209 protein-coding genes and 6 tRNA genes are annotated in these 202,028 nt (G+C 74.0%); 135 read left to right on the forward strand and 80 right to left on the reverse strand.

What is annotated here, in order from left to right:
* Nucleotides 1-46: 46 nt before the first annotated feature.
* The 6 genes from HH311_RS18335 to HH311_RS18360 form a co-directional block, all read right to left on the reverse strand.
* Nucleotides 47-526 carry a CoA-binding protein gene (locus HH311_RS18335; protein ID WP_169185139.1) on the reverse strand — a complete coding sequence of 160 codons (480 nt, stop codon included), beginning with the start codon at nucleotides 524-526 and terminating at the stop codon, nucleotides 47-49.
* Complete coding sequence (locus HH311_RS18340) at nucleotides 523-1,863, reverse strand: O-acetylhomoserine aminocarboxypropyltransferase/cysteine synthase family protein (RefSeq protein WP_169185140.1); 1,341 nt, start codon at nucleotides 1,861-1,863, stop codon at nucleotides 523-525. Before HH311_RS18340 ends, HH311_RS18335 begins: the two co-directional genes overlap by 4 nt.
* 185 nt (nucleotides 1,864-2,048) lie before the next feature.
* The gene (locus HH311_RS18345; protein WP_169185141.1) at nucleotides 2,049-3,191 is read right to left on the reverse strand and encodes an acyl-CoA dehydrogenase family protein; all 1,143 of its coding nucleotides are present in this window, start codon (nucleotides 3,189-3,191) and stop codon (nucleotides 2,049-2,051) included.
* Nucleotides 3,191-4,234, reverse strand: coding sequence for a TIGR03617 family F420-dependent LLM class oxidoreductase (locus HH311_RS18350; protein ID WP_169185142.1), 1,044 nt, complete (start codon nucleotides 4,232-4,234; stop codon nucleotides 3,191-3,193). Before HH311_RS18350 ends, HH311_RS18345 begins: the two co-directional genes overlap by 1 nt.
* A complete protein-coding gene (locus HH311_RS18355) occupies nucleotides 4,231-5,418 on the reverse strand; it encodes an acyl-CoA dehydrogenase family protein (protein ID WP_169185143.1) in 1,188 nt (395 codons plus the stop codon). The genes HH311_RS18350 and HH311_RS18355 overlap by 4 nt, the downstream gene beginning before the upstream one ends.
* Complete coding sequence (locus HH311_RS18360) at nucleotides 5,415-6,938, reverse strand: long-chain fatty acid--CoA ligase (protein ID WP_169185144.1); 1,524 nt, start codon at nucleotides 6,936-6,938, stop codon at nucleotides 5,415-5,417. Before HH311_RS18360 ends, HH311_RS18355 begins: the two co-directional genes overlap by 4 nt.
* A gap of 78 nt (nucleotides 6,939-7,016) precedes the next feature.
* On the opposite strand from HH311_RS18360, the gene HH311_RS18365 reads away from it, so the two are divergent.
* A complete protein-coding gene (locus HH311_RS18365; RefSeq protein WP_169185145.1) occupies nucleotides 7,017-7,727 on the forward strand; it encodes a TetR/AcrR family transcriptional regulator in 711 nt (236 codons plus the stop codon).
* Here the strand turns inward: HH311_RS18365 and HH311_RS18370 are convergent.
* The gene (locus tag HH311_RS18370; protein WP_169185146.1) at nucleotides 7,696-9,105 is read right to left on the reverse strand and encodes a cytosine permease; all 1,410 of its coding nucleotides are present in this window, start codon (nucleotides 9,103-9,105) and stop codon (nucleotides 7,696-7,698) included. The genes HH311_RS18365 and HH311_RS18370 overlap by 32 nt on opposite strands.
* Before the next feature lie 26 nt (nucleotides 9,106-9,131).
* On the reverse strand, nucleotides 9,132-9,575 hold the full coding sequence (locus tag HH311_RS18375; protein ID WP_169185320.1) for a nucleoside deaminase: 444 nt from the start codon (nucleotides 9,573-9,575) through the stop codon (nucleotides 9,132-9,134).
* A 178-nt stretch (nucleotides 9,576-9,753) separates the two neighbouring features.
* On the opposite strand from HH311_RS18375, the gene HH311_RS18380 reads away from it, so the two are divergent.
* The 3 genes from HH311_RS18380 to HH311_RS18390 all read left to right on the forward strand — a co-directional run bounded on the left by HH311_RS18380 (nucleotide 9,754) and on the right by HH311_RS18390 (nucleotide 13,905).
* Nucleotides 9,754-10,572 carry a DNA-formamidopyrimidine glycosylase family protein gene (locus HH311_RS18380; protein ID WP_169185147.1) on the forward strand — a complete coding sequence of 273 codons (819 nt, stop codon included), beginning with the start codon at nucleotides 9,754-9,756 and terminating at the stop codon, nucleotides 10,570-10,572.
* A gap of 95 nt (nucleotides 10,573-10,667) precedes the next feature.
* A complete protein-coding gene (locus tag HH311_RS18385; protein ID WP_169185321.1) occupies nucleotides 10,668-12,215 on the forward strand; it encodes an acyl--CoA ligase family protein in 1,548 nt (515 codons plus the stop codon).
* A gap of 226 nt (nucleotides 12,216-12,441) precedes the next feature.
* The gene (locus tag HH311_RS18390; protein WP_169185148.1) at nucleotides 12,442-13,905 is read left to right on the forward strand and encodes a hypothetical protein; all 1,464 of its coding nucleotides are present in this window, start codon (nucleotides 12,442-12,444) and stop codon (nucleotides 13,903-13,905) included.
* Nucleotides 13,906-13,912: 7 nt separating this feature from the next.
* Here HH311_RS18390 and HH311_RS18395 read toward each other — a convergent pair whose 3' ends face one another.
* Both HH311_RS18395 and HH311_RS18400 read right to left on the reverse strand, forming a co-directional pair.
* Nucleotides 13,913-14,251, reverse strand: a complete 339-nt coding sequence (locus HH311_RS18395; protein WP_169185149.1) for a hypothetical protein — start codon at nucleotides 14,249-14,251, stop codon at nucleotides 13,913-13,915.
* A 62-nt stretch (nucleotides 14,252-14,313) separates the two neighbouring features.
* Complete coding sequence (locus HH311_RS18400; protein WP_211190451.1) at nucleotides 14,314-15,426, reverse strand: epoxide hydrolase family protein; 1,113 nt, start codon at nucleotides 15,424-15,426, stop codon at nucleotides 14,314-14,316.
* 144 nt (nucleotides 15,427-15,570) lie between these two features.
* On the opposite strand from HH311_RS18400, the gene HH311_RS18405 reads away from it, so the two are divergent.
* Nucleotides 15,571-15,801 (forward strand): LapA family protein, encoded by a 231-nt coding sequence (locus HH311_RS18405; RefSeq protein WP_169185150.1) that lies wholly within the window; start codon nucleotides 15,571-15,573, stop codon nucleotides 15,799-15,801.
* A 93-nt stretch (nucleotides 15,802-15,894) separates the two neighbouring features.
* On the forward strand, nucleotides 15,895-16,140 hold the full coding sequence (locus HH311_RS18410) for a hypothetical protein (protein ID WP_169185151.1): 246 nt from the start codon (nucleotides 15,895-15,897) through the stop codon (nucleotides 16,138-16,140).
* A gap of 11 nt (nucleotides 16,141-16,151) precedes the next feature.
* On the opposite strand, the gene HH311_RS18415 is transcribed toward HH311_RS18410, so the two are convergent.
* Nucleotides 16,152-16,733 (reverse strand): TetR family transcriptional regulator, encoded by a 582-nt coding sequence (locus tag HH311_RS18415; protein WP_169185323.1) that lies wholly within the window; start codon nucleotides 16,731-16,733, stop codon nucleotides 16,152-16,154.
* A gap of 148 nt (nucleotides 16,734-16,881) precedes the next feature.
* On the opposite strand from HH311_RS18415, the gene HH311_RS18420 reads away from it, so the two are divergent.
* From HH311_RS18420 to HH311_RS18430, 3 genes are read left to right on the forward strand one after another with little or no spacing between them, the layout of a single operon-like run.
* Complete coding sequence (locus HH311_RS18420) at nucleotides 16,882-18,438, forward strand: carboxyl transferase domain-containing protein (protein WP_169185152.1); 1,557 nt, start codon at nucleotides 16,882-16,884, stop codon at nucleotides 18,436-18,438.
* Between the two features lie 5 nt (nucleotides 18,439-18,443).
* Nucleotides 18,444-20,438, forward strand: a complete 1,995-nt coding sequence (locus HH311_RS18425; protein WP_211190452.1) for a biotin carboxylase N-terminal domain-containing protein — start codon at nucleotides 18,444-18,446, stop codon at nucleotides 20,436-20,438.
* Nucleotides 20,435-21,580, forward strand: a complete 1,146-nt coding sequence (locus tag HH311_RS18430; RefSeq protein ID WP_169185154.1) for an acyl-CoA dehydrogenase family protein — start codon at nucleotides 20,435-20,437, stop codon at nucleotides 21,578-21,580. Before HH311_RS18425 ends, HH311_RS18430 begins: the two co-directional genes overlap by 4 nt.
* Before the next feature lie 116 nt (nucleotides 21,581-21,696).
* On the opposite strand, the gene HH311_RS18435 is transcribed toward HH311_RS18430, so the two are convergent.
* The gene (locus HH311_RS18435) at nucleotides 21,697-22,215 is read right to left on the reverse strand and encodes a DUF4188 domain-containing protein (protein ID WP_169185155.1); all 519 of its coding nucleotides are present in this window, start codon (nucleotides 22,213-22,215) and stop codon (nucleotides 21,697-21,699) included.
* A complete protein-coding gene (locus tag HH311_RS18440; RefSeq protein ID WP_169185156.1) occupies nucleotides 22,212-22,349 on the reverse strand; it encodes a hypothetical protein in 138 nt (45 codons plus the stop codon). Before HH311_RS18440 ends, HH311_RS18435 begins: the two co-directional genes overlap by 4 nt.
* 73 nt (nucleotides 22,350-22,422) lie before the next feature.
* Here HH311_RS18440 and HH311_RS18445 point away from each other — a divergent pair, with 73 nt between their 5' ends.
* On the forward strand, nucleotides 22,423-23,079 hold the full coding sequence (locus HH311_RS18445; RefSeq protein ID WP_169185157.1) for a MerR family transcriptional regulator: 657 nt from the start codon (nucleotides 22,423-22,425) through the stop codon (nucleotides 23,077-23,079).
* 11 nt (nucleotides 23,080-23,090) lie between these two features.
* A complete protein-coding gene (locus tag HH311_RS18450) occupies nucleotides 23,091-24,005 on the forward strand; it encodes a TIGR03620 family F420-dependent LLM class oxidoreductase (protein WP_169185158.1) in 915 nt (304 codons plus the stop codon).
* 13 nt (nucleotides 24,006-24,018) lie between these two features.
* Here the strand turns inward: HH311_RS18450 and HH311_RS18455 are convergent, their stop codons facing one another.
* Nucleotides 24,019-24,393, reverse strand: a complete 375-nt coding sequence (locus HH311_RS18455) for a VOC family protein (RefSeq protein WP_169185159.1) — start codon at nucleotides 24,391-24,393, stop codon at nucleotides 24,019-24,021.
* A gap of 85 nt (nucleotides 24,394-24,478) precedes the next feature.
* On the opposite strand from HH311_RS18455, the gene HH311_RS18460 reads away from it, so the two are divergent.
* Both HH311_RS18460 and HH311_RS18465 read left to right on the forward strand, forming a co-directional pair.
* Nucleotides 24,479-26,494: an MFS transporter gene (locus HH311_RS18460; protein WP_312030229.1), complete on the forward strand. Its 2,016-nt coding sequence runs from the start codon at nucleotides 24,479-24,481 to the stop codon at nucleotides 26,492-26,494.
* Nucleotides 26,495-26,554: 60 nt separating this feature from the next.
* Entirely contained in the window at nucleotides 26,555-26,725 is a 171-nt protein-coding gene (locus HH311_RS18465) for a CsbD family protein (protein WP_169185161.1), read from the forward strand.
* Nucleotides 26,726-26,802: 77 nt separating this feature from the next.
* Here the strand turns inward: HH311_RS18465 and HH311_RS18470 are convergent, their stop codons facing one another.
* A complete protein-coding gene (locus HH311_RS18470; RefSeq protein WP_169185162.1) occupies nucleotides 26,803-27,660 on the reverse strand; it encodes a hypothetical protein in 858 nt (285 codons plus the stop codon).
* A gap of 577 nt (nucleotides 27,661-28,237) precedes the next feature.
* Here HH311_RS18470 and HH311_RS18475 point away from each other — a divergent pair.
* From HH311_RS18475 to HH311_RS18505, 7 genes are all read left to right on the forward strand, one after another.
* The gene (locus HH311_RS18475; RefSeq protein WP_169185163.1) at nucleotides 28,238-29,377 is read left to right on the forward strand and encodes an FAD-dependent monooxygenase; all 1,140 of its coding nucleotides are present in this window, start codon (nucleotides 28,238-28,240) and stop codon (nucleotides 29,375-29,377) included.
* Nucleotides 29,378-29,442: 65 nt separating this feature from the next.
* On the forward strand, nucleotides 29,443-30,669 hold the full coding sequence (locus HH311_RS18480; RefSeq protein WP_169185164.1) for a serine hydrolase: 1,227 nt from the start codon (nucleotides 29,443-29,445) through the stop codon (nucleotides 30,667-30,669).
* 243 nt (nucleotides 30,670-30,912) lie between these two features.
* Complete coding sequence (locus HH311_RS18485; RefSeq protein ID WP_169185165.1) at nucleotides 30,913-31,137, forward strand: hypothetical protein; 225 nt, start codon at nucleotides 30,913-30,915, stop codon at nucleotides 31,135-31,137.
* 58 nt (nucleotides 31,138-31,195) lie between these two features.
* Nucleotides 31,196-31,942: a ScbR family autoregulator-binding transcription factor gene (locus HH311_RS18490; protein ID WP_248292776.1), complete on the forward strand. Its 747-nt coding sequence runs from the start codon at nucleotides 31,196-31,198 to the stop codon at nucleotides 31,940-31,942.
* 106 nt (nucleotides 31,943-32,048) lie between these two features.
* Nucleotides 32,049-32,121, forward strand: a tRNA-Glu gene (locus HH311_RS18495).
* 19 nt (nucleotides 32,122-32,140) lie between these two features.
* Nucleotides 32,141-32,214, forward strand: a tRNA-Asp gene (locus HH311_RS18500).
* Nucleotides 32,215-32,254: 40 nt separating this feature from the next.
* Nucleotides 32,255-32,328: transfer RNA gene (locus HH311_RS18505), tRNA-Phe, on the forward strand.
* A 50-nt stretch (nucleotides 32,329-32,378) separates the two neighbouring features.
* On the opposite strand, the gene HH311_RS18510 is transcribed toward HH311_RS18505, so the two are convergent.
* Nucleotides 32,379-32,768 (reverse strand): nuclear transport factor 2 family protein, encoded by a 390-nt coding sequence (locus HH311_RS18510; protein WP_169185167.1) that lies wholly within the window; start codon nucleotides 32,766-32,768, stop codon nucleotides 32,379-32,381.
* 159 nt (nucleotides 32,769-32,927) lie between these two features.
* Here HH311_RS18510 and HH311_RS18515 point away from each other — a divergent pair, with 159 nt between their 5' ends.
* The gene (locus HH311_RS18515; RefSeq protein ID WP_169185168.1) at nucleotides 32,928-33,224 is read left to right on the forward strand and encodes a DUF1330 domain-containing protein; all 297 of its coding nucleotides are present in this window, start codon (nucleotides 32,928-32,930) and stop codon (nucleotides 33,222-33,224) included.
* Nucleotides 33,225-33,389: 165 nt separating this feature from the next.
* Nucleotides 33,390-33,794, forward strand: coding sequence for a tautomerase family protein (locus tag HH311_RS18520; RefSeq protein ID WP_169185169.1), 405 nt, complete (start codon nucleotides 33,390-33,392; stop codon nucleotides 33,792-33,794).
* Nucleotides 33,795-34,291: 497 nt separating this feature from the next.
* On the opposite strand, the gene HH311_RS18525 is transcribed toward HH311_RS18520, so the two are convergent.
* On the reverse strand, nucleotides 34,292-35,641 hold the full coding sequence (locus HH311_RS18525) for a glycoside hydrolase family 88 protein (protein WP_211190454.1): 1,350 nt from the start codon (nucleotides 35,639-35,641) through the stop codon (nucleotides 34,292-34,294).
* Nucleotides 35,642-35,835: 194 nt separating this feature from the next.
* Between HH311_RS18525 and HH311_RS18530 the strand changes: the two genes are divergently transcribed.
* Nucleotides 35,836-36,879, forward strand: coding sequence for an NAD(P)-dependent alcohol dehydrogenase (locus tag HH311_RS18530; protein ID WP_169185170.1), 1,044 nt, complete (start codon nucleotides 35,836-35,838; stop codon nucleotides 36,877-36,879).
* Between the two features lie 70 nt (nucleotides 36,880-36,949).
* On the opposite strand, the gene HH311_RS18535 is transcribed toward HH311_RS18530, so the two are convergent.
* Complete coding sequence (locus HH311_RS18535) at nucleotides 36,950-37,852, reverse strand: serine protease (RefSeq protein WP_211190456.1); 903 nt, start codon at nucleotides 37,850-37,852, stop codon at nucleotides 36,950-36,952.
* Nucleotides 37,853-37,920: 68 nt separating this feature from the next.
* Nucleotides 37,921-38,694 carry a coniferyl-alcohol dehydrogenase gene (locus HH311_RS18540; RefSeq protein ID WP_169185171.1) on the reverse strand — a complete coding sequence of 258 codons (774 nt, stop codon included), beginning with the start codon at nucleotides 38,692-38,694 and terminating at the stop codon, nucleotides 37,921-37,923.
* 159 nt (nucleotides 38,695-38,853) lie between these two features.
* Between HH311_RS18540 and HH311_RS18545 the strand changes: the two genes are divergently transcribed.
* Nucleotides 38,854-39,681, forward strand: coding sequence for a PhzF family phenazine biosynthesis protein (locus HH311_RS18545; RefSeq protein ID WP_169185172.1), 828 nt, complete (start codon nucleotides 38,854-38,856; stop codon nucleotides 39,679-39,681).
* Nucleotides 39,682-39,697: 16 nt separating this feature from the next.
* Here HH311_RS18545 and HH311_RS18550 read toward each other — a convergent pair whose 3' ends face one another.
* The 3 genes from HH311_RS18550 to mycP all read right to left on the reverse strand — a co-directional run bounded on the left by HH311_RS18550 (nucleotide 39,698) and on the right by mycP (nucleotide 42,864).
* Nucleotides 39,698-40,570, reverse strand: coding sequence for an LLM class flavin-dependent oxidoreductase (locus tag HH311_RS18550; protein WP_169185173.1), 873 nt, complete (start codon nucleotides 40,568-40,570; stop codon nucleotides 39,698-39,700).
* Complete coding sequence (locus HH311_RS18555) at nucleotides 40,571-41,428, reverse strand: nitrilase-related carbon-nitrogen hydrolase (protein ID WP_169185174.1); 858 nt, start codon at nucleotides 41,426-41,428, stop codon at nucleotides 40,571-40,573.
* Between the two features lie 68 nt (nucleotides 41,429-41,496).
* A complete protein-coding gene (mycP, locus tag HH311_RS18560; protein WP_211190457.1) occupies nucleotides 41,497-42,864 on the reverse strand; it encodes a type VII secretion-associated serine protease mycosin in 1,368 nt (455 codons plus the stop codon).
* A 232-nt stretch (nucleotides 42,865-43,096) separates the two neighbouring features.
* On the opposite strand from mycP, the gene HH311_RS18565 reads away from it, so the two are divergent.
* From HH311_RS18565 to HH311_RS18580, 4 genes are all read left to right on the forward strand, one after another.
* Nucleotides 43,097-44,761, forward strand: coding sequence for an FAD-dependent oxidoreductase (locus HH311_RS18565; RefSeq protein WP_169185175.1), 1,665 nt, complete (start codon nucleotides 43,097-43,099; stop codon nucleotides 44,759-44,761).
* Complete coding sequence (locus HH311_RS18570; RefSeq protein ID WP_169185176.1) at nucleotides 44,758-46,173, forward strand: ATP-binding protein; 1,416 nt, start codon at nucleotides 44,758-44,760, stop codon at nucleotides 46,171-46,173. The genes HH311_RS18565 and HH311_RS18570 overlap by 4 nt, the downstream gene beginning before the upstream one ends.
* Nucleotides 46,174-46,266: 93 nt before the next feature.
* A complete protein-coding gene (gene asnB / locus HH311_RS18575; RefSeq protein WP_169185177.1) occupies nucleotides 46,267-48,144 on the forward strand; it encodes an asparagine synthase (glutamine-hydrolyzing) in 1,878 nt (625 codons plus the stop codon).
* Between the two features lie 363 nt (nucleotides 48,145-48,507).
* Complete coding sequence (locus HH311_RS18580) at nucleotides 48,508-49,824, forward strand: DUF445 family protein (protein ID WP_312030231.1); 1,317 nt, start codon at nucleotides 48,508-48,510, stop codon at nucleotides 49,822-49,824.
* A gap of 156 nt (nucleotides 49,825-49,980) precedes the next feature.
* On the opposite strand, the gene HH311_RS18585 is transcribed toward HH311_RS18580, so the two are convergent.
* Both HH311_RS18585 and crcB read right to left on the reverse strand, forming a co-directional pair.
* The gene (locus tag HH311_RS18585) at nucleotides 49,981-50,337 is read right to left on the reverse strand and encodes a CrcB family protein (protein WP_169185178.1); all 357 of its coding nucleotides are present in this window, start codon (nucleotides 50,335-50,337) and stop codon (nucleotides 49,981-49,983) included.
* Nucleotides 50,334-50,804, reverse strand: a complete 471-nt coding sequence (gene crcB / locus HH311_RS18590) for a fluoride efflux transporter CrcB (protein ID WP_312030232.1) — start codon at nucleotides 50,802-50,804, stop codon at nucleotides 50,334-50,336. Before crcB ends, HH311_RS18585 begins: the two co-directional genes overlap by 4 nt.
* A gap of 391 nt (nucleotides 50,805-51,195) precedes the next feature.
* Here crcB and HH311_RS18595 point away from each other — a divergent pair, with 391 nt between their 5' ends.
* From HH311_RS18595 to HH311_RS18610, 4 genes are all read left to right on the forward strand, one after another.
* Entirely contained in the window at nucleotides 51,196-51,915 is a 720-nt protein-coding gene (locus tag HH311_RS18595; protein WP_169185180.1) for a hypothetical protein, read from the forward strand.
* A 138-nt stretch (nucleotides 51,916-52,053) separates the two neighbouring features.
* Nucleotides 52,054-52,374, forward strand: a complete 321-nt coding sequence (locus HH311_RS18600; RefSeq protein WP_396027452.1) for a DUF2516 family protein — start codon at nucleotides 52,054-52,056, stop codon at nucleotides 52,372-52,374.
* Nucleotides 52,371-52,928, forward strand: a complete 558-nt coding sequence (locus HH311_RS18605; RefSeq protein WP_169185181.1) for a YbaK/EbsC family protein — start codon at nucleotides 52,371-52,373, stop codon at nucleotides 52,926-52,928. Before HH311_RS18600 ends, HH311_RS18605 begins: the two co-directional genes overlap by 4 nt.
* Before the next feature lie 36 nt (nucleotides 52,929-52,964).
* On the forward strand, nucleotides 52,965-53,963 hold the full coding sequence (locus HH311_RS18610) for a pirin family protein (RefSeq protein ID WP_169185182.1): 999 nt from the start codon (nucleotides 52,965-52,967) through the stop codon (nucleotides 53,961-53,963).
* A 62-nt stretch (nucleotides 53,964-54,025) separates the two neighbouring features.
* On the opposite strand, the gene HH311_RS18615 is transcribed toward HH311_RS18610, so the two are convergent.
* On the reverse strand, nucleotides 54,026-54,529 hold the full coding sequence (locus tag HH311_RS18615; RefSeq protein ID WP_169185183.1) for a DUF2505 domain-containing protein: 504 nt from the start codon (nucleotides 54,527-54,529) through the stop codon (nucleotides 54,026-54,028).
* Nucleotides 54,530-54,553: 24 nt separating this feature from the next.
* On the opposite strand from HH311_RS18615, the gene HH311_RS18620 reads away from it, so the two are divergent.
* Together HH311_RS18620 and HH311_RS18625 are read left to right on the forward strand one after the other, a co-directional pair.
* Nucleotides 54,554-55,630, forward strand: a complete 1,077-nt coding sequence (locus HH311_RS18620; RefSeq protein ID WP_169185184.1) for a UDP-N-acetylmuramate dehydrogenase — start codon at nucleotides 54,554-54,556, stop codon at nucleotides 55,628-55,630.
* 89 nt (nucleotides 55,631-55,719) lie between these two features.
* Nucleotides 55,720-56,886: an Ig-like domain-containing protein gene (locus HH311_RS18625; protein WP_169185185.1), complete on the forward strand. Its 1,167-nt coding sequence runs from the start codon at nucleotides 55,720-55,722 to the stop codon at nucleotides 56,884-56,886.
* A 70-nt stretch (nucleotides 56,887-56,956) separates the two neighbouring features.
* On the opposite strand, the gene HH311_RS18630 is transcribed toward HH311_RS18625, so the two are convergent.
* Nucleotides 56,957-57,718 carry an SDR family NAD(P)-dependent oxidoreductase gene (locus tag HH311_RS18630; protein ID WP_169185186.1) on the reverse strand — a complete coding sequence of 254 codons (762 nt, stop codon included), beginning with the start codon at nucleotides 57,716-57,718 and terminating at the stop codon, nucleotides 56,957-56,959.
* Between the two features lie 201 nt (nucleotides 57,719-57,919).
* Here HH311_RS18630 and mshA point away from each other — a divergent pair, with 201 nt between their 5' ends.
* From mshA to HH311_RS18645, 3 genes are all read left to right on the forward strand, one after another.
* Nucleotides 57,920-59,194, forward strand: a complete 1,275-nt coding sequence (mshA, locus tag HH311_RS18635; RefSeq protein WP_169185187.1) for a D-inositol-3-phosphate glycosyltransferase — start codon at nucleotides 57,920-57,922, stop codon at nucleotides 59,192-59,194.
* Nucleotides 59,191-59,715 carry a YbjN domain-containing protein gene (locus HH311_RS18640; RefSeq protein WP_169185188.1) on the forward strand — a complete coding sequence of 175 codons (525 nt, stop codon included), beginning with the start codon at nucleotides 59,191-59,193 and terminating at the stop codon, nucleotides 59,713-59,715. Before mshA ends, HH311_RS18640 begins: the two co-directional genes overlap by 4 nt.
* A 115-nt stretch (nucleotides 59,716-59,830) precedes the next feature.
* Entirely contained in the window at nucleotides 59,831-61,417 is a 1,587-nt protein-coding gene (locus HH311_RS18645) for an AMP-binding protein (protein WP_169185189.1), read from the forward strand.
* A 140-nt stretch (nucleotides 61,418-61,557) separates the two neighbouring features.
* On the opposite strand, the gene HH311_RS18650 is transcribed toward HH311_RS18645, so the two are convergent.
* Genes HH311_RS18650 through HH311_RS18680 form a run of 7 tightly spaced genes read right to left on the reverse strand, consistent with a single transcriptional unit; the run spans nucleotide 61,558 to nucleotide 65,913 of the window.
* On the reverse strand, nucleotides 61,558-62,955 hold the full coding sequence (locus HH311_RS18650) for a tyrosine-type recombinase/integrase (RefSeq protein ID WP_169185190.1): 1,398 nt from the start codon (nucleotides 62,953-62,955) through the stop codon (nucleotides 61,558-61,560).
* Complete coding sequence (locus tag HH311_RS18655; protein WP_169185191.1) at nucleotides 62,952-63,161, reverse strand: AlpA family transcriptional regulator; 210 nt, start codon at nucleotides 63,159-63,161, stop codon at nucleotides 62,952-62,954. The genes HH311_RS18650 and HH311_RS18655 overlap by 4 nt, the downstream gene beginning before the upstream one ends.
* Before the next feature lie 3 nt (nucleotides 63,162-63,164).
* Nucleotides 63,165-63,512 carry a hypothetical protein gene (locus HH311_RS18660; protein WP_169185192.1) on the reverse strand — a complete coding sequence of 116 codons (348 nt, stop codon included), beginning with the start codon at nucleotides 63,510-63,512 and terminating at the stop codon, nucleotides 63,165-63,167.
* Nucleotides 63,509-64,723, reverse strand: coding sequence for an FtsK/SpoIIIE domain-containing protein (locus HH311_RS18665; protein WP_169185193.1), 1,215 nt, complete (start codon nucleotides 64,721-64,723; stop codon nucleotides 63,509-63,511). The genes HH311_RS18660 and HH311_RS18665 overlap by 4 nt, the downstream gene beginning before the upstream one ends.
* Complete coding sequence (locus HH311_RS18670; RefSeq protein ID WP_169185194.1) at nucleotides 64,723-65,085, reverse strand: WhiB family transcriptional regulator; 363 nt, start codon at nucleotides 65,083-65,085, stop codon at nucleotides 64,723-64,725. Before HH311_RS18670 ends, HH311_RS18665 begins: the two co-directional genes overlap by 1 nt.
* Entirely contained in the window at nucleotides 65,082-65,486 is a 405-nt protein-coding gene (locus HH311_RS18675; protein ID WP_169185195.1) for a hypothetical protein, read from the reverse strand. Before HH311_RS18675 ends, HH311_RS18670 begins: the two co-directional genes overlap by 4 nt.
* Before the next feature lie 13 nt (nucleotides 65,487-65,499).
* Nucleotides 65,500-65,913, reverse strand: a complete 414-nt coding sequence (locus tag HH311_RS18680; protein ID WP_169185196.1) for a hypothetical protein — start codon at nucleotides 65,911-65,913, stop codon at nucleotides 65,500-65,502.
* Between the two features lie 162 nt (nucleotides 65,914-66,075).
* Here HH311_RS18680 and HH311_RS18685 point away from each other — a divergent pair, with 162 nt between their 5' ends.
* From HH311_RS18685 to HH311_RS18695, 3 genes are read left to right on the forward strand one after another with little or no spacing between them, the layout of a single operon-like run.
* On the forward strand, nucleotides 66,076-66,873 hold the full coding sequence (locus HH311_RS18685) for a GntR family transcriptional regulator (protein ID WP_169185197.1): 798 nt from the start codon (nucleotides 66,076-66,078) through the stop codon (nucleotides 66,871-66,873).
* Nucleotides 66,870-67,673 carry a hypothetical protein gene (locus tag HH311_RS18690; RefSeq protein ID WP_169185198.1) on the forward strand — a complete coding sequence of 268 codons (804 nt, stop codon included), beginning with the start codon at nucleotides 66,870-66,872 and terminating at the stop codon, nucleotides 67,671-67,673. The genes HH311_RS18685 and HH311_RS18690 overlap by 4 nt, the downstream gene beginning before the upstream one ends.
* Complete coding sequence (locus HH311_RS18695; protein ID WP_169185199.1) at nucleotides 67,670-68,110, forward strand: NUDIX hydrolase; 441 nt, start codon at nucleotides 67,670-67,672, stop codon at nucleotides 68,108-68,110. Before HH311_RS18690 ends, HH311_RS18695 begins: the two co-directional genes overlap by 4 nt.
* Before the next feature lie 58 nt (nucleotides 68,111-68,168).
* On the opposite strand, the gene HH311_RS18700 is transcribed toward HH311_RS18695, so the two are convergent.
* From HH311_RS18700 to HH311_RS18710, 3 genes are all read right to left on the reverse strand, one after another.
* Nucleotides 68,169-68,930 (reverse strand): DUF4393 domain-containing protein, encoded by a 762-nt coding sequence (locus HH311_RS18700; protein WP_169185200.1) that lies wholly within the window; start codon nucleotides 68,928-68,930, stop codon nucleotides 68,169-68,171.
* Nucleotides 68,931-69,143: 213 nt separating this feature from the next.
* Entirely contained in the window at nucleotides 69,144-70,889 is a 1,746-nt protein-coding gene (locus tag HH311_RS33400; RefSeq protein WP_169185201.1) for an AIPR family protein, read from the reverse strand.
* Nucleotides 70,886-72,250, reverse strand: a complete 1,365-nt coding sequence (locus tag HH311_RS18710; protein WP_169185202.1) for a hypothetical protein — start codon at nucleotides 72,248-72,250, stop codon at nucleotides 70,886-70,888. Before HH311_RS18710 ends, HH311_RS33400 begins: the two co-directional genes overlap by 4 nt.
* A gap of 736 nt (nucleotides 72,251-72,986) precedes the next feature.
* Between HH311_RS18710 and HH311_RS18715 the strand changes: the two genes are divergently transcribed.
* Nucleotides 72,987-73,847 carry a DUF4190 domain-containing protein gene (locus HH311_RS18715; protein WP_169185203.1) on the forward strand — a complete coding sequence of 287 codons (861 nt, stop codon included), beginning with the start codon at nucleotides 72,987-72,989 and terminating at the stop codon, nucleotides 73,845-73,847.
* 238 nt (nucleotides 73,848-74,085) lie between these two features.
* On the opposite strand, the gene HH311_RS18720 is transcribed toward HH311_RS18715, so the two are convergent.
* Together HH311_RS18720 and HH311_RS18725 are read right to left on the reverse strand one after the other, a co-directional pair.
* The gene (locus HH311_RS18720; protein ID WP_169185204.1) at nucleotides 74,086-75,306 is read right to left on the reverse strand and encodes an RNA polymerase sigma factor; all 1,221 of its coding nucleotides are present in this window, start codon (nucleotides 75,304-75,306) and stop codon (nucleotides 74,086-74,088) included.
* 34 nt (nucleotides 75,307-75,340) lie between these two features.
* Nucleotides 75,341-75,709: a YciI family protein gene (locus HH311_RS18725; RefSeq protein WP_169185205.1), complete on the reverse strand. Its 369-nt coding sequence runs from the start codon at nucleotides 75,707-75,709 to the stop codon at nucleotides 75,341-75,343.
* A 244-nt stretch (nucleotides 75,710-75,953) separates the two neighbouring features.
* On the opposite strand from HH311_RS18725, the gene HH311_RS18730 reads away from it, so the two are divergent.
* From HH311_RS18730 to HH311_RS18775, 10 genes are all read left to right on the forward strand, one after another.
* Nucleotides 75,954-76,496, forward strand: a complete 543-nt coding sequence (locus HH311_RS18730) for a hypothetical protein (RefSeq protein WP_248292771.1) — start codon at nucleotides 75,954-75,956, stop codon at nucleotides 76,494-76,496.
* Between the two features lie 63 nt (nucleotides 76,497-76,559).
* The gene (locus tag HH311_RS18735; RefSeq protein WP_169185206.1) at nucleotides 76,560-76,991 is read left to right on the forward strand and encodes a cupin domain-containing protein; all 432 of its coding nucleotides are present in this window, start codon (nucleotides 76,560-76,562) and stop codon (nucleotides 76,989-76,991) included.
* A 169-nt stretch (nucleotides 76,992-77,160) separates the two neighbouring features.
* Nucleotides 77,161-78,036 carry a DUF4190 domain-containing protein gene (locus HH311_RS18740; RefSeq protein ID WP_169185207.1) on the forward strand — a complete coding sequence of 292 codons (876 nt, stop codon included), beginning with the start codon at nucleotides 77,161-77,163 and terminating at the stop codon, nucleotides 78,034-78,036.
* A 263-nt stretch (nucleotides 78,037-78,299) separates the two neighbouring features.
* Nucleotides 78,300-78,818: a hypothetical protein gene (locus HH311_RS18745; protein ID WP_169185208.1), complete on the forward strand. Its 519-nt coding sequence runs from the start codon at nucleotides 78,300-78,302 to the stop codon at nucleotides 78,816-78,818.
* A 34-nt stretch (nucleotides 78,819-78,852) separates the two neighbouring features.
* Nucleotides 78,853-79,299, forward strand: a complete 447-nt coding sequence (locus HH311_RS18750; RefSeq protein ID WP_169185209.1) for a MerR family DNA-binding protein — start codon at nucleotides 78,853-78,855, stop codon at nucleotides 79,297-79,299.
* Nucleotides 79,300-79,693: 394 nt separating this feature from the next.
* Complete coding sequence (locus HH311_RS18755) at nucleotides 79,694-80,089, forward strand: hypothetical protein (protein ID WP_169185210.1); 396 nt, start codon at nucleotides 79,694-79,696, stop codon at nucleotides 80,087-80,089.
* Between the two features lie 84 nt (nucleotides 80,090-80,173).
* Nucleotides 80,174-80,464 carry a hypothetical protein gene (locus tag HH311_RS18760; RefSeq protein ID WP_169185211.1) on the forward strand — a complete coding sequence of 97 codons (291 nt, stop codon included), beginning with the start codon at nucleotides 80,174-80,176 and terminating at the stop codon, nucleotides 80,462-80,464.
* Between the two features lie 17 nt (nucleotides 80,465-80,481).
* Complete coding sequence (locus tag HH311_RS18765) at nucleotides 80,482-81,015, forward strand: 2'-5' RNA ligase family protein (protein ID WP_169185212.1); 534 nt, start codon at nucleotides 80,482-80,484, stop codon at nucleotides 81,013-81,015.
* Between the two features lie 11 nt (nucleotides 81,016-81,026).
* A complete protein-coding gene (locus HH311_RS18770; protein WP_169185213.1) occupies nucleotides 81,027-81,839 on the forward strand; it encodes a pentapeptide repeat-containing protein in 813 nt (270 codons plus the stop codon).
* Between the two features lie 92 nt (nucleotides 81,840-81,931).
* Entirely contained in the window at nucleotides 81,932-82,285 is a 354-nt protein-coding gene (locus HH311_RS18775; RefSeq protein WP_169185214.1) for a trypco2 family protein, read from the forward strand.
* Between the two features lie 50 nt (nucleotides 82,286-82,335).
* Here HH311_RS18775 and HH311_RS18780 read toward each other — a convergent pair whose 3' ends face one another.
* The 3 genes from HH311_RS18780 to HH311_RS18790 are packed head-to-tail and all read right to left on the reverse strand — an operon-like array spanning nucleotide 82,336 to nucleotide 84,865.
* Nucleotides 82,336-83,787 carry a hypothetical protein gene (locus HH311_RS18780; protein WP_169185215.1) on the reverse strand — a complete coding sequence of 484 codons (1,452 nt, stop codon included), beginning with the start codon at nucleotides 83,785-83,787 and terminating at the stop codon, nucleotides 82,336-82,338.
* A 32-nt stretch (nucleotides 83,788-83,819) separates the two neighbouring features.
* Nucleotides 83,820-83,996 (reverse strand): hypothetical protein, encoded by a 177-nt coding sequence (locus tag HH311_RS18785; protein WP_169185216.1) that lies wholly within the window; start codon nucleotides 83,994-83,996, stop codon nucleotides 83,820-83,822.
* 32 nt (nucleotides 83,997-84,028) lie between these two features.
* Nucleotides 84,029-84,865: a hypothetical protein gene (locus tag HH311_RS18790; protein WP_169185217.1), complete on the reverse strand. Its 837-nt coding sequence runs from the start codon at nucleotides 84,863-84,865 to the stop codon at nucleotides 84,029-84,031.
* A 150-nt stretch (nucleotides 84,866-85,015) separates the two neighbouring features.
* On the opposite strand from HH311_RS18790, the gene HH311_RS18795 reads away from it, so the two are divergent.
* Nucleotides 85,016-86,053 carry a MerR family transcriptional regulator gene (locus HH311_RS18795; protein ID WP_312030234.1) on the forward strand — a complete coding sequence of 346 codons (1,038 nt, stop codon included), beginning with the start codon at nucleotides 85,016-85,018 and terminating at the stop codon, nucleotides 86,051-86,053.
* A gap of 71 nt (nucleotides 86,054-86,124) precedes the next feature.
* Here the strand turns inward: HH311_RS18795 and HH311_RS18800 are convergent, their stop codons facing one another.
* Together HH311_RS18800 and HH311_RS18805 are read right to left on the reverse strand one after the other, a co-directional pair.
* Nucleotides 86,125-86,562, reverse strand: a complete 438-nt coding sequence (locus tag HH311_RS18800) for an OsmC family peroxiredoxin (protein ID WP_169185218.1) — start codon at nucleotides 86,560-86,562, stop codon at nucleotides 86,125-86,127.
* A gap of 102 nt (nucleotides 86,563-86,664) precedes the next feature.
* On the reverse strand, nucleotides 86,665-86,943 hold the full coding sequence (locus HH311_RS18805; protein ID WP_169185219.1) for a GlsB/YeaQ/YmgE family stress response membrane protein: 279 nt from the start codon (nucleotides 86,941-86,943) through the stop codon (nucleotides 86,665-86,667).
* 224 nt (nucleotides 86,944-87,167) lie between these two features.
* Here HH311_RS18805 and tatA point away from each other — a divergent pair, with 224 nt between their 5' ends.
* Together tatA and HH311_RS18815 are read left to right on the forward strand one after the other, a co-directional pair.
* Nucleotides 87,168-87,488, forward strand: coding sequence for a Sec-independent protein translocase subunit TatA (tatA, locus tag HH311_RS18810; protein WP_169185220.1), 321 nt, complete (start codon nucleotides 87,168-87,170; stop codon nucleotides 87,486-87,488).
* A 135-nt stretch (nucleotides 87,489-87,623) separates the two neighbouring features.
* Nucleotides 87,624-88,799 carry an acyltransferase gene (locus HH311_RS18815; protein ID WP_312030235.1) on the forward strand — a complete coding sequence of 392 codons (1,176 nt, stop codon included), beginning with the start codon at nucleotides 87,624-87,626 and terminating at the stop codon, nucleotides 88,797-88,799.
* Here HH311_RS18815 and HH311_RS33405 read toward each other — a convergent pair.
* From HH311_RS33405 to HH311_RS18830, 3 genes are all read right to left on the reverse strand, one after another.
* Nucleotides 88,727-89,707, reverse strand: coding sequence for a sucrase ferredoxin (locus HH311_RS33405; protein ID WP_169185221.1), 981 nt, complete (start codon nucleotides 89,705-89,707; stop codon nucleotides 88,727-88,729). The genes HH311_RS18815 and HH311_RS33405 overlap by 73 nt on opposite strands.
* Nucleotides 89,704-91,071, reverse strand: coding sequence for a cupin domain-containing protein (locus HH311_RS18825; protein WP_169185222.1), 1,368 nt, complete (start codon nucleotides 91,069-91,071; stop codon nucleotides 89,704-89,706). The genes HH311_RS33405 and HH311_RS18825 overlap by 4 nt, the downstream gene beginning before the upstream one ends.
* A 112-nt stretch (nucleotides 91,072-91,183) precedes the next feature.
* Nucleotides 91,184-91,660, reverse strand: coding sequence for a BatC protein (locus HH311_RS18830; RefSeq protein WP_169185223.1), 477 nt, complete (start codon nucleotides 91,658-91,660; stop codon nucleotides 91,184-91,186).
* A 177-nt stretch (nucleotides 91,661-91,837) separates the two neighbouring features.
* On the opposite strand from HH311_RS18830, the gene HH311_RS18835 reads away from it, so the two are divergent.
* The 11 genes from HH311_RS18835 to HH311_RS18885 all read left to right on the forward strand — a co-directional run bounded on the left by HH311_RS18835 (nucleotide 91,838) and on the right by HH311_RS18885 (nucleotide 102,050).
* Complete coding sequence (locus HH311_RS18835) at nucleotides 91,838-92,593, forward strand: phosphoglyceromutase (RefSeq protein ID WP_169185224.1); 756 nt, start codon at nucleotides 91,838-91,840, stop codon at nucleotides 92,591-92,593.
* Nucleotides 92,594-92,725: 132 nt separating this feature from the next.
* Entirely contained in the window at nucleotides 92,726-94,072 is a 1,347-nt protein-coding gene (locus HH311_RS18840) for an ATP-binding protein (protein ID WP_312030236.1), read from the forward strand.
* A gap of 2 nt (nucleotides 94,073-94,074) precedes the next feature.
* A complete protein-coding gene (locus tag HH311_RS18845) occupies nucleotides 94,075-94,797 on the forward strand; it encodes a response regulator transcription factor (RefSeq protein ID WP_169185225.1) in 723 nt (240 codons plus the stop codon).
* 35 nt (nucleotides 94,798-94,832) lie between these two features.
* Entirely contained in the window at nucleotides 94,833-95,852 is a 1,020-nt protein-coding gene (locus HH311_RS18850) for a Ppx/GppA phosphatase family protein (protein WP_169185226.1), read from the forward strand.
* Nucleotides 95,849-97,222, forward strand: a complete 1,374-nt coding sequence (locus HH311_RS18855; protein WP_169185227.1) for a hypothetical protein — start codon at nucleotides 95,849-95,851, stop codon at nucleotides 97,220-97,222. The genes HH311_RS18850 and HH311_RS18855 overlap by 4 nt, the downstream gene beginning before the upstream one ends.
* A 73-nt stretch (nucleotides 97,223-97,295) precedes the next feature.
* Nucleotides 97,296-98,048, forward strand: coding sequence for a sugar phosphate isomerase/epimerase (locus HH311_RS18860; protein WP_211190479.1), 753 nt, complete (start codon nucleotides 97,296-97,298; stop codon nucleotides 98,046-98,048).
* A 200-nt stretch (nucleotides 98,049-98,248) separates the two neighbouring features.
* Complete coding sequence (gene proC / locus HH311_RS18865; RefSeq protein ID WP_169185228.1) at nucleotides 98,249-99,070, forward strand: pyrroline-5-carboxylate reductase; 822 nt, start codon at nucleotides 98,249-98,251, stop codon at nucleotides 99,068-99,070.
* 198 nt (nucleotides 99,071-99,268) lie between these two features.
* Nucleotides 99,269-99,493 (forward strand): helix-turn-helix domain-containing protein, encoded by a 225-nt coding sequence (locus tag HH311_RS32745; protein WP_026204239.1) that lies wholly within the window; start codon nucleotides 99,269-99,271, stop codon nucleotides 99,491-99,493.
* 154 nt (nucleotides 99,494-99,647) lie between these two features.
* Nucleotides 99,648-99,749 (forward strand): 30S ribosomal protein bS22, encoded by a 102-nt coding sequence (locus HH311_RS18875; protein ID WP_010241351.1) that lies wholly within the window; start codon nucleotides 99,648-99,650, stop codon nucleotides 99,747-99,749.
* Between the two features lie 100 nt (nucleotides 99,750-99,849).
* Nucleotides 99,850-100,971 carry an NAD-dependent epimerase/dehydratase family protein gene (locus HH311_RS18880; protein WP_169185229.1) on the forward strand — a complete coding sequence of 374 codons (1,122 nt, stop codon included), beginning with the start codon at nucleotides 99,850-99,852 and terminating at the stop codon, nucleotides 100,969-100,971.
* A gap of 35 nt (nucleotides 100,972-101,006) precedes the next feature.
* Nucleotides 101,007-102,050, forward strand: a complete 1,044-nt coding sequence (locus HH311_RS18885) for a lysophospholipid acyltransferase family protein (protein ID WP_169185230.1) — start codon at nucleotides 101,007-101,009, stop codon at nucleotides 102,048-102,050.
* A gap of 49 nt (nucleotides 102,051-102,099) precedes the next feature.
* On the opposite strand, the gene HH311_RS18890 is transcribed toward HH311_RS18885, so the two are convergent.
* The 4 genes from HH311_RS18890 to HH311_RS18905 form a co-directional block, all read right to left on the reverse strand.
* Complete coding sequence (locus HH311_RS18890) at nucleotides 102,100-103,026, reverse strand: HAD-IB family hydrolase (protein WP_211190480.1); 927 nt, start codon at nucleotides 103,024-103,026, stop codon at nucleotides 102,100-102,102.
* A 164-nt stretch (nucleotides 103,027-103,190) separates the two neighbouring features.
* Nucleotides 103,191-104,549, reverse strand: coding sequence for a DUF5667 domain-containing protein (locus tag HH311_RS18895; protein ID WP_169185231.1), 1,359 nt, complete (start codon nucleotides 104,547-104,549; stop codon nucleotides 103,191-103,193).
* A 124-nt stretch (nucleotides 104,550-104,673) separates the two neighbouring features.
* The gene (locus HH311_RS31015) at nucleotides 104,674-105,246 is read right to left on the reverse strand and encodes a sigma-70 family RNA polymerase sigma factor (protein ID WP_211190481.1); all 573 of its coding nucleotides are present in this window, start codon (nucleotides 105,244-105,246) and stop codon (nucleotides 104,674-104,676) included.
* A 563-nt stretch (nucleotides 105,247-105,809) separates the two neighbouring features.
* Entirely contained in the window at nucleotides 105,810-105,968 is a 159-nt protein-coding gene (locus HH311_RS18905) for a hypothetical protein (protein ID WP_169185233.1), read from the reverse strand.
* Nucleotides 105,969-106,223: 255 nt separating this feature from the next.
* Between HH311_RS18905 and HH311_RS18910 the strand changes: the two genes are divergently transcribed.
* From HH311_RS18910 to HH311_RS18960, 11 genes are all read left to right on the forward strand, one after another.
* The gene (locus tag HH311_RS18910; protein ID WP_312030238.1) at nucleotides 106,224-106,493 is read left to right on the forward strand and encodes a glutaredoxin family protein; all 270 of its coding nucleotides are present in this window, start codon (nucleotides 106,224-106,226) and stop codon (nucleotides 106,491-106,493) included.
* The gene (locus HH311_RS18915; protein WP_169185234.1) at nucleotides 106,490-107,116 is read left to right on the forward strand and encodes a ferritin-like domain-containing protein; all 627 of its coding nucleotides are present in this window, start codon (nucleotides 106,490-106,492) and stop codon (nucleotides 107,114-107,116) included. Before HH311_RS18910 ends, HH311_RS18915 begins: the two co-directional genes overlap by 4 nt.
* Nucleotides 107,113-107,778: a ferritin-like domain-containing protein gene (locus HH311_RS18920; RefSeq protein ID WP_169185235.1), complete on the forward strand. Its 666-nt coding sequence runs from the start codon at nucleotides 107,113-107,115 to the stop codon at nucleotides 107,776-107,778. The genes HH311_RS18915 and HH311_RS18920 overlap by 4 nt, the downstream gene beginning before the upstream one ends.
* A 294-nt stretch (nucleotides 107,779-108,072) precedes the next feature.
* Complete coding sequence (locus HH311_RS18925; protein ID WP_312030239.1) at nucleotides 108,073-108,819, forward strand: redox-sensing transcriptional repressor Rex; 747 nt, start codon at nucleotides 108,073-108,075, stop codon at nucleotides 108,817-108,819.
* Entirely contained in the window at nucleotides 108,816-110,243 is a 1,428-nt protein-coding gene (locus HH311_RS18930) for a glutamyl-tRNA reductase (protein WP_169185236.1), read from the forward strand. Before HH311_RS18925 ends, HH311_RS18930 begins: the two co-directional genes overlap by 4 nt.
* Nucleotides 110,240-111,193: a hydroxymethylbilane synthase gene (gene hemC, locus HH311_RS18935; protein ID WP_169185237.1), complete on the forward strand. Its 954-nt coding sequence runs from the start codon at nucleotides 110,240-110,242 to the stop codon at nucleotides 111,191-111,193. Before HH311_RS18930 ends, hemC begins: the two co-directional genes overlap by 4 nt.
* Before the next feature lie 43 nt (nucleotides 111,194-111,236).
* Nucleotides 111,237-112,874, forward strand: coding sequence for a uroporphyrinogen-III synthase (locus HH311_RS18940; protein WP_169185238.1), 1,638 nt, complete (start codon nucleotides 111,237-111,239; stop codon nucleotides 112,872-112,874).
* 85 nt (nucleotides 112,875-112,959) lie between these two features.
* The gene (hemB, locus tag HH311_RS18945) at nucleotides 112,960-113,934 is read left to right on the forward strand and encodes a porphobilinogen synthase (protein WP_169185239.1); all 975 of its coding nucleotides are present in this window, start codon (nucleotides 112,960-112,962) and stop codon (nucleotides 113,932-113,934) included.
* Nucleotides 113,935-113,965: 31 nt separating this feature from the next.
* Nucleotides 113,966-114,382, forward strand: a complete 417-nt coding sequence (locus HH311_RS18950) for a hypothetical protein (RefSeq protein WP_169185240.1) — start codon at nucleotides 113,966-113,968, stop codon at nucleotides 114,380-114,382.
* Complete coding sequence (locus HH311_RS18955) at nucleotides 114,379-114,882, forward strand: hypothetical protein (RefSeq protein WP_169185241.1); 504 nt, start codon at nucleotides 114,379-114,381, stop codon at nucleotides 114,880-114,882. The genes HH311_RS18950 and HH311_RS18955 overlap by 4 nt, the downstream gene beginning before the upstream one ends.
* The gene (locus HH311_RS18960) at nucleotides 114,879-115,136 is read left to right on the forward strand and encodes a hypothetical protein (protein ID WP_169185242.1); all 258 of its coding nucleotides are present in this window, start codon (nucleotides 114,879-114,881) and stop codon (nucleotides 115,134-115,136) included. The genes HH311_RS18955 and HH311_RS18960 overlap by 4 nt, the downstream gene beginning before the upstream one ends.
* Before the next feature lie 80 nt (nucleotides 115,137-115,216).
* Here HH311_RS18960 and HH311_RS32750 read toward each other — a convergent pair whose 3' ends face one another.
* A complete protein-coding gene (locus HH311_RS32750) occupies nucleotides 115,217-115,693 on the reverse strand; it encodes a DUF3761 domain-containing protein (RefSeq protein WP_312030240.1) in 477 nt (158 codons plus the stop codon).
* A 291-nt stretch (nucleotides 115,694-115,984) separates the two neighbouring features.
* Between HH311_RS32750 and hemL the strand changes: the two genes are divergently transcribed.
* The 7 genes from hemL (at nucleotide 115,985) to HH311_RS19000 (ending at nucleotide 123,899) form a co-directional block, all read left to right on the forward strand.
* Complete coding sequence (hemL, locus tag HH311_RS18970) at nucleotides 115,985-117,319, forward strand: glutamate-1-semialdehyde 2,1-aminomutase (RefSeq protein WP_169185244.1); 1,335 nt, start codon at nucleotides 115,985-115,987, stop codon at nucleotides 117,317-117,319.
* A gap of 14 nt (nucleotides 117,320-117,333) precedes the next feature.
* The gene (locus tag HH311_RS18975) at nucleotides 117,334-117,960 is read left to right on the forward strand and encodes a histidine phosphatase family protein (protein ID WP_169185335.1); all 627 of its coding nucleotides are present in this window, start codon (nucleotides 117,334-117,336) and stop codon (nucleotides 117,958-117,960) included.
* Nucleotides 117,960-118,547, forward strand: coding sequence for a TlpA disulfide reductase family protein (locus HH311_RS18980; RefSeq protein WP_169185245.1), 588 nt, complete (start codon nucleotides 117,960-117,962; stop codon nucleotides 118,545-118,547). The genes HH311_RS18975 and HH311_RS18980 overlap by 1 nt, the downstream gene beginning before the upstream one ends.
* A 247-nt stretch (nucleotides 118,548-118,794) precedes the next feature.
* Nucleotides 118,795-119,658 (forward strand): cytochrome c biogenesis CcdA family protein, encoded by an 864-nt coding sequence (locus HH311_RS18985; RefSeq protein ID WP_169185246.1) that lies wholly within the window; start codon nucleotides 118,795-118,797, stop codon nucleotides 119,656-119,658.
* A 4-nt stretch (nucleotides 119,659-119,662) separates the two neighbouring features.
* A complete protein-coding gene (locus tag HH311_RS18990) occupies nucleotides 119,663-121,354 on the forward strand; it encodes a cytochrome c biogenesis protein ResB (RefSeq protein ID WP_169185247.1) in 1,692 nt (563 codons plus the stop codon).
* Nucleotides 121,351-122,370: a c-type cytochrome biogenesis protein CcsB gene (ccsB, locus tag HH311_RS18995; protein WP_169185248.1), complete on the forward strand. Its 1,020-nt coding sequence runs from the start codon at nucleotides 121,351-121,353 to the stop codon at nucleotides 122,368-122,370. The genes HH311_RS18990 and ccsB overlap by 4 nt, the downstream gene beginning before the upstream one ends.
* Nucleotides 122,371-122,543: 173 nt before the next feature.
* Complete coding sequence (locus HH311_RS19000; RefSeq protein ID WP_169185249.1) at nucleotides 122,544-123,899, forward strand: MinD/ParA family protein; 1,356 nt, start codon at nucleotides 122,544-122,546, stop codon at nucleotides 123,897-123,899.
* A 194-nt stretch (nucleotides 123,900-124,093) separates the two neighbouring features.
* Here HH311_RS19000 and HH311_RS19005 read toward each other — a convergent pair whose 3' ends face one another.
* Complete coding sequence (locus HH311_RS19005; RefSeq protein WP_312030241.1) at nucleotides 124,094-124,357, reverse strand: hypothetical protein; 264 nt, start codon at nucleotides 124,355-124,357, stop codon at nucleotides 124,094-124,096.
* 203 nt (nucleotides 124,358-124,560) lie between these two features.
* Nucleotides 124,561-124,764, reverse strand: a complete 204-nt coding sequence (locus HH311_RS19010) for a BldC family transcriptional regulator (RefSeq protein WP_169185250.1) — start codon at nucleotides 124,762-124,764, stop codon at nucleotides 124,561-124,563.
* 213 nt (nucleotides 124,765-124,977) lie between these two features.
* On the opposite strand from HH311_RS19010, the gene HH311_RS33410 reads away from it, so the two are divergent.
* Nucleotides 124,978-125,349: a DUF4229 domain-containing protein gene (locus tag HH311_RS33410; RefSeq protein ID WP_312030242.1), complete on the forward strand. Its 372-nt coding sequence runs from the start codon at nucleotides 124,978-124,980 to the stop codon at nucleotides 125,347-125,349.
* A 71-nt stretch (nucleotides 125,350-125,420) separates the two neighbouring features.
* Here the strand turns inward: HH311_RS33410 and HH311_RS19020 are convergent, their stop codons facing one another.
* Together HH311_RS19020 and HH311_RS19025 are read right to left on the reverse strand one after the other, a co-directional pair.
* Nucleotides 125,421-126,296, reverse strand: coding sequence for a 1,4-dihydroxy-2-naphthoate polyprenyltransferase (locus HH311_RS19020; RefSeq protein WP_169185251.1), 876 nt, complete (start codon nucleotides 126,294-126,296; stop codon nucleotides 125,421-125,423).
* Nucleotides 126,297-126,396: 100 nt separating this feature from the next.
* Entirely contained in the window at nucleotides 126,397-127,683 is a 1,287-nt protein-coding gene (locus tag HH311_RS19025) for a hypothetical protein (protein ID WP_169185252.1), read from the reverse strand.
* Between the two features lie 224 nt (nucleotides 127,684-127,907).
* Between HH311_RS19025 and menD the strand changes: the two genes are divergently transcribed.
* From menD to HH311_RS19150, 25 genes are all read left to right on the forward strand, one after another.
* On the forward strand, nucleotides 127,908-129,689 hold the full coding sequence (gene menD, locus HH311_RS19030) for a 2-succinyl-5-enolpyruvyl-6-hydroxy-3-cyclohexene-1-carboxylic-acid synthase (RefSeq protein WP_169185253.1): 1,782 nt from the start codon (nucleotides 127,908-127,910) through the stop codon (nucleotides 129,687-129,689).
* Entirely contained in the window at nucleotides 129,686-132,637 is a 2,952-nt protein-coding gene (locus tag HH311_RS19035; RefSeq protein WP_312030243.1) for a Na+/H+ antiporter subunit A, read from the forward strand. The genes menD and HH311_RS19035 overlap by 4 nt, the downstream gene beginning before the upstream one ends.
* A complete protein-coding gene (locus HH311_RS19040; protein ID WP_169185254.1) occupies nucleotides 132,634-133,101 on the forward strand; it encodes a Na(+)/H(+) antiporter subunit C in 468 nt (155 codons plus the stop codon). Before HH311_RS19035 ends, HH311_RS19040 begins: the two co-directional genes overlap by 4 nt.
* The gene (locus HH311_RS19045) at nucleotides 133,098-134,807 is read left to right on the forward strand and encodes a Na+/H+ antiporter subunit D (protein WP_169185255.1); all 1,710 of its coding nucleotides are present in this window, start codon (nucleotides 133,098-133,100) and stop codon (nucleotides 134,805-134,807) included. The genes HH311_RS19040 and HH311_RS19045 overlap by 4 nt, the downstream gene beginning before the upstream one ends.
* On the forward strand, nucleotides 134,804-135,406 hold the full coding sequence (locus HH311_RS19050; protein WP_169185256.1) for a Na+/H+ antiporter subunit E: 603 nt from the start codon (nucleotides 134,804-134,806) through the stop codon (nucleotides 135,404-135,406). Before HH311_RS19045 ends, HH311_RS19050 begins: the two co-directional genes overlap by 4 nt.
* Nucleotides 135,403-135,720, forward strand: coding sequence for a monovalent cation/H+ antiporter complex subunit F (locus HH311_RS19055; protein WP_169185257.1), 318 nt, complete (start codon nucleotides 135,403-135,405; stop codon nucleotides 135,718-135,720). The genes HH311_RS19050 and HH311_RS19055 overlap by 4 nt, the downstream gene beginning before the upstream one ends.
* Nucleotides 135,717-136,064, forward strand: a complete 348-nt coding sequence (mnhG, locus tag HH311_RS19060; RefSeq protein WP_169185258.1) for a monovalent cation/H(+) antiporter subunit G — start codon at nucleotides 135,717-135,719, stop codon at nucleotides 136,062-136,064. The genes HH311_RS19055 and mnhG overlap by 4 nt, the downstream gene beginning before the upstream one ends.
* A gap of 138 nt (nucleotides 136,065-136,202) precedes the next feature.
* Complete coding sequence (locus HH311_RS19065; RefSeq protein WP_169185259.1) at nucleotides 136,203-136,820, forward strand: DUF3592 domain-containing protein; 618 nt, start codon at nucleotides 136,203-136,205, stop codon at nucleotides 136,818-136,820.
* Nucleotides 136,817-137,533, forward strand: coding sequence for a demethylmenaquinone methyltransferase (locus tag HH311_RS19070; RefSeq protein WP_169185260.1), 717 nt, complete (start codon nucleotides 136,817-136,819; stop codon nucleotides 137,531-137,533). The genes HH311_RS19065 and HH311_RS19070 overlap by 4 nt, the downstream gene beginning before the upstream one ends.
* 308 nt (nucleotides 137,534-137,841) lie before the next feature.
* The gene (locus HH311_RS19075) at nucleotides 137,842-139,209 is read left to right on the forward strand and encodes a geranylgeranyl reductase family protein (RefSeq protein WP_312030247.1); all 1,368 of its coding nucleotides are present in this window, start codon (nucleotides 137,842-137,844) and stop codon (nucleotides 139,207-139,209) included.
* A gap of 198 nt (nucleotides 139,210-139,407) precedes the next feature.
* The gene (locus tag HH311_RS19080; RefSeq protein WP_169185262.1) at nucleotides 139,408-139,794 is read left to right on the forward strand and encodes an NADH-quinone oxidoreductase subunit A; all 387 of its coding nucleotides are present in this window, start codon (nucleotides 139,408-139,410) and stop codon (nucleotides 139,792-139,794) included.
* 12 nt (nucleotides 139,795-139,806) lie between these two features.
* Entirely contained in the window at nucleotides 139,807-140,367 is a 561-nt protein-coding gene (locus HH311_RS19085) for an NADH-quinone oxidoreductase subunit B family protein (RefSeq protein ID WP_169185263.1), read from the forward strand.
* Nucleotides 140,368-140,373: 6 nt separating this feature from the next.
* Nucleotides 140,374-141,171, forward strand: coding sequence for an NADH-quinone oxidoreductase subunit C (locus tag HH311_RS19090; RefSeq protein ID WP_169185264.1), 798 nt, complete (start codon nucleotides 140,374-140,376; stop codon nucleotides 141,169-141,171).
* A gap of 17 nt (nucleotides 141,172-141,188) precedes the next feature.
* The gene (locus HH311_RS19095) at nucleotides 141,189-142,529 is read left to right on the forward strand and encodes an NADH-quinone oxidoreductase subunit D (RefSeq protein WP_211190489.1); all 1,341 of its coding nucleotides are present in this window, start codon (nucleotides 141,189-141,191) and stop codon (nucleotides 142,527-142,529) included.
* Nucleotides 142,526-143,320, forward strand: a complete 795-nt coding sequence (nuoE, locus tag HH311_RS19100) for an NADH-quinone oxidoreductase subunit NuoE (protein ID WP_169185265.1) — start codon at nucleotides 142,526-142,528, stop codon at nucleotides 143,318-143,320. Before HH311_RS19095 ends, nuoE begins: the two co-directional genes overlap by 4 nt.
* A complete protein-coding gene (nuoF, locus tag HH311_RS19105) occupies nucleotides 143,317-144,681 on the forward strand; it encodes an NADH-quinone oxidoreductase subunit NuoF (protein WP_169185266.1) in 1,365 nt (454 codons plus the stop codon). Before nuoE ends, nuoF begins: the two co-directional genes overlap by 4 nt.
* Nucleotide 144,682: 1 nt before the next feature.
* Nucleotides 144,683-147,280 (forward strand): NADH-quinone oxidoreductase subunit G, encoded by a 2,598-nt coding sequence (locus HH311_RS19110; protein ID WP_169185267.1) that lies wholly within the window; start codon nucleotides 144,683-144,685, stop codon nucleotides 147,278-147,280.
* Nucleotides 147,277-148,602, forward strand: coding sequence for an NADH-quinone oxidoreductase subunit NuoH (gene nuoH / locus HH311_RS19115; RefSeq protein WP_169185268.1), 1,326 nt, complete (start codon nucleotides 147,277-147,279; stop codon nucleotides 148,600-148,602). The genes HH311_RS19110 and nuoH overlap by 4 nt, the downstream gene beginning before the upstream one ends.
* Nucleotides 148,602-149,261, forward strand: coding sequence for an NADH-quinone oxidoreductase subunit NuoI (gene nuoI, locus HH311_RS19120; RefSeq protein ID WP_169185269.1), 660 nt, complete (start codon nucleotides 148,602-148,604; stop codon nucleotides 149,259-149,261). The genes nuoH and nuoI overlap by 1 nt, the downstream gene beginning before the upstream one ends.
* Nucleotides 149,258-150,085, forward strand: a complete 828-nt coding sequence (locus HH311_RS19125; protein WP_169185270.1) for an NADH-quinone oxidoreductase subunit J — start codon at nucleotides 149,258-149,260, stop codon at nucleotides 150,083-150,085. Before nuoI ends, HH311_RS19125 begins: the two co-directional genes overlap by 4 nt.
* Nucleotides 150,082-150,381, forward strand: coding sequence for an NADH-quinone oxidoreductase subunit NuoK (gene nuoK / locus HH311_RS19130; RefSeq protein ID WP_169185271.1), 300 nt, complete (start codon nucleotides 150,082-150,084; stop codon nucleotides 150,379-150,381). The genes HH311_RS19125 and nuoK overlap by 4 nt, the downstream gene beginning before the upstream one ends.
* Before the next feature lie 11 nt (nucleotides 150,382-150,392).
* Entirely contained in the window at nucleotides 150,393-152,417 is a 2,025-nt protein-coding gene (gene nuoL / locus HH311_RS19135; protein ID WP_169185272.1) for an NADH-quinone oxidoreductase subunit L, read from the forward strand.
* The gene (locus tag HH311_RS19140; protein WP_169185273.1) at nucleotides 152,414-154,060 is read left to right on the forward strand and encodes a NuoM family protein; all 1,647 of its coding nucleotides are present in this window, start codon (nucleotides 152,414-152,416) and stop codon (nucleotides 154,058-154,060) included. The genes nuoL and HH311_RS19140 overlap by 4 nt, the downstream gene beginning before the upstream one ends.
* Nucleotides 154,057-155,727, forward strand: a complete 1,671-nt coding sequence (gene nuoN, locus HH311_RS19145; RefSeq protein WP_169185274.1) for an NADH-quinone oxidoreductase subunit NuoN — start codon at nucleotides 154,057-154,059, stop codon at nucleotides 155,725-155,727. Before HH311_RS19140 ends, nuoN begins: the two co-directional genes overlap by 4 nt.
* A gap of 50 nt (nucleotides 155,728-155,777) precedes the next feature.
* Entirely contained in the window at nucleotides 155,778-156,812 is a 1,035-nt protein-coding gene (locus HH311_RS19150) for a polyprenyl synthetase family protein (RefSeq protein WP_169185275.1), read from the forward strand.
* Here HH311_RS19150 and rarD read toward each other — a convergent pair.
* Nucleotides 156,788-157,723, reverse strand: coding sequence for an EamA family transporter RarD (gene rarD, locus HH311_RS19155; protein ID WP_169185276.1), 936 nt, complete (start codon nucleotides 157,721-157,723; stop codon nucleotides 156,788-156,790). The genes HH311_RS19150 and rarD overlap by 25 nt on opposite strands.
* 165 nt (nucleotides 157,724-157,888) lie before the next feature.
* Between rarD and HH311_RS19160 the strand changes: the two genes are divergently transcribed.
* Nucleotides 157,889-158,785 carry a patatin family protein gene (locus HH311_RS19160; protein WP_211190460.1) on the forward strand — a complete coding sequence of 299 codons (897 nt, stop codon included), beginning with the start codon at nucleotides 157,889-157,891 and terminating at the stop codon, nucleotides 158,783-158,785.
* Between the two features lie 54 nt (nucleotides 158,786-158,839).
* Here HH311_RS19160 and HH311_RS19165 read toward each other — a convergent pair whose 3' ends face one another.
* From HH311_RS19165 to HH311_RS19175, 3 genes are all read right to left on the reverse strand, one after another.
* Nucleotides 158,840-159,949 carry a 2-oxoacid:ferredoxin oxidoreductase subunit beta gene (locus HH311_RS19165; RefSeq protein WP_169185278.1) on the reverse strand — a complete coding sequence of 370 codons (1,110 nt, stop codon included), beginning with the start codon at nucleotides 159,947-159,949 and terminating at the stop codon, nucleotides 158,840-158,842.
* Nucleotides 159,946-161,868, reverse strand: a complete 1,923-nt coding sequence (locus HH311_RS19170) for a 2-oxoacid:acceptor oxidoreductase subunit alpha (protein WP_169185279.1) — start codon at nucleotides 161,866-161,868, stop codon at nucleotides 159,946-159,948. Before HH311_RS19170 ends, HH311_RS19165 begins: the two co-directional genes overlap by 4 nt.
* Before the next feature lie 189 nt (nucleotides 161,869-162,057).
* Nucleotides 162,058-162,930 (reverse strand): enoyl-CoA hydratase-related protein, encoded by an 873-nt coding sequence (locus HH311_RS19175; RefSeq protein ID WP_169185280.1) that lies wholly within the window; start codon nucleotides 162,928-162,930, stop codon nucleotides 162,058-162,060.
* 27 nt (nucleotides 162,931-162,957) lie between these two features.
* Between HH311_RS19175 and HH311_RS19180 the strand changes: the two genes are divergently transcribed.
* Nucleotides 162,958-163,557 carry a PaaI family thioesterase gene (locus HH311_RS19180; RefSeq protein ID WP_169185281.1) on the forward strand — a complete coding sequence of 200 codons (600 nt, stop codon included), beginning with the start codon at nucleotides 162,958-162,960 and terminating at the stop codon, nucleotides 163,555-163,557.
* A gap of 102 nt (nucleotides 163,558-163,659) precedes the next feature.
* A complete protein-coding gene (gene htpX / locus HH311_RS19185) occupies nucleotides 163,660-164,490 on the forward strand; it encodes a zinc metalloprotease HtpX (RefSeq protein ID WP_312030244.1) in 831 nt (276 codons plus the stop codon).
* On the opposite strand, the gene HH311_RS19190 is transcribed toward htpX, so the two are convergent.
* Nucleotides 164,481-165,098 carry a hypothetical protein gene (locus tag HH311_RS19190; protein ID WP_169185282.1) on the reverse strand — a complete coding sequence of 206 codons (618 nt, stop codon included), beginning with the start codon at nucleotides 165,096-165,098 and terminating at the stop codon, nucleotides 164,481-164,483. The genes htpX and HH311_RS19190 overlap by 10 nt on opposite strands.
* Nucleotides 165,095-165,781, reverse strand: a complete 687-nt coding sequence (locus HH311_RS19195) for a hypothetical protein (protein WP_169185283.1) — start codon at nucleotides 165,779-165,781, stop codon at nucleotides 165,095-165,097. The genes HH311_RS19190 and HH311_RS19195 overlap by 4 nt, the downstream gene beginning before the upstream one ends.
* A 120-nt stretch (nucleotides 165,782-165,901) precedes the next feature.
* Here HH311_RS19195 and HH311_RS19200 point away from each other — a divergent pair, with 120 nt between their 5' ends.
* On the forward strand, nucleotides 165,902-166,975 hold the full coding sequence (locus HH311_RS19200) for a glycoside hydrolase family 172 protein (protein WP_169185284.1): 1,074 nt from the start codon (nucleotides 165,902-165,904) through the stop codon (nucleotides 166,973-166,975).
* On the opposite strand, the gene HH311_RS19205 is transcribed toward HH311_RS19200, so the two are convergent.
* The gene (locus HH311_RS19205) at nucleotides 166,967-168,040 is read right to left on the reverse strand and encodes a plasmid pRiA4b ORF-3 family protein (protein WP_169185285.1); all 1,074 of its coding nucleotides are present in this window, start codon (nucleotides 168,038-168,040) and stop codon (nucleotides 166,967-166,969) included. The genes HH311_RS19200 and HH311_RS19205 overlap by 9 nt on opposite strands.
* Before the next feature lie 76 nt (nucleotides 168,041-168,116).
* On the opposite strand from HH311_RS19205, the gene HH311_RS19210 reads away from it, so the two are divergent.
* Genes HH311_RS19210 through HH311_RS19220 form a run of 3 tightly spaced genes read left to right on the forward strand, consistent with a single transcriptional unit; the run spans nucleotide 168,117 to nucleotide 169,644 of the window.
* Nucleotides 168,117-168,512, forward strand: coding sequence for an EVE domain-containing protein (locus HH311_RS19210; RefSeq protein WP_169185286.1), 396 nt, complete (start codon nucleotides 168,117-168,119; stop codon nucleotides 168,510-168,512).
* Nucleotides 168,509-169,051, forward strand: coding sequence for an RNA 2'-phosphotransferase (locus HH311_RS19215; protein ID WP_169185287.1), 543 nt, complete (start codon nucleotides 168,509-168,511; stop codon nucleotides 169,049-169,051). The genes HH311_RS19210 and HH311_RS19215 overlap by 4 nt, the downstream gene beginning before the upstream one ends.
* 44 nt (nucleotides 169,052-169,095) lie before the next feature.
* Nucleotides 169,096-169,644 (forward strand): Uma2 family endonuclease, encoded by a 549-nt coding sequence (locus HH311_RS19220; protein WP_169185288.1) that lies wholly within the window; start codon nucleotides 169,096-169,098, stop codon nucleotides 169,642-169,644.
* Between the two features lie 6 nt (nucleotides 169,645-169,650).
* On the opposite strand, the gene HH311_RS19225 is transcribed toward HH311_RS19220, so the two are convergent.
* From HH311_RS19225 to rfbA, 4 genes are read right to left on the reverse strand one after another with little or no spacing between them, the layout of a single operon-like run.
* Nucleotides 169,651-171,132 carry an FGGY family carbohydrate kinase gene (locus tag HH311_RS19225; protein ID WP_169185289.1) on the reverse strand — a complete coding sequence of 494 codons (1,482 nt, stop codon included), beginning with the start codon at nucleotides 171,130-171,132 and terminating at the stop codon, nucleotides 169,651-169,653.
* A 9-nt stretch (nucleotides 171,133-171,141) separates the two neighbouring features.
* The gene (locus tag HH311_RS19230; RefSeq protein WP_169185290.1) at nucleotides 171,142-171,837 is read right to left on the reverse strand and encodes an SDR family oxidoreductase; all 696 of its coding nucleotides are present in this window, start codon (nucleotides 171,835-171,837) and stop codon (nucleotides 171,142-171,144) included.
* Nucleotides 171,810-172,769, reverse strand: coding sequence for a polysaccharide deacetylase family protein (locus HH311_RS19235; protein WP_169185291.1), 960 nt, complete (start codon nucleotides 172,767-172,769; stop codon nucleotides 171,810-171,812). The genes HH311_RS19230 and HH311_RS19235 overlap by 28 nt, the downstream gene beginning before the upstream one ends.
* Nucleotides 172,766-173,680 carry a glucose-1-phosphate thymidylyltransferase RfbA gene (rfbA, locus tag HH311_RS19240; RefSeq protein WP_169185292.1) on the reverse strand — a complete coding sequence of 305 codons (915 nt, stop codon included), beginning with the start codon at nucleotides 173,678-173,680 and terminating at the stop codon, nucleotides 172,766-172,768. Before rfbA ends, HH311_RS19235 begins: the two co-directional genes overlap by 4 nt.
* 204 nt (nucleotides 173,681-173,884) lie before the next feature.
* Here rfbA and HH311_RS19245 point away from each other — a divergent pair, with 204 nt between their 5' ends.
* Nucleotides 173,885-174,193 carry a hypothetical protein gene (locus HH311_RS19245; RefSeq protein WP_169185293.1) on the forward strand — a complete coding sequence of 103 codons (309 nt, stop codon included), beginning with the start codon at nucleotides 173,885-173,887 and terminating at the stop codon, nucleotides 174,191-174,193.
* A 45-nt stretch (nucleotides 174,194-174,238) separates the two neighbouring features.
* Here HH311_RS19245 and HH311_RS19250 read toward each other — a convergent pair whose 3' ends face one another.
* Nucleotides 174,239-175,264, reverse strand: coding sequence for an oxygenase MpaB family protein (locus HH311_RS19250; protein WP_312030245.1), 1,026 nt, complete (start codon nucleotides 175,262-175,264; stop codon nucleotides 174,239-174,241).
* Nucleotides 175,265-175,428: 164 nt separating this feature from the next.
* Here HH311_RS19250 and HH311_RS19255 point away from each other — a divergent pair, with 164 nt between their 5' ends.
* Nucleotides 175,429-176,007 carry a Clp protease N-terminal domain-containing protein gene (locus tag HH311_RS19255; RefSeq protein ID WP_169185295.1) on the forward strand — a complete coding sequence of 193 codons (579 nt, stop codon included), beginning with the start codon at nucleotides 175,429-175,431 and terminating at the stop codon, nucleotides 176,005-176,007.
* Between the two features lie 259 nt (nucleotides 176,008-176,266).
* On the opposite strand, the gene HH311_RS19260 is transcribed toward HH311_RS19255, so the two are convergent.
* Nucleotides 176,267-176,758 carry a YajQ family cyclic di-GMP-binding protein gene (locus HH311_RS19260; RefSeq protein ID WP_169185296.1) on the reverse strand — a complete coding sequence of 164 codons (492 nt, stop codon included), beginning with the start codon at nucleotides 176,756-176,758 and terminating at the stop codon, nucleotides 176,267-176,269.
* A gap of 116 nt (nucleotides 176,759-176,874) precedes the next feature.
* Here HH311_RS19260 and HH311_RS19265 point away from each other — a divergent pair.
* Nucleotides 176,875-176,955, forward strand: a tRNA-Tyr gene (locus tag HH311_RS19265).
* 287 nt (nucleotides 176,956-177,242) lie between these two features.
* Here the strand turns inward: HH311_RS19265 and HH311_RS19270 are convergent.
* Nucleotides 177,243-177,566, reverse strand: a complete 324-nt coding sequence (locus HH311_RS19270) for a P-II family nitrogen regulator (RefSeq protein WP_169185297.1) — start codon at nucleotides 177,564-177,566, stop codon at nucleotides 177,243-177,245.
* A 105-nt stretch (nucleotides 177,567-177,671) separates the two neighbouring features.
* On the opposite strand from HH311_RS19270, the gene HH311_RS19275 reads away from it, so the two are divergent.
* Nucleotides 177,672-178,424, forward strand: coding sequence for an SDR family NAD(P)-dependent oxidoreductase (locus HH311_RS19275; RefSeq protein WP_169185298.1), 753 nt, complete (start codon nucleotides 177,672-177,674; stop codon nucleotides 178,422-178,424).
* Nucleotides 178,425-178,481: 57 nt separating this feature from the next.
* Here the strand turns inward: HH311_RS19275 and HH311_RS19280 are convergent, their stop codons facing one another.
* Nucleotides 178,482-179,477: an aldo/keto reductase family protein gene (locus HH311_RS19280; RefSeq protein WP_169185299.1), complete on the reverse strand. Its 996-nt coding sequence runs from the start codon at nucleotides 179,475-179,477 to the stop codon at nucleotides 178,482-178,484.
* A 181-nt stretch (nucleotides 179,478-179,658) separates the two neighbouring features.
* Between HH311_RS19280 and HH311_RS19285 the strand changes: the two genes are divergently transcribed.
* The gene (locus HH311_RS19285; RefSeq protein WP_169185300.1) at nucleotides 179,659-179,898 is read left to right on the forward strand and encodes a hypothetical protein; all 240 of its coding nucleotides are present in this window, start codon (nucleotides 179,659-179,661) and stop codon (nucleotides 179,896-179,898) included.
* 75 nt (nucleotides 179,899-179,973) lie between these two features.
* On the opposite strand, the gene HH311_RS19290 is transcribed toward HH311_RS19285, so the two are convergent.
* The 5 genes from HH311_RS19290 to HH311_RS19310 all read right to left on the reverse strand — a co-directional run bounded on the left by HH311_RS19290 (nucleotide 179,974) and on the right by HH311_RS19310 (nucleotide 186,519).
* Nucleotides 179,974-180,303 (reverse strand): hypothetical protein, encoded by a 330-nt coding sequence (locus HH311_RS19290; RefSeq protein WP_169185301.1) that lies wholly within the window; start codon nucleotides 180,301-180,303, stop codon nucleotides 179,974-179,976.
* A 47-nt stretch (nucleotides 180,304-180,350) separates the two neighbouring features.
* Nucleotides 180,351-181,694, reverse strand: a complete 1,344-nt coding sequence (locus HH311_RS19295) for an alpha/beta fold hydrolase (protein ID WP_169185302.1) — start codon at nucleotides 181,692-181,694, stop codon at nucleotides 180,351-180,353.
* Nucleotides 181,695-181,770: 76 nt separating this feature from the next.
* Nucleotides 181,771-182,925 (reverse strand): CaiB/BaiF CoA-transferase family protein, encoded by a 1,155-nt coding sequence (locus HH311_RS19300; protein ID WP_169185303.1) that lies wholly within the window; start codon nucleotides 182,923-182,925, stop codon nucleotides 181,771-181,773.
* 168 nt (nucleotides 182,926-183,093) lie between these two features.
* Entirely contained in the window at nucleotides 183,094-185,253 is a 2,160-nt protein-coding gene (locus HH311_RS19305) for a 3-hydroxyacyl-CoA dehydrogenase NAD-binding domain-containing protein (RefSeq protein ID WP_169185341.1), read from the reverse strand.
* A gap of 57 nt (nucleotides 185,254-185,310) precedes the next feature.
* Nucleotides 185,311-186,519 (reverse strand): acetyl-CoA C-acetyltransferase, encoded by a 1,209-nt coding sequence (locus HH311_RS19310; protein WP_169185304.1) that lies wholly within the window; start codon nucleotides 186,517-186,519, stop codon nucleotides 185,311-185,313.
* Nucleotides 186,520-186,818: 299 nt separating this feature from the next.
* On the opposite strand from HH311_RS19310, the gene HH311_RS19315 reads away from it, so the two are divergent.
* Nucleotides 186,819-187,502, forward strand: a complete 684-nt coding sequence (locus HH311_RS19315) for a TetR/AcrR family transcriptional regulator (protein ID WP_169185305.1) — start codon at nucleotides 186,819-186,821, stop codon at nucleotides 187,500-187,502.
* A gap of 4 nt (nucleotides 187,503-187,506) precedes the next feature.
* Here HH311_RS19315 and HH311_RS33415 read toward each other — a convergent pair whose 3' ends face one another.
* The gene (locus HH311_RS33415; RefSeq protein WP_169185306.1) at nucleotides 187,507-188,382 is read right to left on the reverse strand and encodes an AraC family transcriptional regulator; all 876 of its coding nucleotides are present in this window, start codon (nucleotides 188,380-188,382) and stop codon (nucleotides 187,507-187,509) included.
* A gap of 66 nt (nucleotides 188,383-188,448) precedes the next feature.
* Here HH311_RS33415 and HH311_RS19325 point away from each other — a divergent pair, with 66 nt between their 5' ends.
* Nucleotides 188,449-189,045 carry a TIGR03086 family metal-binding protein gene (locus tag HH311_RS19325; protein WP_169185307.1) on the forward strand — a complete coding sequence of 199 codons (597 nt, stop codon included), beginning with the start codon at nucleotides 188,449-188,451 and terminating at the stop codon, nucleotides 189,043-189,045.
* 102 nt (nucleotides 189,046-189,147) lie between these two features.
* Here the strand turns inward: HH311_RS19325 and HH311_RS19330 are convergent, their stop codons facing one another.
* Nucleotides 189,148-190,290, reverse strand: a complete 1,143-nt coding sequence (locus tag HH311_RS19330; RefSeq protein WP_169185308.1) for an acyl-CoA dehydrogenase family protein — start codon at nucleotides 190,288-190,290, stop codon at nucleotides 189,148-189,150.
* 181 nt (nucleotides 190,291-190,471) lie between these two features.
* On the opposite strand from HH311_RS19330, the gene HH311_RS19335 reads away from it, so the two are divergent.
* The 4 genes from HH311_RS19335 (at nucleotide 190,472) to HH311_RS19350 (ending at nucleotide 194,780) form a co-directional block, all read left to right on the forward strand.
* Nucleotides 190,472-192,007 carry a long-chain-fatty-acid--CoA ligase gene (locus HH311_RS19335; RefSeq protein ID WP_312030246.1) on the forward strand — a complete coding sequence of 512 codons (1,536 nt, stop codon included), beginning with the start codon at nucleotides 190,472-190,474 and terminating at the stop codon, nucleotides 192,005-192,007.
* A 238-nt stretch (nucleotides 192,008-192,245) separates the two neighbouring features.
* Nucleotides 192,246-193,145, forward strand: a complete 900-nt coding sequence (locus HH311_RS19340; protein WP_169185309.1) for an alpha/beta hydrolase — start codon at nucleotides 192,246-192,248, stop codon at nucleotides 193,143-193,145.
* 133 nt (nucleotides 193,146-193,278) lie between these two features.
* Nucleotides 193,279-193,470, forward strand: coding sequence for a ferredoxin (locus HH311_RS19345; RefSeq protein ID WP_169185310.1), 192 nt, complete (start codon nucleotides 193,279-193,281; stop codon nucleotides 193,468-193,470).
* Between the two features lie 29 nt (nucleotides 193,471-193,499).
* Complete coding sequence (locus HH311_RS19350) at nucleotides 193,500-194,780, forward strand: cytochrome P450 (RefSeq protein ID WP_169185311.1); 1,281 nt, start codon at nucleotides 193,500-193,502, stop codon at nucleotides 194,778-194,780.
* Nucleotides 194,781-194,784: 4 nt separating this feature from the next.
* On the opposite strand, the gene HH311_RS19355 is transcribed toward HH311_RS19350, so the two are convergent.
* On the reverse strand, nucleotides 194,785-195,351 hold the full coding sequence (locus tag HH311_RS19355; protein WP_169185312.1) for a TetR/AcrR family transcriptional regulator: 567 nt from the start codon (nucleotides 195,349-195,351) through the stop codon (nucleotides 194,785-194,787).
* Nucleotides 195,352-195,576: 225 nt separating this feature from the next.
* Between HH311_RS19355 and HH311_RS32755 the strand changes: the two genes are divergently transcribed.
* A complete protein-coding gene (locus HH311_RS32755) occupies nucleotides 195,577-195,705 on the forward strand; it encodes a hypothetical protein (RefSeq protein ID WP_282439659.1) in 129 nt (42 codons plus the stop codon).
* A gap of 10 nt (nucleotides 195,706-195,715) precedes the next feature.
* On the opposite strand, the gene HH311_RS19360 is transcribed toward HH311_RS32755, so the two are convergent.
* On the reverse strand, nucleotides 195,716-196,552 hold the full coding sequence (locus HH311_RS19360; RefSeq protein ID WP_169185313.1) for an alpha/beta fold hydrolase: 837 nt from the start codon (nucleotides 196,550-196,552) through the stop codon (nucleotides 195,716-195,718).
* Between the two features lie 176 nt (nucleotides 196,553-196,728).
* Between HH311_RS19360 and HH311_RS19365 the strand changes: the two genes are divergently transcribed.
* Nucleotides 196,729-196,896: a hypothetical protein gene (locus HH311_RS19365; RefSeq protein ID WP_169185314.1), complete on the forward strand. Its 168-nt coding sequence runs from the start codon at nucleotides 196,729-196,731 to the stop codon at nucleotides 196,894-196,896.
* Between the two features lie 6 nt (nucleotides 196,897-196,902).
* Here the strand turns inward: HH311_RS19365 and HH311_RS19370 are convergent, their stop codons facing one another.
* On the reverse strand, nucleotides 196,903-198,222 hold the full coding sequence (locus HH311_RS19370; protein ID WP_169185315.1) for a competence/damage-inducible protein A: 1,320 nt from the start codon (nucleotides 198,220-198,222) through the stop codon (nucleotides 196,903-196,905).
* 319 nt (nucleotides 198,223-198,541) lie between these two features.
* On the opposite strand from HH311_RS19370, the gene HH311_RS19375 reads away from it, so the two are divergent.
* The 6 genes from HH311_RS19375 to HH311_RS19400 all read left to right on the forward strand — a co-directional run bounded on the left by HH311_RS19375 (nucleotide 198,542) and on the right by HH311_RS19400 (nucleotide 201,978).
* On the forward strand, nucleotides 198,542-200,623 hold the full coding sequence (locus HH311_RS19375) for a bifunctional diguanylate cyclase/phosphodiesterase (protein ID WP_169185316.1): 2,082 nt from the start codon (nucleotides 198,542-198,544) through the stop codon (nucleotides 200,621-200,623).
* A gap of 15 nt (nucleotides 200,624-200,638) precedes the next feature.
* A tRNA-Thr gene (locus HH311_RS19380) sits at nucleotides 200,639-200,711 on the forward strand.
* A gap of 76 nt (nucleotides 200,712-200,787) precedes the next feature.
* Nucleotides 200,788-200,860, forward strand: a tRNA-Met gene (locus tag HH311_RS19385).
* Between the two features lie 36 nt (nucleotides 200,861-200,896).
* The gene (rpmG, locus tag HH311_RS19390; protein ID WP_169185317.1) at nucleotides 200,897-201,061 is read left to right on the forward strand and encodes a 50S ribosomal protein L33; all 165 of its coding nucleotides are present in this window, start codon (nucleotides 200,897-200,899) and stop codon (nucleotides 201,059-201,061) included.
* 27 nt (nucleotides 201,062-201,088) lie between these two features.
* Nucleotides 201,089-201,556, forward strand: a complete 468-nt coding sequence (locus HH311_RS19395) for a MaoC family dehydratase N-terminal domain-containing protein (protein ID WP_169185318.1) — start codon at nucleotides 201,089-201,091, stop codon at nucleotides 201,554-201,556.
* The gene (locus HH311_RS19400; protein WP_169185319.1) at nucleotides 201,553-201,978 is read left to right on the forward strand and encodes a MaoC/PaaZ C-terminal domain-containing protein; all 426 of its coding nucleotides are present in this window, start codon (nucleotides 201,553-201,555) and stop codon (nucleotides 201,976-201,978) included. Before HH311_RS19395 ends, HH311_RS19400 begins: the two co-directional genes overlap by 4 nt.
* Nucleotides 201,979-202,028: the final 50 nt, after the last annotated feature.

Below are 202,028 nucleotides of genomic sequence, written 5' to 3' on the forward strand. Positions count from 1 at the left end.
AAGTGTCGCTATACCGACATTTTGTGCTCACGAGGCCGGAGGCCACCTACCGGCGGCGGGAGCTGATGACGCCGGTGTTGAACCCGGCCAGGTGCAGCCCGCCGTGGAAGCGGGCGTGCTCGACCTTGAGGCAGCGGTCCATGACGACGGTCAGCCCGGCCGCCTCCCCGCGGCGCGCCAGGTCCTCGTCGTAGAGCCCGAACTGCGTCCAGAACGTCGACGCCCCGACGGCGATCGTCTCGTCGAGGACGCCGCCGAGGTCCTCGGGGCGGCGGAACACGTCGACGAGGTCGGGGACGACCGGGAGGGCCGCCAGCGAGGGCCACACCGGCTTGCCGAGGATCTCCTCGGCGTTCGGGTTGACGAAGTAGACGTCGAAGTCGGTGGAGGACAGCAGGTAGGTCGCGACGAAGTTCGACGCCCGCGCCGGGTTGGGCGAGGCGCCGACCATCGCGACCGACGTCGTGCGGCGCAGGATCTCCTGGCGCTCCAGCGCGGTCGGCCCGGTCCACGTCGTGGTCGTCACGAGGTCTCCTTCACGGCGGCGGTGAGCGCCTGGTCGAGATCCCAGAGGATGTCCTCGACGTCCTCGATGCCCACGCTGATGCGGACGAGGTCGGGGCGGACCCCGCCCTCGCGCAACTGGTCCTCGGAGAGCTGCTGGTGGGTGGTCGACGCCGGGTGCAGCACGAGGGTGCGGGCGTCGCCGATGTTCGCGAGGTGGCTGCACAGCTGCACCGACTCGATGAACCGCCGGCCGGCGTCGCGTCCGGAGCCTCCCCCGTCGCTCCGCTCGCCCTTGCCGCGCACCCCGAACGCGAACACCGATCCCGGGCCCTCGGGCAGGTACCGCCGGGCCCGCTCGTGGTGCGGGTGGCCGGGCAGCCCGGCGTAGCGCACCCAGTCGACGCGGTCGTCGGCGTCGAGCCACTCGGCGACCCGCTGGGCGTTCGCGACGTGGGCCCGCATCCGCTGCGGGAGCGTCTCCACCCCCTGCAGCAGCAGGAACGCCGAGTGTGGGGAGAGCGTGGCGCCGATGTCGCGCAGCTGCTCGGAGCGCAGCTTGGTGAGGAAGCCGTACTCCTGGAAGTTCCCCCACCACGTGAGGTTGCCGTACGAGGGGATCGGGTCGGTCATCTGCGGGAACCGGCCGTTGCCCCAGTCGAAGCGGCCCGACTCGCACACCACGCCGCCGAGGGTGGTGCCGTGGCCGCCGAGGAACTTGGTCGCGGAGTGGATGACGATGTCGGCGCCGTGCTCCATCGGCCGGCACAGGTACGGGGTGGCCGTGGTGGCGTCGACGATCAGCGGGATGCCCGCGTCGTGCGCGACGTCGGCGAGGGCGGCGACGTCGGTGACCTCGCCGGAGGGGTTGGTCACCATCTCGGCGAACACGAACCGGGTCTTCTCGGTGATCGCGGCCCGGAAGGCCTCGGCGTCGTCACCCGCGACGAAGGTGGTGTCCACGCCGAAGCGGCGCAGGGTCACGTCGAGCTGGGTGACGGTGCCGCCGTAGAGGCTGGCCGCGCTGACGACGTGGTCGCCCGCGCCGGCCAGGCAGGCGAACGTGAGGAACTCCGCGGCCTGGCCCGAAGCCGTGGCGACCGCCCCGAGCGCACCCTCGAGGCTCGCGACCCGCTCCTCGAAGGCCGCGACCGTCGGGTTGGCGATCCGGCTGTAGATGTTGCCGTACTTCTGCAGGGCGAACAGGTTCGCCGCGTCCGCCGTGTCCTCGAAGACGAAGCTTGTGGACTGGTAGATCGGCACGGCGCGGGCCCCGGTGGCACCGTCGGGGACGGCACCGGCGTGCACGGCACGCGTCGCGAAGCCCCAGGGGCGGTCCTGCTGGCGGCCGGTGTCCACGCCGCCGTTCTACCGCACGCGTGCCCCGGATGCCCGTGTCGCGGTCACTCCGAGGCCTCCCGGGTGGCCTTCTCGTCGGTCTCCTCGGGGTCGGACAGGATCTCCTCGCGGGCCTGCTCGATTATGCTGCGGACGGTGTCGTCCCTCGGCTCGGTCATGGGACCCGGCATACCCGTTCCGGTCCGTCACATGCCGTGCATCTTCGCGACGACCTGCAGCATCACCTCGTCGGCGCCCCCGCCGATCGAGGTGATCCGCATGTCGCGCAGGAAACGCGCGGTCCACGTCTCCTCCATGTAACCGATCCCACCGTGGTACTGCAGGCAGGTCCGGGCCACGTCCTCGCAGAGCCGGCCGATCGCGAGCTTGGCGATCGTCGCGAACCGCGAGGTGTCCTCGCCGCGCTCGTAGGCCTCGGCGCACGCGTAGTTGTAGTGCCGGCACATGTCGACGCGGGCGTAGAGCTCGGCGAGCTGGTAGGTCAGGTACTGGTTGGCGATGAGCGGGCCGCCGAAGGCGGTGCGCTGCGTCAGGTAGTCGCGGGTGCGGTCGAGCGCCCGCTCGCAGGCCCCGACGCGGCCGTAGCAGGCCACCATGCGCTCGTTCTGGAACTGCGCCATCTGCTGCTGGAAGCCGCGCCCGTGGGTGCCGATGGTGTTCGCCACCGGCACCCGGGCCCCGTCGAACGCGAGCTCCGCGGTGTCCGAGCAGCGGTTGCCGAGCTTGTCGAGCTTCCGCGACACGCTCACCCCGGGCGTCGAGGTCGGCACGACGATCTGGCTCATGCCGCGCGCGCCGCCCTCGTCGGAGGTGCGCGCGAGCAGGCACAGCCAGTCGGCCTGGACGCCGTTGGTGATGTAGAGCTTCGCGCCGTCGATCACCCAGTCGTCGCCGTCGCGCCGGGCGCGGGTGCGCAGTCCGGCGACGTCCGAGCCGGCGTCGGGCTCGGTGACCGCGATGGCGGCGACCATCTCGCCGCGGACGGCGGGCGCGAGGTAGCGCTCCTTGAGCTCGCGGCTGCCGAACCGCGCGAGGGACGGCGTGGCCATGTCGGTCTGGACGGCGATCGCCATGCCGACGCCGGCCGCGTCGCACCGGCCGATCTCCTCGGCCAGGACCACCGAGAAGAGGTGGTCCGCGCCGCCGCCGTCGTAGGCCGGGTCGTACTCCAGGCCCAGGTAGCCCAGGGCGCCCATCTTCGCGAACAGCTCGTGGGTGGGCATCGCGCCGTCGCGCTCCCAGGCGTCGACGTACGGGTCGATCTCGCGCTCGACGAACTCGCGCACCGACTTGCGGAACGCCTGGTGCTCCTCGGTGAACGCCACCATCACCGGTCTCCCGTCGTCAGGTCCTGGAGGTACCGGCGGGCCGGTTCCCAGCGGTCGAGGTCGGCGCCGGTCGGCGCGTAGAAGGGGATGCGCGCGGCGACGCCGGAGAAGCGCCGCGCGAGGGCGGGCCCGACCCCGTCGGGCTCGGCGACGACGGCGATCGCGTGGAGCACCTCGTCGTCGATCAGTTCGCCCATCGCGTCCCACTGAGAAGGATCCTTGGCCGCCAGCCTGCTCCGCCGGTTGAGCTCCGTCGCGAGCTCGCCCCACCCGTGCAGCTCGAGCACGGGGGCGTAGGCGGGGGTGGAGCCGTAGAACGCGATCTGGCGGCGGACGTCGCGGACCGAGGCGGCGAGCTCCTCCTCGGTCGAGCCGGTCGCGATGAGCGCGGTGCCCGAGAGCTCGAACCCGCTGCCGTCGCGCCCGGCCTTCTCGAAGCCCCGCCGCAGCGCGGGCAGCGTCACCTCGTGCAGGTAGCGCTCGGTGGAGAAGGCATGGGCGAGCAGCCCGTCGGCCACCTCGCCCGCGACCTCGGTCATCCGCGGCCCGACGGCGGCGAGGTGGATCGGCGGCGTGCCGTACGGGTTGGGCGCCGGCGAGAAGAACGGCGGCATCAGGGTGTGCGTGTAGAACTCGCCGGTGAAGCGCAGCGGTTCGCCGTCGTTCCAGGTCGCCCAGATCGCGCGGACCGCCTGCACGTACTCGCGCATCCGGTCGGCCGGGCGCGACCACGGCATCGAGAACCGCTTCTCGACGTGCGGCTTGATCTGGGTGCCCAGGCCGAGGACGTAGCGCCCGCCGGAGACCTCGTGCAGGTCGTTGGCGGTGGTGGCCGCGGTCAGCGGGGTGCGGGCGAACGCGACGGTGATCGCGGTGCCCAGCGTGATCCGCCCGGTGCGGGAGGCGGAGAGGGTGAGCCCGACCGTCGGGTCGTGCGCGGTCTCGGCGAGCCACACGGCGTCGTAGCCGTTGCGCTCGGCGGAGACGGCGGCCTCGACGAAGGTCTCCGTCGAGCCGGTGACCACGGTGGCGTCGATCTTCACGTGGGGTCCAGCCCCAGCCGTCCGGCCACGACCTCGTCCATGATCTCGTTCGTCCCTCCGCCGATCCCGAGGATGCGGGCGTCGCGGTAGTGGCGCTCCACCTCGACCCCGTGCAGGTAGCCCGCGCCGCCGTGCAGCTGGACGGCCTGGTCGACGACCCAGTCGCAGGCCTCGACCGCGGTGTTCTTCGCCATCGCCAGCTCGGTCACCAGGTCGCCCTCGCGGGACCCGGCCTCGTAGCGCGCGAGCACGTCGCGCACGTAGGTCCGCGCCACCGTCGCCCGGCGCGCCATCTGCGCGATGCGGTGCCGGACGACCTGCCGGGAGGCCAGCGGCGCGCCGAACGTCTCGCGCTGCCGCGCCCAGTCGATGGTCAGGTCGACGCAGCGCTGCGCGGTCGCGTATGCCTGCACCGCCAGCGAGAGCCGTTCGGTCGCGAACCGCTCCATGATCTGGCGGAACCCGCTGCCCTCCTCGCCGACGAGCTGCGTCGCCGGCACCCGGACCTCGTCGTAGGAGATCGTCGCGGTGTCCGAGCAGTGCCAGCCCATCTTGCGCAGCCGGGTGCGGGCGACCCCGGGCCGGTCGGTCTCGACGACGAGCAGCGAGATCCCGCGATGCCCCGGCCCGCCGGTGCGCACCGCCGTCGTCACGTAGTCCGCGCGGATCCCCGAGGTGATGAAGGTCTTCGCGCCGGTGACCACGTAGTCGTCCCCGTCGCGGACGGCGCGGGTGGTGACCGCCGCGACGTCGGAGCCGGTGCCGGGCTCGGTGATGCCGAGCGACCCGATCAGCTCCCCGCGCAGGGTGGGCCGCACGAACCGGTCGACCAGCTCGGCGGACCCGTGCAGCGCGATGTGGGGCGCCGCGATCCCGTGGGTGAACAGCCCCGCGCACACCCCGCTGGATCCGCCCGCGAGGATCAGCTCCTCGGCGACGAGCGCGGTGTCGAGGTGCTCGCCGTCGCCGCCGGCCGCCGCCGGGAACCCCAGCGCCAGCAGGCCCAGCTCCCCGGCCCGCCGGTGCAGCGCCCGCGGCAGCTGCCCGGCGTCCTCCCACTCCTCGAGCTGCGGCACGACCTCCCGCACGGTGAACCGGCGCACCAGCGCGCGCAGCTCCCGGCGCTCCGGGGTCGACCACGCGTCGTGGGCGCTCACCGGGGCCGCGGCGTCCACGGCGGTCACCGCGACACCGCCGCGGCCGACCCGGCGTAGCGCTCCCGCAGCACCCGCTTGAGCAGCTTGCCGGTGGCGTTGCGCGGCAGCTCGGCCACGATCTCCACCCGTCGCGGCGCCTTGAAGTGCGCGACGTGCTCGCGGGCGTAGGCGATGACGTCGGCGGCGGCGGGGGGTGCGTCGGGGTCGGCGGGGACGACGACGGCGAGCACCGACTCGCCCCACTGCGGGTCGCCGACCCCGACCACCGCGACGTCGGCGATCCCCGGGTGGCGGTGCAGCACCTGCTCGACCTCGACCGGGTAGACGTTCTCCCCGCCGGTGATGATCATGTCCTTCTTCCGGTCGACGAGGGTGACGAACCCCCGCTCGTCGCGGACCCCGAGGTCGCCGGAGTGGAACCAGCCCCCGCCCATCACCTCCGCGGTCTCCTCCGGGCGGTTCCAGTAGCCGGCGAAGACGGTGGGGCCGCGCAGCACCAGCTCGCCGACCTCCCCGACGCCGACCTCGGCGTCCGTCTCGTCGACCAGCCGCGCGTCGACGTGCAGGAACGGCCGCCCGACCGACCCCGCGTGGGTGACGACGTCGGCCGCGTCGAGGAAGAGCGCGCAGGGAGAGAGCTCGGTCATCCCGAACCCCTCGGTGAACGTCCAGCCGAGGGCCAGGAAGCGCTCGATGACGGTCACGGGGCAGGGCGCGCCGCCGGAGATCGCGAAGCGCAGCGCGGGGAACGTGCGGTCGTCGAGGTCGGGCACCCGCGTCAGCGCCGCCCACATCGCCGGGACGAGGAACTGCGTCGTGACGCGCTCGGCGGCCATCAGGTCGAGGAAGCCCGCCGGGTCGAACGACGGCACGACGACGACGGTCCCGCCCGCGTAGAGGATCGGCAGCGCCGAGAGGCCGAGCGCGCCGATGTGGAAGAGGGGCGCCGCGGCGATCGTGACGTCGGTCGAGGCGATGCCCGGGCCGGCGGACAGCATGTTGATCGCGTTCCAGAGCATGTTGTCGTGCGTGAGCACCGCGCCCTTGGGGCGGCCGGTGGTGCCCGAGGTGTACATGATCACGCAGGGCTCGCCGCCGCGGCCGGCGGCGGGCCCCGGCTCGCGGCGCCCCGGCCCGTCGGCCTCCTCGGCGAGCTCCACGAGGCGCGGAGGGGCGGCCGTGGCGGCGCACGCGGCCTGCGCGAGCGGGGCGAACGTCGTCGACGCCACGAGGACGCCCGCGCCCGAGTCCTCGAGCACGTAGGCCACCTCGGGGGCGGCGAGGCGCATGTTGACCGGGACCGTGATCGCGCCGAGGCGGGCGGCCGCGAAGAGCCACTCCAGGTAGGCGGGCGAGTTCTCGCCGAGCAGCGCGACGCGGTCGCCGTGGGACACCCCGAGCGCGGCGAGCCGGGCGGCCCGGGCGCCGACGCGGGCGTCGAGCTCGGCGTAGGAGGTGCGCGTCCCGGTCGGGCCGTCGACGAGGGCGACCGCGTCCGGCGAGCGCTCCGCGCGGCGGGCCGGCCAGGCCCCGATGCCCTCGTCCATGCGCTGCCTCCTCGCCCGCCGTCGTGACCTGGGCTACTCTGCCCGTACGTGCGGTCAGTCAGCAAGAGGGGGTCGCGCATGCCGGGGTACGCGCGGGGCGGCCGCCGTCCGGAGATCCTCGAGACCTTCACCCGGCACGTCGCCGAGCGCGGCTACGACCGCGCGAACTTCTCCGACGTGGCGGCCGAGCTCGGCGTCTCCAAGGGCACGATCGTCCACCACTTCGGCACCAAGGACCGGATGCTCGCCGAGGTCCAGGAGCGCTACATGCGCGCCCGGCTCGCCGAGGCGGGCGCGCTGTTCGACCGGCTCCCCGGGCCCGAGCAGCGGATCGCCGCCCTCGTCCACGCCGGGGTGCGCTACTCCGCCCGGGAGCCCGCCACCACCGTCGCGTTCCAGCGCGAGGTGGTGCGCCTGGTCGATCAGCCCGGCATGGGGTCGGCGCGGGCGCTGCGCGACGAGTACCGCGACCTCGTCGTCGGGGTCCTGCACGACGGCGAGGCGGACGGCACCTTCGTGCCGGGGGACGCCCGGCTGCGCAGCCTGCAGATGTTCGGGTCGCTGCACTGGATGTGGACGTGGTTCGACCCGGCCGGCCGCCTCGCCCCCGAGGCGGTCGCGGCCGAGTTCGCCCTGACCCTGCTGCGCGGGCTCGGCGTCGACGAGGCCGCGGCCCGGGCCGCGGCGGACCCGGCCGGCGCGGCGGCGGGCGCGGTCGACAGCGTGGTCGGGGTGGTCGGTGCCGCGCCCGCGACGGTCACCGTGTCGGCGTCGCCGACCTCCGCATGAGCCAGTAGATCGCCGCCGAGACCACGAACCCGACCTCGAAGCCGATGTCGCCGACCTGCGGCACGGCCTGGGCGACGAAGCCGGTGAACGCGGTCTGGTTCGAGAACAGCACGATCGAGACGACGATGCCGGCGAGCATCGCGACGGGCCCGGCGACGTTGCGGTGGGTCGTGTCGAACAGGAGGGCCTCGGTGGCCCGCTCGTCGGCACCGCGGCGCAGGTACCAGTCGACGAACACGACGGCCAGCCACGGCGCGATCCAGTACGCGATGATCAGCAGGAAGCCCTCGTAGGCCTCGCCGGCGTCCGCGAGGCCGAACAGCGCCACGATGAAGCCGAGCACGCCGAACACCCCGACGGCCAGGGCCCGGCGCAGCGTCAGCGGGAGCCGGATCCCGAGCGCCACGAACGACATCGCGCCCGAGTAGATGTTGATGGCGTTCGCGGCGACGGCCCCGACCGCGATGCAGAGCAGCGTCAGCGCGGCGAGCACGCCGGGGAGGTGCTCGGTGAACGCGGCGGTCGGCGAGGCGTTCGGGTCGGTCGCGAGGGTGGCCGAGGCCGCCCCGACGGTCTCGAGGACCACGCACGGCACGAACACGCCGAGCCCGGCGGCCCACCCGACGGCCTTCGGGCTCGCGTCCGGCGGCAGGTAGCGGGTGTAGTCGGTGGCGTAGGGGTTCCAGCCGACCGCGTACCCGAACGTCGCGCCGACGGTGAGCAGGAACCCGGCGACCGGGCCGGCCGGCTGGCCGTCGGTGGGCACGAACGACGGGTCGGTCTGCACCAGGATCACGACCGAGGTGATCGCGAAGACGATCGCGAGCACCGGGAGCACGACCTTCTCGAACCCGTGGATGAGGTTGTGCCCGAGCAGCGCCACCCCGATCTGCACGAGCGCGACGATCAGCAGGCCGAGCCAGGCCGGCATCCCGGTGAGCGTCGAGAGCGCCAGCGCCCCGGACACGCTGTTGACCGCGAACCAGCCGATGCCGCCGACGATCGCGTTGAGCCCGGCCGGCAGGGCGTTGCCGACGAACCCGAAGCCGAGCCGCGAGAGCACCATCATCGGCACGCCGGCCCGTGGGCCCCGCGACGACAGCAGGCCGTGGGTCAGCGACCCCAGCGCCGTCCCGACGACGACCCCGACGACCGCCGCCCAGAAGCCGAGGCTGAAGGCGCTGACCGCGAGCACCCCGACGAAGATCGTCGCGAACTCGAGGTTGGGGGAGCACCACGTCCAGAACAGCTGGCGCGGCCGGCCGTGCCGTTCGGCGAGCGGGATGAACTCCGCGCCCCCCGGCTCGACGGCGGCGACGCGGTCGCCGTAGACGCCGTCGCGCAGGACGACGTCGGAGGGCTCCTCGACGATGGACACGCGGGTTCTCCGTTCTGGGGGCTGTGTCAGGCGGGGCCGGGCTCGGGCCCGCCGATGTCCTCGAGCCAGGTCTCCGGGTGCTCCTTCGCGAAGCGGCCCATGAGCTCGGCGCACTCCGGGTCGTCGAGCACCGTGACCTCGACGCCGTGCTCGGCGAGCCACGCGTGCTGGCCGCCGAACGTGGTGGCCTCCCCGATGATCAGGCGCGGGATGCGGAACTGGCGGACCAGCCCGGCGCAGAAGAAGCAGGGCGAGAGCGTGGTGACCATCGTGGTGCCGGCGTAGTCGGGGCGGCGGCCCGCGGCCCGGAACGCGGCGGTCTCGCCGTGGGTGGCGGGGTCGCCGTCCTGGACGCGGCGGTTGTGGCCCGCGCCGAGCAGCGTCCCGTCCGCCGCGAAGAGCGCCGCCCCCACCGGCACACCCCCCGCGACGGCGCCCTCCCGCGCCTGCGCCAGCGCGACGGCGAGCATCTCGTGCGGACCGGGGATCACGGGCGACACTGTCACCCGTGCCGGGTTCCCGGAGGTGACGTCGCGGTTAAACAGCGCCCCGGCGGCGGTGAGCCGGATCGCGGTCGCGACGCCGCGTGGTCGCGCGCTCGCGGTGGGTGCTCGGAGTGAGGTCGCCCGACCCGGGGAACACGGTGGGGTGCCCGAGCTGCCCGAGGTCGAGAACGCGCGCCAGGTCCTCGAGAAGGCGCTCGACCGGACGATCACCGACGTCGACGACTCCGACGAGTACGTCTGCCGGCCCCACAGGCCCGGCGAGATCGCCAAGGCGCTCGTCGGCGGGAAGCTCACCGCCGCGCACCGCAAGGGCAAGACGATGTGGTGCGACACCGTCACCGCCGACGGCGCCGCAGGCCCCCACCTCGGCGTCCACCTCGGCATGGGCGGGCGGATCCGCGTCACCGGCCCGCGCGGCTCGCGGGAGGGCGACCTCGCCGGCGGCCTGCCGCGCAAGGAGAACGAGCGCGCCCAGAAGCCGGAGTGGGACCGCGTCACCGTCAGCTTCGACGACGGCGGGTCGCTGCGGCTCTTCGACAAGCGCCGCCTGGGCCGCGTACGCCTGGAGCCCGACCTCGACGCGCTCGGCCCCGACGCCGCCGAGATCGGCCGCGACGAGTTCCGCGCCCGGGTCGGGCGCGGCACCGCGCCCGTCAAGGCGCGCCTGCTCGACCAATCCGTGCTGTCCGGTGTCGGGAACCTGCTCGCCGACGAGACTCTCTGGCAGGCGAAGGTCGACCCGCACCGTCCGGCCGGGGAGTTCACCACCGATGAGCTCGACGAGCTGCGCCGCGTCCTGCGCCGGGCGACGCGACGGGCGATCGAGAAGGGCGGCGTGCACACCGGCGAGGTGATCACCCACCGGCAGCGCGACGACGTGTGCCCGCGCTGCGGTGCCCCCATGGAGCGCGGCACCGTCGGGAGCCGGACGACCTGGTGGTGCAGCGCCGAGCAGGCGTGATCGGGTCGGTCCGACCTAGGCTTCACGAGGTCTCCAGTGACGCCGCCCCGCGGGAGGACATCGTGACCACCGGCCCGTTCGTCTCGAACACCCCGATGCCCGCCCCGTTCACCTTCGCCGAGCTGACGCCGACCGCGTTCCTCGACCGCGCCGAGCACGCCTTCGCCGAGCGCACCGCGATCGTCGACGGCGAGGACCGCTTCACCTACCGGCAGTTCGCGGAGCGCTCCCGGCGCCTCGCCGGGGTGCTCGGCTCGCTGGGCGCGCGGCCCGGCGACCGGGTCGCCGTCCTCGCCACCAACAGCCACGTCATGCTCGAGGCCCACCACGGCGTGCCGTACGCGGGCGCGGTGCTGGTGCCGCTGAACACCCGGCTCTCCGCCGACGAGCTCGTCCACATCGTCGAGCACTCCGGCGCCCGGATCCTGCTGGCGACCACCGAGCTGGCCGAGCTCGCCGGCACCGTCGCGCAGCGGACCGGCGCGACGCTGCTCGTGGAGGGCCCGCAGTACGAGGACCGTCTCGGGTCGGCGGCCCCGAGCGTGGTGCCGGTGGTCGACGAGCGCGGCCTGCTCGCGATCAACTACACGAGCGGGACCACCGGGCGCCCCAAGGGCGTGATGTACCACCACCGCGGCGCGTACCTGCAGGCGCTCGCGATGGCCTTCCACGTGCGGCTGGACCCGGGCTCGCGCTACCTGTGGACCCTCCCGATGTTCCACTGCGACGGCTGGTGCTTCCCGTGGGCGGTGACGGCGGCGGGCGGCACCCACGTGTGCCTGCGCGCGATCGACGCCGAGGAGATCTGGCGGCTGCTGCGCACCGAGGGCGTCACCCACTTCTGCGCGGCGCCGACGGTGCTCACGATGATCGCCGGGTCGTCCGTCGCCGACGAGGGGCCGGAGCTCGACCACCGCGTCACCGTCGCCACCGGGGGCGCGCCGCCGTCGCCGACCCTGCTCTCGCGCATGCGGGCCCTCGGCATGGACGTCACCCACCTCTACGGGCTCACCGAGACCTACGGGCCGGCGGTCGTCAACGACTGGCACCCCGAGTGGGACGACCTCTCCGACGACGAGCGCGCGGCGCTGCAGGCGCGGCAGGGCGTCGGCAACGTCGTGGCCGCGCGGCTGCGGGTGATCGACGAGACGACCCGGCACGACGTCCCCGCCGACGGCGAGTCGATGGGCGAGCTGGTGCTGCGCGGCAACGACGTCATGCTCGGCTACTACCGGGACCCGGCGGCCACCGCCGAGGTCGACGCGGCCGGCTGGTTCCGCACCGGCGACCTCGGCGTGGTGCACCCCGACGGCTACGTCGAGATCCGCGACCGCAGCAAGGACGTGATCATCTCCGGGGGCGAGAACATCGCGTCGGTCGAGGTCGAGCGGGTCCTCGACAGCCACCCGGCGGTCATCGAGTCGGCCGTGGTGGGCGCCCCCGACGAGCGCTGGGGCGAGATCCCCGTCGCCTATGTGAGCGTGCGCGAGGAGGTGGAGGCCGACGTGCTGGTCGAGCACGTCCGCACCCACCTCGCGCGCTACAAGGCGCCGAAGCGCGTGGTGTTCGGGGAGCTCCCGAAGACGTCGACCGGGAAGATTCAGAAGAACGTGCTGCGGGAGCAGGAGCGCTCGGGCGGGTGACCCCGGTCCCGGTGTCAGGAAAGCCTCGTTCCTGACACTGGTCGTCAGGATACCGGCGTTGATCACGGGGCCGGCCGGGCGGCGCGGTCCGATCGGCTGAATCGGCACGGTCGCGTCCGGTCGGCGTAACCATCGCGTCCTCCCGCACGACGGGGAGCACGACGACCGGCAGCCGCGACCGAGTGCGGGTGGGGCGTCAGCGACCCGACTGGAGAGCCCGCCCCCGATGACGGTCACCCTCGTGCCGGTCCCGGCACCCGGTCCGCCCGCCGCGCCCACCCGCCGTCGTCGGGTCGCCGTCGTCGTCGCGCTCGTGACGGCGCTGCTCGTCGGCGGCGCGACCGTCGCCGCGTGGGCCCTGGTCGGCCCTCCCGGCGCCGTCGGGCACGACGTCTCCTACCCGCAGTGCGGACAGTCCCTCCCGACGACGGGCTCGTTCGGCGTCGTCGGCGTCAACGGCGGCAAGGTGTCGACGGCCAACCCGTGCCTGGCGAGCCAGTACGGCTGGGCATCCGGCCGCGCGAACGGCGCGTCGCTCTACGCCAACACCGGCAACCCGGGCGCGATCTCCACCTTCTACTGGCCGGCGAGCGGCAGCCGCGACCCGGCGCTGTGCACGGACCGCACCTCGGCCGCCGACGCCGGCTGCGCGTACGACTACGGCTACCACGGCGGCCAGGACTCGCTGCGCATCGCGCGGAACACCCTGGGCTCCGGCGCGACCGCGAGGACCTGGTGGCTCGACGTGGAGGTCGCCAACAGCTGGAACGGCAGCGCGTCCGCCAACGCCGCGTCCCTGCAGGGTGCCCTCGACGCGCTCGTCGCGGGCGGGGTCGGCACCGTCGGGCTCTACTCCACGAGCTACCAGTGGACCCAGATCACCGGCGGCTACTCGACCGCCAACGCCGCGGCCCACCGTTCCGCCTGGGCGTCGGCCTTCACCCCGAAGCGCCCGCTCGAGCAGGCCCCACTGTGGATCGCGGGGCTCTCGACCGTCGATGCGGCCTCGAAGAACTGCGGCACGAGCTTCACTGGCGGCACGACCGTCCTCGCGCAGTACACCGACGGCTCGTTCGACGGCGACCTCGTCTGCGGCGGCGGCACGCCCCCGACGACGACCCCGCCCGCCACGACGACGGGTGCGGCGAGTTCGACGACGACGGCACCGGTCACGACGACCGCACCCACGACGACGACCGCACCCACGACGACGACCGCACCCACGACGACGACTGGGCCCCCGACGACGGCTCCGACCACGTCCTCGGTCCGCCCGACCACGACGACCCCGACGACGTCGTCGGTCCGCCCGACGACGACCACCCCGACCACGACGTCGGCCCGCGCCACGACGACGACGCCGACCACGACGACCGCCGCCCCGCCGGCGACGGTGCCCGGCGTGTCCACCGGCGTCGTGGCCGCCACGGACCCGACGCGCGGGATCGCGCTGCGCTGGACCGCGCCGGTGCAGACCGGCGGCACGCCGGTGAGCCGGTACGTGATCCTGCGCGGGACCGCCCCCGGCAAGGAGGTGACCCTCGGGATCCTGACCTGCCGGACCCCGACGTGCGCCTGGCGCGACACGTCGGTGGCCCGGGGCGCGAGGGCCTACTACCAGGTCGTCGCGGTCAACGACGCGAACGCCGTCGGCCCCCGCAGCCCCGAGGTCTCGGCCGTCGCCCGGTGACGGCGGCTCAGCCGGTCTGCTCCCCCGGCGCCGGGAGCTCCGAGCGCCACGGCGGGGCGGCGTCGGCCGCGGCGCGCGGCGACGGGATCGCCGGCACGACGCCGGGCGGGGCCGACACCTGCCGCAGGCGGCGCTGCGCCCGCGCGATCCGGGCGGCGAGGGCCGTGGCCTCCGCCTGCTGACGCCGCAGGGTGCGGCGCTCGCGCCACCCCACGTGCAGGGGCGGTCCGATCGGCTCGATCACCGGGGCCGGCGGCGCGGCCGGTGTGGGTCCCGGGACCGTCATGACGAGCTGTGGCCGGGCCAGCGACTCCGTGGTGTCGTCGGGTCGGTGGTGGCGTCCCATGGCGAGATTCCCCCCTCGCTGCTGACGTGCAGGTGCCTGGAGGGTTACCGGTCACGGCGAGGTCACACCTCCTGCTCGGCGCAGGCCTCCTCCAGGTCCGCGACCAGCAGGTCCGGTGCCTGCAGCGACGCGAAGTGGCCGCCCCGGTCGTGGGTCGTCCAGCGCACGACGTGGTGCGAGCGCTCGGCGATCCCGCGGATGGTGTGGTCCCCGGGGAAGCACGCCACGGCGGTCGGCACCCCGGAGGAGGGCAGCGCTCCGCCGACGGCCGCCGCGCCCTCCTTGTAGAGGCGCGCCGACGACCCCGCCGTCCCGGTCAGCCACGTGATGGTGACGTCGGTGAGGATCGCCGTCGGGTCGATCGGCGTCTGCACCGTCGCGGCCGGGTCGTAGTCGACGAACCACTCCAGGTCCCAGGCCAGCAGCCCCACCGGTGAGTCGGCCAGCGCGTGGGCGAGCGTCTGCGGGCGGGTGCTCTGGATCACGGCGTAGCCCTGCCGCTCCCGCCACAGCGCCCCGAGGGCGAAGACCCGGGAGGCGTCGTCGGGTGACAGCCCCGCCGTCGGGTCGCTCGAGGTCCAGTCGACCGGGGTCACCAGCGCGTTGACGTGTACGAGCGCCACCCGCTCCGGCGCCCGCCGGGCGACGTGCGGCCCGATGACCGCGCCCCAGTCGCCGCCCTGGACGACGAAGCGGTCGTAGCCGGCGCGGGTCATCAGCTCGAGCAGGGTGTCGGCGTGCCGGTCGAGGTCCCAGCCGGTCTCGAGGGTCGGCCCGGAGAACCCGAACCCGGGCAGGGACGGCGCGACGACGTGGAAGCGCTCGGTCAGCGCGGGGAGCACCCCGAGGAAGTCGGCCACGGTCGAGGGCCAGCCGTGCAGGAGCAGCAGGGGCGTCGCGTCGCGGTGCGGCGAGCGGGCGTGGATCGCGTGCACCGGCTGGCCGCCGATCGTCGTCATCACCTGCGGCCAGGCGTTGAGCCGCTCCTGCGCCGCGCGCCAGTCGAAGTCCCCGCGCCAGCGCCGCACCAGGTCATCGAGGAACGCGCCGGTCACGCCGTACTCCCACCCGGCCCCCGACGGCTGGTCGGGCCGACGGACGGCGTCCAGGCGGCGCCACAGGTCGTCCAGCGCGGACCCGGGGACATCGACGGTGAAGGGCTGCAATTCGGCCATGCCGCCGAGCCTGGACGAGGACGCGGCCGGTTCCTGTCCGCCTCCTGATCAGCGGACCCTCGGCCCGCCCCGGGCGGGACCACCGGCCGTGGCGCCCGGGTGGTCCGCGGGTCGACGCTGGCGGCCCGACCCGGAGGGACCACCATGACCCAGCGCTCGCCCTCGCGATCGACCTCGACGACGTCGGCGGGCCGCACCCGACTCATCATCGGGGTCGTCCTGGCCGTGCTCGCGATCGTGTTCATCGTGGAGAACACCGCGCCCACCGCGATCCGGCTCCTCATCCCGGTCGTCACGATGCCGCTCTGGACCGCCCTCGCGCTGATGCTGGTCATCGGCTTCGTCGTCGGGGCCCTCGTCCGGCGCGGGCGGTAGCCGGGCCGCGCCCGACTCGTCCTTCGAGGGACTTTTCCCGAGCTGTGGCACACGGCACAGTAGGGATCTGTCTCCACGGAAGGACGGTGCGCCATGACGAAGCCGGACAGTGCGGCGCGCGAGCAGGCGGAGATGTCGCTGCGGCGGATATCGGGCCAGGTCACCGTGCTCGAGAACTTCGAGCGGCGGCTCAACCGCCAGATCCACGAGGCCCAGGAGGCGGGCCGGGACGACTACGTCCGCGAGCTGCTCCAACGGCGCATCTCGGTGCGCTCGCAGCTGCAGGACGTGCAGCGGCGGCAGCAGCACGCCCGCGAGGCCGTCGGCCGCCTCGGCTGACGCGCGCCGGCTCAGCCGCCCAGCGCGGCGAGGGCCATCGCGGTGAGCACCGGCGCCGCCGTCTCCGCGGAGGTGTGCGCGGTGCTGCGCGGTGTCGAGTTCATCAGCCCGAACGCCGCGTGTGCGGCGATCCGGACCTCGTCGGGCGTGCGGTCGGGTCCCGACCGGGCGATCGCGTCCTCCCAGACCTCCACGTAGGCGCGCTGCAGCGCGCGGACCCGGCGCCGGGCGTCGTCGGGCAGGTTCGCGAGGTCGCGGTCCTGCACGGAGATGAGCTCGGGACGGTGCAGCGCGAAGTCGACGTGGAACTCCACCAGCGCCCCCAGTCGCTCGGCGGGGGCGGGGTGGGTCGCCGCGAGGCGGCGCCCGCCGTCGAGCAGGTACTCGCTGATGCCCACGAGCATCTCGGTGAGCAGCGACTCCTTCGAGGTGAAGTGCCGGTAGATGGCCGGCCCGCTCACGCCGGCGGCCGCGCCGATCCCGTCGATGGACGTGCCGTGGAAGCCGTGGTGGGCGAACAGCCGCGACGCCTCCACGAGGATCTGCTCGCGGCGCCGGGTGGGCGCCGAGCCCGGCCCCGACCAGGTGTCGATCGTCGTCACGGTCCCCTGCTCCACGCCGGCCAGCCTACGGCCCCTTGCCGTCCCGTGTGAACGCCGACTAACGTGCTCTGTTAGTCATCGTTCACGTCGTCGGAGACGGAGCGCGGCGGAGCTCGACCATCGAGAAGGGGAGGTCGCGGTGACCCTGGCGGACGCGGAAGCGGCGGCACCGGCCGCTCCGGGCGGCAACGCGGCGGCGCACCGGGAGCTGGCGGACGACCTGCGCTCGACGCTGGCCAGGGTGCGCCTCGGCGGGCCGGAGCGCTCGCGGACGCGGCACGTCGAGCGCGGCAAGCTGCTCCCGCGCGACCGGGTGGACGCCCTGCTCGACCCGTCGTCGCCGTTCCTCGAGCTCTCGCCGCTGGCCGCCCACGGCATGTACGACGACGCCGCGCCGGGCGCCGGCATCATCACCGGCGTCGGGCGCATCGCCGGGCGGACCTGCGTCGTCGTCGCCAACGACGCCACCGTCAAGGGCGGCACCTACTACCCGATGACGGTGAAGAAGCACCTCCGCGCGCAGGAGGTGGCGCTGCACAACCGGCTGCCCTGCGTGTACCTGGTCGACTCGGGCGGGGCGTTCCTGCCGCAGCAGGACCAGGTGTTCCCCGACCGCGAGCACTTCGGCCGGATCTTCTACAACCAGGCGACGATGTCGGCGGCGGGCATCCCGCAGATCGCCGCGGTGCTCGGCTCGTGCACGGCGGGCGGCGCCTACGTGCCGGCCATGAGCGACGAGGCGGTCATCGTCCGGAACCAGGGCACGATCTTCCTCGGCGGCCCGCCGCTGGTGAAGGCGGCCACCGGCGAGGAGGTCACGGCCGAGGAGCTCGGCGGGGGCGACCTGCACGCCCGGACCTCCGGCGTCGTCGACCACCTCGCCGACGACGACGCGCACGCCCTGGCGATGGTGCGCGACATCGTCGACACCCTTCCGCCCGACCCGGCGCCGCCCTGGGAACGTCGCGACTCGGAGCCCCCGGCGCAGGACCCGGCCGGCCTCTACGACGTGGTCCCGGTCGACGGGCGCAGCGCCTACGACTTGCGCGAGGTGATCTCCCGGCTCGTCGACGCGTCGAGGTTCACCGAGTTCAAGCCCGAGTACGGAACGACGCTGGTCACCGGCTTCGCGCGGCTGCACGGCCACCCGGTGGGGATCGTCGCCAACAACGGCGTGCTCTTCCGCGAGTCCGCGCTCAAGGGCGCGCACTTCGTGGAGCTGTGCGACCAGCGCGGCATCCCGCTGGTGTTCCTGCAGAACATCACGGGCTTCATGGTCGGGCGCGAGTACGAGGCGGGCGGCATCGCCAAGGACGGCGCCAAGATGGTCACGGCGGTCGCCACCACGCGGGTGCCGAAGCTGACGGTCGTCATCGGCGGGTCCTACGGCGCCGGGAACTACGCCATGTCCGGCCGGGCGTACTCCCCGCGGTTCCTGTGGATGTGGCCGAACGCCCGGATCAGCGTCATGGGCGCCGAGCAGGCGGCGACGGTGCTGGGGACGGTCGGCTCCTCCGAGGCCGACACCGTCCGCGAGCAGTACGAGCACCAGGGCCATCCCTACTACTCCAGCGCGCGGCTGTGGGACGACGGCGTCATCGACCCGCTCGACACCCGCACCGTCCTGGGCCTGGCCCTCTCGGCCTGCGCGCACGCCCCGCTCGACGAGCCGCGCTTCGGCGTCTTCCGGATGTGAGAGGCATGTTCACCAGCGTCCTGATCGCCAACCGCGGCGAGATCGCGGTCCGCATCGCCGCGACCGTGCGGGCCCGCGGGCTGCGCAGCGTCGCCGTGTACACCGACCCCGACGCCGGGTCCCCGCACGTCGCCGCGGCCGACGTCGCCGTGCACGTCGACGACTACCTCGACGGCGCCGCGATCGTCGAGGCCGGCCTGCGGGCCGGGGCCCAGGCCGTGCACCCCGGCTACGGCTTCCTCGCCGAGAACGCCGCGTTCGCCCGCGCCGTCACCGACGCCGGCCTGACCTGGATCGGCCCGCCCGCGGCGGCGATCGAGACGATGGGCGACAAGATCTCCGCGAAGGCGGCGGTCGCCCCGGCCGGCGTCCCGCTCGTGCCCGGCTCCAGCGAGAAGGGCCTCACCGACGCCGAGCTCGCCGACGCCGCCCGCGAGGTCGGCTTCCCCGTGCTGCTCAAGCCGAGCGCCGGCGGGGGCGGCAAGGGCATGCACGTGGTCGAGCGCGAGGCCGACCTGGCGGACGCGATCACGGCCGCGCGCCGCGAGGCCCGCGGCTCGTTCGGCGACGACACGCTGCTGCTCGAGCGCTACGTCACCGACCCGCGCCACGTCGAGATCCAGGTCCTGGCCGACGCCCACGGCGCCGTCGTGCACCTCGGCGAGCGGGAGTGCTCGCTGCAGCGCCGCCACCAGAAGGTCGTCGAGGAGGCGCCGTCGGCGGTGCTCGACGAGAAGCAGCGCGACGCCATGGGACGCGCCGCCGTCGACGCCGCGCTGGCCTGCGGCTACGTCGGCGCCGGCACCGTCGAGTTCGTGACGGACGCCGACGCCAGCGAGTTCTACTTCCTCGAGATGAACACCCGGCTGCAGGTCGAGCACCCGGTGACCGAGGAGGTCGTGCGTGTCCGTGGCCAGCGGATCGACCTGGTGGGTGAGCAGCTGCGCATCGCCGCCGGCGAGCCGCTGGGCTACGACCAGGACGACGTGACCCTCTCCGGCCACGCGGTCGAGGTCCGGCTCTACGCCGAGGACCCGGCCCGCGGCTTCCTGCCGACAGGCGGGCGGATCCTGGCGCTGGAGTGGCCGGGGAACACGCGGGTCGACGCCGGCGTCGCCGCGGGCTCCGAGGTCGGCTCCTCCTACGACCCGATGCTCGCCAAGATCATCGCCTCCGGGCCCGACCGCCTCGTCGCCCTCGACCGCCTGGACGCCGCGCTCGCCGGCACCACGGTGCTCGGCGTCGGGACCAACCTGGCGTGGCTGCGCGGGCTGCTCGCCGACGCCGATGTCCGCGCCGGCCGCCTCGACACCGGGCTCATCGGCCGGCGTCCGACCCCCGACCAGACCGTCCCCGCCGACGTCGTGGTCGCCGCCGCGCTCGACGGCCTGCTGCGCCTGCCGGACGGCGGCGAGACCGGCGACCCGTTCGACCGGCTCGGCGGCTGGCGTCTCGGCGGGGAGCCCGCGCCGGCCCGGTGGACGCTCGTCCCGGTGGGGGTGGAGCGCCCCGAGCCGATCGACGTCGCCGTCCGGGGCCGGCCCGAGGACGCCACCGTCACCATCGCCGACGGCGAGCCCCGGCCCGCCTCCGCCCGGCGCGACGCCGCCGGCCTCGTCGTCACCGTGGACGGGCTCACCCGGCACTACCGGACCGCGACCAGAGCCGACGGCGTCACCTGGCTCGGTCGCGACGGCGCGGCGTGGGCGCTGCGCGAGCGGGAGCGCCTCGCCGCCGCCCGGACGGCGGGCGGAGCCGGCGACGGCGCCGTCACCAGTCCCATGCCGGGCACCGTCACCGTCGTCGAGGTCGAGCCGGGCCAGCACGTCGAGGCCGGGCAGCGCCTCGTCGTCGTCGAGGCCATGAAGATGGAGCACGTCCTCACCGCGCCGATCGCCGGCGTGGTCACCGAGCTGCCCGCGCAGGCCGGCGCCACCGTCGCGCTGGACGCGCCGCTCGTCACCGTCACGCCGCAGTCCGACACCGAAGCCGGGGAATGATCATGCAGTTGTCCGAGGAGCACGAGGCCCTGCGCGCCACCGTCGAGGACTTCGCCCAGAAGGAGGTCGCCCCGGTCATCGCGGACCACTACATCCGCGAGGAGTTCCCCTACGACCTCGTGGCGACCATGGGTGAGATGGGCCTGTTCGGGCTGCCGGTCCCCGAGGAGTACGGCGGGATGGGCGGTGACTACGTCGCCCTGTGCGTCGCCCTCGAGGAGCTGGGCCGGGTCGACCAGTCGGTCGCGATCACGCTCGAGGCCGGGGTGTCGCTGGGGATCATGCCGATCCAGCGGTTCGGGTCGGACGAGCAGAAACAGCAGTGGCTGCCGGACCTCGCGGCGGGCCGGGCGCTGGGCGGCTTCGGGCTCACCGAGGCCGGGGGCGGGTCGGACGCCGGCGCGACCCGCACCACCGCGCAGGTCGACGGCGGCGACTGGGTGATCAACGGGTCGAAGGCGTTCATCACCAACTCGGGGACGCGGATCACCTCGCACGTCACCGTCACCGCGGTCACCGGCCGCACCGGCGACAAGCGCGAGATCAGCGCGATCCTGGTGCCCTCGGGGACGCCCGGGTTCACCGTCGCCCCGAGCTACTCGAAGGTCGGCTGGAACGCCTCGGACACCCACGAGCTGGCCTTCGCCGACTGCCGCGTGCCCGAGGAGAACCTCGTCGGCGAGCGGGGCCGCGGCTACGCGCAGTTCCTGTCGATCCTCGACGAGGGCCGGGTGGCGATCGCGGCGCTCGCGACGGGCGCGGCCCAGGGCTGCGTGGACGAGTCCGTGCGCTACGCCCACGAGCGGCGGGCGTTCGGGGCGGCGATCGGGAGCTACCAGGCGATCCAGTTCAAGATCGCCGAGATGGAGTCGCGGACCGTCGCCGCCCGGCTTGCCTGGCAGCACGCCGCCGAGAAGATGGCCGCCGGGGTGCCGTTCACCAAGGAAGCGGCGATCGCGAAGCTGCTGTCGAGCAACGCCGCGATGGACAACGCCCGTGACGCCACGCAGATCTTCGGCGGCTACGGGTTCATGAACGAGTACCCGGTGGCCCGCCACTACCGCGACTCGAAGATCCTCGAGATCGGCGAGGGCACGAGCGAGGTCCAGAAGATGCTGATCGCCCGCCGGTTGGGGCTCTAGCCACCCGTCAGCCACTCGCCAGCCACCCGTCGAGGGGTACGAACGGCCGGTTCGTGACCTTCTACCGTCACGAACCGGCCGTTCGTGCGCCCCGGACGAGGCCCGGAGCCCGGCGCTCAGGGCACCGGCGCCTCGACCGGCGCGGTGTCCGCCTCCTCGGTGCGCGTCCCCATCCGCGACGCCGACGTGCTGCGCCGCCGCAGTTCCCGGGCGCCGCTCGCCCCGAGCAGCCCGATCTCGGGCATCGCGCCGTAGATCGTCTCCCACTGACCCTCCGAGACCCGGTACGCCTCGTGGTAGATCCCGACGGAGTCCGGGGAGCGGCGGGTGGCCCGGTTGAAGGCGCGCCAGGCCGGCAGGTGCTCGGCCTCGGCGCTGCGGGCGTAGGCGATGAGCTGGTCGTAGGAGCGCCAGTACTGGATGTAGGTGGGCCCGCCGAACATCCAGCCGCCGTAGGCCTTGAGCAGCCCGAGCTCGGGACGGGCCTCCAGCTCGCGGATCATCCGCGGCATCGCCCGGAACACCGGGAGCCAGGCGCGCACGTCGCGCCAGCGGTTGACGTGGGTGCCGATGAGGAGCACGACGAAGTCGCCCTCGATGTCGGCGCTGGTGCGGACGTAGGCGGGTGCGGTCATGACGGACCTCCGGTGGTGGGACGGCCCTGGCCGAGCAGGACACGCGGGTCGGGCAGCGGGCCGCCGAGGCGCACCGAGGCCGGGAGGATCATCGCGCCGGTGAGCGCGGGCAGGGATCGGTTCCGGGTCGGCACGGATGGATAGCTCTACTGTCCGATAAGTGGACAGTACTACTATCCGAGGCGGGGTGTCGAGAGGAGGAACCGCATGAGGGTCGGCGAGCTGAGCCGGCGCAGCGGCGTGAGCGTGGCGTCGATCAAGTACTACCTGCGGGAGGGCCTGCTCCCGCCGGGCGAGCGCACCAGCCCGAACCAGGCCTCGTACGACGAGGGCCACGTCCACCGGCTGCGGATGGTGCGGGCGCTCATCGACGTCGGCGGCCTCACGGTGGCCGCGACCCGGTCGGTGCTCGCCGCCGTGGACGACCCGGAGGTCCCGCTGCACGAGGCCCTGGGCCGCGCCTCGGCCACCACCCCGGCGCCGGGCGGCGGAGGGGGGGACGCCGACGACGAGGCCCACGCCGACGCGCAGCGCGCACTGGCCGACCTGGTGGCGCAACGGGGCTGGCGCGTCGGCCCGCGGAACCCCGCCTGGGACACCGCCGTCGAGGTCCTCGCCACCTACACCCGACTCGGCGACGACGACCTCGCCCGCCAGCTCGAGCTCTACGCCGAGGCGATGGAGGGCGTCGCGCGGCGGGAGGTCGCGGCGGTCGTCGACCGTGGCGACCGCGCGCGCACCGTCGAGGGCGCGGTCGTCGGGACGGTCCTCGGTGACACCCTGCTCGCCGCCCTGCGCCGCCTCGCGCAGGAGCACTGCTCGGCGCAGCTCCTCGAGCGCGCGGAGGGCCGGGCCCAGGGCTAGCGTCCGCGATCATGACGAGCACCGAGGCACGCCCCGCCATCGACTTCCCGTCCACCGTCGGGGTCTGGTGGACCAGTGACGCGTGGACGATCGGTGCGGCCTGCGAGGTCGCCCGGGACATCGAGCGGATGGGCTTCGGCTCGCTCTGGTACGGCGAGGCCTACGGCAAGGAGACGCTCACCCAGGCCGGGGCCTTCCTGAACGCGACCGAGGGGCTCGTCGTCGGGACCGGGATCGCCAACATCCACGCGCGTGACCCGATCGCCGCCGAGTCCGGCGCCCGCACCCTCACCGCGCTGCACCCCGGGCGCTTCGTGCTCGGGCTCGGGATCAGCCACGGCCCGCTCGTCGAGCGGGGTCGCGGCGGCACGTACACCAAGCCGCTCGCCACCACGCGGGACTACCTGCAGCGCATGGACGCCGTGCCCGAGCAGGTCGAGCCCGGCGTACGCCCGGTCCGCCTGCTGGCCGCGCTCGGCCCGAAGATGATCGAGCTGTCCGGGACCGGTGCCGACGGCGCCCACCCCTACCTCGTCCTGCCCGCCCAGACGCAGGTCACCCGCGACGCGCTCGGCCCCGGCAAGTGGGTCGTCTCCGAGCAGGCGGTGGCGGTGACCGGGGTCAACGGCGCGACGGAGGAGGACGCGCTGCGCCGGGCCCACGCCCACCTCGAGATCTACTCGGGCCTGCCGAACTACCGGAACTCGTGGCTGCGGCAGGGGTTCGACGAGTCCGACCTGGTGCGGGGCGGTTCCGAGCGGCTCGCGCGGGCCGTCGTCGGGATCGGTGACCCGAAGACCGCCGCGGACTCGCTGCGCGCCCACCTCGACGCCGGGGCCGACCACGTCCTCGTCCAGGCCCTCGGCGACTCCCCGTTCGACGACCCGCGCCCCGCGCTGGAGGCGCTGGCCGGCGAGCTGTTCTGACCAGGCCCGGGACCTAGCGGAGGTCCTTGCGGATCGGGTGGTCCGGGGGCACCTCGACCAGGACGATCGCGCGGCCGTCGGGGTCGGTGATCCAGCACTCCCGCAGCCCCCACGGCTCGGTGCGGGTCTCGCGGGTCACCGTCACCCCGGCGCCGCGCAGCTCCTGCTCGGCGGCGGCGACGTCGCGGACCTGCACCCACAGCGCGTCCGGCCCGATCGGGCCGTCGGACGAGCGACCGGACACCTCGAGGTAACCGGTGCCGAGGAAGTAGACGATCCCGCCCGGGAACTCGCGGGCGACCGCGAGCCCGAGGGTGCCGCCGTAGAACGCCCAGGCGGTCCCGGGGTCGCGGGGACGGATGAGGATCCTGCTGCTGAGCACCTCCACGCCGGGGTGCACCTCCTCGGTCTTCTCGGTGTGCGACCGCCGCCGAGCATGCTTGGGGACCGGCGGCGGGGGCATCCTGGCCTCCGTGACCGCCGCCGACCACACCGCGACCCCCGCGCGACCGCCCGACGCCCCCGACCCGAACCGCTGGCGCGCGCTCGTCGTCTGCCTCGTCGCCGGGTTCATGACGCTGCTCGACGTCAGCATCGTCAACGTCGCGCTGCCGTCGATGCAGAAGGGGCTCGGGGCGTCGTCGGCGGAGCTGTCCTGGGTGGTCTCGGGCTACGCGCTGACCTTCGGCCTGGTGCTGGTGTCCTCGGGCCGCCTCGGGGACGACCGCGGCCGCAAGAAGATGTTCCTCGTCGCGCTCGCGCTGTTCACGCTGACGAGCGCCGTCGCCGGGCTGTCGGTGGACCCGACGATGCTCGTCGTCGCCCGCCTCCTGCAGGGCGCCGCCGGCGGCATGATGAACCCGCAGATCATCGGCGTCATCCAGCAGCTGTTCGCCGGCCGCGAGCGCGGGCGCGCCTTCGGGCTCTTCGGCGCGGCCATCGGGATCTCGACGGCCGTCGGCCCGCTCACCGGGGGCCTGCTCCTGCAGTGGGGCGGGGACCTCGAGGGCTGGCGCTACGTCTTCTACGTCAACGTGCCGATCGGCGTGATCGCGTTCCTCCTCGGGGTGCGGCTGCTCCCGCGGGACAGCTCGGTGGCGAAGGGCGACCGCCGGCCCCTGGACCTCGTCGGCGCCGTCCTGCTCGGCGCCGCGGTCGTCGCGCTGATGCTGCCGCTGGTGCTCTCCGAGCAGGACCCGTCGGGGGCGCCGTGGTGGCTGATCGGCGTCGCGGTGCTGCTCCTGCTCCTGTTCGTGGCCTGGGAACGGCGGGCCCGACGCGCCCACGGTCACCCCCTGGTGAACTTCCGGCTCCTGCGCACCCGCAGCTACGCGCTGGGCACCACGCTCGGCCTCGTCTACTTCGCGGGCTTCACCTCGATCTTCTTCGTGCTGACGCTGTTCCTGCAGCAGGGCCGCGCGTTCACCCCGCTCGAGGCCGGCCTCGCCCTGACGCCGTTCGCCCTCGGCTCCGCGGTGTCCTCGGCGCTGGGCGGCCGGTGGGTGTCGCGGTTCGGCAAGCCGCAGGTGGTGCTCGGGCTGCTGGCGGTCGCCGTCGGGCTCGTGGCCACCGACGTGGTGCTGCGGCTGGATCCGGGCAGCGTCGGCTGGGCGATCGCCGGGCCGCTGCTCCTGGCGGGCATCGGCAGCGGCTTCGTCATCGCGCCCAACCAGACCCTCGCCCTCGAGGAGGTGCCCGCCCGGGAGGGCGGCACGGCGGCCGGGGTGCTGCAGACCGGGCAGCGCGTCGGGTCGGCGATCGGCATCTCGGCGGTCGGGGCCGTGTTCTTCGGGTCGCTGACGTCGAGCCGCGGCGACTGGTCGTCGTCGATCAGCTCCGGGCTCGTCGTCACCGTGGCGCTCGTCCTGCTCGCGCTGCTGGTCGGGGTCGCCGACCTCGTCGCCGACCGGATCGTCCGCCGCCGCCGGGCGCGCCCGGCCCCCGAGGTCACCGGGCCCGCCGAGGACTCGGCTGCCGACGACGGCGAGGCCCCCGGCGACGGCGAGGCTCCCGACGACGGCGAGGCTCCGGGTGACGGCCAGGCTCCCGACGACGGCGAGGCGGCGCGGGCGGGCCGCGGCGAGGCGGCGCGGGCGGGCCGCGCCGCGGCGGCCGTCTCGCCGGGCCCTTCCCCGCAGGACGCGGCCATCGGCGACGGGTCCCGCACGAACGGCCACCACGGGGACGGTGACCACCGGGCCGTCCCCGCGGTCACCGGCCGCGTGGTGCGGGCCGAGGACGGCGACGTCGTCCCCGGCGCCGTGCTCACCCTCGTCGACGAGTCCGGCCACCAGGCCGCGCGCACCGACGCCGCGGCCGACGGGACGTTCCGCCTGGCGGCCGGCGCGCCCGGCTCCTACCAGCTCGTGGCCCGGGCGCCCGGGCGTCGCCCGGAGGTCGGTCGGGTGACCCTGCGCGCACGACCGAGCGTGTGCGACGTCGTGCTGGAGGCCAACGCGACCGAGCACCTCCTGCCCGCTGTCGATTGAGTCACACGCGGACGGGGTACCTCGATCCGTGACCACGGGTAACATGATCAGGAGGCGCTCGTGTCCGCTGACGACAAGTTCGACAACAAGGCTCAGGAGCTCAAGGGCAAGGCCAAGGAAGCCCTGGGGCGTGCGACGGACAACCACGAGTGGAAGGCCGAGGGCAAGAAGGACCAGGCCGCCGGCAACCTCAAGAACGCGGGCGAGAAGATCAAGGACGCCTTCAAGTAGGTCCTGGTCACCGTCGCCCCGGCGACCGTCCGGGCCGTGCCTCCGTGGCGCGGCCCGGACGTGTGTCGGCCCCGGTCTCAGACGCGCTTGAGCGGCGGCCGGGCGACCCCGTCGTCGCCGGCCAGCGAGGCCTGGGCGGGCGAGCGCGCGAGCACCACCACGCCGCCCAGCGCGAGCACCAGGCCCGCCAGGAAGCCCCCGATCCACCCGACGCGGATGCCGTCGCCGAGGAAGGCGAGCCCGAGCAGCCCCGGCGCCAGCGTCTCGGTCACCGCGAGCACGGCGACCACCGGCCCGACGGTGCCGCGGGCCAGCGCGACGGTGTAGAGCCCCAGGCCGAGCGCGGCGTACCCGAGGAGCGCCCATGCCACCGGGTCGGTGAGCACGGTGCGGGCGATCTCGCCGACCGGCCCGTCGAGGTCGACCAGCCGGACCGCGACCGCCGTCCCGCCGAAGGCCAGCCCGGCGAGGAAGGCGATGGGCACCGCGCGCCGGCTCTTGAGCGCGGTGACGGTCCCGACGGCGGCGAGCACCACGAGCACCGCGATCAGGGCGATGGTCCCGCCGACGCCGGCCTGCGGGAGCTCGCCGGTCTCCGCGCTGCCCACCAGCAGGGCCAGCCCGACGACGTTGGCCGCGGCCGCGGCGAGGTCGATCCGCCGCAGCGGGGTGTCGAAGACCCAGTGCGAGGCGACCACGGTGATCGCGACCTGGCCCGAGACGATCGCCTGCACGGCCACGATGGGCATGTAGCGCAGCGCCAGCACCGTGAGGACCCAGCCGGCGATGTCCAGCAGCAGCCCCCCGAGGTAGAGGGGGCTCGTGACCACCCCGGCGGCGTGGGTCGCCCGGCGGGTGGCCATCGCCTCGAGCATCGCGGCGCCGGCGTTGGCCGCCGCGGCGACGAGGGCCGCGACGAGGCCGAGGACCAGCACGTGCCCCTCCTCCGGTCCGTGGCCGCCCGGGCCCGAGTGTGACCGGGGATCCGGTTCGGTGCCCGTCGTCGGGGGTCGACGACACGCCGACGGGATACCCGCGCGGGTCCCGGCCCAGGGTCCCGCGGCCGGTGGGAGCACGAGTGGGGGCGGCGCGGCGCGGTGTGGGATCGCTCACCCTCGGCGCTCCCGCGAGCGCCCCGGGACGGCCACCGTCACCGATCGTTGCAGGCCGGACGGTTTTCGTGGCCCCTGGGGCGGCGCCGGACGGCCCCTCGCGCCGCGCCCGGCGCACGGCCGTCCGGGTGGCAACGGTGCTGGTCGGAGCGGGTCCGGCGCCGGAGACCGGGCGTGACCCGGCGTCCCCCGGTCGACCGACACCCCGCCCGGATGGCCGTCCGGGCAGAGGTCCGCGTGACCGAGATCCATCCCTCGGACGGAGTACCTGGACCACCGCTACGCTGACGCAACGGCGAAGATCTCGCGTCCGAGCGGCCATGGCCTCACTCGAATGCGCTGTCTAGGGTTTTCCGTGCCGCGTCGTCAGCCGCCGCTCGAGGGAGAAACGGGGGTCCTCGTGGAGCACGTGCCGCTCCTGGTCCTCGGGTCCGGGATCGACGGTCTGGCGGCCGCGCTGTGCCTCGCCCACCAGGGCTTCCCCGTGCAGCTGCTCGAGCGGGGACCCGACCCGGAGTCCCTCGACGACGCCGGGCCCTCGGGCTCCATGGTGGTCCGGCCCTCGGCCGCGCGGGTCCTCCAGGGCCTCGGGCTGCTCGAGGAGCTGCGCCCGCGGGCGCTCGAGGTGCAGCGCTACTGCCACCTCGACGCGGCGAGCGGGCAGCCGCTGCGCAAGGTCGAGCTCGGCGACGTCGCCCGCGCCCGCTTCGGCTACCCCTGCCTCATCGTCACGCGCCGGGACGTGCGGCGGACGCTGGCCCGCGCCTGCGCCGCCGACGAGATGATCGGCGTGCACTACGAGCGCCGCCCCACCTCGGTCGAGGACATCGGCGACGCCGCCCTCGTGACCGTCGAGGACGGCGAGCAGTGGCGCGCCGAGGCCCTCGTCGGCGCCGACGGGGCCTCGAGCCGCGTCCGGGGCCTCCTGGAGGCCGGCGCCGGCGCGCTCTCGCCGACCTTCGTCGTGCGCCGCACCACCGTCGCCTCCAGCGCCGGGGAGCCGGCGAGCCCCGAGCTGCGGGTGTGGTCGGGGCCCCAGCTGCAGGCGATGCGGCTGCCGTCCCCCCACGGCGGCGCCGAGGTCGTCCTGGTGATGCGCGCGGACCTGCCGCCCGCCGAGCGCGAGTGGGTCGTCTCGCGGCTGGAGCCGGAGCTGCGCCGCAGCGTGAGCGCCGTCGTCGGGCGCGAGCCCGAGCAGGTCGTCGCCCACCAGCGCCCCCTGTCGCGCTGGACCCGCAACCGGCTCACCGTGCTCGGCGCGGCGGCGCAGCCGCTCCTGCCGCACGCCGGCGAGGAGGAGAACCAGTCCCTGCTCGACGCCCACGCCCTCGGCGCCGCGTTCGACCGGTCCGACGGCCGCATCCTCCCCGGGCTCGAGGGCTACGAGACGCTGCGCGCCCCGGCCCGGGCCGCCTGCGCCGCGCGGGTGGCCGAGTTCGCCGCGCTCTCGCACGCCGAGGGCCTCACCCGCCGTCTCCGGGACCGGCTGTGGGCCCGGGAAGCCGTCGACGAGGTCGCCGAGGTGCTCGGCGAGGTGTAGCCCGCCACACACTCCGAGCGCCCGTCGTTCCTCGCCGAGGGCTGACAGGGGTGAGGATGCGGACCATGACCTCTCCGCTCGCCGTCGAGAAGGACCCCGCCTCGCTGGGCTTCGACCCGTCCCGCCTGCGCCGCATCGACGACCACTTCCGGCGCTACGTCGACGACGGCCGGCTCGCGGGCTGGCAGGTCGTCGTCACCCGCCGCGGGCACGTGGTGCACTCGAGCGAGGCGGGGCAGCGCGACGAGGAGGCGGGCCTGCCGGTCGAGCCCGACACCCGCTGGCGCATCTTCTCGATGTCCAAGCCCATCACCTCGGTGGCGGCGCTCATGCTGTGGGAGCGCGGCGAGCTCGAGCTCACCGACCCGATCAGCCGGTGGCTGCCCGAGTTCGCCGAGCCCCGCGTGTACGTGCGCGGGTCGGCCACCGCGCCGCTGACCATGCCGAGCCCGGAGCCGATCCGGGTCTGGCACCTGCTCAGCCACACCGCGGGCCTCACCTACGGGTTCCACCACGCGCACCCGGTCGACGAGCTGTACCGCGCCGCGGGCTTCGAGTGGGGCGTCCCGGACGGCCTCGACCTGGCCGGCTGCGTCGAGGCATGGGCTCGGATGCCGCTCGTGCACACCCCCGGCTCGGAGTGGAACTACAGCCACGCCACCGACGTGCTCGGGCGCCTCGTGGAGGTCGTGTCCGGGCGGCGCCTCGACGTCTTCCTCGACGAGGAGATCCTCGGTCCGCTGGGCATGACGGCGACGGCGTTCGCGGCCGACGACCCGTCCCGCACCGCGGCGCTGTACGCCCGGGTCGCCGACGGGTCGCGGGTGCGGGCGCCCGCGGGCGAGGCGTTCCTCGAGCCCCCGACGTGGCTCTCGGGCGGCGGCGGGTTGGTCTCCACCGCCGCCGACTACCACCGCTTCACCCAGATGCTGCTGCGCGGCGGGGAGCTCGACGGGGTGCGGCTCCTCGGGTCGCGCACCGTCGCCTACATGGGCCGCAACCACCTGCCCGGAGGTGCCGACCTCACCGAGGTCGGGCGGCCGCTGTTCGCGGAGATGCCCTTCGACGGGGTCGGCTTCGGGCTCGGGGTGTCGGTGGTGCTCGACCCGACGCGCTACCGGACGCTGTGCAGCACGGGGGAGATGGCCTGGGGCGGCGCCGCCAGCACCGCGTTCTGGGTGGACCCCGCCGAGGAGCTCACCGCGCTGTTCTTCACCCAGTTGATGCCCTCGAGCGCCTACCCGATCCGCAGTGCACTGCGCGCGTTGGTCTACCAGGCACTGGTCGACTGAGCATCCGCCATGTGAGCGGGACCGGGGTCGCGACGTCCGGTTCCGCTCACATGGAGCAGCCTGAGGAGATCCCGGCTCACCCTGAGAGAGGGCTGCACAGGCCATCTCCGCTCTGTAGCGTCTGCGGCTGCCATCGGGCCGCCGATTTGGCAGGGGCGAGGGAGACGGATGAGCGCGACGCCGGGGCCACGACGACGACCTGCCGGACCACACCCGGAACGCGGCGCCACGGAGACCTCCGGGGTGCCCGAACCGCGGGTCGGCCAGGACGCGGGGGGAGCGGGTGTCGTCTCGGGCGTCCCCACCCAGCGCACCGCGGCCGACGTGTACCGGGTCAGCGAGGAGCAGGTGCACCGCGCCCGGATGGCGGTGGCCCGCAACGCGCTGGACTCCGAGGACTGCCGCGAGCTCCTCGACATGCTCGGGCTGATCGGGGAGCCGGGCGAACCGCCGCCCGTGCGTCGCTGACCGACCGCGGCGCGGGTGACACGGTCCTCACAGCTGCGCGCCGTAGCGTCACCTCGTGATGGTCCAGGTACCGGAGTCGCCCGCGTCGTCGCGCCCAGCCCTGCCCGGGCGGGGGTCACCCGTCGTCCGGACCCGGGCCGGGTCGCGGCAGGCGCGTGCCCTCGCGACGCGCGAGACCATCCTCGACGCGGCCGCCCACGAGTTCGCGGCCGAGGGCTACCACGCCGCCTCGCTGTCGGGGATCCTCGCGCGCAGCGGCGTGACCAAGGGCGCGATGTACTTCCACTTCGCGTCCAAGGAGGCGATGGCGCGCGCCGTCGCCGACGTCATGAAGGCCCGCCTGCCGGAGGTCGTCGGCGAGTGGAGCGCCGGTGACGACCCGTTGACGATCGCGGTCCACGTCGCCGTGGGCTACGCCGCGCTCCTGCGCGACGAGGTGGCGTGCCGGGCTGGGCTGCGCGTGGTCAACGACGGCGCCCTCGGGCCCGACCAGGCCCGCTGGCCCGCCGACTTCTGGGAGGCGGTCCACGTCGACCTGCTCGGCCGTGCCCGGGACGCGGGGTCGTTGCGCCCGGGCATCGACCCGGTCGAGCTCGCCCGGCTGGTCGTGGCCCTCGGCACGGGCGTCCGGGCGGTCTGCCTGGCCGCCGGCGAGCTCGCCGCCCTGCGTGAGCGGACGGCGGCCTCCTGGACGGTGCTGCTGCACGGGGTCGCCGAGCCGTCGTGGCTCGCGCGGTGGGACGCCGCCGGCGGGATGGCGACCGTGCCCGGAGATCCTGGACAGCGCCCCGGCGGGGGTACCTGACGACGGCATCGGACCCGTCCCGTAAGCTCGTCGGTGCACCCAACGGGGCCGGACGGTCTCCGGCGCTGGAGGGGGTAAGGTCTCCGCAAGATCAGAGGAGCTCCGAGCCCCCATCGTTCAGCGGCCTAGGACTCCGCCCTTTCAAGGCGGCAACGCGGGTTCGAATCCCGTTGGGGGTACGCAGTAACTGAAGAGCAAGGCCCAGTGGCGCAGTTGGTTAGCGCGTCGCCCTGTCACGGCGAAGGTCGCGGGTTCGAGTCCCGTCTGGGTCGCACGGTCGTGCACACGCCGCGGTGGCGTGGAGGCCGACAAGGCCAGGTAGCTCAGTCGGTACGAGCGATCGCCTGAAAAGCGATAGGTCGGCGGTTCGACCCCGCCCCTGGCCACCCCTTCTTCGTCGCTGGTGGTGCCGGCCTGGCGCTCCGCAGCGACGGGACTAGGCCCAGAACGCGTCGTACGCGGCTTGGTCCTCGTAGACGAAGCGGGCCTCACCGACGCGCCCCCGGTCGAACTCGAAGACGACGAGTTGCGGTGCCTCGAGGGTCTTCTCCCCGCGCGTGCCGACGACGTCCACCAGCGCGACCGCGCGGCTGTCGTTCGCCAGGACGTCACGGAGCGACAGGCGCAGACCGCCACCGGACTCCTCGGCCACGCGACGCCAGAAGTCGAAGATCGCGTCGGGGCCGACGTACGTCCCGGCCAGCTTCCCCCGACCGGCGACGACCCACCGAGTGTCCGGCCCGAGGGCCTTCGCGAGGGCGCGGCCGTCCCTGCGCGCCATCGCCGCGTAGAGGTCGCGGACGTGCTGCTCGTTCGGGTGCGCCACGTGGGCAGGGTCTTGCGTGACCGGGACGTCGTCAACGGGTCCCGGGCCCGCCCGTCAGTCGGCGAGGAGAACTGCGACGACAGGTGTGCTCGACGACGAGGCCGGCGGCGTGTTCAGCTACCGAGCGGTCGGCACGACCGCGTGGTGGAGGAGGTCCTGATGGCGCGCGCCTACTGGGTCAACACGTTCCGCGAGATTCGCGATGAGGCCAAGCTGGACGCGTACGTCGCCCTGGCGGGTCCGGCGATACATGCCGGCGGTGGCCGCTTCCTGGCGCGCGGTAACCCGGCTGCGGCGTTCGAGAGCGGCACCACGAACCGCGTCGCCCTGATCGAGTTCGACAGCGTCGAGCAGGCGGTCGCCACCTACGAGGGCCCGGAGTACCAGGCCGCCGTGGAGGCACTCGGCGACGGCGCCGTCCGGGACATCCGCATCATCGAGGCGATCCCAGACTGATGCGTCAATGAGCAGGGCGGTCGGGGGAATCGACGAGGTAGCCCTCGCCTGCACGCGATCGACTCGTCCGAAGCGGGCCCGCGCCGTCGAGGCACAGACCCCGAGCACGAGCCGTGTTGGCGGACTGTCGTTGACCGTCCGTCGGGTCCGGCGGACTCTCTTCTCGTGCCGCGCTACGAGCTCACGACCGACGACGAGCTGACTCGCTCGCAGAAGGACGAACTCGCGCGCGCGATCACAGACGTCCACGTCGCCGTCACGGGCGCGCCGCCGTCGATCGTCCACGTCATCTTCTGGACCACGGGCGCCGGCAACGACGCCTACGTCGGAGGGCGTCAGCGAGCGGGGACCTACCTCCAGGGCTCCGTCCGAGCCGGTCGCGACGCGGACACCGTCAGCAAGCTCCTGAACGACCTGGCCGCCGCCGTGGGACGAGTGACAGGAGCAGCCGCCGAGGACGTCACTGTGGCTCTGCGCGAGACATCGACGCACCTCGTCCTCGAGGGCGGAAGGACTGTCGGGGAGCCCGGCGCGGAGAACCCGGCGTTCACAGGATCGACCAGCCGCTGAGGGCGCCCATGCGTCCCTGGCGGACTTCATCAGTCCTTCAGCAACACATTCGCCCTGGTCAAAGCACGGGTTCAGACGAGCTGGAAGCCCCTCCGGGCACCTGAACAGCGATAGGTCGGCGGTTCGGCCCCGCCCCTGGCCACCCCCTCCCACGCTCCCGGTTGATCAGGAGCACAAGGGTCATGCGGACCGCTCCGGATACCTGCGTAGCGTGCCCCTCGCGCGGACCCACCACCCCTCGTTCTTGATCAGGGGCACATGGGGCAGACGGAGCCGTGGGCCAGGCTGCGCCCTGTGCCCCTCGTGCGAGCGGCCCCGCCCGGGACGGCGACCACGGGCGCGGCACCCCGGGCGAACCGGAGCCCCGCACCCGTCGTCGGGACCCTCAGCGGTAGGTCACCGCCGTGGTGTTCTTCGCCTGCCGGTCGGTCGAGCCCTTCACGGAGTCAGTCGCGCGTCCCGCCGGTCACCGCCGTCTTCGCCGCCCTCGTCGATCGCTAGAGCCCCGCCGTCGTGGTCGGCGGCGCGGTCGTCGTCGTGGACTTGGCGGTCGTGGTGGGGGGCGCCGTCGTGGTCGGCGTGGTGGGCGCCGTGCTCACCCCCGTGGCCGCCGCGTAGCGCTGCAGCGCCTCGATGAAGTAGTAGTCGCCGAACATGATCCCGGTGTCGTAGGACCCGGCCGGCTTGTTCTGCGTGCCGTGCAGCAGCACCGCCTGGTTGGTGGTGTTCTCGGCGAGATACGCGGGGCTCGACAGCGCGGCGAGGATGTCGCGAGCCCCGTCGAGGTAGCGGGCCTTGCGGGTGGCGTCGGTCGTGAACGACGAGAGCTCGACGAGCCCGGACGCGGCGATCGCGGCCGCCGACGTGTCGCGCGGCTGACCCGCCGTCGAGGGCAACGAGAAGTCCCAGTAGGGGACCTTGTCGGCGGGCAGATGGGAGAGGAAGTAGTCGGCGGAGTTCTGCGCGGTCGTCAGGAACGTGGCGTCGTGGGTGAACCGGTAGCTCATCGTGAAGCCGTGGACGGCCCAGGCCTCGCCACGCGACCAGGTGGAGCTGTTGCTGTACCCCTGCGCGGTGGTCTTCGACAGGACCTTGCCGGTCTTCTGGTCGTAGTTGACGACGTGCCAGCTGCCGCCGTCGGGACGGAAGAAGTCCCGCGCCGTCGTCTTCGCGTGCGTGGCGGCCATCGTCGCCCACGCCGGGTCGCCGCCGTTCTGCGAGGCCCAGAACAGCAGTTCCAGGTTCATCATGTTGTCGATGATCACCCGGTACTTCGTGGTGTCGGTGCGGGCGTCCCAGGAGCGGACGGCGCCGACCGTCGGGTTGTAGCGGGTCGAGAGCGTCCTGGCCGCGGTGAGGACGACGGCCTTCGCGTTGGCGCCGCCGGTGAGGACGGCGTCCTTGCCGAACGAGTCGAAGATCTGGAACCCGACGTCGTGGCTGGAGTCGTCGGTCTTGTTCACCTCGACGCCGGCCTGCCAGGCCTCCGCCCGCTGCTTCCAGAGCGGGTCCTTGGTGCGGGCGTACTCCTGCCACATCGCGCCGGGGAAGAAGCCGCTGGTCCAGTCCTTCGCCCCGACGGTGGTCCACACGCCGTTGGTGCCGGTGCGCACCGGGTAGGCGGTGGTGGCGAGGCGGCCGGCCGTCGCGGCGAGGCGGGAGTCGGCGAAGGCGAGGTCGTGCTGGATCGTCGTCGCGGGGAGACTGGCGGCGCGCGCCGACGGCGCGTTCACCACCTGGGTCAGCGACGACACCACCACGACGACGGCGAGGGCGGCGACAGAGGCCCACCACTTCCGCCGTCGGTCGTCCCGCTGCGACCCCCACGCGTGCGCCGTCCCGTTCATGCGTCCCCTCCCGGATGTCCCCTGTGACGGGGCAGTCGATCCGGGCGGCGCCCGGCGTTACGCCTCGCGGAGCAGGTTCGCCCGCTGTGACGCACCCGGCGGGGAGGGTTCAGTCAATTCGGTGGCGGACAACCCCATCGCGTACTCGGCGACCGCCGCATGGCTCGCCGTCTCCGACCCCGAGGGGAAGCCCCGTGCCGACCACCGTTCCCGCCCTCGTCACCGAGGCCGCCGGGAAGCCGCTCGAGCGCTCGACGATCGAGCGCCGGGACCCGAAGCCGCACGACGTCGTCATCGACATCGCGTACGCCGGCATCTGCCACTCCGACATCCACCAGGCCCGCGACGAGTGGGGCGGCAGCGAGTTCCCGATGGTCCCCGGCCACGAGATCGCGGGCACCGTGTCCGCGGTCGGCCCGGAGGTCACGAGGTACTCCGTCGGCGACCGCGTCGGCGTGGGCTGCTTCGTCGACTCCTGCCGCGAGTGCGCCAACTGCCGGGCCGGCGAGGAGCAGTTCTGCACCCGCGGGGAGGTCCAGACCTACAACGGCCGCGAGTACACCGGCGAGCAGACCTTCGGCGGCTACTCCACGCAGGTCGTCGTCGACGAGGGCTACGTCCTGCGCATCCCCGACGGCATCGAGCTCGACGTCGCCGCCCCGCTGCTCTGCGCCGGCATCACCCTCTACACGCCGCTGACCCACTGGGGCGCCGGCCCGGGCAAGAAGGTCGCCGTCATCGGGATGGGCGGTCTCGGGCACGTCGGCGTCAAGATCGCGCACGCGCTCGGGGCCGAGGTCACGGTGCTCTCGCAGACGCTGTCGAAGGAGTCCGACGGCAAGCGCCTGGGCGCCGACCACTACTACGCGACCTCTGACGACGAGACCTTCACGACGCTCGACAGCACGTTCGACCTCATCGTCAACACCGTCTCCGCCGACCTCGACGTGGAGCGCTACGTCGCGCTGCTGGCCCTGGACGGCTCGATGGTCAACGTCGGCATCCCGGCGAACTCCGCGTCGATCCACGCGTTCTCGCTGGCCAACGGTCGTCGCAGCCTGTCCGGATCGAAGATCGGGGGCATCCGCGACACCCAGGCGATGCTCGACTTCTGCGCCGAGCACCACATCGGTGCCGAGGTCGAGACGATCACCGTCGACGACGTCAACACGGCCTACGACCGCGTGGTCGACTCGGACGTGCGCTACCGCTTCGTCATCGACACGGCGTCCTTCTAGGTGGGCGAAGCCCTCGTGAGCAGAAAGTGTCGGTATACCGGCACTTTCTGCTCACGAGCGCGCAGCGCACCTAGATCAGGCCGAGGCTCTTGAACGGGCCGCCGTTGACCACGGCGAGGTCACCGGGGGCGCCGTGGCTCCGGGCGTAGGCGAGCATCTTCGCGAGGTCGCCGATGGAGTTCGTGCCGGGCGCCGGGGTGAAGTTCAGCGTGGAGAGCACGCCGAGCGCGCTGCCGTCGGCGGAGAGGAACGCGCTGCCCGAGTCGCCGGGGATGCCCGGGGTCACGGTGGCGACGGTGTGGCTCCACCCGTGCCCCTGGTCGCCGAGGCTGGTGCCGACCTTCGGGCTGAGGACGGGGACGCCGCCGCGCAGCTCGGAGTTGCCGTAGCTCACGACCCGCTCGCCGGGCGTCGTGCCGTTCGTGTCGACGCCGACCGGCCCGCCGAAGAACGGCACGGACGGGGTCACCTTCGCGACGTCGGCCGGGTCGACCTGGACGAGCGCGAGGTCGTTGTAGGCGCAGGCGTCGGGGTCCTTCTCGTGGGCGCCCTGCATGGCCAGCCACGAGTTGTAGACGAGCTTCCCGGGCTTCGAGGCCCCGGTGATCTCCACCGGCGTCCCGAGCGGGAGCGACTTCGACGTGCAGCCGTCGGTCTCGTCCGCCGAGCCGGTGCCCGAGCAGTGGGCGGCCTGGCCGAGGTAGGTCTTGCCGCCGCCGGTGTAGACGAAGTTCGCGGTGCACTGGGCTCCGGCGGTGCGCATCTGCACGCCCGGGTGCACGCCGCTGCCCATCGCCGCCCCCAGGTCCGGGCCCGCGACCGGCGCGGGAGCGGGGGCGGGCACCGCCACGTGGGGTGCCGGGGCCGGCGTCGGGGTCTGGTCGGCCCAGGCCGACCCGGTCAGGGCGGCGGTCAGGGCCGCGGCCCCGAAGAGCACCGTCGCCAGCCGTCGTCCCCGCCGATGCGCGCGCATGACCACCCCAACGGCCGTGATCGTCGCGGGTGACGCACGAACTGCGACGCCGCGCACACCGATGGTGATCAGCGGGTCTGCAGGGCCGCCCAGGTGGTCGCCGCGGCCACCCCGCCGTCGGCGGCGAGGGTCTGGCCGTTGATCCACCGGCTCTCGTTGGACATCAGGAACGCGACCACCGAGGCGATCTCGTCGGCCTCGGCGTCGCGCCCGGCGGCGGAGCGCTGGCGCGCGAGCCGGCGGGGGTCCGAGGAGCGCTCGACGTCGGGCAGCTGGGGGGTGCGGACCGGTCCCGGGGCGACGGCGTTCATCCGCACGCCGTCGGGCCAGGTCAGCGTCGAGGACGCCGTCGTGTACGCGAGGACGGCCTCCTTCGAGATGTCGTAGATCGACCGGTCCGGGCGGCGCTCCCGGCACCAGCGCAGCCCCTCCTCGAACGACGTCGTCGCGAGCAGCGGCCGCAGCTCGGCGAGGTGCGCCACCCAGTGCCTGCCCTCGGAGGACGACACGTTGACCACGGAGCCGCCGCGCTGGATGCGGGGCAGCAGCCGCTCGGTGAGGTGGCGCATGCCGAGGAAGTTCACGGCGAGCACCTGGTCGGCGGGGGACGTCCCGGGCAGGCCGGCGACGTTGGCGAGGGCGTCGATGCGCTCGTCCAGCCGCTCGACCGCGACGTCGATCGCGCGTGGATCGGCCAGGTCGCACCGCACGTGGGCGATCTCGCGGTCCGGCGGGTCCCGCCGGTCGAGCCCCACCACGGTCACCCCGTGGCGCGAGAGGAACTGTGCGAGCGCGCGCCCGACCCCCGACGAGGCTCCGGTGACGACGAAGACGGTGCTCATGGCACCGGTCAGAGTAGACGGCGCCGAGGCGGTCACGGCCAGGTGATGCTCGACGCGTTCCCTGCTCCCCGCGGGTGACCCTCCTCGTCACGGGTCGTCCGGACGGACCAGACATTCGGTGGGGTCGCCCGACCCCGTCGGACGCGGCGAGAGGGCACCATGGTCACCGTGAAGCTCTTCGTCGTCGATGCGTTCACGTCCGTGCCCTTCACCGGCAACCCGGCGGCGGTCTGCCTGCTCGACGCCGACCGGGAGCCCGACGCGGCGTGGATGCAGGACGTCGCGGCCGAGATGCACCACTCCGAGACCGCGTTCGTGGATCTCTCCACGCTCGAGCGCACCGGCGAGATCGGCCTGCGGTGGTTCACCCCCACCGTCGAGGTCGACATCTGCGGGCACGCCACGCTGGCCTCCGCGCACGTGCTGCTCGAGGAGGGCCTGACGACGGCGCCGCTCGCCTTCCGCACGGCCTCCGGGGTGCTGCGCGCCGACCGCGCCGGGCGCGACGCGATCTCGCTCGACTTTCCCATCGACGTCCCGGTCGCGGGTCTGCCGGGCGGGTACTTCGCCGACGAGTTCGCCGACGCCCTGGGCGCCTCGGTGATCGCGGTGGCGCGCTGCCGCTACGACGTGCTCGTCGAGGTCTCGGCCGCCGCGGAGGTCCGCGAGCTCGAGCCCGACCTCGCGGTGCTGCGCGCCGCCACCGGCCGCGGCGTCATCGTCACGGCGGCCGCCGACGACGGCGTGGACGACGCCGACTTCGTCTCCCGCTTCTTCGCGCCCGCCGTCGGGATCGACGAGGACCCGGTCACCGGCTCGGCCCACTGCTGCCTCGCGCCCTACTGGTCGGAGAAGCTCGGCAAGCCCTCGCTCGTCGGCGCCCAGCTCTCGCGCCGGGGCGGCACCGTGGGCGTCGAGATCGCCGGCGACCGCGTGCTGCTGCGCGGCAACGCCGTGACGATCAGCCGGGGCGAGCTCACCGTCTGAGCCGTCTGTCGCGACCTCAGGCCCGCAGCGTCGCGATCACCTGCTCGGCGAACCGCAGCACCGGCTCCGTCGAGGACGGGTTGCCGAAGTCCATGACGAAGTGGTCGGCGCCCGCGGCGACGCGCGCCGCCAGCTCCTCGACCAGGCGCGCCGAGTCCTCGTCGCTCTCGGGCAGGGCACGTTCCAGCGTCACCGACACCTCGATGCCGTCCGGGTCGCGGCCCGCGTCCTCGGCGGCGCGGCGGACGATGTCGAGCCGCCGACCCCAGCCCTCCTCGCCGGGCGGGGCGTTCCACGCGTCGGCGATCCGCCCGACCAGCGGCAGCCCGATCTTCTCGCCCGCCGCGCCGATGCAGACCCGCGGCGGCGGGTCGGGCAGCGGCGGCGCCGCGGCGCCGTCGATGCGCCAGTACCGGCCCGCGAACGACGGCGAGTCCTCGGTCCACATCCGCCGGCAGATCGTCACGGCCTCCTCGAGCTGCGCGAACCGGACCGACGGCCTGGGGAAGTCGTAGCCGTAGGCGGCGTACTCCTCGGCGCGCCAGCCGGCGCCGATGCCGAGGACGAAGCGCCCGCCGGAGAGGTGCTGCAGCGTCGCCGCCATCTTCGCGAGCAGCGGCGGGTGCCGGTAGCCGACGCCGAGGACGTGGTGGCACAGCTCGACGCGCTCGTGCCGCGCGGCCAGCCAGGTCAGCGTCGTCCAGGCCTCCATGAACGGGTCGGTCGGGGTGTCCATCCCGTAGAAGTGGTCGGCGAGCCACAGCGAGTCGAAGTGGGGCAGCGCCGTCGGGAGGATCGCGGTGTCCTGGTCGACCACGATCGGACGGCGGCCGCTCCAGCGGTTGCCGATCGCGGGGGAGAGCCAGCCGAACCGGGGCGTCCTCGTCATCTACAGATCTCCTCCCTCGTCGAGCAGCCGGTCGATCTCCCGGCGCAGCAGGCCCAGCCGCGCCTCGCGCACGAGCGGGATGTCCCGCCGGCGGCGCCGCACGTCGGCCAGGTCGATCTCGAAGGTCAGCGCCTGCTCGGCCTCCGGCCCTTCGCCGCACTCGCCGATGACCTCGCCCCACGGGTCGACGATGTGGGAGCCGCCCCAGAACGTCAGGCCGCCCTCCACCCCCACGCGGTTCACGAACACGACGAACAGCTGGTAGATGCGCCCGTAGAAGGTCGTGATGTTGCGCCAGTACTCGCGGGAGTCGTAGCGCTCGGGCGACATCGACTGCGCCGAGTTCGCCGGCACGAGCAGGATGTGGGCCCCGTCCTGGGTGGACAGGAACGCCACCTGCGGCTGCCAGGCGTCGTTGCAGATGAGCGTGGCCGCGCGGTGCCGGCCGCCGCGCACCCCGTAGGCCCGCGAGTGCTGCCCGGGCAGGAAGTGCTTGCGCTCCTCGAACGTCGCGTACGTCGGCAGGTAGAGCTTGCGGTGGGTGTGGACGAGGTTGCCGTCCTCGTAGTAGCCCGCGCTGTTGTAGGTGTGCAGGCCGTGGGAGCCCGCCTCCGGGTAGCCGACGAGGATCCCGGCGCCGCCCGCGCGCTGTGAGAGCCGCAGCAGGCGCCGGTCGTCCGGCGAGATCGAGAGGTCGTGCGTCACGTCGCCGACCTGGTAGCCCGAGAGCGCGAGCTCCGGGAAGACGACGAGGTCCGACTCGCTCTCGACGGCCTCGGCGATGACCCGCTCGGCCCGCTTGAGGTTGCCGTCGAGGTCGCCGAGGGTGGCGTCGGTCTGGGCCAGGGTGATCCGCACGATGGCTCCTCGGTCGCTTCGGACGGGGTCGTCGCGAGCGGAGCCGGGGGCAAGGCGCCTCCGGCCCCTCACCGCGGTCGGCGCGCCCGGCGCACGAGCACGACCGCACCGACGACGAGTCCACCGAGGACGGCGGCCCCGACGGTGCCGATCAGCGCGACCGCGCGCGCCCCGGAGTGTGCATCCCCGCCTCCGGCCAGGTCGACCCGGCCCGCTCCGGCGCCGTCGGCGGCGTCCACCGGGCCCGCCAGCGCGGCGACCGGGTCGACGATCCCGGCGCCGACGGCGTCGTCGCGGGGGCCGCCCGCGGCGTCGGCGGTGGCGACGATCCGGGCCGTCACCTGCCGGGCCGACCAGGTCGGGAAGCGCGCGCGGACGAGCGCGGCCACCCCGGCCACGTAGGGCGCCGCGAAGCTCGAGCCCTCGATCGGCGAGCCCGCCGGGTCGGCCGACGCGCCGGCGGGCTGCACGCGGTCGACGAGCCCCGGCCCGGTCGGCGAGAGCGACACGACGTCGGTGCCCGGCGCCGCGACCGACACCCAGGGCCCGCGGACGGTGCGCGGCGAGGGCCGGCCGTCCTGCCCGACGTAGCCGACGGACAGCACGTCGTCGCCGAACCACGCCGGCGCCACGACCTGGTCCTTCGTGGCCCGTCCGTCCTCCGTCCCCGACGGGTCGGCCTGCACGCACGCCCCCGACCCGGCGTTGCCGGCCGCGGCGACCACGACGACGTCGCGGTCCACCGCCTCCCGGACCGCCGCCCGCAGCGGCGCCAGCACCCCCGGGGCGACCGCGACCGGCAGGCAGGCGGCCTCGGAGATGTTGACGACGGTGGCCCCGAGGGCCACCGCGTGGCGCAGCGCCCGGGCGAGGCTGGTGACGTCGCCGGCGCCGGGCTGCGCCCGGCCGGGCACCGCCACGGTGGCGCTGCTCTGCCGGATCGCCAGGATCCGCGCCTCCGGGGCGACCCCGACGAAGCCCGCGGGTCCCGACGACGGGTCGGGGGCGGCACCGACGATCCCCGCGACCAGGGTGCCGTGGCCGTCGCAGTCGGCGGTGCCGCTGCGGCCCGGGCCCACGAAGTCGCCGCCGTCCAGCAGCCGCCCGGCGAGCCGGGGATGCGGGGCCACCCCGGTGTCGATCACCGCGACGGTCTGGCCGGCGCCCCGGCCGAAGCGCCAGGCGTCGGCGATCCGGAGCCGGTCCTGCGCCCACGGGTGCGTGGTGACCCCGGCCGCGTCGCCACCGTCGAGCGGAGCCACGCAGGCGACCCGCTGCACCGCGCCGGGCAGCGGCGACGGCGCCGGGTCGAGGCCGGCGAGCAGCGCCGGGTCGGGTGGGGGCGGCCCGGGCACGGCGGCCGCGGCGGGCACCGCGCCGAGCACGCCGAGGACGGCACCGAGCAGCACGGTCACCACCCGCCCGCCCCGGTGCACGCCAGCGAGGGTAGGGCGGCCGCTCCGCCCGCGGGGGCCGTTCCCGACAGCTCGCCCGTGATCGCACCGGGAGGACCGCCGCCGCCGGTGTCGACCTGTCGATCTCCGCGGCGACCCGGCCGCTCCACGCGACGTGATCACGCCGGGACGGCCCGTGACGGGCACCGGTCGCCGGGCGAGACGGCCGTCGCGGAGCGGACCGGGGGCTGGCGTGTCCGCCTAGGCTGGAGGCGTGCCCCGACCGGTCATCCTCACGGTGGACGACGACCCGGGGGTCTCCCGGGCCGTCGCGCGCGACCTCCGTCGCGAGTACGGCGAACACCACCGCATCGTCCGAGCCGACTCGGGCGAGGCCGCCCTGGAGGCCCTCCGCGAGATCGCCCTGCGCGGCGAGCAGGTGGCGGTGATCCTCGCCGACCAGCGCATGCCGCGGATGAGCGGCGTGGAGTTCCTCGAGCAGGCGATGGACATCTTCCCGCGGGCGCGCCGCGTGCTGCTCACCGCGTACGCCGACACCGAGGCCGCGATCACCGCGATTAACGTCGTCGACCTCGACCACTACCTGCTCAAACCGTGGGACCCGCCCGAGGAGAAGCTCTACCCCGTCGTCGACCAGCTGCTCGAGACGTGGCGGCGCACGCCCGACCGGCCGGCCACCGAGACCCGCATCATCGGCCACCGGTGGTCCGCGCGCTCCTACGAGCTCCGCGACCTGCTCGCCCGCAACCAGGTGCCCTTCCGCTTCCACCTCGCCGACGACCCCGAGGGCCACCGGCTGCTCGAGGCCGCCGGCCTCGACGGCGCGCGCCTGCCCGTCGTCGTCACCGGCGAGGGCACGGCGCTGGTGGACCCGACCGACGCGCAGGTGGCCGAGGAGGCCGGGCTCGCGACGCACGCCGTCGACGCCCTCTACGACCTCGCGGTGGTCGGCGGCGGCCCCGGCGGGCTCGGCGCGGCGGTCTACGGCGGGTCGGAGGGCCTGCGCACCGTGCTCGTCGAGTCGGTCGCCACCGGCGGGCAGGCCGGCACGTCGAGCCGCATCGAGAACTACCTGGGCTTCCCCGACGGCGTCTCCGGTGCGCAGCTGACCGACCGCGCCCGGCGGCAGGCGGTGAAGTTCGGGGTCGAGATCCTCACGACGCGGACCGTGACCGGCCTGGCGGGTCGCGGCGGGGTCCGCGTGCTCACCTTCGACGACGGCAGCGAGATCGCCGCGCACGCCGTCGTCCTCGCCACCGGCGTCTCCTACCGCACCCTCTCCGCGCCGGGGCTCACCGAGCTCGCCGGGCTCGGCGTCTACTACGGTGCGGCCACCACCGAGGCGCCGTCGTGCGCGGGCGAGACGGTCTACGTCGTCGGCGGGGCGAACTCCGCGGGCCAGGCGGCGATGAACTTCTCCCGCTACGCCCAGCGCGTCGTCATGCTCGTGCGCGGCCCGTCGCTGCAGGCCTCGATGTCGCAGTACCTCATCGAGCAGATCGAGGCGGTGGACCACATCGAGGTCCGCACCTGCACCGAGGTGGTCGCCGCGTCCGGCGAGGAGCACCTCGAGAAGCTCACCCTGCGCGATCGGGACACCGGCGACGAGCAGGTCGTCGACGCGCACTGGCTCTTCGTGTTCATCGGGGCCGAGCCGCGGACCGACTGGCTCGACGGCGTCGTCGTCCGCGACGACCACGGGTTCGTCCTCTCGGGGCCGGACCTGCCGCCCGCCCCGGATTCCCGGGTGCCGTCGGGATGGGAACCGGAGCGCGATCCGTTCCACCTGGAGACCTCCCTGCCCGGGGTGTTCGCCGTCGGCGACGTCCGGGGCGGGTCGGTGAAGCGCGTGGCCTCCGCCGTCGGCGAGGGCGCGATGGCGGTGAGCCTGGTGCACCGCTGGTTGGAGAACAGATGACCACCACCGAACGTCCGGAACTGAGCCCCGACGCCCTGCGGGAGCTCTTCCTCTTCGAGTCCCTCGACGACTCCCAGCTCGCCTGGATCGCCGAGCACGCCGACGTCGTCGACGCCCCGGCGGGCGAGGACGTGTGCCGCGAGGGGCAGCCGGCGCGCTGCTTCTGGGTCCTCTGCCGCGGCGAGATCGCGCTGATCCGGCTGTCCCGCGGGGACGAGGTCGAGATCAGCCGGTCCACCACGCCCGGCACCTACGGCGGGTCGACCGAGGCGTTCGTCCCCGGCGTCGAGCAGACCTACAAGCACACGCTGCGGGCCTGCTCCGACACCACGCTGCTCGCGCTGCCCGCCGCGATCTGGGCGGAGAAGCTGCGCGAGTGGTTCCCGATGCCGATGCACCTGGTGGCGGGGCTCTTCGTCGGGATGCAGCGCACGTCCACGGCGATCGGGGAGCGGGAGCGCCTGCTCGCGCTCGGCTCGCTGTCCGCCGGCCTGACCCACGAGCTGAACAACCCGGCCGCGGCGGCCATCCGCGCCACCGAGTCGCTGCGCGACCGGGTGGCCGGGATGCGGCACAAGCTGGCGATGCTCGCCTCGGGCAAGCTCGACGGCGCGGTGGTCTCCCAGCTGGTGGAGCTGCAGGAGGAGGCGGTGCTCGGCGTCGCGACGGCGCCCGAGCTCACCGCGATGCAGACCTCCGACGCCGAGGACGAGGTGGGCGACTGGCTCGAGGAGCGCGAGGTCGGCGGCGCGTGGGACCTCGCGGCGGTGCTCGTCGCCGGCGGTCTGGGCGCCGAGTGGCTCGGCAAGGTCGAGCGGACGGTGCCCGACGGCACGCTCGAGGCCGCGGTCCGCTGGATCGCCTACGCCGTCGAGACCGAGACGCTGATGGGCGAGATCACCGACGCGACCGCCCGGATCGGGACGCTGGTCAACGCCGCGCGGCAGTACTCGCAGCTCGACCGGGCGCCCTACCAGCCCTCCGACCTGCGGGTGCTGCTCAAGTCGACCCTGACGATGCTCTCGCGCAAGCTCGAGGGCATCGAGCTGGTCAAGGACTTCGACCCGGCGCTCCCCGAGGTGCCCTGCTACCCGGCCGAGCTCAACCAGGTCTGGACGAACATCATCGACAACGCCGTGTCCGCGATGGGGGGCTCCGGGACGCTGACGATCCGGACGCGCCGCGAGCAGGACACCGCCGTCGTCGAGATCGGCGACTCCGGCCCCGGGATCCCCGACGAGGTCCGCCCGCGGATCTTCGAGCCGTTCTTCACCACGAAGGACGTCGGCGAGGGGACCGGTCTGGGGCTGGACATCTCGTGGCGCATCGTCGTCACCAAGCACCACGGGGACATCCGCGTGCACAGCACGTCGGAGGGGACGACCTTCGAGATCCGGCTGCCGCTCGGGTGATCGCCCCGGTAACCCGCACGTCACATCTGGTTACGTGAGCTAAACAAACGGGGTAGTCAGGTCCTGTCGGACGACGACAGGAGGACTGCCGGAATGTGTGGCATCGCAGGAACGGTCGACTTCACCGGGAACTTCGACGACGACCCCGCCGCGCGCGAGGCCGCCCGGGCCATGACGGAGACCATGGCCTGCCGCGGGCCGGACGACGAGGGGCTCTGGACCACCCGCCACGCCGCCCTCGGGCACCGCAGGCTCGCGATCATCGACGTGCCCGGCGGGCACCAGCCGATGGTCCTCGACGACCCGGCGACGGGCGAGACGCGCCTCGCGATCGTCTACTCCGGCGAGGTCTACAACTTCACCGAGCTGCGCACCGAGCTCGAGGGCACGGGTCACCGGTTCCGCACCGACTCCGACACCGAGGTGATCCTCCACGGCTGGCTGGAGTGGGGCGAGGACGTCGTCACCCGGCTCAACGGCATGTTCGCGTTCGCGCTGTGGGACGTCCGGGCCGACGAGCTGTTCCTCGTCCGGGACCGGATGGGCATCAAGCCGCTGTACTGGTACCCGACCCCGGACGGGGTGCTGTTCGGCTCCGAGCCCAAGGCGATCCTCGCCCACCCGCGCGCCGAGGCCGTCGTCGACCTCGACGGGCTGCGCGAGCTCCTCTCCCACGTCAAGACGCCGGGCCACGGCGGCTACCGCGGGATGCACGAGGTCCGGCCCGGGTCGCTGGTCCGGATCCGCCGCGAGGGCCCCTCGATCCGCCGGTACTGGCAGCTCGAGGCGCTCGAGCACACCGACGACCGGGACACCACGGTCGCCCACGTCCGCGAGCTGCTCGACGACATCGTCTCCCGCCAGCTGATCTCCGACGTCCCGCTGTGCTCGCTGCTCTCGGGCGGCCTCGACTCGTCGGCCATCACCGCGCTCGCGGCGCAGCAGCTGCGCGACCAGCAGGCCGGCCCGGTCCGGTCGTTCTCGGTCGACTTCGTCGGCTACGAGGACGCGTTCACCGCCGACCCGATGCGCGACACCCCGGACGGGCCGTACGTGCGCGAGCTCGCCGAGTACGTCGCCGCCGACCACGAGGCGATCACCCTCTCCAACGACGACCTCATGGACCCGACGGCGCGGGCCGCCGTCCTGCGGGCCCGGGATCTGCCGCTCTCGCTCGGGGACATGGACACCTCGCTCTACCTGCTGTTCAAGGCGATCCGGGGCCGCTCGACGGTGGCGCTGTCCGGGGAGTCGGCCGACGAGGTGTTCGGCGGGTACCGCTGGTTCCACGACGAGGCCGCCGTGAACGCCGACACCTTCCCGTGGATGGCGGCCCACTCGCGCGGCAACGGACCCATGGACCTCTCGCGCAGCTTCTTCGACCCCGACCTGCTGGCCGCGCTCGACCTCCCCGGGTACGTCGAGGCGTCCTACCGCGACGCGCTCGCCGAGGTCCCGCACGTCGACGGCGTCTCGGCACGCGAGCGGCGGATGCGCGAGGTCTGCTACCTGCACCTGACCCGGTTCGTGCAGATCCTGCTCGACCGCAAGGACCGCATGTCGATGGCCAGCGGGCTCGAGGTCCGGGTGCCGTTCTGCGACCACCGGCTGGTGCAGTACGTCTTCAACACCCCGTGGGCGCTCAAGACCTTCGACGGGCGGGAGAAGTCGCTGCTGCGGGCCGCGACCCGCGACGTGCTGCCCGGGTCGATCGTCGAGCGCGTGAAGAGCCCGTACCCGTCGACGCAGGACCCGGCCTACGAGAAGGCGGTGCGCGGGGACCTCGCCGACCTGCTGGGCGACCAGGACGCCCCGGTGCGCCGGCTCATCGCGCCGGACAGGATCCGCGAGGCGGTGGACGCGCCCTCGGACGCGGGCACCAGCCTCGAGGTCGACCGCTCGCAGATGGAGAACGTCCTGCAGCTCAACGCCTGGATGGAGCGCTACTCGCCGACCATTCGGACGAGCTGACTGATCCGCTCGCCACCCACCGGTCCGGTACGAACGGCCGGTTCATCACCGAAGAAGGTGACGAACCGGCCGTTCGTGCGTTCCGGGGCGGAACACCCAGGGCGCCCCCCGGTCGCCGTGGGGCAGCACGGCGACCGGGAGGCGCGGGAACCCCGTGCGGCCGGGCGCGGTCGGTCGCACGGGGTGTCGTGGGGCGCGTCGTCGCGCACGGGAGGTCATCGGCCTCTCGGGGCGTCGTGTGTGTAACGCTCCGGGAGTCGACCACGATGCGGGCGATCCGGTCCCCGGTCGGTCGCTTCGCACGACACCCTCTCGCGGTTCGCCCGGTCGGGTCGCTGACACGATGGGGGCACAATTCGTGGGGTGAGTGCAGTGGCACCGGACCAGGAGACGACCGCGCCCCCGTCGGGCGGCGCCGGACTGATGGGGCTCGGCGACGACGAGGGCAAGCGCGCGCGGCTGCGGCGGATGAAGGTCGTGGCGACGGGGTTCCTGCTGGGCGCCGCCGTCGTGTGGATCGTCTTCCTCACCTGGGAGCGCCACGGGGGTCCCGCCGTCGCGGGGTACGTCCGCGCGGCCGCCGAGGCGGGCATGGTCGGTGCCTTCGCCGACTGGTTCGCCGTCACGGCGCTCTTCCGCCATCCCCTCGGGCTGAAGATTCCGCACACCGCGATCATCCCCCGGAAGAAGGACCAGCTCGGGGAGAGCCTGTCGGACTTCGTCGGCGAGAACTTCCTGTCGGTGCCGGTGGTGAGCGAGAAGCTGCGCTCGGCGCGCATCGCGAACCGGACCGGGGCCTGGCTCTCGCGCCGGGAGAACGCCGAGCGGGTCACCGCCGAGGCCGCCACGGTGGTGCGCGGCGCGGTCGCGGTGCTGCGCGACGACGAGGTGCAGGCCGTCATCGAGCAGACCGTCACCCGCCGCGTCGTCGCCCAGGAGTGGGGGCCGCCGATGGGCCGGTTGCTCGAGGGGATCCTCGAGGACGGGTCCCACCGCCGCGTCGTCGACCTGATCTGCGACCGGGCCTACGACTGGGTCCGCGTCAACTACGACACCGTCATGGCCCTGGTCAGCCGGCAGGCGCCGAGCTGGTCGCCCCGGTTCGTGGACGGCCTCATCGGCGACCGGCTCTACGCCGAGGCGCTGTCGTTCGCGTGGGCGGTGAAGTCCGACCCGGACCACCCGCTGCGCAAGGCCATCGACCGGTTCCTCACCAGCTTCGCCGGCGACCTGCAGCACGAGCCGGACACGATCGAGCGCGTCGAGTCGATCAAGATGCAGCTGCTCGAGCACCCCGACGTCCAGGGCCTGCTCAGCAAGGCGTGGGCGACGGGGAAGGCGATGATCCTCGACGCCGCCGAGGACCCCTCGAGCGAGCTCCGGCGCCGGGTGACCGACGGCGTGAGCCGCTTCGGGGAGCGGATGGTGCTCGACGAGGGCCTGCGCGACAAGGTCGACAGCTGGATCGTCGACGCCGCCTCCTACGTCGTGACCCGCTACGCGCCGGAGATCACCGGGCTGATCTCGGACACGGTGAAGCGCTGGGACGGGCCGGAGACCTCGCGCAAGATCGAGCTCCAGGTCGGCCGGGACCTGCAGTTCATCCGGATCAACGGCACCGTCGTCGGCGCCCTCGCCGGGCTGATCATCTACACGGTCGGCGAGCTGGTCGTCGGCTGACCGGGCCTGTCGTGGAGCAATGGCACGTTCCTGGCGTCAGGTGCGAGCATCGTGCCATTGCCGGCGAGTGCGGCGCGGGCCGGACATGGGTGAGCGGCGCCGTCCTGGCGCCGGACGCCAGGAACGTGCCATTGCTGGTCCCCGGCGAGCCCGACGCTAGAGCGCCATCCCGACGACGAGGCCCAGCGCGGCCGCGCCGAGCCCGGCGAAGGTCTGGATGACGACGTCGAGCACGGCGTGGGTGCGCTCCCCGGCCTCGGCCAGGCGCACGGTCTCGTAGCCGAGGGTGGACCAGGTCGAGAGGCCGCCGCAGAAGCCGGTCCCGACGACGGCCGTGACCACCGAGCCCGACGCGGCCCCGGCGACGACGCCGAGGACCAGCGACGCGACGAGGTTCACCGTGACGGTGCCCCAGGGGAACGAGGTGCCGTGCGCGGACTGGACCGCGCGGTCGGTGAGGTAGCGCAGCGGGGCGCCGACCGCGGCGCCGAGGACCACCCAGAGCGCGGTCACCGCCGGCCTCCCCGCGTGGTCGCCCGGGCCAGCGCGAGGCCGAGCGCCGCGGCGCCGACCGAGCCGAGCACGGTCGCGGCCAGGTAGCCGAACGCGGTGCCGAGGTGGTGGGACAGGAGCAGCTGCTGGCTGTCGACGGCGAACGTGGAGAACGTGGTGAACCCGCCGAGGACGCCGACGCCGAGGAACGGGCGGACCAGCGGGTGGGCCTCGCGGACCTCGGCGACGTGCACGACGAGCACGCCCATGAGCAGGCAGCCGACGACGTTGATGAGCAGGGTCGCCGTCGGGAACCCGCCGTGGGGGGTGGGCCACGCGAGCCCGATGCCCCAGCGGGCCAGGGCGCCGAGCGCGCCGCCGACGGCCACCGCGGCGACGGCGGCGCCCTGGCCGCGCAGGACGGCGGTCCCGGGTTCCCGCCCGGCGATGACGTCGTCGGTGATCTCGGGTTCCTCGGCGTGGCTCACGGCGGCTCCCTGGGCGCGGGTCAACGGCACCGGCATCGTGCTCGGTGCCGGTCGTCGGGCTCCAGGGACCGTTGGCTCCGACCCGGCGAGGGGGTCGGCGCGGTTGTCGGCGGGCCCCACCGCCATCGGACGAGACGGTAGCGCGCGCGTCGTCGCAGCGCACAGAGGTGATCTCCCCCGGTGTGCGACAGGCCACTTCATCAGCGCAAACAGACTGCTTGCATCAGCTAGCACTCGTGTTAGCGTGGGTGTCAGCCGGCATCGGGGGACGGTGATCCGGCAGAGACCGGACCACCTCCGGTGCGACCGGGCGGAGCGGCCGGGTCCCAGGACCGACCGGAGCCGTGCGCCCGACGAGACACGACATCGTCCGAATCAGGGGAGATCACCCATGGCTGTCACGTTCCCGACCAAGTTCGACGTCCGCGAGGCCCGCGACCAGGCCACCAAGGCCGTGTCGGACGCCGTCGACCCGCTGCGCGCGCCGTCGCTGGCGCTGCTGGGCCTCGGCGACTACGCCGTCGCCAGCGCCCAGGAGGCCTTCGCCCGGGTGCAGGCCGGCGCCACCGAGGTCCAGGCCCGCGTCGAGGACCTGCCCTCGGAGCTGCAGGAGCTGCGCAGCAAGCTGTCCGCCGAGGACTTCCGCCGGCTGGCCGACTCCTACGTCGCCGCGGTGCGCAGCGTCTACGAGGACCTCGTGAAGCGCGGCACCAGCGCCTACACGAAGATCAAGGCGCAGCCGCAGGTCAAGCAGGCCCTCTCGACGGTCGACCAGGTCTCGACCGAGCTCGAGAGCCGGCTCGAGGACACCGTCGAGGAGTTCCGCGTCCGCGGTGAGGGCGTCCTGGCCGGCGTCACCAAGCAGACCCGCTCGGTCGGCGAGCGTGCCGCCCGCTACACCCAGCGGGCGAGCACCGAGGCCGCCGAGGCGCTGACCGAGGCGAGCACCGAGGTCGCCGCCGAGGTCAAGGAGGCCGGTGACGAGGTGGCCTCGGAGACCCGCAGCGCCGCCCGCAAGACCGCGGCGAAGACCGCCCCGAAGAAGCAGGGCCCGAAGAACGCGCCGAAGTCCGCGGCCACCACCGCGGCCGACAAGCGCGCCAAGAGCTGACGCTCCCCGCCCCTGCCGACGGCCCCGTTCCTCCCCTCCGGGAGGGCGGGGCCGTCGTCGTGTGCGGGGCCGCGCGCGGAACCGGACACCGGGCGCCGTCCGAGCGGTCCCACCAGCACGTATCCTCGCCGTGTGCTGCTGCAAGTGCCGGTGTTCGAGTACCTCGACTACTACCTGTCGATGCTGATCTGGGTGGTGGCGATCCCGGTCGGTCTGTACGCGTTCATCCACGCCCTCCTGCAGCGGGCCGACGCGTTCACCGCGGTCGACAAGCTGACGAAGCCGGCCTGGTGCGGCATCACCGGCGTGGGCGCGCTGCTCCTGGTGATCTCGGTCGGCGGGCCGGTCGCGAGCCTGGCGATCCTCTGGCTGGTCGCGCTGTGCGCCGTGCTGGTCTACCTCGTCGACGTGCGCCCGAAGGTGGTCGAGGTGCAGCAGGGCGGCGGGGGCCGCTGGTGACCGCGGACCTCGCGCCCGCGGCGGGGACCCTGCAGCTCGTCCCCGCCCTGACCCGTCCTGACCTGCTCGCCGAGCCGGTGGCCGCCGCGCTCGCCGCCCTCCCCGCCGACGCCGCCGCGTCCTGCGCCGTCGCCGCGATCGACCCGGACCTCGCCGACACCGCGGCCTTCTGCGAGGCCTACGGCTCCCCGCTCGAGGCCTCGGCGAACTGCGTGGTCGTCGCCGGATCGCGCTCGGGGGAGCAGCGCTTCGCCGGCTGCGTGGTCCTCGCGACGACGCGGGCCGACGTGAACTCCGTGGTCCGCAAGCGCCTCGACGTCCGCAAGGCCTCGTTCGCGCCGATGGACACCGCGGTGGAGCTCACCGGCATGGCCTACGGCGGCATCACGCCCTTCGGCCTGCCTGCGGCGTGGCCGCTGCTGGTCGACCCCGCGGTCCTGGCCACGCCGGCCGTCGTCGTCGGGAGCGGGATCCGGGGGAGCAAGCTCGTCGTGCCCGGGGCGGTGCTCGGGCAGCTGCCCGGCGCGGAATCCCTGGAGGGACTCGGCCGTTAGCGGTATCGTTCAACCTTCAAGTACCTGGAGGACACGATGCCCGCCGTCACCGTCGCCGACCTGACCGTCCTGCCCCGCCTCGCGGACCTCGGGTCCGACACCGGGGCCACCGAGCGCGCCGTGCGGCGCGTGACCACCGCGCCCCGCGGGTTCGAGGGCGAGGGCTTCCCGGTCCGGCGTGCGTTCGCCGGGGTCGACCTCGCCGACCTCGACCCGTTCATCCACATGGACCAGATGGGCGAGGTCGAGTACGCGCCCGGCGAGCCGAAGGGCACCGCGTGGCACCCGCACCGCGGGTTCGAGACCGTCACCTACATCATCGACGGCACCTTCGAGCACGCCGACAACCACGGCGGCGGCGGGCTGATCACCAACGGCGACACGCAGTGGATGACCGCGGGCGGCGGCGTGCTGCACATCGAGCGGCCGCCCGAGGCCCTCGTCGCCTCCGGCGGGCTCTTCCACGGCCTGCAGCTGTGGGTGAACCTGCCGCGGGCGCAGAAGTGGGCGGCACCGCGCTACCAGGACCTCCGCTCCGGGACGGCCGCCCTGGTCACCTCGCCCGACGCGGGCGCGCTCGTGCGGGTCATCGCGGGGACGGTGGACGGCTGGTCCGGCCCCGGATCGACCTACACCCCGATGACGATGGCCCACGCGTCGGTCGAGCCCGGCGCGGCGCTGCACGTGCCGTGGGACCGCGAGCAGAACGCGCTGGCCTACGTGCTCTCCGGCGACGGGTACGCGGGCGCCGAGCGGCGGCCGGTGTCGACCGGGCAGCTCGTGGTCTTCGGGCCGGGCGAGTCGCTGCGGGTCGCGGCCGCCGTCGGGCAGGAGGGGCGGCACCCGAAGCTGGAGGTGGTGCTCCTCGGCGGCCGCCCGCTGCGGGAGCCGGTCGCGTGGGGCGGGCCGTTCGTGATGAACACCCGCGAGGAGGTCCGGCAGGCCTTCTCCGACTACTCGAAGGGCCGGCTGGGCGCGGTCCCGGCCAAGCGGGTGCCGCACGCGGGGGCGTCGCGGGGCGTGCAGACGACGTAGGTCCCGGTGTCAGGAACGTGGCGTTGCGGACGTCCAGTGTCTGCAACGACGCGTTCCTGACATCAACCCTTGTCGGCCAGCCAGCGGCGCGTGAACTCGTCCTCGCCGTCGAGCAGCCCACCGACCTGCTCGTTGACGATCGACTCGATCTTCCCTGCCACGAACGGCACCGGGACCTCGGCGCTGCCCTCGACGGTGCTCTCCGAGCCACCCTCGACGTCGTGCAGGGACTGCTTGCCGGTCAGCTTGCCGGGCAGCCCCCGCACCGTGACCTCGAAGGTGCCCCGGTAGCCGCCGGAGCCGTCCGGCGTCCACGTCTCGACGCGGTCGAGCACCAGGTCACCCCCGGTGAAGCGCTTGATGACGCCCGGCAGGAACTCGACGTCGACGGAGTGCCGGAGCGCGACGCGCGCCCCGGAGTCGTCGACCGAGCGCTCGACGAGCGCGGGGTCCTTGCCCCCGAGCTCGTCGAGGCGTGCCTGCAGGTAGTCGCCGTCGACCAGGGTGCGGTACACGGTCTCGGCGTCGGCGTCCCACCGTGCACGGTGGGAGATCGTCTGGGCCACGGGGCGGGAGGTTACCGTCGAACGGTGCCCACCCGGACGTCGTCGCCCCCCGCGCCCCCGCTCGCCGCGCTGACGACGCTGCGTCTCGGCGGCCCGGCCCGCCGGCTGGTCCGCGCCGGGAGCGCCGAGGAGATCGTCGCGGCGGTGCGCCGGGTCGACGCGGCGGGGGAGCCGCTGCTCGTCGTGGGCGGCGGGTCGAACCTCGTCGTCGGGGACGCCGGCGTCGAGGGCACCGTCGTGCACCTGGAGTCCCGCGGGCACACCGTCGAGCGCGACGGCGCCGACGCGCTGGTCCGCGTCGAGGCCGGCCAGGACTGGGACGAGCTGGTGGCGGCGACGGTCGACGAGGGCCTCGGCGGCCTCGAGTGCCTGTCCGGCATCCCGGGCTGCGCCGGCGCGACCCCGGTGCAGAACGTGGGGGCCTACGGCGTCGAGACCGCCGACCTGCTGGTCGACGTGACGGTGCTCGACCGCGCCACCGGCGAGGTCGCCACGGTGCCCGCCGCGGAGCTCGGCCTGGGCTACCGCACGAGCCGGCTCAAGGGGTCCGACCGCGAGGTCGTCCTCGCCGCCCGGTTCCGGCTGACCACGGACGGGCTCTCCGCGCCGGTCCGCTACGCCGAGCTCGCCCGCGTGCTCGGGGTGGAGCCGGACACCCGCGCGCCGGCCGCCGCGGTCCGGGAGGCCGTCCTCGAGCTGCGCCGCGGCAAGGGGATGGTCCTCGACGAGGCCGACCACGACACCTGGAGCGCCGGCTCGTTCTTCACCAACCCCGTCGTCGCGCCCGATGTCGCCGACGAGGTGGCGCGCCGCGTCGCCGCCGCCGACCAGCGGCCGGTGACGGCGTGGCCGACCCCCGACGGCCGCGTCAAGCTGTCCGCGGCCGCCCTCATCGAGCGCGCCGGCGTCCCGCGGGGCCATCCCGGGCCGGACGCCCCCGTGCGCGTCTCCACCCGGCACACGCTCGCGCTGACCAACCGTGGCGACGGCACGACGGCGCAGCTGCTCGCCCTGGCCCGCGACGTGCGCGACCGCGTCGAGCGGGCCTTCGGGGTGCGCCTGCGGCCCGAGCCGGTGCTCGTCGGCTGCTCCCTCGACTGACCGAGGAGGATCCGCGCCACACCAGTCACGCGGTTCGGCCCGCCGTCGTTGTGTCAATCAGGGACCATGGCCGGGGGAGCGGGTAGGGCATGAGGACAACGCAGCGTGTCTGCTGGCTCGTCGCGGCGGCGGTGCTCGTCCTCGCGTCGGCCTGTTCCGGCGGCGGCCCCGACTCCGCCGGCGCCCAGACCACGCCGGCCCCGCCGCCGGTCCCGGTCGTCTACGCGCCGACGGCGAACGCCACGGACGTCGCCCCGAAGACCCCGGTGTCGGTGTCGGTGCCCAACGGCCGGCTCTCCGGGGTGGCGCTCACGCCGGCCGGCGGCACGGCGGTCGGCGGGGCGCTCTCGCCCGACGGCACACGCTGGACCGCCTCGGGTCCGCTGGCGTACGCGACCACCTACACCTGGAGCGGGACCGCCACGGCCGCCGACGGGCACTCGAGCCCGCTCGCCGGGACGCTGCGCACCGTCGCGCCGCGCCAGCAGCTCGAGGCGACGCTCAACATCGGCGACGGCCGCACCGTCGGGGTCGCCGCGCCGATCGCGATCCAGTTCGACGGCCACGTCGCCGACCGGGCCGCGGCCGAGAGGGCGCTGAAGGTCGAGACGTCGCAGCCCACCGAGGGCTCCTGGGCGTGGCTGCCCGACCAGGACGGCGGCTCGCGGGTGCACTGGCGGCCGAAGGAGTACTGGGAGCCGGGCACGAAGGTGACGGTGACCGCGGACCTGCTCGGGGTCGACCTCGGCGGCGGGGCGTTCGGGCACGAGGACGTCAGCTCGCACTTCACGATCGGGCGCTCGCAGATCGTCAAGGCCGACGTCAACAGCTTCCGGATGGTCGTCCTCCGCGACGGCAAGCAGGTCATGGACGTGCCCGCCTCCTACGGCATCGACGCCGACCCGAACCGGACCACCCGCTCGGGCGTCCACGTCGTGACCGAGAAGTTCACCGACAAGCGGATGGTCAGCCGCCAGTACGACTACGACGTCGTCGAGCAGTGGGCCGTGCGGATGAGCAACAACGGCGAGTTCATCCACGCCAACCCGAAGTCGGCCGCCGCGCAGGGCTCGAGCAACGTCACGCACGGCTGCGTGAACCTCTCGATCGGCGACGCCAAGGCCTACTACGACACCGCCCTGTACGGCGACCCCGTCGAGGTCACCGGCACCCCGATCCAGCTCTCCGCCCGCGACGGCGACGTCTACGACTGGACGGTGCCGTGGTCGACGTGGAAGGCGCAGTCGGCCCTCTAGGTGGCCTCCGGCCTCGTGAGCAGAAAATGCCGCTATACCGACACTTAGTGCTCACGAGGCCGAAGGCCACCTACCGTCGGAAGAACCGCATCCCGGTCGCCTGGTCCCGCGGCTTCATGACGATCGTGTCGATGTTGACGTGGCTCGGCCGGCTCATGACGAAGGCGACCGTCGCGGCCACGTCGTCGGCGGTCAGCGGCGTGATGCCCTCGTAGACCTTGTCGGCCCGGTCCTGGTCGCCGCCGAAGCGGACCAACGAGAACTCGGTCTCCACGGCCCCCGGCGCGATCTCGGTCAGGCGCACCGGCTGGCCGAGCAGCTCCCCGCGCAGCGTCCGGTGCAGCGCGCCCTCCGCGTGCTTGGCCGCGGTGTAGCCCGACCCGCCGTCGTACACCTCGAGCCCGGCGATCGACGTGATCGTGACGACGTGCCCGTCGCCCGAGGCGATCAGCGAGGGCAGCAGCGCCTTGGTCACCCGCATCGTGCCGAGCACGTTGGACTCCCACATCCAGCGCCAGTGCTCCTCGTCGGCCTCCATGACCGTCTCGGTGCCCTTGGCGCCGCCGGCGTTGTTGACCAGGCCGCGGACGTTGCCGAGGTCGCGCACCCGCTGCACGAAGGTCTCCACCGACGAGGCGTCGGTGACGTCGAGGGGCAGCGCGGTGCCGCCGGTCTCGTCGGCGAGCTCGCGGAGCCGCTCGAGGCGTCGGGCGCCGAGGACGGGGTGCCAGCCGTCCGCCGCGAGGGCGCGCGCGGTGGCCGCCCCGATCCCGGAGCTCGCCCCTGTGACGACGACGACCGGTCGGTCCGTGGCGGGGGTGGGTGAGGTCACGGGTCGCCACCCTAGAGCCCGCTCCGGACGGACGCCGTTGCCTGCGGTGCCTAAGCTGTGTCCGTGATTCCGGCGGCGAGGACGGCGACGGACGGCACCCCCTCACCACGCAGGGGCAGGCCGGAAGGCGGCGGATCCCCGGGATCCCGACTCCGGGCGCGGCCGCTCTCGCCGGTCCGCCGCGCCCCACGCCGCGTCGCGGTGCTCTCGGTGCACACCTCCCCGCTCGCCCAGCCCGGCACCGGCGACGCGGGCGGCATGAACGTCTACGTCGTCCAGACGGCGCTGGAGATGGCGAAGCGGGGCGTCGAGGTCGAGATCTTCACGCGGCAGACGTCGTCGGACCTCCCCCCGGTCGCGGAGCTCGCGCCGGGCGTGCTCGTCCGCCACGTCGTGGCCGGGCCGTACGGCGGCCTGGGCAAGGAGGACCTGCCGAGCCAGCTCTGCCCGTTCACCGCGGGCGTGCTGCGCGACGAGGCCGGGCGCGACCCCGACTGGTTCGACGTCGTCCACAGCCACTACTGGCTCTCGGGTCAGGTCGGGTGGCTGGTGCGCGACCGCTGGGGCGTCCCGCTGGTGCACACGGCGCACACCCTGGCCAAGGTCAAGAATGCGTCGCTCGCCGAGGGCGACCGCCCCGAGCCGCTGCTGCGGGTCGTGGGCGAGGAGCAGGTCGTGGCCGAGGCCGACCGGCTCGTCGCGTCGACCCCCGGCGAGGCCGACGCGCTCATCGCCGAGTACGGCGCCGACCCGGACGCGGTCCGGACCGTCGCCCCAGGCGTCGACCTGCAGACCTTCACCCCGGACCTCGACCGCGACGCCGCCCGTGCCCGCCTCGCCGGCGAGGCCGGGGTGGCGATCGGTCACGACGACGTCGTGCTCGCCTTCGTCGGCCGCATCCAGCCGCTCAAGGCGCCCGACGTCCTGCTGCGCGCCGCCGCCGAGATGATCGCCCGCCGTCCGGAGCTGCGGGGGCGGCTGCGGGTCCTCGTCGTCGGGGGCCCGTCGGGCTCGGGACTCGACCGGCCGCGGGCCCTCGCGGGCCTCGCCGAGGATCTGGCCATCACCGACGTGGTGAGCTTCCTCCCCCCGCGGTCGGGCGCGGCGCTCGCCGAGGTCTACCGGGCCGCCGACGTCGTCGCCGTCCCCAGCCACTCCGAGTCCTTCGGCCTCGTCGCCCTCGAGGCCCAGGCGTGCGGCACGCCGGTGGTGGCGGCCGCCGTCGGGGGCCTGCCGGTGGCGGTCGCCGACGGCCGGTCCGGGCTGCTGGTCGGCGACCACACCGCGGCGTCGTGGGCCGGCGCGCTGGAACGCGCGGCCCTCGACCGGGAGCTGCGCGGGCGGCTCGCCGCCGGCGCCGTCGAGCACGCGACCGTCTTCTCCTGGGACCGCACCACCGACGCGCTGCTCGCGACGTACGCCGAGGCCGCGGCCGTCCGCCGCGGCGGCGCGGCGCTGCAGGGGGTGGCGGTGTGAGCGACCTCGACGGTCTCGACGCGGTCATCGCGGCCGCACTGGACGAGCGCGAGCTGCACTACCAGCGCCGCGGCGAGGGCTCGTTCTTCGTGACGCTGCCCGGGACCAAGAAGCTGCAGACCAACTGCTGGCTCGTGCTGACCCCGCACGCGCTGCTCGTCGAGGCGTTCGTCTGCCGGCGGCCGGACGAGAACCACGAGGGTGTTTACCGCTGGCTGCTGCAGCGCAACGCCCGCCTCTACGGGGTGCACTACACGCTCGACGACAAGGGCGACATCCACCTGGTGGGCCGGGTCGGGTTGCACGCGGTGACCGACGACGAGATCGACCGCGTCCTCGGGCAGGTCCTCGAGGCCGCCGACGGCGACTTCAACATCCTGCTCGAGCTGGGGTTCGCGTCGTCGATCCGCCGGGAGTGGGCGTGGCGGGAGTCCCGGGGCGAGTCGCTGGCCAACCTGCGGGCGTTCGCGCACCTGGTGTCCGGTTCCGACGACGCCGGCGCCCCTCCGCCGTCCGGGTGACGACGACGGGTTCCGTGCCCGGCCGCGCGGGTACGGGACCGGTACGTTGGCGTGATCGCGCGCACGGTCGTCCGGGCCGCTGCGTCCGCCCCCGGCTCACCGAGGAGTGCCGTCCATGACCGTGCGCAGCCCCTACGCCGACATCGACATCCCCGACGTCGGGCTGCCCGAGTTCCTGTTCTCCGACCTGTCCGGGCACGAGGACTCGGTCGCGGTGATCGACGGTCCGAGCGGGCGCGAGATGACCTTCGGCGAGCTCGCGCACGGCGTCGACCGCTTCGCCGCGGCGCTCGGCGAGCGCGGGCTCGGCAAGGGCGACGTCATCGCCCTCTTCGCACCGAACACGCCGTACTACCCGATCGTCTTCCACGGCGGCCTCGCCGCCGGCGTCGCCGTCTCGACGGTGAACGCCCTCTACACCCCCGACGAGCTCGCCTTCCAGCTCCGCGACTCCCAGGCGAAGATCCTGGTGACGATCTCGACGTTCCTCGACCGCGCGCGGGCCGCGCTGCGGGAGGAGGGCCTCGCCGTCACCGAGGTCGTCCTGCTCGACGACGCCCGCGACGACGCGTCGACCCCGATGCCCGAGAACGCGCTCGCGGACCTCCTCACGACGACGGCCGAGCGCCCCTCGGTCGCGATCACCGGCGACGACGTCGCGGCGCTGCCCTACTCCTCGGGCACCACCGGCCGGGCCAAGGGCGTCGTCCTCACCCACCGCAACCTGGTCGCGAACCTGCTGCAGGTGCAGGCGATGGGGAGCCACGTCTCGTCGTCGACCAAGATCCTGGCCGTCCTGCCGTTCTTCCACATCTACGGCATGACCTGCATGATGAACCAGGGCATCCACGCCCGGGCGACGGTCGTGACGATGCCGAAGTTCGACCTCGAGCAGTTCCTCCGGATCATCTCGCAGTACCGGGTCGACCGGGTCTACGTCGCCCCGCCGATCGCGGTGGCGCTCGCGAAGCACCCCATGGTCGAGGAGTACGACATCGACTGCGTCGACATCGTCTTCTCCGGCGCGGCCGCGCTCGACGCGGACCTCGGGCACGCCATGGGCAAGCGGCTCAACTGCACCGTGCTGCAGGGCTACGGGATGACCGAGCTGTCACCGGTCAGCCACTGCATGCCCGACGACCGGCCCGACATGGACCTAGGCTCGATCGGCGTGGCGATCCCGAACGTCGAGTGCAAGCTGGTCGACCCCGAGACCGGCGAGGAGGGCTCCCGCGGCGAGCTGTGGGTGCGCGGCCCGAACGTCATGCGGGAGTACCTCAACAACGCCGACGCGACGGCCTCGACGCTCGACGAGGACGGCTTCCTGCACACCGGCGACATCGCGACGGTGACCGACGAGGGCATCTTCCACATCGTCGACCGGGTCAAGGAGCTCATCAAGTACAAGGGCTACCAGGTGCCGCCGGCCGAGCTGGAGGCGCTGCTGCTGACCAACGACTCGATCGCCGACGCCGCCGTCATCGGGGTCAAGGACTCGGACGGCGAGGAGATCCCGAAGGCGTTCGTGGTCAAGCAGGAGGGCGCGGAGCTCTCGGAGGACGACGTCATGTCGTTCGTCGCGGAGCGGATCGCGCCGCACAAGAAGGTGCGGGTCGTGGAGTTCATCGATCAGATCCCGAAGTCGGGGTCCGGGAAGATCCTGCGCAAGGACCTTCGCGCCCGTGAGCAGGCCCCCGCATAGGGGTCCAGACCCGCGGTTTCGGGCCTCTGACCTGCGACGACGCCGAATGTCCGATGTGAAGTCTCTGTGAGGCTCCGTCGGCGTGGGCGGTTCGTCGGGAGATTCCACGGAACAGTCACGGAACAGATCTTGCTCGGTGATCATCTGTCCTCCCCGTCGAGCAGGGTCTGAATCCGGGCGTTGTAGGCCGCCCGCTCGCCGTCGAGGCACGCCGCGTAGACCGAGAGAAGGACCTTGACCGAGTGGCCCGCGCGCTCGGCGACCTCGGTGGGCGGCACCCCGGCGTTGAGCCAGGACGACAGCGCGGCGTGGCGCAGGTCGTAGGGCCGGGCGGCGAGCGGGGACGCCTGCTGGGCGGGGCTCAGGCCGATCTCTCGCGCCTGCTTCCAGGTGCGGGTGTAGACCGACTCCCGGATGCGTTCGCCGGTGACTAAGGCGGGGAACAGCCGGCCGTCGGGCGCGGTGCCGTAGCGGTCGAGGTGCTCACGCAGGATCGCGACGAGGGCCGGCGGGATCGGGACGCGGCGGACCGCTTCCCGGCGGCGCCGCTTGAGCGGCCGGCGGTCGGGGTCGCGGAGACCGTCGTTGTAGTGCTCGCCGCTGACCCCGGTGCGCGAGCCGGACAGGACCAGTTCGCCCCAGCCCTCGGCGGGGAGCTTGGCGTCCGTGTCGCGGAGGTGCTGGGCCTCGCCCGGGCGCAAACCGGCGTAGTAGAGGCAGGCGAAGAACGCCCGGAGCCGCCAGCCGCGGTCCCGTTCGGTGCGGCGGTGCCCGGAAACGTAGGTGACGGCGGCGAGAAGCTGACGCGCTTGGTCAGGATTGACGACCACACGCGGGTCGACGCCCTCGCTGGCCTTGCTGGTCATCACGCGCCGGCCGGTGACGGGATTGCTGACGAGAACTCCCCTGTCGACGGCGTAGCCGGCCAGGCGGTGCAGCACGGCGCGGCGCTTGTCCCAGGTGGACGACGTGACCGGGCGCCCGTTGGCGGCGGTCCCGAGGTCGTGGAGCAGGCCTGCTATCGCGAGTGGGTCGGTGAGGTCGGAGACTGGGCGGGAAGCCCGCCGCAGCCACGACGCCACGGCCCGATCCTCGGCGGTGAGCGGGTCGTCGCGTCGCGGCGGCGGCAGGAGATGGGTGCTGGTAAGCCGCTGTAGTTCGGTCTCGTCGGGGGCCTGGTCAGAGTCGGTGACGAACTTGGGCACCGCGGCGGCGAGGTTCACCACCGCGGCGCGGCGGGTGTTCGGCGGGGCCGTGGGCCACAGGTGGTCGACGTAGGAGACGGCCAGCTCGAGGAACGTCTGCACCCCGCGCTTGCGGACGAGGCTCAGCGGCAGGCCGGACGCGACCTCGAACCGTTCCCCGGCCCGGGCTGCCTTGACCAGCTCCGCGCGGAAGGACTCGGCGAGCGCCTTGGTCGTGTACGACTCGGAGTGCTCTCGCCCCGCGGTCTTCCATCGGACGCTCCACGGGCGGCGCCGGCCCTCGGACTTGCGCAGCTTCCAGAACTGGACCTGATAGGTGGTCGCGTCGCTCATGCGGCGTCTCGCAGGGCGTCGAGCCAGTCGAGGAGGTCACCGCGGCGGACGCGGAGGTGGCCGTTCGGGAGCCGGAAGCACGGCGGCGCGACTCGGCGCTCCCGCCACTCGTAGAACGTGTCTCGCGAGAGCCCGCCGAGCTCGTCGAGGACCTGGCGGACGGTGAGGAGCTCGTCGCGGTTGACCTTGGCCGGGATCGTCGCCATGGCTCAGTCCTCCGGGTGGTGCCGGCCGAGGTGGCCGAGTTGGTTGTGGGCGGCGGTGAGGTGGGCGGCCATCTCGGCGGCGTGGTGCCGGGTGTCGTCGAGATGGCCGTAGGCGCGGCATAAGGCCTGCTCGGAAGGGCTGTCGCGGTCGTCGAAGTACTCGACAGCGTCGGCCCGGCGGAGCGATCTGATGAGGAAGTCGAGGAGTTGGGGGAGGCGGTGGGCGAGGTCGTCGAGGTGGCCGACGACGTCGTAGGCCTCGGTGGCGGTGATCGGGCCGCGCACGGTGGCGTGGTTGGCGGCCCGGAGCTGGTCGGCGGTGGCGGCGACGGCGGCCGCGAGCCGGCTCATGCCGCGGTCCAGTCGGCCCAGGTCTCGCCGGTCGGCCGGCGGCCGTCGCGGGCGATGCGGTCGCAGAACTCGCCGTAGCCACCGAGGTAGGGCGCCCGGAGGCGGACGCAGTCCCTGCCGGGTCCGGACAGGTAGGCGATGCCGGGGGCGGCGTTGGCGTGCTGTGGGCCGAGGTGGCGGGCGTCGTCGCCGTGGAGCATGACGAGGCTGTCGGCGGGGACCCGGAACGACAGGCGTAGCGCGAACTGGTCGCGGGCGTAGCCGCCGCCGACGGCGTTGGCCTCGAACCGCTGCGCCAGCATCAGGACTCTGAACGCGGCCTTGCGTCCCTCGGAGACCAGCCGTAGCACCGTCGAGGTAATCCGCTCGGCGAGCTTCTTGTCCTTGGCCTGGGCGGCGCGCAAGAGCCCGGGGAACTCCTCGAGCACGGCGAGAACAGTCGGCGTCGTGATGGTCGGGGTGATGGAGTCCTGACGCGGGGGCATGGTGTCGAGGCGGTGGTCCATCTCGGCGACCAGGCGGTCGAGCATCGCGGCGTGCTCGACCAGGTCTTTCGTGCCGACCGCCTGGTACTCCCGGTGGGCGGTGCCGGTGAAGGCGCGGCCGAGGACGAGGCCGGTGATGTCCGAGCCGGTGATCAGCACGTCGGGGGCGGCGGCGAGCTGGGCGAGCAGCCCGTAGGTGAACACGGACTTGCCGGAGCCGTTCTGGCCTTGCACCGCGAGGTGGGCAGCGTCCGTGAGCCGGTGGGTGAGCGCTGAGCCGTCCTCTGCGCGCCCGAGCAGCAGCCGACCGGCTCCGTGGGCGAGCGGGCATGCTGGGAGCGGGACGCGGGCGGTGAGCGGGTCGGAGCGCAGCAGCACGATCCGCACCCATCGGCCGGCGAGGGGTTCGACGCGCAGGCCGTGGGCGCCGAGGGTGTGGGCGAGCCGGGTGGCGTGTTCTCGGAGGTCTTCGGGTTCCTGGCCGGGAAGTAGCTCGGTGGAGAACGTGAGGTCGGTCCCGGCGCGGAGTCCCCCGAAGCGTGGGGTCCGCACGGTTGTGCCGCTGGCGATCTGGATGAAGTGGCAGAGCCCGACCCCCGTGCAGGCCTCCCGCCACATCGCACGCAGGTCGTCCTCGAGGAACCGGCGAGCTTCGGCACGGCGCTGCTCGGCGACCCGTTCGCGGAGTCGGTCGACGACGGTGAACCGCCAATCCTTTGTGCTCATCAGGCGGCCTCCCGGCGCTCCGAGCAGCGGGAACACAGCTCGCCGTCCACCGCGGGCATCGGGGACAGCAGTGCGCAGGCCGGGCACATCGGTTCGTCGTCGGCGACCGGGTCAGGGACGCCGGCCAGGCGGGCGCGGCGGATGGCGCGCCGGTCGGTGGGCGTGGTGGCGGCCCACAGGCCGTGGTCCTGGCCGGTGTCGAGGGCCCAACGCAGGCACTCGGAGGCGACCCGGCAGGCCTGGCAAATCGGCGCCACGGCCGTCTTGTACCGGGTGACGATCACGGAGGTGTCGTCGTCGCTGGGTGGGAAGAACAGCTCCGGGTCGGCGTCGCAGCACGCGGCTCGGCTCTGCCAGCTCATGACGCCGCCGCCTCGGACGAGGCCTGGCCGCCTCGGGCCCGGCCGGTGGCGGCGGTGGAGCGGACCTCGGAGCAGCGGTACCAAACTTGGGCGCCGGTGACGTTGCCGTCGCGGTCCTTCTTGTCCATCACCCCGATCTCGAAGTCGATCAGGTGGACCGGGGTGGCGGGGGCGAGCTCGGCGCCGGGCTGCTGTTCGGCGGCGAGGCCGACCTTGATGATCTCGTTGGTGGCCCGGCCGAACTGGCGGAAGCGGGCGACGAGCTGGGCCTCCCACTTGGGGAGGCCGTCCTTGGTGGTCTCCTGCCGGAACGAGTCCCCGAAGGCGGTCTTGGGCTCGCAGGACAGGAACAGCAGCGACTCGAACGTCGCGGACTGGTCGACCTTGTAGTTCTGGATCACGGTGTTCTCCTGCTCAGGTGTGGGCGGGTCGGCGGTGGATGTGGGAGAGCGCGGCGTGGCTGCGCCCGAGGGAGCGGGCGGCGCCGATGAGCGCGGTGTGGGCGAGGGTGAGCACGGCGACGAACTCGAGGAGTCGTTCGCCGGGGTCGCGGCCGCTGTCGTCGCGCAGGCCGGTGGTGCCGCGGGCGAGGGCGCAGCGTTGGGTGAACAGCACGATCGGCGGGAGCCGGTCGACGAGCGTGGTGACGGTGCCGAGGGCGTCGTAGACCTCGACGACGTCGACCAGGCCGTGACCGGCGGCGAGGTTCGCGCGCCGCAGAGCTTCGGCGCCCTCATGCAGCGCGGCCGCGAGGGGTTCGGCGGGCCGGCTGGGTGGGTGGTGCTCGCCGGGGTCGATGGCCGGCGGGCGATCCGGTTGCGGGTCCATCAAGTACCTCCTCGACACACGACGTCGGACGTCCTACGTCCTATGTGTTGAGGGGAGCATAGGCGATGCCGTCAGGCAAGTAGGACGTAGGACGTCCTGTCACTAAGCTGGGGCAGTACTCGGAACCGCTGAGCAACACCGAGCAACAGCAGGAGGCAGCCAGTGGCGTTGGAAGCCACGAAGTCGCAGTACCGGCAAGTCGCCGACCTGTTGCGTGCCGCGATCGAGCGCGAGGACTACGCGCCGGGCTCGCTGCTGCCCTCAGAGTCCGAGCTCGCCGCCGAGTGGGGCGTCTCCCGCGTGACCATCAACCGCGCCGTCCAGCTGCTCCGAGGCGAGGGCATGGTCCGAGTGCTGCGCGGCCGGGGCACCACCGTCCGCGCGATCCCGCCGATCCGGCGGAACTCCACCCTGCGCTACACCCGCAGCTCCCGCGAGGAAGGGAACAGCCGCGGGGCCTTCGACTTCGAGCTGAAGCGACTCGGGCTCAAGCCGGCCACCAAGCTCGCCCAGCTCGGGCAGGTCCCCGCGCCCGACGTCGCCCGCGAGGTCCTCGGCCTGGCGGCGGGAGAGACGGTGCTGATCCGCAAGCGCGAGATGTTCGCCTCCGACGAGCCGGTGCTCCTCGCGACCTCCTACTTCCCCTGGGACCTCGCCGAGCAGGCCGGAGTCACCGAGACCGACACCGGACCCGGCGGCACCTACTCACGCCTCGCCGAGATCGGCAAAGGCCCGCTCCGGTTCAGCGAAGACCTCCGGGTGCGCACCCCCACCGCGGCCGAGGAGCGCTTCTTCGCCCTCGCCGAGACCCAGCAGGTCTACGAGATCGTCCACATCTCCTACCTCGCCGACGGCACCGCCATCGAGTACCGCGAGGACGTGCTCCCGACCCACCAGTGGGTCATGCACTACGAGTGGAACGCCGAGAACGACACCACAGGCCAGGAGCCCAGCTCATGAGCCCGCTGCTCAAGGTCGTCGCCGCCGAGCGACCCGGCAACGGCACCACCAGCGAGGACCGCATCCGCGTCGGCCGCAACGCCGTGGTCGTCCTCGACGGCGCCAGCGGCTCCGATACCCGCGTCAGCGTCAACGACTACGTCGACCACCTCGCCGGGGCCCTCGTCGAGGTCCTCGACGCCGAGCCCGACATGCCGCTCCCGCACGCCCTCGCCGACGCCATACGCTCCACCGTCGGCGCCCTGCGGGTCATGCCCGGCGAATCCCCGTCCTCGACAGTCAGCATCGCCCGACGGCGTGGCGACGAGGTCGACCTCCTGGTCCTCGGCGACAGCCCCATCTACATCGGCCCGGACAGCCAGCTCCTCACCGACGACCGGCTCGCCCAGCTCGACCTTCCGAGCCGCACCAAGGCCAACCAGCGTCTCCGCGAAGGTGCCGGCTACGACGACGTCCACCGCGACCTCATCCGCGCCGTCCGCGCCGAGCAACTGCCGTGGCTCAACGAACCCGGCGGCTACTGGATCGCCGAAGCCCGCCCCGAAGCCGCCCACCACGCCGTCACCCGCACCGTGTCGGCCACCGTGCCCTGGCTGGTGATGCTCACTGACGGCGTCGACAAACCGCTACGGCACCTCGACATCTCGCCGGCCGTCGGGCTGAACTGCAGCGCCACCGGTCTTATCGACTTCCTCGAACAGCTCCACGGATGGGAAGGCGAACGCGACCCCGACGCCCACGCCCTTCCACGCTTCAAGCGCCATGACGACAAGACCATGGCTGTGGTGACCTTGTCATGACTGACACCCCGCTTCACTCCGTATCCGTCGCTGGGGTGGCCTTCGACGACGAAGGGCGAGTCCTCCTCATCAAGCGCCGCGATAACGGCCAATGGCAGGCACCCGGCGGTGTCCTCGAGCTAGACGAGACTTTTGAGCAGGGCGTCATTCGAGAAGTCCTCGAAGAAACCGGTGTTCGCGTTGAAGTGTGCACCCTCACGGGGGTGTACAAGAATCTGAAGCTCGGAGTAGTAGCTCTTGTGTACAGATGTCGACCCCTCGACGGAGACGCCGCCGTCTCGACGGAGAGTGAACAAGTCGCCTGGGTCGACCTGGACCAAGCACTCAAGCTTATGGCGCCTGCGTTCGCCGTCCGCATCTTAGACGCCACGGCACGGAACGGACAAACACCCACTCGTGCGCACGACGGCACGAATCTAGTCTTAACGACTGAATGACATGGCAGCGGGCGTTGTGACGCGCAACCTCGACCCGTCATTCGCCTGGCACCGTAGATCAGAACACCACACTCGCGAACTGTTGACCAAAATCGGTAATATCGAACAGTCCTCTTGCGATCTGGATCGTCTGCCCATCTGTACAATCACTCCGAGCGGCAGCCATTTCTGGTCGGTCTTCTACCCAGTCGTAAGCGCCCGGTCGGGTAAGGAACGCTGAGTAATCTGTGGTCGCAATCCCGAGGCGAGCCCAGTTATCGATCCAAACCCTTGCGCGAGGCTCATCGATCGGAGCGCCGGTGTCTAGATCGCCGAAAGCCATGACATGGTTCCTCACCACGTTAAAACCTTCCGTACCAGCGTCATGGCGGTCCAACCGTGCGATTGGGTGGCGGACGCCCGCGGCGAAGACGGTCTTCAGGAGCGACGCTTCCTCTGGTTGTAGTTCTCGTATGATCTGTGCGAACGCAGGGTGGGCGAGACCCGACGTCGTGGCGGTCGACGCTCTAGCGAGAAGTTGAAGGTACATCTCTTTTAGAGTGGGCTCATCTAAACTGAAGCCGAGACCTTGAAGAGCGGGCGCCGCGAGAGTGGGAGCGGGACTTATCAAGTCGTCTTCGGCGACCCCAGCGAGCTTCTCTTCTATGTCTTGCGCGAACTCGCCATTCTCTTCGAAGTATTCTCGCGACACTCCGACGAGGCGCGCAATAGGCCTTAGGACTTGTAGAATCATCTTCTGACGTACGGCCGCCCGCTGACCGCGCAGCTCGGCCGCTTTCCGCAGGCCTGGCGTCTCCTTCGCAAGCTCAGCGAGCGACACCTTGATGGTCGGCTCCTCGCCAAGTACCTCGGAGGCCGCAGCTCCGAGGCCCTTCGCTGCTGCCGCGCCAATCGCAGACTCAGGTCCAACCATGGGGATTCTGCCTACTCTTTTCGCCTTACGGATGCCTTCAACCGCGAACCCCAGTTAGTGTGCGAACGGGGTCGATTTAGCTGCAGCCACCTGATCATAAAGGCTCGTCATCAACCGCGACTACGATCCAGCACTATTTTCGGTCTTGCGTAGAAGTTGCAGGACAGCCCTGGCGAGCTCGCCACACTTCGTAGCGTTCTTGAACAGACTTGCTGGATAACCTGGAAAGTAGTTCTCCACAAAGTCTGATACGTGGCCGAATGTATCTGCGGTAATTGCGGGAACTCGAGAAAGTTCCGAGTCCCATGGGAGAGTCGGGTCGTCGACCTTCTCAAGGGCTATCTGACGGAACACAATGTGGAGAATGAAGCGATTGCCATGAACAGCTACCAATCGCGGACGGCCATCGAGGGCGGTACTTAGCTCTCCGAGCAGCTCCTGAACAATTCGAAGGACTTGGACGCATCTCCACACTCTCAGGTAACTAGTTCCAGGATTGAAGAGGGTCTTGTACGGAGGGCGCCCGATATCTTCCCATAGGCCACTCAACTCGCGCTTGGCTAGCACAGCGAGCGAGGTGTTTTCGGCCGCACAGGCTAATGCAATCGATGCTTCGACGACGCTGCAGCCCGACGCAGGTAAAGGCTCCTCCTCGCCGTTGCGAAACACGTAATCGAGCCCGTCGATTGCAAACTCATCACGAATACGCGACTGCTCCCTATCAAGAGAGAGGAAGTCGCGGCCACCGATGCGGTTTTGGGTGTTCGTGGCGCGAGTCACTTGCGATGCGAAGGTCGGCTCCCGCTCTTCCAGAGAGATGAACCGAACCATGACCCGTGCCTTCTCAACATCCACACCTTGATCGACAGCCTTGGCCATCGTCCCGACAGTCTGGGCTCCGTTCACCACGCTCACGCCGATGAAGGCGAAGTTGCCGACTCTACGGTCGGCTCCCCCCGCGGGCGCCTTATCTACCTTCTGGCATAGGACTGTGATTCCGTTATTGAAGTACCAGAAGAGCTCGGGGTGATCTCCAAGCGTAGCCGCCAAGGAGGAATTCACTTCAGAGTCAGGAAGTACAACCCTGACGTTCTGTGTAAGCAATGCCTGACCATGAGCCTTGTGCCACTCTGCGACGTCTTTGGCCTTGACTTGGCCGTAGTACGCCTTTGGGGAGCCCTCCATCTGGCCCCAGTCTAGAAGCTCGACCGTCAGGTCGATCCGATCTGGCTTCTGCTCATCGATCAGAAGTTGAATAATCCTAGACTGATTGAAGTATCGAAATGAACCCGTCTCCGTCGTGTCGTTCATTTCTGCGAGGTAGTTGGTAATAATGTCGCTGACATCAGCTGCGAGGTCAGACGTCCCAGTGTGCGCGAAAACAATATCTATCTGAGCGGTCGTATTGAGAAGTACGGTTTCGAGTTCTTTTCGTTTGGCCTGCATCTTCGAGTTAAATCGATCCCATTTGAACTGGACGAGATCGTTAAGTCCTTCGCGGAGCTTGATCATCTCGTCCAGCCCGGCGGAACCTTTTCCTTGCGCCGACCACTTGGACTGCACTACAACGAGACGCTTCTCGTCGAGATCGATTCCTACAGCATCAATTCCGTTATCTTTGGTTCCGTCTACAACTGAATTTGCGGCCTCCGTCGAGCTACATGCAGTCATCTTCAGAACTATGAAGGCAGCGAGTGCTCGTGACTTCCGCGTGAGTTCGACTTGTGCGTCGGAGTGAGCCTCCAGGTCGCTCACGTCGATGAGCGGCCCGACGGTGTCCGAAAGCCTTCGTTCGATCTGCGTGACTTGAAGCAGTCCCAAGGCGGGTCGCATCCCCCTCGTTGCGGTGTCCGTGAGTTCGATCACGGTAAAGGCACTTCGGGCGGCGCGCCAGGTGTAGACGGAAAAGTGCCCGGGGGTCCCTCGAGTGGAGCAGTGGGAGTGACGCCCAGCGCCAACCGAAGCACAAAGTTCGGTCCATCGTTGACGGCTACCCAGCCGCGATTGGCGTTGGTCATGAGGCGCACGCGGGCGCGGCTGCGTCGGTAGCGGACGCGGCCGGTGGCCTGGTTGACGCGTAGTTTCCAGGTGCGTTGGGTGCGTCGTTGGGCTTTGGCCCAGCGCCGCGCGATGCGGCCGGCGCGGATGCCGTCCTCGGGGCTGACGCGGACGGTGCGCACGGCGCGGTGGAGGTTCCAGACACCCCAGAAGCGGCCGGGGCCGGTGCCGGGCTCGGACCACTGGGGTGGGACGTCGTGCTGGTACTCCTTGGCGGCCATGAGCCCGTGCTTGCTGAAGTAGGCCGCCACACGCCGCGGGTCGGTGGCTCGCAGGCCTTCGGCGTAGTCCAACGCGGTCCCGGCGCGGTGGTGGCGGCGGCGCTGCTCGGGGTCGGGGTGGGCGACGATCTCGGCCCACGAGCGGGACAGCCACACCGCGAACGTCTCCCCGGTGGTGCGAGCGGTGCCATGCGGCGGGGTGGCAAGCATGTGCACGTGCGGGGCGCCCCGGCGTTGGAACTCCAGCTTCCACACGCAGCGCCACTGTTCACCCCAGGCGCGGGCGTAGCGTTTCCGCAGCGCCTTCATGTGCCGCTTCAGTACGGCGCCGGTGGGAACGACTGTTAGCCAGTCGCCGGGGTAGGTAAGGGTGACCATCGCCGGGAGCCGTCCCGATGCGTAGAGCGGGGTGTAGTCCAACTCGCAGAGCCGGCGAACCATGTTCGCCCGGGACTTGCGCGACCACGACGTGATCGCAGTTCGAGGTGTCGGCGGCTCGGGCCATCCCCCGGTGGCGACGAACGCGGCCACCGAGGCGTCCACATCCTTCACCCGAGCAGCGCGGGCCCGCTCCTCGGTGCGCTCGGGGCGGGCCCAGTCCCGGCAGGCGACGGCGAAGATGCCGGGTCCGACGGTCAGCTCCCACCGCGGCCCCTCCGCGAGCTTCCCAGGCTCCTCGTGGACCGCGGGCAGCAGCGCGGCGGCCGCGTCGACCAGCTCGGGGGAGGGGAACGCCGGGGTCCACAACCCAGCGGCGGTGTCCGGAACCTCGGGTCCGGCCGGGGTCTCGTCGAGGTCAGTGGTGGTGTCGGTGGGCTGGCGGCCCGATATGGCACATAGAACAAGCCCAGGCCGGCCGCCCCCGGCGGCCGGCGGTGCGGCCGGGTCGGACGTGGCCCCGGCCTCGCCGGCGCTCCTGCCTCCGGCCCGCGCCGGCGGGCCGGCCACGCCTCCCCCGGCCGCCACAGCGGACGCACCGGTGACAGCGGGGCTGGGGGAGTAAGAGCGCCACGGGTCCGGCAACCACGACCACGACGACCGTGATGAGGACCTGGGCGTGCTCGAGGTGGACGAGCTCGGGAAGTGCGACATGGCGGGGCCTCTCGGAGAGGCCGTCTCGCGGGTAGCTCGTGACCGGATGCGGACGCGCGGCATCGCCGCAGGACCCGGCGGGGTCTGTGGTGGGCGCGTCAGAAGGGCCGTCGTCTCGCGGCCCTGGCGGTCAGAGCAGCGAGACGGCGGTGAACGGGATCAGTGAGTAGGAGGACGGCCTTCGGCGACCAGGCGCTCCGCCCTGGACCAGGGCACCGACCTCGGGAGAGGGGGCCCAGCGGGCACGCGGGTCGGGAGTGCGGTGGTGGTCGGGACGGGGTCTCGCCCTCGCCGGCGCTTCAGGGGTCTGACGGCCCGCTCGCACCGCCGCAAGGGCCACGCTGAGCAGGAAGGTCGCGAGGGCCGACGAGGTGGCCCTTGCCCCGGCACGATCGACCCGTCCGAGGCGACCCCGCGCCGCCGAGGGAGAGACCCCGAGCACGGACCGCGCGGGAAGAACGTGGACGGCGGGAGTCAGACCTTGTCCCGGAGAGCCAGAGGGACGAGGAGGCCTTGATGCGCCCGTTGGAGTGAAAGCATTCCTACGGAGCAGCAGCCCGGTAACGCATGGTGTCTGCCTTGCGAGACCGGCGTGAAAGTCCACGCCGAGAAGGGCACCGTCATGACGCAGAACATCAATCCGCCGCAGCAGTACGGGCAGGGTTCCGCGGACGACAGCCGTGGGTGGCAGCCGAACCCAGGCGGAGCCGGTCCGCAGAGCGGTGGCTTCCAGCAGCCCTATCCGGCCGGACCGTCCGCCTACCCGGGTGGATACCAGCAGCTTCCGCCCCAGCAGGCGCCGTACGGTTACGTCCCGCCGGCGGGGGGCTACTTCCCGCCGCCCGCCCAACCCACCAACGGGATGGCCACGGCCGGCTTCGTCGTCGCACTCGTGGGCGCGGTGCTCTCCTTCATCCCGGTCGTCGGCACGGTGTCGTGGCTGCTCGCACCGGTCGGGCTCGTGCTCTCGATCCTCGGGCTGGTGAAGTCGAAGACCGCGCAGACCGGCCGGGGCAAGTCCATCGCCGGGATCGTGCTCGCCGCCGTCGCGCTGATCATGTGCTTCATCTACACCGTCGCCTTCGTCGGCGCGGTCTCCCACACCCCGGCCACCGTGCAGCAGCAGGGCACCACCGTGCAGCAGCAGAGCGCGGTCGTGCACAACGTGACCTACCAGGTCAGCACGACCAACGGATCGAACGTCGTCGTGAGCTACAGCCAGTCCCAGAACGGCAACTACGGCTCGGGCAGCGTCACCGACGTGCCCTCGCCGTGGAGCGTCAACACCCAGGTCAGCGGTTTCACCGGGCCCTCGGTCTCCGCCTCCATGGCGACGGACATCAACAACATGAACAAGTCCGACACCGTCAGCTGCACGATCATCGAGGACGGCGTGCAGGTCTCTCAGAACTCCGCGACCGGCCCGAACGCCTCGGTGACCTGCTCCAAGTGACCGTCTCGCCAAGCACCTGAGGTAGGCCTGAGCCCCGAGCGTCCGTGAGGCTCGGTGACCTCCGGTGCGCGGAACGCGGAACCACCACGGAACAGATCGGCGCGCGCACCCGTCGTCGGGACCTGTTTCCGCTGCTCGGAGCGCTACAGACCATGATCGTTCGAGGTCCTGCGCAAGGACCTCCGCGCCCGCGAGAACGCGCCCGCATAGGACCTCCGGCCCGCCGTCGCCCGTCCCCTCACGTCGACAGGGCGCCGGCCCGGGCGAGGAGGTGGCGACGCTCCGGGCCGCTCGCGGTCCGCCGCGCGGCGAGCAGGTACTGCTCGCGGGCGGCCTCGAGGTCCCCGGCGCGCTCGAGCAGGTGGGCGCGGACAGCGGGCAGCCGGTGCTGCTCGGCGAGGGGGCCGTCGTCGAGCTCCTCGAGCAGGCGCAGCCCCGCCGCGGGACCGGCGGTCATCGCGACCGCGACGGCGCGGTTCAAGGTCACGACCGGATTCGGCGCGACGTGGTCGAGGACGGCGTACAGCGTCGCGATCTGCGGCCAGTCGGTGCTCTCGGTGTCGGGGGCCTCGTCGTGCAGCGCCGCGATCGCCGCCTGCAGCTGGTAGGGCCCCAGCGGAGGCCGGGCCCACGCCGCCTCCGCGAGCGCGACGCCCTCGGCGATCAGACCGTGGTTCCATCGGGCGCGGTTCTGCTCGGCGAGCGGGATCAGGTCGCCGCCCGCTGTGGTGCGGGCCGGGCGACGCGCGTCGGTCAACAGCATCAGGGCCAGCAGGCCCGTGACCTCGCCGTCGTCGGGCAGCAGCCCGTGCAGCATCCGGGTCAGCCGCAGCGCCTCGGCCGCCAGGTCCGGGCGCACGAGGTGGTCCCCCGACGTCGCGGTGTATCCCTCGTTGAAGATCAGGTAGAGCACGTGGAGGACCACCGCGAGGCGCGCGGACCGCTCCGGCTCCGGCGGGAGCTCGAAGCGGGCGCCCGCGGCACGGATCTGCTGCTTCGCGCGGCTGATCCGGGGGCCCATCGTCGCCTCGGGCACCAGGAACGCGGCCGCGATCTCCGCGGTGGTCAGGCCACCGACCGCCCGCAACGTCAGGGCCACCTGCGAGGCCGGGGTCACCGCCGGGTGACAGCACAGGAACAGCAGCGTCAGGCTGTCGTCGACGCCCGAGGCCTGCTCCGGTGCCGGCGCCCGCACCGCCATCCCGGCCAGGGCCGCCGCGGTCTCCTCCCGCCGGCGGCGGGCCGTCTCGCTGCGCACCTCGTCGACCACCCGGCGGGACGCGACGGTGGTCAGCCAGGCCCGCGGGTTGTCCGGCACACCGTCGGAGGCCCACTGCTCGGACGCCGCGAGCAGGGCCTCCTGCACCGCGTCCTCGCAGGCGTCGAACTGCCCGTGGCGGCGGACGAGCGCGCCGAGGACCTGGGGCGCGAGCGCGCGCACCAGGTCCTCGACCCGCATCGTCGTGCCTCCTCCTCCGGTGTCCGGTCGCCGGCTACATCTCCAGGCCGGCCTCGAACATGATCGGCCGCACCTCGACCCCGAGCTGGTCGATGCTCGCGTCCGGGATCTGCCCGGCCAGCTCCAGTGCCCGGTCGCGGTCGGCGACGTCGACGAGGTAGTAGCCGCCGAGGAACTCCTTGGCCTCGAGGTACGGCCCGTCGGTGACCACCGGCACGCCGTTGCGGACCCGCACGACGGCGCTCTGCGACGGGTCGGCGAGGGCCTGCGTGACGACGAGCTCACCGGAGGACTGGGTGGCCGCGATGAACGCCGCATGGCCGTCCATCAGCTTCTGCTGCTCGTCCGGGCCGAGCGCCTCGAGAACCGCGGGGTTGTTGTGCAGTACCAGCAGGAACTTCACGGGGGTCTCCTTCGGGTCGACGGCCCTGCGGTGGGCCGGTGTCGAGGAGTCGGAGCCGACCCGGCCGTCTTGACGTCGGGCGGGAGACACCCGCCCCCGGATCGGCCCCGGTCTCCCGGTGACCACGCTCGCGAGAGCACACCAGGAGGACGTCGGCATGACCAGCCGTGGACCGGCGGCCCACCACGGCGCGCTCCGGGGGCCTAGTGTTGAAGCGGCAAGCGATGCCGAGGGAAGGTTCGCCATGAAGCTCCGGACCAAGGGCCGCCACATCCCTGCCCGCCTCGCGACCGGGGCGTTCATCCTCAACTCCGGGATCGAGAAGTCCCGGGGCGACCAGCAGACCGCCGAGGCCCTCCACGGGATGGCCAGCGGCACCTACCCGTTCCTGGGGAAGCTGCAGGCCACGCAGTTCCTCAAGGCGCTGTCGACCACCGAGATCGTGCTCGGTGCCGCGCTGCTGGTGCCGTTCGTGCCCACGGTGGTGGCCGGCGCGGGGCTCGCGGCATTCTCGGGCGGGCTCCTCGGCCTGTACCTCCGGACGCCCGGCCTGCGCCAGGACGGCAGCCTCCGTCCCTCCCCGCAGGGCGTGCCGGTCGCCAAGGACGTGTGGATGCTCGGCATCGCGGCCGGCTTCCTCGTCGACGAGATCGTCTCCGGGAAGGACCAGCCGGCCACGCGGACGGTCGTGATCTACGACGGTTCCGAGGACGAGCCCGACGTGGCCGACCTCGCCGACGACGCTGCCCGGAACCGGTTCGTGATCGTGAGCGGCCCCGAGGCCTGAGGGGCGACCGGGCTCGCCGTCGACGCCCGGGGCGGTCTTGACACCCCGGGAAGGCTCGGACACGTGAGCGCGGACGAGGCAGCCGGTCCCCGGGTGATCCCCTACGCCGGGGACACGATCCGGGTCCTCGGCGAGAGCGAGGGCATCGCGTTCTGCGAGCTGACGGTGCCGCCGCACTTCGCCGGGCCGCCCCCGCACATCCACCACGGGTTCGACGAGGCGCTGTACGTGCTCAGCGGGGCCCTCACGATGGTCAAGGACCGCGCGGACCCCGAGCCGGTGCCGGTCGGCGGGCTCATCCTCGCTCCCCGCGGCGTCCGGCACACCTTCGCCAACCCGCACGACGAGCCGGCGCGCGTCGTCGGGGTCTGGAGCCCCGCGAGCGCGCTGGAGTTCATGGCCGAGATCGGTGCGGCGCTGCCCGCCTCCGGACCGCCCGACCCGGAACGCCTCGCCGCGATCTACCGCCGCCACGACGGCGAGATCGTGCCCTGACGGGACCGGACACCGAGCGGGCGCAGGTGGACGACGGCCCGCCTTCCCGAGCCCCTCCGTGTCGCTCGGAAGGGTGACAGCGGGGTGCCCCCCGGCGCGGCGCGTAACGACGGCGAGCCCTCCCGCGAGATCGGGATGACATCAGTACGAGATCGGGGGCTCACGGGAAATGACGCAGCACATCGATCAGCCGCGGCACCGTCGGATCGAGACCGACGAGTACCGGGACTTCTCCGGGAACGGTTTCGGTCGGCCGATGACGAATGGTCAGGGAACGCCGCCCGCCGGGCTCGGGCGTCCCCAGCACCACGGCGTCCCGCAGTTCGCGCCGACCTTCCAGAATTTCGGCGCCCCGCAGCAGCACCAGTCCCCGCAGTACGGCATCCCGCAGCAGTTCGCGCCGACCTGGTCGCAGTACCCCGTCGCGCCGCAGCAGCCGCACATCCCCGCGCAGCGCTCGCACCCGACGCCGCCGCAGTCGAACGGGCTCGCGACCGCCGGCCTCGTCGTCGCGATCATCGGCGCGGTCTTCTCCTTCATCCCGCTCGTCGGGACGGTGGCCTGGGTGCTCGCGCCCATCGGGCTGGTGCTCTCGGTGGTCGGGCTGGTCAAGTCGCGGAGCGCCCGGAGCGGCCGCGGCAAGTCGGTCGCCGGCATCATGCTCAGCGTGATCGCGCTGATCATGTGTGTCCTCTGGACCACCGCCTTCGTCGCGAGCGCCGGCAACGTCTCGGCGCAGGCAGCGACCGTGCACCAGGTGACCTACAAGGTCACCACCAGCAAGGGCTCGAAGATCACGGCCACCTACAGCCAGTCGCGGAACGACCAGATCGCCCAGGCGACGGTGTCCGGCGAGGCGTCGCCGTGGAGCGCGGACGCCCAGGTCTCGGGGCTCATCGGGCCGACCGTGACCGCGTCGATCAGCCCCGACCTCACGCACGTGAACAAGAAGGACACGATCTCCTGCACGATCATCGAGGACGGCGTCCAGGTGGCCCAGAACTCGGCCACCGGCACCGACGCGATGGTCACCTGCACCAAGTAGCGATCCCGCGGGACGACACCCCGGCAGCCCCCGTGGCCGCCGGGGTGTCGTCGTCTCGCGGACACCCGGTGCGTCAGGACGGCTTTCGTGGACAGTCCGCCTCCGGATTTCCCACGAATGGCCCAACGGTGCGCGGGTGTCGCGAACACCACCTCCGTGGGTACGCGGGGGACACGTCCGCCGGCGGCCGGCGCATGGAGGCGCCGGCCACACCGGAGAGTCCCCGAGCGATCGAGGAAACGATGGTCCGCAAGTACACCGATGTGCAGGCGACCCGAGACATCCAGCGAGCCGAGGAGCTCGTCGCCCGTCAATGGGGCCTGCAACCCTGCGGCGACCACCGGGCCCTGCGGGGCCACGCCGAGGCGTCCGGCCTGTCGCTGCACGCCGCCGCGCTCGCCGTCCTCTCGAGCGATCCGGTCGTCCCGCGGGCGGCCATTCCCCACCAGCCGGCGGCGCGCGACCGGGAGGCGCCCGTCGCCGACCAGCCCGGGCAGCAGCTCGACCCCGTCGGGACGGAACGGCTGTGCGTCGCCGCCCGCTCGGTGCGCGCGCGGCTCCCCGGCCTGGGTGCCGTCGACGAGGCGGACCGTGGGCGCTTGATCGAGCACACCGAGGCGCTCGCCGACCTCGACCGGCTCTCCGCGATGTCGCCCTCGGAGGTCGCGACGCACGCGTGGGTGGTGCGGGACGCGCTCACGGCCATCGGCAGCGACGACGCGCTCGGCATCGCGGTGTGGTTCGACGACGTCCTCGGGGCGGATGCGCTCGTCCGGGCTTGACCCTGGACCCGGCTCCGGGTTCTAGCGTTCCGCCATGACCGAGGCGGGCCCGCTCACCATCTCCGACCTCGCCGCGTGCACCGGGCTGCGGCCGGACACCGTGCGCTACTACGAGCGCGTCGGGCTGATGCCGACGCCGGCCCGCACGAGCGGCGACCACCGCCGGTACGGCGCGCCGGCCGTCGACCGGCTCCGGTTCATCCGGGGCGCGCAGCGACTCGGGCTCCGCCTGGACGACATCCGGAGCCTGCTCGCCGTGCGCGACACCGGGGAGTGCCCGTGTGGCCCCGCCGAGCCGCTGCTGCGGACCCGGATCGCCGAGATCGACGCCGAGATCGACCGCCTGCGCCTGCTGCGCGCCGACCTCGTCGCCATGGCCGACCAGCTCCCGAGCGCCACCTGCCCGGGCCCCGTGCCCGGCACCTGGTGCCCGCCCGGCCACCACGCGACCGAGGGGAGGTGTGACGCATGCTCGACCTGAGGGCCTGTCCCTGCTGCGACGACCCGCACTGCGACTGCAGCACGTGCGGCTGCTGCTAGACCGTCGACCCGGGCCCGCCGTCGACGAGGGAGGGCGGCGGGCACGGGTGCCTGCGGGGGGTGACCCGCTGGAGGCGACCACCTGACCCTCGCGCGCCACGTCCCGCACGTCGGTCCGGCCACCGCCTCGGGATAACTATCCGCACAGCGACGAGAGTGGACGCTTGACGAAACGTGGTCCGGCGCGGGACGGTCTTGCGCGGAGCGCGTGTGCCCCCTGCACGCGCACCGGGCCGGCCGACGCCCCCTGGCTGGTCGCGGCGGCTTCGGCGGCCTCTACTCCCCCTTGAGACCGTCGAAGCCGCCGATCCCCGTGGGTGGCGGAGCGGTGGACGATGAACCAGCTCGCCCTGCTGTACCGCCGGGACGAGGAGTGTCTCGGCCGCGACCGGACACTGCTGCGTCAGGTCTACGAGGAGCTGGCGGCGCTGCGGCCGACCTGGCTCACGTGCGAGTCCTTCGAGCTCGACGACGACCGGTGCCTGTCGGTGTTCCTCTTCGACGGCGACCTGGGACGATCCCAGGAGGAGCTGCTGGATCTCCGGTCCTACTGCTCGTCGCTCCCGGAGCGCTGCCACGGCGAGCCGCGGGTCGCGCTCATGGGCCGGGCCGACGTCGACCGCATGGCGGTCACCCGTGTCGCCTTCTGGAACCCGTACCGGGGGACGTGGGCGCTGCCGGACGACGCCGTCGAGGTCGGCCCGATCCCGGGACCCCGGGCGGCGGGCTAACGGACCGGACGCAGAACGAATTCGGCACGAGTGATCGGCGAACGGTCTCGCGGGGAGCCGCGCGAGCACGTACAACGGGTCGGGATGTCGATCGAAGACGCCAGTACCACGCCCACCAGCCGTGCCGTCGAGGCATTGCTGCAGCTCAACCAGCACGGAACTGACCTCTGCCCGCCCGGCTCCGACCCCCGCGCCTGGGCCGGCACCGTGCTCTACGACCTCGCCCGCATCGCCGAGCTCCTCGGCGGCGCGGTGGAGGAGATATCCGGGAAACGAAACGACACCGTCACCGCCGACGCCCAGGCGCTGGCGACGGTGATCGCGGCCCACCGCAACATCGAGGTCGGGGTGGACGTCGACCGGCCCGCTCCCTGACCGGTCAGCATGTCGGGGTGGACGAGCCGACCGAGACCGCGGTGCTCGCGCTGGTGCCCGAGGCGGAGCCCGTCGTCGGCGAGCACCGGCGCCGGCTCGACCCGACGACGGCGGCCGGCGTCCCGGCCCACGTCACGGTCCTCTACCCGTTCCTGCCCCCGGCAGAGGTCACGACGGCGACCGTGGCCGCGCTGCGGGCGGCGGTCGCGCCGGTGGCGCCGTTCCGGTGCGTGTTCGCGACGACCGCGTGGTTCGGCGAGGACCTGCTCTGGCTCGCGCCCTCGGCGGTGGGCGCCCTCGAGGACCTCACCACCCGGGTCTGCCGGGCGTTCCCCGACCAGGTGCCCTACGGCGGCGAGCACGAGCCGCACCCGCACCTCACCGTCGGGTACGGGAGCCACGCGTCGCTCGAGGAGCTGCGAGCTGCCGAGGCAGCGCTGCAGGAGGGGCTCCCGGTGGTGACGCGGGTCGACCGGCTGCACCTGCTGGCCGGGGCGCGCACCGCGGACTCGTGGCGGGTGGTGGCCGAGCTCCCGCTGTGCGGCGCCTAGCGTCGGGGGCGATGGACCTCGACCTCGTCGCCGACTGCGGCAGCTGCTCCGGGCTGTGCTGCGTCGCGCCGGCCTTCGCGCGCTCGGCGGACTTCGCGCTGGACAAGCCCGCGGAGACGCCGTGCCCGAACCTGCGGGTCTCGGTCCCCGGCCGGTCCGACGCGCCGTGCTCCATCCACGCCACGCTCTCCGAGCGCGGGTTCCCCGGCTGCGTGGCGTTCGACTGTTTCGGCGCCGGCCAGCGGGTGAGCGCCGACTGGCGCGACGGACCCGCGGCGGCGCGGGAGGCGTTCGACGCGTTCGCCGTCCTGCGCCCGCTGCACGAGGTGCTCTGGTACCTCACCGAGCCGTGCGACGACGCGCCCGCCGAGCTGCGCGACGAGGTGGCCCGCGCGGCGTCGCGGGTGGCGGCCCTGGCGGACGGGCCGCTCGGGGAGGTGGACGTCGCGGCGGTGCGCGCGGAGGTCGGGGAGCTGCTCGGGCGGGTCAGTGAGGCGGTGCGGTCGTCGGGGCGGGGGTCGTCGGCGCCGGGGCACGCGCGGGCGGATCTCGTCGGGCGGGACCTGCGGGGCGGACGGGCCTCGGGGAGCTCGCTGACCGGGACGACGCTGCGGGGAGCGCTGCTCATGGGCGCGGACCTGCGCGGGGTCGACCTCGGCCGCGCCGACCTGCTCGGCGCCGACCTGCGCGGGGCGGACCTGCGGGGTGCGTCGCTGGACCGGACGCTGTTCCTCACGGCGCCGCAGGTGGCTTCGGCGCGGGGGGACGCGGCGACGACGGTGCCCGGGCGGGTGCCGCGGCCGTCGTCGTGGGGGCCTGCCTGAGTGCCAGGCCCCGTGCCAGCGAAGCGGCTTTGCTTGCATCCAATGACAGGAAAGCCCCGTCGTCGTCGGGGGGTCCGGTTAGCGTGCGCGACATGGCGGACACGGGGGACGACGACGGCCTGGGTCTCGACGAGGTGCTCGCGGCACTGCGCCACGACCTGCTGGCGGCGCAGCGCGACAGCGGGGGTGAGAACACCGGGCTGGCGGTGCGCGAGGTGAAGATCGAGCTCTCGGTCGAGGTGAGCCGCCGGGTCGACGCCAAGGGCGAGGCCTCGGCGAAGTGGTTCGTGCTGTCCGGGTCGGTGTCGGGGGAGGGCAGCCGGGAGCGGAAGAGCACCAACACGATCACGCTGACGCTCGGCCCGATCGCCGGCGCGGTGGCGGGCTCGGACGTGTCGCCCGGCGTCATCCCGCGGGCAGTGGCGGAGAACCACGAGAGCGGCTGACGACGGGGCTTTTCTGCCACTGGATGCAAGCAACGACGCTTCGCTGCCACTCACGCCCGGCCGCGCCGCCCCGTCCGGTAGTGGCCCGGCTCGGCGAGGCGGATCTCGCGGCGCTCGCCGTGGTCGGGGCCGACGCGGTGCGCGAGCCGGCCGCCGTGCAGCGCGACGAGCCCGGACAACAGCGGCTCGTGGTGGGTCGAGGCGGTGGAGTCGAGGAGCGCCTCGCCGATCACGTCGGGACGGCCCGCGGCCCGCGCCGCCCGGTCGACGGCCTCCACGACCCACACGTACTCGGGCATCGGCGTGAGCCGGTAGAGCCGGGCGAGCTCGGGGTCGACGCGGTCGGTCAGCCGCTCGAGCCACTCGTCGGCCCGCGTCACGTACGTCCGCCACGTCAGCCCGTCGACGGCGGCCGCCCGGGCGATCGGCTCGTCGGGGTCGGCCTGGCCGAGGTACCCGCGGAACCAGTGCTCGCCGGCGGCCTCCGCGCGCTCGGCGGTCACGTAGACCTCGGGCAGCAGCGGCAGGATCGCGGCCTGCCAGGGACGGTGGGCCTCGTCGAGCTCGTCGAACGGGTCGGCCACCTCGAGGTAGGGGCCGCGGGCGTCGTCGTGGCGCCACAGCCGGACGCCCGCCCCCGATTCCGGCGACACCCGCCGGTACCCGACGACGACCCACGCATGCGCCCGGGAGATCACGATCGGCGGCGCCTGGCTGTTGACGTAGCGGCAGAGGATGCCGCCCAGCGTCAGCATCCCGGCCTCGTCGTTCTCGGCGCGGCTCTGCGGGAGGTGCACGAGGCCGGGGGAGAGGCCGAGGCTCGTCGCGCCCGACATCATCTGCTGGACCGACAGGCCCTCGCTCGGGACCTGGCGCCCGACGATGACCCCGCCGAGCGCCGCGTCGTGCACCGCCGCGGTGAGCTGCCGCGGGATGCCGTGCGCGAGGTGGGCGTGGCGCAGCACCATCCACAGCGTCGCGTGGGCGCAGCGCAGGTACTCCGCGTCCTGGGAGAGGAACGGCATCGCCCGCACCCGCAGCGGCGTCCCGAACAGCGACACCCGCTCGGTGGCCTCGCAGCGCACCCCGCCGTCGAGGCCCGGCGGCGGCGTGATCATGGTGCGGCCCACCGGGGTGGCCGGCAGCGGGCGCATCACGGCGTAGCCGCGGTACGCCGCCGGGTCGAGGCGCGTGAGGTCCGCCGGGTCGACGTCGTCGGTGAACAGGTGCCAGCGGTGGGTCACCGAGGGGTGCCGCCGGAAGAGTCGGCCGTGGAACGCGGCGTGCTCGCTGCGCCAGTCCGGGTCGAGGTGGCGCTGCTCGACGACCAGCGAGCGCACACCATGCTCCCGCGCCAGGGCGACCACGCGCTCGAGCGGCGCCGAGGGCGACCCGCCGGAGTAGAAGTCGACGAGCTGCTCCCAGGCGCCGTCGACGGTGACGTCGTAGACCGCGGCCGCCGCGTCGTCCGGGGACCAGTCGAGGAACGGCCAGTCGTTCACCCGCGCAGCAGTACCACGGGCCCCCGACGAGATCAGCGCAGCCGGATGCCGTCGCTCTCGTACTCGGCACGCCGCTCGGCGTCACGCACCCGGTCCAGCGCGGCGCGGAACGCCCGCCGCTGTTCGGGCCGGTGCAGCCCGAGCCGCTCGGCGAGGTCGCCCGCGGGTTCGCCCGGCTCCACGACGGTCCGCTTCCCGGCGATGGCCATCGCTGCCTCCCTGGGCTCGACGGCACCTGAGTCTACGCCGCGACGGGCACCCGCGGCGCCTCCTCGACGACGGCGGGCGCCGGTCGCCGCCCGCGCGCGAGGACGACACAGGCCGTGGCCGCGAGCGCGAGGGCGGCCGGGGCGACGACCCCGAACCAGGCCGAGACGGTGTCGCCGAGCAGCGGCGCGAGCAACGACGGCGGCACCACCTCGGCGACCACGACGACCGCGGTCGTCGTCGTCACCGTCGTGTGGCGCAGCGCGAGCGTCCACCACAGGCAGCCCAGCAGGCCGGTGGCCGCCGCGACCAGGGCGGGCACGGAGGTGAGCGCCGCCAGCGGGCGGGAGAGGTCGACGAGCTTGACCGCGGTCGAGCACGCGGCGAACCCGAGCCCGGAGCACACCGCGAGCACCGTGCCGCGTCGTCCGATCGCCGCGCCGAGCCCGACCAGGCCGATCACCGCGGCGGCGACCGCGAGCCCGATCTCGAGCGCGACCGTGTCGGTGGCCGTGCCCGACTGGCCCGACACCGTCGCGAGGCCGACCAGCGAGACCGACAGCACGCCGACCGCGACGAGGCCCCGCACGCCGAGGCGGGTGCCGAACCAGGCCCGGGCGGTCAGCGCGGTGACCGCGAGGCTGGCGCTCACGGCGCACTGCGCGACCGCCATCGACACCGACTGCAGGGCCGCCACGTGGCACAGCGCGCCGGCGCCCTCGGCCAGCGTCCCGGCGACGAACCAGCGGTGGCGCAGCAGGGACGTCCACGGCAGCCGGGACCCGTCGTCGAGCGCGCGCACCGCCGCGGCCTGCGCGACCGAGCCGACGCCGAAGAGCACCGCCGCCAACGCCACCCACGTCAGGCCCACGTCGTGCCCCTCCTCGCCTCGGTGGTCGGGAACCTCCCCGAGGATCGGGCCCGTTCCTGGGTGCGGGCTGGGACCGCCGTGGGCGGGACGCTTGACCTTGCCCTCGGGACAGGCCGCAGCGTCGTCGTCACCGGAACGGGGAGGGACGTCGTGGACACACGGATGGCGATCGGGGAGTTCGCGGTCGCGTCGGGGCTGACGCCCAAGGCACTACGGCTCTACGACGACCTCGGGCTGCTGCCGCCGGCAGGCGTCGACCCGGCGACGGGCTACCGCACCTACGCGGCGTCGCAGCTGGAGCGGGCGCGGCTGGTGGCGGCGCTGCGGAGGGTCGGGGTGCCGCTGGCGCGCATCGGCGTGATCGGCGACCTCCCGCCCGCCGCGGCGGCCGCCGACCTCGCGGCGTGGTGGCGGCAGGTCGAGGCCGACACGGCCGACCGCCGGGTGCTGGTCGCCGACCTCCTCGCCCGGTGGCGGGACCGACCGATCGAGGAGGAGCCGATGACGGCGAGGGTGACGGTGAGCGGGGCGGACGGCGCCGAGCGCGGTGTCCGCGAGGAGCAGCAGGACGCGGTGGTCGTGGCGGGCGGGCGCGCGGCGGTGGCCGACGGGTTCGGTCCCGACGGTGCTGCGGCGAGCCGGGCGGTGACGGCACGGGTGGCCGCGGCGGACGACGGGTCCGCGCTCGAGGGCGTGCGCGCCGCCCTAGCGGGGGCGGCGGCCGTCGTCGGGACACCGGGGGCGAGCGGGACGACCGCGACGGCGCTGTGCTGCGACGGGGAACGGGTCGGGGTGGCCCACCTCGGGGACTCGCGGGCGTACCTGCTGCGCCAGGGGGTGCTGACCCTGCTCACCCACGACCACACGTGGGTGCGCTCGCTGGTCGACGAGGGCCGCCTGACCCCGGAGGAGGCCGCGGAGCACCCGGACCGGGCGCGGCTGGTGCGCGCGCTCGGGGACGGCGACCCGGACGTGCACCTGCGCCGCGCGGTGGCCGGCGACCGCTACCTGCTGTGCACCGACGGGGTCAGCGCGGTGCTCGACGAGGCCGTGCTCGCCGGGGCACTCGCCGGCGGCGCACCGGCGGAGGCCGTGGCGGGCCTGCTCGCGGCGGTGCGGTCGGCGGGCGCGCCGGACAACGCCGCGTGCGCGGTGCTCGATCTCGTGGCCTCGGAACCCGCTGCCTGAGAGCACGAACGGCCGGTTCGGGACCCTCCCGGGTCCCGAACCGGCCGTTCGTGCGAGCTACGCCGGTGCGCTCAGGAGTCGAGCGCCGCGTCCAGCGTGATCGTGGTCCCGGCGAGGGCCTTGGAGACCGGGCAGGTCTGCTCGGCGGTCTTCGCGAGCTCCTGGAACTTCGCGTCGTCGACACCGTCGACCGCGGCCCGCAGCGTGATCGCGATGCCGCTGATCTCGAAGCCGCCGCCCTTGGCCGGCGAGAGGGTCACCTCGGCGGACACGTCGATCGACCGCGCGGTGAGGTTCTCGCCGCCGAGCACCCCGGAGAGGTTCATCGCCAGGCACGAGGAGTGCGCCGCGGCGATGAGCTCCTCGGGGCTGGTCTGGCCCTCCGGGTCGCCGGCACGGGTCGGGAACGAGACGTTGAACTGTCCGGCGTTGGACGAGTCCAGGGTCACGTGACCCGTCCCGTCCTGCAGCCCGCCTTCCCAGTGGGTGGTCGCGTCGCGGCTCGGCATCGTCGCCTCCTGGTCGGTTGGAGTGGGTGGCTCGGCCGTGCACAACCGAACCTCACGTCCGGCGGATTCCCCGACGCCCGGGTAACCGTCCGGTCGGGCAGGTCAGGGGCGGGCGCGCTTGCGGCCGGTGACCTTGTTGTAGATGACCAGCAGGATGATCGCGACGATGATCGACCCGATCCAGCTGACCGGGCTGAACGACGCACCGCTCTTGAAGCCGCCCGTGAAGGCAGCCACGATCACGCCGCCGACCACCGAGCCGAGGATGCCGAGGCCGATCGTCGCGAGGATGCCGATGTCGTCCTTGCCGGGGACGAGGGCGCGGGCGATGAAGCCGACGATGAGACCGAAGACGATCCACCCGAGGATGGTCCAGATCATGGCGGGGTCCTTTCAGGACTGGGACTGCGGGATCGCTGCAGGGCGTCAGTCGCCCAGGCGAGTGTGTCGCCAAACCTGACTTGTGCGACACCTCCGGCGGATCCTCGCCCGGTCGTCCCGCCGTCACCGGCGCTTCGCCGCACGCTCACCGGGTCGGGGCTACGCTCGGCGCCCGGCGGCGCCGTGCCGTCGACACCCGCAAGGCCCGGAACGAGGTGTGCGCGATGGGCGGACTGAGCCCGGTGCACTGGGCGATCGTGATCGTCGTGGTGCTGTTGCTGTTCGGTTCCCGCAAGCTGCCCGACATGGCCCGGGGGCTGGGGCAGTCGATGCGCATCCTCAAGGCCGAGACACGCGGGCTGCAGGAGGACGACAAGTCCCACTCGGCCACCACCACGTCGGGTGGGTCCGGATCGTCCCCGGCACCGGATTCGTCACCCTCGTCGGCGGCTTCGGCCCCGACGACCCCCGAACGGTCGAACGGGACCGCTCACCCGGCCGCTGGCGCTGAGCGGCCGCCGGGCGCGGAGCGCGACGCCTCGTGATCTGACGGTCGCGGGGCGTTGATAACGTCCGCCTCGGTGACCGACATCGCGAGACCGACAGAGGCCACGGGGGAACCGTTCCCCCGGGTCGCTCCTGTCCTCGTGCCGGACGCGGCGACGGAGCGGGCGCTCCCCGTGGCGCCCCCGACGACGGTCCGCACCGCCAGCGGCTCCCGGAAACTCTCCTGGGACGTGCTGCGCGTCGGCTTCGTGCTGCTGGTGATCCTCTACCACTCGACGTTCATCGGGCCGCTCGTCTACCACGACATCCTCCCGAAGAACCTCGTGTTCCCCCACCAGGTCGGCGCGAGCCTGCTCCTGGTGCTCTCCGCCTACTTCGTCGCCGCCACGGTCCGCCGGGGCGGCGCGCGCCGGGGCGGGACCGCCCGCTGGTGGTGGGGCAAGATCGCCCGCCTGCTGCCGGCGTTCTTCGTCGCGACGATCAACGCCTGGCTCTTCCTGCGCTACCTCGCCCCCGACGGCTGGTACTACCCGGGCAAGCGCGACCTCGTCGCCAACCTGCTGATGCTCTGGCACTGGGACGCGAGCTGGGGCTTCGTCGACGGGTCCTACTGGACGATCCCGGTGCAGCTCCTGGCGTTCTGCCTCGCTGCCGTGATGTGGCGCAGCCCGCTGGGTCGCGGCGTCGGGCTGCGGGTGGTCATCTGGGCGGCGCTGCTCGTCCCGGCCCTGCAGTGGCACCACCTGGCCACGCGGGCGCCGGGCTCGTACTACGCGATGGTCGTCGACGGGGCGGGCATCTTCCGCTGGCACCTGTTCGTGGCGGGCGTGGCGGTGTGGATGTGGTCCACGGGCCGGCTGCGCCGCTGGCACTTCGTCGCGATCGAGGTCGTCGCGCTGGCCGAGCACGCGCTGCAGACCTCGATCGTCGACCCCACCACCGGGTGGAGCACCGACTGGACCGCCGTGGCGCTCATCGCCCTCGGGGTCCTCGCCATGACCGCCGCCGCGGCCGGCCCCGACTGGGACCGGTGGATCCCGCCCGTCGGGCGGCGAGCGATCACCTGGCTCGCCGGCATCTCCTACGGGGTGTTCCTCACCCACCAGACCGTCGGCTACGTCGTCATGCGACGCGCGCAGCAGCTCGGGGTCGGCCCGACCCTGCAGACCGTCCTCATGGTCCTCACCGGCGTGCTGGCCGGGTGGCTGCTCACCCGCGTCGTCGAACGGCCCGGGCACCGGTGGCTGATGCGCTGGTGGGACCGGGTCCCGGCGCGCTACGGCCGGGTCGCCGTCGAGGCGGCGGTCCCGGTGGCCACGCCGGACCGGTCCCAGGCGACGAGGTCGTAGGTCCGCATCGAGGCGGCGCGGCCCGCGCCGCAGGTCAGGGGCGTCGGCGAGACGATCCACCGCTCGCGGACGACGACCTCGACCTCGCCGTCACCGTCCGGCGCGACCAGCCGCACCGTCCAGCGCTGCGGGTCCTCCGGGTCCTGCCGGGCGCCGGCCGGGGCCAGCGCCGCCACCCGGTGCTCGTCGAGCGCGAGCCGGACGTGGTGCTGCGCGGCCTGCACCGCCGGTGCCAGCCCGGCCCGGCCGCGGACCAGCCGCGGGTCGACGTCACCGCGGTCGTACCGCTCGGCGACCTCGACGGCCTCGGTGGCCGGCACCCGACCCAGGACGAGCCCGTGGGGGAGCAGCACGACGTTGGCCGCGAAGCGGTCGCCGCCGGTGTGGGTGGTCTCCCACGTCCGCTCGGGGTGGGTGGCGGCGAGGACCGCCGCGACCGGGCGGCCGCGCATCGCGCAGCACGCGTCGTGCCGGCCGTGGGCGCAGACGAGGTAGACCGGCTCGTCGGACGGCTCGGTGGAGTGCTCGAGGTCGGCCAGGGCGGCCGGCAGGGCCTCGGGCGCGTCGACCCGGCCCCACCGGACCGACTCGTGGCCCGGCCGGCAGTCGACGACCGCGAAGCGGCCGCCCGCCTCGGTCGGCGCGCCGCGTGCCGCGGTGCGCCGGATGAGCTGGAAGCGCGCGTCGTGCGTGCGGCAGAAGGCGTCGAGCGCGTCCACGACGTCGTCGGCGAAGCCCGCCCCGGTGAGGGCCTGGGGGCCCCAGGGCCCGGGGTGCTCGACGAGCAGCCACCGACGCGCCGGCGGGGCGGACGCGAAGAGCGGGTCCTCGCGCTCGCGGGCGGCGTCGGAACAGCGGAACGGGGTGGTCGGCTGGCCGTTCTGGGTCAGGGCGTCCGAGGCCGTCACGTGTCCGTCGTACCCGCACGATCGTCCGGAACGCCACCCTCGGCGGCCCCGGAGGGACCGACCGAGTCCGGCGTCACGAGCACGCCCTCGACGAGCAGGCGCCGGGCGACGACGACGGCGTCGCCGGGCTCGTCCTCGGCGACGTCGCCGAGGCGCACCACGGGCCCGGCGAGCAGCGTCGCGAGCGGGGTCGCGGCGGCCGCGGGGAGGTCCAGGGTGCGGTCGGGCAGTTCGAGGCGCAGCGGGGCGTCGGTGTCGGCGGCGGCGGGCGGCACCACGCGGTGACGGAGCCCGTGCCGCAGGCGCACCCGCGACTCGGCGTCCAGGGCGTGGGCCGCCGCGGCCTGGCGCAGCGGGAGCAGCGACTCCGGCCGGTTGCCGGCCCAGACGCGGCCGCGGAGCCGCCGGGAGGCGCGCCGGGCGCGGTCGTCGTCCCGGGAGCGGTCGGCGAAGTACTCGGCCGCCCGCCGGGCGACGGTCTCCAGGTGCGGGGCGAGCGCGGCCGGGTCGGAGACGTCGACGCCGAGCGGGAGGGAGGCGCGCAGCTCGGGGTCGTCGGCCAGGCCCGCGAGGAGGGTCTCGAGCAGGGCGTGGCGGGTGACGACGTGGACGCCGACGGTCAGGTGCGCCGACACCTCACCCTGAGCGGTGGCCGAGTGCAGGAAGCCGCGGGGCAGGTAGAGCGCGTCGCCGGGGTGGAGTACCTCGTCGAGCAGGGGCTCCTCGGCGGCGCGGGCGCGGACGGCGCCGGCGCGGTCGTCCCAGGGCTGGTTGCGCAGCGGATCGGGGTGCACGGGTGCGTGCACGTGCCAGCGCTTGGTGCCCGCGATCTGGAGGACGAAGACGTCGTGCACGTCGTAGTGCGCGGCGAAGCCCGTCGACGAGGCCGGGGTGACGTAGGCGTTGACCTGCACCGGGTGGCCGAGATCGGCGTTGAGCCCGGCCGCGAGCTCCGCGACCGGCGCCCAGGTGCGGTGCACGCCCTGCAGCACGACGGTGTGGCCGTCGGCGAAGAGCGCGGCGACGCGGTCGTCGCGCAGCTGGTCGGAGATCTCGGCCCCGACCCCGCCGTCGCCGGTGAACGACGACGAGTCGAGCACCTTGCCCTGCTTGGCGATCCGCAGGAACGGGGTGCGCAGCCCGCGGTGGGCGAGCAGCTCGTCGACCGCGCCGAGGGAGAAGAGGTCGCCGAACCCGGCCCCGCCGTCGCTGCCGTCGGCGTCCCCGCGGTCCTTGGCGAGGTCGTCGCGGCGGGAGAGCACGGCCTGGCGGCCCCAGGCCTCGCGCGCGAAGGCGTCGAGGTCGCCCGCGACGGCGCGGCGGAGGTACGGGCGGTCCCCGGAGGTGCTGCTGGGGTTGCTCATGGCGGTGCTCCCCACGGGCGGTCGGAGGGTCGGGTCGACGGTGTGGCGTTCCGGACGTCGGGTGTCAGCGGTGCGACACCGCTGACACCCGATGTCCGGGGGTCCACACGGCTCAGGCGCCGCCGTCGGCCCCGCCGTCGCCGCCGCCACCGCGGACGCCGCCGTCGGCCGGTCCGTGCCCGGCGCGGCCGTCCGCACCGCCGTCGGCGCCACCGTCCGCACCACCATCGGCGCCACCGTCAGCACCGCCGTCAGCGCCACCATCGGCGCCGCCACCGGCGGCGCCGCCGTCCGCGGGGCCGTGCCCGGCGCCGCCGTCGGCCCCGCCGTCGCCGCCGCCACCGCGGGCGCCGCCGTCGGCCGGTCCGTGCCCGGCGCGGCCGTCCGCACCGCCGTCGGCGCCACCATCGGCACCGCCGTCGGCGCCCCCGTCGGCCCCGCCGTCAGCGCCGCCACCGGCGGCGCCGCCGTCCGCGGGGCCGTGCCCGGCGCGGCCGTCCGCGCCGCCGTCCGCACCGCCGTCGGCACCCCCGTCGGCACCGCCGTCGGCGGGCCCGTGGCCGGAGGTGGTGATGTCGTCGTCGTTCATCGCTGCTCCTCGTGGTGGGTCGGAGTCCGGTCACTGCCCGGGTGGTGGGCAGTATGGCCCGGCTCACCCGGTGTGCCGCGTGACGCGGCCCGGTCTACCCGGGGCCGTCGCATCTCACTCGCCGAGTCGCTCCGCCAGGGTCCCGAGGCCCGGCCCGACCTGGCAGGGTTCCCCGCCATGACGGTTGGGACGCTGGTGCTGCTGCGGCACGGGCAGAGCGAGTGGAACGAGAAGAACCTCTTCACCGGATGGGTCGACGTGCCCCTGTCCGCGGCCGGCGAGCAGGAGGCGCGCCGCGGCGGCGAGCTCCTCGCCGACGCCGGGCTGCTCCCGGACGTCCTGCACACCTCGCTGCTGCGCCGTGCGATCGCCACCGCGAACCTGGCGCTCGACACCTGCGACCGGCACTGGATCCCGGTCCGCCGCGACTGGCGGCTCAACGAGCGGCACTACGGCGCGCTCCAGGGCAAGGACAAGAAGCAGACGATGGAGACCTACGGCGAGGAGCAGTTCCAGATCTGGCGCCGCTCCTACGACACCCCGCCGCCGCCCATCGACCCCGACGACGAGTACGCCCAGACCGGCGACCCCCGCTACGCCGATCTCGGCGACGCCCTCCCGCGCACCGAGTGCCTCAAGGACGTGCTCGAGCGCCTGCTGCCCTACTGGACCGAGGCCGTCGTCCCGGACCTGAAGGCCGGCCGGACGGTGCTCGTCGCCGCGCACGGCAACTCGCTGCGGGCCGTCGTCAAGCATCTCGACGGCGTCGACGACGAGACCATCGCCGGCCTGAACATCCCCACCGGCATCCCGCTGCGCTACGACCTCACCGAGTCCGGGGACGACCTCACCCCGACCAACCCGGGCGGCACCTACCTCGACCCGGACGCGGCGCAGGACGCCATCGCGGCGGTGGCGAACCAGGGTCGGTGAGCCCGCGGGGGCCGTCGTCGGTGAACACCACTTGAACGGGTCCCCAACACTCACCCGTCGGAGGGTCGGACTGCTCACCAACAGCGGTCCGACGCGGGTGGAATCCCCGGTGACGCCCCTACCATCGCGGTCGTGGCCGTCCCGGCGTACGTGACCGTCCTGGCCGCCGTCCTCGCGGCGGTCGTGGGCCTCGTCGTCGGCGCCGCCGGGGTGCACTGGAAGGCGCGCACCAAGCGCGCCGAGGTCGTCGCCGCGGGCCCGACCGTCGCGGAGCTGCTCGCCCGCATCGTCCGCCGCTCGCACACCGGGCTCGCCGTCATCAACCGCTTCGGCGACGTCGTGCTGTCGAACGACCGCGCGGAGGTCCTCGGCGCGGTCGTCGACGCCCGGCCCGAGGGCCGGGTGGCCGAGGCCGCCGCGCGGGTGTCGGAGACCGGCGGCGCGGCCGAGATCGACCTGTCGCCGCCCACCTCGTCGCGCCGGAGCCCGCAGTCGGTGATCGCCCGGCTGGGGCCGCTGGGTGACGGCTTCGTCGTGGTGGAGGCGTCCGACACCTCCGCCGCGGTGCGGCTCGAGGCGGTGCGCCGCGACTTCGTCGCGAACGTCGGCCACGAGCTCAAGACCCCGGTGGGGGCGATGGCGGTCCTCGCCGAGGCCGTCCTCGACGCCGACGACCCCGAGGAGGTGACCCGCTTCGCCAGCAAGATCCTCCACGAGTCCCGCCGGCTGGGGGCGCTCGTCACCGAGCTCATCGAGCTGTCCCGCCTGCAGGGCGCCGACCCGCTGCCCGAGCTCGACCCGGTCGCCGTCGACGACGTCGTCTCCGAGGCCGTGGAGCGGGCCCGGGTCTCCGCCGAGACCGCCGGCACCGACCTCACCCTCGACGCCCCGAGCGGCCTCGAGGTCGCCGGCAGCTCGACGCTGCTGGTCACCGCGCTCGCGAACCTGCTGGAGAACGCGGTCGCCTACTCGCCGACCGGCTCCCCGGTGTCGGTGCGCCGACGCCGGGTCCGGGGACCCGACGGCCGGCACCGGATCGAGATCTCCGTGACCGACCGCGGCATCGGCATCGCGCCGGAGCACCAGGAACGGGTCTTCGAGCGGTTCTTCCGCGTCGACCCCGCCCGCTCCCGCGCCACCGGCGGCACCGGGCTCGGGCTGGCCATCGTCAAGCACGTCGCCGCCAACCACGGCGGGGAGGTGCGGGTCTGGAGCGAGCCCGGCGTCGGCTCGACCTTCACGCTCCGGCTGCCCGTGCCCACCGGGACCCCCGACGACGGCGAGGCGCACGACCCGGCGCCGGGCGCCCCGGGCGTGCCCGAGCCCGACGAGGCCCGCGTCCCCCACCGCCCCGCCGAGCGGCACCGCCGCCCCGACCGTCCCCAGCCGGCCCGGTCGCAGGGCACGGACCGGCCCGCTGCGTCGCCGCCCCCGCGCACCCCCACGTCCGTGAGCGTCGGACCCGACGAACCGAGGTGACCATGACCCGCGTGCTGATCGTGGAGGACGAGGAGTCCTTCGCCGACCCGCTCGCCTACCTGCTGCGCAAGGAGGGCTTCGAGGCGAGCGTCGCCGGGACCGGCGCGGCCGCCCTCGAGGACTTCGAGCGGCACGGGGCCGACATCGTGCTGCTCGACCTCATGCTGCCCGGGATGAGCGGCACCGACGTGTGCAAGGCGCTGCGCCAGCGCTCCTCGGTGCCGGTGATCATGGTGACGGCGCGCGACGCGGAGATCGACAAGGTGGTCGGGCTCGAGCTGGGCGCCGACGACTACGTCACCAAGCCCTACTCGGCCCGCGAGCTCATCGCGCGGGTCCGGGCGGTGCTGCGCCGCGGCCAGGAGAGCGACGGCGGCGAGCCGGCCGGGGCCGCCACCGGCGACCGCCAGGTGCTCGAGGCCGGCCCGGTCCGCATGGACGTCGGCCGGCACGTGGTCACCGTCGACGGCACCAACGGCACCGATCCCGTCGAGGTCGCGCTCCCGCTCAAGGAGTTCGACCTGCTCGAGTACCTGATGCGCAACGTCGGGCGGGTCCTCACCCGGGCACAGCTCATCGACCGGGTCTGGGGGGCCGACTACGTCGGCGACACCAAGACCCTCGACGTCCACATCAAGCGGCTGCGCGCGAAGCTCGAGCCGGAGCCGTCCCAGCCCCGCCACCTGCTGACGGTGCGCGGCCTGGGCTACAAGCTGGACGCCTGATCGAGTGACCCAGGGCAACGTCTAGGCTGGTCACCGTGCGACTCGGCGTCCTGGACGTGGGTTCGAACACCGTGCACCTGCTGGTGGTCGACGCCCACCGCGGTGCCCACCCCACCCCCCAGTCCTCCACCAAGACCTCGTTGCGGCTCGCGGAGCACGTCAGCGACGGGCTGCTGGCGCGCAAGGGCGCCGACGCGCTGGTCTCCGCGGTCGCCGAGGCGCGCCGCGAGGCCCGGGCGCTCGGCTGCGACGACCTGCTGGCCTTCGCCACGTCCGCGGTCCGCGACGCCACCAACTCCGACAAGGTCCTCGCGCGGGTCCGCGACGAGACCGGGGTCGACCTCCAGGTCCTGACCGGGCCCGACGAGGCCGCGCTCACCTTCCTCGCCGTCCGCCGCTGGTTCGGGTGGTCGGCCGGCCGGCTGCTCTCGCTCGACATCGGCGGGGGCTCGCTGGAGATGGCGGTCGGGCGCGACGAGGCCCCCGACGTCGCGCTCTCGCTGCCCCTGGGCGCCGGCCGGCTGACCCGCGACTGGTTCGCCGTCGACCCGCCCGAGCGCAAGGAGACCCGTGCGCTGGCGGAGTACGTGCACGACACCGTCGCGCCGGCCGCGGCCGCGCTGCTCGACGGCGGGCCGCCCGACCGCGCCGTCGTCACGTCGAAGACCTTCCGGTCGCTGGCCCGGCTCACCGGCGCGGCGCCGCGCAGCGCCGGCCCCCGCGTGGAGCGCCGCCTGACGCTGCCCGGCCTGCGCCAGGTGGTCGCGTTCATCAGCCGGATGAGCTCGGCCGACCTCGCCGAGCTCGAGGGCGTCAGCGCCTCGCGGGCCCACCAGCTGGTGGCCGGCGCGGTCGTCGCGCGGGCCACGATGGAGGCCCTCGACCTCGAGGAGGTGGAGGTCTGCCCGTGGGCGCTGCGTGAGGGCGTCATCCTCGGCCGGCTCGACCAGGTGCCGCTCGAGGACGGTCCGTTCGCCGCTGACGGGACGTACACCACCGTCCGTCCCACCGTGACTGGACGACCGGCCTCCGCCACGGCACGGTGGACCGGATGACGACGGACGGCCCGCCCCGCCGGGGCTCGCAGCGCAGCGTGGCGGAGCTGCTCGCCGCCTACGGTGGCGAGTCGCGCGCGCCGTCGCGTCCCGAGCCCGCCCCGGAGCCCGCGCCGGACCCCTACGCGTCCGCTCCCTCCTACGGGTCGTACGGCTCCTACGACGACCCCTACGACCGTCGGGAGCCCGACCGCGGCCGCGACGCGTACGGCGACCCGCAGGGTCCCGCCCGCACCGGGTCCTACGACCGGTACGGCGCCGACCGCCACGACGTCGACCCGTACGGCTCGGGCTCCTACGGCCGCTACGAGGCCGAGCCCTACGGCCGCTACGACGCCCGCGACGGGTACGACCCCCGCGACGGCTACGGGTACGGCGGCTACGGCTCCCGGGACGGCTACGGCTCCGGCGGCTACGGCTCCTACGGGTACGACGACGGGTACCGCTCGGAGCCGCCGCCGTCCTACGGCTCGTACGGGTCCTCGCCCGCCGGCTGGTCGAGCGGGTACGCGGACCTCGACCGCTCGTACCGCGGGCGCGAGGAGCCCGCCGACCCGTACGCCGGGTACGCCGCGCCCGCGCCGCCCGAGCCCTACGGCTACGCCTCCCCTCCGGCCGGCTACGCACCGGTGCCGCCGCCGGGGGTGCCGCGCCCGGCAGGGCCGCCGCCCGGGTCGGGCCCGCAGCCGGCGAGCGCGCCCCCGCCCGCCGCGCCGACCGCGCCCTCGTGGTCGCAGCCCGCGCCGGTCACCGGGGCGTCGCCGGTGCCCGCGCCGCCCCCGCCGTCGGCCGCCCCGACCCAGGTGACGCCCGCCGCGTCGGCGTCGGCCCCGACGCAGGCCACGCCCGCCGCGTCGGCGCCGACGCAGGCGACCCCGGCCGCCGTCCCCACCCAGGCGACCCCGACCCAGGCCGCTCCGACCCAGGCCGCCCCGCGTCCCGACGACGGCGGCCCGCCCACGGCGGCGTCCTCGCTGGCGCGTCCGGAGCCGGCCGGCCCGCGGACCACCCGCGCCGACGTCCCGGCCGGGCTCGGCTCCGACGCCGACCTGGACGACGACTACGACGACGAGTACGACGACGACGAGGACGACGTCGCCGACCGCCCGACCGCGAAGGAGTGGGTGGTCATCGCCGGCCAGCTCGTGGTCGGCGCGCTGCTCGGGGCGGTGCTGTGGATCGGGTTCTCCTACCTGTGGCAGTCGCTGCCGGTGGTGGCGCTCGTGCTCGCGGCGGCCGCGACGGGCGGGCTGGTGTTCGGGGTCCGCGCGATGCGGCGTTCGGACGACCTCCAGACGATGGTGCTCGCCATCGTGGTCGGGCTCGTCGTGACCGTGTCCCCGGCGGCGTTCGTCCTGCTCGCCCGATGATCGCGTGATCGCCCCGGAGCCCGGCGCCGGGCCGCCGGTGGCCCTCTCGACCGCCTCGGTCTACCCGGAGCCCATGGCGGCGGCGTTCGACGCCGCGGCGGAGCTCGGCTACGACGGCGTCGAGCTGATGGTGTGGAACGAGCCGGAGTCCCAGCAGCTGCGCACCGTCGCCCGGCACGTCGAGCGCACCGGGATGCCGGTCCTCGCCGTCCACGCGCCGTGCCTCGCGATCACCCAGCGGGTGTGGGGCGCGGATCCCGCCGAGCGGTTGCGCCGCAGCGTCGTCCTCTCGGCCGGCCTCGGCTCCCCGACGGTGGTGCTGCACCCGCCGTTCCGCTGGCAGCGCCGCTACGCCGCCGGGCTGGCCCGCCAGGTCGACGAGCTCGAGCGGGCGCACGGCGTGCGGGTCGCGATGGAGAACATGTTCCCGCTGCGCCGCGGCCGCGTCCGGGTCTCCAGCTACACGCCCGGGCACGACCCGACGGTCCCCGGCGCCCGCAACTACACCCTGGACCTGTCCCACACCGCGGTCGCCGGCGACGACGCGTTCGCGCTCCTCGAGCGCATGGGCGAGAACCTCGTGCACCTCCACCTCGCCGACGGCACCGGCCTCCCGACCGACGAGCACCTCGTGCCCGGCCGGGGCACCCAGCCGTGCGCGGACGTCCTGCGCCGGCTCGCGTCGACCGGGTTCGGCGGCACCGTCGTCGTCGAGGTCTCCACCCGTCGGGTGCGGAGCCGCAACGAGCGGCTCGACGCCCTGGCCGAGTCGTTGCTGTTCGCCCGCCTCCACCTCGGCACCCGGCTCCCGCGTTCCCGGGCGTAGCGCCTCGTCGAGGGGCACAGGGGGCAGGTCCGCGGGCGGGCGGTCCTGCCCAGCGTGCTCGTGATCATGAGAGGCCCGGTCGGCCCGACGCCGAGGGGCACTGGGTGCACGTTCGCAGGCGGCTGCGGATGCGCGGAGTGCCTCTGATCAACGAGCCCCGCGGCGGCGGACACCGATCCGACGGCCCTTAGGGTCGCGACATGACCACGGTCGCGGTGCTCGGAGGCGGACGGATCGGCGAGGCCCTTCTCGGCGGCCTGGTGGCGGCGGGACACGATCCGGCCGACCTGCTCGTCGTCGAGCGCGACGCCGCGCGGGCCGACGACGTCGCCGCCCGCCTGGGCCTCGAGGTGTTCGGGGCCGCCGAGGCGGCCCGGCGCGCGGACGTGCTCGTCGTCGCCGTGAAGCCCCAGGACGTGGCCGGGATGCTCGGCGAGGTCGCCGACGTGCTGGCGGACCCGCGCCCCGTCGTCGTCTCCCTCGCCGCCGGCATCCCGACCGCCGCGCTCGAGCGATGGCTCCCCGCGGGCACGGCCGTGGTGCGGGTCATGCCGAACACCCCGATGCTGGTCGGGCGCGCCATGTGCGTGCTCTCGCCCGGCAGCCACGCCGACGAGACCGCGCTGGCCACGGCGGAGACGCTGTTGGGGGCGGTCGGGCAGACGGCGCGGGTGCCCGAGTCGCAGCAGGACGCCGCGACGGCGCTGTCCGGGTCCGGTCCGGCCTACGTGTTCCTCGTCGCCGAGGCGATGATCGAGGCGGGGGTCGCGCTGGGGCTCCCGCGCCCGGTGGCGACGCAGCTGGTCTCGGCCACCGTCGACGGCGCCGGCGGGCTGCTGACCGACGACACCGCCGGCCCGGCCCACCCGGCCCTGCTGCGCGAGGCGGTCACCTCGCCCGGCGGCACCACCGCGGCCGCGCTGCGGGTCCTCGAGGCCCACGGGCTGCGCGCCGCGTTCGCGGACGCCGTCGAGGCGTGCCGGGACACCTCGCGGGCGCTGGGCTCGACGTACGGCGGCTGACGACCGTTCGTCGTGATCTCGGAGTGCGCTGGGCGTTCGGCGTGTGCGCTTGACGCGCCGGAGGCCACGGCCACCGCACCACCACGTCGAGCGATTCATCCGTCACATCCGTCTCGCTACTCTCCGATCAGCACGTGCGTGTCGAACCGCCGGAGGGGAAGACCGGCGGCACGACGGGTGCTCGGAAGGCGGTCGACCATGCCGCAGAACGCCGCCGCTGGGCGGAGGGAAGACGGCGACCTGTCACGGGTGCAGTTCCTGACCGTGGCCGAGGTCGCCGCGACGATGCGCGTCTCGAAGATGACCGTGTACCGGCTGGTGCACAACGGAGAGCTCCCGGCCGTCCGTGTGGGCCGCAGCTTCCGGGTGCCCGAGGAAGCGGTGCACGAGTACCTGCGGGGCTCGTACATCGACGCCGGCTGAGGCCGGCGTCGCACCACCGGTGCCCGGGCGGCGCGTCGGCCCCGCCCGGGCCACCGGTACGGTGGAGGCCTGCTGCCCGGGCTGCCCGGGTCTCCTGGCAGACCACGGTCTGCCGGTCTGGTCTCCACGAGGACGTCGCGGAAAGGGAACCCGTATGGGCTCGGTCATCAAGAAGCGCCGCAAGCGGATGTCGAAGAAGAAGCACCGTAAGCTTCTGCGCAAGACCCGCGTGCAGCGTCGCAAGCTCGGCAAGTGACCGGTCCCGGCCGGGTCTGATCGCCAGGCCCGGGCCGGACCCGGTCGTCCCGCGGGTCCCGCCGACACGTCCGCACGCCCCGTAGGTCCCCGGGAGAGCCATGGCCCCGTCCGTCGTCCTCGTCACCGGAGTCGCCGGCCAGCTCGGCGGCGAGCTCGCGGCACGACTGGCGGCGGACACGTCCATCGACCGCGTGCTCGGGGTGGACACGACGCCGCCCCCGCGCGACCTGCGGCGGCGGATGGGCCGCGCGGAGTTCGTCCGGGTGGACATCCGGAACCCGCTCATCGGCAAGGTCATCAGCACCGCGAAGGTCGACACCGTCGTCCACGCGTCGCTGTCCGGCCACCCGTCGGCCTCCGGCGGGCGCTCGATGATGATGGAGATGAACGTCATCGGGACGATGCAGCTCCTCGCGGCGTGCCAGAAGTCGGACACCGTGGGGCGGCTCGTCGTCCGCTCGACCACGAGCGTGTACGGCGCGAGCCCGCGGGACCCGGCGACGTTCACCGAGACCACCGAGCCGAAGGCGCTGCCGCCGGGCGGGTACGCGAAGGACGCCGTCGAGATCGAGGGCTACGTCCGTAGCTTCTCCCGGCGCCGTCCGGACATCCCGGTGACGACGCTGCGGTTCGTCAACTTCATCGGTCCCCGGGCCGACACCGCGTTCGCGCACTACTTCTCGCTGCCCGTGGTGCCGGTGGTGCTCGGGTACGACGCGCGGGTGCAGCTGCTGCACACCGAGGACGCCCTCGCCGTCCTCGAGCGGGCGACGATGCACGACCTGCCCGGCGTGTTCAACGTCGGCGCGGACGGCGTGCTCATGCTGTCGCAGGCGGTGCGGCGGGCCGGCCGGGTCGCGCTGCCGATCCCGGAGCCGCTGGTGCCGTGGGTCGGCCGCATCACGCGGCGGGCCCGGCTCGTCGACTTCTCGCCCGAGCAGATGCGCCTGCTCAACTACGGCCGCGTCGTCGACACCACGAAGCTCAAGACCGAGTTCGGCTTCGAGCCCCGGTGGACGACGGTGCAGGCCTTCGACGACTTCGTCGCCGGCCGCGCGCTGCGCCCGGTGATCGACACCGACCGCTACCTCGGCGCCGCCGAGTCGCTCGCGCTGTCGGCGCTGCACGCGCTGCCCGGCCGGGGCGCGCCGGCGCCCGAGCGGCCGGAGCCGCCCCAGATCGAGGGCCCGACCCCGCCCGCACTCACCCCGGTGCGCTGAGGGTGGCCGACCGGATCAGCAGGAGGAACGAGGACATGGGCGAGGCCGAGGTCATCCCGCTGCGCGGAGCGGGAGGACGACCACGCCCCCGGCCGACGCCACGCCGCCGTAGCGTCACCGGCCCGCCGCCCGGCGTGGCCGACCACGGGACGGTGACGGACGGAGCGGACGGCGGGATGGTGGACGCGGGGCAGGGCGCGGGTGCGCCGTCGTCGGAGCTGGTGCCGGCGGGGCCCTCGGAGCTGGAGTCCGCCGTCGGCGAGGTCGCCGACTTCCTGCGCCGCCGCCTCGGTGGGCGCTACCCGGTCGACGAGTTCGGGTTCGACCCCGACCTCAACGAGCACGTCATCCTCCCCGTCCTGCGCCCGCTCTACGAGCGCTGGTTCCGGGTGGAGACGATCGGCGTGGAGAACGTCCCCGCCGAGGGCGGCGCGCTGCTGGTCGCGAACCACTCCGGGACGCTCCCGCTGGACGCGCTCATGACCGTCGTCGCCACGCACGACGACCTGCCGACCCCGCGCAACCTGCGGATGCTCGCGGCCGACCTCGTCTTCGGCATGCCGGGCTTCGGAGCGGTCGCCCGCAAGGCGGGGCACACGCTGGCCTGCAACCCGGACGCCGAGAAGCTCCTGGGCGCCGGCGAGCTCGTCGGCGTCTGGCCCGAGGGCTTCAAGGGGATCGGCAAGGCCTACGCCGACCGGTACAAGCTGCAGCGCTTCGGCCGGGGCGGGTTCGTCTCGGCGGCGCTGCGCACCGGCGTGCCGATCATCCCGTGCTCGATCGTCGGTGCCGAGGAGATCTACCCGAAGATCGGTGACCTGGGCCCGATCGCGCGGCTGCTCGGGGTGCCCTACTTCCCGATCACCCCGACGTGGCCGTTGCTCGGGCCGCTCGGCCTCGTGCCGCTGCCGTCGAAGTGGTACATCGAGTTCGGCGAGCCGATTCGCACCGACGAGTTCGAGCCCGGCTCCGCGGACGACCCGATGCTCGTCTTCAACCTCACCGACCAGGTGCGGGAGAACATCCAGCAGACGCTCTACCGGCTGCTCTCGGGCCGCCGGAACGCGTTCCTGGGGTAGGGGCGAGCCCCATGTGAACAGATGTGGTCGCCCGGACGACCACACGCGTTCACATGCGGCGCCGTGAGTAGGCGGCCCCGGCCGCGACGGCCCCGGCGACCGCTCCGGCCCCGAGCACCGAGGGCACGCCGATGCGGGCGACCTTGCGCCCGGAGCGGAAGTCCCGGATCTCCCACCCGTTCTTGCGGGCGAGCCCGCGCAGGTCGGCGTCGGGGTTCACCGCCACCGCGGTGCCGACCACCGAGAGCATCGGGGCGTCGTTGATCGAGTCCGAGTACGCCGAGCAGCGCCGCAGGTCCAGGCCCTCGCGGGCGGCGAGAGCGCGGACCGCGTGGGCCTTGGCCGGGCCGTGCAGCAGCTCGCCGACCAGCCGGCCGGTGTAGACCCCGTCGTGGTGCTCCGCGACCGTGCCGAGCGCCCCGGTCAGCCCCAGGCGGCGGGCGATGATGGCGGCGAGCTCCAGCGGCGTCGCGGTGACCAGCCAGACCCGCTGCCCGGCGTCGAGGTGCATCTGGGCCAGCGCCCGGGTGCCCTCCCAGATCCGGTCGGCCATGAGCTCGTCGTAGATCTCCTCGCCGAGCTCGACCAGCTCGGAGACCTCCCGGCCCGCGACGAACGACAGCGCGGCCTCCCGGTGGGCCCGGATGTCCTCCGGGGTGCCCTCGCCGCCGAGGCGGAACTTCACCTGCTGCCACACGAAGCCGCGCAGGTCGGCCCCGGAGAAGAACTTCCGGGCGGCGAGGCCGCGGGCGAAGTGGAAGATCGACGCGCCCATCATCATCGTGTTGTCGACGTCGAAGAACGCGGCGGCGGTGAGGTCGGGCGGCACGCTGGGGAGGACGGGGCCGGCGGTCTCGGCGGCCGCGGCCGCCGCGGCCCCCGCGTCCCGGGCGGCGGACCCGCCGGCCGTACCGGCGTCGGCGCCGTCCGGATCAGGGCCGTCCGGATCAGGGCCGTCCGCGGACGAGCCGTTCAGCACCGTCCCGGTCGCCGGGGCGTCGGTGCGCCGGTCGCGCCGTCCAACCACCGCCCGACTCCTCCTCGCCTCCCGCGGGGCACCGGCCCGGCCGGGCGCGGTCCTGTGCGGACCACCTTAGTGGTGCGGACCGACCTCGTCGGGCCGCACCGTGACCGAGCGGATCAGTTGCCGAGCGAGAGCCCGGGGAGCCCGGGGAGCAGCGGCGGCAGCTGCACCTTCGGCAGCCCCGGGACGGGCACCGGCACGTTGATCGGCGGCGCCGTCGTCGTGGGCGAGAGCGGCAGCGGCAGCAGCGGCTTGTCGTTCCCGTCCCCGCTCGACTTGCTCGTCGTCGACTCGTCCGTCGTGGTGGTCGTCGTCTCCGAGGACGAGGTGGCGCGGCGGGTCGCAGGCGTTGAGGTCTTCGTCGCCGACGTCGAGGTCTGCGGCAGGGCGAGGCTCGGCGCCCTGTCCTGGTTCGCCGCGGCGGAGCAGGCCGCGGACGGGAGCGGGCCGAGGTCGTCGGAGTCCGAGCCACCGCACGGGGTGCTGGTGGACTTCTCGAACGCCGCGGCGCGCTCGCGCAGCTGGGAGATCAGGCGCTGGGAGGACGCGGCCTGCTGCTTGCCCCCGTCGGGCAGCGACGCGGAGAACCCGTTCAGCGTCTGCGCCTGCTGGGTGGCCCACTGCGAGAGGAGGCCGGGCGGCGGGCCGGCCGGCTTGTTGACCAGCGGGAGCAGCATCCGGGCACCGGTGCGGGCCTGGTCGTCGAAGGCGCGGAGGTTGTCGGCCACCAGCGCGGCGTCGGCGTCGTCGGCGCCCGCGGCGGTCGGCTGCGACCCGGCCGCGGTGGTGCTGTCGCGCTGGATCAGCTCCTGGATCTCGTCGAGGCGCAGCGCGGCGACGTCGAGGTGCTTGCGGGCCTTCGCCTCCTGGCCGGAGGTCAGCCCGATCTCGGTGGACTCCGAGGCGCGCTTGAGGCCGTAGAGCATGTCGCCGGGCAGCGCGCCGCGCGAGAGCAGCACGGTGAGGGCACCCAGGGCGAGGACGGCGGCCATACCGGCCACCGTGGTCGAGAGCAGGCGGCGGGCGGTGGTGCCGCGGCGCGCCGAGCGTCCCGGCCCGGCGGACGGGGTCCGCGTGGTGGTCCCCGGGCGGCGGTCGCCCGGCCGGGCGTCGCCGCGGCGGTCGGCACGACGACGACCGTGGCCGGCGGCGCCGGCCTCCACCCGCTCGGTGCGCCGGGTCACGGGGACCTGCGGCGGCGCTTCCTCGGCGAGGGCCGCCATGAGGGAGGCGCGCATGCGCCGGGAGGCCTCGGGATCGGGTCCGGAGCCGGCGCGGCCCGCCTCGCCGGCCCGGGTGAGCAGGTCCGCGATCCGCAGGTCCGCGTCCAGCTCCCGGTCACCGGTCCGGTCATGATCGCCCAGTGGCGCCCCGGATGCGCCGGGGTGCGCGCGACGACCGGCTGCGCGCCCGCGCATCCGCTCGTCCCAGGCAGCGGCGAACCGCTCGTCTGCCCCGTCGCGACCGCTCGACATGTCGTCCGTCCTCATCGTGCGCTCGTGCCGTCCGGCACGAACCGTGCTCGTCGTACGTCGAAACGACCGGAGGGGCGCCCGGTTACGAGATACACGCCGACGGGTGGAACTACATCGTTGTCACTCACCGCAAACCCTCGGGCAGCAGTTGAGCGAGTCGTCGTACCGCACGGTGTTGCAGCGCCTTCACCGCGCCCTCGTTGCGCCCCATGATGTGCGCAGTCTCGGACACGGAGAGTCCCTGGAGGAACCGAAGAGTGATGCACTCCTGCTGGTCCTCGCCGAGCTTGGCCACGCACCGCAGCAGCTCCTCGTGCGTCGCCCCCGCGATGACCTCGCTCTCCGGGCCGGGCCGGTGCGAGTCCGGCGCGACGTCGGTGATCTCCGGGGTGGCCTGCTCGAGGCGGTAGCGGCTCGACTTGACGTGGTCGAGCACCAGGTTGCGGGCGATCGTCACGAACCAGGCGCCGATGTCGCGACCCTGGTAGCTGACCGAGGAGATGCGCCGGAACGCCCGGACGAAGGTCTCCTGGGTCAGGTCCTCGGCCACCCCGCGGTCGCCGAGCCGGTAGAAGACGAACCGGAAGACCACGTCGTGGTAGCGGTCGAAGAGCCGGCCGAACGCGTCGACGTCGCCCTCCTGCGTGGCCCGCACCAGGGCCCAGCCGTCCGCGACCTGCTCGTCGGCCTCGTCCAGGCCGGTGTCCTCGAGCTCGGTGTCGTCGAGCTCGGCGTCGTCACCCCGGTCGTCCTCGCCGCGCTCCTCGGGCTCGGGGGGTCGGGGCGCCTCGATGGGGGTCGTCGGCGGGTGGGCCGGCCCGGGCACGGCCACGGGGCCGGTCGGTACTGCCGGGTGCGGCGGGCCGGGGGCACCGGCCGGGGGAGGAGGCGGTGCCGGAGGAGGGGGACCGGGCGGCGGCCCGGGAGGTGGCCCGGGCGGACCCGCCGGCCGCGGGGGGGCGGGCGGCGCGGGGCGCCGTCCCTCGACGCGGGGCAGGTCGGGGTGCGAGGGGTGCTCGACGGGGCGGGGCGCGGGCGCCGAGGGCCCGGCGGGCCAGCTCGCGTCGGGGCCGCGCTGCTCCGGGTAGGGCTGCTCCGGGTAGGGCTGCTCCGGGTAGGGCTGCTCCCGGTACGGCTTCTCGGGGTACGCCTGCCCGAACGACGGCTCGGGGTGCGGCGGCGTCTCCGTCATGGACGCGGACCGACCCGACCGGTCGCGCCGCCCACGCCCCGGTTCCGGCATCCCGCCGGCTCCGACCGTCATCGCGCCCCGTCGGCCGCGGCGGGGTCGACCGCCGTCGGCGCGGAAGGGGCGCCGTGCAGCGGCGCGCGCGAGTCCCGGGTCGGGGCGGGTGCGCCCGGGACGACCGCCGCGGGGGCGGGTCCCGGCGTCACGCCGGCGCCGACGACAGCGGACAAGGCGTTCTCCCTCGCTGGACGACCACTCGCTCCGGACACGCGCGGACCCGTCCTCGAGCGGTCGGGGAGCACGCTGGGGACGGAGCATACGTGCGGCCCCGAGGCCCTCGTCACCGGAGCGCCACCCACCGCCACCAGGCTCGTTGACATGCACTTGACCTGCGGTGAGAGGTCCCGACCACGCCGTCGGCGGTCGGCGGGGGGTCTGCGAGACTCCCAGGGGCCGACCCACGGCGAGAGAGGACGGGTCCCCGCGTGGCCGAAGTGCTCGACGAGACAGGACGCCCGGTCCGGGTGACGGTGCTCGTCCGCGCGCAGTGCCGGACGTGCGACCGCATGGAGGACGTCGTCCGGGCCGTCTGCGCCGAGCTCGGCGTGGGGTGGGAGCGTGTGGACATCGCCGACGCCGACGCCGAGCTGCGCGGCGAGTTCGGTGACATCGTCCCGGTGACGCTCGTCGACGGCGAGGAGCACGCGTCCTGGTCGGTCGACCCCGGCGCCCTGCGGACGGCGCTCTCGTCGTGAGGCTCTCCCGGTCCTCCCTCGCGGCGGCCGCGGCGGTCCCCCGCCAGGCCGGCGGCGGGGACGTGCCCGCCCTGCGGACGGCGACGTCGCTCGTCGTGCTCGCGCAGTCGACCTACCGCTCGCTGTCGGCGCTCCCGGTGGGCGGCGGCGAGCGCGCCGTCCCCGTCGTCCGCGACCTCGTCGCCGCCGCCGTGACCCAGCTGGGCGACGCCCGCGACGCGCTGTCCTCGGCGACCACCGGCGCCGGCGGCCGCGCCCAGACCGACCCCGACCCGGCCTACGGCTCCGTGGTGGCCCAGGCGCTCCCGACGGTGCGCACGCCGGCCGACGTCGTCGGGCTCGCGCTGACCCTCGAGGACGTGCTCGCCCAGACCCTCGTCGCCGACGCCGCGGGCCTGTCCACCCCGGCCCTGCGGGCCACCGCCCTGCGCCTCGGCCAGGCCGCGGCCGGGCGGAAGGCGAGCCTGCTCGTCGTGAACTCGCTGCTCTCCTCGGGGCGACCCGACCTCGTCGTCGCGCCTCCGGACCTCACCACCCTGCCCGCCGCGGTCGGCACCGTCGGGTTCCCCGACACGCGCTTCCCGACGGCGAAGGCCTCACCTCCCGAGGAGGGCTCCGGGTGACCACCACGAGCCGCCCCTCCCGTCGCCGGGTCCTGGGCTGGGGCGCCGCCGGGCTCCTCGGCGCGGGCGCGCTGGCCGCCTGCTCGGACAGCCCGCCCGCCCCGCCGTCCGGGGCCCCCGCGGCCGCGCCGCCCACCACGTCGACCACTCCGCGTCCCGCCTACGTCGGCGACCAGCGCGGGGTCGCGCTGTGCGCCGCGCTGTCCGGCCTCGCGGCCAGCCTCTACGCCGGCGCGGTGCTCGCCGCGAACGAGGGCCGCGTGGGGCAGGTGCCCGCCGTCGTGACGTCCTTCCTGTCCGGGGCCGGGGCGCAGCACACCGAGCACGCCGCGGCGTGGAACGCGCTGCTCACCGCGGCCGGGCGGCCGGCGGTCACCGGGACGCCGCTCACGGTGGAGACCGAGCGGCGCGCGACGCTCGGGCGCGCAACGGCCCCGACCGACCTGCTGTCCTTCGCGGTCGACGTCGAGGCCTCCGTCGGGGCCACCGTGCTCGCCCGGGCGGGGGAGTTCACCGACGCCGGTGCCGCCGCGCTGGCCGCGACCGTCGCCCCGGTGGCCGCGATGCACGGCGCCACGGTGGCCTTCCTCCTGGGCCGCCCCACGGGCATCGCGCCGAGCCCTGCGGGCGCGGCCCTCGGGCCCGATGCACTGATTGCGTAGGCACCTGACGTGCCGGGTCACCCGGCGGGCTGGCAGACTGTTTCGGTCGCGGCCAGGTGCCGACGGGTCGGCGCAGGGCGGTGAGCAGCGGCTTTGTGCGTGTGTTCACGAGCGGTACCCTCGGGGGACGGCAATCCGGGGACAGCTCACGCAGGACGGGGCCCGTCGGTCGTGGCCGTGCCGACCATGCGTCCACCCCCGACGGGGCGTGACGACGTTCGACGGCAGTGGGATCGACGACAGCGGCACGAGGAGGCTCCCGGCGTGACGGTGGACGGGGGTGGACCGCGCCCCGTGACGGGCAGTGCCGACGCTGCCGACACCGTCGACCCTGCCGACGCCGCCGACCCCACGGTCCCCGCCGCGAATCCCCGCCGCCCCGCGCGCGTCCCCGAGGCCACCGTCGCCCGGCTGGCGGTCTACCTGCGCGTGCTCACGGAGATGCTCGAGCAGGGCGTCCGGACGGTGTCCAGCGAGGTGCTCGCGGCCGCGGCCGGGGTGAACGCCGCCAAGCTGCGCAAGGACCTCTCCCACATCGGCTCCTCCGGCGTCCGCGGCGTCGGGTACGACGTGCCGCGCCTCTCCGCCCAGGTCGAGTCCGTGCTCGGGCTCACCCGCGCGCACGCGGTGGCGCTCGTCGGGGTGGGCAACCTCGGGCACGCGCTCGCCGGCTACGGCGGGTTCGCCCAGCGGGGCTTCGGCGTGACCGCCCTGTTCGACGTCGACCCCGCGCTGGTCGGGACGACGATCGACGGGGTGGAGGTCCTCGACGTGGCCGAGATCCCACGCGTGTGCCGCGAGCGCGGGGTGACCATCGGGGTGGTGGCGACGCCCGCGGGCGCGGCGCAGCAGGTCTGCGACGCGCTGGTCGGCGCCGGCGTGCAGAGCATCCTCAACTTCGCCCCGACCGTGCTGTCGGTCCCGGGAGGCGTCGAGGTGCGCAAGGTCGACCTGGCGGTGGAGATGCAGATCCTCGCGTTCCACGTCTCCCGCCGGCACGACAGGGTCGCGAACGAAGCGACGGGGAAGGTGTTCCGATGAGTCTGCTGCTCGTGGGTGTGTCGCACCGCACGGCGCCGGTGTCGGTGCTCGAGCGGGTCGCGATCTCCGGCGAGGACACGGCGAAGGTCCTCGACGAGCTGATCACGGGGGAGTACGTCTCCGAGGCCGTGGTGCTCTCGACGTGCAACCGCGTGGAGATCTACGCGGTCGTCGAGACGTTCCACGGCGGCCTCACCGAGGTCTCCGGGGTGCTGGCCCGCCACGCCCAGGCCGACGTCTCCGACCTCACCGACCACCTCTACGTCCACTACGCCGGCTCCGCGGTGGAGCACCTCTTCTCCGTGTCGGCCGGCCTGGACTCCATGGTGGTCGGCGAGGCCCAGATCCTGGGACAGCTGCGGAGCGCCTACTCGACGGCGCGGGAGCTCGGCACCGTCGGGACCGTGCTGCACGAGGTCGCGCAGCAGGCCCTGCGGGTCGGCAAGCGCGCCCAGGCCGAGACCGGGATCGACGCGGCGGGCGCCTCCGTCGTCACCGAGGCCCTCGACGACGCCGAGGCCGCCCTGGGCGACCTCGTGGGGCGCCGGGCCCTCGTCGTCGGCGCGGGCTCGATGGGCGGGCTCGCGGCCGCCGCGCTGCGCCGCCGCGGCATCGGCGAGGTCGCCGTCGCCAACCGGACCCCCGAGCGCGCCGCCCGCCTCGCCGAGATCACCGCCGCCGAGGGCACGCCGGCGCGCGTCGTCGGGCTCGACGCGCTGGCCCCCGAGGCCGCCGCCGCCGACGTCGTCGTGGTGTGCACCGGCGCCGTCGGGACGGTCGTCGACCTCGACACCGTGCGCGCCGGGCTGGCCGCCCGCTCCGCGCCCCGGCCGCTGGTCGTCTGCGACCTCGGCCTGCCGCGGGACGTCGACCCCGAGGTCGGCGCCCTGCCCGGCGTGGTGCTGGTCGACCTGGCCACCCTCGGGGACCGGCTGCGCCGCGACGACGCCGGGCAGGCCGTGGAGGCCACCCGCGCGCTGGTCGCCGAGGAGGTCCGCGTCTACCTCGCCGCGCAGCGCTCGGCGGAGGTCACCCCGACCGTCACCGCGCTGCGCCGCCGCGCCGCCGAGGTGGTCGACGCCGAACTGCTGCGCCTCGACGGCCGGCTGCCGGGGCTGGAGTCCGACGTGCGCGGCGAGGTCGCGAAGACCGTGCGCCGCGTCGTCGACAAGCTCCTGCACACCCCGACCGTGCAGGTGAAGCGGCTCGCCCAGTCGCCGGGCGGCGACACCTACGCCGAGGCGTTGCGCGAGCTGTTCGAGCTCGACCCGCAGGCACCGGCCGCTGTGACCTCCGGTCCGAGCGGCTCCGGGATCACGGCCGACACGGTGACCACCGCGGAGTCCGCCCGGCTCGAGGCCGGCGAGGTCGACCAGGCGCTCGCGGCCAACCCTGCCCTGGGTGGGCCCGGGGGCGCCCGATGACGGCGCCGACCGCGCTCGGCACCGTCCGCATCGGCACGCGGGCGAGCCTGCTCGCGAAGACCCAGACGCAGCTGGTGGCCGACGCGCTCACCGCGCGGGGCGTCGACGTCGAGATCGTCGAGATCTCGACGCTGGGCGACCGGTCGCAGGCCACGAACACCCCGATCGCGCAGACCGGCGTCGGGGTGTTCACCTCCGCGCTGCGCGAGGCGCTGCTGGAGGACCGCATCGACGTCGCGGTCCACTCCTACAAGGACCTCCCGACGGCGGGCCTGCCCGGCATCGTGCTCGCCGCGGTGCCCGAGCGGGCCGACCCCCGCGACGTGCTCGTGGCGCGCGACGGGATGGTCCTCGGCGAGCTGCCGCCCGGCGCCGTCCTCGGCACCGGCTCGCCCCGGCGGACCGCGCAGCTGCACGCGCTCGGGCTGGGCCTGCAGGTCGTCGGGATCCGCGGCAACGTCGAGACCCGGATCCGCAAGGTCACCGACGGCGAGGTCGACGGCGTGGTCCTCGCGCGGGCCGGGCTCGCGCGGATCGGCCGGGCCGGCGAGGCCACCGAGGTCCTCGACCCGCTGCAGATGCTGCCCGCCCCGGCGCAGGGCGCGCTCGCCGTCGAGTGCCGCGTGGCCGACGCCGAGCTCGAGACCTTCCTGCGGTCGACGCTGCACGACGAGTCGACGTGGGCCGCCGTGACGGCCGAACGGGCGGTGCTGGCGGACCTCGGGTCACCGTGCAACGCAGCCATCGGTGCCCTGGCCGATGTGGTCGAGGATCTGGATGACGACGGGCACGTCGTCGAGAGACTCTCGTTGCGGGCGTTCGCGACGACGGCCGAGGGCGCGCTGGTGCGCGCCTCGGCCACCGGAGAGACGAAGGATGCCGAGCAGCTCGGGCGCGCACTCGCCCAGGAGCTGCTCGCCGACGGCGCGGACCCGAACGCCACCGGCTGACCGCGACCGTCGACGAAGAGAACACGATGGGACGAGACAGGACATGACCGCACCCCCCTCCACCACCGCCGGCCGGGTCGCCTTCGTCGGCAGCGGCCCCGGCGACCCCGGGCTGCTGACCGTGCGCGCCCGCGAGGCGCTGGCGTCCGCGACCTACGTCGTGGCGGACCCGGGCGTGCCGGCCGACGTGATCGCGCTGCTCTCCGACGGGCCCCGCCCGGTGACCGTGCGCCACCCCGGCGGCGACGCCGAGGTCTCCCCGCTGTCCGACACCGACCCCGCCGCGCCCGGCTCGCTCGCCGACGGCGCCCAGGTGGCCGAGGCGCTCCCCGAGGACCCGGCGACGCTCGCCGAGCACCTCGTGGCGCAGGCCCGCGACGGCGAGTCCGTGGTGCGGCTCGTGGTGGGCGACCCGCTCACCCGCGGTCCGGTGATCACCGAGGTCCGCGCGGTCGCCGCCGCGGCGGTGCCGTTCGACGTCGTGCCCGGGATGCCGGCGAGCACCGCCGTCCCCGCGTACGCGGGCGTGGCGCTCGGCTCGGCCTGGACCGCCGCCGACGTCCGCGGCGGGCTCGACTGGACCACCCTCGCCGTCGCACCCGGGCCGCTCGTGCTCACCGCGACCGCCGCCGACCTCGCGTCGACGTCGGCGTCGCTGGTGGAGAACGGCTGGAAGCCCGAGACCGCGGCGCTGGTGACCTCGCAGGGCACCGAGTCGAAGCAGAAGACCGTGACGTCGTCGGTGGAGAAGCTGGCGACCGACGGCGCCGACCTCGAGGGCCCGCTGACCGTCACCGTCGGCGACGCCGCGGGCGACCGCGCCGCGCTGTCGTGGTGGGAGTCGCGCGCGCTCTACGGCTGGCGGGTCCTGGTGCCCCGCACGAAGGACCAGGCCGGCGCGATGAGCGACCGGCTGCGCGTGCACGGCGCGGTCCCGGAGGAGGTCCCGACGATCGCCGTCGAGCCGCCCCGCTCGCCCGCGCAGATGGAGCGCGCGGTCAAGGGCCTCGTCGACGGGCGCTACCAGTGGGTGGTGTTCACCTCCCAGAACGCCGTGCGCGCGGTGTGGGAGAAGTTCCAGGAGTTCGGCCTGGACGCCCGCGCGTTCTCCGGCGTGAAGATCGCCTGCGTCGGGGAGGCCACCGCGTCGGCGATCCGCGCGTTCGGCGTGCACCCCGAGCTGGTGCCGGCCGAGCAGACCGAGCAGTCCTCCGAGGGCCTGCTCGACATCTTCCCGCCGCACGACGACGTGCTCGACCCGGTCGACCGGGTCCTGCTCCCGCGCGCCGACATCGCGACCGAGACCCTCGCCGAGGGCCTGCAGTCGCGCGGCTGGGAGATCGACGACGTCACCGCGTACCGCACGGTGCGCGCCGCGCCGCCACCCGCGCCGACCCGCGAGGCGATCAAGACCGGGGGCTTCGACGCGGTGTGCTTCACCTCGTCGTCCACGGTCCGCAACCTCGTCGGGATCGCCGGCAAGCCGCACGCCCGCACCATCGTGGCGTGCATCGGGCCGAAGACCGCCGAGACCGCGGTGGAGTTCGGTCTGCGCGTGGACGTCAAGCCCGACGTCGCCGAGGTCCCGGCCCTGGTCGAGGCCCTGGCCGCGCACGCGAACAAGCTGCGCGCCGAGGGCGCGCTGCCCCCGCCCCGCAAGACCAAGGCGCGCAAGCGCTAGGTGCGCTCCGCGCTCGTGAGCAGAAAGTGTCGCTATACCGACACTTTCTGCTCACGGGGCCGGAGGCCACCTCGGGAGGAAACCCATGTTCCCCACGGACCGCCCCCGCCGGCTGCGCACCACCCCCGCGCTGCGCCGGCTGGTCGCCGAGACCGACGTCCGGCCGCGCCACCTGGTGCTGCCGGTGTTCGTCGCCGAGGGGCTCGACGCCCCGAAGCCGATCTCGTCGATGCCCGGCGTCGTGCAGCACACCCGCGAGACGCTCCGCAAGGCGGCCGCCGAGGCCGCCGGGGCGGGGCTCGGCGGGATCATGCTGTTCGGCGTCCCGGCGCACCACGACGCGACCGGCTCGGGCGCCCTCGACCCCGACGGCATCCTCAACGTCGGGCTCCGCGAGGTCCGCGAGGAGGTCGGCGACGCGCTGCCGGTCATGGCCGACACGTGCCTCGACGAGTTCACCGACCACGGCCACTGCGGCGTGCTCGCCGCCGACGGCTCGGTCGACAACGACGCCACCCTCGAGGTCTACGCCGACATGGCCGTCGCCCAGGCCGAGGCCGGCGCCCACGTCGTCGCGCCGAGCGGGATGATGGACGGGCAGGTCGGGCGCATCCGCGAGGCGCTCGACGCGTCCGGGCACGCCGACACCGCGATCCTCGCCTACTCCGCGAAGTACGCGAGCGCGTTCTACGGCCCGTTCCGTGAGGCCGTCGACTCCCAGCTCACAGGTGACCGCCGCACCTACCAGCAGGACCCGGCCAACGCCCGCGAGGCGCTGCGCGAGACCACATTGGATCTCGCCGAGGGCGCGGACATGGTGATGGTGAAGCCCGCGATGGGCTACCTCGACGTGCTCCGCTCGGTCGCCGAGGTCTCGGAGGTCCCGGTCGCCGCGTACCAGGTCTCCGGGGAGTACGCGATGATCTCCGCCGCCGCCGAGCGGGGCTGGATCGACCGCGAGCGCACCATCCTCGAGACGATCACCGGTATCCGGCGGGCGGGCGCGGACATCGTGCTCACCTACTGGGCCAGCGAGCTCGCCGGCCGGCTCGACCGATGACCATCCCGGCGTCCGGCTCGTTGGACCCCGCATGAGCGAGCCCGTGCGTGAGGTGACCCCGCCCCGCGAGGAGCCCGGCCGGCCCCGCGTGGTCACGGCGGCGGTCGTGCTCTGGGCGGTGCTCGGCGTGCTGCTGGTCCTCACCGGCCTGCTGTTCGCGGTCGCGACGGCGATCGGCATCACCGACCCGGGCACCGGCGCGGGCTCGCTGGTCCTGACGGCGATCGTGCTGGTCGTCGTGGGGATCGCCACGCTGGTGGCGACGCGGGCGCTGCGCGCCGGCTCCGGACCGGCGCGGGCCGCGCTGACCGCGATCGGGGTGGTGCTCGCCGTCGCCGGGCTCGTGCAGCTGACCTTCCTCGGCGTCGGCGGCGTCTACTTCGTCGCGTTCGCCGCGGGCGCGCTGCTGCTGCACCTGCCCGCGGCCCGGTCGTTCTTCTCGTCGTGACGGGTCCCGACGGCGCCGGGGTGCGGTTCGCCGAGACGGGTGCGCCCTGGTGGCCCGTGCTGATCGGCCCGGTGATCGCCGTCGGCGGGCTGCTGCTCGACCGGTTGGCGCCCGGCGGGGCGACGCCCTGGGCCTGGGTCGTGATCGGGCTGGTGCTGTTCCTGCCGATCGCGCTCGTCGTCCGGGCCCGGCGGCGGCTGCTCGCGGTGCGGGTGACCCGCGAGGAGCTGGTGCAGGGCGACGAGTCCGTGCCGATCGCGCGGATCGCCGGTGCGCGCCCGGCCGACGGCAGCGGCCGCTACGGCATCCGCCCCTTCGGTGACCACCCGACGGTGCCGCGCCACCTCGGCGTCGTCGTCGTGACCCTCGACGACGGGACCCGGCGCGCGGCCTGGGCGCGCGACGCCGAGGGGCTGCACGCCGCACTGGAGCGGGTGCTCGCGGAGCGGGCGCCGGCCCCGTCGTCCGGGTCGTCCCCGTCGCCCATGGAGGGCGCGTGAACCGCCGGGCGGTGGTGACGGCCGCCGTCGCCGTGGTGCTGTTCGTCGCCGGGCTGCTCTGCCTGGTGCACGGGGTGGACACGACGCCCTCGACGGGCGGGCTGCTGGTGTCGCCGGTGCCGCTGACGCGGGTGCTCGGCGCGTGGGTGGCGGTCGGGGTGGTGCTGGTGACCGCGGCCCTGGTGTGCGGGATCGACGCGGTCGCGCGGTGGCGGGCCGGCCTCGCGGAGCGCACGGCCCGCCCGGGCGCGTAGACGCGCTGGTCGGTCCGGGCGGCACGAACGACTCGTTCGTGGCGTCTATGTGCACGAACGAGTCGTTCGTCCCGCGACGGTCAGAGCCACTCGCGGACGCCGCCGTGGCCGGAGCATGTCCCCGACTTGTGCTTCGAGTGGCTGTCGGTGCCGTCCTTGCAGATGGCCGTGGCCCCGGAGCTGTTGCCGTCCGGACGCTCGACCTGCTGGCCGTCGGAGTTCGTGTAGGTGCCGCCGTACACGTCGCCCGACGAACCCGAGGATGAGGAGCCCGAGGACGACGAGCCCGAGGACGATCCGTCGGCGCCGTAGGCCGAGGAGCTCGACGAGTCGTACGTCGACGACCCGTAGGTCGAGGATCCGTACGTGGAGGAGCCCGAGGTCGACGAGCCGTAGGTCGAGGACCCGTAGGTCGACGTGCCGGCCGTCGAGGACCCGTAGGTGGACGACCCGTAGGTGGACGACCCGTACGTCGAGGAGTCGTAGCTCGACGTCGTCGGGGTCGCCGTCGCCGGGCTGCACGCCGCCGTGCCGGCGAGGAGGGCGAGGCCCGCCACACCACAGGCGACCCGCCCCCACCGGGACCGTCGACCCGCCGTCCTCCCTCCGTCCCGTCCGTGCGCCCGCTCCACGTCGTGCCCCATGATCGCTCCCCCTCGGTCGTCGCTGACGGAGAAGGAAGCGCTCGGTGACCGAGATCTGTTACGAGGATCACTCTCTCGGCCGAACGGACTCATCTCGTAGCCCGTCCGGCACCTCCTTCGGTACGGATCGGACCTGCCACCTGACCGGGGAGCGGCCACCCCGGCGGACGCCCGTCACACCGCCGCGCCTGGGACACTGGCCCGGTGAGCAGCGCTCCCACGACGGCAGCCGGGCCGGTCACCCGCTCGGCTGAGCTCTTCTCGCGCGCCGAGGCGGTCGTCCCCGGGGGCGTCAACTCCCCGGTCCGCGCGTTCCGGTCGGTCGGCGGGACCCCCCGCTTCATGTCCTCCGCGCAGGGGCCCTGGCTCACCGACGCCGACGGCAACCGCTACGTCGACCTCGTCAGCTCGTGGGGCCCAATGATCCTCGGGCACGCCCACCCCGCCGTCGTCGACGCGGTCCGCGAGGCCGCCGGGCACGGCCTGAGCTTCGGCACCCCGACCGAGGGCGAGATCGCGCTCGCCGAGGAGATCGTGCGGCGGGTCGAGCCCGTCGAGCAGGTGCGGCTGGTCAACTCGGGCACCGAGGCGACGATGAGCGCGATCCGCCTGGCGCGCGGCTACACCGGCCGCAGCGTCGTCGTGAAGTTCGCCGGCTGCTACCACGGCCACGTCGACGCGCTGCTCGCCGAGGCCGGGTCCGGGGTCGCGACGTTCGGGCTGCCGAGCACGCCCGGCGTCACCGGCGCCCAGGCGACGGACACGATCGTGCTGCCCTACAACGACCTCGACGCCGTCGCCGCCGCCTTCGCCGAGCGCGGCCCGGACATCGCGTGCGTGATCACCGAGGCGGCCGCCGGCAACATGGGCGCCGTCGCCCCCGACGACGGGTTCAACGCCGGGCTCAAGCGCCTGTGCGCCGCCCACGGCGCGCTCCTGGTCATCGACGAGGTCATGACCGGGTTCCGTGTCTCGGCCGCGGGCTGGTACGGGCTCGAGGGCGTGGCCGGCGACCTCTACTGCTTCGGCAAGGTGATGTCCGGCGGGCTGCCCGCGGCGGCGTTCGGCGGCAGCGCCGAGATCATGTCCCACCTCGCCCCGGCCGGACCCGTCTACCAGGCGGGCACGCTCGCCGGGAACCCCGTCGCCGTCGCCGCGGGCCTGACGACGCTGCAGCACGCCACGCCGGAGGTCTACGGGGCGCTCGACGACGCCGCCGACCAGCTGCACCGCCTGATCACGGACGCGCTGGGCGGCGCCGGGGTCGAGCACGCGATGCAGCGCGCCGGCTCGCTCATCTCGATCCGGTTCGCCGCCGAGCCGGGCCGCGACTACGACGACATGAAGGCCGCGCAGACCTGGCGCTTCCCGCCCTTCTTCCACGCCCTGCTCGACCGCGGCGTCTACTTCCCACCCAGCGTCTTCGAGTCCTGCTTCATCTCCGCGGCCCTCGACGACGAGGCGTTCAGCGTCATCGCCGACGCGCTGCCGCACGCCGCGCGGGCCGCGGCCGCCGCGAGCGCGCCGGAGGAGCAGTGACGGGCCCCGGTCCCGTGCGGACCGCGGTGCACCTCGTGCGCCACGGCGAGGTCCACAACCCGGAGCACATCCTCTACGGGCGCCTGCCCGGCTACGGGCTCTCCGAGACCGGGCGGGCGCAGGCGCTGCGCGTGGCCGAGCACCTCTCGTCGTCCGACGCCACCGCGCTGTTCGTCTCGCCGATGCAGCGGGCGCAGGAGACCGCGCAGCCGATCGCGGAGAAGCTCGGCCTGGAGCCGGTGACCGACGACCGGCTCATCGAGGCGGCCAACGCGTTCGAGGGCCAGCACGTCGGCGTCGGCGACGGGGCCCTGCGCAAGCCCGAGTTCTGGCCGCTGCTGCGCAACCCGTTCCGGCCGTCCTGGGGCGAGCCGTACCTCGAGATCGCCCACCGCATGCTCGGGGTGGCCCACCGCGCGCGGGCGGCCGCGGCCGGTCACGAGGCGGTGTGCGTGTCCCACCAGCTGCCCATCTGGACGCTGCGGCGGTTCCTCGCCGGCGACCGGCTCTGGCACAACCCGGCGCACCGGCAGTGCGCGCTCGGGTCGGTGACGACGCTGCTGTTCGACGACGAGTCCCTGGTCGACATCGCCTACACCGAGCCGTCGGGCACCTCGGACCCGTCGGCCACCGGCGCCTGATGCGACGACTGCTCGCCGCGCTCGCCGTCGTGGGCCTGACCCTGCTGGCGGGGTGCTCGAGCGGCTCCTCCGACGACGGCGGGTTCCAGTTCGTCGCGCCGAACGGCCAGACCCAGATCACCTACCCGGAGGCGCAGCGGCGGCCGCTCGCGCCGATCGTCGGGGACTCCCTGCTCGCCCCCGGACAGCAGGTCTCGAGCGCCCAGGACAAGGGCCAGGTCGTCGTCGTCAACATCTGGGGGTCGTGGTGCGGGCCGTGCCGCGGCGAGTCGCCGGGCCTCGAGCAGGTGGCCCAGGCGTCGGCGGCCCGCGGGGTGCGCTTCCTCGGGGTGGACGTGCGCGACGACCGCGACGCCGCGTCCGACTTCGTCCGCAGCCGCGGGGTGACCTACCCGTCGATCTTCGACCCGCCCGGCCGGTCGCTGCTCGTGCTCTCCGGCTACCCGCGCAACGCGGTGCCGTCGACGATCGTGCTGGACCGCCAGCACCGGGTCGCGGCGGTCTTCCTCACCGCCGTGCTCGCGAGCGACCTGCAGCCCGTGGTGGACCGGGTCGCGGCCGAGCCGGCGCCGCCGCCGTCGGGCTGACCCCGCCGCCGTTCAGCGCGAGGGGAACCCTCGGCCGTCTAGAGCGACCGGATGTTCCCCTCGCGAACCGGGTGGCCGGGCGCGAGGGGAGAGTCCGGTCGCTCTAGTCGCACGAGGGTTCCCCTCGCGCCGACGTTCGGGGGTGACCTACGACATCTCGTAGGACGAACGACCCCGCCCTCACGCGGCGTGGACGCAGGCGCCCTACCCTGGGGCGCGAGATGAACGCACGGCCTCGCGGGTCCGCATGGACCTGACCCAGACGGTGACCTCGGGTCCCGTCCTGCTCGCGCTCGGGCTCTCGCTCGTCGCGGGCCTGGTGAGCTTCGCGTCGCCGTGCGTCGTCCCCCTCGTGCCGGGCTACCTCGCCTACCTGGCGGGGCTGGTCGGCGCGACCGCGCCCGCCGTCACCGTCGAGGAGGCCGCCGCCCAGCGGGCCGAGCGCCGAGCCGTCGGCGCCGGGACCGGCACCGGCACCGGCACCGCCCTCGCCACCGACGCCCCGCCCCGCCGGGCGTCGCGCAGCCGGCTGCGGCTCGCCGGGGCCGCCGCGCTCTTCGTCCTCGGGTTCACCGTCGTCTTCGTGCTGGGCCTCGGCGCCATCGTGTGGGCCGCGGACGCGCTGGTCGCGAACGAGGCGGTGCTGCAGCGCCTCGGCGGCGTCGTCACGGTCGCGATGGGGCTGGTGTTCCTCGGCCTCGTGCCCGCCCTGCAGCGCGACACCCGCCCGCACTGGGTGCCGCGCATGGGCCTCGCCGGGGCGCCCCTGCTCGGCGCGACCTTCGGCCTCGGCTGGACCCCGTGCCTCGGGCCCACCCTCACCGGCGTCATCGCGCTGGCCTCGGGGACCGGCGCGGGCTCCGGGGCGCTGCGCGGCGGGGTGCTCGTCCTCGCCTACTGCGCGGGCCTCGGCGTGCCGTTCGTGCTCATCGCGCTCGGGGCCGGCCGCGCGGTGCGGGCCCAGGCGTGGCTGCGCGCCCACGTCCGGGGCATCCAGATCGCCGGCGGGGTGCTGCTCGTGCTCGTCGGCCTGGCCCTGGCCACCGGGCTGTGGGGCGAGATCGTGGCCCTGCTCCGCGAGCCCGTCGCCGGCTACTCGACCCCGCTGTGACCCCATGACCCAGACGCTGCGGACACCGCCCGACGAGGCCCCCGAGCCGCCCGCCCCGCGACGGTGGGGCCGCGACCTGCTCGCACTCGCGCGCAACACCTGGCGCGGCCTGACGAGCATGCGCACGGCGCTCATCCTGCTGTTCCTGCTCGCGCTCGCCGCCCTGCCCGGGGCGTTCATCCCGCAGCGCGGGCCGAGTCCGCAGGCGGTGCAGGACTACTTCGCGGCGCACCCGACGCTCGCCCCGCTGCTCGACAAGATCGGGATCTTCGACCTCTTCGCGACGCCGTGGTTCTCGGCGGTCTACCTGCTGCTGTTCATCTCGCTGGTCGGCTGCCTCGTCCCGCGGACCTGGGAGCAGATCCGCGGGCTGCGGGCCCGCACCGTCGCCGTCCCCCGCAACCTGTCCCGGTTGCCCCACCACGCCGCCGGCACCGACGACCGCGACCCCGACGAGGTCCTCTCCGCCGCCCGGAGACGCCTGCGCGGCTGGAAGGTCGACGTCCGCGAGGAGCCCGGCGGGGTCCGCACGATCTCGGCCGAGAAGGGCGCGCTACGGGAGGTCGGCAACGTCGTCTTCCACATGAGCCTGCTCGCCCTGCTCGTCGGGATCGCCGTCGGCAAGCTCTTCGGCTACGAGGGCGACGTCATCGTCATGGCCGACGGCTCGGAGTTCTGCAACTCCGGGATCCTCGCCTACGACACCTTCCGTCCCGGCCTGCGCGTCGACGGCACGAACCTCGACCCGTTCTGCCTGGACGTCGACCGCTTCGACGCGCAGTACCGACCCGACGGGGCGCCCCAGTCCTTCGAGGCCTCCGTCCGCTACTCCGACGCGCAGCAGATCCGGACCGGCGCCGCGCCCACCCCCGCGACGATCCAGGTCAACGACCCGCTGCGCTTCGACGGCGAGCGCGTGTACCTGCTCGACCACGGCTACGCGCCGCAGTTCACGGTGACCTTCCCCGACGGCGAGCAGCGCACCCAGGCCATCCAGTGGGAGCCCGTCGACCCGTCGACGTTCCTCTCCCAGGGCGCCACCAAGTTCGACCGGCCGAGCGTCACCACCGACGCCGAGCGCCGCCGGACGCAGCTCGCGATCACCGGGCTGTTCGCGCCGACGTCCAGCGGTGGGGGCGTGGTCACCTCGACCTACCCGGCGCTGACCAACCCGGAGGTGGCCGCCGACGTCTACCGCGGCGACCTCGGGCTGGACTCGGGCAAGGGCCAGTCGATCTTCGGGATCGACCAGTCGATGGTCGACCAGGGCCGGCTGGTCCGCGTGGCCCGCCAGAACCTGACGCCGGGGCAGACGATCACCCTCGACGACGGCACCCGGGTGCGCTTCGACGACGTCAAGCAGTGGGTGCGGCTCCAGGTCTCCCACGACCCCGCCCAGGACGCGGTGCTCGTCGCGGCCATCGCGCTCCTCGTGGGGATCACGCTCTCCCTGACGATCAAGCGGCGCCGGTTCTGGGTGCGGGTGACGCCGGGGCCGCGGTCGCCGTCTACGACAGACGGTCGTACGGTGTCGGGCGGGGAGGGGTCGAGCGTGGAGCTCGGCGGCCTCGCCCGGACCGACCAGGCCGGGTACGGCGAGGAGTTCGACCGGCTGCGGACCGACCTGCTGGGTGCCGGCAGGCGCCAGACCCCGACCCGGCAGGACGCCCCGGGCGACCACGGAGGTACCGGATGAACGTCGACGCCCCGCTGGGCGACTTCGGCGACGTGCTGTTCTACTCGGCGCTCGCGGTCTACGTCCTCGCGATGCTGCTGCACGCCGTCGAGCACGGCCTGCTCCGCCGCGCCGAGCCGGCGACGGCGGCCGTGCCGGCCGCGGTGCCGGCCGGGGTCGCCGCGGGCGCGGACGACTCCGGCGCCACCGCCGTCGTCCCCGACGACCCGGCGCTCGCCGACGAGCCGGCCGGTCCCGCCGGTCCCGTCGGCCGCCCCCCGCGCCCGGCGTCCGAGCGCTTCGGCCGCATGGGCGTCTCGCTGACGGTGCTCGGCGCGGCGTTGCACCTGTCGATGCTGGTGGTGCGCGGGTTCGCGGCCGACCGCCCGCCGTGGGGCAACATGTACGAGTTCGTCGCCGCGGTGACGCTGGTCGGCGTCCTGGCGTGGCTCGTCGTGCTGTTCCGCCGCCCGGAGCTGCGCCGCCTCGGCGTCTTCGTGCTGCTGCCGGTGATCGTGCTGATGATGCTCGGCGGCACGGTGCTCTACACGCAGACCGCGCCCGTGGTGCCCGCGCTGCACTCGTACTGGCTGGCCATCCACGTGACGGCGGCGGTGATCTCGTCCGGCATCCTGCTGTTCGCCGGGGTCGCGAGCGTGCTCTACCTGCTGCGCAGCGTCCACGACGCGAACGGCCGGATGGCGTGGACGGCCAAGCTGCCCGAGGCGACCGTGCTCGACCGCGTGGCGTACCGCGCGACGGCCGTGGCCTTCCCGATCTGGACCTTCGCCGTCATCGCGGGCGCCATCTGGGCCGAGGCCGCGTGGGGCCGCTACTGGGGCTGGGACCCCAAGGAGACGACGGCGTTCATCGCCTGGGTGATCTACGCCGGCTACCTGCACGCCCGCTCGACCGCGGGGTGGCGGGGCCGGAAGGCGGCGGCGGTCAACGTCGTCGGCTTCCTGGTGATGGTGTTCAACCTGTTCTTCGTGAACCTCGTCGTCACCGGCCTGCACTCCTACGCCGGCGTCGGCTGAGTCCCCGGGCCGCCTCCTCCCCGCGGCTGATCGACCCGGGTGCCAGGCGTCCCGACGGAGATCCGGAGCCGATCCCCGCGTTCGTCTCGTCCTGATCGTCCCGGCCGGTTACGGTCGGGCGGCCGGAGCTGCGCCGCCGATCCGGCGCCGGTGACGAGGGAGGGGCACCGACGATGGCTGGCCGCGAGGACGAGCCGGGCGAGCGCGTGACGACGGACGGCGCCGCCCCCACGACGGGGCGTCCGGCGGGGGAGGGTGCGGCGGCCCCGGGCACGACGACGCCGGACGCCGCTCCTCCGACGACGAGTGCCACGACGTCGGGTCCCCGGACCGAGGAGGACCTGGCGGCCGAGACGACCCACCAGGTCGACACCGCCGGCGCCGCCCGCGGGGACGTCCGCCGGCCCGCCGCCGAGCCGGGACGGGACGCGCCCGGGGCGCCGTCGTCGCGACCCGCGCCGGGCAGCGACGGCGCGACGGAGACCGGCAGCGGGGAAGCAGGTCCGGAGGGCGCCGCGGGTCCCTCGCCGACGCCGGGTCCGTCCACCGAGGTCGCCACGGTCGGGGCGCCGACGGGTCCGCCCGCGCTGTCCGACCTGTCGTCCGCCCAGCTGCTCCGCCCGGCCCGGCCCGTCCCTCGCACCGGGTGGCGCCGGGCGGTCTACGTCGCGAGCGGTGGCGTGGTGAACCCGGGGGAGAGCGAGGCGGACGCCGCGCGGCGGGCGCTCGTCGCGCGGGTCAACCAGCCGCTGCAGGGCTGCTACAAGATCGCGATGCTGAGCCTCAAGGGCGGCGTCGGGAAGACGACCACGACGGCGGCCCTGGGAGCGACGTTCGCGTCGCTGCGCGGCGACCGCGTGGTGGCCGTCGACGCGAACCCCGACCGCGGGACGCTCGCCGAGAAGGTGCCGGTCGAGACGACGGCGACCGTGCGCCACCTGCTGCGCGACGCCGCCCTCGTCCGGCGCTACTCCGACGTGCGGGCCTACACCTCGCAGGGACCGTCACGGCTCGAGGTCCTCGCCAGCGAGCAGGACCCGGCGGTGTCCGAGGCGTTCAGCGAGCTCGACTACCGGCGCGCGGTCGACCTCCTCGAGCACTTCTACAACATCGTGCTCACCGACTGCGGGACCGGCCTGATGCACTCGGCGATGCGGGGCGTCCTCGACGTGGCCGACTCGCTGGTCGTGGTCTCCTCGTCCTCGATCGACGGGGCCCGCAGCGCGTCGGCCACCCTCGACTGGCTGGACGCGCACGGCTACGGCGACCTCGTGACCCGGTCCACCGCCGTCATCAACTACGTGCGGCGCTCCTCGGGCGGGGTCGACCTGGACCGGGTCGCCGAGCACTTCGCGGCGCGGTGCCGCACCGTCGCGCGGCTGCCGTTCGACCCGCACCTCGACGAGGGCGCGGAGATCGAGCTGGAGAAGCTCGCCCCCCGCACCCGCACGGCGATGCTGGAGCTCGCGGCCGTCGTCGCCGACGACTTCCCCCGCGTCGGTTCCCGCGTCCGCATCGGCCCCCGCTGACGGGGGCGCACGCACCGCGCTGCGAGCAATGGCGCATTCCTCGCGTCGCACGGGAGAAACGTGCCATTGCCGGCACGGTCTGCCCGGACCCGCGGAGTGAACGGCGCCGTTCTGTCGTCCGACGCGAGGAATGTGCCATTGCTGGCACGAGCCGGTCCGGCCGGCGGGCGATCCGGTCGAGGTGCGGAGCGTGGTCAGGCGCCGGACGACGGGTCCTGCCCGTCGGTGCGGCCGCGCTTGACCTGCTCGTCGAGGCTGCGGAGGAACTCTGGGTCGTCGTCCGGGGCGATCGGACGGGTGCCGCGGCCACGCCCGGCACCCGGTGCGCGGGTGGGGCCGGTGGGGGCCTCGTCCTCGGACGTGCCCGAGCCGGTGGCGAGCGCCTGAGCGGTGACGGCCTTCCAGAGCAGCACTCCGACCGCCACCAGCACCATCACCGCGACGACGAACAGGACCACGACTCGCACCTCCTCCGGGACGCCCACGGGGGCGGCCGATCGCTCGCGCGCCACCAACGCTACCTGTCGTCCGACGTGTCCGGGGAACGATCGGTCGAGGTCCGCCGGGTGGACGGTTCGCGACGGTGAGCGGAGTCACCGGACGCACGAGGACCCGGCCGCGACGGTGGTCGCGACCGGGTCCCGTGGCGTCGTGCGCGTGCTCAGCCGTGCGCCTCGCTGGTGAGCCCGTCGAGGAGGGTGCGGACCTCCGACTCGCGGAACCGGCGGTGTCCGCCCGGCGTGCGGATGGACCCGATGCGTCCGGCCGCGGCCCAGCGCGTCACGGTCTTCGGGTCGACCCGGAACATCGCGGCGACCTCGCCGGGGGTCATGAGACGCTCGGTCGCCTCGGGTGCGACAGACATGCGGCACCTCCTCGGGCCGGTGTGGCCCGACTTCCCAGGGTTCTGTCGCCCCCGGCCGGCTGGCCGTCGGGCGGAGCAGACGATCTGGTGCGAATCGTGACACCGGACCCCTCACGTACTCGAACGCTAGTGCGGAGGTAAAAGGTTCACAAAGGCAGGAAACGGACGATCGGGTCGCGCCCGCGCGACGGGGGCGGCGCCTAGGCTGGGGACGTGGAACCCGCTGGATCGTCGTCGGGCGGCTCCCCGTCACCCGACACCGCGTCGAGTCCCGGTACGCCCGGGGCGTCCCCGGCCGCGTCGGGGAGCTCGTCGGGCCTCGCCCTCGCGATCGTGCTCTACGTCGCCGCTCGGGTGGTGCTCGTCGCCGTGGTCACCGGCGTCCTCGTGCTGGTCGGCCTGCCGCTGCTGCTGGCGCTGATCGTCGCGCTGATCGTGGCCCTGCCGCTCTCGCTGCTGCTCTTCCGCCCGCTGCGCGCCCGCCTCAACCGCGAGCTCGCCGCCGCCGGCGCCGGGCGCCGCGCGCAGAAGGAACGCCTGCGGGCCGAGCTCCGCGGGGACCCCCCACCGCCGTCGTCGGAGTAGGTGGCCTGCGGCCTCGTGAGCACTTTCGGTCGCTATGACGACCGAAAGTGCTCACGTGCGCGGAGCGCACCTTAGGTCACGATCGCCAGGCCGATCGCCGTCCCGATCGCCCACACGAGCAGGGCCAGCCCGGTGTCGCGCAGCACCGGGATCAGCGCCGGCCCGCGCGCGCCGCCGAGCACCCGGCGCAGCGCCGGGGCGATCAGCACCAGGGCGACCAGCCCGAGCAGTGCCCACGGCGCCCGCAGGCTCAGCACGAGGCTCATGCCCAGCGGGATGACGACGAGCGCGGCGTAGAGCACCCGGGTGTCGCGCTCCCCGAGCATGACCGCGAGGGTCCGCTTGCCGGAGACGGTGTCCGAGGGCACGTCGCGCAGGTTGTTCGCCACCAGCACGGCGCACGACAGCAGCCCCACCCCGACCGAGGCACCGATCCCGAGCCCGCTCGCCCGCCCGGCCTGGGTGTACTCGGTACCGAGCACCGCGACCGGCCCGAAGAACAGGAACACCGCGATCTCGCCGAGCCCGCGGTACCCGTAGGGGCTCGAGCCCCCGGTGTAGAACCACGCGCCCGCCAGGCACACCGCCCCGACCACCAGCAGCCACCAGGCGCCGCTGACCGCGAGCAGCACGATCCCGGCGAGCGCCCCGATGCCCAGCGAGACGAACGCCGCCGTCCGCACCGCCTCCGGGGTCGCGGTGCGCGACCCGACGAGGCGCATCGGGCCCACGCGCTCGTCGTCGGTGCCGCGGATGCCGTCGGAGTAGTCGTTGGCGTAGTTGACGCCGATGATCATTCCCATCGCGACCACGAGGGCCAGCAGGGCGGGGACGGGCCGGAAGAGGTCGGCGGACGCCGCGGCGCCGGACCCGGCGACCACGGGGGCGATCGCGTTCGGGAGCGTGCGCGGCCGCGCCCCCTCGACCCATTGCGCGACGGTGGCCATGGGCACGGAGACTAGCCAGCGCCCCTGCGGCCCCGTCGTGGACGACGGGCGCCTCCGGCCTTCCCAGGTGGCCGGAGGGCGCCCCCGCCCGGGCCGGGCCTCAGCAGGCCGGCGGCGCGGTGGCGGTCGTCACCCACGCGGCGGGGACGTACCGGTCGGTGTCGATGCGCAGCCAGTCGGTGCTGGTGCCGTGGCTGCCGGTCACGGAGTCGCCCGCGACGTGGCACTGCACGTCGACCTGCGCGGCGTTGCCGAACAGGCCCTCGTCGGTGCCGCCGTTCGCGGGGGTGGAGCGGATCGTCACGGGGTTCTGCGGGCTGTCCGCCGTGCCGAGGTGGATGTCACCGGGTGCCTCGCCGGCGCGGCCGGTCCAGAGGTAGTCGACCGTGACGAAGGAGTTGTCGCCGAGCCCGAGCGCGTGGAACGTGCCGTCGGCCACGTCGATCCCCGCCGGGTTCTTCACCTCGCGGCCGAACCCGTCCTCGCCGTCGTGGTAGTCCTTCTGGAACGCCATCTGGGCCTCGGGCGTGCCCTGGGGCAGGTCCGCCCAGTTCTGGCGGGGCGGGGCGGCGTTCCAGTAGTCGTCGTCGGTGTTCCAGGGCCCCACGTCCCAGACGGGCACGATCGCGCAGCGTCCCGCGTCGGTGCAGAGCCGGACGGTGTAGTCGCCCTTGCCGTCGGCGTCGAGGGCGTGGCTGGAGGGCAGCGCGACGAACTGGTCGTTCTCGGTGATGACGTGGCCGTTGGCGGTGGTGCCGCCGACCAGGCCCTCGCGGGTGGCGAACACCCGGTAGGACGCCCGCGGGGTGAGGGTGCGCTGCGCCCCCACCTGCCGGTCGGCCCGCACCGAGACCGCGCGGACGGTCGGGCCGGTGCCGGTGTCGGGCGCGCCGAGGGTGAGTCGCAGGGCCACGGTCCGGGTGGGCGCGGGCAGCACCGCCGGCGAGCCCGGGGTCGCGGGCACCCACTCCGACCAGCGTCCGGCGTCGTCCCGCCCGCGCACCGAGGCCACCGCCGAGGTCCCGGCGGGCAGGTCGGCGGTCACGGGCACCGCGACCCGGTCGACCGCACGCGCGAACGTGTGGGTCCCGAGGTCGAGGAAGCCCTGGCGCGTGGCGCCCCGCAGGCTGCCCGCCCGCTCGGCGGGCTCGCCGTCGCGGGGGGTGGCCAGCCGGGCGGCGCCCCCGGAGACCTGGACGCGGACCGCGCTGCCCGCGAGGTCGGGGTCCCAGCGCTGGGCGTCCGTGCCGGGGATCCGCGGGCCGGGGGTCGGCGAGGGCGCGCCGGCGGCGGCCACGCCGGTGGCCAGGAGCAGGACCGTGGCCGCGGCGATCACCCACAGCACGACCGGGGTGGGCGCGGGCGGGCGCCGACGCGAGGTGCGCATGTGACGGGCAACCCCACCGCGGCGCTCCCCGATACGTCCCCACGCGCCTCACCAACCACACGGGTGTCACTCGACGAGGTGGAGCGCCGCTCGATCGGCGCGCCTCCTGGCTCCGGTCCGCTCGCCGTGGGTGGCACCCGCGCGGGATGTGGGTGGGGTCGCGGCGCCCGCCGCGACGCGGTTCGCCCGGCCGGGAGGCCGTGCGCTCACTACGCTCGCCCGCCGTGAACCCGTCGACCGTGCAGGCCCGCGTGGTCGTCGACGAGTGGGTCCGCGGCGGCGTCCGCGACGTGGTCGCGTGCCCGGGGTCGCGGAACGCCCCGCTGCTCCTGGCGGCCCACGCCGCCGACGCAGCGGGGCGGCTGCGGCTGCACATGCGCATCGACGAGCGCTCGGCCGGCTTCCTCGCCGTCGGGCTCGCCGCCGCCTCCGGGCGTCCGGTGCCCGTGGTCGTCACCTCGGGCACCGCGGTCGCCGAGCTGCACCCGGCGGTGCTCGAGGCCTCCCACGCCGGGGTCCCGCTCGTCGTGGCCAGCGCCGACCGTCCGCTGGAGCTGCTCGGGACCGGGGCCAACCAGACCGTCGACCAGGCGGGGCTGTTCGGCGGCGCGGTCCGGGCGAGCGTCGTGCTCCCGCTCGCCGAGGACCGCCCCCGCGCCGCGGCGGGGTGGCGCGCCGCGGTCTGCCGCGTGCTCGACCGGGCGGCGGGCACCGGCACCGCCGACCCGGGCCCGGTGCAGCTCGACCTGCCGCTGCGCGAGCCGCTGGTGCCCGGGGAGCCCGACCCCGACGACGACGCCGACCTCCCCGGCTGGGCGGCCGGGCGTCCCGACGGCGGCCCCTGGACGCGGGTCGCGTCCCGCGCCCCGCGGGTCGGGGCGCTCGACCTCTCCTCCCCGGTCCCGACGGTCGTCGTCGCCGGCCACGGGGCTGCCGCGCCGGACGGGCTCCCCGACGGCGTCCCCGTCGTCGCCGAGCCGACCTCCCCGCTGTGGGGGCGCGGGCTGCGGGCCGGGACGCGGCTGCTCGACGCCGCGCTCGGCGGGTCCGCCCCCGGGCTGCTGCCGGCCCGGGTCGTCGTCCTCGGGCGCCCGACGCTGCACCGGCCGGTCTCGCGGCTGCTCGCGGACCCGCGGGTGGAGGTCGTCGTCGTCCCCGCCGCGGCGGCGGGCGCGCCGGCGCGGCCCGGGTGGACCGACGTCGCCGGCACCGCGGCGCAGGTCGGGGCGCTGCCCCCGCCGCCGGCGTGGGGGGTGGACGAGGACTACGGCGCGCGGGTGGCCGCCGCCGACGCCCGGGTGGCCGACGCGCTGGGCGACGCCGTGGAGGAGGGCACCGGGCCCGCGCTGGCGGCGGCCGTGGTGGCGGCGCTGCCGGCCGGGGCCCTGCTGGTGGTCGGTTCCTCGAGCCCGGTGCGCGACGTCTCCCTCGCCGCGCGGCCGCGCGAGGACGTCACCGTGGTCTCGGCCCGCGGTGTCTCCGGGATCGACGGCGCGGTGTCCTTCGCGACCGGCGCGGCCCTCGCCCAGGACAGCCCCGCCTACGCGCTGCTCGGCGACCTGACCTTCCTGCACGACTCGGGCGGGCTGCTCGTCGGCGCGCACGAGCCGCGGCCCGAGCTCGTCGTCGTGGTCGCCAACGACGACGGCGGCAGCGTGTTCGCCACGCTCGAGCAGGGCGCCGCGGAGTACGCCGGGGCCTTCGAGCGGGTCTTCGCCGTGCCGCACGGCACCGACCTGGCGGCGCTCTGCCGGGCCCACCACGTCGAGCACACCGCCCCGTCCGGCCCGGCCGAGCTGACCGCCGCGCTCGCGCCCACCGGCCGGCGCGGGGTCCGGGTGGTCGAGGTCGTGGTCGACCGCGCGGACCGCCGCGGGCTCGCCGACCGCCAACGACAGATCGCCCTGGACGCGCTGCGTCGCTACCAGATCGGCTGTGAGGCCGCTGTTCCCGACAAACCGGACGGTACGACCCCGATCGGTAGCATCGTCAACGACGGTGCGTGAGCGGAGGGGGCGATCCGTTGCTGGTGGTGCTCGGGGTCCACGCCCTCGCCGCGCTGCTCGCCCCGGCGCTGGTGCGCACCCTCGGGCGCCGCGCGTTCGCCCTCCTCGCCCTCGTCCCCGCAGCCGCCTGCGCCTGGATCGCCACGCGGCTGCCCACCGTGGTCGCCGGCGGCACCGTCACCGAGGGGTTCTCCTGGATCCCGGCGCTCGGCGTCGAGGTCGCCGTGCGGCTCGACGCCCTCTCGGCGACCCTCTCGCTGCTCGTCACCGGCGTCGGCGCGCTCGTCGTCGCCTACTGCGCGCGCTACTTCACCCCGTCGTCGCGCGGGCTCGGGCGCTTCGCCGCGGTCCTCGTCGGCTTCGCCGGCGCGATGCTCGCGCTGGTGTGGGCCGACGACGTCGTCGTGCTCTACGTCTGCTGGGAGCTCACGACGATCTTCTCGTTCCTGCTCGTGGGCCAGGACGCCCACAAGCGGGCGAGCCGGGCGGCCGCGATGCAGGCGCTCGTCGTCACCGCCGCCGGCGGGCTGACCATGCTGGTGGGGCTGGTCGTCCTCGCCGAGGCCGCCGGCACCTACCGGCTCTCGGGGATCGCCGCCGCCGGCCCGCACCTCTCCGGCGCCGCGGTCACCGCGGGCGTCGTGTGCGTGCTCGTCGGGGCGCTGTCGAAGTCCGCGCTGGTCCCCTTCCACTTCTGGCTGCCCTCGGCGATGGCCGCGCCCACCCCGGTCAGCGCGTTCCTGCACGCCGCGGCGATGGTCAAGGCCGGCGTCTACCTCGTGCTGCGCCTCGCGCCGGGGTTCGCCGACGTCGCCGCCTGGCGACCGCTGATCGCGGTGCTGGCGGCGCTGACCATGCTGCTCGGCGGCGTGGTGGCGGCGCGACAGCACGACCTCAAGCTGCTGCTCGCCCACGGGACGGTGTCCCAGCTGGGCTTCATGGTGCTGCTCGCCGGGGCAGGCACCCGGGACGCCGGGCTGGCGGCGCTCGCCCTCGTCGTCGCGCACGCGCTGTTCAAGTCCGCGCTCTTCCTCACCGTCGGTGTGATCGACCGCTGCGCCGGCACGCGGGACCTGCGGGAGCTCTCCGGCCTCGGCCGCCGCGCGCCCGTGCTCGCCGCGGCCGGGACGCTCGCGGCCGCCTCGATGGCGGGGATACCGCCGCTGCTCGGGTTCGTCACCAAGGAGGGCGCGTTCGAGGCGTTCCTCCACGACTCGTACGGACCGGCGGCGCCGGTCCTGCTCGCCGTCGTCGTCCTCGGCTCGGTGCTGACCGTCGCCTACAGCACCCGGTTCGTGGTGGGCGCCTTCACCGACGCGTTCACCACCGACCCGCACCGGACGTGGATCCGGCCGGGCCCGCTCTTCGTCGCCGTCCCGGCCGTCCTCGGGCTCGCCGGTCTCGTCGCGGGACCGGCCATCGGGCTGATCACGCCCCTGCTCACCGGCTACGCCGACACGCTCGCCGCGACCTACCCCACCCCGCTCGTCCTGAAGCTCTGGCCGGGCGTCACGGTCGCGCTCGGGCTCTCGGCGCTCGCGATCGTGCTGGGCGTGCTCGTCGCGCTGCCCCGCATCGCGGCCCGCACGGCGGCGCTGCGCCCGCTCGCCGCGATCCGCTCCGAGGTCACCTGGCGCGCGCTGGTCCACGCCGTCGAGGCGGGCTCGATGCGGGTGACCGCGCAGACCCAGCGGGGGTCGCTCGCCGTCGTCGTCTGCACCGTCCTCGGGGTGCTGCTGGCCGGCCCGGGCGTCGCCCTGGTCGCGACCGGGGCGCTCGGGGAGATCCGTCTCGACCGCGTCGCGGACTCCCCGGCCCAGGTCGTCGCCGGGGTCCTCGCCGTCGTCTCGACGGTGGCGGCCGCGCTCGCCCGGCGCCGCCTCGCCGCGGTCCTGCTCGTCGGGGGCCTCGGCTACGCCGTCGCGGTCGTCTTCGCGCTCGCCGGGGCGCCCGACGTCGCGCTCACCCAGGCCCTCGTCGAGACGATGACGCTGGTCGCGGTCGTCCTCGTGCTGCGCCGCCTGCCCCGGGACATCACCGAGCACCACTCGCCGCGGCGCCGGCTGGCCCGGCTCGCGATCGCCGCGCCCGTCGGGGTCCTCCTCGCGCTGCTGGGGGCCGCCGCCCTCGGGGTCCGCTCGCTGCCCGCGGTCTCGACGGCCTTCCCGTCGCAGGCCTACGCGTTCGGGGCGGGCCAGAACGTCGTCAACGTGACCCTGGTCGACATCCGCGCGTGGGACACCATCGGCGAGCTCTCGGTGCTGCTGGCGGCCGCGACCGGCGTGGCGAGCCTGGTCTTCCTGGACCGCCGCACCGGGACCCCGCCGGGCGGGTCCCGACGCCGCCGCGGCCCAGCCATCCCGGACCCAGCCACCCCGGATCCGGCCGTGCCGTCGGCCTGGCTGCGCGGCCCGACGCTCGAACGGCTCGCGCGCCGGGCGCGCCCCGGACCCGCGGCGACCGAGCGCACGCTGCTCCTCGAGGTCGTCACCCGGCTCGTCTTCCCGACGATCATGGTGGTGTCGGTGTACTTCCTGTTCGCCGGGCACAACGCGCCGGGCGGCGGGTTCGCCGGCGGGCTGCTGGCCGGGCTCGCGCTCGTGGCGCGCTACGTGGCGGGCGGGCGCTACGAGCTGGGGGAGGCGGCACCGGTCGAGGCGGGCACGCTGCTCGGCGCGGGCCTGCTGTGCGCCGGGCTGTCCGGCCTGGCCGGGCTCGTCCTCGGCGGCGAGGTGCTGCAGACCGCGGTGCTCGAGCTCGACGTCCCCGTCCTCGGCCACGTCAAGCTCGTGACGTCGCTGTTCTTCGACGTCGGCGTGTACCTCATCGTGGTCGGCCTCGTGCTGGACATCCTGCGCAGCCTCGGCGCCGAGCTCGACCGGCTCGGCGACACCCCGGCGACCCCGGACCCCACCCCCGTCACCACCGGATCGGAGGTGCGCCCGTGACCACCTCGTGGCTGCTGCTCATGCTCATCGCCGTGCTCTACACCGCGGGCGTCTACCTGCTGCTCGACCGCAGCCTCACCCGGGTGCTGCTGGGCATCCTCGTCCTCGGCAACGCCACCAACCTGCTCGTGATCTCCGCCGGCGGGCCGACGGGGGCCGCGGCCCTCGTCGGGCGCGCGCCCGAGGCGGCGATGAGCGACGCGCTGGTGCAGGCCCTGGTGCTCACCGCCATCGTCATCACCCTGGGCGTCGCCGCGTTCCTGCTGGCGATCATCCACCGGTCCTGGACGCTCGACCGCGAGGACGACCTCACCGAGGACACCGAGGACCGCTCGGTGCGCCGCCGGCTGGCCCGGGGCGAGCAGGTCGACGAGGACGAGCTCGACACCACCGGCTGCGAGGAGGTCTCCGACACCGACGACGACCGGGCCGGATCCGAGGCCGGGGCGGAGGCGCAGGCGTGAACCCCGCCCCGGGCCTCGTCGAGAGCCTCCTGCCGCTGCCGGTCCTGCTGCCGCTGCTCGGCGCCGGCGCGGCGCTGGTCCTCGCCGGCCGCCCCACCGCGCAGCGCACCGTCTCGGTCGGCGTGCTCGCCGCGGTGGTGGCGATCTCGGCGGTCCTGCTCGCCGGCGCCGCGGGCGGGCCGAAGGTGGTCACCGTCGGGTCGTGGCCCGCGCCGCTGGGGATCACGCTCGTCGCCGACGGCCTGTCGACGGTCATGCTCCTGACGTCGATGACCGTGACGCTGCTGGTACTGCTCTACGCGATCGGCCAGGGCACCAGCGACGACGACGCCCGCACCCCGGTCTCGATCTTCCACCCGACCTACCTGGTGCTCACGGCCGGCGTCGCCGACGCGTTCCTCTCCGGCGACCTGTTCAACCTCTACGTCGGGTTCGAGGTCCTCCTCATGGCGAGCTACGTGCTGCTCACCCTGGGCGGAACGCGGTCGCGGGTGCGCGCGGGCCTGACCTACGTCGTCGTGAACGTCCTGTCCTCGCTGGTCTTCCTCATCGGGATCGCGCTGGTCTACGCCGCGGTGGGCACGCTGAACCTGGCGCAGATCTCGGTGCGGATGGCGTCGGTGCCGCCGGGCACGCAGCTCGCGATCCACCTGGTGCTGCTCACCGCGTTCGGCATCAAGGCCGCGGTCTTCCCGCTCTCGGCGTGGCTCCCCGACTCCTACCCGACTGCGGCCGCCCCGGTCACCGCGGTCTTCGCCGGCCTGCTCACGAAGGTCGGCGTCTACTCGATCATCCGCACGCAGACGTTGCTGTTCCCGATCTCGCCGGTCGCCGACGACGTCCTGATGATCGCGGCCCTGGCGACGATGGTGATCGGGGCGCTCGGCGCGATCGCCCAGGAGGACCTCAAGCGCGTCCTGTCGTTCACGCTGGTCAGCCACATCGGCTACATGGTCTTCGGGGTGGCGCTGGCGACGCCGGCGGGCCTCGGGGCGGCGATCTTCTACGTCGTCCACCACATCACCGTCCAGGCCGCGCTGTTCTGCGTCGCGGGCCTCGTCGAACGCGTCGGGGGCTCCACGTCGACGACGCGGCTCGCCGGGCTCGCGGCCGCCTCCCCGCTCCTGGCCGTGCTGTTCTTCCTGCCCGCGATCAACCTCGGCGGCATCCCGCCGCTGTCGGGGTTCGTCGGGAAGCTCGGGCTGGTCGAGGCCGGCGTCCAGGACGGCTCGGTGCTCGCGTGGCTGCTCGTCGGCGGGGCGGCGCTGACCAGCCTGCTCACGCTGTACGCGATGGCGAAGGTGTGGGTGCTCGCGTTCTGGCGCCCGGTCGACCAGCTCCCGGCCGAGGAGCCCGCCGACGACCGCGCCGGTCCCGCCGGTCCCGACCGTTCCGGACGCTCCGACGACGAGGACCGGTACCCGGTGCTCATCGGCGCCGGCCCGCCGCGCGGGCCGGGCACGGCCGCGTACTCCGGCGAGCTGCTCGGCACGCCGGCGCGGCGGGCCGGGGAGCGCACCCGGGTGGCGCTGCCCGCACTCATGACCGGCGCGACGGTGGCGCTGGTGACCGTCGGGCTGGCGCTCACCGTGGTCGCCGGCGCGCTCTACGCCTACACCGACCGTGCCGCGGGCGACCTCCTCGCCCGCACTCCCTACGTCTCCGCCGTGTTCTCCCAGACCGTCGACACCCGGGTGACCCGGTGAGCGGGCGGCGGCTGCCCCGCCCGCGGCTGCTGCGCGTGGCGTGGCTGACGCTCGTCTGGGTCCTGCTCTGGGGCACGTTCTCGTGGGCGAACCTGCTCGGCGGGATCGTCGTGGCCCTGGCCGTCCTCCTGCTCTTCCCGCTGCCCGCGGTGTCCTCGGACGGCGGGCTGCGCCCGCTCGGGCTGCTGCGGGTGGTGCTCGACGTGGCCCGCGACCTCGCGGTGTCGAGCGTGCAGGTGGCCTGGCAGTCGGTCCGGCCCGGGCCGCCGATCCGCAGCTCGATCGTCGCGGTCGAGGTGCCCGACGACTCGGAGCTGCTGATGGCCCTGCTCGTCGAGTGCCTCTCGCTGGTCCCGGGCAGCGTCGTCGTCGAGGCGTCCGCCGCGGAGCGGACGCTCTGGGCCCACGTGCTCGGCGCCGGCGACGACGCGGCCCTCGCCCGGTTCCGGCGGCAGGTCGACCGGCTCGCGGCCGACCTGGTGGCCGCGGGGGTGGACCGGGTGCGCGTCGTGCCCGACCACGCGACCCGCGTGGCGGCGGGCAGCGACCCGCGCGACGACCCGCCCGAGGACCCCGACACCCCGGAGGTGCGCCCGTGAGCGCCGCCGCCGTCCTGCTCCTCGTCGCCCTGGGGGTGCTCGGGCTGGCCCTGCTGCTGGTGACCGTCCGCTTCGTGCGCGGCCCGTCGACGCTCGACCGGCTCGTGTCCCTCGACGCGATCGTCGCGGTGATCATGTGCGGGCTGATGGCGCACGTGGCGCTGACGGGCGACTCGGCGATCGTGCCCGCCGTCGTCGCGATCAGCCTCGTCGGCTTCCTGGGGTCGTCGACGGTGGCCCGGTTCGTGCGGCGCGCCCAGCACGACGAGCACGGCGCCGCGGACCGGACCGACCGCGGGGAGGACGACCGGTGACCGCCCTCGACGTCGTCGGCGCCGTGCTCGTGGTGCTGGGCGCGCTCCTCGCGCTGGCCGCCGCGATCGGGCTGCTGCGCCTGCCCGACGTCCTCTCCCGCATGCACGCGGCCACCAAGCCGCAGACCGCGGGGCTCGTCCTCGTCGTCGTCGGCACCGCGCTCCTGCTGCGCTCCAGCGCCGACGTCTGGATGCTCGTGCTCGTCGGCGCCTTCCAGCTCGTCACCGCACCCGTGACCGCCCACCTGGTCGGCCGGCTCGCGTACCGCTCCGGCGGCGTGCGGCCCGACCTGCTCCACCGCGACGACCTCGCCGGGCGCACCGACCGTTCGTCCCCCGGGTGAGCCGCTCGTGAGCCCGCCGTGCGGCGGGGGTGTGGTGATCGGTGGGTGGCCGCCCGCTCGCCCCGCGAGGTCACCCGACCGGCGCACGGACCCGCTCCCGACGAGGGCCTCCCGCCCGTCCTCACTACCCTGGTCGGCGTGACGGATCTGCGCGCGCTGGTCACCCATCGCGCCCGGGTCGCGCGACGCGGCGCCGGGCAGGCGCTGCACGCCACGCTGCTGGTCCTGGCCCCCGTCGTGCGCCGCGCGCCGGCCATCGTCGTGGGTCTCGGGCTGGTGCTCTCGACGCTCGCGGTGCTCGTCCTCGTCGGGGCCGCGCGCAACGACGCGGCGATCACCGCCGACCGCGGGGTGGCCGTCGGCGAGGTGCTCGAGGGCTCCGACGCCCAGCACACCTTCATCCGCTACACCGCCGCCGACGGTGCCGTGCTCACGCCCGACACCGGGGTGCTCTACCCGCGTGGCCTCGAGCCGGGCAACTACGTGCTCGTCGAGTACGACCGCGACAAGCCCGAGCTGGTGCGCGTCGCCGGCCGGAACTGGACCGCGGGGCTCCTGCCCGTCGCCCTCGGGGTGGCCGGCGTCTGGGTGGTGCTCGGCCCGCTGGCCTGGTGGCTCGCGCGGCGGCGCCGGCCCCGTCCCGGGGTGGCGCCCGACGCCACGACGCCCCCGGACGCCGCGCCGGACGAGGCCGACCCGCGGCCCGACGAGGACGCGGAGCGCGAGCCGGTCGGGGCGGCGGGGGCGCCGCGGTGACCGCCGGCCCGGCCGAGCGGGGCTCGCGGGCCGGGCTCGACCGCGATCCCTCCGCGGTCGCGCGGATGTTCGACGCCGTCGCCGCCCGCTACGACGTCACCAACACGGTGCTGTCCTTCGGCCGCGACCGGGCGTGGCGGCGCGCGACGCGGGACGCGCTGGCGTTGGCACCGGGCGAGGTCGTGCTCGACATCGCCGCCGGCACCGGGGTGTCGACGGTGGAGCTCGCCCGCTCCGGGGCCACCTGCCTCGCCGCCGACTTCTCGCTCGGCATGCTGCGCGCCGGCCGGGCCCGCCACGCGGGCGAGGTCCCCTACGTCGCCGCGGACGCGATGAGCCTGCCGCTGCCCGACGCGTCGGTCGACGCCGTGACCATGTCCTTCGGCCTGCGCAACGTCGTCGACCCGGACGCCGCGCTGGCCGAGTTCGCCCGGGTGACCCGGCCCGGCGGGCGGCTCGCGATCTGCGAGTTCTCGACCCCGACGTGGGCGCCCTTCCGCCGGGTCTACACCGACTACCTCATGCGGGCGCTCCCGCGGGTGGCGCGCGCGGTCAGCTCGAACCCGGACGCGTACGTGTACCTGGCCGAGTCGATCCGGGCGTGGCCCGACCAGCGGGCGATGGCCCGCCGCATCACGGCCGCCGGGTGGGGCGCTGTGAGCTGGCGGGACCTCACGGGCGGGATCGTCGCCCTCCACACCGCGGTCCGGTAGGCGCGGGTCCGGTCGGCCCGATCGTTTGGCTCGGCGAGGGGCACGGTGCGCATCCCGCAGGGCGGGTTGACGTGCCTCAGGTGCTCCTGATCTTGCTTGGCCGCCCCGGACAGCCGCAATCGAAGGAGGTTCCCGGCTCCGTCACGGTCGAATCGCGATTCCACCGAGCGTGTCGCACGCAACATGCCTAGACTGAGCGCGCCCGGAGCTAGTGAACGAATTCACAAGGAGCCACGGTGTCCGCTCACCACCACGAGCGCACCCGGCGGACCGTCGGGGGCGACAGGGGTGGCCAGGCCTCCGCCGACGTGATCGTCGTCGGCGCCGGCCCCGCCGGCTCCACCGCGGCCACCTATCTCGCCCGGGCCGGGCTCGACGTGCTCGTGCTCGAGAAGTCGGCGTTCCCCCGCGAGAAGGTGTGCGGGGACGGGCTGACCCCGCGCGCGGTCAAGCAGCTCATCGACCTCGGGATCGACACCCGCGAGGAGGCCGGCTGGCTGCACAACAAGGGCCTGCGGGTGCTCGGCGGCGGGCTCTCGGTCGAGCTGCCCTGGCCCGAGCTCACCAGCTTCCCGCCCTACGGGCTCGTGCGGCCGCGCCGCGACTTCGACCAGATGCTCGCCGACCACGCGCGGGCCGCCGGGGCGCGGGTCGAGGAGCAGACCGCGGTCTCCGGCGCGCTGACCGACGAGCGGACCGGCCGCGTCGTCGGGGTCGAGGCCCGCCGCGGGCCGGAGCGCGAGGCCGTCACCTACCGTGCGCCGCTCGTGGTCGCCGCCGACGGGGTCGGCGCGCGCACGGCGCTCTCCCGCGGGATCGGCAAGCGGGACGACCGGCCGCTCGGCGTCGCGGTCCGCCGGTACTACACGAGCCCCCGCAGCGACGACGACTTCCTCGAGACCCACCTCGAGCTCTGGGACCGTTCCGGGGAGACGAAGCGGAGCGGAGCTCGACCAGATCGAGCTGACCAGGACCGTCTCCTGCCCGGCTACGGCTGGGTGTTCGGCATGGGCGACGGGACGGCCAACGTCGGGCTCGGCATCCTCGACCAGTCGAACGCGACGGGGTCGAACTACCGGGCGATGCTGCGGGCCTGGTGCGACTCGCTGCCCGCGGAGTGGGGCTTCACCGAGGAGAACGCGGTGAACGAGATCGGCGGCGCCGCGCTGCCGATGGGGTTCAACCGCACCCCGGTCTACGCCGACGGGCTGCTGCTCGTCGGCGACGCGGGGGGCATGGTCAACTCCTTCAACGGCGAGGGCATCGCCTACGCCATGCAGTCGGCCGCCCTCGCGGCCGAGGCGGTGCTCCAGGCGCGGGCTAGGTCCGAGGGCCCCGCCCGGGAGCGCGCGCTGGAGGGCTACCCGGCGGCGGTCCGGGCCGAGCTCGCCAGCTACTACCGGCTCGGCAACCGCTTCGCCCACGCGCTGCGCCACCCGTGGCTGGTGCAGTACACGGCCCGCCACGGACTGCCGCGCCAGGCGCTCATGCGGTTCCTGCTCAAGCTGCTCGCGAACCTGCACGACCGCCGTGACGGCGACGTCTCCGACCGGCTCCTCGAGCTGCTGCTGCGGCTGACCCCGCAGCTCCCGGACGCGCCGCCGTCCGTCGGGCGCCCCGCCCGGCACGCCAGGCCGACCACCCGCTCGGCGTCGGGGAGGGATCGCGCCGCGTGAGACGAGCACCCGACCACGAGTAAGGCGACCCTCATCTGGGGCGCGATCCACCGCGCTCCGTAGGGTCCAGGTCCGTCCGGCACAGGTGACCTCCGACACCACCCAGGCAGTGGCGAGGAGCACGGTTCCTCGGGCGGCACCCCGCAGGACCAGCGACGACGAACGACAGCCACGACCACCGTGCAGGAGGACTCCGCGATGCAGGGCCCGGGGGCGGCCGGACTCACGGCCTACGTGCCCCTCCTCGTCATGTTCATCCTCGCGGGAGGGTTCGCGCTCTTCTCGGTGACGGCGGCGCCGTACATCGGCCCGCGGCGCTACAACCGCGCCAAGCTCGACACCTACGAGTGCGGCATCGAGCCCTCGCCGCAGCCGCTCGTGGGCGGCGGCCGCGTGCCGGTCGCGTACTACCTCACGGCGATGCTGTTCATCCTCTTCGACGTCGAGATGGTGTTCCTCTACCCGTTCGTGATCAACATCGACGCCCTCGGCCTGTTCGGGCTCGTCGAGGTCGTGCTGTTCATCGGGACCGTCGCGTTCGCCTACGCCTACGTGTGGCGGCGCGGCGGCCTGGACTGGACCTAGGAGGTCCGAGACATGGGACTCGAGGAGAAGCTGCCCAACGGGATCCTGCTGGCCACCGTCGAGGGACTGGTCAACTGGACCCGCAAGGCGTCGCTGTGGCCGGCCACGTTCGGGCTGGCCTGCTGCGCGATCGAGATGATGACCTCGGGGGCACCGCGCTACGACCTCGGCCGCTTCGGCATGGAGGTCTTCCGGCCCAGCCCCCGCCAGGCCGACCTGATGATCGTGGCGGGCCGCGTCACCAACAAGATGGCCCCGGTCCTGCGCCAGATCTACGACCAGATGGCCGAGCCCCGCTGGGTGCTCGCGATGGGGGTCTGCGCGTCGTCGGGCGGGATGTTCAACAACTACGCCGTGGTCCAGGGCGTCGACCACGTCGTCCCCGTCGACATGTACCTCCCGGGCTGCCCGCCGCGGCCCGAGATGCTCATCGACGCGATCCTCAAGCTGCACCAGAAGATCCAGCACGAGCCGCTCGGCCCGGTGCGCGCCGAGCTCGCCGCCGAGCGCCGCGCGCAGGGCGAGAAGCTCGAGCTGCTGCCCTCGTCGGTCAAGTACGGGCGGGAGTCCTAGAGCGCCATGGCCGACGACGAGAAGCAGCCCGGCGTCCCCGCGACGGGGGCCGGCGGCGCCAGCGGCCCGACGGGGGCCACCAACTCCTCGAGCGCCGGGGCCGTGGCCCAGGGCCCGCTCGAGCAGCACCGGCCGCACGCGCCGACGGTGACCGGGCGCGCCCGCGAGGGCATGTTCGGCATCCACGGCTCCGGCGACACCTCGGGGTTCGGCGGCCTGCGGCTGCCCGCCTACGCGCCGGCCCCGGCCGAGCGCCCGTACGGCGGCTGGTTCGACGAGGTCGTCGACGAGACCGCGGCCGCGCTGGAGGAGGGCGGCCTGGCCTTCGAGGACGCCGTCCCGCAGGTGACCGTCGACCGCGGCGAGATGACCTGGTACGTCGCCCGCGAGCACCTCCCGACGCTGGCCCGCACGCTGCGCGACGACCCCGCGCTGCGCTTCGAGTTCTGCTCCGGGGTGTCCGGCGTCGACTACGGCGAGGGCATCCCGCAGCAGCTGCACTCGGTGGTGCAGCTGCTGTCGATGACCTACCGCCGGCGGCTGCGCCTCGAGGTCTGCCTGGACCTCGACGACCCGCACTGCCCGTCGCTCGTGTCGATCTACCCGACGGCGGACTGGCACGAGCGCGAGACCTGGGACATGTTCGGCATCGTCTACGACGGCCACCCGAGCCTGACCCGGATCCTCATGCCGGACGACTGGAACGGCCACCCGCAGCTCAAGAGCTACCCGCTGGGCGGCATCCCGGTCGAGTACAAGGGCGCCGAGATCCCGCCGCCCGACCAGCGGAGGGCGTACACGTGACCGACATCGACCGGGGCCTGGACCCCGCAGCGTCCGACCCCGCAGCGTCCGATCCCTTCGGGGCCTCGTCCCGCGAGACCACCGAGGGCACCGTCTACACGGTCACCGGCGGCGACTGGGACGAGCTGCTCGGCGAGACCACCGGCGACGAGCGCATCGTCATCAACATGGGGCCGCAGCACCCCTCGACCCACGGCGTGCTGCGCCTCGTCCTGGAGATCTCCGGCGAGACGGTGACCGACTGCCGGCTGGTGATCGGCTACCTGCACACCGGCATCGAGAAGAACTGCGAGTACCGCACCTGGACCCAGGGCGTCACGTTCGTGACGCGCGCGGACTACCTCTCGCCGCTGTTCACCGAGACCGCCTACTGCATGTCGACCGAGCGGCTGCTCGGCATCGAGGTCCCGACGCGGGCCCAGGTCGTCCGGGTGCTCCTCATGGAGATCAACCGGATCGGCTCGCACCTGGTCGCCCTGGCGACCGGCGGCATGGAGCTCGGCGCGCTCACCGGCATGACCAACGGGTTCCGGGAGCGCGAGGAGGTCCTGCACCTGCTCGAGTTCCTCACCGGTCTGCGCATGAACCACGCGTTCATCCGCCCCGGCGGCGTCGTCCAGGACCTCCCGGAGGGCGCCGAGAAGCGGATCCTCGAGTTCTGCGACGTCATGGACTCCCGCCTGCCCGGCTTCCACCAGCTCCTGACCGGCAACGCGATCTGGCAGCAGCGCCTCGTCGGGATCGGCTACCTCCCGCTCGACGGGTGCCTCTCGCTCGGCGTCACCGGGCCGATCCTGCGCTCCGCGGGCCTGGCCTGGGACCTGCGCAAGGTCGACCCCTACCTCGGCTACGAGCAGTACGACTTCGAGGTCCCGGTCGACAACGCCGCCGACTCCTTCGCCCGCTACAAGCTGCGGGTCGAGGAGATGCACCAGTCGCTGCGGATCATCCGGCAGGCCGTGGAGGCGCTCGAGCCCGGCCCGACGATGGTCGAGGACGCCAAGATCGCCTGGCCGGCGAAGCTCTCGATCGGCGCCGACGGCATGGGCAACTCGCTCGAGCACGTCCGCAAGATCATGGGCCAGTCGATGGAGTCGCTGATCCACCACTTCAAGCTGGTCACCGAGGGCTTCAAGGTCCCGCCGGGGCAGGCCTACGTGCCGATCGAGTCGCCGCGCGGCGAGCTCGGGGCGCACCTGGTCTCCGACGGCGGCACCCGCCCGCTGCGCGTGCACCTGCGCGACCCCAGCTTCGTCAACCTCCAGGCCGCGCCCGCCATGTGCGAGGGCGGGATGGTCTCCGACGTCATCGCGGCCCTGGCCAGCCTCGATCCGGTGATGGGTGGGTGTGACCGATGACGTCGACGGAAGACGTGGCGCGGCGGAGCTCGACCGGGCGGACCGTCGATGAGGTCGATCTGTCGATCTTCGACGGCCAGCGCGAGCGCGCCGCCGCGATCGTCGCCCGCTACCCGCAGCCGCGCTCGGCGCTGCTGCCGCTGCTGCACCTCGTGCAGCACGTCGAGGGCCACGTCGGCCGGGCCGGCGTCGCGTTCTGCGCCGACGTCCTCGACATCACGCCCGCGGAGGTCTCGGCCGTCGCGACCTTCTACACGATGTACAAGCGCGAGCCGGTCGGCGAGCACCTCGTCAGCGTCTGCACCAACACGCTGTGCGCAGCGCTGGGCGGCGACGACATCTACGCCGCGGTCCGCGAACGCCTCGGCGGCATCGGGCACGAGGAGACCAGCGGCACGCCGGGGGAGCCCGGCTCGCTCACCATCGAGCACGCCGAGTGCCTCGCCGCCTGCGACCTCGCCCCCGTGCTGACCGTCGACTACGAGTTCTTCGACCGGCAGACCGTCGACAGTGCGCTCGAGATCCTCGACGCCCTGCAGCGCGGCGAGAAGCCGCACCCCACCCGGGGCGCCCCGCTGACCGACTTCCGCTCCGTCGAGCTCCTGCTCGCCGGCTTCTTCGACGAGCCCGAGGTCGGTGGCGCCGCCGCCAACGCCGGACCGAGCGCCGACCCCTCGACGCTCGCCGGCGCCCGGCTCGCCGAGGAGCGCGGCTGGACCGCCCCGCCGATGCCCGAGCGAGGACCCGACCGGACCACCGAGTCCACCACCCTGCCCGGAGGTGCGTCATGACCGAGCCTGGGCCGGAGGAGTACACGCCCGACCCGCTGACCCCGGTGCTGACACGGCGCTGGCTGCTGCCGGAGTCCTGGACGCTGCGCCACTACACCGAGCTCGGCGGCTACGAGGCGCTCGACACCGCCTTCGCCACCGACCCGGCGGACCTGGTGAGCCTGGTCAAGGACTCCGGGCTGCGCGGCCGCGGCGGCGCGGGCTTCCCGACCGGCATGAAGTGGTCGTTCATCCCGCAGCCCAAGCCGGGCGAGGAGCCGACCGCGGCCACGAAGGACGCCCCGCAGTTCAAGCCGAAGTACCTCGTCATCAACGCCGACGAGGGTGAGCCCGGGACCTGCAAGGACGTCCCGCTGATGATGGCCGACCCGCACAGCCTCATCGAGGGCTGCATCATCACCAGCTACGCGATCCGCGCGAACTTCTGCGCGATCTACGTGCGCGGCGAGGTCGTCCACGCCCTCCGGCGGCTGCACTGGGCGGTCAAGGAGGCGTACGACGCCGGGCACCTCGGCCGGGACATCCACGGCAGCGGCTTCGACCTCGACATCGTCGTGCACGCCGGGGCCGGCGCGTACATCTGCGGCGAGGAGACCGCGCTGCTGGACTCCCTCGAGGGCCGGCGCGGGCAGCCCCGTCTCAAGCCGCCCTTCCCGGCGACGGCGGGTCTCTACGCCGCCCCGACGGTGGTCAACAACGTCGAGACGATCGCGACGGTCCCGTCGATCGTCGCGGGCGGCAAGGACTGGTTCCGGACGATGGGCCGCGAGCGCTCGCCCGGCCCGAAGATCTACTCGCTGTCCGGGCACGTCGAGCGGCCCGGACAGTACGAGGCGCCGCTGGGCACCACCCTGCGCGAGCTCCTCGAGATGGCGGGCGGGATGAAGGACGGGATCCCGCTCAAGTTCTGGACGCCGGGCGGCTCGTCCACGCCGCTGTTCACCGCCGAGCACCTCGACGTCCCGCTGGACTTCGAGGGCGCGGCCGAGGCCGGGTCCATGCTCGGGACCACCGCGCTCATGATCTTCAACGAGACCGTGTCCGTGCCGTGGGCGGTCATGAAGTGGACCGAGTTCTACGAGCACGAGTCCTGCGGCAAGTGCACCCCGTGCCGCGAGGGCTGCTACTGGCTGGCCGGGATCCTGCGCCGGCTCACCGAGGGCCGGGGCACCGAGTCGGACATCGACACCCTGCTCGACGTCTGCTCCAACGTGCTCGGCCGCTCGTTCTGCGCGCTGGGCGACGGCGCGGTGTCCCCGATCACCAGCGGGATCAAGTACTTCCGCCAGGAGTTCCTCGACCTCTGCGCCGATCAGCAGAGCCCAGCCTCCGAAACCCCCGTCCTCGCCGGAGCGCACTGACATGACGCAAGCGCCAGAGCAGGAGGCACCGCCGGTCCCCGAGGGCCACGTCCGGCTGACGATCGACGGCCAGACCGTCGACGCGCCCAAGGGCGAGCTCCTCATCCGGACCTGCGAGCGCCTCGGCATCGTCGTCCCCCGGTTCTGCGACCACCCCCTCCTCGACCCGGCGGGCGCCTGCCGTCAGTGCCTGGTCGAGGTCGAGATGGGCGGCCGGCCGATGCCCAAGCCGCAGGCCAGCTGCACGATGACCGTCGCCGACGGGATGGTCGTCAAGACCCAGCACACCTCGCCGGTGGCCGACAAGGCCCAGCAGGGCGTGATGGAGCTGCTGCTCATCAACCACCCGCTGGACTGCCCGATCTGCGACAAGGGCGGCGAGTGCCCGCTGCAGAACCAGGCGATGTCGTCCGGCCGGGCGGAGTCGCGGTTCGTCGAGGAGAAGCGGCACTTCGCCAAGCCGCTGCCGATCTCCGACGAGGTCCTGCTCGACCGCGAGCGCTGCGTGCTCTGCCAGCGCTGCACCCGGTTCTCCGAGCAGATCGCCGGCGACCCGTTCATCGAGCTCCTCGAGCGCGGCGCCCACCAGCAGATCGGGACCGAGGAGACGGCCTGGGGCGAGGGCGAGGAGTTCCAGTCCTACTTCTCCGGCAACACCATCCAGATCTGCCCGGTCGGCGCGCTGACCTCGGCCTCCTACCGGTTCCGCAGCCGGCCGTTCGACCTCGTCTCCACGCCCGGCCAGTGCGAGCACTGCGCCTCGGGCTGCTCGACCCGGCGCGACTGGCGCCGCGGCGGCGTCACCCGCGTCCTGGCGGGCGAGGACCCGAACGTCAACGAGGAGTGGCTCTGCGACAAGGGCCGCTTCGCGTTCCGCTACCCGACCTCGCCGCAGCGCGTGCTCGCGCCGATGGTCCGCGGTGACGACGGCGAGCTGGTGGCGGTCTCGTGGATCGAGGCGCTCGAGCGGGCCGCCGAGCTGCTGCTCGCCGCGCGCGACGGCTCCGGCCCGGGCCGGGTGCTCGTGGGGGACGACGGCGTCGAAGCCGAGGGCGATCCCAAGAAGGGGGTCGGGGTGCTGCCCGGCGGCCGGCTGACCGTCGAGGACGCCTACGCCTACGGCAAGTTCGCCCGGCTGGCGCTGCGCAGCAACGACGTCGACCACCGCGCCCGCGTGCACTCCGACGAGGAGCTCGACTTCCTCGCCGGCCACGTCGCGGGCGTCGCCCCGGGCCACGTCTCCTACGCCCACCTCGAGGCCGCCCGCACCGTGCTGTGCGTCGCGTTCGACCCCGAGGAGGAGTCGCCGATCGTCTTCCTGCGGCTGCGCAAGGCCTCCCGCCACGGCACCCGGGTGGTGCACGTCGGGTCCTGGACCACGCCCGCCGTCGCGAAGACCGGTGGCCACCTGGTGCGCGTCGCCCCCGGCGACGAGCCCGCCGCCCTCGACGACCTCCCCGACGACGTCGCCACCGCGCTCGGCGAGCCCGGGGCGGTCGTCCTCGTCGGCGAGCGCGCCGCCGAGGTGCCGGGCCTGCTCACCGCGGTGGCCGGGCTCGGGTCCCGGACGGGGGCCCGGGTCGCCTGGGTGCCGCGGCGCGCGGGGGAGCGCGGCGGGGTGGACGCCGGGGCGCTCCCGACGCTGCTGCCCGGTGCGCGCCTGCTCACCGACGCCGACGCCCGCGAGGCGGTCGCCGCGGTCTGGGGCGTCCCGACGCTGCCCGAGAGCCCCGGCCGTGACGTCACCGCCATGCTGCGGGCCGCCGCGGACGGGGTCCTCGCCGGTCTGGTGGTCGGCGGCCTGGAGCCCGCCGACCTCCCCGACCCCGCGCTGGCCCGCGCCGCGCTCGCCGAGGCCGACGTCGTCGTTTCGCTGGAGCAGGTGTTCTCCGAGGTCACCGGGTACGCCGACGTGGTCCTCCCGGTGGCGCCCGCGGTGAACCGCGGCGGCACCTACCGCAACTGGGAGGGCCGCGACCGGACGTTCGCGACGACGATCGACCCCGGCCAGGGTTCCTCCGGGCGCGTCGGCGGGACGGCTGCGATCACGCTGCCCGACTGCCGGGTGCTCGACTCGCTCGCCGTCGAGATGGACGTCGACCTGTTCACGCAGACCCCGGCCGCGGCGGCCGCCGAGCTCGCGGAGCTGGGCACCGTGGCGGTGACGCCGTCGACGCCGAGGACCCGGCCCGATTCGGAGCCCGCGGGACGGGCGCCGGGCACCGTCCGGCTGGCCACCTGGCGCCAGCTGCTCGACGGCGGCGCGCTCCTCGCCCAGGAGCCCGACCTGCCCGGCACCGCCCGCCCCGCCCGCCTCCGGGTCGCGGCGGCCACCGCCGAGCGCCTCGGCCTCGTCGCCGGGGAGCCCGCCCGGCTGCACGCCGCCGAGCAGCCCGGCCGCCACGCGGAACCGGACCCCACACTGGCCGGGCTCGACCTCGTCGTCGAGCTCGCCGACCTGCCCGAGGACGTCGTCTGGGCGCCCTCGCACGTGCCGGGTGCGAGCGGCGTGACCACCCTCGCCGCGCTCGGCCTCCACCACGGCGGCCCGGTCCGGGTGACCGGGTCCGCGGCCCCCGAGTCGGGAGACCAGCAGTGAACCCGCTCCCACCGCCCGGCGCCCCGGGCTACACCCAGGCGCTGCTCGCGAACGACCCGCTCTGGCTGACGATCGTCAAGGTCGTCGTCGTCTTCGCGCTGCTCCTGCTCATGACGCTGTTCATGATCTGGCTCGAGCGGCGCGTGGTCGGCCGGATGCAGCAGCGGCCCGGCCCGAACTGGAACGGCCCGTTCGGCCTGCTCCAGTCGCTGGCCGACGGGCTCAAGCTGGCGTTCAAGGAGGACATCCGCCCGGTCCTCGCGGACAAGGCGGTCTTCTTCATCGCGCCGGTGATCTCGACGATCCCCGCGTTCGTCGCGTTCGCGGTCATCCCGCTCGGCCCGGAGGTGTCGATCTTCGGGCACCACACCGCGCTGCAGGTCGCCGACCTCCCGGTGGGCGTGCTCGTCGCGATGGCCTGCTCGTCGGTCGGGGTCTACGGCATCGTGCTCTCCGGCTGGGCCTCCGGGTCGCCGTACCCGCTGCTGGGCAGCCTGCGCAGCGCCGCCCAGGTGATCTCCTACGAGCTCGCCCTCGGCCTGTCGATCATCGGCGTGGTGCTCTACGCCGGGTCGCTCTCGACGGCCGACATCGTCTCGGCCCAGCAGACCGGCTGGTACATCTGGCTGCTGCCGGTGAGCTTCGTCGTCTTCGCGATCTCGATGGTCGGCGAGACCAACCGCGCGCCGTTCGACCTCCCGGAGGCCGAGTCCGAGCTGGTCGGCGGCTTCCACACCGAGTACTCCTCGCTGAAGTTCGCGCTGTTCTTCCTCGCCGAGTACGTCAACATGGTGACCCTCTCGGCGGTCGCCACCACCCTCTTCCTGGGCGGCTGGCGCGCCCCGTGGCCGCTCTCGCTGTGGGCGGGCGCGAACGAGGGCTGGTTCCCGGTCATCTGGTTCATCACCAAGATGTTCGTGTTCCTCTTCGTCTACATCTGGCTCCGCGGCACGCTTCCCCGCCAGCGCTACGACCAGTTCATGCGGCTCGGCTGGAAGATCCTCATCCCGATCAGCCTGGTGTGGATCGTCGCGGTCTCCGCGCTGCGCGTGCTGCGGACCGAGTACGGCACGGTGTCCGCGCCGGTCGTGCTGCTGATCGGCGCCGTGGTGCTCGTCGTCGCGGTGGTCGTCGCGGTGCTGCTGCCCGACCGCCGACCCGCCGACGAGGCGCCGGAGGAACCGACGGTCGTGTCCGACTACCCCGTGCCGCCGCTCGACCTGGCGGTGCCGCCCTCGCCACCACGCCGACGCCGGTCGGTCACCCCGGCGGCGAAGGAGACGGCCGCGGTCGGCTCCGGGGCCGACAAGGAGGACGCCTGATGGGCATGTTCGACGGCATCGCGGGCTTCGGCGTCACCTTCTCGACGATGTTCAAGAAGGTCGTCACCGAGGAGTACCCGCTGGTCAAGAAGGTGACCGCGCCGCGCTACCACGGCCGCCATCAGCTCAACCGGCACCCGGACGGCCTCGAGAAGTGCGTGGGCTGCGAGCTCTGCGCCTGGGCCTGCCCGGCCGACGCGATCTACGTCGAGGGCGGCGACAACACCCCCGAGGCGCGGTACTCGCCGGGCGAGCGCTACGGCGCGATCTACCAGATCAACTACCTGCGCTGCATCGGCTGCGGGCTGTGCATCGAGGCGTGCCCGACGCGGTCGCTGACGATGACCAACGAGTACGAGCTCGCCGACGACGACCGCCAGGACCTCATCTACACCAAGGAGATGCTCCTGGCCCCGCTGCTGCCGGGGATGGAGCAGCCGCCGCACCCGATGCGGCTCGGCGACGACGAGCAGGACTACTACGTGCAGGGCCCCGAGATGGCCCGGCAGGGCCGGGAGCAGGCCGGCGAGCACGACCTCGACACGGACAACCGCGCGGGCGCGAACGTCGAGCCGGGCGCGGCCCTCGTCGGGAAGGGCCCGCTGGCCAAGAGGGGCTCTCCTGAGGCGAGCGGAGCGACGGGGGAAGGCCGGTCATGACGACCTCGACGGGCGAAGCGGTCGCCTTCTGGATCCTCGGGCCGATCGCGCTGGCCGGCGGGCTCGGGATGGTGTTCTCCCGCAACGCCGTGCACTCCGCGCTCTGGCTCGTGCTGACGATGCTCTCGCTGGGCGGGCTCTACATGGTCCAGTCCGCGCCGTTCCTGGGCTTCACCCAGATCATCGTCTACACCGGCGCGATCATGATGCTGTTCGTCTTCGTGCTGATGATGGTCGGCCGGGACGCGTCGGACTCGGTGGTCGAGGTGCTGCGCGGCCAGCGGGTCGCCGCGGCGGTCCTCGGGATCGGGTTCGCCGCGCTGCTGCTCGGCGCGGTCGCGAACTCGGTCGTCGTCCCGCTCGCCATCGGGCCCGCGCCGGGCTCGAACGTCGGCAGCCTCGGCCTGCTGATCTACCAGCGCTACCTGCTCGCGTTCGAGCTCACCTCGGCGCTGATCATCACCGGTGCGCTGGGGGCGATGGTCTACACCTTCGCCGGCCGCGCGAAGGCCAAGGTGATCACCCAGCGCGAGCGGGTCACGCAGCGCCTGCTCGGCCCACCGGAGAAGTACGGCTCACGGTCCGGGCCCGGCGTCTTCGCGACGGCGGACTCGGTGGCCACCCCGGCGCTGCTGCCCGACGGGTCGGTCGCGCCGGAGTCGCTCTCGTCGATCATCGAGGCGACGGCCCGCGAACGGTTGGGCCACGCCACCGAGCTCGCCCACGCCGGCGACGAGCACGACCAGCACGCCCGGGACCACGAGCCGCACCACGACCCGCACCACGAGGTCGGCGCGGGCGAGATCCAGGGGAGCCAGACGTGAGCCCCACCAACTACCTGCTGCTGTCCGCGGTCCTGTTCGCCATCGGCACCGTCGGGGTGCTGGTGCGGCGCAACGCGATCGTCGTGTTCATGTGCGTCGAGCTCATGCTCAACGCGGTGAACCTGTCGCTGGTCACCTTCGCGCGCCTCAACGGCTCGCTCGACGGCCAGGTGATGGCGTTCTTCGTCATGGTCGTGGCCGCCGCGGAGGTCGTCGTCGGCCTCTCGATCATCATGTCCATCTTCCGCGCGCGCCGGACCGCCTCGGTCGACGACGCGAACCTCCTCAAGTACTGACGGGAGCACCGATGCTCGCCCTCCTGGCGGCTGACCCCCTGCCGCCCGTCGGTCCCGCGACCGGGGCCGGAGCCGCGGCCTGGGTCCTGGTGGCCCTGCCCGCGCTCGGCGCCCTCGTGCTCTTCCTCGGCGGGAAGCGCACCGACCGGTGGGGCCACCTGCTCGGGGTCGCGACGGTGCTGCTGTCGTTCGTCTACGGCGTGGTCCTGTTCGTGCAGGCCCTCGCGCTGCCCGGCGAGGAGCGGGTCCGCGACCTGCCGCTCTACGAGTGGTTCGGCTCCGGGTCGCTGACGGTGGAGTTCGGGCTGCGGCTCGACCCGCTGTCGCTGACGTTCGTCCTGCTCATCACCGGTGTCGGTTCGCTCATCCACATCTACTCCGTGGGCTACATGAGCCACGACCCGCACCGTCGCAAGTTCTTCGCGATGCTCAACCTGTTCGTCGCGTCGATGCTCGTGCTGGTCCTCGGCAACGGCTTCGTGACCCTCTACCTCGGGTGGGAGGGCGTCGGCCTGGCGTCGTACCTGCTCATCGGCTTCTACGTCGCCCGGCCGCTCGCGGCGAGCGCGGCGAAGAAGGCGTTCCTGATGAACCGGGTCGGCGACGTCGGCCTGGCGCTCGCGATCTTCATCCTGTTCCAGCAGCTGGGCACCACCCAGTACACCGAGGTGTTCGCCCGGGCCGGCGAGATGTCGACGGGCACGCTCACCGCGGTGACGCTGCTGCTCCTGCTCGGCGCGTGCGGCAAGTCGGGCCAGTTCCCGCTGCAGGCCTGGCTCCCCGACGCCATGGAGGGCCCGACCCCGGTGTCGGCCCTCATCCACGCCGCCACCATGGTCACCGCGGGGGTCTACCTCGTCGCCCGCACCCACCCGCTCTACGACCTGGCCCCCGCGGGCCAGCTCGCGGTGACGATCGTCGGGGCGGTCACGCTGCTCATCGGCGCGATCGTCGGGTGCGCCTACGACGACATCAAGAAGGTCCTCGCCTACTCCACGGTCAGCCAGATCGGCTACATGATGCTGGCGGTCGGCCTCGGGCCCATCGGCTACGCGGCGGGCCTGGCGCACCTGCTCGCCCACGGCTTCTTCAAGGCCGGGCTCTTCCTCGGGGCCGGCTCGGTGATGCACGGGATGGCCGACGAGACCGACATGCGCCGGTTCGGCGGGCTGTACCGCCACCTGCCGGTCACGTTCGCGACGTTCACGCTCGGCTACCTCGCCCTGATCGGCTTCCCGTTCCTGTCCGGCTTCTACTCGAAGGACGCGATCATCGAGGCCTCGCTCGGCGGGTCGCTCGTCCGCGGGTGGCTGCTCGGTGGCGCGGCGCTGCTCGGTGCGGGTCTCACCGCCTTCTACATGACGCGGCTGATGCTCATGACGTTCTTCGGCGCCGAGCGCTGGCGGGAGCTCACCCCGCGGCGGGCGCCGTGGGATCCGCAGGCCGAGTCGGAGGCGCCACCCCAGGCGCCTCAGGCGGGCCACGAGCACGGCTACCACCCGCACGAGTCGCCGTGGGTGATGACCGTGCCGATGGTCCTGCTGGCGGTCGGTTCGGCCGGGGCGGGCGCGTTCCTCGTCATCGGGGAGCGCCTCGGCGGCTGGCTGGAACCGGCGACCGGTCCTGTGCAGGAGGTCTCCGACGCCGTGATCCCGACGGGGCTCGTGCCCGGCATCGCCTCGGTGCTCATGGTCCTCGGCGCCGGGCTCGCCTACCTGACGGTCGGGCGCCGGCCGGTCCCGGTCGAGCGTCCCGCGCGGGTCTCCTGGCCGGTGCGGGCGGCGCGGGCCGACCTCTACGCCAACGCGATCAACGAGGGGCTCGTCGCCCGCCCGGGTCTGTGGCTCTCGCGGGCGCTGGTCTACCTCGACAACCGCGGGGTCGACGGCGCCGTCAACGGCACCGCCGCCCTGCTCGGCGGGGCGTCGGGCCGGGCCCGGCGCACCCAGACCGGGTTCGTGCGCTCGTACGCCCTGACGATGCTGGGAGGCTCGCTCGTGCTGGTCGCGGCGCTGCTGGCGGTGACGCTCCCGTGAGCGCCCTCCTGCTGGTCCTCGTCCTGCTGCCGCTCGTCGGCGCGGCGGTCTGCGGCTTCCTCGTCCGCTCCCCGGGCGGGGACGCGGCCGCGAAGACGGCCGGCTTCGTCGTCTCGCTCGCCGAGTTCGTCCTCGTGGTCGTCGTGTGGGCGCTGTACGTCCCGTCCGCGCCGACGCGGTTCCAGGGCGAGCTCTCCGTCCCGTGGATCCCGGCCTTCGGCACCCGGTTCGCGCTCGGCCTCGACGGCATCGCGCTCCCGATGATCGCGCTGCTCGCGGTGCTGGTGCCGCTCGTCATCGCGTACACGTCGTTCACCCGGGCCGCGGACAGGTTCCCCGACGGCCGCGGCGCCGGCGGCTTCGTCGCGCTGATGCTCGCGCTGCAGGGCGTCCTCGTCGCGCTCTTCGCCGCGACCGACGTGTTCCTCTTCTACGTGCTCTTCGAGGTCATGCTCGTCCCGATGTACTTCATCATCGGGCGCTTCGGCGGGGCCCGGCGGCAGTACGCGGCGGTGAAGTTCTTCCTGTACTCGTTCCTCGGCGGCCTGTTGATGCTCGGGTCGATCATCGGGATCTTCGTCGCCAGCGGCACCCGCCTCGGCCAGGCCAGCTTCGACTGGACGACGCTGCAGCACCTCGCCGCGCAGCTGCCGCTCTCGACCCAGATCCCGCTCTTCCTCGGCTTCTTCGCGGCGTTCGCGATCAAGGCGCCGCTGGTGCCGCTGCACACCTGGCTGCCCGACGCCGGTGCCGAGGCCCCGATCGGCGGCGGCGTCATCCTCGTCGGCGTCCTGGACAAGGTCGGCGTCTTCGGGTTCCTGCGCTACTGCCTGCCGCTCTTCCCGCTGGCCTCGCAGTCGCTCGCGCCGCTGGTGCTGGTGCTCTCGGTGATCGGGGTGATCTACGGGGCGCTGCTGGCCGCGATGCAGACCGACATGAAGCGCTTCGTCGCCTACACCTCGATCGCCCACTTCGGGTTCATCGGGCTGGGGATCTTCGCGTTCTCGCAGCAGGCGCTCGCCGGCTCGGCGCTCTACATGGTCAACCACGGCATCTCGACGGCGATGCTGTTCCTCGTCGTGGGCATGCTCGCCGCCCGCGGCGGGTCGTCCCGGATCGCCGACTACGGCGGCGTCGGGCGGATCGCGCCGGTGCTCTCCGGGCTCTTCCTCGTCGCCGGGCTCACCACGCTGTCGCTGCCGGGCACGAACTCGTTCGTCTCGGAGTTCCTCGTGCTGATCGGCTCCTGGCCGCGGGAGCCGGCCTACACGGTGATCGCGACGGTCGGCATCATCTTCGCGGCCCTCTACGTGCTCTGGATCTTCCAGCGCACCATGACCGGTCCGCTGCGCGGCGAGGCGGTGCTCGGCCGCGGGCCGGGGGCGGCGTCCGCGGTGGCGTTCGAACCGACCGACGGCGGGCTGCGCGACATGCTCGAGGACGACGCCTCGGCCCGGGCCCGCGCCCGCTTCGGTGACCTCACCGGGCGGGAGATCGGGGTGCTCGCCCCGCTGGTCCTGCTGATCTTCCTGCTCGGGTTCTTCCCGCAGCCGGTGCTGAACGTCATCAACCCGGCGGTCTCCGCCACCATGAGCGAGGTCGGCGTCGCCGACCCGGTCGGCCCGAACGGAGTCGCCCGATGACCAGTGTGCTGACCCTGCCCACGGGGCTCCCCGCCCAGGGCGGATCGCTCTCGGCCAACCTCGGGGTCGACTACGGCGCCGTCGCCCCGCTGCTGATCGTCCTCGGCGCGGCCTGCGTGTCCGTGCTGATCGAGGCGTTCGTACCGCTGCACCGCCGGGTGGTACCGCAGCTGGTGCTGAGCCTCGCCGCCGTCGCCGTGTCGCTGGTCCTCGTGGTCGTGCGCGCCGTGGCGGGGACACCCGCGACGATCACGCTCGCCGGCTCGCTCTCGGTGGACGGCCCGAGCCTGTTCCTCTGGGGCACGCTGCTCGCCCTCGCGATCCCCTCGATCCTCATGATCGCCGACCGCTCGATCGAGCCGGGCGGCGCGTTCGTCGCCGATCCGGAGGCGCTCGCCGAGGCCCAGGAGCGGGCCGGGGTGCGCGCGATGGCGACGGTCGGCGGCTCGTCGGGCTCGTCCGGCTCGTCCGGCTCGTCCGGCGGTTCCCGGGGCTCGCGCGCCGCGGCGGGGCCGCCGCCGGAGATGCACACCGAGGTCTTCCCGTTCGTGCTCTTCGCCCTCGGCGGGATGCTCGCCTTCTGCGCCGCGAACGACCTCCTGACGATGTTCGTGGCCCTCGAGGTGCTCAGCCTGCCGCTCTACCTGCTGTGCGGGCTGGCCCGGCGTCGTCGGGTGCTCTCGCAGGAGTCGGCGGTCAAGTACTTCCTGCTCGGGGCGTTCGCCTCGGCGTTCTTCCTCTACGGCGTCGCCCTGCTCTACGGCTACGCCGGCTCGGTGCGCCTCTCGGACATCGCGGCGGCGGCCGCCGGCTCGCCGCGCGGGGACGCGCTGCTGTTCGGCGGGCTCGCGCTGCTGGTGGTCGGGCTGATGTTCAAGGCCTCCGTCGGGCCGTTCCACACCTGGACGCCGGACGTCTACCAGGGCGCCCCGACCCCGGTGACCGCGTTCATGGCCGCCTGCACCAAGGTCGCCGCGTTCGGCGCGATCCTGCGGGTGTTCTTCGTCGCGTTCGGGACCACGAGCATCGAGTGGCGGGGCGTGCTGTGGGCGGTCGCGATCGCCTCCATGGTCATCGGCGTGGTGCTCGGGCTCACCCAGACCGACCTCAAGCGGATGGTCGCCTACTCCTCGGTGGCCCACGCCGGGTTCCTGCTCATCGGCTGCCTGGCGATCACCCCGGCCGGGCTGTCCGCCACGCTCTTCTACCTGCTCGCCTACGGCTTCACGACCATCGCGATCCTCGGGCTCGTCTCCCTGGTGCGCTCCGGCGACGGCGAGGCGACCCACCTCTCGGCGTACGCGGGGCTCGCGACGCGGTCCCCGGTCGTGGCGGCGTCGCTGTCGTTCTGCCTGCTCGCCCTGGCCGGAGTGCCGCTGACCAGCGGCTTCACCGCCAAGTTCGCGGTGTTCTCGGCCGGCCTGGCCGACGGGGAGGCGCCGCTGGTGATCGTCGGCCTGGTGTGCAGCGCGATCGCGGCGTTCTTCTACCTGCGGGTCATCGTGATGATGTACTTCTCCGAGCCGGCGCCCGACGGACCGTCGGTGAGCCTGCCCGGGCCGCTCACCACGGTGTCGATCACGCTGGGTCTCGCGGTCACCCTGCTGCTCGGGGTCGTCCCGACGGCCGCCCTGGACTGGGCGGCCGCCGCCCGGTTCCTGGGCTGAGACGCGATACCCGACAGGTCTCCGTGGTCGGCAAGGTTGACAATGTGATCGTGCAGAGCTCGACACCGGCAGGCTCCTCGCCCACGGCCGCGACCCAGGTCGCCGGCCTCCCGATCGCCGACGAGGCGCTGGCCGCCGAGGTGACGGCGGGACTCGAGCGGGTCGAGGACCTGCTGCGCCAGGAGGTCCACAGCGACTACCGCTTCGTCGCGGACACCTCGCTGCACCTCATCGAGGCGGGCGGGAAGCGGTTCCGCCCGCTGCTGACGCTGCTCGCGGCGCAGCTCGCGGGCGGGACCAGCGACGACGTCGTCGTGGCGGCGACGTCGGTGGAGCTGGTGCACCTCGCGACGCTCTACCACGACGACGTCATGGACGAGGCCGTGCTGCGCCGCGGCGCGCAGAGCGCGAACGCCCGCTGGGACAACACCGTCGCGATCCTCACCGGGGACTACCTGTTCGCGCACGCCTCGCGGCTGGTCTCGCAGCTCGGGCCGGACGCGGTGCGGATCATCGCCGAGACGTTCGCCGAGCTCGTCACCGGCCAGATGCGCGAGACCCGCGGCCCGCGGGGCGACGACCCGGTCGGGCACTACATGGCGGTCGTCGCCGAGAAGACCGGGTCGCTCATCGCGACGGCCGGCCGGTTCGGGGCGATGTTCGCGGGGGCGCGGCCGGCGGACGTCGAGGCGCTGCGGCGGTTCGGGGAGATCATCGGGACCGCGTTCCAGGTCTCGGACGACATCATCGACATCGCGTCGCCGTCGGGGGACTCGGGCAAGACCCCGGGCACCGACCTGCGCGAGGGCGTGGCGACCCTCCCGGTGCTCTACGCGCTCGCCGACGACGGGCCCGACGCCCACCGGCTGCGCGCGCTGGGCGTCGGCGAGGAGGAGATCACCGACGACGCGGTGATCGCCGAGGCGCTGGAGATCCTGCGCGGCTCGGACGGGCTCGTGCGGGCCCGCGAGGCGCTCGACGCCCAGGCGCGGGCCGCCCGCGACGAGCTGGCCGGGCTGCCCGCGGGGCCGGCCCGCGACGCGCTGTCGGCGCTGCTGGACTACACGGTCGAACGGGTGGGCTGAACCGACGGGAGCGACGTCCTCACCCGGCGGTGCGCCCACCAGCCCTCGAGGGCGAGGACGGCGAGGGCGATCCACACCAGCACGAACCCGATCCAGCGGGCGGGCGGCATGGGCTCGTGGTCGACGAGCACGCCCCAGAGGAACTGCAGGGTCGGGTTGACGTACTGCAGCAGGCCCAGCGTGGCCAGCGGGAGCCGGCGGGCACCGACCGCGAAGAGCAGCAGCGGGACGGCGGTCACCGGGCCCGCGGCGATCAGCAGCAGGGTGTGGGTCGTGCCGTGGCCGAAGGTGCCGGTGCCGACCGCCTGCAGCCAGACCAGGTAGCCGATCGCGACCGGCCCGAGCAGGAACCCCTCGGCGGTGAGACCGGCCACCGGTTCGAGCGGCACGCGCTTCTTGAGCAGGCCGTAGAACCCGAAGCTGCCCGCGAGGACGAGCGCGACCCACGGCAGCGCCCCGGTCCCGGCCCACAGCACCGCCACCGCCGCCGTCGCGATCCCGACGGCCACCCACTGCGTCCGCCGCAACCGCTCCCCGAGGACGACGACCGCGAGGACCACCGAGACCAGCGGGTTCACGTAGTAGCCGAGGGCGCTCTCGACGACGCGACCGTGGGTCACGCCCCAGATGTAGACGCCCCAGTTGACCGTGATGAGCGCCGACGCGGCGGTGATCGTCACCCAGGTCCGCCAGGACCGGCCCCGCAGCTGGGACCAGCCGCGCCGCAGCGTGAGCAGCACGAGCATCGCGACGAGCGTCCACCCGATGCGGTGGGCGAGGATCTCGAGGGAGCCGGCGGGTTCGAGGAGGGGCCAGAAGGCGGGGAAGGTGCCCCAGAGCACGTAGGCCCCGAGGGCGGCGGCGAGGCCGGACGAGGCGGACCGGGACGCCGTGGTGTCGTCGTCGACCACACCTCGACCTCACCACGACCTCGGCCCCCGGAGCACGCGAGATCCGTGTCTGACGGCGCACACCGGCCGGCCACTCGGGGACGGGTGGCACCCTCGCGGCGGTGCTCGACCTCGTCCGGACCCGACCCGTTCCGTCCCGTCGCGCGAACGTCCGGCGTGCACCCCGTGGTCGAGATCCTCCGGGCCCGCCGGGCGCGGGGCGACCGTGACGACGGGTACCGCGTCGCCCTGGCCGTCGAGGGCGGTGGGTCCCGCGCGACGCTGTCCGGCGGCATGGTTCTCGGGCTCGCCGAGGCGGGGTTCTCCGGGGTGTTCGACGCGGTCTACGGGGCGAGCGCGGGCACGATCAACGGCGCCTGGTTCGTCGCGGGAGCGACCGCCCGCGGCATCCCCGCCTGGTACCGCCCGGGCGTGATGCGCCGCGTGACGGGCATCCCCCGGCTCGCGTGCGGGCGGCCGCTGGTCGACATGCGCTGGGTGGTGGACGAGCTCTACCGCCGGGTGGTCCCGCTCGACTGGGCGGCGGTCCGCGGGGCCGAAACACCGCTGCACCCGATGGCGACCGACGCCGACTCCGGCGCGTCGGTGGACCTGGCCGGCCTGGTGCGCGACGACGGCACGCTGCGCGACGCCGTGCGCGCCTCCACCCACCTGCCGATCCTCGGCGGGCCACCCGTCGAGCTGGCCGGCCGGCGCTACCTCGACGCCGCGCTCGCCGAGACGCTGCCGTTCCGCACGCCGTTGGCGCAGGGCGCGACCCACGTGCTGCTGCTGCGGACCCGGCGGGCCGACGATCCCGTCCGCCCGCCGTGGCGCTCCGGGGACCTGCTCGCCCGCGCCCTGTTGCGGCGGTCCGCCCCCGGCGCGGCCGCCGCCTGGCGCACCCGGTACGAGCGTCAGCTCGCCGACGAGGCGGACCTCCTCGGTCGCCACGCCCGGGTCGTGCACGCGCTGCGCCCGCCGTCCGGCAGCCGGGACGTCGGCCAGCTCGAGACGGACGAGGCCCGGTTGCGCGAGGCGGTCGAGGTCGGACGGGCCGTGGCGCTCGCCGCCCTCGGGTGAGGCGCACGGCACGGGACCCGGGCGGCCGCGGCCGCCCGGCTCCCGTGGGCGCGACTACTGCTCGTTCTCCGGCGTGGGCATGACCGCCCAGGTGTCCTTGCCGCGCAGCAGGGCCTGGAGGTCGTCGCCGCGCTGCTGGGCCTGCTCGGTGGCGGCCGTGACCTGGGCCCGGGCGCCGTCGTCGTAGGTGGGCCGCTCGACGTTGCGGAAGATGCCCGTGACGGTGTGGGTGAGGTCCTGGTCGGAGAGCCGCGACAGCGCGAACGCCTGCGTCGGGTCCTGCTCGTCGGCGCGGTGGACGACCAGCGCGTCCTCGCCGACCTCGTCGACCTTGCGCACCTCGAGCCCGCCGGAGGCCGCGCGGACCACCCCGAACTCGCCGTCGTTGCCGAACCGGATGGGCTCGCCGTCGACCAGCGGGATCAGCCGCTGCGAGACCTCGTCGCCCTTGCGCAGGACGTCGAAGGACCCGTCGTTGAAGATCGGGCAGTCCTGGAAGATCTCGACCAGCGAGGCGCCGCGGTGGGCGGCGGCCTGGCGGAGGACCTCGGTGAGGCCCTTGCGGTCGGAGTCCAGGGCGCGGCCGACGAACGTGGCCTCGGCGCCCAGGGCGAGCGACACCGGGTTGAACGGGGCGTCGACCGATCCCATCGGCGTCGACTTGGTGACCTTCCCGACCTCGGAGGTCGGGGAGTACTGGCCCTTCGTCAGCCCGTAGATCCGGTTGTTGAACAGCAGGATCGTGATGTTCATGTTCCGGCGCAGCGCGTGGATCAGGTGGTTGCCACCGATCGAGAGCGCGTCGCCGTCCCCGGTGACGACCCACACCGAGAGGTCCGGGCGCGTGACGGCCAGGCCGGTCGCGATCGCCGGGGCCCGGCCGTGGATCGAGTGCATCCCGTAGGTGTCGAGGTAGTACGGGAAGCGCGACGAGCAGCCGATGCCCGAGACGAACACGATGTTCTCGCGCTTGAGCCCGAGCTCGGGCAGGAACGAGCGCACCGAGGCCAGCACGGCGTAGTCGCCGCAGCCGGGGCACCAGCGCACCTCCTGGTCGGAGGTGAAGTCCTTCGCCTTCTGCGTCTCGTCGGTGGTCGGGACGAGGTCCAGGCCGCCCAGCTTGGAGCCAGAAGAGCCAGGCAGCGGCAGATCAACCGTGGTCATGCGGGAAGGTCCCCCTTCACGGCGTCGGTGAGGACGCCGGCGAGCTCTTCTGCCCCGAAGGGCAGGCCTGCCACCTTGGTGTAGGAGCGCGCGTCCACCAGGTACTTCGCGCGCAGCAGCATCGCGAGCTGCCCGAGGTTCATCTCGGGCACGACGACGCGGCGGTAGCGCCCGAGGACCTCGCCGAGGTTGTCGGGCAGCGGGTTGAGGTTGCGCAGGTGCGCCTGGGCGACCGACAGGCCGGCGCCCCGCACCCGCCGGCACGCGGCGCCGATCGGGCCGAACGTCGAGCCCCACCCGAGCACGAGGACCTCGGCGTCGCCGTCGGGGTCCTCGACCGTGACGTCGGGCACCTCGATGCCGTCGATCTTGGCCTGGCGGAGCCGGACCATGCGGTCGTGGTTGTCGGGGTCGTAGGAGATCGACCCACGGCCGTCGGCCTTCTCCAGCCCGCCGATGCGGTGCTCCAGCCCGGCGGTGCCCGGCACCGCCCACGGCCGGGCGAGGGTGTCGGCGTCGCGCAGGTAGGGCCAGAACTCCCCGGACCCGTCCGGCGCGTTGGGCTCGGTCGCGAACTCGACGGAGAGGTCGGGCAGCGTGTCGACGTCGGGCACGTTCCACGGCTCCGAGCCGTTGGCGATCGCGCCGTCGGAGAGCAGGAACACCGGGGTGCGGTAGGTCAGCGCGATCCGCGCCGCCTGGATCGCGGCGTCGAAGCACTCGCTGGGCGAGGCCGGCGCGATGATCGGCACCGGGGCCTCGCCGTTGCGCCCGTACATCGCCTGCAGGAGGTCGGCCTGCTCGGTCTTGGTCGGCAGGCCGGTCGACGGGCCGCCGCGCTGGACGTCGAGGATCAGCAGCGGCAGCTCGAGCGCGACCGCGAGCCCGATCGTCTCGGACTTCAGCGCCACACCCGGCCCGGAGGTCGAGGTGACGCCGAGCGAGCCGCCGAACGAGGCGCCCAGCGCCGCGCCGATGCCGGCGATCTCGTCCTCGGCCTGGAACGTCGTGACGCCCATGCCCTTGTGCTTGGACAGCTCGTGCAGCACGTCCGAGGCCGGGGTGATCGGGTAGGTGCCGAGGAACACCGGCAGCTTCGCGAGCTGCCCCGCCGCGACCACGCCGTAGGCCAGCGCCAGGTTCCCGGTGATCTGCCGGTACGTGCCGGTGGGCAGCGCGGCGGGGGCGACCTCGTAGGTGACCGCGAACGACTCGGTGGTCTCCCCGTAGTTCCACCCCGTGCGGAACGCGAGGATGTTCGCCTCGGCCAGTTCGGGCTTCTTGGCGAACTTCTCGCGCAGGAACTGCTCCGTGCCCTCGGTGCCCCGGTGGTACATCCACGACAGCAGCCCGAGCGCGAACATGTTCTTCGCGCGCTCGGCGTCCTTCTTGCTCATCCCCGTCGGCTCGAGCGCCGTCCGGGTCAGCGTCGCCATCGCCACCTGGTGGACCTGGTAGGGCGCCAGCGAGTCGTCCTCGAGCGGGTTCGACTCGTAGCCGACCTTCGCGAGGTTCCGCTTCGTGAACTCGTCGGTGTTCACGATCAGGACCCCGCCGTGCGGCAGGTCCTCCAGGTTCGACTTCAGCGCCGCCGGGTTCATCGCCACCAGCACGTCGGGCCGGTCGCCGGGGGTGAGGATGTCGTAGTCGGCGAAGTGCAGCTGGAAGCTCGACACCCCGGGCAGGGTCCCCGCGGGAGCACGGATCTCGGCGGGGAAGTTCGGCAGCGTCGCGAGGTCGTTGCCGAACGCCGCCGCCTCGGAGGTGAAGCGGTCACCCGTCAGCTGCATCCCGTCGCCGGAGTCGCCCGCGAAGCGGATGACGACGCGGTGGGTCTGCCTGACCTCGGTCTGCCGGAGCTCGCCGTGTGCCACCAGGTGGTCGGGGAGTTCCGCCCCGACCTCGGTGTCCGTGCTCATCGAGCGATCCCAACCCTTCGCAAGGACTCGAGCCGTGCTCTCCGTGGTCGCTCCCGCGCCCGGGGACGACCACCCCAACATCCCACGTTAACCGCGTGGTGATCGGCGCTGCGCGCCACCCGCTGCGGGTCACAACACACTTGACCGAACAAGGGGACCCCAGCGGCGAACGCGCCGGTCAGGACGATCTCAGCGACGGCGGCGCACCCGCTCCAGCCCGGCCCGGAAGGCGGGCGAGTGCAGCGACGTGAGCTGCGGCCCCACCTCCACGTCGACGGCCGCCGCGTGGTCGGCGAGGTCGGCCGTGGCGCGGACGCTGGCCTTCGTCGCGACGACGAGGTCGCGCGGTGCCCGCGCGGAGTGCCCGGCCAGGCGCAGCGCCTCCACGACCACGGGCGAGCGCGCCGCCGTCCCGTCCTCGCCCACCGGCGGGTCGGGCATCTCGCCGGGCACCCGGCGCAGCGCGAGCCCGCTGCGCTCCGCCGCCGCGGCGTCCAGCCCCTCGCCGCCGAGGAGCATCGCGAGCGTCGTCTGCTGGCCGACCAGCCGCTGGGTCATCCACGTCATGCCCCCGCCCGGGTGCAGGCCCAGCCGCAGGAAGCCCGGCTCGAAGCGCGCGGTGTCGCCGGCGAGCCGGATGTCGGCGGCGAGGGCCACGTTGATGCCCGCCCCGACGGCGGGCCCGTCGACGGCGGCGATCGTCGGCACCGGACAGGCGGCGAGCGCGAGGAAGCCCGCGTAGACGGCCTTGATGTCCCGCTCGCCGTCGGTCCCCTCCGACTGCCCGATGGCCGCGAGCTCGTCCAGGTCGCCGCCGGCGCAGAACGCCGGCCCCCGGTCGGCGGCCCCGGTCACGACGACCGCGTGCACCCGCTCGTCGGCGGCGACCGCCTCGAGGGCCTCGACGAGGCGGTCGGAGAGCGCCCGGGACATCGCGTTGCGCCGCCGCGGGTCGCGCAGGGTCAGCAGTGCGGTGACGCCGCTGTCGTCCGCCGGGTCGTCCGGCGGGAGGTGCTCGACGAGGACGGCGGGTGCGTCGGTGCTCTCAGCCACGGCCGACATCGTGCCCGTGACGGTTAGCGTGCGCCCATGACCCAGGCGCGCCCCCGCACCCTCGACGTCCCCGAGGACGCGACCATCCCCTCCCGCCACCCGAAGGCGCCGGCGGTCGGGGAACGGACCCCGCCCCACACCCCGACGTGCCGTGGGTGCGCGGACGTCCCGGGCGGGCTGCGGGTCGAGTCCTGGGTCGACGACGAGCGGGGCGAGGGCGGCGAGCCCGGGCACGGCGTCGCGGTGCGCAGCCGCATGCTCGTGACCGAGAACATGCAGGGCGCCCCCGGCCTCATCCACGGCGGGTTCCTCACCGGGGCGTTCGACGAGTGCCTGGGCTCGGTCGCGCCGCTGGTGACGGGGGCCTGCGTGACGGCGCGGCTCGAGACCGACTTCCGCCGGCCGATCCCGATCGGGTCGACGCTGTGGCTGCGCGCCCGCCTCGACGGCGTCGCGGACCGCAAGTACTTCGTGAGCGGCGAGGCCCGGATCGACGCGGAGGACGGGCCGCTCGCCGGCACGGCGCGCGCCCTGTTCGTCCGGGTGGGCGTCGAGCACTTCCTGCGGCACAGCCGCCCCGAGGACCTCGAGGCCCTGGGCGCCTCGCCCGAGCAGATCCGCGCCGCCCGCGGCTGAGCGGCCCCACCCTTCCGGCGGAACGCCGCGCGCGCCTGGCACGTTGGGATCCGTGGACGAGCCGGGAGGGGCCTCCCGGCTCACGACGAAAGGGATCCCACGGTGCGCAACGGGCTGAAGACCGCCCTCCTGCTCGGCGGGCTGAGCGCGTTCATCCTGGTCATCGGGTCGCTGTTCGGACGCGGCGGTCTGTTCATCGCGCTGCTCGTCGCGATCGGCGTCAACGGCTACTCGTACTTCTTCTCCGACCGGATCGCGCTGCGGGCGATGCACGCGGTGCCGGTCACCGAGGCCGAGCAGCCCGGGATGTACCGCATCGTGCGCGAGCTGGCCTCGGCGGCGCACCAGCCGATGCCGCGGCTCTACGTGAGCCCCACCGAGGCGCCCAACGCGTTCGCCACCGGCCGCAGCCCCCGCCACGCCGCGGTGTGCGCGACCACCGGGATCCTGCGGCTGCTGGACGAGCGGGAGCTGCGCGGCGTCCTCGGGCACGAGCTCTCCCACGTCTACAACCGCGACATCCTCATCTCGTCGGTGGCGGGGGCGCTCTCCAGCGTCGTCACCTACGTCGTGCTCGGGGCGCAGCTCTTCGGCGGCAGCCGCAACGTCCTCGCGACGATCCTGCTGGCCCTCGTCGGCCCGCTGGCGGCGGGCATCGTGCAGATGGCGGTCAGCCGCACCCGCGAGTACCAGGCCGACGCCAGCGGCGCGGAGCTCACGCACGACCCGCTGGCGCTCGCCTCGGCGCTGCACAAGCTGCAGTACGGCACCCAGGCCGCCCCGCTGCCGCCGGAACCGGAGCTCGTCTCCCAGTCGCACCTCATGATCGCCAACCCGTTCCGGGCGGGTGAGGGGATGTCGAGGCTGTTCTCCACCCACCCACCGATCCAGGACCGCATCGCCCGCCTGCAGGAGATGGCGCGTCACGGCTGAACCCGTGGCGGGCCGACGAGGTCCGCGACGTGCAGGAACACGTCCGGGTCGACGTCCTCCGGGGCCGGGACGCGATCGAGCGGCTCGGTCCGGGGAGGTCCGGGCAGGCAGGCGCGGTACCGGCGCACCGCGGCGAGCCGGTAGCGGCCCCGCATCGGGACCGACACCGCCGACCCGAGGCCGACGAGGTCGAGGTCGCAGTAGAGGGAGCCCTCGACGAAGACCGGCCGACCGGGCTCGAGCTGCTCGATGTCCTCGAGCCCGGCGGGGTTGACGACCACCTCGCGCTCGCCGACCCGCAGGACGTCCACCCCGTACGGCCCGCCCTCGTCGTCGCCGGGCCGCAGGACCCGGGGCTCGCCGACGACACCGCAGGCACCCACGATCCCGAAGGGGCCCGCCTCCCACGCCGTGGGCGCCCGGCACCCGACGTCGGCGAGCTCGGTCAGGTAGAGGACCGGGGCCACCTCGAGCTCCTCGCCGATCGCCACCACCGGGAGCCGGCCGGCGCGCAGGTGCCGCGGCGGGAGCTGCACCGTCGTCACCTCCCGCACCCGCGCGTGCGCCCGAGTCGTCCACCCCGCGTGGGTGCACGCGCCGGCGCTCACGAGCAGCTCCGCCCGGCGTGGTCCCCGGCCTCGCCCGCGACCGCCGGGCGGTCCTCCCGCTCGGGCACCAGGTCGGCGATGTAGACCGCCGCCTCCGACGCCTCGGCGGGCGACGGCACCCGGTCGAGGGCGACGGGCCGGACCGGCCGGCCTGCGGTGCGGCGGTAGCGCCGCAGCGCGGCGACCCGGAACCGACGACGGCACAGCGCGACGGCCTCGCCGTGCGGGGACCCGGCGTGGAGCACCGGGTCGAGGTACAGCGACCCCTCGACGTGCAGCGGGCCGTCGCCCTCGGGTGGCTCGGTGGCCGCCCAGTTGACCGGCACGAGCCACCCCGCCGCGTCGAGGACGTCGATCCGGCACGTGCAGCCGCCCGCCGGGTCGAGCGCGACGGCCGTGACCGTGCCGCGGGCGTCGAGGCACCCGAACTCGTCGACGGACCAGAAGTCCGGCGCGGTCGCGCCGTGGAACGGACCGGCCGGGTGCAGCACCCCGGCGTAGACCGCGGGGACGACCTCCAGCACGTCACCCACCCGGGCCCGGGGCAGGTCGCCCGCCGCGAGCAGGTGCGGCAGCAGCTGCACCGGCAGCGCTCCCGGCACCCGGGCCGCGGCCCGCCGCCCCCCGGGCGAGCGCCCCGCCCTGCCGGTGCGCCGCCGCGTCCTCCTCGCCGTCCCCGCCATGCGGTCCTCCCGGTGTCGTTCGGCCTCGTCGGGGGCTTGGAGGACCGCGGGCACCGATCGGTTCCGGATTTTCCCGGCCGACCGGCCGTCGCCGGGCCGCGCAGCGGGAACCGTCACGGCATGACCGCCGACTACGGGCCGCACGGATCGAGCCTGCGCGACCTGCCCCGGCTGCGCCGCACCCGCCGTCGTCGCAGCTCGAGCTGGGACCGCACCGGGGGCAACGACGACCGCGCCCACGTCGCGCCGGGCGCGGCCGCCACCCTGCTCGACGTGCCCGGGGCCGGCGTCGTCACCCATCTCTGGATGACGGTGGCGACCCCGCGCTCGCTGCGGCACCCGCGCGCCCGCCGGGCCGACCTGCTGCGCCGGCTCGTGCTGCGGATGTGGTGGGACGGCGAGGAGCACCCGAGCGTCGACGTGCCCCTCGGCGACTTCTTCGGCGTCGGGCACGGCCGCACCACCAACTTCGTCTCGCTGCCGCTGCAGATGAGCCCGGAGGACGGCAGGGCGCTGAACTGCTGGTTCGCGATGCCGTTCGGCGACGGCGCCCGGATCGAGCTGGTCAACGAGGCCCCGGAGGAGGTGTGGGCGTACTCCTACGTCGACTTCGAGGAGCTCGACGACGTCTCCGACGACCTCGGGCGGTTCCACGCGCAGTGGCGCCGGGAGAACCCGACCCGCGGCGTGCGTCCGGGCTGGTCGAACGCCCGCTTCCAGTTCGGCGGGACGAACCTGACAGGCGATGACAACTACACGATCCTGGAGGCTCGCGGCCACGGGCACTACGTGGGCTGCGTGCTCAACGTCCGGCCGCGCCGCCGCCGGCGCTGGAACTGGTACGGCGAGGGTGACGACATGGTGTTCGTCGACCAGGAGCCCGGCGACTGGCCCCCGACGCTGCACGGCACCGGCACCGAGGACTACGTCAACACCGCCTGGTGCCCGACGCAGACCTACTCGGCGCCGTACCACGGGGTGACGCTGCCGGGCGGGCGGAACTGGCGCGGGCCGGTGTCGCTGTACCGCTTCCACGTCGAGGACCCGGTGGTGTTCGAGCGCTCGATCCGCGTGACGATCGAGCACGGCCACGCCAACCGGCGCAGCGACGACTGGTCGTCGGTGGCGTACTGGTACCAGGCCGAGCCGCACGTGCCGTTCGCGCTGGCCCCGGTGGCCGAGCGCCTACCCTGACCGGTGGTGCGCCCAGAGGTCGCCGAGCAGGGTGGCCCGCGGCAGCAGCCACCCCGCCTCCGGCCCGGGAGCCCAGCCCCCGCCCCGGCTCGTGATCTGCCCCAGCCCGGTCAGCGCCGGCGTGAGCCGGAGCAGCTCCAGGTAGACGTCCGACTCGTCGATCCGGCTCCCGTCGACACGCACGGTCGCGCCGAGCAGGCCCGTGAGTGCCGTGCCGAGGTCCTCGAGCGGCTGGTCGCCGGCCGACAGCAGGATGGCCAGGGCGAGCTCGGCGAGCACACCGTGGAGGGTCCCGGGGTCGAACCACCCGCGCAGCCGGCGGAGCACCTCGCGGTCGTCCCCGGCGGCGCGGAGGGGGACGAGCTTCCCGCGGTTCCGGCGCAGCAGCCGCGTCGAGGCGAGGACCTCGTGCACGCCGGCCAGCGGGGGGAGGTCCTCCTCGCGCTGCGCCGGCTTCGTCGTGGGCGCCCAGTCCGGGCGCCGGGCCTGGACCTCGCGGACGGTCGCGCGCGGCAGCCGCCCGGCCGGCGTCGGGGTCACCCCGGGGCCGACGACGTCGAGCACCATCCGCACGGGCTCCGGCACCCGGCCCGCGACCTGCGCCACCAACCGGTCCGCGCGGGCCTGGTCGAAGGGGCGCACGACCTCGTCGGTGCCGCCCCGCGCGATCGCCTCGCGGAGCTCGTCGAAGCCGCCGGCGCCGCCGCAGTCCTCGGGTGGGCAGTCGCCCTCGCCGTACACGCACCCGGGCCCCTCGCCACCCGCGCCGAGGAGCTCGACGTCGTGGGTCCAGTCGTCCCCGAAGTCGTACGCGTAGATCCAGCGGGCCGGGAGGTCGGACAGCCGGGTCCGCCGCTCGTCCTCGACGTCCGGGCCGTCGGGGTCCACCACCCCGTGGTGGACGTCGCCGACCACGAACTCGTGCAGGTGCGAGTCGGTCCACCCGAGCGCGACCTGGAGCATCAGGTGGACCTCGTCGAGCGTCGCCGCGGCCGGGAGGTCGACGACGCGGACCACGTCGGGACGGACGTCGCGCAGCTGGACCCGCAGCCGGAAGGTCTCCACGACCGGGGACCGTAGGGGACGTCCCGGAGAGTCCCGATCGAGGCGCGGCCGCGCGCCGCGTGCCACGCTCGGGGACGTGGTGGGGCACTGGGTGTGGGTCGTGGGCCCGGACTGCTATCTCGACGACGACGGGTCCGAGCACCCCAAGCTCGCCCCCGGCGCCCCGGCGATGCGCTGGGCCTGCCACCGCGACACCCGGCCGGGCGACCTCGCCGTCCTCTACCGTTCGCAGCGGGCGAAGGACCTCGCCTACCTGCTGCGCGCGACCTCGGAGCCGGCCCACGAGCCCGGCCCGCGCCCCTGGAACTGCGGGGCCCAGGTGGTCGAGCGCTTCGAGCGCCCCGTCCCGCTCGCCGACCTGCGCGCCGACCCGGTCACCGCGACGTGGCCCGCGCTGCGCGCCTCCTTCGTGCGCACCGGGGCGCCGGTGCCCGACGACGTCTGGGAGCGGCTCATGGAGATGCGCCGGTGACCGACCGCGTGCGGCTCTCGAAGCGGATGTCGCGGGTGCTCCGCCACGACCCGGCCCGGCTGGGGCTCGAGCTCGACGGCGAGGGCTGGACGTCGGTCGACGCGCTGGTGCGCGGCCTCTCCGCCCCCGGCCACCCGGTGACGCGGGCCGACGTCGAGGACGTGGTCGCGCACGGCAGCAAGCAGCGCTACGAGCTCGACGGCGACCGCATCCGCGCCCGGTACGGCCACTCCGTCGACGGCCGCGTCGAGCTCCCGGTCGCCGACCCGCCGGCCGTCCTGTTCCACGGCACCGGGCCGACGACGGCGGACGCGGTCACCGCCGAGGGCCTGCGGCCGATGGGCCGCCGGTTCGTGCACCTGTCGACCGACGAGGCCACCGCGCGCCGGGTCGGGGCCCGGCACGGCGGACGTCCGGTGGTGTTCGTCGTGGACGCCGCCGCGGCGGCTGCCGCCGGCGTCGTCTTCCGGCACGGGAACGACGACACCTGGCTCGCCGACGAGGTCCCGGCCCGTTTCCTGCGGCGCCCCGGGGCCTGACGGAACCGTGCGACGATCGGCGCCGTCGAAGGGAGGTGAGCGTGGTGACGACCCCCGCCTGGCCCGACCATCTGCTGACCCTCGCCGAGTGGGACGGGCTCGTGCCGGTCGAGCGACGCCGGGTGGAGCTGGCGGAAGGGGTGCTGCAGGTGTCGCCGCGCCCGTCCCGCCGTCACCAACTGGTGAGCGGGCAGCTCGTGGCGGCGCTGGACGCCGCGCTGCGGCCGGCGTGGCGGGCGCTCCCCGAGGTCGAGCTGACGCTCGAGACGTCCGACCCGCCGACGGTGCGGGTGCCCGACGTCGTGGTCGTCCGGACGGAGGCCGTCGACGCGCGCTCGCGCCTCGGACCGGCCGACGTCCTGGCCGTCGTCGAGGTCGTCTCGCCCGGCTCGCGACGCGTCGACCGGGTCCTCAAGCTCGCGGAGTACGCCGAGGCCGGGGTCGGTCACTACCTGGTCGTGGAGCCCGGCCCCCCGGTCGTGCTCACCTCGTTCCGGCTGGCCGACGGCGTTCTCGTCCCGGCCGGCGAGCACCGCGGCCGGGTCGACCTCGACCTGGGAACCCCGGTGTCGCTGGACCTCGACGCGTTCTGAGCCGGGTCAGCGGTCCGCGCGCCGCTGCTGCTCCGCGAGGAAGTGCGCGGTGTCGGCAGTGGCCCCGTAGAGGGCGCGGTAGTGGCGGTGGAACGCGTCGTGGAGCTCCCGGTGCGCCGGGTCGGGCTCGACGGTCTCCGCGATCGGGTTCCACGCCCGCACGTCGTCGGCGGCCCCGACCGCGGCGGCCGCGAGGAACGCGTCCCCGAGCGCCGCGCCGGTGGTGTCGGCGGGGACGTCCTGCGCGAGGCCGGCGACGTCGCTGACGATCCGCGTCCACAGTCCGCCCCGGGTCCCGCCGCCGACCGCCACCAATCGCGGTGACGCCGGGCCGCCCGCGTCGGCGAAGGCCTCGAGGTTGTGCCGCACGCCGTGCGCGATGCCCTCGAGCGCGGCGCGGTACAGCTCGGCGCGCCCGTGCGCCGTGGTCAGCCCGACGACGACGCCGCGGGCGTCCGGATCGAAGACCGGCGTCCGCTCGCCCGCGAAGTACGGCAGGAGCAGCAGACCGCGGCTCCCCGCCGGGACCTCGGCGGCCGCCGCGACGAGCTCGTCGTAGCCGCGCCCGGTGAGGTCGCGCAGCCAGGCGGTGATCGCCCCGGACGTCGCCATCCCGGCGGCCGTGGTGAACGAGCCGGGCGCGACGCCCCGGGTCGCCCAGAGGTTCTCGTGCCGGGCGGGTGCGGGCGTGACCTGCACCAGGAACATCGTCGTGCCGTACATGACCATGGTGTCGCCGGGGTCGCGGACCCCGGCGCTCACCGACTCCGCCCAGGCGTCGACCGTCCCGGCGGTGACCGGCGTACCGGCCCGCAGCCCGGTCGTCGCCGCGGCCTCGGCGGTGACCGTGCCGGCGACCTCGGTCGGCCAGGCGAGGCGGGGCAGCACCAGGCCCGGCGCGACCAGCTCGGCCCAGTCGTGGGCCCAGTCGGCGGCCTCGAGGTCGTACATCGGGTCGCACTGGCTCGCGGAGTGGTGGTCGAGGACGTACTCGCCGGTCAGCCGGTGCACGAGGAACGAGCTCGCCATGAGGAAGAGCCGGGTCGCGTCGTACACGTGCGGCTCGTGGTCCCGCAGCCACCGCCACTTCGGCCCGACGGCCTGGCTGGAGAGCGGCGTGCCGCCCCGGCGCAGGATCTCCGCGGCGCCGAGCTCGTCGGTCAGCGCGGCGATCTCCGCGGTCGCGCGGGTGTCGACGCCGTAGAGGATCGCCGGGCGCAGCGGGCGGCCGTCGGCGTCGGCGGGGAGCAGCACCGGGCCGATCCCGGAGACGCCGACCGCGTCGGGCGGCTCCCGGCCGTCGAGCAGCTCACGGCACAGCGTGGTGAAGTCCGTCCACCACACGTCCTCGGCGTCGTGCTCGACCCGGCCCGGGCGCGGGGTCGACGTCACGTGCTCCACCTCGGCGCGGGCGACGACGGTGCCGTCGGCGCCGGCGAGCACGCCCTTCGACGACGACGTGCCGATGTCGACCCCGAGGAACGTCACCGCGCGCCCTCATCCCACCCGCGGCAGGTCGATCTCCTCGACCCCGGTCTCGACGGCGCGCAGGATCTCCTCGGCCACGTGCTCGGCGGTGTCGCCGGCGCCGGGCCCGCGGAAGCGGTCGGCGCCGGCCTGGAGCTTGTCGTGGAACTCCGACTCAGTGTAGGTCGGCAGCACCGTCGAGACCACGATCCCGTCGCCGGCCCACTCGGCCCGCGCGACGGCCGACAGCATGTTCAGCGCCGACTTCGTCGCCGCGTACGCGCCGAGGCCGGGGATCACCCTCCTGCTCGTGCCCGAGCTGATGTTGACGACGGCGCCCTCGCCCCGCTCGCGCATCGCCGGCACGACGGCCTGCATCATCGCGAGCGCGGCGCCGACGTTGAGGTCGAGGATCGCGGCGTAGTCGGCCGGGTCGACGTCGGCGAGCGGCACGTGCAGGCCGCGGCCCGCGTTGTTGACCAGCACGTCGACGCGGCCGAAGCGCTCGAGCGCCGCGTCGACGATCCGCCGGCGGTCCTCGGCGCGCGTCACGTCCGCGGTGACCGCGACCGAACCGTCGAGCTCCTTCTCCAGCGCGGCCAGCCGGTCCTCCCGCCGGGCGGCGAGCACGACCCGTGCCCCGCGGGCGTGCGCGAGGCGGGCGGTCGCCTCGCCGATGCCGGACGAGGCGCCGGTGATCACGACGACGCGGTCGGTGATGTCCATGCGCCCGGCTTCCCCCCACCGCTCCCGGCCACGCCGGGGGGCGGGACGTGCTCGGTCCACCAGTCGGCGACCTGCTGGCGGTGCACCAGCGAGATCCCCGGCTGCCCGGCCACCCACGCGAGGAAGTCGCGCACGGCGACGGCCCGGGCGGCCTGCCCGCTCCACCGGGGGTGCAGCCCGACCGTCATGAGCCGGGCCCCGGCGCCGGCGCGGGCCTCGTCGAGCAGGAGGCCCGCCGCCCCGATCAGCGTCTCGGCGAAGTGGCGCGGGGTCGCGTAGGTGGGCGCGAGGAAGTAGCGGGTGTCGTTGGTGACCTTGGAGTACGGCACGACGAGCCACGGCGAGCCGTCGACGTCGGTCCAGTAGGGCAGCTCGTCGTTGACGGCGTCGCTGTCGTAGGTCAGGTCGGGATGGGCCGCGGCGAGGCGCCGGGTCCGCTCGGAGGGGAACGACCGCACGTACCAGCCCCGCACCGGGCGGCCCACCAGCTCGGGCAGCACCCGCATCGCGTGCTCGAGGTCCGCGCGCTCCTCGTCCTCGGTCATCGCGGTCACCTCGGCCCACCGGTACCCGTGCCCGAGGACGTCGTGGTCGCTGCGCCGCAGCCAGTCGGCGAAGGGCGGGTTGCGCTCCAGGGCCCGCGCGCAGACGCCGAACGTGACCGGCACGTCGAACCGCTCGACGAGCCGGACCAGGCGCCAGATGCCGACCCGGGAGCCGAACTCGTAGTGCCCCTCGGTGCCCAGGTCGCGGACCGCCGGGTCGATCGGCAGCGCGTACTCGCCCCAGGCGTCGTTGCCCTCGCCGTCGGGCCAGGAGGCTTCGGCACCTTCCTCGACGTTGACGACGACGTTGACCGCGACCAGCGAGCCGTCGGGCCACCGCCCGAGCGGGGCGGTCGGTCCGTGGCCGACGAGGTCGCGGTCGGTCACGAGGGCGGCCCGGGGCGCACCACCCCGGTGGCGAGGGCGCGGCGGGCGACGTCGATGACGTACTCGCCGTAGCGGGACTTGGCCTGGGCGGTGCCGAGGCGCAGGGCGTCGTCGGGGGTGATCCAGCCCTCGCGCAGCGCGAGCTCCTCGAGGCAGGCGATGCGCACGCCCTGGCGGTGCTCGAGGACCTGGACGTACTGGCCGGCCTCGATGAGCGACTCGTGGGTGCCGGTGTCGAGCCAGGCGAAGCCGCGGCCGAGGTCGATCAGGCGGGCGTCGCCGCGGTTCATGTAGGCCAGGTTGAGGTCGGTGATCTCGAGCTCGCCGCGGGTGGAGGGCTCGAGCTCGCCGGCGAGGCGCACGACGTCGTTGTCGTAGAAGTAGAGCCCGGTGATGGCCCGGTTGCTGCGGGGCTCGGCCGGTTTCTCCTCGATGGAGATCAGCCGGCCCGAGGCGTCGGCCTCGCCGACGCCGTAGCGCTCGGGGTCGCCGACGGGGTAGCCGAACAGGGTGGCGCCCTTGTCGGCCTCGACCTGGGCGACGGCGCGCTGCAGGACCGTCGAGAAGCCCTGGCCGTGGAAGATGTTGTCGCCCAGCACGAGGGCGGCGGCGTCGTCGCCGATGTGCTCGGCGCCGATGAGGAAGGCCTCGGCGAGCCCGTTGGGCTCGGCCTGTTCGGCGTAGGAGAAGCGCACGCCCAGCTCGTGGCCGTCGCCGAGCAGCCGCTGGAACGCGGGCAGGTCGACGGGGGTGGAGATGATCAGGATGTCCCGGATCCCGGCGATCATGAGCACCGAGATCGGGTAGTAGATCATCGGCTTGTCGTAGACGGGCAGCAGCTGCTTGGACACCGCCCGGGTCACCGGGTGCAGCCGGGTCCCGCTGCCCCCCGCCAGCACGATCCCTTTCACGGGCCCGACTGTAGACGGCGGCCCCGACGCCGATCCCCGGTGCCGTACCGGGCGGCGTCCTCGCCCGATCGTGTGGCCGCGTCGCGGATCGATAACGACGGCGGCCGCGGGTGCGACATCCCCGGCAGAACGGCCCCCGGCAGCCCCCACGGCGCCGGTTCGCGGTGCCGTTCGCGATCCGGCCACACCTCTCGGGGGAGTCCTGTGTCTGCTCACCGCGCGCACCGTCGTGTCCGTCCGGCCCGTCCCGCCACCGCGGTCCTCGCCGGCGCCGCCGCCCTCGGGCTCGGGGCCGGGCCGCTGGTCGCGGTCGCCTCGGCGGCCCCGGCGGTGCACACCGACGCGACCACCGCGACCACCGTGACCGCCGCGACTCCGGTGACCAGCGCGGTCCCGGCCGCCGACGGGCTCGCCGGCGACGCGCTCTGGTACGGCCTGCTGACGACGGCCGCCGTGGCCGGGGCGGCGGGTGCCCACCAGCTCGCCCCGGGCCGCCCGCGCCGCCGCGCGTGACCGCCGCGGGTTCCCCGGGAGGCGCGGGCCCGGGGAACCGCGGCGTCAGGCGGGGAAGGGCAGGAGCTCCTCGCGGTGGTGCTTCGGGTAGGGCACCGGGCCCGCCTGGCGGGCCCGCTCGGCCAGGATCGCGGCGTACTGCTCGCGCGGGTCGGTGATGCCGTACTGCGCGCGGGCCTCGGCGGGCTCGCGGACCACCGGGCGCACCGGCGGGACGCCCCGCAGGACGGGCTCCAGGATCGGCACGGTGCGCGGGCTCGCGAGCCGGAGCGCCCACACCTGCAGCCAGGTGCTCGCGGCGACCGCCCGGACGACGGGACGCGTGAGCGCGATGGCGACCCGGTCGGTGAGCCCGGACTGCCGGGTGGCGCCGAGCTTGCGCATCCAGCGCGGCAGCGTCGCGATGACGGCGCGGCGCGCGATGGTGTTGAACACGAACCGCAGGGGCGCGGGCATGCGCTCCGGCAGGACGGTCGTGCTCGCGTCGAGCAGGAAGTCCATCATGTCCTGCGCGACCTCGGAGCCCACCAGCCGCGGGCGGTAGGCCGCGAAGTAGGCGCGGACGCCGTCGCGGGTACGGGGGATGTCGGCCGGGTCGATCGTCTGGAACTCGGCGGCCCGCGCGCACTCCTCCCAGTACTGCGCCTCCTCGGCCTCGGTGAGCTTCCCCGGGCCGAACACCTCGTAGGTGTAGAGGATCGAGTGCCACGCGGTGAGGTGGATCCAGAGCTGGGAGTCCGGGTCGTTCGCGTCGTAGCGCCCGCCGGTGACCGGGTCGTCCCCGACCGCCCGAGAGTGGATCTTCACGAGGGTGTCGGAGGCCCGGAGCACCGACTCGGCGTCGCCGAACTTCACCGTCGCGAAGTACTGCATCGTGCGGTCGTAGCGCAGCTTCGGGCGCTGCTTGACCTGCCCGGACTGGTCGACGGAGGCGACGAGGTGGGGGTCGAGCTCCTCGATGACGACGGCCCGGAGGAACCCGAGCACGACCGAGGTCGGATAGCGCCACACGCGCCAGGTCACCGAGCCGGGACCGAAGAAGCCGTAGTCCTGCTGACGCCGGACGCCCACCATCCACCTCCGTTGCTGTAGGTGCGACCGAAGGTAACAGCAAACAGCGCGTACGGGCTACTACCGGTAAGAGGTACAGCGCGTCGCGCGGTCGAGGGAGACCCGGAGGAACCTCGGGGGTCGTCCCCGAGGTGGTCGTGGCGGCGCCGCGTGAGGCTGCCTGCATGTGCCTGCCGCCGCGTCACCGCCGCTACACCCGGGTCCTGGAGCTCGCCGGGCAGGAGGCGACGGCGCTGGGGGCGCCCGCGATCGGGACGGCCCACCTGGTGCTCGGGCTCGTCCGCGAGGACCGGGAGTCCGGGACGGGGCTGCTCGCCGGGATCGAGCCGGAGGCCCTGCGCGCGCTGCTGCCGCGGGCGGGCCGGGCGGGCCGGGAGGGCCGGACCCGGCCGCCGGCCTCGCCGGCGCTGAGCCTGCGGGCCGGGGTGGCCGTCGGGGCGGCGCAGCGGCGCGCGGACCGTCACGGCGTCCCCGAGCTGGAGGTCGCCGACGTGGCCGCGGCGGTGCTGGCCGACCCGGACTGCGCCGGGGTGGCCCTGTTGGAGCGTCTCGGGGTCGACGTGGGCGACCTGTGGTGCCGGGTCGCGGCCGATCGCGACGCGGGCTACGTCCCGGGGCTCGCGGCAGCCGGTCGGGTCGCGTCGGGCGAGGTGTCCAGGCCGTGCTCGGCGGCGTGCCGGTCGAGCTCGGCGAGGAGGTTCTCGATCGTCTCGGTGGTCCCGCCGGAGCGGCGCTCGAGGTAGACGGCGGCGCCGAGGTCGTGCAGCAGGTCGTCGCCGCGTCGCTTCGCCTGCATCGCCTCGACCCGCGCCTGCCCCTTCGCGGCGGCGTCCATGCCCTTGCGCGCCAGGACGTCGGCCCCGGCCTGCATCCTGTCCTTGAAGCTCATGCCCGGCCCCTCCCGTCGACGGCGTGCAGGCCCAGTCGGCGCCGCGGGCCGCGCCAGGCCCAGGGTCGGAGGGCCCGCTCCGGGCGAGCGAACGGCCCCCGTGGCGGGACGCGTCAGCGGTAGTTCGTGAACTGCAGGGCGATCCCGAAGTCGTGTCCCTTGAGCAGGGAGATGACGTCCTGCAGGTCGTCCTTCTTCTTCCCGGTCACCCGCAGCTGGTCGTCCTGGATCTGCGACTGCACGCCCTTGGGGCCCTCGTCGCGGATCACCTTCGAGATCTCCTTGCCCTTGTCCTTGGAGATCCCCTGGACGAGCGAGCCGGTGACCCGGTAGGTCTTGCCGGACACCGCGGGCTCGCCGATCTCGAAGGCCTTGAGCGAGATCCCGCGCTTGATCAGCTTCTCCTTGAAGACGTCGATCGCGGCGGTGCAGCGCTCCTCGGTCTCGGCGGCGATGGTGATCGCCTCCTCGCCGGCCCACGTCACCGAGGCCCCGGTCCCCCGGAAGTCGAAGCGCTGCGTGAGCTCCTTCGCGGCCTGGTTGAGGGCGTTGTCGACCTCCTGGCGGTCGACCTTCGAGACGACGTCGAACGACGGGTTGGCCACGGTCTCCTCCTGCGCTGGGGTGGACGGCGGTGTCCGGTCTACACCCACCCCCTGGTGCTCATCCTCCGGACGTCGGCTTGTAGTCTTCTCGACGCCGTCCGGCGAGGCGGCGCCCCGGCGGGTTGCCCGAGCGGCCAATGGGAGCGGACTGTAAATCCGTCGCGAAAGCTACCCAGGTTCGAATCCTGGACCCGCCACAGAGCCCCTGACCAGCACGGCGGTCGGGGGCTTTGTCGTGTCCGGCACGCGCCTTCGGCCGGCACCGCGGTGGCGGCGGAGGCTTCCCGGCGGTCGGCACCCGTTCAGGCCCGGTCGTCGACCGTCCGGCGCAGCCCCTGCTCGGGAATCGTGTCCATCCGGGTGGAAGTCGGTCCGGACCCGGCCGTGGTGGGCGTAACGTAGGTCATGGTCGGTCGTGCCCCCCGCGACCGGACCGGCCCCGGGGACGCACCCCCCAGCATCCCCGGGGCCACCGACCTCCCCGTCACACCGCGTCGTGGCCCCGCTCGCCGGTGCGCACCCGCAGGACGAGGTCCACGTGGCGGACCCAGAGCTGCCCGTCGCCGCCGTCGAGGTTGGTGACCAGCTGGTCGAGCAGTCGCTCGACGATCTCGTCGTCCACCACCGACTCCACCCGCAGGCGCGGCGCGAGGCCGACCTCGACCCGGGCGCCCTTGTGGATCTCGACGTGGCCGCCCTCGCACGTCTCGACCTCGGTGATCGTCATCCCGAGCACCGCGTGCCGTTCGAGCGCGCGGCGCACCGCGTCGAGCGCGTGCGGGCGGACGAGCGCCGTCACGATCTTCACCCCGACCCCCTCGGGTCCTCCTCGGGCGGTTCGGGAGCCGCCCAGGGCCACCAACGCTAGGCCCTGCCGTCCCTCGCCGTCGCGACGGCTGCGAGGCTGCCCGGCGTGCCCGACACCGTCCTCGTCCTCGGTGGTCGCAGCGAGATCGGCGTCGCCCTCGCCCGGCGCCTGGTCGCCGAGGGGCGCGCGTCCACGGTCGTCCTCGCCGCCCGCCGCGCCGACGACCTCGCCGCCGAGGCCCGCGCCCTCGCCGACGCCGGGTCGGTGCGTGTCGCCACCGTGGAGTTCGACGCCGACGACCTCGCCTCGCACGCCGCGCTGCTCGACACGGTGGAGCGCGAGCACGGGGCGCCGGACACCGTCGTCGTCGCCTTCGGGGTCCTCGGCGACCAGCAGCGCGCGGAGGTCGACGCCGAGCACGCGCTCGCCGTCGTGCACACCGACTACACCGCGCAGGTCGGGATCCTCACCCGCGTCGCGGCACGGATGCGGGCCCGCGGGCACGGGGAGATCGTGGTGTTCTCGTCGGTCGCCGGCTGGCGGGTGCGCCGCGCCAACTACGTGTACGGCAGCGCGAAGGCCGGGCTCGACGGGTTCGCCTCGGGGCTGGCCGACGCGCTGCACGGCTCGGGGGTCCACCTGACGCTGGTCCGGCCCGGCTTCGTGGTCGGGCGCATGACCGCGGACAGCGGCCTGGCCCCGGCGCCGCTGTCCTCGACGCCGGACGAGGTGGCCGACGCGGTCGCCGCCGGACTGGCCCGGCGTCGGGACGTGGTGTGGGTGCCGGCGCCGCTGCGGGTGCTCGCCGTCGTGATGCGGCTGCTCCCGGCGGCGGTGTGGCGGCGGATGCCGAGGTAGGCCATGTGAACGGATGTGGTCGTCCCGACGACCACATCCGTTCACATGGGCGCAGCCCTATCGGTGCGCGATCGCCTCGGAGGCGCCGGGCGCCAGCCGGTAGCCGGTCACCGGGACGTCGCCGAGGGCCTCGTCGACCGCGGCGAGGGTGTCCGGCGTGAGCTCGATGCCCGCCGCCCTCGCGTTGGCGTGGACCTGCTCGGGCCGGGAGGCCCCGACGATCGCCGACGCGAGCTCGGGACGCCGCAGCACCCACGCGAGGGCCAGCTCGGGCATCGTCAGGCCCGCGCCGTCGGCCACCGGGCGCAGCCGCTGGACGGCCTCGAGCGTGGCGTCGGTGAGCTTCTGCTTGATGAAGCCGTTCATCTCGTCGCTGGCGGCGCGCGAGTCGACCGGCACGGGCTCGCCGGGCAGGTACTTGCCGGTGAGCACGCCCTCGGCCAACGGCGACCAGACGATCTGGGAGATGCCGTTCTCCTGCGAGGCCTCGAACACGCCGTCCTCCGGGGCGCGCCACAGCATCGAGTACTGCGGCTGGGAGGAGACGAACGTGACGTCCGACGGGGCCGCCTCGAGCCCCGCCCGGATCTGGTCCGGGCTCCACTCGCTGAACCCGAGGTAGCGGGCCTTCCCGGCGCGGACCACGTCGGCGAGGGCCTCCATGGTGTCCTCGATGGGGGTCCGCGAGTCGAAGCGGTGGCACTGGTAGAGGTCGACGTGGTCGGTGCGCAGACGCTGCAGCGACGCGTCGATCTGCTTGGCGATCTGGGCGGGGGACAGCCCGCGGTCGGTGTCCGACATCGGGAAGTACACCTTGGTCGCGAGGACGTACTCCTCGCGTGGGTAGTCGGCGAGGATCCCGCCCCAGGCCGTCTCGGCCGCGCCGCGGCCGTAGACGTTGGCCGTGTCGAAGAAGGTGATGCCGGCGTCGAACGCGGCGCGGGTGCACGCGGCGGTGGCGTCGGCCTCGACCCCGCCGGAGTAGGTGAGCCAGGAGCCGAGGGAGATCTCGGACACCTGGAGGTCGCTGGAACCGAGCTGGCGGAAGCGCACCCCGCGACTGTACGAACTCCGGGAGGCCCTCCGCCGTGTGGTCACGGGGAGTTGCCACCGACCGGACATCGATGACCGTTTGTCTCAGTCCAACGACCCTTCGTCGCTGTGTCGTGAAACATGGGTGTGAACTCGTCTCGAACGGGTTGGATGGGCACCCACCTGTCCGACAGGATGGGAGATGTCCGTGGCGGACGGCATGCGTCCGCCGGTTCCTCTTCACTCGTTCGGAGGCACCTACGTCGTGACCCTGCTCACTGCACCCCTGCGCCCGCTCGCCGATGTCCTCGACCTGACCGCCGAGGCGGTCGTCGCCCTCGGAACCGTCTCGCTCGGCGCGCTGAGCCTCGTGCTCGCGACCGAGGACCGTACCGAGTACCCGCCGCTGCACTCCGTCGAGCGTCGCCGCTCCGTGAGCTGAGCACCTCGCCCGAAGGCCCGCCCGGACCCGCGTCCGGGCGGGCCTTCGTCGTGTGCGGGTGGGTGCGGCGCCGGGTCAGCCGCGACGCTGCTCGCGCAGCAGCCCGCTGATCGTGCGGAGCTCGTCGCGGATCTCCGCGAGCAGGTCGGGGATCTCGTGGCTGCGCTCCCAGTGGGGTGTCACGTCGATGCCGAGCTCGCCGAGCTCGCGGCCGTACAGCTCGGCCAGCAGCGTGCGGTAGGGCTCCTCGGGGACGGTCCCGTTCTCCCAGCGCGAGAGCTGGGTCTTCAGGCTCGCCGCCGAGGCCACCTCGACCCGCCCGGCATCCGCGAGCTCGCGCAACCGGGCCACCGCGGCCGTCTGTGACCATCCCTTGTCGCGGCGCGCCTCGCGCAGGGAAACCACGGTTCGGAGCCTAGACGACCGGCCGAGGGGCCCTCGGCGGGCCGGGCCTACCCCTCGCGGCCGCGGGTCCGGGTCGCGGGCTTGGGCGCCGGTCGCCCGCGGCGCCCGGCGGACGGCCGCGGCGCGTCCCCGGACCGGTCCGGGGAGGCCGCGGGCGCGCTCTCCTCGGCGGCCTCCGGGTCCGGGGTCCTCGGGTGGGCCGCGGGCAGCGGCCGGCGGACCGCACGCCGGGCACGGCGGGACGTCCGCCGGTCCGGCTCGATCTCGGCCGGCGGGTCGTGCCGGTCGAGGAACGCGCACAGGGCGGGCCAGAGGCGGTCGCGCGAGGCCCGGCCGCACACCACCCCGAGGTGGCCGCCGGGTGCGGTCATCAGCGAGGTGTCCGCGCCGGAGAGCACCGCCGACCCCGCCCGCACCGCACGGGGCGGCACCACGACGTCGTCCTCCCCGGACACCAGCAGTACCGGCCGGCGCAGCTCGGCCAGGTCGACCCGGCGCCCGCCGACGGTCACGCTGCCCCGCTCCAGCTCGCCCGGCCCGACCATGGCGTGGAAGGTCGCGCCCACCAGCTCGGCCTGCGCCCCGACGAGGGCGCGCAGGTCGTCGATCGCCTCGAGCTGCGCGAGGAAGTCCCGGTCGGCGAGGTGGGAGGCCACCGTGAGCGGGGTGGTGAGGAAGGCGCCCACCGCGCCCACGGAGAGGAACTGCGGGATCGGCGGCACCGTCGGGACCAGCCCGAGCAGGGTCTGCACGGTGGCGAGGACGGGGCCGCCGGCCGCCACGGCGAGGGGGCGGGACGGGACGTGCTCGGGCACCGGCTCGAGCGTGAAGGGCGTGGCGAGGGCGGTGAGGGAGGCGATGGGCAGCGTCGGGTCGGCCGCGGCCGCCAGGACGCAGGCGAGGCCGCCGAGCGACCACCCGACGACGTGGACCGGGGCGCCGTCGTGGTGCGCGGACACGAGCCGGACGACGTGCGGGAGGATGTCGTCCACCCAGCGCGCGAGGTCCGCCGGCGAGCCGGGCGAGGGGGCGTCGTGGCCGACCACGTCCTCGTCGTCGACCTGGTGGACGTGCCGGCCCTCCCCGACGAGGTGCTCGACGAGGCTGCAGCCGCGCCGCAGGTCGAAGGCCACCCCGCAGGCACCGAGCGGGGACACGAGCAGCACCGGTGCCCCGCGCAGGCGCGCCGTCGGGTGCACCGCGTAGCGGTAGGTGCTCACCTGGCCCGCGCGGGCGAGTCCGTGGGCCCGGCCGACCGACCACGCGTCGGTGTCGGAGGGGCCGGTGTCGATCGCGACGCGCGGCATGCGGCGCAGGTCGGCGATCGGACCCTCGAGCACGCGGTCCCGGACGTTGCCCAGCGCCCGTGCGAGCGTCCGCGGACCGAACACGTGGACCCCCTCCGCGCGGCCGGGCGGTCCCGGACGCGCGTGATCGTGCCACCCGGCGCCGTGCGGCGCCGGGTCATCACCCCGACGCCTGCGTGACGACGCCGGCCGCGCGCAGCTTCTCGACCCGGTCGGCGTCGAGGCCCCACTCGACCAGGGCCTCGACGGTGTGCTGGCCCGGGACGGCGGGCGGGGTCGGCGCCGCGCTCGGCGTCCGGTCGAAGCGGGGCGCCGGGGCGGGCTGGCGCACCCCGAACGCCTCGGTGACGGTGCCGCGGGCGGCGATGTGGGGGTGCTCCGCGGCCTCCTCCATCTCGAGGACGGCGGCCACGCAGGCCTCGGTCGGCTCGAGGTCGGCGGCCCACTCGTCGCGGGAGCGGGTCGCGAAGACCTCGGCGAGCCGGGCGGTGAACTCGGGCCAGCGGCGCAGGTCCCACTGGCCCGACGCGATGTCCTCGCCCTCGAGGCCCAGCCCGGACATCAGCGCGGCGTAGAACTGCGGCTCGATGGCCCCGACGGCGACGTACTTGCCGTCGGCGCAGCGGTAGGTCTCGTAGAACGGGGCGCCGCCGTCGAGCAGGTTGCGCCCGCGCGGGTTCGGCCACAGGCCCTGCCCGCGCATCCCGAAGATCATCGCCATCTGCAGGGCGCCGCCGTCGACGATCGCGGCGTCCACGGTCTGGCCCTTCCCCGACGTCCCCCGCTCGACCAGCGCGGCGAGGACGCCGACGACGAGCAGCATGCCGCCGCCCCCGAAGTCCCCGACGAGGTTCATCGGGATGCCGGGCGCACCGTCCGGTCCCTCGACGTGCCCGACGACGCCGGCCGTGGCCAGGTAGGTCAGATCGTGGCCCGCGCGCTGGGCGTTCGGGCCGTCCTGGCCCCACCCGGTCATGCGGCCGAACACCAGGCGCGGGTTGCGCTCGTGGCAGACGTCGGGGCCGAAGCCGAGCCGCTCGGCGACGCCGGGCCGGAAGCCCTCGAGGAGCACGTCGGCGGAGGCGACGAGGTCGAGCAGGACCTCGACGCCCTCGGGGGACTTGAGGTCGAGGGCGACCGAGCGCCGGCCCCGGGCGAGGACGTCCTTGGTCGGGTCGCCGAGCTGCAGGCCGCCGCCCGCGGTGCGGTCGACGCGCAGCACGTCGGCCCCGAGGTCGGCCAGCATCATCGCCGCGAACGGGCCCGGCCCGATGCCGGCCACCTCGACCACCTTGACGCCGTCCAGCACACCCATGCCGTGTTCCTCCACCGCAACCGTCGTGACCCGTCGTCGGGACCCTACGAGACAGTCAGCCCTGACCGGTAGTGGTCGGGGCCGGAAAAGACGAACGGCCGGTTCGTCACGCGAGAAGGTGACGAACCGGCCGTTCGTGCGCCCAGAGGGGCGTGTGGGCAGCCCGACTCAGAGCGAGTCGCGCAGGTTCTGCCCCTTCTCGGCCTTCTCGACCAGCGACGCCGGCGGCGCGAACCGGTCGCCGTAGGCCTTGGCGAGGATGCGGGCCCGCTCGACGAAGCCGGGCAGGCCGCCCGGGTAGCCGTCGATGTACTGGGCGACGCCGCCGGTCCAGGCCGGGAACCCGATGCCCATGATCGAGCCGATGTTGGCGTCGGCGATGGTGTGCAGCACGCCCTCGTCGAAGCACTTCACGGTCTCGAGGGCCTCGGCGAAGAGCATCCGCTCCTGCATGTCCTCGAACGGCAGGTCGCCCTTCGCGGCGCCGAACTCGGTGGCCAGGCCCGACCACAGCCCGGTCCGCTTGCCCTCGGCGTCGTAGTCGTAGAACCCGGCGCCCGAGGAGCGGCCCTTGCGGCCGAGCTCGACCATGCGGTCGACGATCGCGTCGGACGGGTGGCTCACCCACGTGCCGCCGGCCGCCTCGACGCCCTTCTTCGTCTCCTCGCGGATGTGCTGCGGCAGCGTCAGGGTCAGCTCGTCCATCAGCTGCAGCGGCGGGGCGGGGTAGCCGGCCTGGGAGCCGGCCTGCTCGATCGACGACGGCGCGGCGCCCTCGCCGAGCATCGCCACGGCCTCGTTGATGAACGTCCCGATGACGCGGCTGGTGAAGAACCCGCGCGAGTCGGAGACGACGATCGGGGTCTTCCGGATCTGGAGCGCGATGTCGACGGCCTTCGCCAGCGTGGCGTCGGACGTCTTCTCGCCGCGGATGATCTCCAGCAGCGGCATCTTGTCGACCGGGGAGAAGAAGTGCAGGCCGACGAAGTCCTCGGGGCGGTCGACACCGGTCGCGAGGTCGGTGATCGGCAGCGTCGAGGTGTTCGAGCCGAGCACCGCGTCGGGCGCGAGGTGCGGCAGGATCTCGGCGAAGACCTGCTTCTTGAGGTCGGGGCTCTCGAAGACGGCCTCGATGACGAGGTCGGCGCCGGCGGCGTCCTCGGGCTTCTCGGTCGGGGTGATCCGGGCGAGGACCTCGTCGGCCTTCTCCTGGGTCGACTTCCCGCGCGAGACGGCCTTGTCGAGGATCTTCTTCGAGTAGTCCTTGCCCTTCTCGGCGTTGGCGAGGGCGACGTCCTTGAGGACGACCTCGATGCCGGCCATCGCGCACGAGTACGCGATGCCCGCGCCCATCATCCCGGCGCCGAGCACGACGACCTTGCGGGCGCTGTGCTTGTCGTACCCGGACGGCCGCGAGCCGCCCTTGTTGATCGACTGCAGGTCGAAGAAGAACGCGTTGATCATGTTCGTCGAGACCTGGCCGACGACGAGGTCGGCGAAGTAGCGCGACTCGATCTTCGCGGCGTTGTCGATGTCGACCTGCGACCCCTCGACCGCGGCGCACATGATGTTGTACGGCGCCGGCATCGGGGCGTTCTTGAGCTGCTTGCGCAGGTTGGCCGGGAAGGCCGGGAGGTTCTGCGCGAACTTCGGCACGCTCGGCGTGCCGCCGGGGATCTTGTAGCCCTTGACGTCCCAGGGCTGGACGGCCTCGGGGTTGGCCCGGATCCACTCCTTGGCCTTGCTCAGCAGCTCCTCGGGGGTGTCGACGACCTCGTCGACGAGCTTGGCCTCGAGCGCCGCGCGCGGGTTGCGCTGCTGGCCCTGCAGCAGGACCTGCATGAGGGCGTCGGCGATGCCGAGCAGGCGCACGGTGCGGACGACGCCACCGCCACCGGGCAGCAGGCCGAGCGTGACCTCGGGGAGCCCGATCTTCGAGCCCTTGGCGTCGAGCGCGATGCGGTGGTGGGTGGCCAGCGCGATCTCGAGGCCGCCGCCGAGCGCGGCGCCGTTGATCGCCGCGACGACGGGCCTGCCGAAGGTCTCCAGGCGTCGCAGCGCGGTCTTGATGGCCTGCGACTGGTCGTAGGCCTTCTGCGCCTCCGACGGGCCGTAGTTGCGCAGGTCCTCGAGGTTCCCGCCGGCGAAGAACGTCTTCTTCGCCGAGGTCAGGACGACCCCCGTGATCGAGTCCTTCTCGGACTCCAGCCGGGTCAGCGTCGCGTCGAGGTCCCGCCCGAAGCGCTCGTTCATCGTGTTGGCCGAGGCGTCCGGGTCGTCCATCGTCAGCGTGACGATGCCGTCGCCGTCGGCCTCCCACCGGAACATGTTGTCGCTCACTGCTCTTCGTGCTCCTTCGCTACGGACGAGTGGTGGGAGGGCGGGTCAGACGCGCTCGATGATCGTGGCGACGCCCATGCCGCCGCCGATGCACAGCGTGACGAGGGCGCGGCGCAGGTCGCGGCGCTCGAGCTCGTCGACCATCGTTCCCATGATCATCGCGCCGGTCGCCCCGAGCGGGTGGCCGAGGGCGATGGCGCCGCCCATGACGTTGGTGCGCTCGTGCGGGAAGCCGAGGTCGCGCATGAGCTTCATCGGCACCGCCGCGAAGGCCTCGTTGATCTCGAGGAGGTCGATGTCGTCGACCGTCAGCCCGGCCTTGGCGAGCACCTTCCGGCAGGCCGGCGTCGGGCCGGTGAGCATGATCGTCGGGTCGGCCCCGGAGACGGCGGTGGCGACGATGCGGGCGCGCGGGGTGAGGCCGTTGGCCTTGCCGGCCGACTCGCTGCCGACCAGCACCAGGGCGGCGCCGTCGACGATGCCCGACGAGTTGCCGCCGTGGTGGACGTGGTCGATCTTCTCGATCCAGTGGTACTTCTGCAGCGCCACGGCGTCGAAGCCGCCCATCTCGCCGATGCCGGCGAACGAGGGCTTGAGGCCCGCGAGGCCCTCCAGTGTCGTCTCGCGCATGTGCTCGTCGCGGTCGAGGATCGTCAGCCCGTTGCGGTCCTTCACCGGCACGATCGAGCGGTCGAAGGCGCCATCGGCCCAGGACTTCGCGGCGCGGGTCTGCGACTCGAGCGCGTAGGAGTCGACGTCCTCGCGCGAGAAGCCCTCGATGGTGGCGATGAGGTCGGCGCCGATGCCCTGCGGCGCGAAGCCGGTCTTGAAGTTGGTCTCCGGGTCCATGGCCCACGGCCCGCCGTCGGAGGCCATCGGGACGCGCGACATCGACTCGACGCCGCCGGCGATGATCAGGTCCTCCCAGCCGGAGGCCACGCGCTGACCGGCCTGGTTGACCGCCTCGAGGCCGGAGGCGCAGAAGCGGTTGAGCTGCACGCCGCCGGTGGTGTCGGGCATGCCCGCCGCGATGGCCGCGGTCTTGGCGATGTCACCGCCCTGGTCCCCGATCGGGGAGACGCAGCCGAGCACGACGTCCTCGACGTGCTCCGGGTTGAGCTCCGGGTTGCGGTTGCGGAGCTCGTCCAGCAGCCCGACGACGAGCGAGACGGGCTTCACCTCGTGCAGCGACCCGGTCGCCTTGCCCCGCCCGCGCGGGGTGCGGATGGCGTCGTAGATGTATGCCTCGGTCACGGGTGGGGGTCCCTTCCAACGGCGTTCGGGCGAGCGGAGCGGCGGGGCCGGTTCGCCCCTGCGGGGCGGGCCGCCCTGCGCTCCTGACAGTCATGATGGACTGTTTGTAGCGCCTGTCAACGGTCGGCCCGCGGTTCGGCCGGTGACGTTACCGGCGAGTAGGCAAGGGTGGAAGGGGTGGCCCCCACGGGGAGGCCAGGCCGGACACGCGCCGCGCACCGGGACGGTCAGCGTTGACCGTCCGGTGCCGGGTCCGCGACGATTCCCCACCGCACGACCGACGAGGGGAGGGACGGCGGATGACCGCGGACGGGACGGAACCGCTGCTCGACGAGGCCTCCGAGCGCCCCGCGGAGCGTGCGCCCGCCCGGCGCGCCGCGGGTCCCCGGCGGTCCCGGGAGCAGCGCACCTCGGACAGCCGCCAGCGGATCCTCGACGCCGCCGTCACCTGCCTCGTCGAGTCCGGCTACGCCGGCACGACCACGCTGACGATCCAGGCGCGCGCCGGGGTCTCCCGGGGCCGGCTGCTGCACCACTTCCCGTCGAAGGAGACGTTGCTCGTCGCCGCGGCCCAGCACCTCGCCGCGACCCGGTTCGCCTCGGACGGCCTGGCGGCGGCCGAGCTGCCCGCCGTCGAGGAGGACCCGGAGGGGCGCATCGACCGGGTGGTCGAGGAGATGTGGTCGACGTTCCGCCAGCCGTACTTCTGGGCGTCTGTCGAGCTCTGGACGGCGGCCCGCACCGACCCGGCGCTCGCGGCGGCCCTGCTCCCCGCCGAGCGGCGCCTGGGCGCGGCGATCCGGCAGACGCTGGACGCCGTGTTCGAGCACTACCTCGCGTGCGAGCACTACCCGGCGGTCCGCGAGATGCTCCTCACGAGCATGCGCGGGGTGGCCCTGACCTACGGCTTCGACCCCCGCGACCACGCGACCGACCCGCACCTGGCGCAGTGGAAGCAGCTGACGAAGGCGCTCCTGCTCTGAGGGCTCACCGCAGCGCGCGGGCGTACGCCTCGGGGGTGCGGCCGAGCGCCGCACGGAAGTCGCGGACGAGGTGGGCCTGGTCGGCGTACCCCAACGCGCTCGCGACGTCCGACCAGACCACCCGCTCGCCCTCCCGGACGGCCTCGGCGGCCTCGAGCAGCCGGTAGCGGCGCAGGACCCACGTCGGCGACACCCCGGCGTGGCGGGCGAAGAGGCGCTGCAGGGCGCGTGGGGCGACCCCGGCGCGGGCGGCGAGGTCGTCGAGACGGCGCAGCCCCCGGTCGGTCTCGGCGATCCGCGCGACCGCGGCGACCTCGCGGGCCTGCTCCACCCGGGCCGGGTCGGCCGCCGCGAGGACCTCCTCGAGGGCGCGGGCGAGGACGGCGACGCGGGCCGGCTCCCGCGCGGCGTCGTCGGTGCCGGCGTCGCCCCCGGCCGTGGTGACCGCGGTGACGAGGGACCCGCCGTCGAGACCGGGGACGACGTCGACGTCCACCACGCGGTCCACCAGGGACGAGACCGGCCCGGGGACGAACGCGCCGAAGCCGCCGACGGTCGTCATCGCCGCGACCGTCCAGCCGTTCCCCGCGAGCTCCCGGTCGACGAGGTCGGTGGCCACGCCGGTCACCCGCGCCTCGGGGTCGGTGCGCCGGCCGCGGGCGTCGGGGGTGCCCACGGAGAGGTTGACCGACGGGTGGGTGAGCACCTCCTGACGGTGCGCGGTGCCGATCGGCAGGTCCCACCGCACGGCCCAGAACCGGTCGACGAGACCATAGAGCGGCGGCGTCGGCGGGTGGCGCGTGAAGGCGACCCGCTGCCGCAGCAGCCAGGGGTCGAGGATGCCGCGGCTGTCTCTCTCCACGGGGGCGGGCCCGTCCACGCGGCCAGGGTAGGGCGGTCGCGAAAGTTCAATCCCGCCCGCCGCGTCCCCGGCAGGCTGCTCGTCATGACCGGAGCACCGACCGCCGCGGACACCCGCGCGCACCTGCACACCGTCCTGACCGACCTCGCCGGCATCGCCGACGGGGTCGACGACGACTCCCGGCACGCGCCGACGCCCTGCACCGAGTTCGACGTCGAGGCACTGCTCGAGCACGTCGTCGGCTGGCTGGACACCTTCAGCGCCGGGTACGCGGACCCCGAGGGGCGGGCACCGCGGGCGGACCTCTCCGGCTACCGGGCCCCGGACGACGCGGCCGCCGCGATCCGGGCGTCCGCCGCGCGGCTCGACGAGGCGCTGCGGGCCGGTGCGGCGAACCGTCCGCTCGTGCTCGGAGAGGCGTCGATGCCGGGGCAGATGGCGCTCTCGATGATCCTGTGGGAGTACCAGGTCCACGGCTGGGACCTCGCCGCCGCGACCGGCCAGGCGTGGGATCCGCCCGCCGAGGGACTCGAGCTCTCCCTGGGGTTCGCGCCGATGATGCTCACCGAGGACTACCAGGGCGAGGGCAAGCCCTTCGCGCCGCGGGTCGCCGTCGCCGACGACGCGCCGCCGCTGGACCGCCTCGTCGCGCTCTCCGGCCGCGACCCGCGGTGGGGCTGACGGCGCTCCTGACCGAACGAAGGGCACCTCCGGTCGAGTAGATCGACCGACGGTGCCCCTCGCTCGGAACGACGACGAGCCGGACCGGTCAGGGCTGACCGTTCAGCTCAGGACGACCCGCCCGATGATCTCCTTCATGATCTCGGTGGTGCCGCCGTAGATGGTCTGCACGCGGTTGTCGAGGAACGCCTTGGCCACCGGGTACTCCCGCATGTAGCCGTAGCCGCCGTGCAGCTGGAGGCACCGGTCGATGACCTCCTTGGCGGTCTCGGTCGCCCAGTACTTGGCCATCGACGCGTCGGCCGGGCCGAGCTTCTTGGCGTTCAGCTCGACGATGCAGCGGTCGACGAACTCGCGGGTGACGGCGAGCTTCGTCTTCAGCTCCGCGACGGTGAACCGGGTGTTCTGCAGCGAGGCGATCGGCCGGCCGAAGGCCTTGCGCTCCTTGACGTAGGTGATCGTGTCGTCGAGGACCTTCTCGGCGCCGGCGGTCGCGGCGATCGCGATCGACATCCGCTCGCGGGGCAGGTTCTGCATCAGGTGGATGAAGCCCTGGCCCTCCTGGCCGACGAGGTTCGAGGCGGGCACCCGGCAGTCGGTGAAGGACAGCTCGGCGGTGTCCTGGGCGACCATGCCGATCTTGTCGAGGTGGCGGCCGCGCTCGAAGCCGGGCGTGTCCCGCTCCACCGCGATCAGCGAGAAGCCGTGCGAGCCGGCGTCGGCGTCGGTCTTGCACACCACGATCACGAGGTCGCTCATGATCCCGTTGGTGATGAAGGTCTTGGCGCCGTTGATGACCCACTCGTCGCCGTCGCGGACGGCCTTGGTCTGGATGCCCTGCAGGTCGGAGCCGGTGCCGGGCTCCGTCATGGCGATCGCGGTGATCATCTCGCCCGAGCAGAAGCGGGGGAGCCAGCGCTCCTTCTGCTCCTCGGTGGTCAGCTCGGTGAGGTAGGGCGTCACGACGTCGTTCGAGAGCGGGAAGCCCAGCCCCGAGAAGCCGCTGCGCGAGATCTCCTCGGTGAGGATCCACATGAAGCGCAGGTCGTCGACCCCGCCACCGCCGAAGCGCTCCTCGACGTCGAGGCCGAGCAGCCCGGTCTTGCCCGCCGACAGCCACACGTCGCGGCTGACGTGGCCCTGCTTCTCCCAGTCCTCGTGGTACGGCGCGACCTCCTTCTCCAGGAAGTCCCGCACCATCTCCCGGAAGGCGTGGTGTTCGTCGTCGAAGATCGTGCGCTCCACCCGGGGCTCCTCCCTGCCGGACGACCGACTGCCGGCGTCCTACTGCCCGGTAAGCCTCCCCGGGCGACCCGTAACGGTCAACCCTGACTCTTCCGTGGCGTCCGTCGCTCCCGCTACGGTGCCGCCCGCGCCGTGTGTCCGCGGTCACCGATGCCGATTCCCGCCCTGACCTGGAGGTGCCGTGGCCCCGTTCCGGCTGACCGACATCGTCCGCGACCACGCCCACGACCGCGGTGCGCAGACCGCGCTGACCGGGGGCGAGCGCTCGCTGACCTACGCCGAGCTCGACGAGCGTGCGGCGCGGATCGCGACGGGGCTGCTCGGGCTCGGGGTCGGCGAGGGCGGCCGGGTGGTGTGGATCGGGAAGAACGCGGCCGAGTTCTTCGAGCTGCTCTTCGCCGCCGCGACGGTCCGGGCCGCGGTGGCCCCGCTCAACTTCCGGCTCACCCCGGACGAGCTGATCGACCTCACCGGCGACTCGGACGCCGGCCTCGTCGTCCTCGGCCCCGACTTCGCCGAGCTGCGCGAGAAGCTCGACGACGGCGGGCGCCGGGTCCTCGTGGTCGGCGAGGACTACGAGGGCTGGGTCGACGGCCTCACCGAGCGGACCGACCCGGCGGCGGACGCCGAGGACACCGACACCGTCCTGCAGCTCTACACCTCCGGGACCACCGGGCGGGCGAAGGGCGTGCTGCTCTCCCACCGCAACTTCGGGGCACTGCTCTCGGTCGGCGGGCACTGGAGCTTCGACGACGAGTCGGTCGGCCTGGTCGCCATGCCGCTCTTCCACATCGGCGGGTCCGGGTTCGCCCTGGTGTGCCTGTCCTTCGGGGCCCGCGTCGTGCTCGTCGCCGACATCGTGCCGCCGCAGCTGCTCGACACCATGGAGCACGAGGGCATCACCAACGCCTTCCTCGTGCCCGCGGTCCTGCAGTTCCTGTGCCAGGTCCCGGGCGCGGCGCAGCGGGACTGGTCGAAGCTGCGCGCCGTGGCCTACGGCGCGTCGCCGATCACCGGCACGGTGCTCAACACCGTCCTCGAGACGTTCCGCGCCCCGCTCTTCCAGGTCTACGGCTCGACCGAGACGACGGGGGCGATCACCCAGCTCGACCCCGACGACCACGACCCCGACGGACCCCGGGCCCACCTCATGCGCTCGGCGGGCCGCGCCTACCCGTGGGTCGAGCTCAGGGTCGTCGATCCGTCCACCGACGAGGAGCTCGCCGCGAACGAGGTCGGCGAGGTGTGGATCCGCTCCTCGCAGGTGACCTCCGGCTACTGGCAGCGGCCGGAGGAGACCGAGAAGTCGATCACCTCGGACGGCTGGCTGCGCACCGGCGACGGCGGCTATCTCGACGACGAGGGCTACCTGTTCCTGACCGACCGCATCAAGGACATGATCGTCACGGGTGCCGAGAACGTGTACCCGATCGAGGTGGAGAACGTCGTCGCGCAGCACCCGGCCGTCTCCGACGTCGCGGTGATCGGGGTCCCGGACGACAAGTGGGGCGAGACCGTCAAGGCGGTCGTCGTGGCGGCGGAGGGGCAGTCGATCGACCCCGACGAGCTCCTGGAGTGGACGAAGGAGCGGATCGCGGGCTTCAAGCGGCCGCGCTCGGTCGACGTCGTCGACGAGCTGCCCCGCAACGCGTCGGGCAAGATCCTCAAGAAGGACCTGCGCGCGCAGTACGTCGGGTCCGGGGATGGCGAAGGCTGACGCCCGCCGACGCTGAACCGGTTCACCACGGGCGACCGGGTTTCCCGGGATGGTGTGCGGCCATCCTCTGCCCAACAGGTCGCGGACGGTCTCCGGGGGATCGTCGGCGTGACCCCTCCGGGTTCCGGTCGGGGCTCCTGGCCGCGCTGGGGAGCCGCTCAGGAGTTCCGACCGGACCTCTCACCACGGTCCCGAAGGCGGTCGACGCACGTGATCGCCCGCCTGATCTCATGACCTCGTGACGCAGCAGCAGCGCGCCGAGATCGACCGTCTGATGCGGGCCGCCCGGCTCGACACGAGCCTCCCGCCGGACGAGCTGCGCGAATTCTTCGAGATGTACACGACCGTCGGCCCGCCGCCGGCCGGTGTCACGCTCGCGGACTCCTCGCTCGCCGGCCGCCCGGCGCTGTGGATCACGCCCGACGAGGCACGCGTGGACGCGACCATCCTCTACTTCCACGGTGGCGGCTGGGTCTACGGCTCACCCCGCACGGCGGCGACGCTGACGGCGGCCCTGGTCCGCGGCGTCGGCGCCCCGGCGGTCTGTCCGGCCTACCGGCTGGCCCCCGAGCACCCGTTCCCGGCGGCCATCGAGGACGGGCTCGCCGCATACCGCGCGCTGCTCGAACAGGGGACGCCGCCCGAGCGGATCGTCGTGGCCGGCGACTCCTCCGGCGGCGGCCTCACCGTCGGCGCGCTGCTGCGGGCCCGCGACGAGGGGCTGCCGCGGCCCGCCTGCGCCGTGCTCTTCTCCGCGGGGCTCGACGCGACCCGCAGCGGCGACAGCATGGACGCCAAGGAGGGCGTCGACCCGCTCTTCGACCGGGAGAACCTCGCCCGGCTGTCCGCGCACTACCTCGCGGGGGCCGAGCCCCGCCAGCCCCTCGTGAGCCCGGCCGTCGTCGGCGACCTCGGGGGTCTGCCTCCGCTGCTGCTGCAGGTCGGCACGAACGAGGTCCTGCTCGACGACTCGACGCGCTTCGCGGTGCGCGCGGCGCACCACGACGTCGACGTGGTCCTCGACGTCACCGCGGGCGTCCCCCACGTCTTCCAGAGCCTCCACGCCCATCTCGACGAGGCCGTCGAGGCCCTCGACCGGGCGGCGGACTTCGTGCACCGCCACCTGCCCCCGAAGTAGGAGCCGGGGCCCCGGATCACGGGCGGCCGCCACCGGGTATCCGACGGAAACGTGATGTCCCTCGCCGCCATAGCATGATGCACGTTATGGTCCGGGGGAGCGCGTCGTCGTCGACGAAGGAGGACCGGGGGACATGCGGATCGCCGTGGACTACGACAAGTGCAGCGGGCTCGGGATGTGCGAGTCGATCGCGCCCGACGTCTTCGAGGTGGAGGACGACGGGTCGCTGACCCTGCACCTCACCGAGGTGCCCGACGGGCGCGAGGACGAGATCCGCCAGGCCTGTGAGGCCTGCCCGACCGAGGCGCTCTCCCTGCAGGACTGACCCCGGCACGACACCAGGAGGCGAGGGGCATGACCACCACCGCGGGCGCGTCCACCGGCGAGAAGCCCGACCACGACCCGGTCGACCTGTCCACCCTCGCCTTCTGGTCCCGGTCGACCGACGAGCGGGAGCAGTCGTTCGCCCAGCTGCGCGCCGAGCGCCCCCTGTCCTGGCACCCGCCGGCCGAGGGGCTGATGGTCGCCGACGACGACCCCGGGTTCTGGGCCGTCGTCACCCACGCCGACATCGCCCACGTCTCGAAGAACCCGGCGACCTTCTGCTCGGGGCAGGGCGTGCAGTTCCAGGACGCACCGCCGGAGCTGCTGGAGGCCAGCCAGTCGTTCCTCGCGATGGACGCGCCGCGCCATGCCCAGCTGCGCAAGCTCGTCGGGGCGGCGTTCACGCCCAAGCAGATCCGGCGGCTGGAGGACCGCATCGCGCAGCGGGCCGACGCGATCGTCGCCGAGCTGCTCGAGCACGGCGACGGCGACTTCGTGCAGCTCGTCTGCCGGCGGCTCCCGATGGCGATGATCTACGACATGATGGGCCTGCCGGAGGACCAGCAGGACGCGCTCGCCGAGGCGGCCGACCTGCTGGTCAGCGCCAACGACCCGGAGGTGCGCGCCCGGCACGGCGTGGACGACCCGGTGGAGCTCAGCGCCCAGGCGCTGTTCGCGCTGCTCGGACCGGGCCTGCAGTGCGCCGAGGAGCGCCGGGCGCATCCGCAGGACGACCTCATGACCAACCTGGTGCAGGCCGAGGTCGACGGGCAGTCGCTGACCGACTCCGAGATCGGCGCCTTCTTCGTGCTGCTGTCCGTGGCCGGCAACGACACCACCCGGAACACCATCGCCCACGGCGCCGTCGCGCTGACCCGGTTCCGCGACGAGCGGGCGCGGCTGCTCGACGACCTCGACGGGCGCCTCGGGACCGCGGTGGAGGAGATGGTGCGCTGGGCGAGCCCCGTGCTGACGTTCCGGCGCACCGCGACCGAGGACACCGAGCTGCGGGGACAGCGGATCGCGGCCGGCGACAAGGTCGTCATGTTCTACGAGTCCGGGAACCGGGACACCGCGGTGTTCGACGACCCGCTGCGCCTCGACGTCACCCGCGACCCGAACCCGCACCAGGGATTCGGCGGCGGCGGGCCGCACTTCTGCATGGGCAACATGCTCGCCCGCACCCAGCTGCGCGAGATCTGGCGCCGCCTCCTCACGGCCGCCCCCGACTTCGAGGTGGGCGAGCCGGACCGGTTGACGAGCAACTTCGTCAACGCCGTGAAGGCGCTGCCGATCCAGCTGAACCGGTAGCGGGTCAGCCCCGCGCCGGGGTGTCGGCGTGGCTGCGCACGAGCAGCTCGAACTGGTCGAGCAGGTCGGAGAGGTCCACCGGGGGACCGCCGTGGTGCAGCTGCTGGTGCCCGACGAGCAGGGACAGGCCGACCTCGGCGAGCACGGCGACGAGCGCCGGGTCGGCGATCAGCGGCGCGATGACCTCCCGCACCGCGTCCCGCCGGCCGTCGTCCACGCGCTGCTGGGCGGCGGCCACCGCCGTGTCGGTACCCGCCCAGCGGCGGATGGCGGTCTCGGCGTCGTGGGGGATCGTCAGGGCCAGGCCCTTGAGCAGGGTCACGCGCTCGCCCGGGTCCCGGACGTCGGCCCGGCGCACGAGTTCCAGCGGTCGGTCGACCTCCTCGGCCGCCCAGTGGTCGAGCAGGGCGGCGACGAAGCCGTCCCAGCTGCCGAAGTGGTGGTAGAAGCTGCCGCTGGTGACGCCGACCTCGCCGCAGAGGCGGCCGATGCGCAGGGCCGGGAGCCCGGGCCCGGCGAGCAGGCGCAGGGCGGCGTCGAAGAACGTCACGGGGGTGGCCGTGCGGGCCATGCGGGTGTCCTCCGGGTGGGGCAGGGACGACGGCCGGGTCGCTGCGGCGGGATCCCGCGCTCGACCGTAACGGACGATACGTTCTGCCGGGGGCCGCAGCCGCCCCGCCGGGGGACGAGGAGGCCGCGATGACCCCACCCGAGCTCTACCGGTCCGGGGCCGGGTCCCCGCTGGTGCTCCTGGCGCTCGGGCTGGGACCTGCGGCGGCTGCTGTGGACCTTCCGGGTGCTCCGGGTGTTCGTGCGGCTGCCCCGCGTCGGCCACGTGCCGATGTGGGACGACCCGGCGCTCGTCGTCGACACCGTCCTGGGCGTCACCCTGCCCGTCGACGCGGGCGCGCGGCGCCCCGCCTGAGCCGGTCCGCTCAGGCCCCGACGTGGGCCCGGACCAGCTCGGCGAGCCGGTCCGGCGCCTCCTCGGGGATCCAGTGGCTGACGCCCGGCAGCACCTCGAGCCGGTACGGGGCGAGGACGAAACGTGGGTTCTGGTCGATGGCCGCGCGGGTGATGAACCCGTCGCCGTCGCTCCAGACCTGCAGCGAGGGGCGCTGGACCGGGCGGCGGGTGTAGCCCGGGGAGGCCAGGGGGAGCGCGCGGTACCAGTTGATCGGGCCCGTGATCGCGCCCGCGAGGGCGGCCGCGTCGCGGCGGGCCGCCTCGGCGCCCGCGCCGCTGCGGCGCAGGACCGCCGTCATCCGGGCCTCGTCGGACAGGAGGAGCTCGGGCAGCCACGGCAGCTGGAAGGCCCCCATGTACCAGGAGTGCAGCAGCTGCGGCCCGTGCAGGAATCCGCGCAGGAAGGCCGCGGGGTGGGGGACCGACACCCCGGTGACGGTGCGGACGAGCTCGGGCCGGTGGGCGGCGAGCGCCCAGGCCACCACCGCACCCCAGTCGTGGCCGACGACGTGCACCGATCCGGCGCCGGACGCGCTGACGAGCGCGGCGGCGTCGTCCACGAGGTGCTCGACCCGGTAGGCCGCGCGGCCGGCGGGGCGGGCCCCCGGCGAGTAGCCGCGCTGGTCCGGCGCGAGGGTGCGCAGACCGGCCGCCTGCAGGCGCTGGGCCACCGGGCCCCAGCTGGCGCTCGTCTGCGGGAAGCCGTGCAGGAGCAACACCGTCTCGTCGGCGTCGGCGGGACCGCCGTCGACGACGTCGAAGCGGAGGGCCCCGCGGGTGAACCCCGTCATGCGCTCGCCGGTCATGGTCGACATCCTGCCCCGGCCGGTCGGACAGGGCCGGACGGGGGACGTCGATCACGTCCGCGACACGTGCTCCGAACTGGCACCGGTGGCGAGATCGCCACGTTACGGTCGCCCCGCACCCGGGTCCGCCGGGGCTCGACCCGGTCCGCAGGGCTCCCTGCTGCGGAAAGGACACGATGAACTCGCGCCTGCGCCTCCTGCTGATCCTGGTGGTCGTGGCGATCATCCTCTACTTCGTGATCGCCCAGCCCGACCAGGCTGCGGCCACGGTGCGCGGGATCCTGTCCGCCCTCGGCGACGCGATCGACCAGATCATCCGCTTCTTCAAGGGCCTGACGGCCTGAGCGCGCTCATCCCTCGGTGAGGATGCGCCGCACGAGGTGCATGGCCAGCACCACCGAGCGCTCCCGCACGTCGCCGCGCTCGCCGGGCAGCACCGGGTCCCGGGCGATCTCGCGGCCGTCGGCGGTGCGCACCGAGAAGCACACGTAGCCGACGGGCTTCTCCGCGGTGCCCCCGCCCGGACCCGCGATCCCGCTGATCGCGACCGCGACGTCGGCGCCGAACCGCTCGATCGCACCGCCGGCCATGGCATGCGCCGCCTCCGGGGAGACCGCGCCGTGGGTGGCGATGAGGGCGTGGGGCACGCCGAGCAGGTGCTCCTTGGCCTCGTTGGAGTACGAGACGATGCCGCCCTCGACGTGGGCGGACGCCCCCGCGGGCGCCGTGAGCCGCCCGGCGAGCAGCCCCCCGGTGCACGACTCCGCGGTAGCGATGGTGCGGCCCTCGAGCAGCCCGAAGAGGATCTCGTCGATGGTCTCGCCGGTGCGGGAGAAGACGGCCTTCCCGTGGCGGGCGTCGATCTCGGCGACGACGGCGTCGTGCGCGGCCCGCGCGGCCGCGTCGTCGGGACGCCGGCGCAGGTCGACCTCGAGGGTGAAGTCGCGCAGGCAGGTCGTGATCTCCAGCGGGGCGAGGTCGGTGTGCTCGCCCACCGCGCGCAGCGTCGCCGCGATCTCGGACTCGGGGACGCCGAAGAGGCGCAGGTGGGTCTCCTCGAAGGGCGCCGTGCGCGCGAGCAGCGCCTGCATCGGGGCGGTCGCGAGGGCGTCGTCCCACATGCCCCGGACCTCGCGGGGCGGGCCGGGCAGGACGAGCACCGTGGGGGCGTACGCGCCCTCCCCGCCCGGCGGGACCGCCAGCCCGGGCGCGGTGCCCACCGGCCGGATCGCGGTGGCGCCGCGCGGCACCATCGCCTGCTTGCGGTTGGCCTCGGCGAGGGCGTCGGCGTCCCACCGGAGGCGGTCCGCGAAGCGCGAGATGATGTCCCCGACGACCTTCTCCATGTGCTCGTCGAGCTCCAGCGGGCGCCCGGTGACGTCCGCGACGACGGCGGCCGTCAGGTCGTCCGCGGTGGGGCCGAGGCCGCCGCTGGTGACGACGAGGTCCACCCCGCGCAGCGAGCGCAGCGCCGCCTCCATCTCGTCGGGCCGGTCCCCGACGAGCAGGATCTGCACGACGTCGATCCCGAGCTCCCCGAGCCGCTCGGCGAGCCAGGGACCGTTGGCGTCGTGCACCCGGCCCGCGAGGAGCTCGCTCCCGGTGGCGACGATGCCCGCCGTGGGCGCGCTCCCGCCCCCGCTCCGGTCCGCTCCCGGGTCCAGCGACATGCGTTCCTCCTCCGTGCGGCGACCCGGCCCGCGGACCGGTCGGTGACCCCGCGTCCATCCCATCAGGCGACCCGGGCGCACGCCTCGTCACGGCCGCGTCCGTCCGGCGCGCCCGGATGGAGCTGTTGCCTCGGCGGATCGGACTCTCCGTGACCAGTTGCTGTCTCAGGCCGTGGCGCGGTGGGGTAATTAGTCCGTATGAGTGGTGTAGAGGTACCTACCTTCGTCAGGATTCTTGCGTAGAGTGAGCGGGTACCCGGAAGGATGACCGGCGACGGGTTCGTCGGACGAGGCAGCGGGAGGCGTCGATGCACTGTTCGTGCGGCGCGCTGCCCGCCGCCGCGCCGTGAGCGGGGTCGCGGGGGTCCTCGCAGCGGTCGTCCTGGCGGTGGGAGTGGGCGTCGTCGGCGTCTCGGTGCTGCGCACCGCGCGCGCCCGGAGGTCGCTCGACCTCCGGACGCTGGGTGCCGTCGGCCGGGCGGTGGCGTCGCACGCCGTGCACCGCCCCGACGACGACGGCCGCACCGCGGCGCGCGAGATCGCCGAGGCGCTGCGGCTGCGCTACGGCGCGCGCCGGGTCGTCCTCGCCGTCGGCCCCCTCCTCGAGCAGGCGGGCGAGCCGCTGCCCGGTGCGGGTCCCGGCGCGCCGGCAGTCCCGGCGGAGGCCTTCCGACCCGGTCGAGGTGCCGCCCGGTGGCTGCGCCGCACGGCGCCGCCGACCGTCCGGGACTGGATGGACGCGCGGCGGGCCGGGGAGGTCCTCGTGGCGCCGATCACCGCGCCGGAGGTCGGCGAGGCGGCCGGGAACGGCGAGGCGCCCCCGATCGTGCGGTCGCGCCGGGGGGTCCTCGAGGTCCACGATCCGGCCCGGGTCGGCGCCCAGCGCTGGCGCGGACCGTCCCGCTCGGTGGTGCGCGGCGAGCTGACCCTGCTCGCCACCATCGCCCGGCAGGTGGGTGCCGAGGTGGAGAACAGCCGGCTGGAGGCGCGCCTGCGCCGTGACGCCCACCGGGACCCGGTCACCGACCTGCTCAACCGGCCGGGCTTCCTGCAGGCCGCCGCGACGCACGTCTCCGGGGAGGCGGGCGCCGTCGCGATCATCTCCTTCGGCCTGCTCGACCAGGTCAACGACACCCTCGGGCACGCCCGCGGCGAGGAGTTCGTCGCGCTCGCGGCCCGGCGGCTCGAGGCGGTCTGCGCGAGCGAGCGCGCCGCCGAGGTCGCGCCCGGGGCCCGGCTCGCGGCCCGACTGGAAGGCGACACCTACGCGGTCGTCGTGGCCGGGGTCGACGGGCCCACCGCCCACGCGAGCGCGGTCGAGATGCGTGACCAGCTGGTGCGCCCCTTCGTGGTCGAGGGCATCCCGTTCGAGGCGCCCGTCGTCGTCGGCGTGGCCGTCTCCGGCGTCCCGGGCCTGGCGGGGGAGCGGGACGGCGCGGTCCTGGCGTCGCGGCTGCTCGCCCGCGCGGACATCGCGCTCTCCGCGGCGCGCCTCGGCGGCGGGCCGGTGCGCTGCTACGAGCCGAGCATGGGGGAGCAGGCCGACCGCCGGCTCGCCCTCATCCGCGGCTTCGCCCCGGCGGTCGCCGACGGCAGCCTGCGCGTCCACTACCAGCCGACCGTCTCGCTCGAGGCCCGGACGGTCCTCGGGGTCGAGGCCCTGGCGCGCTGGGAGCACCCCGAGCTCGGGGCGCTGCTGCCCGACGAGTTCGTGCCGGTGCTCGAGGCGACCGGGCAGATCGCCGGTCTCACCGTGTTCGTCCTCGACGAGGCCCTCGCGGCGGCCCGGCGCTGGCTCGACCGCGGGCTGCGGCTCTCGGTGGCGGTGAACCTCTCGGTCCGCTCGCTCGACGACGCCTTCCCCGTCCTCGTCGCGGAGGCCCTCGCCCGCCACGGGGTCCCCGCCGAGCTGCTCACCCTCGAGGTCACCGAGAGCGGGATGTCCGCCGAGCGGGAGTACGCGATGCCGGCGCTGCGCCGCCTGCACGCCATGGGTTGCCGGCTCGCGGTCGACGACTTCGGCACCGGGCAGTCCTCGCTCGCGCACCTGCGCCGGCTGCCGGTCGACCAGGTCAAGATCGACAAGAGTTTCGTGCTCGGCATGGGCACCGAGACCGGCGACGCCGCGGTGGTCCGGGCGATCGTCGAGATGGGTCACACGCTGGGGCTCACCGTGGTCGCCGAGGGTGTCGAGGACGGGTCCGTGCGCGCCGCGCTCGCCGAGATGGGCTGCGACGTCGCGCAGGGCTACCTGGTCTCCCGGCCGTTGTCGGTGGGGCACCTCGACCAGTGGCTGGAGACCCTCGTGCGCGAGGGGGGTGGCACGGCGGGTGCCGCCGGGGGCCCTGTACGCTGGGTGCCGCCCGCGGGGACGGCGCCGGAGAGCTCCGGAGCCGCCTGACCGGCGGGAGGACTGGCCCCTTTAGCTCAGTCGGCAGAGCGTCTCCATGGTAAGGAGAAGGTCTACGGTTCGATTCCGTAAAGGGGCTCGGTGAGGAAGGGACCGGCGGGTTTCGCCCCGCCGGTTTCGTCATGTCGGGGACCGGCCGGTCCCCGGCACACCGTGGCGGTGTAGCTCAGGTGGCAGAGCAAGCGGCTCATAATCGCTGTGTCGCCGGTTCAAGTCCGGCCACCGCTACCGAACACAGCACGACGTAGTCGAGAGGACACTCCCATGGCCGCGACCGATGTGCGCCCCAAGATCACGCTCGCGTGCGAGGAGTGCAAGAACCGCAACTACATCACCAAGAAGAACCGGCGGAACGACCCCGACCGGCTCACGCTGAAGAAGTTCTGCCCGCACTGCGGGACCCACCGCGGGCACCGCGAGACGCGCTGACGCGCTCCTGACGACGCGCACGCCGCCGTGCCGCTCGACCCCTCCTTCGTCGGACGCAGCTGGCCGCCCCGCCCGTACGCGGTGGGCCGGGAGAAGGTCCGGGAGTTCGCCCGCGCCGTCGGCGCGACCGACCCGGTCCACACCGACCCGGAGGCGGCCCGCGCCGCCGGCCACGCCGACGTCGTCGCCCCGCCGACCTTCCCGGTGGTGTTCACCTGGGACGCCACCCGGGAGGTCGTCGACGACCCGGCGCTGGGGCTGGACTTCACGCGCGTCGTGCACCGCGACCAGTCCTTCGAGCTGCACCGGCCGGTGGTCGCCGGCGACGAGCTGACCACCGTGGTGACCGTCGACGACGTCCGCGAGCTCGCCGGGAACGACGTCGTCACCTTCCGGTGCGACGTCACCGACCCGGACGGCGCGACGGTGCTGGTGAGCACCGCGACGCTGGTCGGCCGGGCCGCGACGGGGGACGACTCCGGGGAGGACGCGTGAGCGGGCCGCCCGCCCTCGCCGTCGGCGACGCCGTCCCCGGCCGCACCGTCACCGTCACCCGGGCCGATCTGGTGCGCTACGCCGGCGCGTCCGGCGACCTCAACCCGATCCACTGGAACGAGCGCACCGCCCTCGCCGTCGGGCTGCCCGGGGTCATCGCCCATGGCATGTTCACCATGGCGCTCGCGGCGCAGTTCGTCGCCGACTGGGCCGGCGGCGCCGCGGCGGTCCGCTCCTTCTCCACCCGCTTCACCCGCCCCGTCGTCGTCCCGGACGACGACGAGGGCGCCGCGATCGAGCTGGGCGCGACGGTCAAGGCCGTCGACGACGACGGGTCGGTCACCCTCGCCGTCACCGCCACCGGCCCCGACGGCAAGGGCGTGCTCGGCAAGGCCCTCGCGAGGTGCGCTCCGCGCACGTGAGCACTAACTGTCGCTATACCGACACTTAGTGCTCACGAGGCCGGAGGCCA

This window comes from Actinomycetospora sp. TBRC 11914 (genome assembly GCF_012933465.1).
Taxonomy (GTDB): Bacteria; Actinomycetota; Actinomycetes; order Mycobacteriales; family Pseudonocardiaceae; genus Actinomycetospora.

Bases quoted from the DNA above. Each gene is read 5' to 3' on its own strand.
- HH311_RS18490 (WP_248292776.1), top strand. From the start codon at position 31,196: ATGGTCCAGGTACCGGAGTCGCCCGCGTCGTCGCGCCCAGCCCTGCCC.
- HH311_RS18545 (WP_169185172.1), top strand. From the start codon at position 38,854: ATGGTCACCGTGAAGCTCTTCGTCGTCGATGCGTTCACGTCCGTGCCC.
- HH311_RS32745 (WP_026204239.1), top strand. From the start codon at position 99,269: ATGCCGCAGAACGCCGCCGCTGGGCGGAGGGAAGACGGCGACCTGTCA.
- ccsB (WP_169185248.1), top strand. From the start codon at position 121,351: ATGAACGTCGACGCCCCGCTGGGCGACTTCGGCGACGTGCTGTTCTAC.
- HH311_RS18660 (WP_169185192.1), bottom strand. From the start codon at position 63,512: ATGAGCCGGCTCGCGGCCGCCGTCGCCGCCACCGCCGACCAGCTCCGG.
- HH311_RS19085 (WP_169185263.1), top strand. From the start codon at position 139,807: ATGGGACTCGAGGAGAAGCTGCCCAACGGGATCCTGCTGGCCACCGTC.
- HH311_RS19365 (WP_169185314.1), top strand. From the start codon at position 196,729: ATGAACTCGCGCCTGCGCCTCCTGCTGATCCTGGTGGTCGTGGCGATC.
- HH311_RS18980 (WP_169185245.1), top strand. From the start codon at position 117,960: ATGCGACGACTGCTCGCCGCGCTCGCCGTCGTGGGCCTGACCCTGCTG.
- HH311_RS19080 (WP_169185262.1), top strand. From the start codon at position 139,408: ATGCAGGGCCCGGGGGCGGCCGGACTCACGGCCTACGTGCCCCTCCTC.
- HH311_RS18990 (WP_169185247.1), top strand. From the start codon at position 119,663: ATGACCCAGACGCTGCGGACACCGCCCGACGAGGCCCCCGAGCCGCCC.
- HH311_RS18450 (WP_169185158.1), top strand. From the start codon at position 23,091: ATGACGAGCACCGAGGCACGCCCCGCCATCGACTTCCCGTCCACCGTC.
- HH311_RS19025 (WP_169185252.1), bottom strand. From the start codon at position 127,683: ATGCGCACCTCGCGTCGGCGCCCGCCCGCGCCCACCCCGGTCGTGCTG.
- HH311_RS19230 (WP_169185290.1), bottom strand. From the start codon at position 171,837: ATGGACATCACCGACCGCGTCGTCGTGATCACCGGCGCCTCGTCCGGC.
- nuoI (WP_169185269.1), top strand. From the start codon at position 148,602: ATGGGCATGTTCGACGGCATCGCGGGCTTCGGCGTCACCTTCTCGACG.
- HH311_RS18985 (WP_169185246.1), top strand. From the start codon at position 118,795: ATGGACCTGACCCAGACGGTGACCTCGGGTCCCGTCCTGCTCGCGCTC.
- HH311_RS18425 (WP_211190452.1), top strand. From the start codon at position 18,444: ATGTTCACCAGCGTCCTGATCGCCAACCGCGGCGAGATCGCGGTCCGC.
- HH311_RS19010 (WP_169185250.1), bottom strand. From the start codon at position 124,764: ATGTCTGTCGCACCCGAGGCGACCGAGCGTCTCATGACCCCCGGCGAG.
- HH311_RS18570 (WP_169185176.1), top strand. From the start codon at position 44,758: ATGACCACCACCGAACGTCCGGAACTGAGCCCCGACGCCCTGCGGGAG.
- HH311_RS18825 (WP_169185222.1), bottom strand. From the start codon at position 91,071: ATGAGCAACCCCAGCAGCACCTCCGGGGACCGCCCGTACCTCCGCCGC.
- asnB (WP_169185177.1), top strand. From the start codon at position 46,267: ATGTGTGGCATCGCAGGAACGGTCGACTTCACCGGGAACTTCGACGAC.
- HH311_RS18930 (WP_169185236.1), top strand. From the start codon at position 108,816: ATGAGTCTGCTGCTCGTGGGTGTGTCGCACCGCACGGCGCCGGTGTCG.
- HH311_RS18775 (WP_169185214.1), top strand. From the start codon at position 81,932: ATGGCGGACACGGGGGACGACGACGGCCTGGGTCTCGACGAGGTGCTC.
- HH311_RS18480 (WP_169185164.1), top strand. From the start codon at position 29,443: ATGACCTCTCCGCTCGCCGTCGAGAAGGACCCCGCCTCGCTGGGCTTC.
- HH311_RS18650 (WP_169185190.1), bottom strand. From the start codon at position 62,955: ATGAGCGACGCGACCACCTATCAGGTCCAGTTCTGGAAGCTGCGCAAG.
- HH311_RS18750 (WP_169185209.1), top strand. From the start codon at position 78,853: ATGACCGAGGCGGGCCCGCTCACCATCTCCGACCTCGCCGCGTGCACC.
- nuoE (WP_169185265.1), top strand. From the start codon at position 142,526: ATGACGTCGACGGAAGACGTGGCGCGGCGGAGCTCGACCGGGCGGACC.
- HH311_RS18895 (WP_169185231.1), bottom strand. From the start codon at position 104,549: ATGTCGAGCGGTCGCGACGGGGCAGACGAGCGGTTCGCCGCTGCCTGG.
- HH311_RS18800 (WP_169185218.1), bottom strand. From the start codon at position 86,562: ATGCCGAGCCGCGACGCGACCACCCACTGGGAAGGCGGGCTGCAGGAC.
- HH311_RS19175 (WP_169185280.1), bottom strand. From the start codon at position 162,930: ATGTCGGCCGTGGCTGAGAGCACCGACGCACCCGCCGTCCTCGTCGAG.
- HH311_RS19305 (WP_169185341.1), bottom strand. From the start codon at position 185,253: ATGTTCCGGTGGGAGGCCGACGGCGACGGCATCGTCACGCTGACGATG.
- HH311_RS18845 (WP_169185225.1), top strand. From the start codon at position 94,075: ATGACCCGCGTGCTGATCGTGGAGGACGAGGAGTCCTTCGCCGACCCG.
- HH311_RS18610 (WP_169185182.1), top strand. From the start codon at position 52,965: ATGCCCGCCGTCACCGTCGCCGACCTGACCGTCCTGCCCCGCCTCGCG.
- HH311_RS18855 (WP_169185227.1), top strand. From the start codon at position 95,849: ATGACGACGGACGGCCCGCCCCGCCGGGGCTCGCAGCGCAGCGTGGCG.
- HH311_RS19125 (WP_169185270.1), top strand. From the start codon at position 149,258: ATGACGACCTCGACGGGCGAAGCGGTCGCCTTCTGGATCCTCGGGCCG.
- HH311_RS19170 (WP_169185279.1), bottom strand. From the start codon at position 161,868: ATGAGCACGGACACCGAGGTCGGGGCGGAACTCCCCGACCACCTGGTG.
- hemB (WP_169185239.1), top strand. From the start codon at position 112,960: ATGTTCCCCACGGACCGCCCCCGCCGGCTGCGCACCACCCCCGCGCTG.
- HH311_RS18670 (WP_169185194.1), bottom strand. From the start codon at position 65,085: ATGAGCTGGCAGAGCCGAGCCGCGTGCTGCGACGCCGACCCGGAGCTG.
- HH311_RS18835 (WP_169185224.1), top strand. From the start codon at position 91,838: ATGACGGTTGGGACGCTGGTGCTGCTGCGGCACGGGCAGAGCGAGTGG.
- HH311_RS18625 (WP_169185185.1), top strand. From the start codon at position 55,720: ATGAGGACAACGCAGCGTGTCTGCTGGCTCGTCGCGGCGGCGGTGCTC.
- HH311_RS19370 (WP_169185315.1), bottom strand. From the start codon at position 198,222: ATGTCGCTGGACCCGGGAGCGGACCGGAGCGGGGGCGGGAGCGCGCCC.
- HH311_RS19355 (WP_169185312.1), bottom strand. From the start codon at position 195,351: ATGGCCCGCACGGCCACCCCCGTGACGTTCTTCGACGCCGCCCTGCGC.
- HH311_RS19300 (WP_169185303.1), bottom strand. From the start codon at position 182,925: ATGGGTGTGCTGGACGGCGTCAAGGTGGTCGAGGTGGCCGGCATCGGG.
- HH311_RS19000 (WP_169185249.1), top strand. From the start codon at position 122,544: ATGGCTGGCCGCGAGGACGAGCCGGGCGAGCGCGTGACGACGGACGGC.
- HH311_RS18720 (WP_169185204.1), bottom strand. From the start codon at position 75,306: ATGCGGGTCGAGGACCTGGTGCGCGCGCTCGCGCCCCAGGTCCTCGGC.
- HH311_RS18805 (WP_169185219.1), bottom strand. From the start codon at position 86,943: ATGATCTGGACCATCCTCGGGTGGATCGTCTTCGGTCTCATCGTCGGC.
- HH311_RS19315 (WP_169185305.1), top strand. From the start codon at position 186,819: ATGACCGCGGACGGGACGGAACCGCTGCTCGACGAGGCCTCCGAGCGC.
- HH311_RS18375 (WP_169185320.1), bottom strand. From the start codon at position 9,575: ATGCTCGCCGTCGCGCTGGCGCAGGCGCGGGAGGGCGCCGTCGCGGGG.
- HH311_RS19195 (WP_169185283.1), bottom strand. From the start codon at position 165,781: ATGGCGGGGACGGCGAGGAGGACGCGGCGGCGCACCGGCAGGGCGGGG.
- HH311_RS19325 (WP_169185307.1), top strand. From the start codon at position 188,449: ATGACCGGAGCACCGACCGCCGCGGACACCCGCGCGCACCTGCACACC.
- HH311_RS18760 (WP_169185211.1), top strand. From the start codon at position 80,174: ATGTCGATCGAAGACGCCAGTACCACGCCCACCAGCCGTGCCGTCGAG.
- HH311_RS19285 (WP_169185300.1), top strand. From the start codon at position 179,659: ATGTCCGTGGCGGACGGCATGCGTCCGCCGGTTCCTCTTCACTCGTTC.
- HH311_RS19360 (WP_169185313.1), bottom strand. From the start codon at position 196,552: ATGACCGGCGAGCGCATGACGGGGTTCACCCGCGGGGCCCTCCGCTTC.
- HH311_RS19020 (WP_169185251.1), bottom strand. From the start codon at position 126,296: ATGGCCACCGTCGCGCAATGGGTCGAGGGGGCGCGGCCGCGCACGCTC.
- HH311_RS18445 (WP_169185157.1), top strand. From the start codon at position 22,423: ATGAGGGTCGGCGAGCTGAGCCGGCGCAGCGGCGTGAGCGTGGCGTCG.
- nuoF (WP_169185266.1), top strand. From the start codon at position 143,317: ATGACCGAGCCTGGGCCGGAGGAGTACACGCCCGACCCGCTGACCCCG.
- HH311_RS18535 (WP_211190456.1), bottom strand. From the start codon at position 37,852: ATGCGCGCGCATCGGCGGGGACGACGGCTGGCGACGGTGCTCTTCGGG.
- HH311_RS18400 (WP_211190451.1), bottom strand. From the start codon at position 15,426: ATGGCCGAATTGCAGCCCTTCACCGTCGATGTCCCCGGGTCCGCGCTG.
- HH311_RS18740 (WP_169185207.1), top strand. From the start codon at position 77,161: ATGACGCAGCACATCGATCAGCCGCGGCACCGTCGGATCGAGACCGAC.
- HH311_RS18875 (WP_010241351.1), top strand. From the start codon at position 99,648: ATGGGCTCGGTCATCAAGAAGCGCCGCAAGCGGATGTCGAAGAAGAAG.
- HH311_RS18830 (WP_169185223.1), bottom strand. From the start codon at position 91,660: ATGAACGACGACGACATCACCACCTCCGGCCACGGGCCCGCCGACGGC.
- HH311_RS19110 (WP_169185267.1), top strand. From the start codon at position 144,683: ATGACGCAAGCGCCAGAGCAGGAGGCACCGCCGGTCCCCGAGGGCCAC.
- HH311_RS18360 (WP_169185144.1), bottom strand. From the start codon at position 6,938: ATGGACGAGGGCATCGGGGCCTGGCCGGCCCGCCGCGCGGAGCGCTCG.
- HH311_RS18730 (WP_248292771.1), top strand. From the start codon at position 75,954: ATGAAGCTCCGGACCAAGGGCCGCCACATCCCTGCCCGCCTCGCGACC.
- HH311_RS18690 (WP_169185198.1), top strand. From the start codon at position 66,870: ATGAGCCCGCTGCTCAAGGTCGTCGCCGCCGAGCGACCCGGCAACGGC.
- HH311_RS18540 (WP_169185171.1), bottom strand. From the start codon at position 38,694: ATGAGCACCGTCTTCGTCGTCACCGGAGCCTCGTCGGGGGTCGGGCGC.
- HH311_RS18680 (WP_169185196.1), bottom strand. From the start codon at position 65,913: ATGGACCCGCAACCGGATCGCCCGCCGGCCATCGACCCCGGCGAGCAC.
- HH311_RS19350 (WP_169185311.1), top strand. From the start codon at position 193,500: ATGACCACCACCGCGGGCGCGTCCACCGGCGAGAAGCCCGACCACGAC.
- HH311_RS19165 (WP_169185278.1), bottom strand. From the start codon at position 159,949: ATGACCACGGTTGATCTGCCGCTGCCTGGCTCTTCTGGCTCCAAGCTG.
- HH311_RS19200 (WP_169185284.1), top strand. From the start codon at position 165,902: ATGACCGCCGACTACGGGCCGCACGGATCGAGCCTGCGCGACCTGCCC.
- HH311_RS18525 (WP_211190454.1), bottom strand. From the start codon at position 35,641: ATGAACGGGACGGCGCACGCGTGGGGGTCGCAGCGGGACGACCGACGG.
- HH311_RS18860 (WP_211190479.1), top strand. From the start codon at position 97,296: ATGGCGGCGGCGTTCGACGCCGCGGCGGAGCTCGGCTACGACGGCGTC.
- nuoN (WP_169185274.1), top strand. From the start codon at position 154,057: ATGACCAGTGTGCTGACCCTGCCCACGGGGCTCCCCGCCCAGGGCGGA.
- rpmG (WP_169185317.1), top strand. From the start codon at position 200,897: ATGGCCGCGACCGATGTGCGCCCCAAGATCACGCTCGCGTGCGAGGAG.
- HH311_RS18515 (WP_169185168.1), top strand. From the start codon at position 32,928: ATGGCGCGCGCCTACTGGGTCAACACGTTCCGCGAGATTCGCGATGAG.
- HH311_RS18785 (WP_169185216.1), bottom strand. From the start codon at position 83,996: ATGGCCATCGCCGGGAAGCGGACCGTCGTGGAGCCGGGCGAACCCGCG.
- HH311_RS18695 (WP_169185199.1), top strand. From the start codon at position 67,670: ATGACTGACACCCCGCTTCACTCCGTATCCGTCGCTGGGGTGGCCTTC.
- HH311_RS18770 (WP_169185213.1), top strand. From the start codon at position 81,027: ATGGACCTCGACCTCGTCGCCGACTGCGGCAGCTGCTCCGGGCTGTGC.
- HH311_RS18430 (WP_169185154.1), top strand. From the start codon at position 20,435: ATGATCATGCAGTTGTCCGAGGAGCACGAGGCCCTGCGCGCCACCGTC.
- HH311_RS18595 (WP_169185180.1), top strand. From the start codon at position 51,196: ATGGCTGTCACGTTCCCGACCAAGTTCGACGTCCGCGAGGCCCGCGAC.
- HH311_RS18395 (WP_169185149.1), bottom strand. From the start codon at position 14,251: ATGGGACGCCACCACCGACCCGACGACACCACGGAGTCGCTGGCCCGG.
- HH311_RS18365 (WP_169185145.1), top strand. From the start codon at position 7,017: ATGCCGGGGTACGCGCGGGGCGGCCGCCGTCCGGAGATCCTCGAGACC.
- HH311_RS18645 (WP_169185189.1), top strand. From the start codon at position 59,831: ATGACCGTGCGCAGCCCCTACGCCGACATCGACATCCCCGACGTCGGG.
- HH311_RS18950 (WP_169185240.1), top strand. From the start codon at position 113,966: ATGAGCGAGCCCGTGCGTGAGGTGACCCCGCCCCGCGAGGAGCCCGGC.
- HH311_RS19090 (WP_169185264.1), top strand. From the start codon at position 140,374: ATGGCCGACGACGAGAAGCAGCCCGGCGTCCCCGCGACGGGGGCCGGC.
- HH311_RS18410 (WP_169185151.1), top strand. From the start codon at position 15,895: ATGACGAAGCCGGACAGTGCGGCGCGCGAGCAGGCGGAGATGTCGCTG.
- HH311_RS18755 (WP_169185210.1), top strand. From the start codon at position 79,694: ATGAACCAGCTCGCCCTGCTGTACCGCCGGGACGAGGAGTGTCTCGGC.
- HH311_RS18880 (WP_169185229.1), top strand. From the start codon at position 99,850: ATGGCCCCGTCCGTCGTCCTCGTCACCGGAGTCGCCGGCCAGCTCGGC.
- HH311_RS19345 (WP_169185310.1), top strand. From the start codon at position 193,279: ATGCGGATCGCCGTGGACTACGACAAGTGCAGCGGGCTCGGGATGTGC.
- proC (WP_169185228.1), top strand. From the start codon at position 98,249: ATGACCACGGTCGCGGTGCTCGGAGGCGGACGGATCGGCGAGGCCCTT.
- HH311_RS18940 (WP_169185238.1), top strand. From the start codon at position 111,237: ATGACCGCACCCCCCTCCACCACCGCCGGCCGGGTCGCCTTCGTCGGC.
- HH311_RS18885 (WP_169185230.1), top strand. From the start codon at position 101,007: ATGGGCGAGGCCGAGGTCATCCCGCTGCGCGGAGCGGGAGGACGACCA.
- tatA (WP_169185220.1), top strand. From the start codon at position 87,168: ATGGGCGGACTGAGCCCGGTGCACTGGGCGATCGTGATCGTCGTGGTG.
- HH311_RS19255 (WP_169185295.1), top strand. From the start codon at position 175,429: ATGTGCCTGCCGCCGCGTCACCGCCGCTACACCCGGGTCCTGGAGCTC.
- HH311_RS18405 (WP_169185150.1), top strand. From the start codon at position 15,571: ATGACCCAGCGCTCGCCCTCGCGATCGACCTCGACGACGTCGGCGGGC.
- hemC (WP_169185237.1), top strand. From the start codon at position 110,240: ATGACGGCGCCGACCGCGCTCGGCACCGTCCGCATCGGCACGCGGGCG.
- HH311_RS18550 (WP_169185173.1), bottom strand. From the start codon at position 40,570: ATGACGAGGACGCCCCGGTTCGGCTGGCTCTCCCCCGCGATCGGCAAC.
- HH311_RS18435 (WP_169185155.1), bottom strand. From the start codon at position 22,215: ATGACCGCACCCGCCTACGTCCGCACCAGCGCCGACATCGAGGGCGAC.
- HH311_RS18665 (WP_169185193.1), bottom strand. From the start codon at position 64,723: ATGAGCACAAAGGATTGGCGGTTCACCGTCGTCGACCGACTCCGCGAA.
- HH311_RS18390 (WP_169185148.1), top strand. From the start codon at position 12,442: ATGACGGTCACCCTCGTGCCGGTCCCGGCACCCGGTCCGCCCGCCGCG.
- nuoL (WP_169185272.1), top strand. From the start codon at position 150,393: ATGCTCGCCCTCCTGGCGGCTGACCCCCTGCCGCCCGTCGGTCCCGCG.
- HH311_RS18655 (WP_169185191.1), bottom strand. From the start codon at position 63,161: ATGGCGACGATCCCGGCCAAGGTCAACCGCGACGAGCTCCTCACCGTC.
- HH311_RS18385 (WP_169185321.1), top strand. From the start codon at position 10,668: ATGCCCGCCCCGTTCACCTTCGCCGAGCTGACGCCGACCGCGTTCCTC.
- HH311_RS19180 (WP_169185281.1), top strand. From the start codon at position 162,958: ATGACCCAGGCGCGCCCCCGCACCCTCGACGTCCCCGAGGACGCGACC.
- HH311_RS18345 (WP_169185141.1), bottom strand. From the start codon at position 3,191: ATGGTGGCGTTCACCGAGGAGCACCAGGCGTTCCGCAAGTCGGTGCGC.